203 protein-coding genes, 2 tRNA genes and 2 pseudogenes (1 of these 207 cut by a window edge) are annotated in these 230,686 nt (G+C 56.5%); 86 read left to right on the forward strand and 121 right to left on the reverse strand.

Features of this window, described 5'->3' with window-relative positions:
* Nucleotides 1-95 (reverse strand): GTP-binding protein (locus BXY66_RS11680; protein WP_131822069.1); only part of this gene is annotated, 95 nt, incomplete at its 3' end.
* Nucleotides 96-194: 99 nt separating this feature from the next.
* On the reverse strand, nucleotides 195-812 hold the full coding sequence (locus BXY66_RS11685) for a hypothetical protein (RefSeq protein WP_132860435.1): 618 nt from the start codon (nucleotides 810-812) through the stop codon (nucleotides 195-197).
* Nucleotides 813-1,029: 217 nt separating this feature from the next.
* On the opposite strand from BXY66_RS11685, the gene BXY66_RS11690 reads away from it, so the two are divergent.
* A complete protein-coding gene (locus BXY66_RS11690; protein WP_132861054.1) occupies nucleotides 1,030-2,325 on the forward strand; it encodes a cytochrome P450 in 1,296 nt (431 codons plus the stop codon).
* Nucleotides 2,326-2,467: 142 nt separating this feature from the next.
* On the opposite strand, the gene BXY66_RS11695 is transcribed toward BXY66_RS11690, so the two are convergent.
* Nucleotides 2,468-4,804 carry a DNA topoisomerase IV subunit A gene (locus BXY66_RS11695; RefSeq protein ID WP_132860436.1) on the reverse strand — a complete coding sequence of 779 codons (2,337 nt, stop codon included), beginning with the start codon at nucleotides 4,802-4,804 and terminating at the stop codon, nucleotides 2,468-2,470.
* Nucleotides 4,805-4,958: 154 nt separating this feature from the next.
* Here BXY66_RS11695 and BXY66_RS11700 point away from each other — a divergent pair, with 154 nt between their 5' ends.
* From BXY66_RS11700 to BXY66_RS11735, 7 genes are all read left to right on the forward strand, one after another.
* The gene (locus BXY66_RS11700) at nucleotides 4,959-5,585 is read left to right on the forward strand and encodes an SH3 domain-containing protein (RefSeq protein WP_165929168.1); all 627 of its coding nucleotides are present in this window, start codon (nucleotides 4,959-4,961) and stop codon (nucleotides 5,583-5,585) included.
* Between the two features lie 330 nt (nucleotides 5,586-5,915).
* Nucleotides 5,916-6,404 carry a bacterioferritin gene (gene bfr, locus BXY66_RS11710; RefSeq protein WP_132860439.1) on the forward strand — a complete coding sequence of 163 codons (489 nt, stop codon included), beginning with the start codon at nucleotides 5,916-5,918 and terminating at the stop codon, nucleotides 6,402-6,404.
* A 30-nt stretch (nucleotides 6,405-6,434) separates the two neighbouring features.
* A complete protein-coding gene (locus BXY66_RS11715; protein ID WP_132860440.1) occupies nucleotides 6,435-7,268 on the forward strand; it encodes an SDR family NAD(P)-dependent oxidoreductase in 834 nt (277 codons plus the stop codon).
* Between the two features lie 87 nt (nucleotides 7,269-7,355).
* A complete protein-coding gene (locus BXY66_RS11720) occupies nucleotides 7,356-7,559 on the forward strand; it encodes a twin transmembrane helix small protein (protein WP_132860441.1) in 204 nt (67 codons plus the stop codon).
* 1 nt (nucleotide 7,560) lies between these two features.
* Complete coding sequence (locus tag BXY66_RS11725; protein ID WP_132860442.1) at nucleotides 7,561-8,133, forward strand: cob(I)yrinic acid a,c-diamide adenosyltransferase; 573 nt, start codon at nucleotides 7,561-7,563, stop codon at nucleotides 8,131-8,133.
* Nucleotides 8,134-8,377: 244 nt separating this feature from the next.
* Nucleotides 8,378-9,136, forward strand: coding sequence for an electron transfer flavoprotein subunit beta/FixA family protein (locus BXY66_RS11730; RefSeq protein WP_132860443.1), 759 nt, complete (start codon nucleotides 8,378-8,380; stop codon nucleotides 9,134-9,136).
* The gene (locus BXY66_RS11735) at nucleotides 9,136-10,065 is read left to right on the forward strand and encodes an electron transfer flavoprotein subunit alpha/FixB family protein (RefSeq protein ID WP_132860444.1); all 930 of its coding nucleotides are present in this window, start codon (nucleotides 9,136-9,138) and stop codon (nucleotides 10,063-10,065) included. The genes BXY66_RS11730 and BXY66_RS11735 overlap by 1 nt, the downstream gene beginning before the upstream one ends.
* A gap of 79 nt (nucleotides 10,066-10,144) precedes the next feature.
* On the opposite strand, the gene BXY66_RS11740 is transcribed toward BXY66_RS11735, so the two are convergent.
* The gene (locus tag BXY66_RS11740; protein ID WP_132860445.1) at nucleotides 10,145-10,972 is read right to left on the reverse strand and encodes a DUF6473 family protein; all 828 of its coding nucleotides are present in this window, start codon (nucleotides 10,970-10,972) and stop codon (nucleotides 10,145-10,147) included.
* 159 nt (nucleotides 10,973-11,131) lie between these two features.
* Here BXY66_RS11740 and BXY66_RS11745 point away from each other — a divergent pair, with 159 nt between their 5' ends.
* Nucleotides 11,132-12,007 (forward strand): 3-hydroxybutyryl-CoA dehydrogenase, encoded by an 876-nt coding sequence (locus BXY66_RS11745; protein WP_132860446.1) that lies wholly within the window; start codon nucleotides 11,132-11,134, stop codon nucleotides 12,005-12,007.
* A gap of 76 nt (nucleotides 12,008-12,083) precedes the next feature.
* Here BXY66_RS11745 and BXY66_RS11750 read toward each other — a convergent pair whose 3' ends face one another.
* The 7 genes from BXY66_RS11750 to BXY66_RS11780 all read right to left on the reverse strand — a co-directional run bounded on the left by BXY66_RS11750 (nucleotide 12,084) and on the right by BXY66_RS11780 (nucleotide 17,516).
* Nucleotides 12,084-12,956: a lysophospholipid acyltransferase family protein gene (locus BXY66_RS11750; protein WP_132860447.1), complete on the reverse strand. Its 873-nt coding sequence runs from the start codon at nucleotides 12,954-12,956 to the stop codon at nucleotides 12,084-12,086.
* 75 nt (nucleotides 12,957-13,031) lie between these two features.
* Nucleotides 13,032-13,310, reverse strand: coding sequence for an HPr family phosphocarrier protein (locus tag BXY66_RS11755; protein ID WP_132860448.1), 279 nt, complete (start codon nucleotides 13,308-13,310; stop codon nucleotides 13,032-13,034).
* A 3-nt stretch (nucleotides 13,311-13,313) separates the two neighbouring features.
* A complete protein-coding gene (locus tag BXY66_RS11760; protein WP_132860449.1) occupies nucleotides 13,314-13,706 on the reverse strand; it encodes a PTS sugar transporter subunit IIA in 393 nt (130 codons plus the stop codon).
* Complete coding sequence (rapZ, locus tag BXY66_RS11765) at nucleotides 13,703-14,635, reverse strand: RNase adapter RapZ (protein WP_243694371.1); 933 nt, start codon at nucleotides 14,633-14,635, stop codon at nucleotides 13,703-13,705. Before rapZ ends, BXY66_RS11760 begins: the two co-directional genes overlap by 4 nt.
* Nucleotides 14,632-15,072, reverse strand: a complete 441-nt coding sequence (locus BXY66_RS11770) for an HPr kinase/phosphorylase (protein ID WP_132860450.1) — start codon at nucleotides 15,070-15,072, stop codon at nucleotides 14,632-14,634. The genes rapZ and BXY66_RS11770 overlap by 4 nt, the downstream gene beginning before the upstream one ends.
* 24 nt (nucleotides 15,073-15,096) lie before the next feature.
* A complete protein-coding gene (locus BXY66_RS11775) occupies nucleotides 15,097-16,782 on the reverse strand; it encodes a sensor histidine kinase (RefSeq protein WP_132861056.1) in 1,686 nt (561 codons plus the stop codon).
* A gap of 32 nt (nucleotides 16,783-16,814) precedes the next feature.
* Nucleotides 16,815-17,516: a response regulator transcription factor gene (locus BXY66_RS11780; RefSeq protein WP_132860451.1), complete on the reverse strand. Its 702-nt coding sequence runs from the start codon at nucleotides 17,514-17,516 to the stop codon at nucleotides 16,815-16,817.
* A 373-nt stretch (nucleotides 17,517-17,889) separates the two neighbouring features.
* On the opposite strand from BXY66_RS11780, the gene BXY66_RS11785 reads away from it, so the two are divergent.
* Nucleotides 17,890-19,488 (forward strand): phosphoenolpyruvate carboxykinase, encoded by a 1,599-nt coding sequence (locus tag BXY66_RS11785; RefSeq protein WP_132860452.1) that lies wholly within the window; start codon nucleotides 17,890-17,892, stop codon nucleotides 19,486-19,488.
* A 103-nt stretch (nucleotides 19,489-19,591) separates the two neighbouring features.
* Nucleotides 19,592-20,074 (forward strand): GNAT family N-acetyltransferase, encoded by a 483-nt coding sequence (locus BXY66_RS11790; RefSeq protein ID WP_132861057.1) that lies wholly within the window; start codon nucleotides 19,592-19,594, stop codon nucleotides 20,072-20,074.
* Here the strand turns inward: BXY66_RS11790 and BXY66_RS11795 are convergent.
* Nucleotides 20,071-21,216: an alpha-D-ribose 1-methylphosphonate 5-triphosphate diphosphatase gene (locus BXY66_RS11795; protein ID WP_132861058.1), complete on the reverse strand. Its 1,146-nt coding sequence runs from the start codon at nucleotides 21,214-21,216 to the stop codon at nucleotides 20,071-20,073. The two genes, BXY66_RS11790 and BXY66_RS11795, sit on opposite strands and share 4 nt — an antisense overlap.
* Before the next feature lie 52 nt (nucleotides 21,217-21,268).
* Between BXY66_RS11795 and BXY66_RS11800 the strand changes: the two genes are divergently transcribed.
* Entirely contained in the window at nucleotides 21,269-21,952 is a 684-nt protein-coding gene (locus BXY66_RS11800) for a DUF1045 domain-containing protein (RefSeq protein WP_132860453.1), read from the forward strand.
* Here the strand turns inward: BXY66_RS11800 and phnN are convergent.
* The 7 genes from phnN to phnG all read right to left on the reverse strand — a co-directional run bounded on the left by phnN (nucleotide 21,934) and on the right by phnG (nucleotide 27,122).
* Entirely contained in the window at nucleotides 21,934-22,476 is a 543-nt protein-coding gene (gene phnN, locus BXY66_RS11805; protein ID WP_132860454.1) for a phosphonate metabolism protein/1,5-bisphosphokinase (PRPP-forming) PhnN, read from the reverse strand. The genes BXY66_RS11800 and phnN overlap by 19 nt on opposite strands.
* On the reverse strand, nucleotides 22,476-23,168 hold the full coding sequence (gene phnL / locus BXY66_RS11810; protein ID WP_132860455.1) for a phosphonate C-P lyase system protein PhnL: 693 nt from the start codon (nucleotides 23,166-23,168) through the stop codon (nucleotides 22,476-22,478). Before phnL ends, phnN begins: the two co-directional genes overlap by 1 nt.
* A 21-nt stretch (nucleotides 23,169-23,189) precedes the next feature.
* Nucleotides 23,190-23,960 (reverse strand): phosphonate C-P lyase system protein PhnK, encoded by a 771-nt coding sequence (gene phnK / locus BXY66_RS11815; protein WP_132860456.1) that lies wholly within the window; start codon nucleotides 23,958-23,960, stop codon nucleotides 23,190-23,192.
* Nucleotides 23,957-24,829 carry an alpha-D-ribose 1-methylphosphonate 5-phosphate C-P-lyase PhnJ gene (locus BXY66_RS11820; RefSeq protein WP_132860457.1) on the reverse strand — a complete coding sequence of 291 codons (873 nt, stop codon included), beginning with the start codon at nucleotides 24,827-24,829 and terminating at the stop codon, nucleotides 23,957-23,959. Before BXY66_RS11820 ends, phnK begins: the two co-directional genes overlap by 4 nt.
* A 186-nt stretch (nucleotides 24,830-25,015) precedes the next feature.
* The gene (locus BXY66_RS11825) at nucleotides 25,016-26,110 is read right to left on the reverse strand and encodes a carbon-phosphorus lyase complex subunit (RefSeq protein ID WP_132860458.1); all 1,095 of its coding nucleotides are present in this window, start codon (nucleotides 26,108-26,110) and stop codon (nucleotides 25,016-25,018) included.
* The gene (gene phnH, locus BXY66_RS11830) at nucleotides 26,110-26,679 is read right to left on the reverse strand and encodes a phosphonate C-P lyase system protein PhnH (RefSeq protein WP_132860459.1); all 570 of its coding nucleotides are present in this window, start codon (nucleotides 26,677-26,679) and stop codon (nucleotides 26,110-26,112) included. The genes BXY66_RS11825 and phnH overlap by 1 nt, the downstream gene beginning before the upstream one ends.
* Nucleotides 26,679-27,122, reverse strand: a complete 444-nt coding sequence (gene phnG / locus BXY66_RS11835; protein ID WP_132860460.1) for a phosphonate C-P lyase system protein PhnG — start codon at nucleotides 27,120-27,122, stop codon at nucleotides 26,679-26,681. Before phnG ends, phnH begins: the two co-directional genes overlap by 1 nt.
* Nucleotides 27,123-27,235: 113 nt before the next feature.
* Between phnG and phnF the strand changes: the two genes are divergently transcribed.
* Together phnF and BXY66_RS11845 are read left to right on the forward strand one after the other, a co-directional pair.
* Entirely contained in the window at nucleotides 27,236-27,949 is a 714-nt protein-coding gene (gene phnF, locus BXY66_RS11840; protein ID WP_132860461.1) for a phosphonate metabolism transcriptional regulator PhnF, read from the forward strand.
* Nucleotides 27,950-28,022: 73 nt separating this feature from the next.
* Entirely contained in the window at nucleotides 28,023-29,204 is a 1,182-nt protein-coding gene (locus BXY66_RS11845) for an alpha-D-ribose 1-methylphosphonate 5-triphosphate diphosphatase (protein ID WP_132860462.1), read from the forward strand.
* Nucleotides 29,205-29,343: 139 nt separating this feature from the next.
* Here the strand turns inward: BXY66_RS11845 and BXY66_RS11850 are convergent, their stop codons facing one another.
* The 5 genes from BXY66_RS11850 to phnC all read right to left on the reverse strand — a co-directional run bounded on the left by BXY66_RS11850 (nucleotide 29,344) and on the right by phnC (nucleotide 34,035).
* Nucleotides 29,344-29,961, reverse strand: a complete 618-nt coding sequence (locus BXY66_RS11850; RefSeq protein WP_132860463.1) for an LbetaH domain-containing protein — start codon at nucleotides 29,959-29,961, stop codon at nucleotides 29,344-29,346.
* Between the two features lie 27 nt (nucleotides 29,962-29,988).
* Nucleotides 29,989-31,314 carry a phosphonate ABC transporter, permease protein PhnE gene (gene phnE / locus BXY66_RS11855; RefSeq protein WP_132860464.1) on the reverse strand — a complete coding sequence of 442 codons (1,326 nt, stop codon included), beginning with the start codon at nucleotides 31,312-31,314 and terminating at the stop codon, nucleotides 29,989-29,991.
* Entirely contained in the window at nucleotides 31,311-32,195 is an 885-nt protein-coding gene (phnE, locus tag BXY66_RS11860) for a phosphonate ABC transporter, permease protein PhnE (RefSeq protein WP_132860465.1), read from the reverse strand. The genes phnE (BXY66_RS11855) and phnE (BXY66_RS11860) overlap by 4 nt, the downstream gene beginning before the upstream one ends.
* Before the next feature lie 69 nt (nucleotides 32,196-32,264).
* Nucleotides 32,265-33,167, reverse strand: coding sequence for a phosphonate ABC transporter substrate-binding protein (gene phnD / locus BXY66_RS11865; RefSeq protein WP_132860466.1), 903 nt, complete (start codon nucleotides 33,165-33,167; stop codon nucleotides 32,265-32,267).
* 58 nt (nucleotides 33,168-33,225) lie between these two features.
* Complete coding sequence (gene phnC, locus BXY66_RS11870; RefSeq protein ID WP_132860467.1) at nucleotides 33,226-34,035, reverse strand: phosphonate ABC transporter ATP-binding protein; 810 nt, start codon at nucleotides 34,033-34,035, stop codon at nucleotides 33,226-33,228.
* 277 nt (nucleotides 34,036-34,312) lie between these two features.
* On the opposite strand from phnC, the gene BXY66_RS11875 reads away from it, so the two are divergent.
* Together BXY66_RS11875 and BXY66_RS11880 are read left to right on the forward strand one after the other, a co-directional pair.
* Nucleotides 34,313-34,389 (forward strand) — tRNA-Met (locus tag BXY66_RS11875).
* A gap of 132 nt (nucleotides 34,390-34,521) precedes the next feature.
* Entirely contained in the window at nucleotides 34,522-35,724 is a 1,203-nt protein-coding gene (locus BXY66_RS11880) for an exonuclease/endonuclease/phosphatase family protein (protein ID WP_132860468.1), read from the forward strand.
* Nucleotides 35,725-35,727: 3 nt separating this feature from the next.
* Here BXY66_RS11880 and BXY66_RS11885 read toward each other — a convergent pair whose 3' ends face one another.
* Nucleotides 35,728-36,213 (reverse strand): RidA family protein, encoded by a 486-nt coding sequence (locus BXY66_RS11885; protein ID WP_132860469.1) that lies wholly within the window; start codon nucleotides 36,211-36,213, stop codon nucleotides 35,728-35,730.
* A gap of 47 nt (nucleotides 36,214-36,260) precedes the next feature.
* Nucleotides 36,261-39,668, reverse strand: a complete 3,408-nt coding sequence (locus tag BXY66_RS11890) for an indolepyruvate ferredoxin oxidoreductase family protein (protein WP_132860470.1) — start codon at nucleotides 39,666-39,668, stop codon at nucleotides 36,261-36,263.
* A 126-nt stretch (nucleotides 39,669-39,794) separates the two neighbouring features.
* Between BXY66_RS11890 and BXY66_RS11895 the strand changes: the two genes are divergently transcribed.
* Together BXY66_RS11895 and aroQ are read left to right on the forward strand one after the other, a co-directional pair.
* Entirely contained in the window at nucleotides 39,795-40,235 is a 441-nt protein-coding gene (locus tag BXY66_RS11895; RefSeq protein WP_132860471.1) for an Lrp/AsnC family transcriptional regulator, read from the forward strand.
* 62 nt (nucleotides 40,236-40,297) lie between these two features.
* Nucleotides 40,298-40,735 (forward strand): type II 3-dehydroquinate dehydratase, encoded by a 438-nt coding sequence (aroQ, locus tag BXY66_RS11900; RefSeq protein WP_132860472.1) that lies wholly within the window; start codon nucleotides 40,298-40,300, stop codon nucleotides 40,733-40,735.
* A gap of 16 nt (nucleotides 40,736-40,751) precedes the next feature.
* On the opposite strand, the gene BXY66_RS11905 is transcribed toward aroQ, so the two are convergent.
* From BXY66_RS11905 to BXY66_RS11930, 6 genes are all read right to left on the reverse strand, one after another.
* Complete coding sequence (locus BXY66_RS11905) at nucleotides 40,752-43,094, reverse strand: Tex family protein (RefSeq protein ID WP_132861059.1); 2,343 nt, start codon at nucleotides 43,092-43,094, stop codon at nucleotides 40,752-40,754.
* Nucleotides 43,095-43,322: 228 nt separating this feature from the next.
* Nucleotides 43,323-44,408 carry a molybdenum ABC transporter ATP-binding protein gene (gene modC, locus BXY66_RS11910; RefSeq protein WP_132860473.1) on the reverse strand — a complete coding sequence of 362 codons (1,086 nt, stop codon included), beginning with the start codon at nucleotides 44,406-44,408 and terminating at the stop codon, nucleotides 43,323-43,325.
* Nucleotides 44,405-45,100 (reverse strand): molybdate ABC transporter permease subunit, encoded by a 696-nt coding sequence (modB, locus tag BXY66_RS11915; RefSeq protein WP_132860474.1) that lies wholly within the window; start codon nucleotides 45,098-45,100, stop codon nucleotides 44,405-44,407. Before modB ends, modC begins: the two co-directional genes overlap by 4 nt.
* Complete coding sequence (gene modA / locus BXY66_RS11920) at nucleotides 45,097-45,885, reverse strand: molybdate ABC transporter substrate-binding protein (protein WP_132860475.1); 789 nt, start codon at nucleotides 45,883-45,885, stop codon at nucleotides 45,097-45,099. The genes modB and modA overlap by 4 nt, the downstream gene beginning before the upstream one ends.
* Nucleotides 45,886-46,014: 129 nt before the next feature.
* Complete coding sequence (locus tag BXY66_RS11925; protein ID WP_132860476.1) at nucleotides 46,015-47,442, reverse strand: hypothetical protein; 1,428 nt, start codon at nucleotides 47,440-47,442, stop codon at nucleotides 46,015-46,017.
* Nucleotides 47,442-49,094, reverse strand: coding sequence for a DUF3131 domain-containing protein (locus tag BXY66_RS11930; protein WP_243694372.1), 1,653 nt, complete (start codon nucleotides 49,092-49,094; stop codon nucleotides 47,442-47,444). Before BXY66_RS11930 ends, BXY66_RS11925 begins: the two co-directional genes overlap by 1 nt.
* A gap of 280 nt (nucleotides 49,095-49,374) precedes the next feature.
* Here BXY66_RS11930 and BXY66_RS11935 point away from each other — a divergent pair, with 280 nt between their 5' ends.
* Together BXY66_RS11935 and BXY66_RS11940 are read left to right on the forward strand one after the other, a co-directional pair.
* Nucleotides 49,375-51,351, forward strand: a complete 1,977-nt coding sequence (locus BXY66_RS11935) for an ATP-binding cassette domain-containing protein (protein ID WP_132860478.1) — start codon at nucleotides 49,375-49,377, stop codon at nucleotides 51,349-51,351.
* Complete coding sequence (locus BXY66_RS11940; protein ID WP_132860479.1) at nucleotides 51,332-52,546, forward strand: HlyD family secretion protein; 1,215 nt, start codon at nucleotides 51,332-51,334, stop codon at nucleotides 52,544-52,546. The genes BXY66_RS11935 and BXY66_RS11940 overlap by 20 nt, the downstream gene beginning before the upstream one ends.
* Before the next feature lie 71 nt (nucleotides 52,547-52,617).
* Here the strand turns inward: BXY66_RS11940 and BXY66_RS11945 are convergent, their stop codons facing one another.
* From BXY66_RS11945 to BXY66_RS11965, 5 genes are all read right to left on the reverse strand, one after another.
* Nucleotides 52,618-54,003, reverse strand: a complete 1,386-nt coding sequence (locus BXY66_RS11945; protein ID WP_132860480.1) for a DUF3131 domain-containing protein — start codon at nucleotides 54,001-54,003, stop codon at nucleotides 52,618-52,620.
* Complete coding sequence (locus BXY66_RS11950) at nucleotides 53,897-55,654, reverse strand: glycosyltransferase (RefSeq protein WP_132860481.1); 1,758 nt, start codon at nucleotides 55,652-55,654, stop codon at nucleotides 53,897-53,899. Before BXY66_RS11950 ends, BXY66_RS11945 begins: the two co-directional genes overlap by 107 nt.
* A gap of 73 nt (nucleotides 55,655-55,727) precedes the next feature.
* Nucleotides 55,728-56,483 (reverse strand): hypothetical protein, encoded by a 756-nt coding sequence (locus BXY66_RS11955; RefSeq protein ID WP_132860482.1) that lies wholly within the window; start codon nucleotides 56,481-56,483, stop codon nucleotides 55,728-55,730.
* Nucleotides 56,480-57,979 (reverse strand): sugar phosphate nucleotidyltransferase, encoded by a 1,500-nt coding sequence (locus BXY66_RS11960; protein WP_132860483.1) that lies wholly within the window; start codon nucleotides 57,977-57,979, stop codon nucleotides 56,480-56,482. Before BXY66_RS11960 ends, BXY66_RS11955 begins: the two co-directional genes overlap by 4 nt.
* A 1-nt stretch (nucleotide 57,980) precedes the next feature.
* Nucleotides 57,981-59,135, reverse strand: a complete 1,155-nt coding sequence (locus tag BXY66_RS11965; RefSeq protein WP_132860484.1) for an acyltransferase — start codon at nucleotides 59,133-59,135, stop codon at nucleotides 57,981-57,983.
* Nucleotides 59,136-59,294: 159 nt separating this feature from the next.
* On the opposite strand from BXY66_RS11965, the gene BXY66_RS11970 reads away from it, so the two are divergent.
* The gene (locus BXY66_RS11970) at nucleotides 59,295-59,825 is read left to right on the forward strand and encodes an OmpA family protein (RefSeq protein WP_132860485.1); all 531 of its coding nucleotides are present in this window, start codon (nucleotides 59,295-59,297) and stop codon (nucleotides 59,823-59,825) included.
* Nucleotides 59,826-59,884: 59 nt separating this feature from the next.
* On the opposite strand, the gene BXY66_RS11975 is transcribed toward BXY66_RS11970, so the two are convergent.
* Nucleotides 59,885-60,946 carry a peptidoglycan-binding domain-containing protein gene (locus BXY66_RS11975; RefSeq protein WP_165929169.1) on the reverse strand — a complete coding sequence of 354 codons (1,062 nt, stop codon included), beginning with the start codon at nucleotides 60,944-60,946 and terminating at the stop codon, nucleotides 59,885-59,887.
* A 429-nt stretch (nucleotides 60,947-61,375) separates the two neighbouring features.
* On the opposite strand from BXY66_RS11975, the gene BXY66_RS11980 reads away from it, so the two are divergent.
* A complete protein-coding gene (locus BXY66_RS11980) occupies nucleotides 61,376-62,077 on the forward strand; it encodes a family 16 glycosylhydrolase (RefSeq protein ID WP_165929170.1) in 702 nt (233 codons plus the stop codon).
* Here BXY66_RS11980 and BXY66_RS11985 read toward each other — a convergent pair.
* The 4 genes from BXY66_RS11985 to BXY66_RS12000 all read right to left on the reverse strand — a co-directional run bounded on the left by BXY66_RS11985 (nucleotide 62,074) and on the right by BXY66_RS12000 (nucleotide 65,252).
* Nucleotides 62,074-62,817, reverse strand: coding sequence for a caspase family protein (locus BXY66_RS11985; RefSeq protein ID WP_132860488.1), 744 nt, complete (start codon nucleotides 62,815-62,817; stop codon nucleotides 62,074-62,076). The genes BXY66_RS11980 and BXY66_RS11985 overlap by 4 nt on opposite strands.
* A complete protein-coding gene (locus tag BXY66_RS20605) occupies nucleotides 62,807-63,400 on the reverse strand; it encodes an OmpA family protein (RefSeq protein WP_243694373.1) in 594 nt (197 codons plus the stop codon). The genes BXY66_RS11985 and BXY66_RS20605 overlap by 11 nt, the downstream gene beginning before the upstream one ends.
* Before the next feature lie 98 nt (nucleotides 63,401-63,498).
* Nucleotides 63,499-64,524, reverse strand: a complete 1,026-nt coding sequence (locus BXY66_RS11995; protein WP_132860489.1) for a Gfo/Idh/MocA family protein — start codon at nucleotides 64,522-64,524, stop codon at nucleotides 63,499-63,501.
* Between the two features lie 11 nt (nucleotides 64,525-64,535).
* On the reverse strand, nucleotides 64,536-65,252 hold the full coding sequence (locus tag BXY66_RS12000) for an FCD domain-containing protein (RefSeq protein WP_132860490.1): 717 nt from the start codon (nucleotides 65,250-65,252) through the stop codon (nucleotides 64,536-64,538).
* 197 nt (nucleotides 65,253-65,449) lie between these two features.
* Between BXY66_RS12000 and BXY66_RS12005 the strand changes: the two genes are divergently transcribed.
* Genes BXY66_RS12005 through BXY66_RS12015 form a run of 3 tightly spaced genes read left to right on the forward strand, consistent with a single transcriptional unit; the run spans nucleotide 65,450 to nucleotide 68,357 of the window.
* Nucleotides 65,450-66,541, forward strand: coding sequence for a mandelate racemase/muconate lactonizing enzyme family protein (locus BXY66_RS12005; RefSeq protein ID WP_132860491.1), 1,092 nt, complete (start codon nucleotides 65,450-65,452; stop codon nucleotides 66,539-66,541).
* A gap of 11 nt (nucleotides 66,542-66,552) precedes the next feature.
* Entirely contained in the window at nucleotides 66,553-67,590 is a 1,038-nt protein-coding gene (locus tag BXY66_RS12010; protein WP_132860492.1) for a zinc-dependent alcohol dehydrogenase, read from the forward strand.
* Nucleotides 67,591-67,592: 2 nt separating this feature from the next.
* Entirely contained in the window at nucleotides 67,593-68,357 is a 765-nt protein-coding gene (locus tag BXY66_RS12015; RefSeq protein WP_132861061.1) for an SDR family oxidoreductase, read from the forward strand.
* 8 nt (nucleotides 68,358-68,365) lie between these two features.
* Here BXY66_RS12015 and BXY66_RS12020 read toward each other — a convergent pair whose 3' ends face one another.
* Nucleotides 68,366-69,322 (reverse strand): 2-hydroxyacid dehydrogenase, encoded by a 957-nt coding sequence (locus tag BXY66_RS12020; protein ID WP_132860493.1) that lies wholly within the window; start codon nucleotides 69,320-69,322, stop codon nucleotides 68,366-68,368.
* On the reverse strand, nucleotides 69,323-71,119 hold the full coding sequence (locus BXY66_RS12025; protein ID WP_132860494.1) for an IlvD/Edd family dehydratase: 1,797 nt from the start codon (nucleotides 71,117-71,119) through the stop codon (nucleotides 69,323-69,325).
* Between the two features lie 188 nt (nucleotides 71,120-71,307).
* Here BXY66_RS12025 and BXY66_RS12030 point away from each other — a divergent pair, with 188 nt between their 5' ends.
* Nucleotides 71,308-72,186 carry an NAD(P)-dependent oxidoreductase gene (locus tag BXY66_RS12030; protein WP_132860495.1) on the forward strand — a complete coding sequence of 293 codons (879 nt, stop codon included), beginning with the start codon at nucleotides 71,308-71,310 and terminating at the stop codon, nucleotides 72,184-72,186.
* The gene (gene denD, locus BXY66_RS12035; protein ID WP_132860496.1) at nucleotides 72,183-73,148 is read left to right on the forward strand and encodes a D-erythronate dehydrogenase; all 966 of its coding nucleotides are present in this window, start codon (nucleotides 72,183-72,185) and stop codon (nucleotides 73,146-73,148) included. The genes BXY66_RS12030 and denD overlap by 4 nt, the downstream gene beginning before the upstream one ends.
* Here the strand turns inward: denD and BXY66_RS12040 are convergent.
* The gene (locus tag BXY66_RS12040; protein WP_132860497.1) at nucleotides 73,118-73,813 is read right to left on the reverse strand and encodes a GntR family transcriptional regulator; all 696 of its coding nucleotides are present in this window, start codon (nucleotides 73,811-73,813) and stop codon (nucleotides 73,118-73,120) included. The genes denD and BXY66_RS12040 overlap by 31 nt on opposite strands.
* A gap of 191 nt (nucleotides 73,814-74,004) precedes the next feature.
* Between BXY66_RS12040 and BXY66_RS12045 the strand changes: the two genes are divergently transcribed.
* The 7 genes from BXY66_RS12045 to BXY66_RS12075 all read left to right on the forward strand — a co-directional run bounded on the left by BXY66_RS12045 (nucleotide 74,005) and on the right by BXY66_RS12075 (nucleotide 82,331).
* Nucleotides 74,005-75,018 (forward strand): TRAP transporter substrate-binding protein, encoded by a 1,014-nt coding sequence (locus BXY66_RS12045; RefSeq protein ID WP_132860498.1) that lies wholly within the window; start codon nucleotides 74,005-74,007, stop codon nucleotides 75,016-75,018.
* A gap of 75 nt (nucleotides 75,019-75,093) precedes the next feature.
* The gene (locus tag BXY66_RS12050; RefSeq protein WP_132860499.1) at nucleotides 75,094-76,260 is read left to right on the forward strand and encodes a mandelate racemase/muconate lactonizing enzyme family protein; all 1,167 of its coding nucleotides are present in this window, start codon (nucleotides 75,094-75,096) and stop codon (nucleotides 76,258-76,260) included.
* A 15-nt stretch (nucleotides 76,261-76,275) separates the two neighbouring features.
* A complete protein-coding gene (locus tag BXY66_RS12055; RefSeq protein WP_243694374.1) occupies nucleotides 76,276-77,148 on the forward strand; it encodes a TRAP transporter small permease subunit in 873 nt (290 codons plus the stop codon).
* Entirely contained in the window at nucleotides 77,148-78,953 is a 1,806-nt protein-coding gene (locus BXY66_RS12060) for a TRAP transporter large permease (RefSeq protein ID WP_132860500.1), read from the forward strand. The genes BXY66_RS12055 and BXY66_RS12060 overlap by 1 nt, the downstream gene beginning before the upstream one ends.
* Before the next feature lie 13 nt (nucleotides 78,954-78,966).
* Complete coding sequence (locus BXY66_RS12065; protein WP_132860501.1) at nucleotides 78,967-80,469, forward strand: UxaA family hydrolase; 1,503 nt, start codon at nucleotides 78,967-78,969, stop codon at nucleotides 80,467-80,469.
* Between the two features lie 61 nt (nucleotides 80,470-80,530).
* Entirely contained in the window at nucleotides 80,531-81,430 is a 900-nt protein-coding gene (locus tag BXY66_RS12070) for an NAD(P)-dependent oxidoreductase (RefSeq protein ID WP_341785810.1), read from the forward strand.
* On the forward strand, nucleotides 81,423-82,331 hold the full coding sequence (locus BXY66_RS12075) for a DMT family transporter (RefSeq protein ID WP_132860503.1): 909 nt from the start codon (nucleotides 81,423-81,425) through the stop codon (nucleotides 82,329-82,331). Before BXY66_RS12070 ends, BXY66_RS12075 begins: the two co-directional genes overlap by 8 nt.
* Here BXY66_RS12075 and BXY66_RS12080 read toward each other — a convergent pair.
* From BXY66_RS12080 to BXY66_RS12140, 13 genes are all read right to left on the reverse strand, one after another.
* On the reverse strand, nucleotides 82,325-84,766 hold the full coding sequence (locus BXY66_RS12080) for a GcvT family protein (RefSeq protein WP_132860504.1): 2,442 nt from the start codon (nucleotides 84,764-84,766) through the stop codon (nucleotides 82,325-82,327). The two genes, BXY66_RS12075 and BXY66_RS12080, sit on opposite strands and share 7 nt — an antisense overlap.
* Before the next feature lie 104 nt (nucleotides 84,767-84,870).
* On the reverse strand, nucleotides 84,871-85,761 hold the full coding sequence (locus tag BXY66_RS12085; RefSeq protein ID WP_132860505.1) for an FAD:protein FMN transferase: 891 nt from the start codon (nucleotides 85,759-85,761) through the stop codon (nucleotides 84,871-84,873).
* Nucleotides 85,758-86,282 (reverse strand): nitrous oxide reductase accessory protein NosL, encoded by a 525-nt coding sequence (locus BXY66_RS12090; protein ID WP_207911327.1) that lies wholly within the window; start codon nucleotides 86,280-86,282, stop codon nucleotides 85,758-85,760. The genes BXY66_RS12085 and BXY66_RS12090 overlap by 4 nt, the downstream gene beginning before the upstream one ends.
* A complete protein-coding gene (locus tag BXY66_RS12095; RefSeq protein ID WP_132860506.1) occupies nucleotides 86,279-87,100 on the reverse strand; it encodes an ABC transporter permease in 822 nt (273 codons plus the stop codon). The genes BXY66_RS12090 and BXY66_RS12095 overlap by 4 nt, the downstream gene beginning before the upstream one ends.
* A complete protein-coding gene (locus tag BXY66_RS12100) occupies nucleotides 87,097-87,993 on the reverse strand; it encodes an ABC transporter ATP-binding protein (protein ID WP_132860507.1) in 897 nt (298 codons plus the stop codon). The genes BXY66_RS12095 and BXY66_RS12100 overlap by 4 nt, the downstream gene beginning before the upstream one ends.
* Nucleotides 87,983-89,245: a nitrous oxide reductase family maturation protein NosD gene (locus BXY66_RS12105; RefSeq protein ID WP_132860508.1), complete on the reverse strand. Its 1,263-nt coding sequence runs from the start codon at nucleotides 89,243-89,245 to the stop codon at nucleotides 87,983-87,985. Before BXY66_RS12105 ends, BXY66_RS12100 begins: the two co-directional genes overlap by 11 nt.
* Before the next feature lie 2 nt (nucleotides 89,246-89,247).
* A complete protein-coding gene (nosZ, locus tag BXY66_RS12110; protein ID WP_132860509.1) occupies nucleotides 89,248-91,158 on the reverse strand; it encodes a TAT-dependent nitrous-oxide reductase in 1,911 nt (636 codons plus the stop codon).
* 18 nt (nucleotides 91,159-91,176) lie between these two features.
* A complete protein-coding gene (locus tag BXY66_RS12115) occupies nucleotides 91,177-93,360 on the reverse strand; it encodes a NosR/NirI family protein (RefSeq protein ID WP_132860510.1) in 2,184 nt (727 codons plus the stop codon).
* Nucleotides 93,357-93,848, reverse strand: a complete 492-nt coding sequence (locus BXY66_RS12120) for a hypothetical protein (protein WP_132860511.1) — start codon at nucleotides 93,846-93,848, stop codon at nucleotides 93,357-93,359. Before BXY66_RS12120 ends, BXY66_RS12115 begins: the two co-directional genes overlap by 4 nt.
* 171 nt (nucleotides 93,849-94,019) lie before the next feature.
* Nucleotides 94,020-95,159, reverse strand: coding sequence for an N-acetylglucosamine-6-phosphate deacetylase (gene nagA / locus BXY66_RS12125; RefSeq protein WP_132860512.1), 1,140 nt, complete (start codon nucleotides 95,157-95,159; stop codon nucleotides 94,020-94,022).
* Nucleotides 95,156-96,187: an SIS domain-containing protein gene (locus BXY66_RS12130; protein WP_132860513.1), complete on the reverse strand. Its 1,032-nt coding sequence runs from the start codon at nucleotides 96,185-96,187 to the stop codon at nucleotides 95,156-95,158. The genes nagA and BXY66_RS12130 overlap by 4 nt, the downstream gene beginning before the upstream one ends.
* Before the next feature lie 25 nt (nucleotides 96,188-96,212).
* Nucleotides 96,213-96,968 (reverse strand): GntR family transcriptional regulator, encoded by a 756-nt coding sequence (locus BXY66_RS12135; RefSeq protein ID WP_132860514.1) that lies wholly within the window; start codon nucleotides 96,966-96,968, stop codon nucleotides 96,213-96,215.
* Entirely contained in the window at nucleotides 96,955-97,842 is an 888-nt protein-coding gene (locus tag BXY66_RS12140; protein WP_132860515.1) for a glucosamine kinase nucleotide-binding domain-containing protein, read from the reverse strand. Before BXY66_RS12140 ends, BXY66_RS12135 begins: the two co-directional genes overlap by 14 nt.
* 152 nt (nucleotides 97,843-97,994) lie before the next feature.
* On the opposite strand from BXY66_RS12140, the gene BXY66_RS12145 reads away from it, so the two are divergent.
* The 12 genes from BXY66_RS12145 to BXY66_RS12200 all read left to right on the forward strand — a co-directional run bounded on the left by BXY66_RS12145 (nucleotide 97,995) and on the right by BXY66_RS12200 (nucleotide 110,785).
* Complete coding sequence (locus tag BXY66_RS12145; protein WP_132860516.1) at nucleotides 97,995-98,882, forward strand: N-acetylmuramic acid 6-phosphate etherase; 888 nt, start codon at nucleotides 97,995-97,997, stop codon at nucleotides 98,880-98,882.
* A gap of 27 nt (nucleotides 98,883-98,909) precedes the next feature.
* The gene (locus BXY66_RS12150; protein ID WP_132860517.1) at nucleotides 98,910-100,163 is read left to right on the forward strand and encodes an ABC transporter substrate-binding protein; all 1,254 of its coding nucleotides are present in this window, start codon (nucleotides 98,910-98,912) and stop codon (nucleotides 100,161-100,163) included.
* A gap of 67 nt (nucleotides 100,164-100,230) precedes the next feature.
* Nucleotides 100,231-101,145: a carbohydrate ABC transporter permease gene (locus BXY66_RS12155; protein ID WP_132860518.1), complete on the forward strand. Its 915-nt coding sequence runs from the start codon at nucleotides 100,231-100,233 to the stop codon at nucleotides 101,143-101,145.
* A gap of 10 nt (nucleotides 101,146-101,155) precedes the next feature.
* Nucleotides 101,156-101,995, forward strand: a complete 840-nt coding sequence (locus tag BXY66_RS12160; RefSeq protein ID WP_132860519.1) for a carbohydrate ABC transporter permease — start codon at nucleotides 101,156-101,158, stop codon at nucleotides 101,993-101,995.
* Nucleotides 101,992-103,026 (forward strand): Gfo/Idh/MocA family protein, encoded by a 1,035-nt coding sequence (locus tag BXY66_RS12165; RefSeq protein WP_132860520.1) that lies wholly within the window; start codon nucleotides 101,992-101,994, stop codon nucleotides 103,024-103,026. The genes BXY66_RS12160 and BXY66_RS12165 overlap by 4 nt, the downstream gene beginning before the upstream one ends.
* The gene (locus BXY66_RS12170) at nucleotides 103,023-104,021 is read left to right on the forward strand and encodes an ABC transporter ATP-binding protein (protein WP_132860521.1); all 999 of its coding nucleotides are present in this window, start codon (nucleotides 103,023-103,025) and stop codon (nucleotides 104,019-104,021) included. Before BXY66_RS12165 ends, BXY66_RS12170 begins: the two co-directional genes overlap by 4 nt.
* Before the next feature lie 65 nt (nucleotides 104,022-104,086).
* Nucleotides 104,087-105,130: a substrate-binding domain-containing protein gene (locus BXY66_RS12175; protein ID WP_132860522.1), complete on the forward strand. Its 1,044-nt coding sequence runs from the start codon at nucleotides 104,087-104,089 to the stop codon at nucleotides 105,128-105,130.
* Between the two features lie 129 nt (nucleotides 105,131-105,259).
* A complete protein-coding gene (locus tag BXY66_RS12180) occupies nucleotides 105,260-106,528 on the forward strand; it encodes an ABC transporter substrate-binding protein (protein WP_132860523.1) in 1,269 nt (422 codons plus the stop codon).
* 69 nt (nucleotides 106,529-106,597) lie between these two features.
* Nucleotides 106,598-107,554, forward strand: coding sequence for a carbohydrate ABC transporter permease (locus BXY66_RS12185; protein ID WP_132860524.1), 957 nt, complete (start codon nucleotides 106,598-106,600; stop codon nucleotides 107,552-107,554).
* Complete coding sequence (locus BXY66_RS12190; RefSeq protein WP_132860525.1) at nucleotides 107,554-108,381, forward strand: carbohydrate ABC transporter permease; 828 nt, start codon at nucleotides 107,554-107,556, stop codon at nucleotides 108,379-108,381. Before BXY66_RS12185 ends, BXY66_RS12190 begins: the two co-directional genes overlap by 1 nt.
* Before the next feature lie 12 nt (nucleotides 108,382-108,393).
* Entirely contained in the window at nucleotides 108,394-109,401 is a 1,008-nt protein-coding gene (locus BXY66_RS12195; protein ID WP_132860526.1) for an ABC transporter ATP-binding protein, read from the forward strand.
* Between the two features lie 25 nt (nucleotides 109,402-109,426).
* Nucleotides 109,427-110,785, forward strand: coding sequence for a family 4 glycosyl hydrolase (locus BXY66_RS12200; protein WP_132860527.1), 1,359 nt, complete (start codon nucleotides 109,427-109,429; stop codon nucleotides 110,783-110,785).
* Nucleotides 110,786-110,854: 69 nt separating this feature from the next.
* On the opposite strand, the gene BXY66_RS12205 is transcribed toward BXY66_RS12200, so the two are convergent.
* Genes BXY66_RS12205 through BXY66_RS12220 form a run of 4 tightly spaced genes read right to left on the reverse strand, consistent with a single transcriptional unit; the run spans nucleotide 110,855 to nucleotide 116,867 of the window.
* Nucleotides 110,855-111,808, reverse strand: a complete 954-nt coding sequence (locus BXY66_RS12205; RefSeq protein WP_132860528.1) for an ABC transporter substrate-binding protein — start codon at nucleotides 111,806-111,808, stop codon at nucleotides 110,855-110,857.
* 33 nt (nucleotides 111,809-111,841) lie between these two features.
* Nucleotides 111,842-113,644 (reverse strand): ABC transporter permease, encoded by a 1,803-nt coding sequence (locus BXY66_RS12210; protein WP_132860529.1) that lies wholly within the window; start codon nucleotides 113,642-113,644, stop codon nucleotides 111,842-111,844.
* Nucleotides 113,641-114,696, reverse strand: coding sequence for a quaternary amine ABC transporter ATP-binding protein (locus BXY66_RS12215; protein ID WP_132860530.1), 1,056 nt, complete (start codon nucleotides 114,694-114,696; stop codon nucleotides 113,641-113,643). The genes BXY66_RS12210 and BXY66_RS12215 overlap by 4 nt, the downstream gene beginning before the upstream one ends.
* Complete coding sequence (locus BXY66_RS12220; RefSeq protein WP_243694375.1) at nucleotides 114,693-116,867, reverse strand: DUF1989 domain-containing protein; 2,175 nt, start codon at nucleotides 116,865-116,867, stop codon at nucleotides 114,693-114,695. Before BXY66_RS12220 ends, BXY66_RS12215 begins: the two co-directional genes overlap by 4 nt.
* A gap of 252 nt (nucleotides 116,868-117,119) precedes the next feature.
* On the opposite strand from BXY66_RS12220, the gene BXY66_RS12225 reads away from it, so the two are divergent.
* From BXY66_RS12225 to BXY66_RS12245, 6 genes are all read left to right on the forward strand, one after another.
* The gene (locus tag BXY66_RS12225) at nucleotides 117,120-118,133 is read left to right on the forward strand and encodes a LacI family DNA-binding transcriptional regulator (protein WP_132860532.1); all 1,014 of its coding nucleotides are present in this window, start codon (nucleotides 117,120-117,122) and stop codon (nucleotides 118,131-118,133) included.
* A 272-nt stretch (nucleotides 118,134-118,405) separates the two neighbouring features.
* Nucleotides 118,406-118,642 carry a hypothetical protein gene (locus tag BXY66_RS20500; RefSeq protein ID WP_165929171.1) on the forward strand — a complete coding sequence of 79 codons (237 nt, stop codon included), beginning with the start codon at nucleotides 118,406-118,408 and terminating at the stop codon, nucleotides 118,640-118,642.
* 208 nt (nucleotides 118,643-118,850) lie between these two features.
* A complete protein-coding gene (locus tag BXY66_RS12230; RefSeq protein WP_132860533.1) occupies nucleotides 118,851-120,287 on the forward strand; it encodes a YfcC family protein in 1,437 nt (478 codons plus the stop codon).
* Nucleotides 120,288-120,699: 412 nt separating this feature from the next.
* Nucleotides 120,700-123,435, forward strand: a complete 2,736-nt coding sequence (locus tag BXY66_RS12235; protein ID WP_207911328.1) for a cation-translocating P-type ATPase — start codon at nucleotides 120,700-120,702, stop codon at nucleotides 123,433-123,435.
* A 761-nt stretch (nucleotides 123,436-124,196) separates the two neighbouring features.
* On the forward strand, nucleotides 124,197-125,189 hold the full coding sequence (locus BXY66_RS12240) for a hypothetical protein (protein WP_132860534.1): 993 nt from the start codon (nucleotides 124,197-124,199) through the stop codon (nucleotides 125,187-125,189).
* Between the two features lie 383 nt (nucleotides 125,190-125,572).
* Complete coding sequence (locus BXY66_RS12245) at nucleotides 125,573-126,184, forward strand: tyrosine-type recombinase/integrase (protein WP_132860535.1); 612 nt, start codon at nucleotides 125,573-125,575, stop codon at nucleotides 126,182-126,184.
* Nucleotides 126,185-126,514: 330 nt separating this feature from the next.
* On the opposite strand, the gene BXY66_RS12250 is transcribed toward BXY66_RS12245, so the two are convergent.
* Both BXY66_RS12250 and BXY66_RS12255 read right to left on the reverse strand, forming a co-directional pair.
* Entirely contained in the window at nucleotides 126,515-127,312 is a 798-nt protein-coding gene (locus BXY66_RS12250; protein WP_165929172.1) for a GSCFA domain-containing protein, read from the reverse strand.
* Nucleotides 127,313-127,741: 429 nt separating this feature from the next.
* Nucleotides 127,742-128,316: pseudogene (locus tag BXY66_RS12255) on the reverse strand (IS5 family transposase); the annotation flags it as partial.
* Between the two features lie 22 nt (nucleotides 128,317-128,338).
* On the opposite strand from BXY66_RS12255, the gene BXY66_RS12260 reads away from it, so the two are divergent.
* The 3 genes and pseudogenes from BXY66_RS12260 to BXY66_RS12270 all read left to right on the forward strand — a co-directional run bounded on the left by BXY66_RS12260 (nucleotide 128,339) and on the right by BXY66_RS12270 (nucleotide 130,758).
* Nucleotides 128,339-129,331 carry an AAA family ATPase gene (locus BXY66_RS12260; protein WP_165929173.1) on the forward strand — a complete coding sequence of 331 codons (993 nt, stop codon included), beginning with the start codon at nucleotides 128,339-128,341 and terminating at the stop codon, nucleotides 129,329-129,331.
* A 559-nt stretch (nucleotides 129,332-129,890) separates the two neighbouring features.
* Nucleotides 129,891-130,265, forward strand: a pseudogene (locus BXY66_RS20760) (MobA/MobL family protein); the annotation flags it as partial.
* Between the two features lie 175 nt (nucleotides 130,266-130,440).
* On the forward strand, nucleotides 130,441-130,758 hold the full coding sequence (locus BXY66_RS12270; RefSeq protein WP_132860538.1) for a hypothetical protein: 318 nt from the start codon (nucleotides 130,441-130,443) through the stop codon (nucleotides 130,756-130,758).
* A 186-nt stretch (nucleotides 130,759-130,944) separates the two neighbouring features.
* Here the strand turns inward: BXY66_RS12270 and BXY66_RS20690 are convergent, their stop codons facing one another.
* Nucleotides 130,945-131,142 carry a helix-turn-helix transcriptional regulator gene (locus tag BXY66_RS20690; RefSeq protein ID WP_132860539.1) on the reverse strand — a complete coding sequence of 66 codons (198 nt, stop codon included), beginning with the start codon at nucleotides 131,140-131,142 and terminating at the stop codon, nucleotides 130,945-130,947.
* A gap of 626 nt (nucleotides 131,143-131,768) precedes the next feature.
* On the opposite strand from BXY66_RS20690, the gene BXY66_RS12280 reads away from it, so the two are divergent.
* Together BXY66_RS12280 and BXY66_RS12285 are read left to right on the forward strand one after the other, a co-directional pair.
* A complete protein-coding gene (locus BXY66_RS12280) occupies nucleotides 131,769-133,109 on the forward strand; it encodes an HD domain-containing protein (RefSeq protein WP_132860540.1) in 1,341 nt (446 codons plus the stop codon).
* Entirely contained in the window at nucleotides 133,096-134,313 is a 1,218-nt protein-coding gene (locus tag BXY66_RS12285) for a hypothetical protein (protein ID WP_165929174.1), read from the forward strand. Before BXY66_RS12280 ends, BXY66_RS12285 begins: the two co-directional genes overlap by 14 nt.
* Before the next feature lie 175 nt (nucleotides 134,314-134,488).
* Here BXY66_RS12285 and BXY66_RS12290 read toward each other — a convergent pair.
* The 7 genes from BXY66_RS12290 to BXY66_RS12320 form a co-directional block, all read right to left on the reverse strand.
* Nucleotides 134,489-134,563: transfer RNA gene (locus BXY66_RS12290), tRNA-Phe, on the reverse strand.
* Between the two features lie 80 nt (nucleotides 134,564-134,643).
* A complete protein-coding gene (locus tag BXY66_RS12295; protein WP_132860542.1) occupies nucleotides 134,644-134,826 on the reverse strand; it encodes a DNA gyrase inhibitor YacG in 183 nt (60 codons plus the stop codon).
* Nucleotides 134,823-135,845, reverse strand: coding sequence for a ribonuclease E/G (locus BXY66_RS12300; RefSeq protein WP_132860543.1), 1,023 nt, complete (start codon nucleotides 135,843-135,845; stop codon nucleotides 134,823-134,825). The genes BXY66_RS12295 and BXY66_RS12300 overlap by 4 nt, the downstream gene beginning before the upstream one ends.
* A gap of 10 nt (nucleotides 135,846-135,855) precedes the next feature.
* On the reverse strand, nucleotides 135,856-136,428 hold the full coding sequence (locus BXY66_RS12305; RefSeq protein WP_132860544.1) for a Maf family protein: 573 nt from the start codon (nucleotides 136,426-136,428) through the stop codon (nucleotides 135,856-135,858).
* A gap of 31 nt (nucleotides 136,429-136,459) precedes the next feature.
* Nucleotides 136,460-136,678, reverse strand: a complete 219-nt coding sequence (gene infA / locus BXY66_RS12310; RefSeq protein ID WP_007205486.1) for a translation initiation factor IF-1 — start codon at nucleotides 136,676-136,678, stop codon at nucleotides 136,460-136,462.
* Nucleotides 136,679-136,816: 138 nt separating this feature from the next.
* On the reverse strand, nucleotides 136,817-137,275 hold the full coding sequence (locus tag BXY66_RS12315; RefSeq protein ID WP_132860545.1) for an arsenate-mycothiol transferase ArsC: 459 nt from the start codon (nucleotides 137,273-137,275) through the stop codon (nucleotides 136,817-136,819).
* 4 nt (nucleotides 137,276-137,279) lie between these two features.
* Nucleotides 137,280-137,759, reverse strand: a complete 480-nt coding sequence (locus tag BXY66_RS12320) for a UPF0262 family protein (protein WP_132860546.1) — start codon at nucleotides 137,757-137,759, stop codon at nucleotides 137,280-137,282.
* A gap of 140 nt (nucleotides 137,760-137,899) precedes the next feature.
* On the opposite strand from BXY66_RS12320, the gene BXY66_RS12325 reads away from it, so the two are divergent.
* The 3 genes from BXY66_RS12325 to BXY66_RS12335 all read left to right on the forward strand — a co-directional run bounded on the left by BXY66_RS12325 (nucleotide 137,900) and on the right by BXY66_RS12335 (nucleotide 142,715).
* Nucleotides 137,900-138,667, forward strand: coding sequence for an SDR family oxidoreductase (locus BXY66_RS12325; protein WP_132860547.1), 768 nt, complete (start codon nucleotides 137,900-137,902; stop codon nucleotides 138,665-138,667).
* A 136-nt stretch (nucleotides 138,668-138,803) separates the two neighbouring features.
* A complete protein-coding gene (locus tag BXY66_RS12330) occupies nucleotides 138,804-140,615 on the forward strand; it encodes a methyl-accepting chemotaxis protein (protein ID WP_132860548.1) in 1,812 nt (603 codons plus the stop codon).
* Between the two features lie 279 nt (nucleotides 140,616-140,894).
* Nucleotides 140,895-142,715, forward strand: coding sequence for a methyl-accepting chemotaxis protein (locus BXY66_RS12335; RefSeq protein ID WP_165929175.1), 1,821 nt, complete (start codon nucleotides 140,895-140,897; stop codon nucleotides 142,713-142,715).
* Between the two features lie 69 nt (nucleotides 142,716-142,784).
* Here BXY66_RS12335 and BXY66_RS12340 read toward each other — a convergent pair whose 3' ends face one another.
* From BXY66_RS12340 to BXY66_RS12400, 13 genes are all read right to left on the reverse strand, one after another.
* Nucleotides 142,785-144,422: an ABC transporter ATP-binding protein gene (locus tag BXY66_RS12340; protein WP_132860550.1), complete on the reverse strand. Its 1,638-nt coding sequence runs from the start codon at nucleotides 144,420-144,422 to the stop codon at nucleotides 142,785-142,787.
* Entirely contained in the window at nucleotides 144,419-145,234 is an 816-nt protein-coding gene (locus BXY66_RS12345) for an ABC transporter permease (RefSeq protein WP_132860551.1), read from the reverse strand. The genes BXY66_RS12340 and BXY66_RS12345 overlap by 4 nt, the downstream gene beginning before the upstream one ends.
* Before the next feature lie 10 nt (nucleotides 145,235-145,244).
* Nucleotides 145,245-146,201 (reverse strand): ABC transporter permease, encoded by a 957-nt coding sequence (locus tag BXY66_RS12350; protein ID WP_132861065.1) that lies wholly within the window; start codon nucleotides 146,199-146,201, stop codon nucleotides 145,245-145,247.
* Nucleotide 146,202: 1 nt separating this feature from the next.
* The gene (locus BXY66_RS12355) at nucleotides 146,203-147,786 is read right to left on the reverse strand and encodes an ABC transporter substrate-binding protein (RefSeq protein ID WP_132860552.1); all 1,584 of its coding nucleotides are present in this window, start codon (nucleotides 147,784-147,786) and stop codon (nucleotides 146,203-146,205) included.
* 288 nt (nucleotides 147,787-148,074) lie between these two features.
* Nucleotides 148,075-150,063 (reverse strand): CocE/NonD family hydrolase, encoded by a 1,989-nt coding sequence (locus BXY66_RS12360; RefSeq protein WP_132860553.1) that lies wholly within the window; start codon nucleotides 150,061-150,063, stop codon nucleotides 148,075-148,077.
* Between the two features lie 103 nt (nucleotides 150,064-150,166).
* Nucleotides 150,167-150,796, reverse strand: coding sequence for a trimeric intracellular cation channel family protein (locus BXY66_RS12365; protein ID WP_132860554.1), 630 nt, complete (start codon nucleotides 150,794-150,796; stop codon nucleotides 150,167-150,169).
* Nucleotides 150,789-152,195, reverse strand: coding sequence for an FAD/NAD(P)-dependent oxidoreductase (locus BXY66_RS12370; RefSeq protein WP_132860555.1), 1,407 nt, complete (start codon nucleotides 152,193-152,195; stop codon nucleotides 150,789-150,791). The genes BXY66_RS12365 and BXY66_RS12370 overlap by 8 nt, the downstream gene beginning before the upstream one ends.
* Entirely contained in the window at nucleotides 152,182-152,493 is a 312-nt protein-coding gene (locus BXY66_RS12375; RefSeq protein WP_132861066.1) for a (2Fe-2S)-binding protein, read from the reverse strand. Before BXY66_RS12375 ends, BXY66_RS12370 begins: the two co-directional genes overlap by 14 nt.
* Complete coding sequence (locus BXY66_RS12380; RefSeq protein WP_132860556.1) at nucleotides 152,474-153,574, reverse strand: NAD(P)/FAD-dependent oxidoreductase; 1,101 nt, start codon at nucleotides 153,572-153,574, stop codon at nucleotides 152,474-152,476. Before BXY66_RS12380 ends, BXY66_RS12375 begins: the two co-directional genes overlap by 20 nt.
* A gap of 327 nt (nucleotides 153,575-153,901) precedes the next feature.
* Nucleotides 153,902-155,176 carry a bifunctional folylpolyglutamate synthase/dihydrofolate synthase gene (locus tag BXY66_RS12385; RefSeq protein ID WP_132860557.1) on the reverse strand — a complete coding sequence of 425 codons (1,275 nt, stop codon included), beginning with the start codon at nucleotides 155,174-155,176 and terminating at the stop codon, nucleotides 153,902-153,904.
* Nucleotides 155,173-155,577: a hypothetical protein gene (locus BXY66_RS12390; protein ID WP_132860558.1), complete on the reverse strand. Its 405-nt coding sequence runs from the start codon at nucleotides 155,575-155,577 to the stop codon at nucleotides 155,173-155,175. Before BXY66_RS12390 ends, BXY66_RS12385 begins: the two co-directional genes overlap by 4 nt.
* A 51-nt stretch (nucleotides 155,578-155,628) precedes the next feature.
* Nucleotides 155,629-156,573 (reverse strand): acetyl-CoA carboxylase, carboxyltransferase subunit beta, encoded by a 945-nt coding sequence (gene accD, locus BXY66_RS12395; RefSeq protein ID WP_132860559.1) that lies wholly within the window; start codon nucleotides 156,571-156,573, stop codon nucleotides 155,629-155,631.
* 61 nt (nucleotides 156,574-156,634) lie between these two features.
* Complete coding sequence (locus tag BXY66_RS12400) at nucleotides 156,635-157,516, reverse strand: CPBP family intramembrane glutamic endopeptidase (protein WP_132860560.1); 882 nt, start codon at nucleotides 157,514-157,516, stop codon at nucleotides 156,635-156,637.
* A gap of 186 nt (nucleotides 157,517-157,702) precedes the next feature.
* Here BXY66_RS12400 and BXY66_RS12405 point away from each other — a divergent pair, with 186 nt between their 5' ends.
* From BXY66_RS12405 to BXY66_RS12420, 4 genes are all read left to right on the forward strand, one after another.
* Nucleotides 157,703-158,473 carry a DUF6478 family protein gene (locus BXY66_RS12405; RefSeq protein WP_132860561.1) on the forward strand — a complete coding sequence of 257 codons (771 nt, stop codon included), beginning with the start codon at nucleotides 157,703-157,705 and terminating at the stop codon, nucleotides 158,471-158,473.
* Between the two features lie 22 nt (nucleotides 158,474-158,495).
* Nucleotides 158,496-158,873, forward strand: a complete 378-nt coding sequence (locus BXY66_RS12410; RefSeq protein ID WP_132860562.1) for a hypothetical protein — start codon at nucleotides 158,496-158,498, stop codon at nucleotides 158,871-158,873.
* Between the two features lie 310 nt (nucleotides 158,874-159,183).
* The gene (locus BXY66_RS12415; protein WP_132860563.1) at nucleotides 159,184-161,211 is read left to right on the forward strand and encodes an NADPH-dependent 2,4-dienoyl-CoA reductase; all 2,028 of its coding nucleotides are present in this window, start codon (nucleotides 159,184-159,186) and stop codon (nucleotides 161,209-161,211) included.
* 324 nt (nucleotides 161,212-161,535) lie between these two features.
* On the forward strand, nucleotides 161,536-162,942 hold the full coding sequence (locus tag BXY66_RS12420) for an APC family permease (RefSeq protein ID WP_132860564.1): 1,407 nt from the start codon (nucleotides 161,536-161,538) through the stop codon (nucleotides 162,940-162,942).
* 90 nt (nucleotides 162,943-163,032) lie between these two features.
* Here the strand turns inward: BXY66_RS12420 and BXY66_RS12425 are convergent, their stop codons facing one another.
* Nucleotides 163,033-163,359, reverse strand: a complete 327-nt coding sequence (locus BXY66_RS12425) for an NIPSNAP family protein (RefSeq protein ID WP_132860565.1) — start codon at nucleotides 163,357-163,359, stop codon at nucleotides 163,033-163,035.
* Between the two features lie 72 nt (nucleotides 163,360-163,431).
* Between BXY66_RS12425 and BXY66_RS12430 the strand changes: the two genes are divergently transcribed.
* A complete protein-coding gene (locus BXY66_RS12430) occupies nucleotides 163,432-164,127 on the forward strand; it encodes an ArsR/SmtB family transcription factor (RefSeq protein ID WP_132860566.1) in 696 nt (231 codons plus the stop codon).
* A gap of 152 nt (nucleotides 164,128-164,279) precedes the next feature.
* Nucleotides 164,280-165,185: a LysR family transcriptional regulator gene (locus tag BXY66_RS12435; RefSeq protein ID WP_132860567.1), complete on the forward strand. Its 906-nt coding sequence runs from the start codon at nucleotides 164,280-164,282 to the stop codon at nucleotides 165,183-165,185.
* Between the two features lie 114 nt (nucleotides 165,186-165,299).
* On the opposite strand, the gene BXY66_RS12440 is transcribed toward BXY66_RS12435, so the two are convergent.
* Genes BXY66_RS12440 through BXY66_RS12455 form a run of 4 tightly spaced genes read right to left on the reverse strand, consistent with a single transcriptional unit; the run spans nucleotide 165,300 to nucleotide 168,263 of the window.
* Nucleotides 165,300-166,238 carry an OmpA family protein gene (locus BXY66_RS12440; RefSeq protein ID WP_132860568.1) on the reverse strand — a complete coding sequence of 313 codons (939 nt, stop codon included), beginning with the start codon at nucleotides 166,236-166,238 and terminating at the stop codon, nucleotides 165,300-165,302.
* Nucleotides 166,235-166,807, reverse strand: a complete 573-nt coding sequence (locus BXY66_RS12445) for a peroxidase-related enzyme (RefSeq protein ID WP_132860569.1) — start codon at nucleotides 166,805-166,807, stop codon at nucleotides 166,235-166,237. The genes BXY66_RS12440 and BXY66_RS12445 overlap by 4 nt, the downstream gene beginning before the upstream one ends.
* Before the next feature lie 11 nt (nucleotides 166,808-166,818).
* Nucleotides 166,819-167,547, reverse strand: coding sequence for a GNAT family N-acetyltransferase (locus BXY66_RS12450; RefSeq protein WP_132860570.1), 729 nt, complete (start codon nucleotides 167,545-167,547; stop codon nucleotides 166,819-166,821).
* The gene (locus BXY66_RS12455) at nucleotides 167,544-168,263 is read right to left on the reverse strand and encodes a competence/damage-inducible protein A (protein WP_132860571.1); all 720 of its coding nucleotides are present in this window, start codon (nucleotides 168,261-168,263) and stop codon (nucleotides 167,544-167,546) included. The genes BXY66_RS12450 and BXY66_RS12455 overlap by 4 nt, the downstream gene beginning before the upstream one ends.
* Before the next feature lie 60 nt (nucleotides 168,264-168,323).
* On the opposite strand from BXY66_RS12455, the gene sfsA reads away from it, so the two are divergent.
* Nucleotides 168,324-169,034, forward strand: a complete 711-nt coding sequence (gene sfsA, locus BXY66_RS12460; protein WP_132860572.1) for a DNA/RNA nuclease SfsA — start codon at nucleotides 168,324-168,326, stop codon at nucleotides 169,032-169,034.
* 109 nt (nucleotides 169,035-169,143) lie between these two features.
* Nucleotides 169,144-169,950, forward strand: a complete 807-nt coding sequence (gene map, locus BXY66_RS12465; protein ID WP_132860573.1) for a type I methionyl aminopeptidase — start codon at nucleotides 169,144-169,146, stop codon at nucleotides 169,948-169,950.
* Here map and BXY66_RS12470 read toward each other — a convergent pair.
* The 4 genes from BXY66_RS12470 to BXY66_RS12485 form a co-directional block, all read right to left on the reverse strand.
* Nucleotides 169,947-171,140: a Hint domain-containing protein gene (locus BXY66_RS12470; protein ID WP_165929176.1), complete on the reverse strand. Its 1,194-nt coding sequence runs from the start codon at nucleotides 171,138-171,140 to the stop codon at nucleotides 169,947-169,949. The genes map and BXY66_RS12470 overlap by 4 nt on opposite strands.
* A gap of 118 nt (nucleotides 171,141-171,258) precedes the next feature.
* Nucleotides 171,259-171,906, reverse strand: coding sequence for an HAD family hydrolase (locus tag BXY66_RS12475; RefSeq protein WP_132860575.1), 648 nt, complete (start codon nucleotides 171,904-171,906; stop codon nucleotides 171,259-171,261).
* Nucleotides 171,903-172,466 (reverse strand): 16S rRNA (guanine(966)-N(2))-methyltransferase RsmD, encoded by a 564-nt coding sequence (gene rsmD, locus BXY66_RS12480; protein ID WP_132860576.1) that lies wholly within the window; start codon nucleotides 172,464-172,466, stop codon nucleotides 171,903-171,905. Before rsmD ends, BXY66_RS12475 begins: the two co-directional genes overlap by 4 nt.
* 9 nt (nucleotides 172,467-172,475) lie before the next feature.
* Nucleotides 172,476-173,684 (reverse strand): NAD(P)/FAD-dependent oxidoreductase, encoded by a 1,209-nt coding sequence (locus BXY66_RS12485; protein ID WP_132860577.1) that lies wholly within the window; start codon nucleotides 173,682-173,684, stop codon nucleotides 172,476-172,478.
* Nucleotides 173,685-173,770: 86 nt separating this feature from the next.
* Here BXY66_RS12485 and BXY66_RS12490 point away from each other — a divergent pair, with 86 nt between their 5' ends.
* A complete protein-coding gene (locus BXY66_RS12490; protein ID WP_132860578.1) occupies nucleotides 173,771-174,259 on the forward strand; it encodes a peroxiredoxin in 489 nt (162 codons plus the stop codon).
* Between the two features lie 29 nt (nucleotides 174,260-174,288).
* Here the strand turns inward: BXY66_RS12490 and BXY66_RS12495 are convergent, their stop codons facing one another.
* From BXY66_RS12495 to BXY66_RS12520, 6 genes are all read right to left on the reverse strand, one after another.
* Nucleotides 174,289-174,591, reverse strand: a complete 303-nt coding sequence (locus BXY66_RS12495) for a 4a-hydroxytetrahydrobiopterin dehydratase (protein WP_132860579.1) — start codon at nucleotides 174,589-174,591, stop codon at nucleotides 174,289-174,291.
* Nucleotides 174,588-175,775 (reverse strand): GNAT family N-acetyltransferase, encoded by a 1,188-nt coding sequence (locus BXY66_RS12500; RefSeq protein ID WP_132860580.1) that lies wholly within the window; start codon nucleotides 175,773-175,775, stop codon nucleotides 174,588-174,590. Before BXY66_RS12500 ends, BXY66_RS12495 begins: the two co-directional genes overlap by 4 nt.
* 63 nt (nucleotides 175,776-175,838) lie before the next feature.
* The gene (locus BXY66_RS12505; RefSeq protein WP_425057070.1) at nucleotides 175,839-176,612 is read right to left on the reverse strand and encodes a glycerophosphodiester phosphodiesterase family protein; all 774 of its coding nucleotides are present in this window, start codon (nucleotides 176,610-176,612) and stop codon (nucleotides 175,839-175,841) included.
* 7 nt (nucleotides 176,613-176,619) lie between these two features.
* Complete coding sequence (locus tag BXY66_RS12510; RefSeq protein ID WP_132860582.1) at nucleotides 176,620-177,081, reverse strand: RidA family protein; 462 nt, start codon at nucleotides 177,079-177,081, stop codon at nucleotides 176,620-176,622.
* Nucleotides 177,082-177,159: 78 nt separating this feature from the next.
* Entirely contained in the window at nucleotides 177,160-178,476 is a 1,317-nt protein-coding gene (locus BXY66_RS12515; RefSeq protein ID WP_132860583.1) for an HlyD family type I secretion periplasmic adaptor subunit, read from the reverse strand.
* The gene (locus tag BXY66_RS12520) at nucleotides 178,473-180,206 is read right to left on the reverse strand and encodes a type I secretion system permease/ATPase (protein WP_132860584.1); all 1,734 of its coding nucleotides are present in this window, start codon (nucleotides 180,204-180,206) and stop codon (nucleotides 178,473-178,475) included. Before BXY66_RS12520 ends, BXY66_RS12515 begins: the two co-directional genes overlap by 4 nt.
* A 177-nt stretch (nucleotides 180,207-180,383) precedes the next feature.
* On the opposite strand from BXY66_RS12520, the gene BXY66_RS12525 reads away from it, so the two are divergent.
* Together BXY66_RS12525 and BXY66_RS12530 are read left to right on the forward strand one after the other, a co-directional pair.
* Nucleotides 180,384-181,163, forward strand: coding sequence for an MlaA family lipoprotein (locus BXY66_RS12525; RefSeq protein WP_243694377.1), 780 nt, complete (start codon nucleotides 180,384-180,386; stop codon nucleotides 181,161-181,163).
* Nucleotides 181,153-181,752 (forward strand): MlaC/ttg2D family ABC transporter substrate-binding protein, encoded by a 600-nt coding sequence (locus BXY66_RS12530; protein WP_132860585.1) that lies wholly within the window; start codon nucleotides 181,153-181,155, stop codon nucleotides 181,750-181,752. The genes BXY66_RS12525 and BXY66_RS12530 overlap by 11 nt, the downstream gene beginning before the upstream one ends.
* Before the next feature lie 57 nt (nucleotides 181,753-181,809).
* On the opposite strand, the gene BXY66_RS12535 is transcribed toward BXY66_RS12530, so the two are convergent.
* Complete coding sequence (locus BXY66_RS12535; protein ID WP_132860586.1) at nucleotides 181,810-183,051, reverse strand: membrane dipeptidase; 1,242 nt, start codon at nucleotides 183,049-183,051, stop codon at nucleotides 181,810-181,812.
* Nucleotides 183,052-183,121: 70 nt separating this feature from the next.
* Entirely contained in the window at nucleotides 183,122-185,290 is a 2,169-nt protein-coding gene (locus BXY66_RS12540) for a transglycosylase domain-containing protein (RefSeq protein WP_132860587.1), read from the reverse strand.
* Between the two features lie 259 nt (nucleotides 185,291-185,549).
* Here BXY66_RS12540 and BXY66_RS12545 point away from each other — a divergent pair, with 259 nt between their 5' ends.
* The 4 genes from BXY66_RS12545 to BXY66_RS12560 all read left to right on the forward strand — a co-directional run bounded on the left by BXY66_RS12545 (nucleotide 185,550) and on the right by BXY66_RS12560 (nucleotide 189,823).
* On the forward strand, nucleotides 185,550-185,888 hold the full coding sequence (locus BXY66_RS12545; RefSeq protein ID WP_058238401.1) for a P-II family nitrogen regulator: 339 nt from the start codon (nucleotides 185,550-185,552) through the stop codon (nucleotides 185,886-185,888).
* Nucleotides 185,889-185,914: 26 nt separating this feature from the next.
* Complete coding sequence (gene amt, locus BXY66_RS12550; protein ID WP_132860588.1) at nucleotides 185,915-187,231, forward strand: ammonium transporter; 1,317 nt, start codon at nucleotides 185,915-185,917, stop codon at nucleotides 187,229-187,231.
* A 324-nt stretch (nucleotides 187,232-187,555) separates the two neighbouring features.
* Nucleotides 187,556-189,295: an amidohydrolase gene (locus BXY66_RS12555; RefSeq protein ID WP_132860589.1), complete on the forward strand. Its 1,740-nt coding sequence runs from the start codon at nucleotides 187,556-187,558 to the stop codon at nucleotides 189,293-189,295.
* A 9-nt stretch (nucleotides 189,296-189,304) separates the two neighbouring features.
* Complete coding sequence (locus tag BXY66_RS12560; protein WP_132860590.1) at nucleotides 189,305-189,823, forward strand: DUF3299 domain-containing protein; 519 nt, start codon at nucleotides 189,305-189,307, stop codon at nucleotides 189,821-189,823.
* 324 nt (nucleotides 189,824-190,147) lie between these two features.
* Here BXY66_RS12560 and polA read toward each other — a convergent pair whose 3' ends face one another.
* On the reverse strand, nucleotides 190,148-192,943 hold the full coding sequence (polA, locus tag BXY66_RS12565) for a DNA polymerase I (protein WP_132860591.1): 2,796 nt from the start codon (nucleotides 192,941-192,943) through the stop codon (nucleotides 190,148-190,150).
* A 222-nt stretch (nucleotides 192,944-193,165) separates the two neighbouring features.
* Here polA and BXY66_RS12570 point away from each other — a divergent pair, with 222 nt between their 5' ends.
* The 4 genes from BXY66_RS12570 to BXY66_RS12585 all read left to right on the forward strand — a co-directional run bounded on the left by BXY66_RS12570 (nucleotide 193,166) and on the right by BXY66_RS12585 (nucleotide 198,768).
* Nucleotides 193,166-194,065 carry a phosphate/phosphite/phosphonate ABC transporter substrate-binding protein gene (locus BXY66_RS12570; RefSeq protein WP_132860592.1) on the forward strand — a complete coding sequence of 300 codons (900 nt, stop codon included), beginning with the start codon at nucleotides 193,166-193,168 and terminating at the stop codon, nucleotides 194,063-194,065.
* Nucleotides 194,062-196,434 (forward strand): ATP-binding protein, encoded by a 2,373-nt coding sequence (locus BXY66_RS12575; protein ID WP_132860593.1) that lies wholly within the window; start codon nucleotides 194,062-194,064, stop codon nucleotides 196,432-196,434. The genes BXY66_RS12570 and BXY66_RS12575 overlap by 4 nt, the downstream gene beginning before the upstream one ends.
* A gap of 122 nt (nucleotides 196,435-196,556) precedes the next feature.
* Nucleotides 196,557-197,612 carry a saccharopine dehydrogenase gene (locus BXY66_RS12580; RefSeq protein ID WP_132860594.1) on the forward strand — a complete coding sequence of 352 codons (1,056 nt, stop codon included), beginning with the start codon at nucleotides 196,557-196,559 and terminating at the stop codon, nucleotides 197,610-197,612.
* 13 nt (nucleotides 197,613-197,625) lie between these two features.
* Complete coding sequence (locus BXY66_RS12585) at nucleotides 197,626-198,768, forward strand: saccharopine dehydrogenase family protein (protein ID WP_132860595.1); 1,143 nt, start codon at nucleotides 197,626-197,628, stop codon at nucleotides 198,766-198,768.
* A 40-nt stretch (nucleotides 198,769-198,808) separates the two neighbouring features.
* Here BXY66_RS12585 and BXY66_RS12590 read toward each other — a convergent pair whose 3' ends face one another.
* Nucleotides 198,809-199,402: an NAD(P)H-dependent oxidoreductase gene (locus BXY66_RS12590; protein WP_132860596.1), complete on the reverse strand. Its 594-nt coding sequence runs from the start codon at nucleotides 199,400-199,402 to the stop codon at nucleotides 198,809-198,811.
* Between the two features lie 104 nt (nucleotides 199,403-199,506).
* On the opposite strand from BXY66_RS12590, the gene BXY66_RS12595 reads away from it, so the two are divergent.
* Nucleotides 199,507-200,085: a TetR/AcrR family transcriptional regulator gene (locus tag BXY66_RS12595; protein ID WP_132860597.1), complete on the forward strand. Its 579-nt coding sequence runs from the start codon at nucleotides 199,507-199,509 to the stop codon at nucleotides 200,083-200,085.
* A 230-nt stretch (nucleotides 200,086-200,315) separates the two neighbouring features.
* Here BXY66_RS12595 and BXY66_RS12600 read toward each other — a convergent pair whose 3' ends face one another.
* The 4 genes from BXY66_RS12600 to mutL all read right to left on the reverse strand — a co-directional run bounded on the left by BXY66_RS12600 (nucleotide 200,316) and on the right by mutL (nucleotide 205,257).
* Entirely contained in the window at nucleotides 200,316-201,362 is a 1,047-nt protein-coding gene (locus BXY66_RS12600) for a Hint domain-containing protein (protein WP_165929177.1), read from the reverse strand.
* Nucleotides 201,363-201,603: 241 nt separating this feature from the next.
* Nucleotides 201,604-201,930, reverse strand: coding sequence for a DUF3775 domain-containing protein (locus BXY66_RS12605; RefSeq protein WP_132860599.1), 327 nt, complete (start codon nucleotides 201,928-201,930; stop codon nucleotides 201,604-201,606).
* Nucleotides 201,931-202,069: 139 nt separating this feature from the next.
* Nucleotides 202,070-203,389, reverse strand: coding sequence for a DNA recombination protein RmuC (locus BXY66_RS12610; RefSeq protein ID WP_132860600.1), 1,320 nt, complete (start codon nucleotides 203,387-203,389; stop codon nucleotides 202,070-202,072).
* A complete protein-coding gene (gene mutL, locus BXY66_RS12615) occupies nucleotides 203,389-205,257 on the reverse strand; it encodes a DNA mismatch repair endonuclease MutL (RefSeq protein ID WP_132861068.1) in 1,869 nt (622 codons plus the stop codon). Before mutL ends, BXY66_RS12610 begins: the two co-directional genes overlap by 1 nt.
* 153 nt (nucleotides 205,258-205,410) lie before the next feature.
* On the opposite strand from mutL, the gene BXY66_RS12620 reads away from it, so the two are divergent.
* The gene (locus BXY66_RS12620) at nucleotides 205,411-206,763 is read left to right on the forward strand and encodes an aminotransferase class III-fold pyridoxal phosphate-dependent enzyme (RefSeq protein ID WP_132860601.1); all 1,353 of its coding nucleotides are present in this window, start codon (nucleotides 205,411-205,413) and stop codon (nucleotides 206,761-206,763) included.
* A gap of 48 nt (nucleotides 206,764-206,811) precedes the next feature.
* Here BXY66_RS12620 and BXY66_RS12625 read toward each other — a convergent pair whose 3' ends face one another.
* On the reverse strand, nucleotides 206,812-210,390 hold the full coding sequence (locus BXY66_RS12625) for a hydantoinase B/oxoprolinase family protein (protein WP_132860602.1): 3,579 nt from the start codon (nucleotides 210,388-210,390) through the stop codon (nucleotides 206,812-206,814).
* Nucleotides 210,391-210,687: 297 nt separating this feature from the next.
* Between BXY66_RS12625 and BXY66_RS12630 the strand changes: the two genes are divergently transcribed.
* Nucleotides 210,688-212,415 carry a SulP family inorganic anion transporter gene (locus BXY66_RS12630; RefSeq protein WP_132860603.1) on the forward strand — a complete coding sequence of 576 codons (1,728 nt, stop codon included), beginning with the start codon at nucleotides 210,688-210,690 and terminating at the stop codon, nucleotides 212,413-212,415.
* Here the strand turns inward: BXY66_RS12630 and BXY66_RS12635 are convergent.
* Genes BXY66_RS12635 through BXY66_RS12650 form a run of 4 tightly spaced genes read right to left on the reverse strand, consistent with a single transcriptional unit; the run spans nucleotide 212,412 to nucleotide 216,324 of the window.
* Nucleotides 212,412-213,338 carry a metal ABC transporter permease gene (locus tag BXY66_RS12635; RefSeq protein WP_132860604.1) on the reverse strand — a complete coding sequence of 309 codons (927 nt, stop codon included), beginning with the start codon at nucleotides 213,336-213,338 and terminating at the stop codon, nucleotides 212,412-212,414. The two genes, BXY66_RS12630 and BXY66_RS12635, sit on opposite strands and share 4 nt — an antisense overlap.
* A complete protein-coding gene (locus tag BXY66_RS12640) occupies nucleotides 213,335-214,540 on the reverse strand; it encodes a metal ABC transporter permease (RefSeq protein ID WP_132860605.1) in 1,206 nt (401 codons plus the stop codon). Before BXY66_RS12640 ends, BXY66_RS12635 begins: the two co-directional genes overlap by 4 nt.
* A 4-nt stretch (nucleotides 214,541-214,544) precedes the next feature.
* On the reverse strand, nucleotides 214,545-215,351 hold the full coding sequence (locus tag BXY66_RS12645; RefSeq protein ID WP_132860606.1) for a metal ABC transporter ATP-binding protein: 807 nt from the start codon (nucleotides 215,349-215,351) through the stop codon (nucleotides 214,545-214,547).
* Between the two features lie 10 nt (nucleotides 215,352-215,361).
* The gene (locus tag BXY66_RS12650) at nucleotides 215,362-216,324 is read right to left on the reverse strand and encodes a metal ABC transporter solute-binding protein, Zn/Mn family (RefSeq protein WP_132860607.1); all 963 of its coding nucleotides are present in this window, start codon (nucleotides 216,322-216,324) and stop codon (nucleotides 215,362-215,364) included.
* Nucleotides 216,325-216,512: 188 nt separating this feature from the next.
* Between BXY66_RS12650 and deoC the strand changes: the two genes are divergently transcribed.
* From deoC to BXY66_RS12665, 3 genes are read left to right on the forward strand one after another with little or no spacing between them, the layout of a single operon-like run.
* Nucleotides 216,513-217,505 (forward strand): deoxyribose-phosphate aldolase, encoded by a 993-nt coding sequence (gene deoC / locus BXY66_RS12655; protein WP_132860608.1) that lies wholly within the window; start codon nucleotides 216,513-216,515, stop codon nucleotides 217,503-217,505.
* A 4-nt stretch (nucleotides 217,506-217,509) separates the two neighbouring features.
* Entirely contained in the window at nucleotides 217,510-217,809 is a 300-nt protein-coding gene (locus BXY66_RS12660; RefSeq protein WP_132860609.1) for a hypothetical protein, read from the forward strand.
* 5 nt (nucleotides 217,810-217,814) lie between these two features.
* The gene (locus tag BXY66_RS12665; RefSeq protein ID WP_132860610.1) at nucleotides 217,815-220,160 is read left to right on the forward strand and encodes an aldehyde dehydrogenase family protein; all 2,346 of its coding nucleotides are present in this window, start codon (nucleotides 217,815-217,817) and stop codon (nucleotides 220,158-220,160) included.
* A 70-nt stretch (nucleotides 220,161-220,230) separates the two neighbouring features.
* Here the strand turns inward: BXY66_RS12665 and BXY66_RS12670 are convergent, their stop codons facing one another.
* The 7 genes from BXY66_RS12670 to BXY66_RS12700 form a co-directional block, all read right to left on the reverse strand.
* Nucleotides 220,231-221,529 carry a M16 family metallopeptidase gene (locus tag BXY66_RS12670; RefSeq protein WP_132860611.1) on the reverse strand — a complete coding sequence of 433 codons (1,299 nt, stop codon included), beginning with the start codon at nucleotides 221,527-221,529 and terminating at the stop codon, nucleotides 220,231-220,233.
* The gene (locus BXY66_RS12675) at nucleotides 221,526-222,860 is read right to left on the reverse strand and encodes a M16 family metallopeptidase (protein WP_132860612.1); all 1,335 of its coding nucleotides are present in this window, start codon (nucleotides 222,858-222,860) and stop codon (nucleotides 221,526-221,528) included. The genes BXY66_RS12670 and BXY66_RS12675 overlap by 4 nt, the downstream gene beginning before the upstream one ends.
* A gap of 117 nt (nucleotides 222,861-222,977) precedes the next feature.
* Complete coding sequence (locus BXY66_RS12680) at nucleotides 222,978-223,493, reverse strand: DUF3035 domain-containing protein (protein WP_132860613.1); 516 nt, start codon at nucleotides 223,491-223,493, stop codon at nucleotides 222,978-222,980.
* Nucleotides 223,494-223,546: 53 nt separating this feature from the next.
* Nucleotides 223,547-224,017, reverse strand: a complete 471-nt coding sequence (gene lspA / locus BXY66_RS12685; RefSeq protein WP_132860614.1) for a signal peptidase II — start codon at nucleotides 224,015-224,017, stop codon at nucleotides 223,547-223,549.
* Nucleotides 224,018-224,151: 134 nt separating this feature from the next.
* Nucleotides 224,152-225,741 carry a bifunctional phosphoribosylaminoimidazolecarboxamide formyltransferase/IMP cyclohydrolase gene (gene purH / locus BXY66_RS12690; protein ID WP_132860615.1) on the reverse strand — a complete coding sequence of 530 codons (1,590 nt, stop codon included), beginning with the start codon at nucleotides 225,739-225,741 and terminating at the stop codon, nucleotides 224,152-224,154.
* Between the two features lie 26 nt (nucleotides 225,742-225,767).
* Nucleotides 225,768-227,504 carry a heparinase II/III family protein gene (locus BXY66_RS12695; protein WP_243694378.1) on the reverse strand — a complete coding sequence of 579 codons (1,737 nt, stop codon included), beginning with the start codon at nucleotides 227,502-227,504 and terminating at the stop codon, nucleotides 225,768-225,770.
* Between the two features lie 136 nt (nucleotides 227,505-227,640).
* Nucleotides 227,641-228,909, reverse strand: a complete 1,269-nt coding sequence (locus BXY66_RS12700) for an RsmB/NOP family class I SAM-dependent RNA methyltransferase (RefSeq protein ID WP_132860616.1) — start codon at nucleotides 228,907-228,909, stop codon at nucleotides 227,641-227,643.
* 102 nt (nucleotides 228,910-229,011) lie between these two features.
* On the opposite strand from BXY66_RS12700, the gene BXY66_RS12705 reads away from it, so the two are divergent.
* Complete coding sequence (locus BXY66_RS12705; RefSeq protein WP_132860617.1) at nucleotides 229,012-229,191, forward strand: DUF1674 domain-containing protein; 180 nt, start codon at nucleotides 229,012-229,014, stop codon at nucleotides 229,189-229,191.
* 50 nt (nucleotides 229,192-229,241) lie between these two features.
* Here BXY66_RS12705 and BXY66_RS12710 read toward each other — a convergent pair whose 3' ends face one another.
* Nucleotides 229,242-230,686, reverse strand: partial view of an ABC transporter permease gene (locus BXY66_RS12710; protein ID WP_132860618.1) — the 3' portion only. Its footprint extends 622 nt past the window's final position; the window shows 1,445 of its 2,067 coding nt (coding positions 623-2,067); the start codon falls outside the window, past its right edge — the gene reads right to left on this strand; it ends in the stop codon at nucleotides 229,242-229,244.

A 230,686-nucleotide genomic window follows, 5' to 3' on the forward strand; every position in this document is an offset into this window, starting at 1 on the left:
ATCGCTGCCGTCAGAGTGGTTTTACCGTGGTCAACGTGACCAATGGTGCCGATGTTGCAGTGCGGTTTACTGCGCTCAAACTTTTCCTTAGCCATTTCGGGCGCCTTCTAAGTGTTAGGGGGTCGTAACGACCCGTTTACCTCTACCGCGCGCGACATATTGGTTTGCGCGGGAAAAATCAAGCGGGCTTTCGCTTAACGCAGCTCATCCAGCTGCTTCTTGCGTTCCGCGCGCTCTTGAGCACTGTCTTTCCAGCACTCTTTCTGAACTTCAGGTGGTACATTGTCAGCCAGACATGCGCGGTTGTCGTGCATCCACTCTTCGATCTGCTTCGCAGCATTGTAGGTGAGATTCGCCATCTGCTCTTCGGCAGTCATGGTCATTCCAGAGCTCACCCCGATGGTTGTAAAGCTTTCCAACACGACAAACTCGCGCGCTTCGTCATTGAATTTGCCGCCAGCGCGATCGTCCCATGCGGTCACGGTGATGATCAGCGCGGACTTCGGAGACAAGACCAGCGGCACACCGTTTTGAGCAAGCACGTAGCCCGAAATGTTGATGCCAAAGTGCACAACCCGGTCGCCGTCATAACGACCGAAACGCGCATCCACGGCGTTCTTCATCGATGCGATGAACTCGTCCTTGTCGGCCGGACGCGACAGCGGGCCACGCTGGAATTGCGGCGCAACCACAATGTTGTGACCAAGGACAAAATCGCCCAGATCCTTTTTCGGGTCGCTCACCGGACCGCTTGGCGCGGTACAAGACACCAGCGCAGCCAGTGCTGCGATGCAAACTGCCAATCGGATCATGCTCGAAAGTCCCTCTTATCTTCTTTGCAAGTGGCATAGCCGATGCCCGCGCTTCGCGCAATCGTGGGCTATGCGCACAGCGGTGATCACTTTAAGCTGATTGTACGTATTCCGAAGGAAACCTCGTCAGGAGTTTGCCTTGCATCCGCCGTCTGCCAACGTCAACGACCGATTGCCGCCAGTGCACGTGCCACTCGCGACTGAACCTCTTGGTATTATGGGCTCTTTGAAAGCCGCGCGCAGCAACCTCCTGTCGATCCTGCCGGAGATTGCCGTGCGTCAGCCCATGGTTTCAGGTCAAACCGGCATCCGCTGGCACATGATTATGGACCCCGGAGCAATCCGACGGGTTTTGCTGGAAAACGTTGATAACTATCCGAAGTCGAAGGCCACCAAGAACATTCTGCGCCCCGCCATCGGTGACAGTCTGTTTATTGCCGAAGGTGCCCACTGGCGTTGGCAACGACGTGCCGCCGCTCCGGTATTTAGCCAGCGAAACATGCTGTCGCTTGCTCCGGTAATGAGCGCCGCCGCCCTTCGTGCCGTCGACCGAGTCGCAGCAGCGGGAAATCGCGCCGTGGATTTTCAGGACGAGATGGTGCGAACAACATTTGATGTGATCTCCGAAGTCACCTTTTCGGGAGACGGGAGTTTTGATGCCGATGCCGTACATCGTGCCATCGATTTATACATTGCCGAAGCCGGAAAAGTCTCGCTTCTGGACATGCTCGGCGTACCCGATTGGGTGCCGCGCCCGGGGCGTGTTTTTTCCGGAAAAGCCGTTGGGAAAATGAAATCCGTGGCAGACGAAGCCATCGAGGCGCGGCGCAAACGCGGTGCAAGCGATGTCCCGGACCTACTTGATCTTCTGATGGCCGGCGAGGATCCGGAAACGGCCAAATCCATGAACACGTCAGAACTCCGTGACAACCTGCTGACGTTCATTGTGGCGGGTCATGAAACGACCGCTCTGACCCTGGCGTGGTCACTCTATCTTTGTGCCTACGATCAGGACGTGCAGGAACGGGCAAGAGTTGAAGCTCAACGGTGCATGTCCGGCGCTGCTCCGACGGGAGAGGAAGCCGCAAAGATGCCGCTCATCCGCCAGATCGTGGACGAGGCGCTGCGGTTGTATCCACCTGCGGGCATCATTTCACGTACCGCGCAGGCGCCTGACGTCCTGTGCGCCCGCGATATCCGCCCGGGCGACACCGTGATGATCCCGATCTACGCCCTGCACCGCAATCACATGCTCTGGGACAATCCGAATGCTTTCGATCCGTCGCGCTTTGCTGACAAAAAATCCGTTGATCGATATGCCTATCTGCCTTTTGGGGACGGACCACGCATTTGCATAGGCGCAAGCTTTGCCATCCAGGAGGCCGTGATCATTCTCGCCACGCTACTGGCCCGGTTCCGGTTCGAACTTGTCGAAGGGCGCGATCCGGATCCGGTGATGATCCTCACGCTGAGACCTGACGACGGGGTCTGGCTCACCGCTAAACCCGTGTAAGAAAACAGACGTTTTGCCGACGTAATACCGACGTTATGCAGACAGCCGTTTTGACAGATTGCGCCCGCACCTTTCTGGCTTACGCGCGGCTTAAGCCGGCGGCCTGAGCCTTGGGTATTTGTGACCAGAAAGAAGGCCTGACCTAGTCAAAGGTGAAGGTTTTTGGGAAACCGTAGGGCGCCTTTTTACCGACGCCGGCGCGCTTGCCCAGCCAATCGGACATGTCCGGTTCGTGCCGCGTCTTTCCCCCCATGGACCAGCTGAGCCCCTCTTCCCAATTGAAGGTCGTGATGTCGCTCAGTCCACCATCCAGTTCCAGAGTTCCCTGTCGCCCGCGCGCCATGTTGTATTTTTGGATGCGCACACCCTTGCCACGCCCCAGTTCGGGCATTTCGGAAATCGGGAAGACAAGGAAGCGGCCGTTTTTAGACACAACAGCGACGTGGTCGCCCGACACAGGCTTACAAATTTGAGCCCGGATGTCGTCCTTTACGTTGAGCACCTGTTTGCCTGTGCGCGTCTGCGCAATAACGTCTTTTTCTGGCACGACAAACCCGTCGCCGGCACTAGAGGCCACCAGTAGCCTGCGCTCTTTGTCATGCACAAAAATGTCAACAATCTCAGCCTCGTTTGGCAAATCAACCATCAAGCGCAAAGGCTCTCCCATGCCACGTCCACCCGGCAAGTTCGCGGCGCTGAGCGTGTAAAACCGCCCGTTTGTCGCAAAGACCAGCAGCCGGTCCGTCGTTTCAGCGTGGAATATGAACCTCGGTCCGTCACCATCCTTGAACTTGAGTTCACGGGACAGATCGATATGACCAGACATGGCGCGGATCCAGCCCATCTGCGAACAAACAATCGTCACCGGTTCACGGTCGATCATCGCTTCGATCGGAACGTCTTCGACCTCTCCCGCTTCAGCAAATTGTGTGCGGCGTGCACCGCCTTCGTAGTCTTTGCCAAAAAGCTTTTTAGCTTCCTTCAACTGCTCCGAAATCCGCTCCCACTGAAGGCCTTCACTGTCGAGCAAATCCTCAAGACCGGCACGTTCCTCCATAAGCGCATCGCGTTCTCGGATAAGTTCAAGCTCTTCCAGTCGGCGCAAGCTACGAAGGCGCATGTTCAAGATGGCTTCTGCCTGCACCTCCGTCAGTTCGCCCTCTCCCTTGGCTGGCAGAGGCGATTTATAGTCTGCTTCGGAGGTAGCTCGAACGTGCTCGATTCCCCAGTCCTCGGCCATAAGAGCCTGTTTGGGAGCGTCGTCGTAGCGGATAATATCGATCACACGGTCCAGATTTAGGAACGCAATGATAAAGCCTTCCAAAACCTCCAAACGGTGGTCGATCTTCTCCATTCGGTGTTTGGATCGACGGATTAGGACCTCACGCCGGAAATCCAAAAACGCACGCAGCACTTCCTTCATGGAACATACTTTGGGCGTCACACCGTCGATCAGCACGTTCATGTTCAAGGAAAAGCGCACTTCGAGATCCGAGGTCCGGAACAGCATATTCATAAGAACGTCCGGATCCACGTTCTTGGATTTGGGTTCCAGGATCAGGCGAATGTCATCGGCGCTTTCGTCCCGAACATCGCCAAGGATCGGCACCTTCTTCGTCTGAATGACTTCTGCCAGTTTCTCTATCAAGCGCGATTTTTGCACCTGATAGGGGATTTCCGTGACGACAATCTGCCACTGGCCGCGACCCAAGTCTTCTTTTTCCCACTTGGCGCGCAAACGGAATGAACCGCGTCCAGTCCGATAGGCCTGCGCGATATTTTCCTTTGGCTCGACGATCACGCCGCCGGTCGGAAAATCCGGCCCCGGAACATAGTTCAGCAGGGTATCATCGCGCACATCCGGCGTCTTGATCATATGAAGGCAGGCGTCGCACAGCTCGGAAATATTGTGCGGCGGAATGTTGGTTGCCATCCCAACCGCAATCCCACTGGCACCGTTGGCCAGCAGGTTCGGGAAAGTGGCTGGCAAGACGACCGGTTCGTTCAGCGTCCCGTCATAATTTTCACGGAAATCAACAGCGTTTTCGTTGAGACCTTCCAGCATGGCTTCTGCCACAGAGGTCATCCGCGCCTCGGTGTATCGGCTCGCAGCTGGATTATCGCCGTCGATATTCCCGAAATTACCCTGACCATCGACCAGCGGATATCGGACGTTAAAATCCTGTGCCAAACGCGCCATCGCGTCATAGATCGCGGCGTCGCCGTGCGGGTGATAATTGCCCATCACATCGCCCGAAATCTTTGCAGACTTACGGAATCCTCCGGACGACGACAACTTGAGCTCGCGCATCGCATAGAGAATGCGGCGATGCACCGGCTTCAACCCGTCTCGTGCGTCAGGCAGAGCCCGATGCATGATCGTGCTGAGTGCATAGGTCAGATAGCGCTCGCCAATCGCACGGCGCAGCGGTTCAGTCACATTCTGGGCGGAGAAATCGTCGTCGATCAGGTCGGTCATAAAGCGGTGATACCCAAGCCCGCGACGCCGGTAAAGCAGATGGATGGGGACAATTCAGGTTTTTTCCCCTCAGAATCGACTCCTGCCCTCGATAATCTGCTATTGTGACGCGTGCCTTTGTAGTGACGTGCCTAATATTTTCGGAGATTTCATAGTGAACAAGTTTGTTGTTGTCAGTTTTGCGTTCATGGGATGGGCGTTTTACGAACTCAGCGGCGGTTCCGATTTTGAACCGACGTACCGTCGCGACGTTGTAGAGGCTCAATCCCAGAAATCCCCTGTTACTCCTGAACCCGCGCGCATCACTGCAACGCCGATTGAACCTGTTGTGACCAAAGCTGCCGCCGTCGTTCCCACCGTGCAACGCAAAGAGGAAGCGATTGTGGAGACCGTAGCAGCGCCCACTTCGGTTCAAACGCCGCTTCTCGCAGTCGACGCGTCCACCACTGCCAATTTTGCCACTCCCCAAGGTTCAACGCCATCACTCACGGACGCCCTTTCCGATAAGGTAATTGAAACGCAGCCTGCTCTGATCAAACTGGGCGAAACCACGCTCATTTTGCCTGAAGTCAAAAAGGACTTTCGGTCAGTAAACGGATCGCGTGTGAATTTGCGCGGCGGCCCTGGCACCTCTTTTGGCGTTCTGGGCGTGTTGGTGCGTGATCAAGAAGTCGAAGTGCTGCGCGACGAGGGTAAAGGATGGGTCAAGCTCCGCGATCAAGAGACCGGAAAAGTTGGCTGGATGGCGGCAAAAATGCTTTCACCTCTTCCCTCTGAGTAACCTTCCAGCCAAGTAATTTTGTCAGGATTGACGGCCACACCACTTTTCCCTACGAAAATCCCGACCAATTTACTCGGGACAGAATCATGATCGTCTGCAGTTGCGCACGAATCTCTGACAAAGACATCCATTCGGCCATCGACTGGATGCGGGCCTCGGACTCTGCAGCAATCATCACACCCGGCAAAATTTATCATGCTCTAGGCAAAGCCCCGACCTGCGGAGGCTGCATGAAGCTTTTTGTTGCCTCGATGCGCTCAAACCCTAATCTGGAGGTGCCTGCCGAATTGCGCGGCCTACGTGGCGCACCATCCAGAAGGAGTGAGAGTGATGAAGGGCGATCCCAAGGTTATCGAGTATCTGAACAAAGCACTGCGGGTTGAACTGACAGCAGTCAGCCAGTTTTGGCTGCACTACCGCCTGCAAAAAGACTGGGGCTACGGCAAGCTCGCCAAGAAGATGCGCGAAGAATCCATCGAGGAGATGGAGCACGCCGACAAGCTCATTGACCGCATCATCTTTTTGGAAGGCCACCCCAACTTGCAAACGCTCGATCCGTTGCGCATTGGCGAAAACGTGCGTGAAACTCTGGCCTGCGATCTCGAGGCCGAAATGGAGGCTGTCGCACTCTACTCCGAAGCGCGAAAATTCTGTGCCGAAGTGGGGGACTTCGCCTCTATGGGTCTGTTTGAAGAGTTGATCAACGACGAGCAGGGCCATATCGACTTCCTCGAAACGCAACTGGAGTTGCACGACACCATCGGTGCGCAAAACTACGGCCAACTGAACGCCGAAAGCGCCGACGAAGTCGACGACTAAACCAGCCCGAAGCGGGCAGCCGGGACATCTATGACCAAGAAAACCATTCTGATCACCGGCTGCTCCACGGGTATTGGCCTTGCGGCTGCGCGGGGCCTTCGCGACAGAGGCTGGCACGTGATCGCCAGTTGCCGAAAACAGCGCGACTGCGACAGGCTTCGCGCTGAAGGGTTCTCCAGCCCGCTGATCGACTATCGTGATACCGGCACAATAACCACCGGCCTCAAGGAAACACTTTCCGAAACCGGAGGGACGCTCGACGCCGTATTTCACAACGGCGCGCGTGGCCTGCCGGGGGCGATCGAAGACCTGCCAACTGACGGCTTCCGTGACTTGATGGAGAGTAATCTTCTGGGATGGCACGAACTGACACGTCAGGTTCTCCGCGTGATGCGCGCGCAAGGGCACGGGCGCATCGTTCTCAATTCGTCCGTTCTAGGCTATGTCTCCATGCGCTATCGCGGCGCCTATGTGTCTACCAAACACGCACTCGAAGGCTGGGCGGATAGCCTGCGTATCGAACTGCGAGGCACTCCAATATCGGTAAGCCTGATCGAACCCGGCCCAATCACATCAGCGATGCGCAAGAATAACGCCGAACAGTTCTTTGAGTGGATCGACTGGGAAAACTCGGTTCATTCCGACAGTTACAGATCGGGGCTGGTGGCGCGTTTCAGTGAAGACAAGCAAGGCCTCGACCCTTTTGAGCTTCCTGCTGAGGCCGTAGTGGAAAAAGTACGACATGCCATCGAAAGCCCGCGCCCGCGCGCCCGCTACCGAGTGACAAAACCAGCGCACCTCATGAATTTCCTCCGCCGTGTCTTACCGACCAAAATTCTCGACTGGGTGATCTCGAAAGGCTGACCTTCCGTAGATGACCAGCAAGGTAGTTCAGTTTTGCCCCGTGAGGGTCTATCACTGGGCGCGTTCACCAGAGATAGGAGCAGAATCATGGCCGACGATCCCCTCTTTTGGGTTGCCGCTATCGCCTGTTTTGCGGTGCTGTTCATTTTGATGATCGGCGTCGGCGGCTTTGCCAAAGGCGGCGACTTCAACCGGAAACACGCCAACAAGATCATGCGCCTGCGTATCGGGGCACAGTTCGTGGCGGTGTTGCTCATTCTTGTGTTTGTCTGGTTCCGGACGGGAGGTTGACGTGGTTGTTCTGAACAAAATCTATACCCGCACTGGCGACAAAGGCTCAACTGCGCTGGGTAACGGCGACCGAGTGGCCAAATACGACCTGCGGGTGACCGCCTATGGCACCTCGGATGAGTTAAACTCCACCCTCGGCGTAGCACGGCTACATGCCGAAGGTGCCATGGACGCCCAACTGTCCTATATACAGAACGACCTTTTTGATCTGGGTGCAGACCTCTGTCGTCCAGATATGGCCAAGGACGCCGAAAGCGAATACCCACCCCTTCGAATGGCTGAGACCCAGGTTCTCCGGCTGGAAGCCGAGATCGATGCGATGAACGATCGGCTGGAGCCGCTTCGAAGCTTTATCCTACCCGGAGGTTCGGCTCTTGCCGCCCACCTTCATATTTGCAGAACGGTTGCCCGACGCGCAGAGCGTCTTGCTGTAGAACTTTCGCAGTCCGAGGAGGTAAATCCGCACGTGATTACCTATCTCAACCGACTATCAGACTGGTTCTTCGTGGCAGCTCGAATTGCAAATGACGACGGTCGTTCTGACGTGCTTTGGGTTCCCGGCGCGAATCGCTGAATCGGAAGCATTGCGCCGATTGCGCTAACATCGCGCTTGACGCAATCTCCCCTTACGTAACTTTTCTGCACTGCCGCAATAATCTTGCAAGAAACGTAACGTGAAACAGCCAAACGTGACGTCGATACGACGAAACGTGACGATTTTGCTCTGTTTCATGTGCGCGCAAGAATATATCAACGCCCATGAGAGCATTGCTTGAGCCGGACCCCGGCTCTGACATTTTGTAAGGAGTCCAACGCCCATGAAGGTACTTGTGCCTGTAAAGCGCGTGATTGACTACAACGTGAAAGTCCGTGTGAAAGCGGATGGAACCGGTGTCGATCTCGCCAACGTGAAAATGTCGATGAACCCATTCGACGAGATTGCAGTCGAAGAGGCCATCCGCCTGAAAGAGGCCGGCAAGGCAGACGAGGTTGTCGCCGTTTCCATTGGTGTGAAGCAAGCTCAGGAAACCCTGCGCACCGCACTGGCCATGGGCGCTGATCGCGCCATTCTGGTGGTTGCAGCTGACAGCGTCGATCAAGACATCGAGCCTCTGGCAGTTGCCAAGATCCTCGCCAAAGTTGTCGAGGAAGAGCAGCCTGGCCTGGTGCTCTGCGGCAAGCAAGCAATTGACAACGACATGAATGCCACTGGCCAAATGCTGTCCGCCCTTCTCGGTTGGTCGCAGGCGACATTTGCGTCCGAAGTCGACATCGATGGCGACAACGCTGTTGTAACCCGCGAAGTGGACGGTGGTTTGCAGACCATCAAAGTCTCTACGCCGACCATCATCTCCGTGGACCTGCGCCTCAACGAGCCGCGCTATGCATCCCTGCCGAACATCATGAAGGCGAAGAAAAAGCCGCTGGATGAGAAGACCGCTGCCGACTACGGCGTGGACGTCACTCCGCGTCTTGAGGTTGTCAAAACCTCTGAGCCGTCTGAGCGCGCTGCAGGCATCATGGTTGGCTCCGTGGACGAGCTGGTCGAAAAACTCAAAGAAGCGGGGGCTGTGTAATGGCTGTTCTTCTTCTCGCAGAAGTCAACAACGGCGAACTGGCATTGGACGCCACCGCCAAAGCTGTCACCGCCGCAAAGGCGCTGGGTGACGTGACCGTTCTGGCTGCAGGCGCATCTGCTGCCGCAGCCGGCGAAGCCGCCGCGAAAATCGACGGTGTGGCCAAGGTATTGGTTGCTGAGGACGCCTCATTGGGGCATCGCCTCGCAGAGCCTACCGCAGCACTGATCGTGTCTCTGGCTGGCGACTACAGCCACATCGTGGCACCGGCGACCACCGACGCCAAGAACGTGATGCCACGTGTGGCAGCACTTCTGGACGTGATGGTTCTGTCCGACGTGACCGCAGTGGTCGATGCCGACACCTTCGAGCGCCCGATCTATGCTGGTAACGCAATCCAGACTGTGAAATCTTCTGACGCAACCAAAGTCATCACCTTCCGTACGTCGACCTTCGACGCGTCCGGCGAAGGCGGCTCCGCATCTGTGGAAACTGTTGGCGCAGCAGACAACCCCGGCCTGTCCGAATGGGTTGAAGACAAGGTTGCCGAAAGCGATCGCCCTGAGCTGACCTCGGCTGGCATCGTCGTTTCCGGTGGTCGCGGCGTTGGTTCTGAAGAAGACTTCAAAATCATTGAAGCGCTTGCTGACAAACTCGGTGCTGCCGTTGGTGCATCACGCGCGGCCGTTGATTCTGGCTATGCTCCGAACGATTGGCAGGTGGGTCAGACCGGTAAGGTTGTTGCACCGGAACTGTATATCGCAGCAGGTATCTCCGGCGCCATTCAGCACCTTGCAGGTATGAAAGACTCCAAGATCATCGTTGCGATCAACAAAGACGAAGAAGCGCCGATCTTCCAGGTCGCCGACTTCGGTCTGGTTGCAGACCTTTTCGAAGCAGTCCCGGCATTGACCGAAAAGCTGAGTTAAGCCGCGTCCCGAACGCGTGACAAATGAAAGGCCCGCCAGATTGGCGGGCCTTTTTTGTTTTTCACTGTCCAATTTTGCCTTAGACCAATTCCTGCAGCACGCGCGAAAGCGCCTTTGCGGTCTGTTCGTGTACTTTGGGACCAAGCATCTGCTTTGCAGCAACCTGTTCCATTTCGGAACACACCATTTCTTCAAACGCTTCTTCAGCTTCTTCAGGGGTCACAACGACCTCGACAATTTCGTCAACCAGCGGACGAAGCTCGTCGAGCATCCCACGATCGATAAAGAGCGGATCACGTCCAAGCTCCGTCGTAGCGGCTTCGTCGTCCGGCGAGTGTTCTGCCACCCACAAAAGAACGACGCGCCCCCCAATCGTATTCAAAAGCAGCTTCATGCGTGCGCTCCAGGCCATGCGCAATTCCTCTCGGACCATGGCATAGCGCTCGGGCGCTCGGGTCAGCAGTGTTTGCAGCATATGGCGCGTAAAGTGGAATTCGCTGAAATCAACTTCGTTGAATACGAGCTGCATCATCTGACTTGCACCAATGAACCGGTCGTTTCGGCGCGGATGCACCTTATAATACCGGTTGGACATATTCTGTGCGCCCATTATCTGAATGACAGTTGCATCCGCATGCTGCGCAACATCCAAAACCGAAGGTTCCGCCAGAAAAGCATCAATGCCTGCGTTGACACAGCCAAGGTTCACGCACTCCGTTCCGGTCTCCGCTTCGACTTGATTCACGAACGGCATCGGCACAAACTTACCGTAGGTCTCCGTGCCGCCAATGAATGCAACATAGGCGTCATCTAGGGTCTTCTTTGGACCGCGGAACGCGATCCGGGATTTTCCATATCGACACGGCGCGTAATCGATTTCGCCCGCATCCATTTTAGCAAAGGACATATTTTCACCACAACTTTCCTCACCCGCGCCCAGATTCGCGCAAACTGTTTGCCAAATGCCTAAAGCGATAAGTTGCGGAAAATTTTAGCGGTCGCGCCCCCTTGCAGAGGCCTGAAAGGCAGGCATAAGGTCGGTCAAACCTAAAAAAGAGGTCGTTTCATGGACATCGGGTCAATCGGAGTGGTCGGGGCCGGCCAAATGGGCAACGGCATCGCGCATGTCATGGCTCTGGCGGGCTATGAAGTCCTGCTCAATGACATCAATCAGGACGCTCTGGACGCGGCTGTTGCGCGAATCGACAAGAATCTCGAACGCCAGGTAAGTCGCGAAAAAATCTCTGCTGGCGAGAAAGCTGCCGCGATGGGGCGGATCGCCACAACGCTTGAACTACCAAAACTTGGTGGCACTGACCTTGTGATTGAGGCCGCAACCGAACGCGAGGAAATCAAACACCAGATCTTCGATATCCTGAAACCTCACCTGGGACCTGACACGATACTGACGTCCAATACGTCTTCCATTTCGATCACCCGCTTGGCGTCCCGCACCGACCGACCTGAACGATTCATGGGATTCCACTTCATGAATCCGGTCCCGGTTATGAAGCTTGTGGAATTGATCCGTGGCATCGCGACCGATGAAGAGACCTACCAGACCTGCCTAGGGATCGTTAACAAGCTCGGAAAAACCGCAGCCAGCGCCGAAGACTTTCCGGCCTTCATCGTAAACCGGATCCTGATCCCCATGATCAACGAAGCCTGTTACACGCTGTACGAAGGCGTCGGCAACGTCGCCTCGATCGATGCTGCCATGAAGCTTGGTGCCAATCACCCTATGGGTCCTTTGGAACTTGCGGACTTTATTGGTCTGGATACCTGCCTTGCAATCATGAATGTGTTGCACGACGGGTTGGCAGATACAAAATACCGCCCCTGCCCGTTGCTGACCAAATATGTCGAGGCTGGATGGCTGGGCCGCAAAACAAAGCGTGGTTTCTATGACTATCGCGGAGAATCGCCCGTCCCGACGCGCTGACTCACCAATACTCGCCACATCGAAAAAGACCCGCGCTGTTGCGCGGGTCTTTTTTGTTCAGCGTGGGAATCTAACTTCAATCATTTTCGCCAAGATCCAAGGTGTGCTGCCGCAGCCATGCCATGAAACCCCGCGGATCGCTGTGAAGCTGTTCCATCTGTGCGTCGGTAAGTGGCTTACCCACAACCGGCTTCTGAGGTTTGTTGCATGACCGAACAATCTCGTGAAGCAGAAGCCCCTGCCGCAGAATAGGCGAGATCTTGTTTGCGATCTGATACCAGCGGCTATTGGAACCCGGGTAGAAGATCGGAACAACGCGCGCGCCAGACCGACGGATCATCTGCGCGGTAAAAACGTTCCATTCCTGCTCGACTGCCGGGCCGAACCATGTCTCCGAACTCATAACAACGCCGGAGGGGAAAAGCGCGACAACGCCGCCTTCCTTGAGATGTGCCATGGCATTTGCACGCATCTCGACCATCTTGCGTTGCGCTTCCGGGTCATGCGGAAACGGCACGGGAATCATGAAACTCGACGCAGCTTCATCCAATCCGGTGAGAACAGATCTGGTGAGAATACGATAATCCTGCCGCACACGACCGATTAGGTCGGCAAAAATCATACCGTCCACCATGCCATGCGGGTGGTTGGCGACAACCACAACCGGGCCTTCGGAGGGGATGTTTTCAATCTGCTCTTGCGGGGTTGTCAGCTCGATGCCCATAACGTTCAGCGCGCCACGCCAGAATTTCTGGCCGCGATACTGTTCGTTGTCGCGTTCGAACTTGTTGACCATTCGCAAGATTCTGAGCTTGCCGGTCATCCATTCGATCGCACGAATGGCAAAACCGGTCCAGGCGTCATCAAACGAATTCGCATACGTCAGAGTACGGCGATCATAAATCTGGCCGTCGTCTGGAGCGTCCTCATTGGCGCCCTTATTTGCCATCTGCGGCTCTGGCACTGTGTCCACCAAGTCAGTCTTCCCGTTCTGGGGCTTGTTCAAAGCCCTATCTTATCCGCCTTAGAAGCCTTCGCCAAACTTGTCTGCCACAAGGGCTTCTATGGCATCGGCAAGTGCGACCGCATCAGGGCCACTTGTTGTGACATCAACGGAAGTTCCTTTAGACGCCGCCAACATCAGCAAACCCATAATACTGTCGCCGCCCGCGCTCAAGCCATCCTTTGTCACTTCAGCCGAAGCGTCAAATCCCTCGACGACCTCGACAAGCTTCGCAGAAGCGCGCGCGTGCAGTCCCTTTTCGTTGATGATCGCAAGCGTGCGACTCGTGGTTTCACTCATGGATCACCCCGTCTGGATATTCTGGCTGTCTATGTATTTTCGTCCTGCCTCAAGCGACAGCTTTACGGCATCCGCGACCTCAAGGTGACGGCTTTTTGCCAGCTTGATCAGCATGGGCAGATTGGCGCCATAAAGAATGCGGCGGTTGGCCGGCGCGCATGCCCGCAGGCTTAAATTGGATGGCGAACCGCCAAACATATCTGTCACTATTACAACGCCGTCTCCGGTATCCACCTCGTCGGCTGCGGCACAGATTTCACCCTGTTTGGCGGGGCGGTCATGGTCGGGCTCAATCGCAATGGCTGTGACACCATTCTGAGAGCCGACAACATGTTCCATGGCTGCGAGGTATTCTCCCGCCAGCCCGCCATGTGCCACGATCACTATTCCGATCACGCTTTTCGTTCCCCATCTTCTGTGCTGTCCGGCCCATGCCCCGGAAGCGTTGCGACCCGATTGAGTTCGCGGTGACTAATTGACACTTGCCAGCCCTGTTGTGCAAGGGCGGCCGCAACGGAATCCGCTACAAAAACGGACCTGTGCCGACCTCCAGTGCATCCAAATGCAATCATCAGGTGGCTGCGTCCTTCCGAAATATAGGAAGGCAACAATGCGGAAACCATGGTCATGAGCGAGTCACAGAACGGTTGATAGGCCGGATCCGCAGCCACATAGGCGCCAACCGGCGCATCTCCGCCGTCCATTGGCCGTAATTCGGCATTCCAATGCGGATTGCGCAGAAAGCGGCAATCAAAAACCATGTCCGCGCTTTTTGGCAGTCCCCGTTTGTAACTGAACGACTTCACCGTCAGTGCAAGTGACTGTCCCGCGTTCGGAGCGTATTGCACCGTCACAGCGGCGCGCAGATCATGCGGACTAAGTTCCGAGGTGTCTATCAGGACGTCTGCCCGCGCACGGACGAGCTCAAATAATGCCAGTTCGCGGTCAATGCCTTCTGTCGGGTCTTCGTCAGGGGCCATAGGATGGCGACGACGGGTCTCGCTGTAGCGCCTCGCCAGAACTTCGGCGCGACAGTCAAGGTACAACAACTCGGGTACTGCACCCGGGACACGTTCCAACAGATGCAACGCTTCCAGCAATGCTGCGGGAGAGAAATCCCGGTTGCGTACATCGAGACCAAGAGCCATGGGGCGATCAAGCGGCTGGTCGGACAGCAATCTGTCCAATAATCCCATCGGCAGGTTGTCGATGGTTTCAAACCCCGCATCCTCAAGCGCCTTTAGAGCGGTCGTTCGTCCTGCACCGGACGGTCCTGTCAGCAACAAAAGCGGGTGCGCATCTCGCTTGGCATCGGTGGCGCTCACGCGTTTCTCCCTTCGCGTAGGTATTGCAGAATCGCAGGCGCAAAATGCGCCGCTTCCACCCTGAGACACAAGGGAAGAGACACGCCAAGTATTCGAGTCTCACGAGGATGTGGCAGCCGACTTGTCTCCGTGCGATCCAGATCTACTGCCAGGACCACCTGCGCATGCCCGACCGCTTCTGCAGAGAGAATGCCAATGCCTCGCGCCTCAATCTTGCTTTTGATGGTTTCGGGTGCACTGGCCCAAAGCTGGCCGTTGCGCGAAACGACCTCCGTCCGGTCATCAGCCACAAGGCGTGCGCCATAGGCCATAAGTTGCAATGCCAAGGCCGATTTTCCAGACCCAGAAGCCCCTGTAATGACAACCGCGTGCCCAGCCAGGGACACGCAGCTTGCATGGAGGATGGCTTGGTCAGGGTCGGCGGGACCATGTCCCATGTCGCCCCCGCCAGTCGTCACGTCTTAAACCGGAAGGCCAACCACGAAACGGGCGCCCAGAGGTTCAGAAGTGATATCCGCATCAGTCGGCCGGATATTCTCGGCCCAAATCACGCCGCCATGGGCTTCGACGATTTGCTTGGAGATTGCCAGCCCAAGACCGGAGTTATTGCCAAAATCGCTTTCAGGCCGATGCGAATAGAACCTGTTGAAAATCTTGTTGAGCGCCTGCTCGGGAATACCCGGACCGGTATCCTCGACAACAACAAGCACCCTGTTTTCCCGCTTGCGGGCCCAGACCCGAATGGCATCGCCGTCTTCGCAAAAGCTAATCGCGTTGGTGATCAGATTCACAAAAACCTGCGCCAGTCGCGCTTCAAGGCCATTGATCTCGATGGGGACTTCGGGAAGATCGGTGACAAACTCGATGCCCTTGCCCTTGGCATCCTCTCCCAGATACTGGGTCAGGTTGCCAATCATCTCGAGCAGATTGAACTGCTCCTCTTCTTCCTTGACCAATTCGCTATCAAGCCGCGATGCGTTTGAAATATCGCTGACCAGTCGATCCAGGCGACGCACGTCGTGCTCAATCACATCAAGGAGCTTCTCCCGATGCTCTTCTTTCTTGACCATGCGCAGCGAACCAACCGCTGAACGAAGCGAGGCAAGAGGGTTCTTGATCTCGTGGGCGACGTCAGCGGCGAACTGTTCGTTGCTGTCGATCCGCTCGTACAGAGCCGACACCATGCCGCGCAGGGCCCCGGACAAACGCCCGATCTCGTCCGGACGGGCTGTAAGGTCCGGAATACGCACGCGTCCCGGATTGACTTTGCGAGTGTCGCTGTCGCGCCCGATTTCGGCTGCCGCCGCCAGATCGGAAAGTGGGTTGGAGATCGTTGAGGCCAGCACCATGGACAAGCCCACCGACACCACCGTCGCAATGAGGAACATCTGCAAAACGCGCTCGCGCTCGGAGCTGACCATTTCGTCCAGTTCACCAGCGGCACTCACAAGAACTACCGCACCGACATCCGTACCGTTTTGGCGCATTGGAACACCGACGGCGAAAACGGCGTCACCGTTCGCGGCTTCCAGCGGGGTCAAATGCTCCCCCTCTTGCAACGCCAAGCTCGCGATCTCTTTGAGGCGGGCTTCATTGGCATCACTTTGTGCTAGGCCACCCGCATCATCACCGCCGATCGCTGCCCAAAACTTGTTCAGCGTTGTGGTAAGGGGGGTGCCTTCCGGACGTTCTGCCAAAGCCTTGGCCGCAGACGACGACGCTTCGCCGACCTTCATTCCGACCGGTGTTTGCAGCGTGTCAAAGATGTAAACGCTTGTTCCCTGTTTGAGGGGCAACTTTTCCAACGTGTTTTCCACGCTGATACCGTCTTCGGTCACCAGATTTACAGGTGCACCGGATGGCATCTGCGCTTCGAACGCGCCAGCAATCAGCCGCGCTTCGGTCATTAGACCGGACGCGCGCTGAACCGCAAAGCTGTCACGCGCACTGTTCAGAAACAGAATACCGATGACGAGCACCAGCAGCGCGATCATGTTGAAAGTGATGATTTTGCGCGTCAGCGGGGATTTTGACAGAGGCAGAAGCCGGCGACGTTCCCGTCGTCCGCGCATCTCCCTTTCGACATTGGCTTCAGGCGCGACCCAGTCATCGCCCAATACAACGTCTCCGTCCCGCCCTTGGGCCATGTCTCGCACGTCGCTCCCTTCGGCTTGCGTCGTTATTCTTCGTTGTACCTATAGCCAATGCCATAGAGCGTCTCAATCGCGGAGAAGTCCGAATCCGCAGTACGCATTTTTTTCCGCAAGCGCTTGATATGGCTATCGATCGTACGGTCGTCGACGTAGACCTGATCGTCATATGCCACATCCATCAGCTGGTCGCGGCTTTTGACAAAGCCAGGACGCTGAGCCAGCGCTTGAAGCAAAAGAAACTCGGTCACGGTCAGAGTGACGTCCTTGCCTTTCCAGCTTACAGAGTGACGCAGCGGATCCATAGTCAGCTCGCCACGTTCCATGATCTTGGTGTCTTCCGTGTCACCCACGATTTCGCCATCCACGGCTTCCTGTCGACGCAGAAGCGCACGAATGCGCTCAACCAGCAAACGCTGGGAAAAAGGCTTTTTGACATAATCATCCGCCCCCATCCGCAAACCGAGAACTTCGTCGATCTCGTCGTCTTTTGAAGTCAGGAAGATTACCGGCATCGAGGTTTTCTGGCGCAGACGCTGAAGAAGGTCCATGCCGTCCATGCGGGGCATCTTGATGTCCAGCACGGCCATATCCGGAAGTTTCTTATTGAACGCGTCCAGCGCTTGCTGTCCGTCGTTATAGGTTTCTACTTCAAATCCCTCTGCCTCAAGGGTCATAGAAACGGACGTCAGGATATTCCTGTCGTCATCCACAAGGGCGATCTTCGACATTGTCAGATCCTTATGTTGCTCGTTTTATTGCCTGTTTTTTGCGCCATTATGCGCATTTTGACCTGCGGCAATCAACGTAAAAGTGCGATTCGTCGGGTATTCGCCAATTATTTGGCGGCAAAAGCCCTTCTGAATGGCTAATTTGTCTCACTTTTGTTGCGCAAATCGGCACACATACGCCAATAGGAACATTTGGTTGCGCTAACCTGCATTTGGTTGCGCTAACTGCGTCAAAGCTACCTGTTCATCCTTGGAAACCGCATGTTAAGACCCCGATGTCACGCTTCGGAATAAGTAAACGCGCAATTTTATTTCGTTCCGAAGGCTTAAACGGACTGCCGCCAAACGACTTGCGGCCACAGGAGTGTAAAAAATGACATTTGGACGGGTAAACCCGCAATTCCGCCTCGAAGATCAAGGGATCGAAGGTCTGGGAAATGTCTATTACAACTTTATGGAGCCTGCCCTTATCGAGAACGCGCTGAAGCGCGGCGAGGGTACGCTTGGCAACGGTGGCACCTTTCTGGTGAGTACTGGTGAATTCACCGGACGTTCGCCCAAAGACAAATTCACAGTCCGTACCCCCACCACGGAAGATACCATCTGGTGGGATAACAACGCCCTGATGGAGGCCGACGCGTTTGACCGTCTGCACGCCGATATGCTCGAGCATATGAAGGGTCGCGAGTACTTCGTGCAGGATTTGACGGCCGGCGCCGACCCGACCCACGCAATAAACGTGCGCGTGGTGAACGAACTGGCATGGCACAATCTCTTCATTCGCCACCTTCTCCGTCGTCCCGATCGCGAAGCGCTCGACGGCTTTGTGGCAGACTACACGATCATCAACTGCCCGAGTTTCAAGGCGGACCCGGACAAGCACGGTTGTCGCACGGAAACCGTAATCGCGGTGAACATAGACAAGAAACTCATCTTGATCGGCAACACCGAATACGCGGGCGAGAACAAGAAATCGGTCTTTGGCTTGCTGAACTATCTCCTGCCGGAGAAAGGCATCATGCCGATGCACTGCTCGGCAAACCACGCCAAAGGCAACCCTGTCGACAGCGCTGTGTTCTTCGGCCTGTCCGGTACGGGCAAAACCACCCTGTCCGCAGACCCGAACCGCACCCTGATCGGCGACGACGAGCATGGCTGGTCAGACCGTGGAACCTTCAATTTCGAGGGTGGCTGCTACGCCAAGACCATTGGTCTGAACCCGGAAGCGGAGCCGGAAATCTATGCGACAACGCAGATGTTCGGCACCGTGATCGAAAACATGGTTTACGACGAAGAAACCAAAGAACTGGACTTCGAGGACAGCAGCCTGACCGAAAACATGCGCTGTGCCTACCCGCTGGAGTCGATCCCGAATGCGTCGGAAAACGGCCTCGGCGGTCACCCCAAGAATGTCATTATGCTGACGTGTGACGCGTTCGGTATCCTGCCGCCGGTGGCACGCCTCACGCCGGCGCAAGCGGAATATCACTTCCTGTCCGGCTTCACCGCCAAGATGGCCGGCACAGAACGCGGCCTGACTGAACCGACACCTGCGTTCTCGACCTGCTACGGCGCGCCTTTCATGCCGCGTCGTCCAGAAGTCTACGGTGCGCTACTGCGTGAAAAGATCGCCGAATTCGGCACCACCTGCTGGCTGGTCAACACTGGCTGGACTGGCGGCGCATATGGCACCGGCTCGCGTATGCCAATCAAGGCCACGCGTGCCTTGCTGACCGCAGCACTGGACGGCTCGCTGAACCACGTCGAGTTCCGCAAAGACTCCAACTTCGGCTTCGAAGTGCCGGTTTCGGTGCCGGGCGTTGACGACAGCTTGCTTGATCCGCGCAGCACTTGGGACGACAAAGACGCCTATGACGCGCAAGCCGCCAAGCTGGTCGGCATGTTTGCAGATAATTTCGAGCAATATCTGCCCTACATCGATGCCGATGTGAAGGCAGCTGCCATCGGCTGAACTTACTCTTAGAAAACATGGAAAAGCCCCGGCCAGCGCTGGGGTTTTTCTTTTGTGTTTGAGGTGATTGGACAAGACCAGGACGCAGTCCTATCTTGTCTTTATGGACATCCGCCTCGAGACCCCCGACGACATAGCGCCTATTCGTGCCTTGACCGAAGCAGCCTTTGGGCAACCGGACGAAGCGCGCCTCGTAGATATGCTTCGGGATGACGGTGATGCGGCCATTTCCTTCGTCGCGGTACAAGACGGCCACATCATCGGCCATGTGCTTTTTTCGCCGATGGCGGCACCGGTTCGCACACTCGGCCTTGCTCCGGTTTCCGTCGCACCCGATCACCAGAAACAAGGCATTGGCGCCCAACTCATTCGCCGCGGTTTATCTCAGGCCCAATTGGATGGGTGGCAGGCCAGCTTTGTTCTGGGCAATCCGGCCTATTATTCCCGCTTCGGGTATTCCGTTGAGACCGCGAAAGGGTTCACAAACCAGTTTGCCGGACCGTATTTCATGGCGCTCGAGTTGACGCCCGGCGCCCTGGAGAAACCATTCCCGGTGTCCTATGCCGCTGCGTTCAACAAGCTTTAGGCCGCACGCAGACCTTTGTGCCAGACCGCACGCAGCGCCGGAACACCTTCGGTGAGCCGGAACCTGATCAAATCAGCCTGCAAACCGACTTCCAGCCGCCCACGATCGTTCAGGTTCGTATAACACGCTGGCGCTGCTGTGACCGTGTGAAGTCCTTTGGACATATCGCCCCATGTGTTGCCCAGCATGACGGCACCCAACAGCAGCGAAGACGGTACGTAATCCGATGACAGGATATCAAGCAGGCCCAGATCGGCCAGTTCCATCGCCGCCACGTTGCCCGAATGAGATCCGCCGCGCACAAGGTTTGGTCCCCCCATGATGTTTGCGATGCCGTTTGCCTGGTTGGCCTTGGCCGCCGCCACAGTTGTCGGGAACTCGGCAAGGTGAATCCCATAGCCTGCTGACGTGGCCACCTGTTCCGCCGTCGTGTCGTCATGGCTTGCGAGCACGGCTCCAAATCGTTTGGCCGCGGCAACGGTCGCCAACTCGTGCTTTTCGCCCAATGTGTCGTGCAAACCGCGAAGGAAGCTCACGTACTCGTCAAAACCTTCCGCATCCATTGCGTACTTACCACGAATGTAAGCCTCAAACTTTGATAGATCGGTGAATTGCCGCTGACCTGGGGTGTGATCCATCAGGCTGACGATGCCTACACGATCCTCCGGACCGAACTCGTCCAATTCTTCAACCAAAGTTTCGGAACAGGTTTCAGCCCGAAGATGGATATGGTGGCTGATCCGCAAGGCACCACTGTCGCGCATCGACAGAATTTCGCTTGCCACGGATCTGGCATATTTTCCGTACTTCTTGTTTGGATCAGACAGGATTGATCCCACACGCAACGCGTCGAACACAGTGGTGATACCGACACTCGCCAGTTCCGCGTCATGGGCTACGATCGCCGCCTGATGTGGCCAGTCCACTCTTGGCCGCGGCCGCATATGCCGCTCAAGATTGTCAGTATGCAGCTCAACCAGCCCTGGCGCGACAAAGTCTCCGTCGCAATCTTCCGCTCCCGCGGGCACTGCTGAACCCTGGTCCATGTCGACAATAGTGCCGTCGCGCACAACAATGGAACCTGTAAAGGTTTCCGTCGGCAGGACGAGGGTGGCATTTGCAAGGATCATCTCTTGTGTCATGTGAGTGTCACGCATTTTTGGCATTCGTCGTCAAAAGGTTGATAGTGGCACCATGCAGTTCCGAAGATACGGCATTTACTACACGCCGCGCCCCGGCGCATTGGCTGATTTTGGCGCGGCTTGGCTGGGGTGGGATTTGGCCCGCGGACAAGTCACCGCGCATCCGGTCATTCCGCATCTGCCTCGCCCGATTGCTGATATTACCGCAACGCCGCGAAAATACGGGTTGCATGGCACCATCAAGCCTCCGTTTTTTCTGGCAAACGGCAGGCGCGAAGACAGTCTGAACGATGCGCTTGCCGCGCTCTGTGACGCACACGCGCCCGTCACACTGAACGGGTTGAAACTTTCCCGCATCGGCAGTTTCATCGCATTGACCATCGATGGTGATCAAACACGGCTGGCCGATCTCGCCGGCAAAGCGGTTCGCGAGCTTGATGCGTTTCGCGCACCGCCATCGGAGTCCGAGTTGGCTCGGCGCCGCAAAAGCAACCTTTCTCCCCGTCAAGAAGAGCTGCTGGCGCAATGGGGCTACCCGTATGTGATGGACGAGTTCCGCTTTCACATCACCCTGTCCGGTCGGCTTGGCAACGAGGCTGAGGCCACTATGAGCACGCTCCTGCCTCATATCACTCCCTTGCTGCCGTCTCCGTTCATTCTCGACAGCCTGTCTCTGGTAGGCGAAGACGAAGATGGACTTTTCCATGAAATCCAACGTCATACCCTCACCGGCTGAATCGCGGCCAAGGCACGTGCGACCGTGTCGTCAAGGTCGCCTTCATTGGCGATTTCGACCACATCCGCTCCAGTAGGCCGAGCGCTCTTTGCCCGCGCCAAACGGTGCTCAATTTCTTCTGCGGTTTCGCGGCCGCGCGCAGCCAGACGTGCAGCCAGCGTCGTGGCGTCAGCGGTCAACGAGAGCACCATAAAATCCGGAAACGCCTGACGTGCCCGATCCAAAATCCCTCGGGACAGATTCACCAGAACAAACGCCTTCTCGTCATCGTTTGCTAAAGCTTTGCGCGGCACCCCATACCGCAAACCATGCGCGGCCCACCAAAGCGCAAATGCGTCCTCGGCAATCAGCAGGTCAAACTCGGCATCCGTTGCGCCAATCGAATTTTCTCCGCCTGCACCCGCTTTTCGAGTAATCACACGACGCACCAGATGCACCCGCGCATCGGCGACTGCCATAGCCTCCATCACAGTATCCTTGCCAACACCGGAAGGCCCAACGACACCGATCACGCGGATCCCCATTATGCGGCTCCTTGCGTTAGCGCCGGAGTAAAGGCGGAAACATCGATCTCACGATCGCACACCCGCGCACGCGCCGCTTCATCATGAAAAATTCCAACAATGGCCGCCCCACGCGCCTTTGCTTCTTCTATTAGAGCCAAAACGGTTTCCCGGTTCGCGGCGTCAAGACTCGCAGTAGGCTCGTCCAACAACATCGCCGGATAGGCATGCGCGAACCCTCGCGCAATATTGACCCGCTGCTGCTCACCGCCCGAAAATGACGTCGGAGACAAAGCCCACAAGCGTTGCGGGATTTTCAGTCGAGCCAACAAATCTCGTGCTCTTGCGCGGGCAGTCTCCGCATCAACACCGACCGCCAACAACGGCTCTGCTACAACATCCACCGTTGGGACGCGCGGCACGACTCTCAGGAACTGGCTTACATAGCCCAGGACCTCACGGCGCAGCTTCAATATTTCACGTGGCACCGCGGTCACCACGTCCACTCCGTCCACCATGATCGACCCGCCGGCAGCCAAGTAATTGCCGTAGATCATCCGCATCAGTGTCGATTTGCCTGCGCCGGAGGCCCCGGTGAGCGCCACACATTCCCCTCGCGCAACAGAGAGCTCCGTACCCTCCATCACCGGAATGACCACCCCCCCCTGATTGTGCAGGGTAAAGGTCTTTCTCAGGTCTCTAATCTCGATCATCGCCATCTCTTTCGACCTTCCTCAAACTTGCAGCACAGAGCTGACCAGCAGCTGTGTATAGGCATGCTGCGGGTCATCCAGCACCTGATCAGTCAACCCGGTCTCGACCACATGACCATCTTTCATAACCAACAACCGGTCGGCCAACAGTCGCACCACTGCAAGGTCGTGTGTCACTATGATTGCACTCAAGCCCATCTCGCGCACCAAACCGCGAAGTAGATCCAGCAATCGCGCTTGAACAGACACATCAAGCCCGCCGGTCGGTTCATCCATGAAGACAAGCCGCGGGCCTGTCACAAGGTTGCGTGCAATCTGCAAACGTTGCTGCATGCCACCCGAGAACTGCGTTGGACGGTCATCAACGCGTTCCTCGCTGATTTCGACGCGGCCTAGCCAGTCCACTGCTTCTGAGCGGATATCGCCGTAGTGACGTGCACCAACTGCCATAAGCCGTTCACCGACATTGCCACCCGCCGAAACATTCATCCGCAGACCTTCCCGCGCATGCTGGTGAACGAACGCCCAATCGGTCCGGCCCAACATGCGACGTTCCGGTTCACTCATCGTGACCGTGTCCCTTGTCGATCCATCGCGCATTTCAAACCGCACTTCGCCTGCATCAGGAACCAGATGGCCAGCAAGGCAATTTAGCAAAGTCGATTTGCCGGACCCGCTTTCTCCCACGATGCCCATAACCTCACCGGGATAGAGGTCAAAATGAACATCCTTGCACCCAATCCTGTTGCCATAGAACTTGCTGATATTCTCGACTTGCAAAAGCGGTCTCATGCTGCGTCCTCTTCTGAAATCGGTGTCCCTTGCGCCCCAACATGGCCCGCCGCCCGGCGGCTGGAACAAAAGTCGGTGTCCGAACAAACAAACATCCGGTTGCCCGCGTCATCCATAATGACCTCGTCCAGATAACTGTTCGTCGCCCCGCACATGTCACAGGCGTGATCCGCTTTACTCGGCTCAAACGGAAAGTCGTCAAAGTCCAGGCTCACGACCTTACAATAGGGTGGCAGTGCATAAATCCGCTGCTCCCGCCCCGCGCCAAACAACTGGATCCCTGCCATTTCCATCTTCGGATTATCGAATTTTGGAATGGGGCTCGGATCCATGACATATCGACCTTCGACCTTGACGGGGTAAGCGTAAGACGTAGCGATCGCACCGTGTTTGGCGATGTCTTCATAAAGCTTCACATGCATCAGGCCGTATTCCTCCAACGCATGCATCTTGCGTGTTTCAACCTCGGATGGCTCCAGAAACCGCAGCGGTTCAGGGATCGGCACTTGATAAACAAGAATCTGATCCTCGCGCAGCCCCTCCTCCGGAATTCGGTGACGGGTTTGGATCACACTCGCTTTTGCAGTCTCTTCCGTAGTGTCAACTCCTGCGGTTTTCTCGAAGAACTTCCGGATAGAAACCGCGTTTGTGGTATCATCAGCGCCCTGATCGATGACCTTCAAAGTGTCGTCCGGTGTCAGCGTTGCTGCCGAGACCTGCACACCGCCAGTACCCCAACCATAGGGCATCGGCATCTCACGGCTCGCAAACGGGACCTGATAACCCGGAATGGCGAGCCCCTTCAGGATCGCGCGCCGGATCATGCGCTTGGTCTGCTCATCCAGATAAGCAAAGTTATAGTCAGACATGACGCGCCCTTTCCGGCGTAAGCAGTTGAATGACGGAAAAGTTGATCTGAGCACAGAGACCTAAATGGCTCCCGCTTCGATGATGCTTGGCCCACTTCTGTTTGGCAGCAACTTGCGGATTTCGCCGCGCAGATGGTGCAATCGCCCCCGCAAAAGGTCGGGCACATGTCTTCTCAAGACCCCACATCACTCTGCCGCCTCCTGCACCGGAGCGGCGTTCTCCATCGCCTCTCGCCGCAGCTTACGGATCAGTTCCAACTCGGACTGGAAATCCACGTAGTGCGGAAGCTTGATATGTTCGAGAAAGCCGGTCGCCTGAATGTTATCAGAATGATAGAGCACGAATTCTTCGTCTTGCGCGGGCGCACCGAGATTGTCTTCCCCCAATTCTTCCCATCGCAGGGCGCGGTCGACCAACGCCATGGAAATCGCCTTGCGCTCAGACTGTCCAAAGACCAGCCCGTAACCACGCGTAAACTGCGGAGGCTCGGTCTTGCTACCTTGAAACTGGTTCACAGTTTCACATTCGGTCAGCTCAATCTCGCCCACGTCGATGGCAAATCCCAGCTCCGGAATGTCCATCTCCACGGCAACCTTGCCGATGCGCAATTCTCCGACAAAGGCGTGATTGCGCGCGTAACCGCGTTGCGTTGAGTAGGCCATCGACAGAACGAAACCTTCGTCGCCGCGCGTCAATGCTTGCAGCCGGAGCGGACGGGTGCTCGGCAACTCCAGCGGCTCCCGCGTAAGATCACCGGGCACCTCATCCGAGACCGCCTCGGTCTGAATGAGACCCTCTTGATTGAGAAATTCGGTGATGTGAGGCGTCGGCTCCGTCCGCGGCGCGCCGAGAGCCACCTTTGGCGGTTCGCCCTCCGCAGCCAAGGCGAAATCAAGCAAACGGTGGGTATAATCGAACGTCGGGCCCAACACTTGGCCGCCGGGTGCATCCTTGAAAGTCGCCGAAATCCGGCGGTCACAGGCCATTGTTTCTGTGTCCACTGGCGTCGTGGCTCCGAACCGCGGCAAAGTCGTACGGTACGCACGGATCAGAAAGATCGCTTCAATCAAGTCGCCCCGCGCCTGTTTGATCGCCAGCGCGGCCAGATCGGGGTCATACAAAGATCCCTCTGCCATGACGCGGGTCACTGCGAGGCTCAGTTGCTCGCGAATTTGCGCGACAGACATTTCCGGCACGTCCGGATCTCCCCGCCGCTCCTCGGCCAGCCATGCGTGCGCGTTGTCAATCGCGCGCTCACCGCCTTTGACTGCAACATACATCAGGCTGCCTCCACTTTGGTTGTGCGCGGCAGGCCAGAAACCTTGGAGCCACATGTGAAAAAGAAATCCAGTCCCAACGGGAACAGTGTCGCGTTCTTCTGGAATGCCGCCACTTCGGGTAGCGACATGACAGTTGAAGTCTTAATTCCGGGTCCGCGCAAAACGGCATCGCCGGGCTCCATCATTTCACGTTCGACGATCAAAGTGGCGGAACGGTCTGGATATTCCGGAGTACCAATCGCATACTGCGCGAGAGGCGTCAGAGACGCCCAATCACCCAGCGCGAACATAGCTTCGCCGGGCGCAACAATCGGTGCGCCTACATGAAATGCAATCCACTCACGTACTTCCTTGCAATCCCAATTGCCTGCCAGATGCAGCGGTGTGTCAGGGTCACACAAAGTAAGTACCAAGCCCCCCGCCGCCTCCGACATCGGCGCTGGTGGCATAGCGCCACAAATACTCTCAATCGTGCCGGGGCGCGCAATTGCGTTCATCGCAGCGCGAAAGGCGTGGGCCGCGTCCACCGGTGCGGCAGCAAAGCCCCCTTTCAAAACATCAGCATTCATCAGTCCTCTCCCCGCACCATTGTGAAGAAATCCACTTTCGTTGCAGCAGCCTTCGCGGCGCGGGTTTTCTTGGCGTCGTCCTGTTCCGCCGCCAGCGGATCTAGGACCGCCTTCCGCACGGCGCTCGCCGCTTCGGTTTGCATCAATGCATCCACAAGCGCGGCGACCCGCGCCTTTTCCTTATCCCGGCCTTGAACATAACCATGTCCAACCGCGCCACCGTCCAACTGCAAAGCGCAGCGTGTCAGGGTCATTTCTCCAAGATTGAAGGGCGCGCCGGTTCCGCCAAGGCGTCCACGCACCATAGTTGCTCCAATCTCTGGCGCTCGAAGCCAGTGAAAAGTGGGCTCGGCGCCATACGCTTCCCACAACGCCAAAAGCCGCGTTGCAGGCGCCTTTGCCAGCAGCGACATCCACGCCCGTCTTTGATTTTCTGCGGTCATCTAGACACCTTGCCGATTTGTCTATTTATCTATACAACTAGACAAATATTAGCTCTACGACCTGAGTCGCGCAATCCGCTGCCCCGTGAAATTTTCATGACAACGAGTCCATCATGCCTGCAAAGCGCACACCAATTTGGCAGTCCATCGCCACTGCCCTCACCGAAGATATTACCGCTGGTCGCTATGAACCCGGGTCGAAACTTCCGACCGAAGCAGAACTGTCCGCAAGATTTGGCGTCAATCGCCACACCGTGCGGCACGCAATAAAATATATGTCTGCCAATGGCTTGGTGTACGCTCGCCGCGGTGCTGGTGTGTTTGTGACACTTGTTCCAACCGACTATGCCATCGGCAAACGCGTCCGGTACCATCGCAATCTCGAACAAGCTGGCCGCTTGCCGGGCAAAGAAATTCTGCATCTGGAAACCCGACTTGCGGACGCGGAAGAAATCACGGCTCTGGCATTGCCCGACGGCGCAATGGTCCATGTATATGACGGACTCTCACTTGCGGACGGCCAACCAATCGCCGTTTTCCGATCCGTTTTTCCTGCAGAACGCTTTCCCGACCTTACCACCGAACTGGAAAGGCTCCGGTCTGTTACTGCCGCCCTCAAAGAGTACGGCATCACCGACTACACGCGTGCCAACACTCGCCTTGCCGCCCGCCCGGCATCCGCCACCCAAGCACTACGACTGCGTATCTCGGAAGGTGATCCGATCCTTCGTTCCATCGGCGTGAATGTAGACACTGAACAGCGGCCTATCGAATTTGGCACAACATGGTTTGCAGGGGATCGCGTTACCCTGACACTTTCAGAGTAACGCAACAAACCCGTCACCTGCGCGACACACAAACATTTTATAAGGCTCGACAAAACACGAGTTGAGCACGTTCATGTCCAGTCCGACCCTATCCCTGCGCCTCACAGGTGCCAAAGTTTTGCGTGACGGCGAGCTTCAAATGCGGTCGCTGGTGATCAAAGGCGGTCGGATCGCAAAAGGCCCGCTGCCTGAAGTGGACCTGTCAGGGTACCTGCTGCTGCCTGGCATCATCGACATGCACGGCGATGCATTCGAACGCCACATAGCGCCGCGGCCTTCCGCGCCGTTTCCACTTGAAATGGGCCTGCGTGCCACCGACCGCGACATGGCTACCAACGGCGTAACAACCGCATGGCTTGCCCAAAGCTGGAGCTGGGAGGGCGGTCATCGCGGCCCCGACTTCGCCGAAAGCCTTTTTACGGCTCTCGATCATTACCGCCCTGAGGCGGTCAGCGACTTGCGTGTGCAAATCCGATGCGAAACGCACACTTCGGACACCGCTGAACGCCTGCTTGCGACGATCCGCAGGCATGACATCGACTACGTCGTCTTCAACAATCATCTCGACGAAGCAATGCAGCTTGCACGAGAAAAGCCCGAAGAAATTATGCTCTGGGCCAAGAAGAGTGGACGAACCGCAGACGAGCATATGGCCATCGTGCGCGAGGCGTTCGAACAAGAGGCACGCGTCCCGCGATACCTCTGCAATCTGGCAGATGCTTTCGACACCCTCGGTGTGCGCTACGGCAGCCACGATGACCCGGACGCCGATACAAGAGAACGGTTTTCCCTGATTGGGGCTCGCATCTGCGAGTTCCCGACAGCTCGCGGTGCTGCAGCCGTTGCCAAAGCAGTGGGTGATCATGTCGTGATGGGGGCGCCAAACGTGGTGCGTGGCGGGTCGCAAGCCGGCAATATCCGCGCGACCAAATTGATCGAAGAGGGGCTCTGCGACGTTCTGGTCTCCGACTACCACTATCCTTCAATGGCAAAGGCCGCCTTTAGACTGGCGGATGACGGCCTATGCACTTTGCCCAAGGCCTGGGCGATGATCTCGAAAACGCCGGCCGAAATTATGGGGCTGAGCGACCGCGGAGTTCTGGACTACGGCAAGCGCGCCGACATTGTAATTGTGAACGAACAAACCCACGCGGTCGAAGGCACGATTTCGGCAGGTCGCATCAGCCATCTCACCGGACCTGCGGCGCAGAGGTTTTTCACGGCGCCAATGGGTTTAAAATTGGCCGCCGAATAACCCGTCGCTTTCTTTCGCTCTTTCGGCGACTTGTTCGTCTGATTGCGGCGATACCTCATACAGCCAATCTACAACGTCAACTGACCACTTTCCCCAAGAACGGGGAACTCCGCATTTTCCGGAGCGAGTGTGTTGTGCCTTATCCGCCGTACTTTTCAAGAAAGGCCTCAGCTTCAAGGCTACGAAAATCCAACAAAGCTGCCCGCAGTGCGTCATGCGTCCAATTCCACCACGCGAGATCGAGCAGGCGATCAGCGACGTTCTGGGAAAACCTCGGACGCAAAGGCGTCGCAGGCGTTCCCGCAACAATCATGTAGGGGGGCACATCCTTGGTTACGACGGCGCCCGCCGCCACAATGGATCCGTGCCCAATCGTGACCTCCGGTTTCACCATTGCTCCGTGACCGATCCACGTATCATGACCGATCCGAGCCACACGACTGGCGCGGTGCTCGAAAAATGCAGCATCATGCTCCGCGTCGTCAAAATAGTCGGCTGACCGGTATAGGAAATGGTGCAGCGACGCCGTCTGCATCGGGTGATCCGTAGCGCCGATCCGGCTGAAAGCGGCGATATTGGCAAATTTGCCGATTTCAGCGTTCGCCACTTCCGCCATTCGATCACAGTAAGAGTAGTCTCCAAAACGCGCATTGATGATGCGGCTTCCCTGACCAATTTCCACAAAGCGCCCATAGGCGACCTCGTGTAAAATACAATCGGGATGTATCAACGGGGCATCCGCCGAAAGTTTGGCCATACTGGATTCCTTCATTCGTCGTGTCTATCAGCGTCCGCTGTCGTCGCCCGCTATGAGCTTGCGCCGAAGCCAGCCGGAGAACCAGTCCATCGCCATCACCATCAGGATGATAAGGACAATGTAGTAAGACACTTCTTCCCAGTCTTTCTGGGTAATGATCGCCTGAGTCAGCATCAGGCCGATACCCCCACCCGTGATCGCGCCAATGATGGTCGCACTGCGGGTGTTGCTTTCCAGATAATAGAGGATTTGGCTCAGGAGCACCGGCGTCACCTGCGGGATCACGCCAAAACGATAGCGCTGTAGTGGCTTCGCACCGGTCGACTGGATGCCTTCAATCTGCTTCTGATCCACATTTTCCAGCGCTTCTGAGAACATCTTGCCAAAGCTGCCTGTGTCCGTGATCAGAATCGCCAAGGCACCTGTCAAAGGACCCGGACCAAAGGCACGGGACAATATAATGGTCCAGATCAGCGCATCCACACCGCGGAAGAAGTCAAAAAATCGCCGCGTCACCTGCCGGACAACCACGAAAGGCGAAAAGTTCTTCGCCGCCAGAAACGCCAGCGGCAAGGCCACGATCGCTGCGCCCATGGTGCCCAGGAAAGCCATCAAGATGGTTTCAAAAATCGCCCATGCCACGTCCTGATGACGCCACATCTTGTTGGTCCAGAAGTCCTGCCAAACATCGGCGGCCTCGCCCCCTAATGCCCGAGCCATGACTTCGCCGAAGCCAAGACCGTGATAGGGGCTATCGAGCGTGAAGAAAAACAGTTCCCAGCCCATGAAATACCGGAACACCTCAGTGCGGTTGCGCGTCACCGTCAGGCGGCCGGCCTCCGTCGTGATCGCCATGCGGTTCTTGGACGCGTTGATCCACTCCGGCACCTCGTCCGTCGGAAACACCGCCTGCACACCTTTGGCGCGGCTCGGCTGCGCTGTGATAAGCCCATAACCCGGCACGTCGTAGCTGACAAAATTGTCGGCCCCAAAAGTCACCACATGCCCGTCACCCAGATCGATCACCGTCTCGGTGTCGCCCAGCGTCACCCACTCCGGCGCAGTGCCTTCGGCATAGGTGCCCTTGCGCTCGCCTTCAATCGCAGCGCTGATTTCACCACTACGATTGTCACGCGTGACATGCGTTTTGTAGCTGTAGCTGTCCGCGACAAGCGAACGCGCATTGTCGGCATCAATCCGCTGCGCCAACCCGGGAATATCGAAGGAAAAGAAGATGTAGGTCAGGTAAGCCAACACCAGTGCGGGCATGCCAAAGCTCACCATCTTCTTGCGCGAGAAATGTCGATCCGCCTGAACCTTCAGGAAGTCGCCTTCGTTTGCTGCGATGCTCATACCGATGCCTTTTCCATAGTCGCGGAGGTCTTGCCGTGTGTCAGGCGCTCGCGCACCACGGACGACAGCTGGTCAACGATCACAATGGTCGCAAACAGCAGGATGAAAATCGCCAGAGCTTCGTCGTATTGCCCTTTGCCCCAGCTCATCGCGTTCTTCAGCTCATAGCCAATGCCGCCCGCACCAACAAAACCGAGAATGGCCGAGGCCCGGATGTTGATCTCAAAGCGCAGCAGCGCATAGCTGAAGTAGTTGGGCGCAACTTGCGGAATTACACCGAGCCACATCCGCTGGCTCCAGGTCGCGCCCACCGATTGAAGGCCCTCAATGGGTTTCAGCGAGGCGTTTTCGTTCACCTCGGAGAAAAGCTTACCCAGCGCGCCCGCGGTGTGGAACGCAATAGCGATCATCGCCGGCACCGGACCGCCGCCCATCACAAAAATCAGAACCAATGCAATCACGATCTCCGGCATCGCCCGCATGATATCCATGATGCGCCGGAAGAACCCGATCATGCGGGGCCACTTTGCCATGCCGCGCGTTGAGAGAAGCGACAGGACGATTGCCGACATCGCACCAATCAGCGTCGATGCACCGGCAATATTGATCGTTTCGATTAGCGAAGGCAGGAATTTCACGAAATGCGCTGGCATTTCGTCTAGTTTGCCAAGCGCCTCCCCCAAAACCTCCTTGGGGAAATCAAAGAAACGGCTCAGCCCGTCCCAGAAGCCGCCAGCGTTGCGGTCGTCTGCGATCATGAACCCGGAAACCATCAACGCAATGAAAATCACCAGAATGATGCCATTCATCACCCGCTTGCGTCGCACTTGCGCCATGTATTCGGCGCGAAAGTCGGTGACGCTTCCCGTCAGTTCAGTCATGGGGGCCCTTCCTCATCAAAAAAGCAGACCCCGCGGCGGAGGCGGGACCTGCTATATCCTGCGCGCGTCTTAGTTGGACTTCAGCTTGCGCGCTTCGATGATCACTTCGTAGGCGTCGTGGCCGATCGGCTGCAGGCCTTTGGCTTCACCCGCCAGAACGCCATAGGCGCAATCCGGGTCGATGGACGGCAGCGAAGCCATCAGCGCGGTGAACTTGACTTTCACGTCTTCCGGCAGGTCTTTGCGCAGAACAACGGGGCCTTCCGGGATCGGCTTGGACTGCCAGATCTGAACCAGCTCGTTCATGTCCACAAGACCAGCGTCAACCGCACGACGCAGAGCGCCAGAGTTGTAGCCGTCTTCCCATTCGCCCAGGCCGTCGGCCCAGGTCACACCGGCGTCGATGTCGCCGTTATATACTGCAACGATGGTCTGCTCGTGGCCGCCGGTGAATTTCACTTCGCCGAAGTAGTCGCCGGAGGTCATGGTGGAACCGGTTGCTTCAGGGATCTCGATGGACGGGATCAGGAAGCCGGAGGTGGAGTTCGGGTCACCAAAGCCAAAGACTTTGCCCTTCATCGCTTCCAGATCTTCGATGCCCGCGTCCTTGCGTGCAAAGCCAACAGAGTAGTAGCCGTAGCCGCCGTCAACGTTCACCTTAACCAGGATCGGCTCAACCGCTTCCGGGTCGGACAGATAGGTTTTCGCGTAGCCGGACGCGCCCAGCCATGCCATGTCGATGGTGCCGCCCAGCAGGCCCTGGATCACGCCGTTATAGTCGGCCGGTGCGAACAGTTTGGTGGGCACACCCAGAAGCTCTTCGGTTTTTGCGCGCAGGCACTCGTTGTTGTTCATGCGGTCTTGCGCGTTCTCGCCGCCCAGCAGACCGATGCGGAATTCGGTGATGTCTTCTGCCATGACCGGTGCGGTCAGAGCAGTGGTTGCCAGTACGGCTGCGATCAGTTTTTTCATCTTCTCTCTCCGGTTGGTAAATGTCCCACGCATTTTTGCGCGGGGGTCGTGATGAAACTCAGGCGACAACTTGCGCGGCCTCGGGCCGGTCAAGCGTCTGGATTTCTGTGGAAGTTGCGGCTTCGCTAAAGCTATCGTCCGCGCCATAGATGTCGCGGGCCACGCCGGTGGTCAGCTGCTCGGGTGTGCCGTCAAACACGATACGTCCGTCGCGCATGCCGATCACGCGGTCGCAATAGCGTCGCGCGGTGTCCAGCGTGTGCAGGTTGGCAATCACCATACGTCCATCTTCTTCGTGGATCTGGCGTAGCGACTGCATCACAACCTGTGCGTTCATCGGGTCCAGCGAAGCAATCGGCTCATCCGCGAGAATGATTTTCGGGTCCTGCATCAGCGCCCGCGCAATCGCCACACGCTGCTGCTGTCCACCCGACAGCGCTTCGGCGCGCTTGGGGCCGTGCTCGGCAATGCCCAGACGGTCCAAAATATCAATCGCGCGGTGGATGTCTTCCTGCGGAAACAGGTTGAACATGGTTGCCATCGTAGAGCGCTTGTTCAAGGTGCCGTGCAAAACATTGGACACAACATCCATCCGCGGCACCAGATTGAACTGTTGAAAAATCATTGCGCACGCAGATTGCCAGCGACGTTTTTCTGCACCTTTGAGCGCCGTAATTTCGCGGCCATCGAACACGATCTGGCCAGACGTTGCTTCGGTCAGACAGTTCAGCATCCGCAACAGAGTGGATTTCCCCGCTCCGGAACGGCCAATTATGCCGATCATGGCCGGCTGATTGACTTCAATATTCGCGGCATCCACCGCAACGTTCGGACCAAAGCTCTTGGTCAAGTCTTCGATTCTCAGCACAACGATCCCCAAACTGTGTTGGGGCGCTGATAGGGCCGATCCTCAAAGCAAAAATGTCAGTTTATTGACTCTTTTGTAACGTCGCCAACCTCAGTTGCGGCTTGCGGCGCGAGGCTTCAAGCGCGCAATTTCACCCAAATCCCTCGATTTCTAAGATTTTTTCGGCTGGTCTGTAACTGCGCACACAGCTCGCTGCCAATTGAGGAAAATTCAGTTTCCGATTGCGCGTTTTCTCTCTTGACCCTGCCGCCGGTTAGGCCTAAATCGCCTCCACCGTGGCGGTATAGCTCAGTTGGTTAGAGCAGCGGAATCATAATCCGCGTGTCCGGGGTTCAAGTCCCTGTACCGCCACCACAGAATTCCAGAAGCCCGGATGGATCTCCATCCGGGCTTTGTTTTTTGTTGTTACTTTCTTCGTGCTACTATCGCTCCCACACGCAACGCCAGCTGCATTTTTGGCGACTTCATTTTTTTAGGAGCATTCTCGTGGCCGAGCATTTTACCCAATCCGAATGGGACACTATCAACGACCATCTGGATCAAGACCCTTCAGCTTACGGTTTACCAGAGCGACGGGACGGATCCATTGTCCTGCTGAGCTGGAACATCCGCAAATTTGGCGCCTTTCAGGAAAACGGCAAACTCAAGAAGTCCAGTGGTGCATTTGACATGATACAAAAGGTCTGTGCTTCGGCAGACTTGGTTGCCATCCAAGAAGTCTTGACGGACACCGCGAGCCTTTACGAATTGCGTGACCGTCTCCGTGCGGGCGGCTCTCCGTGGGATGTCGTCGTCAGCGACGTTACCGGAATGGCGCCTGGCTACGACGGCATGGCCGAACGCCATGCATTTCTTTACCGCTCTGACCGTATAGAACGCGGTGATCTTGCCTCAGATCTTTCCTTTGACCGGTCCGCAGTTGTGACCAACACCAATGCTGCATTGCAGGTCATGGTCTCAAAGGAGGTCGAGAAAGCCGGCAAGGAGGGTTTCTTCAAGCAGGTCACGGAATGGCTAGGAGGACAATCCAAACTTGTTGGCGCCAAGTTCAAGCGGTTCGTGCAATTCATCCGCACGCCCCATATCGTCGAATTCCTGGTCAAGGGAGAGACTGGGACATATGAACTTTATGTGGTCAACGCGCACCTCGTGTCCGGGAAATCCAAGACAGAACGAGAGCTGGAATTCTTCGCATTACTGGAATGGCTCCTGCTCGACAGCCGAACCACCTGTGTTGAAAACGGCAAAACGTTTGTGCTCATGGCCGATCTCAATCTCGACTTCAAGGCTGACGTGGACAAACGGCGGGCCGCTTTCGAGGAATACATGACTTCCATCAACAGCGAGAAGAACCTTCAAGCCAAGGTGAATTTCCCATTTCTGGACGGTGATCACTTCACCAATGCTCGGGGAACGGAAACATTTGACCATATCGCGTGGGTCACAAACGACCACCGCTTTCCGCGCGGAAGGCACAACCCAAATGCCGGAACCTTCGGGCCAGATGAATACGACTACGGCATGTTCAACTTCGTGAAAGCCTTTGCCGACGCAGGCCCCGGCCAGGCATCAGATGGCAACCCCGACTTTGACAAATACGTGCACGACTTCACGGATCACATGCCGATCTGGGTGCGCCTGCCGATTCCACATTCGAACCAAACTGATTTTTCCGTATCCGAAGACTAGGGATCAGTCGCGCAAAACGACTTCGGCCTCAACCTCGATTGCAAAATTCATCGGCAATCCCGCCGTACCAATTGCGGAGCGCGCATGGCGTCCCACATCAGGCCCGAAAACGTCAAGCACCACATCGCTGAACCCATTGATCACCAGATGTTGTTCGCTATAGCCCGGCGCCGAGTTGACCATGCCAAAAACACGCACCCATCCGGCTATGCGGTCCAGATCGCCAATCTCGGCCTTCACATTCGCGAGCACCGCCAGAGCAATGTCGCGAGATGCTTGATAGCCCTCTTCGGTGGTCATATCCGCGCCAAGTTGCCCGAATGGCCCACCAATGCTTCCATCCGCATTTGATTTGGGATGCCCGGAAATCAACAGCCGGTCGTCCCGCTGGTTGACCAGCGAGAACGGCAAATGCACCGCTGCAGGGATGACAGTGGCAGCGGGGAGTTCGAGCCCAAGGTCTTTGAGACGCGCTTCAATCATCGACATATTGTAACTCCAACTCAGTTGTTTCTGGCGACCCTATTTCTTTAGGCTCACCCCCGCAACGTCGCCTCGTGGGAACGCATTTTGGATTGAACGTTTTCTGCGGCCTTTTCCCTGACTGGACCATATCCGCGGATATCGCCCGGGGCAGCAATCAGAGCCGCGCAGGCTTCGTGACTTGCTTCGCTGTACTTCGCTGCAACGAGGTCCAGAACCGCCTCAAACCAGCGGATAAGTTCGCGATCCAATTTGCGGTCCGCTGAGAACCGGAACGGATCCAACATTCCGCCGCGCAGCCCTTTCATTTTGGCCAATCTCCCCATCACAGGTCCCATCCAGGTGCCCAAGGTCACCTTGTTCGGGCGCCCGCGCGCGTCCTTCCCAAGTGGCAGGACTGGCGGTGCCATGTGATAGTTCACCTTGAAATCACCTTCGAATTCTTCTTTCAACCGGGTCTCAAATCCGGTTTGTGTATGAAGGCGCGCAACCTCGTACTCGTCCTTATACGCCATCAGTCTAAACAGAGACTTCGCCGCTTCCATCACCAAGTGTTCCGGCAAGGCTTCGCGAAGCTTGGCCATGCGCATTTCAAACCGCTCTGCGTATTTTGCATCCTGATAGTCGGTCAAAAACGCCACCCGACGAGTGATCACCTCGTCCAGAGTCTCCGCTTTTGGGGCTTCATCCGACGAAATTGCGTCCGGATCATGTGCCAGCACACGACCCAGATCAAAGGCGCGCGCGTTCTTTTCGACGGCCACGCCGTTCAGCAGGATTGCCTGTTTCAGCGCCCCTTCCGACACCGGCACAAGCCCCCTCTGCCAAGCAAAACCAAGCATCATCACGTTGGCAAACACGCTGTCACCCATCAGGCGTTCAGCCATTTTGTTGGCATCCATCGCACGCACGTTTTCCGCGCCCACGGCCTTGCGAATAACCTGTTCACGGATTCCGATTTTAAGATCCGCATCGCGGTTCAGAACCAGATCACCCGTTGGCATAGACGCTGTATTGAGGACCACCTGCGCACCCTTACGATAATGCATGGAGGCCTTGGGCGCGGAGCTGACCACCACGTCACAGCCGATCACGGCATCCGCTGAACCTTGTTCGATCCGAACCTGATTGACGGCCTCAGGCGAAGACGCCAGACGCACATACCCGAGTACAGTGCCAAACTTCTGCGCAAATCCGGTGAAGTCCAACACCGACGAACCCAGACCTTCCAAATGAGCCGCCATGGTGATCAGCGCGCCAACCGTCACAACTCCGGTACCCCCGACACCGGTCACCAAGAGATCAAACGGCTTGTCAAGCGACGGCACCGTTGGCGACGGCACGCCTGCAAGCAACGCCGGCAGATCAACATCACTGCCATCCTTCTTGCGCCGTTTGGCACCGGTCACAGTCACAAAGCTCGGGCAAAAACCGTTCAGACAAGAGAAGTCTTTGTTGCAGGTGCTCAGGTTGATTTTCCGCTTTCGGCCGAATTCCGTTTCGACGGGCTCAACACTCAGACAGTTGCTTTCAACCGAACAATCTCCGCATCCTTCGCAAACCAACTCGTTGATGACTGCAAACGTATCCGGGTCTTCCTTTGTGCCCCGTTTGCGGCGCCGGCGTTTCTCGGTGGCACAAGTCTGCTCGTAGACGAGCAATGTCACGCCCTCTATCTCTCGCAACTCGCGCTGCACGGGGTCCATATCTTTGCGGTCGTGAAATGAGGTGTCCGGAGGAAAATCCGATTTGGTGAATTTGCCAATATCGTCGCTCACAAGCGCGATCCGTGACACCCCTTCGGCGCGGGCGTTCCAGATGATGCCCTGTACTGACACCGGCCCATCAACAGGTTGGCCGCCGGTCATCGCCACCGCATCGTTGAACAGGACCTTGAACGTAATATTGGCTTCGGACGCCACGGCCTGTCGTATGGCCAGCGATCCGGAGTGATACCACGTACCTTCTCCAAGGTTTTGAAAAACGTGTTTTTTGCCGTTGTATTTTTGCGCAACCGCCACGGGCACACCTTCGCCGCCCATCTGCGCGTATCCGCCTGTGTTGCGGTCCATCCAGCTCGCCATCACGTGACACCCAATGCCGGACAGAGCCTTTGATCCCTCCGGAACCTTGGTGGAAGTGTTGTGGGGACACCCGGAACAGAAATACGGTGTCCTTGTCGCTCCGGCCACATTCAGGACCGGTGGCTTTTCTTCTGTGAGCGCCTTGGCTTTCTCAAGCAGACGCTCTTCCGGAAACAACCGGTGCAGACGCTCGGCCACAACGGGTACAAGTTGAAGGGGACTTAGCTCGCCAGTCCAGGGCAGTAGCGGATCGCCCACGGCGCGATGCTTGCCAACCATCTTCTCAGGTTTGTCGCCCGGCCAGTCATAGAAATACTCTTTGAACTGGCTTTCTATGATGCCACGCTTTTCTTCGACAACCAGAACCTCGGTCTTGCCTCTCACAAAGGCCAAGGCATCCCGTCGCGCCAGCGGCCAGACCATGCCGACTTTGTAGATGTCGATCCCTAGCCGCCGACAGGCGTTTTCGTCCAACCCCAAAAGCCGTAGCGCTTCCATGAGGTCCAGGTGTCCTTTGCCAGTCGTGACAACCCCGAAACGGGCCTCAGGAATATCGTAAATCCGCTCGTCAATCGGGTTGGCCTCGACAAAAGCCTCAACCGCCCGCAGCTTATGCCCGATCCGTGTCTCGATTTCCGGGCTTGGCAAATCGCTCGGCCGAACGTGCAACCCGCCGGGCGGCATATCAAATGCCGGAGGGACGAATTTGCGGTCCGGCACGATCTCGACGGACCGCCCCGACTCCACCGTCTCCGAAATGGCTTTGAACCCGACCCAGGTGCCTGTGAAGCGGCTCAAAGCGATCCCGTACTCACCGAATGCCTGGTATTCATCAACGCTGGCCGGGTTAAGGGTTGGCATGAACCAGGACATAAACGCCACATCCGACTGATGCGGCATAGATGAACTAACACATCCGTGGTCGTCGCCTGCCACAACCAGCACGCCGCCCTTGTCGGAGGAACCATACGCATTGCCGTGCTTAAGTGCATCGCCTGACCTGTCGACCCCCGGCCCCTTGCCGTACCACATGGAAAACACGCCCTCGACCTCACAGTCCGGGTCCAGCACAGCTTGTTGCGCACCAAGCACCGCCGTCGCGCCAAGGTCCTCGTTCACAGCGGGCATAAAGGTGATGTTGTTGTCGCTGACCCGCTGTTTTTCGCGCCAGAACTCAAGATCCAACCCACCCAGCGGAGAGCCCCGATAACCTGAGATAAAGCCCGCGGTGTTCAGACCCGCTTCGCGATCTCGGCGCGCCTGATCAAACATGATCCGTGCCAACGCCTGCGTACCGGTCAAAAACACCCGGCCTTCCGTTCTGTCGTAGCGATCTGACAGGGCGTACCCTTTGAATTCGTGGCTGGCTTTGGTCATTTGCGCGCTCCTCCTAATTTCAATGGTCTCACGCACACACGGAAATTCCGTGCCAAATTTCACGGCCAACTGGTCAAATTCGAATTTCTGTGCCAAAAAACGGTAATTTTCAGAGCGAGAAAACCAATGAACCTTGACGCCAAAGATCGCCAACTCCTCTCCCTCCTGCAAAAGGACTGCCGCGCCTCCAACGCTGACTTGGCCGAACAGGTTGGCATGTCCACTTCGGCTTGCTGGCGCCGCATTCGCGCATTCGAAGAGGCCGGTCTGATCGCCGGGTATGGCGCGCGTCTGAGACCCGAAAAACTTGGTCTGGCATTCCATGCCATTGTGCACGTTCAACTCACGCGTCACGACCCGGCCCATCTAAAACGGTTCATCGAGGCCATGTCGTCGCGCGACGAGGTCGAGGAGTGTTACGCCACAACCGGCTCAGCCGATTACCACATGCGTGTGCGATGCACCGACATCGACGCATACAACCGCTTCATGGAGGACTTTCTCTTCCCGCTTGCTGCGGTAAGTTCGGCACAGACCAACGTTATTCTGCGCAATATCAAAAGCTAAGCCTTGCCCGAAGACCACCAGGGCGGCTACTTCGGGACATCAAGACACGGCAGGACACGCCCATGAGCAAGACGATCTACATCCTGAATGGCCCGAACCTGAACCTTTTGGGGAAGCGGGAACCGGACCTATATGGCCATGACACATTGGCAGATGTGGAAACTGCCTGCGCCAACCTGGGCAACGAATTCGGGTTTTCGGTGAATTTGATGCAATCAAACCACGAAGGCGAGATCGTGGAAATGATCCACGATGCCCGCGAGCACGCCGCGGGCATTATCATCAATCCGGCGGCCTATACACACACCTCGGTTGCAATACTGGATGCCCTTCAAGCGTTCGAAGGCCCCGTGCTCGAGGTCCACATTTCCAACGTCTACAAACGCGAAGCCTTCCGGCACCATTCCTATGTCAGCCAACGGGCTGATGGGGTGATCGCTGGCTTTGGCGTCGAAGGCTATTCCCTGGCCATGCGTCGCATGGCGTCTTTGCTGGCCTGATCAACACCCCAAGGCCTCAGCGTTTTTTCATCGCATCCAACAAGGCTGCGCCCAACGCACCATTGGCGTTGTCCGCTTTAGGTTTGCCGCCCTGCGGACGTCCACCACCCCGCGGGCCGCCACCTTTTGGTCCACCTCGACCGCGTTCAATACCGCCACGGGAATTTCGGTCCTGCTTTGCCGATGCCCCGCCATCCTTGCGCATGCTCAGCCCGATCCGTTTGCGCGGCGCGTCCACCTCAACAACGGTAACCTTTACAACATCGCCCGCCTTCACAACTTCATGAGGGTCTTTGACGAAACGGTCTGCCAACTGACTGACGTGCACCAATCCGTCCTGATGAACCCCCACATCCACAAAGGCTCCAAAAGCGGCAACATTGGTCACCGTGCCTTCCAAAACCATCCCCGGTTTTAAGTCCGATATTTCTTCAACGCCGTCGGCGAATGTAGCTGTCTTGAAAGTCGGGCGCGGGTCCCTTCCGGGTTTCTCAAGCTCGCCCAGAATGTCACGCACAGTCGGCAATCCGAACCGGTCGGACACAAAGTCCTCTGCTCGCACCCGCTTGAGCGCCGCTGCATCGCCCATCAACGAGCGCACGTCACGACCGCAGGCTGCAACAATCTTGCGGGCAACGTCATAGGCCTCCGGGTGAACAGAACTCGCGTCGAGCGGTTCGTCCCCTCCAGAAATTCGCAGGAAGCCCGCACATTGCTCAAATGCTGATGGCCCCAGTCGCGAAACATCCAGCAGCGCTTTCCGAGAACCGAAGGCGCCGTTCTCATCACGGTGGGCCACAATTGCGTCGGCCAGGGATGGTCCGAGTCCGGAAACATGCGCCAAAAGCGGAGCGGACGCTGTATTGAGATCCACACCAACAGCGTTCACAGCGTCTTCGACAACTGCTTCAAGCGACTTGCCCAGACGGTGCTGGTCCACATCATGCTGGTATTGCCCCACGCCAATCGACTTGGGCTCGATCTTGACCAGTTCCGCCAGAGGATCTTGGAGTCGCCGAGCAATCGAAACTGCGCCACGCAAGCTAACGTCCAGATCGGGGAACTCTCGGGCCGCCAGTTCGGAAGCCGAATAAACCGACGCTCCGGCCTCGCTGACCACAACCTTGGTCGGCGCCTTTACACCCTTTGGCAAAAGCTTCAGCGTATCACCGACAAGCTTCTCCGTTTCCCGACTTGCGGTGCCGTTGCCAATCGCAATCAGCTCGATGTTGTGTTTCGCGACCAAGCCCAAAATTGCGGCTTCCGCTCCACGCACGTCCATCTTTGGTTGGAACGGATACAGCGTCGCGGTGTCCAGTACTTTGCCTGTCGCATCCACAACCGCCGCCTTCACGCCGGTGCGAATGCCGGGATCAAGACCAAGCGTCGCCTTCGCACCCGCAGGCGCAGCCAGCAGCAGGTCCTTCAGATTGCGCGCAAAGACCTGAATTGCGTCCTCTTGTGCCCGCTGTCGCAATTCGCTCATCAAATCCACGGTCATTGTAAGGCTCAGTTTTACCCGCCATGTCCAGCCCGCGATCTTCCGCAACCACTGATCACCTGCACCTTCCGTGCGCGTATCCAGATAACTGGCCACCATGGCTTCTGCGCGCTCCTTGCCACCTTCCGGCTCGGGACCGATATCCAGAGTGATCACGCCCTCATTGCTTGCCCGCATCATCGCCAATGCACGGTGACTGGGCACTTTGGACCAAGCCTCGGTATGGTCGAAATAGTCAGAAAACTTCGCGCCGGATTGCTCTTGCCCCGGAATGACTTTTGCGGAAATGAATGCGTCGTTTTGCAGGAAACTCCGCAACTCTCCCAACAGCGCTGCGTTCTCGGTCAACCCCTCCGCGACAATATCGCGGGCTCCATCCAGCGCCGCCTTCACGTCCGCAACAGATTCCGAAAGATAATCAAGTGCCAATGTCTGCGGATCAGCCGAACGGTCCGCCAGAATAGCCTCTGCAAGGGGTGCCAAACCGTTTTCACGCGCGATCATCGCCTTGGTCCGGCGTTTCGGCTTGTACGGGAGATAGATGTCTTCCAACGCCGCCTTCGTTTCCGCACCGAAAATCGCCTTGGCGAGATCGTCAGTCATCTTGCCCTGATCGGTGATCGACGCAGTAACCGTCTCCCGCCGTGCTTCAAGCTCCCGCAAGTACCCCAAACGGTCTGCCAAAGTCCGCAATTGAGTGTCGTCCAGACCACCGGTCACCTCTTTGCGGTAACGCGCGACAAACGGCACAGTTGCGCCTTCGTCCAGCAAACCAACGGCCGCTCCCACCTGAGACGCAGACGCTCCAATTTCGCCCGCAATGGTTCTGGATATCCGGGATGTGACCTGCTCGCTCATCTGCACTTTTGAGGCTCCTTCAAGACGGTGGGAAGCCCTTCTTAACGGCCTATTTTGACCGCGCCAAGGTCAGAAGCTTGGCTGATCGAAAACCAGCAAAACGGGAATGCCCGTCGGGTTTTCACGGCGTTCCAGAAATTTCCGACCGATGTAATACCGACGCTATGCAGACGCTTTGCAGACCCACAAAAAAGGCTTGATTTCAGAGCCCTACCCGGAATTCCCAGACTATCTCGCACCCACGTCTTCGGGAGCCACAGCCACCGACTTAACAACAGCGTGGATCACCTGCCCTTCAGTCAACTCCATTGCCTGCACAGACCGGCGTGTAACACGAGCCAAAACCCGCCCTGCCTGCGTGTCGAGAGACACAATCGCACCCGGCCCCTCTCCTGCCCTCACGGCAACAATGGTTCCCCTCAAAATATTCAAGGCAGACAACCCCTTGGGCGCATCGCGCGACAAAATAACATCGTGCGCAGCAACCCTTACCCGCACGTCGCTACCTTCTGTTTTGGGGATCCGTGGAAGGAACAGCGCTGCCCCTCCGGCGTCCAGTTCCGTGAGACCGTCATCATGATGGCGCGTCACGCGCGCATCCAGAATTGCCCCAACCGCCCGTACACCCGCGGGAGTAAAGGCTGGATCCCCGAGTACTTCCGCCGCCGCCCCCACGCGTGACACCGCCCCCCGCTCCAACGCAACAACCGTAGTCGCGAGGCGCGCCACTTCGGCAATTGAATGGCTAACGTACAGAATTGGAAGAGAAAATTCATCTCTGAGCAGTTCAAAATAAGGTATGATCTCAGCCTTTCGGCGCTCATCCAAAGCGGCCAACGGCTCGTCCGCCAAGATCATCTTTGGCCGTGAAAGCAGCGCCCGCCCTATCGCCACACGTTGTTTTTCGCCACCGGACAAATGGGCCGGATGGCGGGTCAAAAGACGATCCAGTCCCAACATACCTACGACACGGTCAAAGGAAATCTTGTCGCTCCGGTTACGCGCCATCCGCCTGCCATACAGAAGATTCTTACGTACGTTCAGATGCGGAAAGAGACGAGCCTCCTGAAAAACATAGCCAATTTCACGTTTATAGGCGGGAAGATTGATGCCGCGCTGTGTCTCGACCAACAACCGGCCATTCACCGAAATCCGCGCTTGGTCCGGTGTCCCCAAACCCGCGACCGCATTTACCACAGTTGTTTTTCCCGATCCGGACGCCCCAAAGAGGACCGTCAATCCCTCTGGCGCCTCAAAAGACACATCCAACTCAAAGCCGTCGAATTTATGAGATACTTGAACTGACAGCGTCATGAGCCACCAACCCGTTGCGCAACGCGCCGCGCCAGCAGTTCAGACATGATCAAAGCGCCACAGGCAATGACAACTGAAATAATCACCAAGCGCATTGCGGATGCTTCCCCGCCTGGAACCTGCAGGAACGCATAAACAGCAGAGGGCAAAGTCCGAGTTTGACCGGGAATGTTGGAAACAAACGTGATGGTCGCACCAAATTCGCCCATGGCCTTAGCGAATGCCAAAACTGATCCGGCCAGAATGCCCGGCACGATCAGGGGCAACGTCACGGTAAAAAAGCTACGCATCGGATGCGCACCCAATGTGGTGGCCGCTTCTTCTAATTTTGGATCGACCGCCTCGATTGACAGCCTCACCGCTCGGACCATCAAGGGGAACGCCATTATTGCGGCGGCCAACACTGCACCTGTCCAGTGGAAAGCCAAAACGATACCGAATTTCTTAAAAAATTGACCTATCGTACCCTGCGTTCCAAAACTCAGCAGCAATATGTATCCAGTCACAACCGGCGGCAGCACCAGAGGCAAGTGCACCAGCACATTCAGGGCGCCTCGCCCCCGAAACCGCCACCGTGCAAGTGCCGTCGCAACAAGAACTGCTAACGGAAGGGACACCAGCACCGCCCAGAAAGCCACTTTGAGCGACAGCGCCACGGCCTGCCACTCCTCAGGACCCAACCAACCAGTCATTCATCGTCCCCAATCGCGGTAAACCCATTTTCCAAAAAGGACTGTTGAGCTTGCTCGCCAGCAAGAAACTGAAGAAAATCGCGGGCTTCGTTTGGCTTTCCGCCGACAATGGTTGCAGCGGGATAAACAATTTGACTGTGACTGTTCTCAGGAAAAACTGCGACCACGTCCACTCTCGGCTCAACTAGGGCATCACTTGCGTAAACAATACCCCAAGGCGCTTCGCCCAGCGCTACAAGTGTTAAAGCCGCACGGACATTATCTGTCTGCACAAGATTTGGAGAAAGGCGCTTCCAATAGCCAAGACTTTTCAAAGCTTGCTTGGCATAAATACCTGCTGGCACTGCGTCAACAAGTGCCACTGCGATCCGCGCGTCCCCAACCCCTGACAAAGCCGTCTCAATCGTTGCGTCGGCCGCGTTTGCATCCTTCGCTTTCGACCGAACCAACACCAAAGCATTTCCTGCCACAGAACGACGCGACTCGGAAATGACGTGTCCTCGAGCCTCCAGATAATTCATCCAGTCCGCGTTGGCAGAAACAAACACATCCGCAGGCGCACCAAATGAAATCTGACGGGCGAGTGCCGAAGACCCCGCCACTGTGACAGCGACGGCGAGGCCATGCTCCGTCTCAAATGCAGCTCCGATATCCTCTAAAACGGTCTTCAAACTGGCCGCTGCAAACACGTTTATATCGGCTTTCGCGACAAACGGGGCCAGCAGGAAACAAAACGCCCAAAGCGGGGCAAATAGATGCCGTCGTACCTGAAAAAAATGCCCCATGCGATGCCTGCCCCCTCAAACGGCTTGCACGAAGTATCCAGAGCCTTCAATTGTGCGCAAGGGTTTTCGATTGGTACAACAGCGCGTTATTGCGCAATTTATCAGCGGTGAGTCCGATCAGAGAACACCTTAGTTGTCATCAGCCATCGCCCTCAACTCTGGAAGGGCGGCGGAAGCAAAATACCGTGACAAAAGCTGGTACTCCTCAATTGAGGGGCGACTGCCTTCTATGCCTTCATCGTCTAACGTCATTGGCGCGGCAATGTCGGCTTCGAGTTCCGCCAAAATCTGGTCAACTACATCCGTCTGATACAAGACCTTTGTTTCGACAGAGGGCATGGCCGAGGTAGGCGCGTGTGGGTCAGCAAGCTGCGCATGGCTATCCGGCGCCATTTGTAAAACCGCCACTGCTGTTTGCATGTCCAGACCAAGCTCCTCCATAAGAAACTGCAACCTCTGCGCAGTCTGTTGCGAGTCCGCTGGCATGGGGGCATGTGCGGCTACGCTCGGAGAGACTGGATATTGCGGGTAGGTTGCTTCCGATCCATCGTTCGCGCTCCCCGCTTTAAGTGCCTCGATGTCCGCCCTGAGCATTGCGATGGTCGCCATCAGTTCTCCTACTTGACCAGATGTATGGGTCGAGTCCGCAGCCGCGATTGGCACGACAACAGGCGCTGGTGTTTGCATCTGATTTTGCGCGTTATCCTGCTCCAACAACAAACGCCGCAGCGCTTCCACTTCAGCGCGAAGTTCGATGGACTCACCGCTCGTCGAAACCCCATTCGGCGGCCTGGCTCCCACTTGCGCATGGGGCAAAACCGATGGCGCAGCGACCACATGAGGTTGGGGCATAGGCGACGCCCAATTACCCGCCTTAGTGACTGCAGAACCATGTAAATCCCCAGCACCGTTTGGGATCGGCCAACCTCTCGGCAAAACAGAATAATCCTGCCGCGAAACAATCCAACGCAAATAGGCCGAAACCGCCGAAAATCCTGCGAGAGACACGCGAGTTACTTCGTTTCCCCCGCGCCGCGCCACGAGCTCACCACCGGAGGACAGCAGTGTTTCCAACTGCACATCAAGCGGTTGCAAAATACGTTCCGGAAGCTGGATCTCAGAAACGCCTTCCGCGACATGGAAGGTATCGCCCGCCGCGACACTGCTTAATTTCATCTGGATTTGACCGCGCTCATTGAGGAACATCTCGAAACCTTCCTTGCGCGCTGCACAAGCATAGGTTCGGGGGCGGCAAATCACTTCAAAAACATCAACGTCGAGCCGCGGGGTCGGTGCAAATCTAGCATACCCATCTGGGTCAAAACGAAAATAAACCCCTTCCACCAGCCCTTCCTGGAAATTCGGCCAGCCAAAGGACCCTCTCAATGCCTGCTGTGCCTCCCTTGCACCGATTGCAAACGGAATTGAGGTATCCAGAATGGCGTTTTCAGAGGCGAAGCTACGATTTTCAGCCGCGTCAAAACTGATCTGAGCGTTGGCCGCAAAAGGCGTGTTCGCACCAATGAGAAGTGCCAGCATGATAAGTGAACGTTTCATCAGAAGTCCGCCTTTTCTTGAACCGAATGGCGCAGCGCAGGTAGCCAGTCTTCTTGTTGAGGAGGGTCGGGATAGTTCCGCACCACACGCGTGTCCTGATCCCGGTATGCGGTGTACCAGACCTCGGTATCACCCGTATACGGGGTCAAAATCGGGCCCTGAACCTTGTGCAAAAGCGCCGTTAGAATGATGCCATTGTTATTAGCCGTAAATATTGCCACGCGGCCTTGCCCGCGTTCGTACAAACCCTCGTACATACCGTTTTCCGGGTCATAAAGTTCAATCATCGCCTCGTAGAGCACATCGGTGTAGTCCGTATCCCAAAGCGCCCAGAGGCCCAGTGCTGCCTTGGCGGCCACAGCTGCATGATCCGGCACATAGTCTCCGCGAGGGGTCACGGTATTCCAAGGATAGCCGTCCGAAAAAATCGTGTCGTACGTAAAGTATGGCGGACCTTTGACGTTGTGCTCAGAACGCGCTGTAAGAAACCCAGTTTGGCGCCAGCGGTTCTCCTGAACCTGATAGATGCGATCTGCAAACTCCGCGCGCCACCCATCAGAATGCAACCATTCCGGCGAGCTGTCGTCATGTGGTAAGTCGAAACCCAGTTCGAGACCGTCTTGAAGATAGGACTCTGTAACAACGTAATTTTGTGAATGAAAAATACGCGGGTCCCTACCGTCGTAAGGCACCTGAACTCCAAAGATCGACGCAGTCAGAAACGGCTCAGCCCGATGCGCGAGGCGGGGACTAAAACCCCATAGCGCAAATCCTTTGGCGGCATACTCCTCGTAGCCAAGGCGGCCCTCCTGAGCATAAACCGTCTCTCCGGTTTCCTTGTCGACATAAGCTCCGAACATCAATCCTTCGTCGTCGATGACGTTTTCGAAGTTCCACTTTAGTAGAACGGAATCGATCGTGTTGGATAGATAGGGATAGCGGTTCTTGTATATCCTCATCCAAACAAGAAACCGTCCTATGTCGAGCGCCGAAAACCCGATCTCCCCGGGCTTGTTGGTATAGTCGACTTTGGCGCCAGTTTTGGTGTGATACACTTTGTTCGGCATCTCCTTGCGAAAGAGATCCAGCGTCTTCACGGTTGTCAGTAACACCGTGATCCGGCGGTCAAACTCTGGCTTTTCGATTAGGCACAACTCATAAGCTGCGACCAACCCAGCCATATAGGACGCGGTATCCCACAACGTCGTAGATGGGTAGTTTCCGACCGAATTTGCGAGTCCGGTTTCCTCCTGCGTGAAAATCTCAAAATAATGCCAGGCCACTTTTGCAGCTCGCATTTCTCGCTCATTCAAAAAGCCACGGCGGGCTCGATATTTGCGCACATAGGCGTTGTGGCGATCATATCCATGCCCCTGCTTGGGCCAGAAATCGTCTCGCTCGAAATGGTCGGCAGGCATCTCACACATGCGTGGAGGTTTATCGCGCCTTGGGTCGTTGTTGAGTTGGCTGGTCGTCACACTCGGTAAATTGCCTCGCATCAGCGCTGGAATGTCGTCCAACTCGCTTCCAGCGATGACCGGAATCACCTCTTCTTCCTGTGCCATGAACACCTGTCGAGCAGTCATGCCGACAGAATATGTCGCGCCTCCCAAAGCGCCGATGGAAACAACAAATACAAGTATGCCGGTCAATGGAGACCGCCTGGAAGTCCCAAACAAACGAAACATCAAATCACTCCACAAGGAATGCATCAATGAGACAGCAAAGGCGTTAACAAAGCTGAAATTCGACTTCGCAGCGGCCGATACAGTTTATTTTTCAATGCCTTAATTACGGATCCCGCGAATTAACTCGCGAAAAACTGTCTGATTCGACAGCCGGCAAAGTAAGCGAAAGTAATTTGCAGAAGGCCTGGGAAAACTTTCTTAACTCCTCTGCCATATAACAGTCCCAAATTTGAGGTTTTTGTTTATGTCTGATTTTTCTACTCCGATGGGGTCGACACCCGTTTCTCTGGACGCGCTGGATGCATCAGACCCGACACCCACTCGGTTTAGGGATCGCGCCACACCACTTTGGGCAGTCACCATTTCAACACTGTTTTCGTTGGGCGGCGGCGTTTGTCTTTTTGCGGTCGCGATATTTCTGATTTTTTTCCACGACCTTGTTGCCGTCCAAGGTCAGGACTTGGTCGCTGCACTATTAGCTTTTGGCGCACTGGTGCCAATTTTGGGTTTGATCATCTTTGAGGTCGGTCATGCCCGAGCGCTTGCTGGCTTCCGGTACATTAGAAACCGCAACCGGGTTACCGGAAGGGCCATGCTGGGAGTTTTTACTGCCGTGGTTTTTGGCTCAATTAGCCCCATTCTGACAGTCCCATTTGCAATAGGCGCCTTTTTGGCATGGCTGTGTTGTTATGTCGGTGGCAGGATATTGAAACCTGAACCTGCCTGGGATTTCATACCAGCCGAAGCTCCTTCTTTCTTGGGTGGGCGGGACAAGCGAGCATTGGACTTGGCAAACGCGCGCCCTCAGGATGCTTCCCTTTTACAGGCCCTGCATACGTCCATAGCCCTGGCTGGACTTGTTGGAGGCACGGCTTGCGCCAGTTGGCTTGTCTCACTCGATGTGCTCGCACCATCGGCCATCGCGGCGGTTGGCGTGATGACATATTGGTCAACCGACGCTTTTGCCGGGTTTGCGCGCCAATTTGTAATACCAGATCCGGAGAGCGAAGGCAGGGCGGCATCGGTCTGCATCCTCCCAGAGGAAGACCCGCAGAACCCACTTCCCGAAACGGGACTACATGTGCACAGACTCAGCATCCGCAAGAAAAGCGGCCAAGTGCTCTTGTCTGACATCTCGTTCTCAATTGAACCCGGGAAGGTTATTGGGGTTTCAGGGGACGCATTCGCCGGAAAATCCCTTTTGTTTCAAGCGCTCGTTGCCCCGCATGATTTGCCTGATCTCATAATCGAAGGCCGCGTCATTCTGAACGGGCACAACCTTTGGAACAGAAACGGACACGACCAGGACCTCCGCGCGGTTCTTATCCCATCTGTGCCATTGACCGTTCCCGGAGGCGGCGGCCGCAACCTATGCGGTTTTGGAGATCGAACACGGCTGAGCAGGGCTCAAAAAATCTTGAAGTCTCTTGTTTTCACCAGCGACGTGGTTGACCGGATTGTTACAGCGGAAGACGCCCGAAATCTCTCTGATACCGAGTTAAAAGCACTTTCGTTTGCACGCGCGTTGACCCTTCGACCACGTCTCTATCTTTATGACCGACCAGAAGACGGGGCGGGGGAAAAACTGATTGGAGCACTGGCAAATCGCGCCATAGCCGAAACCCAACTGGGTGCAACAAGTGTATTTGTAACTAACAACCGACAATTGCTCGACGCCTGCGACAAGATACTGATGTTACAAAACGGCCGGCTAATTGAATTTGCAGACGGAAACGAAATTCGAGAGCGCCAGTCAACTGGCTGGACCAAGTTTGTGGCGGAGCGCGATCTCGACAGCGAGGAAGCATTGGATGCTTGGCTCGCGTCGCACTTCCGACGAGACGGTGATCAGGCTAATCGGCGGGCCGTTTGCATGATCGCCAACGAAATGCTCAGCATCGCTTGTCAATCTTCGGGGGATCCACAAGCCGGCGACACGGTTGCGTTTGAATTCAAACACTTTGCGGGTCACTGCCTTCTGCGTCTGTTGGACAGCACGTTGACTTTGTCCAGTGGAGCTATGGCAAAAGCTGAAGCGGCAGCCAGAACGTCCGTGGAAGGCGAACGGCTTTCTCCGCTGGCAAAGGTGATCCGCGACTCTCTCGATGTTCAAGCAGGTGACGGAGAAGCTGCCAGCGGTCTTCTCGTGACTATCAAAACCTATGATCCTCGCAAGCAACAAACGCGAAAGGCCCGCCATAATGAAGCGACAGTTCGTTAAGCCCCGTGCGCCTAAACGCGCCAATCCTCGGGGAGCGTTCTGGCTTGGCTGGGCGTTCTCTACCGCAAGCCTCTTGGCCATTAGCGCCTCCCTTTTTTCCGAAGCGGTAAGGGTACCGGACGTCAGGCGATATGAAGGACATTTTGAACCTGCGGCCGCACGCCATAATCTGGTTGTGCCAGCTCAAGTGCCTCTCGAAGCGGTCCTGGTGCATGAAGGAGAAGGAGTTGTTCAAGGTCAGCGGATCGCGCTGCTAAACCAGAGGATGCTGGAAGACAAAATCGAGCACATGCGGGTCTCTCAGGAGATCAACGCGCTTGAGCGCGACTGTTTGCTTAACTCTTCTGAGACACCACAATCTGCGATCGAGGCGTCTGATGCTTTGGAAAACCTACAAGCGCAGGCCGCGCTTCGAAGGTGCGGGATACACCATCAGGCTCACCAAGTGTCGCGTGAAGCCCTCTTACGGGAAAGGCAAGCACTGTCGTATGGGGCACACCTGAAATACCGAGAAGCTATTGAGCGCCTACGGCTGACAGAGCCAGCCGTACAGCGGATCTTGTCGCTAAGAGCAGAAATTGAAAGAAATGCGCTGCGCACGGCAATTGCCGAGCTGGACATAGCCATAGCCGAACAAGTCACCCAACAAGAAAAGGAGACACTTGCAAAAGTGATATCCTTGGAGAGCGTGGCACGCGACATCGACAGATCCATGTCGCACTTGAAGAGTTTCTCTGCTGCACCATACCTTACGGCCCCCCAAAGCGGGCACGTCGCGCGACTACGAAATCTGCCATTGCACGAAGCCTTTGCCAATGACACCGATCTGGTTCAATTGGTTTCAGAATTGCCAAACACGTTCAACGCATCGGTTGTTGTACCGGTTGAGGAGGCCGAAATGCTGACTCGTGGCGCCAAGATGCTGGTGCAGTTCAGCGGGTTGCACGTCCAGACACCGCCTCTTTCCGCAAAGATCGCTGACATTCATCGCACCGATCCGAACTCCTCTGGGCAACTGATGACGTCTGTACAAATTGAAGTAGAAGTCGGATCGAACTTGGCACCGCATGCGCAAGCGATTGTCGATAGCGTCCGCAATGGAACAGGACAATCGCAGATTTCTGCTTCTTTCGAAGACACTTCAATTAAAAGAATTCTAGCACCATCTCTGGCACGGCTGGGCGAATATTTTTAGACGCAAGCCCGAACAGAACACTCGCCCTTCAAGCGGTATGCACCGTCTTTTCTCGGCGCACTCATAAAGCCTCAGTAGTTTGCCAGTGGCCCGTGTGCCACAAAGTGCATTGCCTCCAGAATGACTGCGTTGGTGTTCAATGTGACAATTTCATTCGCGCTTCCATCAGTCTCATATTTCCCGGCTGCCCAGCCGTTTTGCCGTTTGAGATCAGCCAATTGATTGCGCGCCAGTTGGGTATATTCCGTATCGTAAATTGCATCCCAACCGATCGTCGCCTTAAGGCTGATTGTACGCAAAGCGTCATGGCGGTCGCCTTTCTCGGTCAAAACAGCCCAGGGATCGCCGTTCCCGAAAACAGATGAATATAAGAAATGCGGCTTTCGGTCGATATTGTCTTCCGTAACCATTGTTAATTGGCCGGTATTGGCAAATCTGGCAGCTTGCGCTGCGTATATCCGGGCAGCAAAGAGAGCGCCTTCTGCATTGAGACCAAGCTCAAAGGCTTGCAAGAGATAAGGCTCGCTCAGTGTTGGCGTAATCGCACCAAAGGACTTTGAACTTCGCACATCGACCGGCACTAAAAGAGATTCAACTTGCTGCCACTCAAGTATTGGAGCGGAACTGCTTGCCTCCAAAACATCGAGCCCCCAAAGCGCAGCCGCCCTTGCAGCATATTGTTCATAACCGATCCGGCCTTCTTGCAAATATCGCGTCTCGCCCCCTGTTCGCGAGGCACCAATCAGTCGACCTTGCTGTGTCATGGCCGCTAGGTCCCATTTCGACAATATAGCCCGTATCTGTAACCCACGTTCCGGATGTTTGATTTCCAGCACGCGGAGAGCCATCAACATGCGCGCTACATCAAGGGCCGACCAGCCGATCCCTTCTGGCGAAGGTGTGTTGTCATAATGAACCATATTCAACGAGGTTGTTTGATATACTTTGTTGGGCAACTTTCCTTCAAACAGTTCAAGCCGGTCCAGGGCTTCAAGAAGTGCTGTCGTTCTGTATTCAAATTGTTCCACGTCTATCAGATCGAGTTCCCGAGCGGACAATAGCCCAAGTAAATACGACCCTTGATCCCAAAGTGTTGTCGATGGAAACCCTGCCACTGAATCGACAAGCCCGGTCTCTTCCCTGTAGTTCGCCTCGAAATAGCGCCAAGCCACTTTCGCCGTCGACAAATCTTCCTCGGACAGAGTGCGGGGTTCGAGAGGCACCAAATCAGCACTTTGAATAGGCTTTCGCAAAATTTGTTCACTGCTGGCAACAAAACTGGCTTCCGAAATCAGAGAAACCGCCACTGCCAGCCCAAGCCCGCTCAAGAACGCCAGGCTGCCTTTGTTCTCAAGTGGACGGCGAAGAATACGCATTTTCATCCTCTGTTTCCTTATGATTTGAGCGCTGAAGCACCGACATCGGCTTCCAGAACGCCGCCAACACCAGGTGACCATTCAGGCTTATGTTCCAGACCAGCCAGAAGAGATTCACCGCAAGCATCGACAAGCCGAAGCCATCAACACCTCGCACGGTTTGAAAAACGCCCCATGTGCCCGCCATGACCATCAATGAAATCAGCGCAATGTTAGGCCACACAAATTTCCATGCCCCTGCGTTGCCCGGCGATTTGGGGGTTGTTGGGAAACTTGGGCGTTCTCCGCATATCGCCAGCCACAGAGCCCGTAAATTAAGAGGCAAGGTCGCCAAGGCCAAAGCGCGCCCCTTTCCCACATTGTAGCCTTTGCAGGCAACAACTGTTGCCGCTTCGGTGATCAAAATGGCGGGCACAAAATACAAAAAAAATTCCGCAGAATATGCGCTGACTGGCGACAGTCCAAAAAGCAAGGCTGCAACGGGCGCGAGTAAGAGTATCGGCACCCAAAGAACAGATAGATAAGACCAAAAAGTCGCGGCATAGTGCAGCTTGGCTTGCCAGGACATTCCCCGTCGCCACAAGGGGTTATCGCGAAGCATTATGTCGAAGGTTCCGCCACCATATTTCAGCCGCTGGGTTGCCCAAGCCTTCATTGACCAGGGAGACAACATGCGGGCCTCAACCTTTGGATGAAAGACTGACTTCCATTCAGCGTCTCGATTTTCGTGCAACAGGATCGACGTGTAGATGTCCTCAGAAACGTGAAACCGATACGGCTCCAAGCGTACGCAGGACAACGCCTGTGCACAGCCGGAGAATCCATGACGGTCCGTCAGGACGTTCAGATCTTTCGCCTTTTGATCAATCGCCTGCGAGAAAATGGCCTCGCGCCTATGCACCGAACCAGCTCCACAACAAAACGCGGCGCCATTGCGATTCCGGCGACGCAAAATCACGTCGAAAAACAGCGTGGGGTCGGACAAAAAAGGGTCATTGCCCACCCTGCTGCGGGCTGTGGCAAATCGCATAAAACGAGCAATGGCGTTAGGGAAATGCCTGGTGTGTCGCCCAGCCCAGTCTTCCCAGGTTTCACCTTCAGGAATGTCATAAAACCAATGAGGGGTTTGGACCCATGCCACTTTGGAGTCCCGAAAATAGCCAAGCGTATTCTCCAAAAACTCCGGAAAAACACGTGTATCCGCGTCACAAATTAGCACGAAGTCGCCGGAGGTCTGGAAGAGCGCATTTCGCAAGTTTCCGGCCTTGAAGCCGACATTGTCACAACGAGTGATGTAGCCGACACCGAAGCGTCCTGCGAGCTGTTCCATTTCAAGACGATTGCCATCATCAAGGATGTGAACTCTCACGACCGTGTTTTCAGGCGCCTGCAGTCCGACAGCTGCTTCTACCGTCGGTCCAACCACCGCGCAGGTTTCGTCAAATGTCGCAATAAAAACATCGACGACGATCGCATCGCATGCATCGTCCAGGGCAGCTTCTTTCCGAGTACGAGGTGCAGGAGTTCTGGGAGAATCCTGCTCTCGCCAGATATCGAAAAAGGTCAGCAGGGTACCCACAAAAAACAGCGTTTCAGCACTTGCCACCAATACAGAGAAAACCAGATTGTCTGGATTGAGAGACTGCGTCCAGCGCCACGTCAAATACCATCCACCAAAGGCAAATGAGGCACCTGCTAAAAAGTGCCAAACGCGCTCTCTAGCGGGCGACATTGGCGGGAAATCCGGCGGGACCCTGTGCTCGAAGTCGCGAAAATATGTTTCCAATGCCAACACTCCCGACCAGTTAACGGCCGTTGACCTTGCGGTGATCTCGCAGGAATGCGCTCGCCACGCGCAGTATCGCGTCTTCTTCGTTGCCGGAGTGGTCACGGGCGGCGGATCCGGTGGAAAAGGACCAGACTCCAGCCGGAATTTTTATCCTGAGGTCACGCGCCAGAAGGACATCCTGATTGAGAGCGGCAAAAACCGAATATGCGTAATCACAATCGCCGTTAGAGTTCGTGAACGAAAAGTAGAGGTTCAAGACCGGTTGGCCTGGCAACCGAGACAAAGTATCTTTGTCTACAACCCTCACACCACCTGCTTCTAACCGTTTCACGAATTTCGCGTGCAATACTTGCCCAAAATTGTCTCCAAACCCCGGCGGCGCTTTTAATCCGTTCAAATCGACATGCAGGGCTTGCACACCTCTCAACGCCTCAACTTTTTCGCTGCGCGGCAGGGCTTCGGGTTCGAAACCCAACGCAAGAGGTACTTGGTTGTCTGGACAAATTTGGGGTGCATTCGGATGTTCGCCAAGCAAATGTGACGCGTGGTTCCGACCTTCAGAAACGCCAAAAAGGCGGTAGATAAATGCCGTATTGTCTGTGTCCAGTGGACGACTGGCGTACGTCTTGTCCACCAGACACGCCGCCCCATTTGGACAGTGCTGGCCAATGTATTTGATGCGCTCCCAAATGATCCAAAATCTGTCCTCGTTCGCCAATGTCGGTGACGGGACGTTTACTGTGAGCATTGTGAGAAGTAGCCAAAACCTCATCCCATCAGCTCCTGCATCAATCGATCAGCAGTTGAAATATCCACCTCCTGTTCCTTGGCCGCCACAATGCCATCCAACGCCTCGATAGCCGGAGGAAGATCGCTGTTTGCGTCCAGATCTAGAGCCCAATCTTTGCTGACAATCATGCCGTTCACCCAAGTTCCCGGGCAAACTTGTGTCCGAGGTTGGATAATCGCGCGCTTCACCACTGTTCGTGTGGTGATGTGAGAATCCGTCCCGATCACCGCGGGCCCCTCAATGTGCGCGCCGGCTTCTACCTTGGCACCCGGACCGATGTAGCAGGGCCCAATCACCACGGCGCGATCCGACACATTTGCAGTCGGCGCAATCCACACTCCATTGCGATTTAGCGCACCCTCAGGGACCGCGCCTTGTATTTCGCCGCGCATAACCCGCTCGAGCGACTTGAAGTAGTCTTGCGTGTTGCCAAGGTCCGCCCAGGAAAAAACACCTTCATAAGCCTGCAACTTTCCACCGCGCGCCAGAATACGTGGCAGCAAATCGCAACCAATATCAATTCCGACAGCTTCCGAGAGCCCGATTAAAACACGTGGATTTATAACGTAAATGCCGCTGCTGATCAGCGTCGATTGCGCGTCTTCCGGTGCGGGCTTCTCGCAAAATTCCCGCACTCTTCCGTCCTCGTCCGTGACAAGTACTCCATATTTCCCGACTTCCTCACGCGCCACACGCAAAGCAGCAATGGTCACATCCGCATTTTTGGCACGATGCAAGTTTACGAGTTCACAAACATCCACGTCCGAAACCGCATCGCCACACAACACAAGGAAATCGTCGTCAAACGCATTTTGACGGAGTTGAAGCCGTGCAAGCGTTGATGCAGACCCCACAGGCGACGGCTGCCAATGGCCTTCCACGTATGCCCCTTCGTTGGCGAACTGAATCGACCTTTGCGCCGTTGTGGCAAAGGCTCCGTGGATCGCCGGTGCACCGTGGCCTGGGTTCAGAATAAAGTCGCGTATTCCAAAACGGCCCAGATGCTCAAGGATGCGCTCAAGTGCCGGTTTGCCGGCGATGTCGAGCATCGGCTTTGGCGTCTCCAGCGACAGCGGACGCATACGTGTGCCCGCCCCCGCACAAAGCACAACCGCTTTCATCCCGGCAAGACGCCGAGCGCGCACATGCGGAACATCGAGAGCTTGTTCTCTGGTGTCCTGATAACTCAACAAAGAGGAAAGTGGGCACCGCCGGATTTCGCCGGCGACATGAGGTCGGGCGCCAAAAAAGCCGAGTTTCACGTCGATCGTAACCTCGCTCTGCAACTCGATTAATGCTGCCAAACCGGAACGTGTGACGCGACGAATACCGCCTAAATCAAATAGAATGGTATTCCTCCCGCGATCCACCTCTCGTTCCACTGCGATCTTTAGGGGAGCCAAGTCGGCTGCCGTTAGGCGATTGCTTGCAAGTTTGACTATGGAAACAAACCCAACGTCTTCGCAATTTGTGAGCATTCTATTTCTCCTGTTTCAAATGAGTTTGGATCGTCCGCTGAGGCAAAATCTGCGGCAATGGTCCAAGGCCGATCGTCCAGGCCAGAACCGGAATTCTGGAAATACAAAAAACAAACAGCGCAGTTGTCGGAACGACCCATGCCAACTCAAAGATGACTTGCAACATCGGCGAAGCTTCAACTGTTTGGAGAGCGATTTCAGCAAGGTCCAAAAAGATGGGGTGACACAGATAAATTCCGAAAGAATATTTTGCCGCCCGGGAGATCCATTCCGGCCACAATTTGTCAGCAAGGCACATGGCGCCAATCAGCAAAACAACTGGCATCAAAAGGTCGGCCCAATACCCGGGCACATATGTGTATTCCCATGTACCTGATTGAATAACTTTTGCGGTGGATATCAGTTTGAATGCGAACAGAAATACACCGCAGGCCAAAACAAAGAAAAACAGGGATTTTGGGAGGCCGCGGGCGGACATGTTCCAAATGCCAAGTACTGCACCGGCCGCCATGCCATAGCCTATGTACGTCGTGACCTTGAGAATTCGGATGAGGTATGGCAGGGCATCACTATGCCAGAATTGCGAATAGATCGCGCCCTCAAGAAGATGTTTCAATAGTAGACATGGGACAACTGCCAGACCCCACAAAGGTTGTTTTTCCGACATTCGATACAATGGAAAAAAGACGATCAGACCCAAAAGCGTCGGGATGAAATGCATGTGGTATTTCACATCACCCAAAAGTAGAAATTTGGCCCATACGCCAAGATCGGAAATCCGGTCAATTTCTGCCGATCCATAGCCGAATTGACCTGCTTTCATAAGGCCATAGGGCGCATAAAAAACAGTCCAGAAAAGAAACGGCGCCAAAAGGCGACCTACTTGAAACTTGATGACCTGCCGATATGTCCTGGGAACTCTGTGCAGTGACATCAGAAGCAAGAGTATCGAGATCATCAGAAAGAGCTCTGTCCGCGCAACATAAAAAATTGAGCGAAGCAGCAACGGCGCAATGCGATCGGAAGGAGCCGCGTCGGGATAGGGCTGACCCGCCGCATCGGCCGTTGCATGCAGTCCGACCATAGATAGCCCCGCAAATAGACGCAGAGCATCTATCCAAATGTGCCTTTCCGAAGTGGTTGCAAAGGAACTCATAGAGCGAACCGCCAAAAACTTTTCGTATCAATGCCTTCAGATTTGCCTCAATACCCAAACATTTGGTAAACGCGGCCCAAATTTATTCCCCCTTTGTTCGCGTTAAGTTCATTCTTTGTTAGCGCATCTAACATAATCTCCACCCCAAGGAGAATTTCGATGAATGCTTTAATATCCGTGGGGCTTCCTGCAGCATTTGGGGTGATTGCTTCGACAGCTGCCTTGGCCATGTCACCGCAAGAGCTATGCGACAGGGTGTTCGAACAATACGGCGTGATGTCCGAGGAATGCGAAATTGTCGACACGCCGCAGAACGACACCGAACTGTCCGGCCTGTCCGATGAAACCCAAGAAAGCCACGTGTTTTTTGCGCGTGGCGGCGCGCAATTGGATGACAATGCACGGTTGAAGCTCACTGTACTTGTTCAAGTGCTTGAGACACCATTGATGACGCGGGCATGTCTGCATTTGGTGGGACATTCCGATAGTTCCGGTTCAAGCACCCGAAATCTGGAACTAGCCAGAGAACGCGCGCAAATCGTGGCTGACGCCTTACGAGCAGGATTGATGGACCCCAGTCGAATTCTTGAAGTTTCGGCAGAAGGCGAAAACAGACCCCTGCAAGGCCAGCAAGGCGGATCCCGATACAACCGTCGCGTGGAAATTCTGGCGCGGGATTGCCCTGAGTAAGTCAGAATGCGTGTCATATCTCGCCAGACACGCGGGCCCGTCGAACGGCGGGCCCTTTCCTATTCTTTCTTTTTTGATTTGAGGAAATGATAGAGGTTCTTGTAGACCTCCTCGCAATCACCTTCCTCAACACACTCTGGATCACGGGCAGGCGTCGCGTCTATCCGCGGGATGACAGGCTTTGGAACGGGCATTCGCGCCTGTTTGGGCTGCGTTGTAGCAGTGATGGCTGGCAGTGCTTTTCGGGAATGCGTTGCTGTACTCCGGCGGAGCTCGCGCAAAGTGTCAAAATCGACTATCCCGTTTGGCAACAAATTGTTGCTAGATTGGAACGCGCTAAGCGCACGCCGCGTAGCGACATCAAGTTCGCCTGCTTGGTGTTTTGCGAGCAAACCGAGAGCCGACAAATGTTTCTGGGCTTCGCTCACCCGCGCCCTTTTCCCACGATGGCGGATATCCTGTTCGTAGTTTTCGTTGTTCTTCGCATCAGTCGACGCGCTCTCAAGGCATGTCCAATAAGGAACGCCGGCATGGCGACCCAGTAGTTCGATCGCCCCGACTTCAATGAGATTTCGAACGGCCTGACTATGGCTCTCCACGCGTTCAATACGCAAAGGCGATCCAAATGTTCCTGCCTGAATGATACCAAATGCTCCAGCTTCGAACCGCTTTCGCGTGACAACCATTGAGTTCGCAACCGACGCTCCCGGGATAACCCGCCGGCTTGGAAACTCAACCAGATGCATGTCCACAGTCACAACCGACAAACTGCGTGACCCGCGCAAATAGCTTTCGGTAATGCCCTTGTCTGCGCCTCGATCATATCCAACAGTCAACGCATTGTCTGACGGATCCTCATCAATCTGACTGATTGACCCACGAACATAGAGGCGCGGCTTGATCTCGTCTTCTTTGCGCGTGGTTACAATCTCCAACTGACCAAAGCCTGATATGCGTGCCTGATCTAAAAACACATATTTCTTGTTCGTTCGATTCATTTGGTTGATGGCATTGATCAACATGTCGTCTGCGCCGACGTCCACGTCATGCGTCTCATCCGGAAATCCGGATGAAGAAATCAGAAGTTGACCGCGACGCGACTGCGCTAGCAACCGGTCCATGCACTGCAGGGCAAATGAAAAGGACGTAAAATTTCGCGCGGGACGCGTGTTGGGCTGGGCAATCGACGGAGCAAGGGTCGCGTGAGGCCCAATACATCCGCTATTCAATAGAAGTACCGCCAGAATAGTTATCGGTTTGCGCACGACTGAAAACTCAAAACGCATCTTAAAATCCCAAACAATATGGGACGAGAATACGGCAGGCTTCTTGCTTTTTCCTTAATGCACGTTCCGGAACGAACGACTTGGTGGCCTATTTTTCCTGCCTCAACCGCCGTTCTATGCCTCTTAACCAAAAGACAACTTTTTCCTTGAAGACCCTGACCAAGGCGCGCGAGATAGGCGTTAACCTTAACTTTCGTTAACCTTGGTGGGGCCAGTGCGAAGATGAGACGTTTTGGTAGGCTGAGCCTTTTGTGGTGCGTGTTTATGATTTTTGGCGCGACTCTCGTAACCGCCCAAGAGGGGTTTGAAGAATTGTTTCGCGTGCCACCGACAAATGATTGGCACGTCGCGGACTACGATTTTTCCCATCCTCATTTCGACACCGATTGGTCTCGAAAACAGGTACACCTGGATGACGGCGTGCAACTGTCTCTTTCACCTAAGAGCACTGGCAAAAACGGGTTCGCTGGGGCGTCGATCCGGCGAACGGCCACCACGCACTATGGGCGGTATGAGGTCGAAATGCAGCCTGCGCGCGGCGAAGGTGTCATAACTGGATTTTTCACTTACACCGGTCGGTACTATGGAACGCGTCACGATGAAATCGACATCGAGTTCCTCGGAAAAGATACGACGAAGCTGCACGTCGCCTGGTTTGTAGATGGCGTTCTAAACAACCGATTTATCGATCTTGGGTTTGATGCCGCAGAAAAGCCTCGTGCTTACGCGTTTGAGTGGCTTCCTGATCGCATTCGTTGGTACGCCGAAGACACGCTGATCTTTGAAGTCACCAGCGCAGATGCACGATTGCCAGAAGTTCCGGGCTTTCTGTTTGCAAACATTTGGGCCGCGTCGCCAGCTTTGGACACTTGGTCAGGCACACCAGCGCCAACAACCAACGCGGACGCCTTCGTCGGTGCCATAAGGTTCATTCCGCTAAGCGACTTGCCGGACCAAATTTCCTAGTCCCTGTCACTTCTGAGATAGGCCAATCGTAATAAGGAGCTTTGTGTCCAAGGCACCTGTTGACCTGCCGTTTCTGTGGTCACCCGTAGTCGCACTTTGCGCATCTTTTCCTCGAGCGCACCGCTCGAGCTACGCAATTCCTCGAGGAGTGCAGCGGTAAACGGGCTGTTGCCATCGAAACCATCAAATGCGGCAAAACCAGGCTGCGCTGCATAAGCGACATAGCTGCCAGCAGGAATATTGTTGCGGCCATGCCGTGACGTGGCCGGCTGCAAAACCGCTGGAACACGGCACGCGTCCCAAAAGACTATCTTTTGCCTGGGTTTGTCCGAAACTGCTTTGAAAATCGTCGGAAGCGACACGCTTCCTGCCTGCCAGCCGCCTTCAAAGGCGCGCGCATCCCGCAAAAGCACATAGTTTTGTGCACCAATTTGCACGCCATGACCGGCAATATAGATCACGACCTGAGATGCCTCCGACGCTCGGATACGCAGTTCTGCAAGCGCTCGCAGCATTTCAGCTCTGGATGGGTTCGTCACCAACTTCGTTTCGTAACCCAGACGCTCAAACTCGATCGCCAGCACATGCGCATCCCTGGATGCGTTCTGCAGGTCATCTAGATAATCATAGTTTGAAATTCCAACGAGCAGAGCCACGTGGCTTTCTTGAGAGAGGGCCGAGGCATTCCAACCGAAAAGCAAGCCCACGAACAACAATGGCCTGATGATTTCAACAGCCATCGGAACTCCGGTTTTTTGCGAGAATTTCGACCCGTCTGTTAAGCGGGTGCGCGCCGGGCACTCCCGGAAGGCCTATTTTTTCCCCTCTGGCTTCGGTCCGAAGCCGGTTAGGGTCGACACCGCCTTTGGCAACCAAATAGGCGGCAACTTGTGATGCGCGCCGTTCTGAAAGCCGAAGATTATACGCAGCTTCGCCAGTGGTGTCCGTGTGTCCGACAAGCTTGAAGCAGCTGGCCTCCAAAGCGACGTTTCCGAGTACTCCAGCCAAACGATCCAAGTGCGCGGAATACTCTGGTGTCAACGTGTCGGAATTGAAGGCAAACCTGACAAAATAGCCCTGCTCCTCTTCCATTGTACGTAGTGGGGCCGCCTCTTTCGAAAACTCTGACGCTGGTGGCAAGCGGCGTGTGCGGCCGAATGCACCGACGTCCGGCAGCTTACATCCTGTTGCAACCCCTCCGGTCAGAGCGAAAAAGATCGCGCAACGATCCGCCTCGACAGGCAACTCCCGAATGTCTGCCCGAACCCCTCGGTTACAGCAAATATTCAGCGCCAAAACTACTAGGAAAAATCTGAAAAACACCAAACGTATTTCGCCTCCAAACGCACCAAGGCCAATGGCGTCGAATCTGGGGCAAAAAAGTTAATCTGGAGTTTAGGAAACAGCTAAATTTAGCGTCTTCAGTCGCGCGTGCTCAACTTGACTGCTGCCCCACTGTCCGCTGAGTGCTTAATGGCCTCGACAACCATCAAACTACGCAGACCTTCTTTCCCAGCCACAATTGGAGCCGCCCCCCGACACACATCGCAGAAGTGTTCGAACTGCTTCTGGAGCGGATCATGGTGATCTGCCTCTAGTGTTGTCTCATCCAATGGTTCCCACCAGCCACGCGTCTCTGGATGGTGCCAGAACCGCAAATCGGGTACCGACAACGCGCCATGTGTACCTGAAATCTGATACGCTGCGGCGTTGGCATGCGGATACGCGGCGTTCTCACCAGCTGTGAACTCCCACGACCAAGGTGATACCGCCGCATCCGAAAGCGAGAATGTCCCCAAAGCCCCCGTCTCAAAACGCAAGAGAACGCTTGCGGTGTCCTCCACTGCAAAGCCGCGCGCCGCAGACGATTGCATTGCAACGACTTCGACAATCTCCCCAACAAAGTACCGCAAAAGATCGATATCGTGGATAAGGTTGATAAAAATCGGGCCGGCGCCGGGTTCCCGCCGCCAGGAAACGTCGAAATAGTCATCTGGCTTATAGAGTAGAAAATGCCCGCTTGCCGCGACAATGCGACCGAGTGCGCCTTCCTCAATCGCTTTTCGTGCGCGTTGAACTATCGCGTTGTGGCGCCGGTGATGTCCTACAAGGATGGGAACACCTTGCGCCTCTGCCTCCTGCACCATCGCGGTTGCATGCGCAGCTTTATCCGCGATCGGCTTTTCGATCAGCGTCGGTATGCCCTTGTCGATGCACTGTCGTGCATGGGTAACATGCAGTTGGTTAGGGGTGGCAATAATCACACCGTCCAATTGGCACTTTTCAAGACAATCTTCCGGAGTTGAAAAATGCGCGCAGCCCAGACCATCAGCCAATTCTCGGCTTTCCGGGTTCGGATCGACAATTGCGGCAAGTGCGCTGTTCCGACCCGCTATTTCGGCGTGCTTTCGGCCTATCAATCCAGCGCCAAAAATCGCAATTCGCATCAGACGCTCACCTATAATTCGCCAAAGGTGGCTCGCACCTGCTGCCAAGCGTCATCCATATGACGGCGCAAAGCAGCCTCAGCAGCGTCAGGGTCACGATGCAAGATGGCTTCGAATATCCGGTTGTGCGACTCGAAATTTATGCGGTTGCGGTCCGGCAACCTCGGCATTTGGCGCCAATGATAAGAAAGCCAGCCGGTGTAGGCCTTGTGAATGGACGGAAGAACCGGATTGTTCGGAATTTCATATAGCACGCCATGAAAAATCACGTCGGTTTCGTAGAAACGCTCGGAATCGTCGATCGCGGCTTCGTTGGCAGCTAGCGCCTCCTTCATCCTTGCGATTTGGTCGCGGTTTGCGCGCAGGGCTGCTTCGCGCACCAGCGCCGCCTCCATCATGATACGCAAATCAAACAGATTTCGAACGCCGCCTGACTGGCGGATCAGGCTTTCGACCACGGCACCTACCGTTTCAATAGCCGTGTCATAGCCCGGCTTACGGACAACCGGACGAAACCGAGGCTTTGCTTCGACCAGTCCCTTGTTTGACAAGGCAACCACAGCCTCGCGTACTACAGTTCGGCTGACACCGTAATTTTGAACGATCTCGCGCTCCGGAGGCAGCGGATCGCCATCCTTCAAAGTGCCGTCAAAAATTTGCTGCTCGAACGTGCGTATCAACGCATCCGCCGCCCGCTTCTTTTTTGTCTCTGAAGGTGCGTCTTGCATCCCGTTCCACTCCAGACGTGAGCAAACTTGCCCACAGTCAATTTTTGTATGACAAAAAGTAAGCCAAAAGCCAAGCATAAGGGCAAATCACAACTCCCTCTCGACGCCTCTGGATTTTTTTGTCATACCAAACTGCAAGTTGAGCGCGAATCCACTGTAGGTTCCGCGCGACCCGCAATGTACGAGGGACGGCCAAGATGACAACAATCCAGGATGTCGCGGTAAACCGGTTCAACCTGCCTCTTGCCGAAGTGCTCACCGATGCCAAACACGGGGATCACACGCATTTTGAACTAATCACCGCAACCGTGCGCCTGAGCGACGGCTCTGAAGGCACTGGGTACAGCTACACAGGAGGACGCGGTGGCCACGCGATCGCCGCCATGATCCAACACGACCTTACCCCCTTCCTGATTGGGAAAGACGCGCACGACGTCGAAAGCCTGTACGACGCAATGCAATGGCACATGCATTACGTTGCTAGGGGAGGCGTCGCTTCTTTCGCCATTTCAGCCGTTGATATCGCACTCTGGGATATTCGCTGCAAAAAGGCGGACCAGCCACTTTGGAAAATGGCCGGGGGATCATCCGACCGTTGCAACGCATATTGCGGTGGAATTGACCTGAACTTCCCTCTCGAAAAGCTAGTAGCTCAGACAGAAGGCTACCTCGCAAGCGGATTTAACGCGGTGAAAATCAAGATCGGCCAACCTGATCTTGCAGATGACGTCACCCGAATTGCCGCAATTCGAGATGTGCTTGGTCCAGATCGGCCTTTCATGGTTGACGCGAATTACGCAATGTCGGTGCCTCAGGCGATTGAAGCCTGCCACGCGTTCAAACCCTTCGACCTCATGTGGTTTGAAGAGCCCACGATTCCGGACGACTACTTTGGATATGGCGAGATTGCGCGTGCCACAGGTATGCCGCTCGCAATGGGTGAGAACCTGCACACGATACACGAGTTTGAATATGCATTCCGCAACTCTCAATTGAGCTTCATTCAGCCTGACGCGTCGAATTGCGGCGGGATAACCGGCTGGCTTCAGGTCGCCGAACAGTCCGTGGAGCACGACATTCCAATCTGTAGTCACGGCATGCAAGAGTTGCACGTGAGCCTTGTATCCGCTCGTTCAAACGCGGGTTGGCTCGAAGTACACAGCTTTCCGATCGACCAATACACAACGCGCCCGTTGGTGGTTGAAGACCATTTGGCAGTGGCCCCAAACACGCCCGGTACAGGTGTGGTCTTCGACTGGGACAAACTGCGCGACAGCCATCACGCGTGAAAGGGAAAACTATGACCACCACAATCAAAGCCGCCCACTATCGCGGTAACAAGACCTTCACCGTCGAAACCATGGAGGCCCCAGCCCCTGCAAAAGGCGAAGTTGCAGTTCGCATCGCGTTTTGCGGTATCTGCGGCACGGACATGCACGTTTTTCACGGAAACATGGACGGACGCGTTGGGTTCGAGCGCGTTATCGGGCACGAAATGTCAGGCACCGTCGCCTCCGTTGGCGAAGGTGTGACCAACGTCTCTGTTGGAGAAAAGGTGGTTGTCCGACCGCTGGACCACTGCGGCAACTGCCCTGCCTGCGATGCCGGCCATCAACACATCTGCCATAACCTCAAGTTTCTTGGACTCGATACAAACGGCGCGATGCAGGAGATCTGGAACGTGCCCGCTCATACACTGCACGTTCTGCCAAACGACATGCGGATGGATCATGCTGCGCTCATTGAACCTGTCGCGGTCGCCTGCCATGACATTCGCCTTTCCGGGCTCAAACCGGGCGAAGATGTCCTGGTGATCGGCGGTGGGCCCATTGGGATTTTGTGCGCGATGGTCGCCCGTGATGCAGGCGGCAACGTGGTTATCTCCGAGGTGAACACGTATCGTCTCGCAATCGCGCAGGCGATGGGATTTGACACGATCAATCCGGTTGAAGCTGACTTGCCGAACACTATCAACGAAAGGACGTCCGGCAAGGGCGCGGATGTTGTGTTCGAGGTTTCGGGCACGCAACCCGGGGTGGATGCAATGACCGCTTGCGCGGCGACCCGCGCCCGAATCGTTATGGTCGCCATCCACGCTCAGAAGCCGCAGATCGACTTATTCCAGTTTTTCTGGAGGGAACTGAAACTGATCGGCGCGCGCGTGTACGAACCGGAAGACTATGAAAAAGCAATCCAACTTGTCGTTTCCGGCGCAATTGATTCCGAACGGGTCATTACAGACGTGAGTCCTCTGGAGGACATCCAGCAAGCTTTTGAGTCTCTGGACAACAGCCCAACTGCAATGAAAAGCCTCATCAAAGTCGGAGAAGACGCATGACCATTCTCTCAAGTTTTGATCTCTCCGGCAAAACGGCCCTCGTAACCGGCTGCAAACGCGGCATCGGTCGAGGCATGGCCGAAGCACTGGCGTCAGCAGGGGCCGATATCATCGGGGTGAGCGCCTCTCTCGAGCTCAATGGCTCGGATGTAGAGAAGGCTGTTACCGGAATGGGGCGGTCCTTCAAAGCATATCAGTGTGATTTCTCTAACCGGAAAGCATTGCATACATTCGTGGCCCAGCTGGAAGCCGATGGTGCAGCGCCGGACATACTGGTCAACAACGCAGGCACCATCAAACGCATGCCCGCCGCTGAGCACCCTGATGAATGGTGGGACGAAGTTGTAGAGGTCAACCTCTCTGCCCAATTTGTTCTGAGCCGAGAAATCGGCAAGGGCATGGTTGCGCGCGGATCGGGAAAAATAATTTTCACAGCGTCTCTGTTGACGTTTCAAGGCGGCATCACTGTTCCGGGCTATGCGGCTTCAAAGGGCGGAATCGGTCAACTCACCAAGGCGCTCGCCAATGAATGGGCAGGCCAAGGGGTTAACGTAAACGCGATCGCACCCGGATACATAGCCACGGATAACACGCAGGCCTTGCAGGACGATCCAATCCGCTCGAAGGCCATTCTGGAACGCATCCCTCAAGGTCGCTGGGGCACACCTGAAGACTTTGCCGGGCCTGCGGTGTTTCTCGCCTCAAACGCAAGCGATTACGTCAACGGAGAAATTCTTGTTGTAGACGGTGGATGGATGGGGCGCTGACGCGCCCCTCACTCGAATAAATGAGAACACTCCGGCACAGGAGTAATCATCCGCCCTCTGGCTTTGAACTCCAGAAGGTTGTCGATTGACAAGTCACCCATTGCGCGGCGCGTTTCAACCGTCGCGCTGCCAATATGAGGTGTGACAACCACATTGGGATTCTGCCGCAATGCCTGTGGAATGTGCGGTTCATTTTCGAACACATCCAAACCGGCACCCCCAACTTCGCCGGCATCCAGCGCCGCGACCAGCGCGACTTCGTTCACGACGGAGCCGCGCCCCACGTTCACCAAAACGCCTTCAGGTCCCAAGGCACGCAGCACCTCGGAATTCACCAGATGATGCGTTGCAGGCCCGCCCGGCGCGATGCAAACCAGCGCGTCAACTTCTGCCGCCATCTCAGCCAAGTCGGCAAAATATCGATAGGGTACATCCTGCCTGCTGCGCCCCGTGTAGCAGATGTCTGCATTAAAGGGCTCCATCTTACGCGCGAAAGCTTTTCCGATACGGCCAAGCCCCAGAATTCCAATTTTTCTGTTGTCAGCCGAACGTGACAGACCGAGTCCGCCGTCACGTTCCCATGCTCCTGACGCAGCGTGTGCCACTTCAGCCGGGAAATTCCGCATCACGCTGAGATACAACAACAAAGCCGTTGTCGCGACCTCATCATCCAACACGCTTGGCGTATGGGACACGGGCAAGCCCCTCGCGTTTGTGACTGTGGTGTCGATGCTATCGTATCCCACGCCGTAAGAACTGATTGCTTTGAGGTTTGGCAAACCTGCCAGAATGTTTTGAGGCACGCCAAGATGGCCGTCGGTCAGCAGGTACTCAACGGCGGCGCCCTGCGTTTCCATCCACGCATCAACATCTTCCAAATCCTTGGCCAGTTGATACTCAAAACCACCATCGAGGCGCGTGCGCATCTCATCAGTGACATTACATAGGACAAGTAAATCAGCCATTTAGTGGTTGTTCCTCGGTGTATGTTTACGTGCGATGTCGCGATAGTTTGGCGCGTCCCGCAGGGTCATGCCCTGATCAAACGGCTGCACCATCTCCCGGAAATACTGCTGCCAGGGAGACTGGCTCTCAGGAGCGGCATAACCGCCTGCCGCAACAAGATCAGAAGCCCTTTTCTGTAGCTCTTCAAAGTCGACCAACATATCCGCGGTGCATTTGTTCAGGTCAAATCGCACACGGTCGCCGTTTTGCAGCAAAGCGAGCCCGCCACCATCTGCCGCCTCAGGGGAAGCGTTCAAAATCGACGGAGACCCCGAGGTGCCTGACTGCCGCCCATCACCGACACATGGCAATTCATTGATGCCCTGCTTCAGAAGATATGACGGGGCCCGCATGTTCACCACTTCAGCACCTCCCGGATATCCCTTCGGACCGGCGCCGCGCATGAAAAGAACGCAATTTTCGTCAATGTTCTCAGCAGGATCATCAATCCTTGCGTAAAAATCCTCTGGCCCGTCAAACACAACAGCACGGCCTTCGAACGCATTGGGGTCGTCCGGGTTTGACAAGTACTTCGCGCGGAACTCATCCGAAATCACCGAAGTCTTCATGATCGCGCTGTCAAATAGGTTTCCTGTCAAATTCACAAAGCCAGCTTCGGCTACAATCGGCTCGGAAACCGACTTGATGACAGCAGGGTTCATCACCTCTCGCCCTTCGCAGTTCGCTCCCATGCTTTGTCCATTTGCAGTGATCGCATCGGGGTGTGGCAGCAAGCCTGCTTTCAACAATTCCGATACCACGGCAGGCACGCCACCGGCGCGGTGGTAGTCTTCACCCAGATATTCACCGGCCGGTTGGAGGTTCACCAAAAGCGGGATCTTGTGACCGATATTCTGCCAGTCATTGTTGTCCAAAGGCACGCCAAGATGCCTCGCGATTCCATTCAGGTGGATAGGCGCATTGGTCGAGCCGCCGATTGCTGAATTGATCGCAATCGCGTTTTCAAAAGCTTCGCGTGTCATGATGTCCGACGGACGAAGATCGTCCCAAACCATGTCAACGATGCGCTTTCCCGTCTCATATGAAATCTGTCCGCGTTCTCTGTAAGGTGCTGGAATTGCAGCGGAACCCGGCAGCTGCATTCCGAGAGCTTCCGCCAGAGAGTTCATCGTGGTGGCAGTACCCATCGTGTTGCAATACCCCACCGAAGGCGCGGAAGATGCGACCACATCCATGAAGCCCTCGTCGTCGATTTCGCCGGCAGCGTGCAGTTCGCGCGCCTTCCAGACGATGGTGCCCGAACCGGTGCGCTCGCCACGGAACCACCCATTAAGCATCGGCCCGACTGACAAAGCTATCGCAGGAATATTCACCGTTGCTGCCGCCATAAGGAGAGCGGGCGTTGTCTTGTCGCAACCGATATTTAACACAACGCCATCAATGGGATAGCCGAACAAAGTTTCCACCAGAGACAGATATGCAAGATTTCGGTCCAGCATGGCAGTTGGGCGTTTGCCGGTTTCCTGAATCGGGTGCACGGGGATCTCGATCACCGTGCCGCCAGCTGCAATAACACCGTCACGCACACGCTTTGTGAGCTCAATGTGGTGGCGATTACAAGGGCTTAGGTCGCTCCCCGTCTGTGCGATGCCGATGATCGGCTTGCCGCTCTGTAGCTCCTCCCGGGTCAAGCCATAATTCAGATAACGCTCGAGATAGAGCGCTGTCATTTCCTGGTCTTCCGGGTCGTTGAACCATTTGCGCGAGCGCAGTTGGTCTTTGGTGATCTTTGCCATGAGGTCCTCCCTGACCCGTCGGTATCATGTCGGTATTGCGTCGGCATCGCGTCGGCGCGGCATTGGTCTTCCGCGCGCCGGGTTGAGCGCTAACATCGCCGCCAAAAACACCGAGAAATCTTGCGACAGTCAAGCGCATGATGTTTTTAATGGCAAATGAACCGCTTGCCGAGAGGAGGAATCCGGGGATGGAATTGCCCAAAACAGCGCTGCTTGGTGTCGGACTTATGGGTCGCCCGATGGCGCTCAATCTGGCTCATGGCGGGGTGCCGTTGACCGTATGGAACCGGAGCGCTGGCAAGTGCGAGGGGCTTGAGGCTGATGGCATAACAATCGCCCCAACTGCAGAGAGTGCCGTTGCCAATGCAGAAGTTGTAATCAGTATGGTCGCGGACGGCGCCATCACCAAAGCGTTGGTTGAGACCTGTGCGCCAGCGATGGATCGGGACGCCGTGTGGGTGGACATGTCCTCGACCAAACCCTCGGATGCGCGCGACGTCTCTGCAACTTTGGAAACCGCAGGAATACACTTCGTGGATGCGCCTGTATCCGGTGGCACAAAAGGTGCAGAGGCGGGATCGCTGGCGATCATGGCAGGGGGCGACACCGGGGTTATCGAACGGATTGCGCCTGTCTTGTCGCTGATGGGACGCCCGGTGCGCGTTGGGCCAACGGGGTCCGGCCAACTGGCAAAACTCGCCAACCAGGCCATTGTCGCTGTCACCATCGGAGCCGTCGCCGAAGCAATGCTTCTGCTCGAAGAAGGTGGCGCTGACCCCGAAGCCGTTCGGGATGCCCTTAAAGGCGGATTTGCGGACAGTACAATTCTTCAACAGCACGGCGCACGTATGACCACCCGCAATTTTGATCCGGGAGGATTGTCGCGGTTACAGCTCAAAGACCTGAACAACGCGCTTGAAGAAGCCTTGTCCCATTCCCTGCACCTTCCGATGACGGAGCAGGTCAGAGCACGCTTTCAGCGCTACATCGAAGACTTGAGCGGCGGCGAGCGCGACCACAGCGGCCTTTATCAGGAACTGCGTGACCTGAACGGAATGACCCAATGACGAAAATTCTCATCCTCGGCGGCGCAGGCATGGTCGGGCGCAAGCTGATTTCACGTCTGGCATCAAATCCAATCACACCGGATCAAGCCATAACCGTGTGCGACATTGTCACGCCTGACTCCCCATCTGCAGGTGTCACTTATGTCGAAGCATCGCTGACCGACACCGCTGTGCTTCGAAATCTGGTAACGCGACGGCCCGATGTGATCTTTCACCTCGCCTCGATTGTTTCTGGCGAAGCGGAGATGGATTTTGACAAAGGGTACGCGCAGAACATGTTTCCGGTCTGGGAGATGCTCGAAGCCATTCGCGCGACATCGGCAGAAAGCGCTTATTGCCCGCGTTTGGTGTTCACGTCGTCGATTGCCGTTTTTGGCGGCCCGTTTCCAGATAAGATCGACGACGACTTCCTCTGCGCGCCGCAAACCAGCTATGGCGCGCAGAAGTTGATATGCGAAACGCTGATTTCGGACTTCAGCCGAAAAGGGTTTGTGGACGGTATTTCCATCAGGCTTCCAACGATCTGTGTGCGCCCCGGCAAACCAAATCTCGCTGCATCGAGTTTTTTCTCAGGCATCATTCGCGAACCTTTGAACGGTCAGCGCGCAGCGTTGCCTGTTTCCACCAGCGTACGGCATTGGCACGCGTCACCTCGCTCAGCAGCGGGGTTTCTGACCCATGCAGCGGCTCTGGACACGGCGCTGCTGGGCGGCCGCAGGGCGCTGAACATGCCGGGGTTAAGCGCCACTGTGGAGGAACAGATTGAAGCGCTGCGAAAAGCCGCCGGTCAGTCGGCTGTCGCCTTGATCGATAAGGTGCCGGACGCATCAATTGCCAAAATCGTCGATGGCTGGCCGCGTGACTTTGCGCCATCGCGAGCTCTGGAGTTAGGCTTTCAGGCTGAAGAGACGTTTGACGAAATCGTCTCGGTTTATCTGGAAGAGGACATGCCAAGCGCCTGACGCCGCGCTTCAAGGCTGACGGTCAACGGCGCGGTATTTGCGTCCACTAGGCTTCGCGACAAATGCGCGGTGATACGGTTGCAAACAAGGGCTTCGTCACGGGCCAGCGCGGCGTCGATGATGCCTTGGTGCTGATCAATGTTTTCCGGCACAAAAACAAACATCCGATCGGTCGTGATCAGTTGTTGCCGGAACTGTTGATAGACCATTTCGTGCAGGCTGAGCAAAAGCGAAGACCCGCAAGCTTCCAGCAAGGTCTGGTGGAACTCCAGCTCTGCCTGTGTCCACAAGATCAAGGTTTGGCGATCCGTCGTACCCTCTTCGACCCGTGACTCGATATGGCGCAATTTGTGGTGGGCGGCGGTGAGGCGGGCCTCCCATCCAAGATCTCCAAAGCGAATCGACAAACAGGCACCTTCGCATTCCAACAGGATACGCATCTGGGTGAGCTCCTGCTGTAATTGAAGAGAACTGGCAGGCAGACGGAAACCACGCTGCTCCTGAAAATCAACGAGACCGACAGTGGACAAACGAAACAGGGTTTCCCGCATGGCGCTTGCAGAGCATCCAAGCTCATCGCCAAGTTCTGTAGCCTTAAGCCTTTGTTCCGGCTTGAAATGTCCGTTTACGAGTCGGTCCCGCATGTTTTCATAGATGCTCGTCATCCGAATTCACGCGCCTCCGACATATGGTCCAACCAAAAATAATTTCGTGGTTCGAATAAAATCTCAAAATTTTCGATATTTCAACTATTTTGTTGCCTCACCCTAGGTCACTGGCTAGTTTGGTCATACCAAAATACATCAACGGCAAACCGTTGGGACAAGACTGACAGATCTAAGGGAGGAAAAGATCTATGAAGGCCAATAAACTGCTCGCGGCAGCCGCCGCTCTGACCATCGGAGCGTCTGCCCTGTCCGCACAGACCACACTGCGCATTCAGACGCACTTCTCGCCGGAAACCCTGTCCGGCCAGCTCGCGGAAAAATACGTCAACGACGTGATGGAAATGTCCAACGGCGAAATCCAGATCGAGATGTTCTATTCGTCCTCGGTTGTGAAATCGGCGGAAACCTTTGACGCAGCTGCAACCGGTATTCTGGATTGCGACATGACCGGCGGCGCCTACCAGACCGGTAAAAACCCGGCGTTCCAGTTCACTGGCGACCTGATGGGCGGCTATGCCAACCCATATCAGCAGATGGCGTGGTTGCTGCACGGCGACGGCCGCGCAGCTGTGGACACGCTCTACAAACAGCACAACATGAGCTTTGTTGGCTGGTGGATCCCCGGTCCGGAATCGCTGTCATCGACCCGTCCGATCCGTGGCGTGGAAGACTTCAAAGACTGGAAATTCCGTTCGCCTCCGGGTCTCGCCACCAAGGTTTTCGCGAACCTCGGCGCATCCCCGATCGTGATGGACTTCAACGAGATCTTCACCGCGCTTGAAACCGGCATCATCGATGGCGCCGACGCCGCGAACCTGACCAACAACATTGGTCTGGGTCTTTATGACATCGCCAAGCACACCAACTTCCCTGGTTTCCACTCGATGCCGGCTGACCACCTGGCCTGCCGCACCGACATCTGGGAGGCGATGCCTGCGCATCACCGCAAGATCATGGAAGTGGCCATGGACAGCCTCGCGCTGCACAACGCCACCATCAACGAGGTCAAGAACGCCCAGAACGCAAAGGTTCTGCGTGAAAAAGGCGTAAACCTCTACGAATGGTCTCCTGAAGAGCTCGCCAAGTTCCGCGCCGCTGTGAAAGCCGGCTGGGAAGAGTTTGCGACCACACCGGAAGCGAAGGCTCTGCTCCAAAGCCACATCGACTTCCTGGTAGGCATGGGCGCGATGTCTGCGGACTGATCGCGCTGCCTCCCTGTTGTCGGCCGCCCCCCTCGCGGCCGACAGCAATCCCGCAGTCAACCTGCTGTTATCCCAATGAAAATCACCAAAATCACCAGCCACGTCCTGCAATATGACATGCCGGAGGTGCTGGGATACTCGCAACAATATTACGACAAGCGCAGCGCGCATCTGGTCGAAGTCACCACCGACGAAGGCGTGACAGGCTGGGGCGAGTGCTTTGGACCGGGCAATGTGGCTCTGGCCAACAAGGCGATTGTCGAAACAGTGATCCAGCCGCTGGTGATTGGTATGGATCCGCTGGATCGGGATGTGATCTGGCACAAGGTTTATAATCTGCTGCGCGACCACGGCCAAAAAGGCATGCCTCTGCAATCGTTGTCGGGGGTGGATATCGCACTTTGGGACATTGCCGGCAAAATCGCCGGTTTGCCCGTGTCCCAGATGATCGGCGGACGCCACCGCGAAGATGTCCCGGTCTATGGCTATGGAATGATGCTGCGTCCCGAGCCGTTTGAAACGCTCCGCAGCCGCTTTGTGGACGAAGCCGCCGCGATCCGCGACGCCGGCTTCGCGGCGACAAAAATGAAAGTCGGCCTTGGCCCCAAAGAAGACCTCGCGCTGGCAGCGGCCGTTCGTGAGGGCGTCGGTCCGACGTTCCGGTTCATGGTCGACGCCAACCACTGCTACACGACAAGCGACGCGCTTTACGTCGGACACGGATTGGAGGAGCTGGAGGCTTACTGGTTTGAAGAACCCGTCGCGCCTGAAGATCTGGACGGGTATCGCGAGTTACGTGCTCAGCTGAAAATCAACATTTCCGGGGGCGAGGCCGAATTCAACCGTTGGGGTTGGCGATCACTCCTTGAGGCCCGCGCGCTGGACATCGCCCAGCCCGAAGTCTGCGCACTGGGCGGGATCAGCGAATACTTGCGGGTACTTGCGCTTTGTCACGCGCATTTCACACCTGTGATCAATCACGTCTGGGGCAGTGCAGTCGCAGTGGCGACAAACCTGCAACTGCTGGCGGCCATGCCACCTCTACCGGGCGGACTGCACCCTTGGGAACCAATGCTGGAGTTTGATACCACGGACAATAAATTCCGTGACAACCTCCTGCAAGAACCGCTCAATATTCAGCAGCAAGTCAAAGACAACAACGGTCGGGTCAAAATCCCGACAGGGCCCGGGATCGGTGTGACTCCGGATCGGGCCTTCATAGAACACTACAAAGTGGCATAACGCGGGGAGGGCGTCGTGACAGACACAGCAGAGAGATCACCGATCATATCCACGGGGGCGCTGATCGAGTGGATTGTTCCGTTCGCGTTTCTATTGTGCGCAGGTTGGGCCGTCTGGCACACCCCCGCCTACATTCTGAGCTTTATCCCGCCGGCAAACGAAAGCCTTCTGGAGCAGATGAGCCAGCTTCACTACCGCAAGGATGTGACGCCTGACATGCCCGCTCTGTTTGGCGGCTACGCCGATATTCTGGACTGGCTGTCTCTGGTTCTGTTGCCAATTATCTTTGTCATCGGTGTGCGTACCGTGCGGATCGCGCCAATGGAATTTCAGGACTGGAGAAAAATCGACAAGATCGCGATTTTTGTGGGCCGGATCACAATGATCCTGATCATCTCGATGACGCTGGTCATGCTTTACGAGGTTTTCCTGCGCTATGCGATCGAAGCGCCGACCCTATGGGCAAACGAACTCACGCTCTGGCTTGGCGGTTATCTGTTTCTGCTATCCGGTCTGTATGCCATGCAACAGCGCTGCCATATCCGGATATTTCTTCTCTATGACGTCGTACCACGGTGGATGCAGCGCACCTTCGATGTGCTTGGTGCCTTGCTGATTTGTGTGTTCGCCGTGTTCCTGATTTTCGGCAGCTACAAACAGGTCTTTGTGACAAAATTCTACAGATGGGAAATGTTCGGCACGGCTTTTGATCCACCCATTCCGGCGACCGTGCAACCCACCATCCTGATCGTGGTCGCTTTGATTGCCATACAGGCAGTGATCAACGTGATCTCGGACTGGAACCTCGAACCGGTGACCCATTCGGCAGCGGATGACATCGACGAGGATGAACTTGAAATGATCAAGAAAAGCGTGGGGTCTGACTGATGGATATCGGCACTATTTCCATAATCGTAGTCTTCGGACTTATCGTTTTGCTGGCGATTGGCATGCCGCTTGGGTTTGCCTCGGCCGTGTTGGCCTTGCTGGTGATGATCCTCAAGTTCGAGCCTACTCTGCTGATGGCGCCCTGGACCTTTGGGGAAGGGCTTTTAACAGGAAGGCCCGGGACAGGGCCGCTTTATATTCTGACGCAGAAAATATTTGATCTGATGACGGAATACGTCCTGCTATCAGTGCCCTTGTTCATCTTCATGGCAGCCTTGCTGGAACGCTCCGGCGTCGCCAAACAGATGTATGACTCGCTCGACTTCTGGCTCAGCAGGGTCCGTGGCGGTGTTGCAATCGTGACCTCGCTCATGGCGGTGATCATGGCTGCAATGTCCGGTATCATCGGCGGCGAAGTGGTTCTTCTCGGCCTGATTGCGCTGCCGCAGATGTTGCGCTTGGGCTATAATCAGAACCTCGCCATCGGGACGATTTGTGCCTCCGGCTCTCTCGGCACCATGATCCCGCCTTCGATCGTTCTGATTATCTACGGGCTGATCACGGAAACCTCGATCAAGGCGCTGTTTACCGGTGCGTTCGTGCCCGGCTTCATGTTGGCCAGCTTCATCATCATGTACATTGTCGTCCGCACCCAGCTGCGCCCGCAGGATGCCCCCCTGCCTGAACCGCAGCCGGGTGATCCGACAGGCCTGCAAAAACTTGGCCTGTTTGGCGCATTCCTGTGCGTGCTTGGGTCAGGCTTTGGCGCGCTCCTGTTCCTGAGAGCGCTGTATTTCACGGTGACGGGCATCAACGCGAACCCCGATCTGGTAGACGAACCAATCAAGCTCGGGATGACCTATCACTTGCTGCCCTTGGCGATCTTCTCGATTGGCGCTGCAGTGGTCGCTCTGTTTGTCTTTGGCAAGGAACGCACCGCCACAGGTTGGGAACATGGCAAGGGTCTTGTGCCACCATTCACCGTGATCGGTGTTGTGCTTGGCTCCATCTATGGCGGGATTACCGGCATCACAGAGGCAGCAGGCATGGGAGCGCTGGCAGTGTTCCTGATTTCCGTCGCGTTGGAAAAGTCCTTTGACGAATGGAAAGCCTTCTTTGTCACGCATCGCACCAAAGCGGTCATTGTTATCGCCGGAACAATTGTGGCTGCAGTTGTGTTGCCAATGTTGATCGGCATCGGCGACAAGCTGATCGCAGGCTGGGTCATTATGTTGATTGTGATCGGATACTGGCTGATGCGGGCGCCTGGCAAAGTCGAGCTTGTCTGGGACAGCCTGATGCGTACCCTGCGCTCGACCGGCACGATCATCTGGGTCACCATCGGCGCAGCTGCACTGGCAGGAGCTTACACGCTGGCTGGCGGTCCCAACTATATCGCGAACATGATCGTTGGCAGTGAAATGCCCACAATGCTGGTGCTTTTGACGATGATGGTCATTCTGCTCTTTATGGGGGCTTTCATGGATTGGGTCGGGATCGTTCTTTTGATCATTCCCGTTTTCCTGCCAATCGTGAAACGCCTGCCAATCGAGGAAATCGGTTTTATAGGGCAGTTGTCGCCACAGCATGTGTCGATCTGGTTCGGGGTTCTGTTCTGTATGAACATGCAGGTCAGTTTCCTGTCGCCGCCCTTTGGTCCAGCGGCCTTCTACCTGAAATCCGTAGCCCCGCCCCACATCTCTCTGACCGATATCTTCAAAGGCTTCCTGCCCTTTATCGGCATTCAGATGCTGGCTCTGTCGGTGCTGTTGATCTGGCCTAACATCGTCACCCTCTTGCTCTGAAGGAAACAGCGGCATGTCGCTTTTGAAACTCTCCGAAAGCGACACTGTCGCTGTTGCCACCTCCCGGTTGGATGCCGGAGAGAGGGTGGACGGCGTAGACATAAAAACAGCGGTGCCGCGCGGGCATAAAGTCTGCGTGGCACCGGTCTCCGAAGGGGCCGCTGTGCGCAAGTACGGCCAGACAATTGGTTATGCCACCCGCGACATCTCCGCGGGTGAGCGCGTGCACACAGACAACATTGCCTTTCGTGGGGTCGCGACGGAGTACCGATATGCGACCAACCTGCATACGCCTGCACCCGCCAAAAGCATCGACAGCTTTATGGGGTATCGCCGCGAGAACGGCAGCGTGGGTACCCGCAATTATATCGCGGTTGTTACATCGGTGAACTGCTCGGCCACGGCGGCGCGGATGATCGCTGCCGCCTTCGGCCCGGAGGAGTTGTCAGACTACCCAAATGTTGACGGCGTGGTTGCTTATGTGCACGGCACCGGCTGCGGCATGGCGGACTCGGGGGACGGTTTCGAGGCGCTCCAGCGTGTCATGTGGGGCTATGCCCGCCATCCGAACCACGGCGGCGTACTTATGGTCGGGCTGGGATGCGAGATGAACCAGATCGATTGGCTGCTCGAAGCCTACGGGCTGACCTCAGGTCCCCTCTTTCAAACCATGAATATCCAAAACGTGGCCGGACTTCGCAAAACGGTGGAAACGGGCATCGCGAAAATTCGCGCGATGCTACCGCTGGCAAACGCCGCGCGACGCGAACCCTGCCCCGCCTCCGAATTGAAAGTGGCGCTGCAATGTGGCGGGTCGGATGCGTGGTCGGGGATAACTGCCAATCCAGCGCTTGGTTACGCGAGTGATCTGATCATCGCGCAGGGCGGGACCACAGTGCTTGCGGAAACGCCCGAAGTTTATGGCGCCGAACACTTGCTCACAGAGCGCGCAAAGGACCAAGCCACGGGCGAAAAGCTCATCGGGCTGATCCGCTGGTGGGAAGACTACACTGAACGCAACCGCGGCTCGATCAACAACAACCCCTCTCCCGGCAACAAGGCCGGCGGGCTGACCACCATCCTTGAAAAGTCGCTCGGTGCTGTGGCCAAGGCGGGCACCAGTCCGCTCAACGGCGTTCTGAAATACGCGGAGCCGATCCGCGAAAGCGGCCTGATGTTCATGGACAGCCCTGGCTACGATCCCGCGTCCGTCACGGGCCAGATCGCGAGTGGCTGCAACATTGTCTGCTTCACCACGGGGCGCGGCTCCGCCTTTGGGTCAAAGCCAGCGCCCACAATCAAGCTCGCCACAAACAGCGAACTTGCGACCAAGATGTCAGAAGACATGGACATAGACGCAGGCACGATACTGACCGGCGAGACCAGCCTGACGGAAAAGGGTCAGGAAATCTACGAAATGATCCTCGCCGTGGCGAGCGGCGAGCAAAGCAAATCCGAAGCTCAGGGATTGGGCGACTACGAGTTCGTCCCCTGGCAAATCGGGGCGGTGATGTAGCTGCCTTCAGAACAACCCTATTTGGGTCGCTCAGACGGGCGGCCGTAAACCTATTGAGAGGATCAAATCAATGAGCAAACCCGCAATCGGATATATCGGCATCGGCCTGATGGGCAGCGCGATGGTCAAGCGGCTTCTGAACACCGGATACTCTGTTACTGTAACCGCCAATCGCTCCCGCCCCTTGGTGGACGAGGTTGTTGCTGCGGGCGCGACAGAGGTCTCCAACGCACGCGAAGTTGCAGAAGCCAGCGATATCGTAATGCTCTGCGTCGCCACCAGCGCACAAGTCGAAAGCCTTATGCACGGCGAGGATGGCATTCTGGCTGGACTGAAACCGGGCAGCACCGTGATTGACTTTGGTACGTCCCTGCCCGCGTCCACCCAGTCGCTCGGCGCAGAAACTGCTGCGGCTGGAAGTGCCTACCTTGATGCACCGCTCGGTCGTACGCCACAACAGGCCATTGACGGATTGCTCAATATCATGGGCGCCGGCGACAAGGCGGCGTTTGAAAAGGTAAAACCGGTTCTGGACGACCTCGGCGAAAACGTATTCCATCTTGGCCCTCTTGGTGCGGGCCACGCCACCAAGCTCATCAACAATTTCTTTGCGCAATGCATGGTCAACGCACTGACGGAAGGGTTCGCGATGGCTGACAAGATGGGCATCGAACGACAGGATCTCTACAACGTAGTGTCCTCTGGTCCCCTACACTCGATGATGATGGATTTCATTGCCGGGTACGCGCTCCAAGGCGATGCGTCCAAGATGCAGTTCTCTATCAAGAACGCGACCAAAGACGTCGGGTACTATGTCCAGATGACCAAGGATGCCGGACTGGAAACCCTGATGGGGGGCAACACGCTTGACGCCCTCCAAGGCGCGGTTGACGCCGGCATGGGCGAGCGTCTCGTGCCGGAAGTACTGGATCACTACGTGGATCAGTTCAAGGATGGCTGATGCCGATCAGGGCGACAGCGGTCGCAGTGCCGTCACCCTTGCGGTGGGGCTCATGCTGGCCGCCAATGCTCTGTTTACGCTGACGGACACGTCAACAAAATGGTTGCTTGCGGCGGGCTTTGGCGCGCTGCAACTGGCCTTCATGCGCTATGCTGTTCAATGCGCGATCACATGTATCACCGTCGCTCGCGGGGATCCTGCACGCCTCAGGCTGCCCCAGCGGATTTGGGCCGTGCTTTTCTTTCGTGCGGGACTTTTGGTTGGCGCGACAATCGTCAACTTCGTTGCTCTTAAGTTCCTGTCTCTGACCGTCACATCCGCAATCATGTTCTCCGCACCGATTTTCGTCTGTTTGCTCTCCGGTCCGCTACTCGGAGAACACATCGGCACCCGCCAATGGGCATTTGTTGGTATCGGGTTTGCAGGCGTGCTCGTGGTCATCAGGCCCTTTGATGCCAATATCGAGTGGGCGGCAGCAATGATGCTGATCCCGGCGCTTAGCATGGCATTCTATTCCATTCTGACTCGAAAGCTTGCCGGCGATGTTCATCCGGCCATCATGCAGCTGGCACTCGGAATCGTGGGGACAGTTTGTCTTGCCCCTTTGGCCGTCACGACGTGGCATATGCCGGACGCCCCGCTCGAATGGGGGCTCATTTTTGCAATCGGCACATTTGCATGGGCCGGGCACGAATTCCTGATACGGGCACACAAGCTCGCCGAAGCGCATTTTCTGATGCCATTTTCCTACAGCTATCTTGTCTATATGGCGGTCGCGAGCGCTGTTGTCTTTGGCGATGCGCCAGACTTACCCACACTCATGGGGGCAGGTCTGATCACTCTGTCGGGCATACTGATCTGGCACAATCGCCGTCAGTCCGACACACAGACCCGTCAATAAAAGCTGCGTAGATGCACCATGTCCGCATCATAAGGACTTGGAGTGATCACCTCAGCGGAAACCCTGCTACCGCACATGTCGAGCTCCAGCGTCTTCCCGACTTCAGACTGGATACCCTCGACAAATGCCATCGCCAGATTCAGCCCCGTGCGATGCCCCCACGCGCCGGAGGTCACGGTCCCCACCACCTGATCGCCAAGCATCACGGACGCGCCACCATGCGCCGGTGCCCTGTCCGTTCCAACCGAGAGCGTTACCAATCGTTTCTGCGTTTGTTCGCGCTGGCGTGCTTGCAAGGCAGACCGTCCGACAAAGTCCACCTTTGACATGTCGACAAACCGGGCAAGCCCCGTTTCAAATGGGTCAAACTCGGTCAACAACTCCGCTTTCCAGTGCAGATACCCCTTTTCCAGTCGCATTGACTCGATTGCCCGCGCTCCGAAAAACGACATACCATGCACCTCACCCGCGCGCTGCAAGGCGAGGTAGGCGCCATAGAGCTGGGCGTTCGGGACATGGATTTCATAAGCCAACTCGCCAGAAAAACTCACCGCCATGACGGTCGCAGGAGCGACGCCGACAAAGGCTTCGCGCACCGACAACCAAGGAAATCCTTCTGCTGTCCAATCCCCTCGGGATGCGGCAGATAAAACGTCCCGCGCCTTGGGGCCCGCCAAAAGCAAAATGGTCTGGTCATTGGTCAGGGACCGGATATCCACGTCCTCATCCGCACGGACATGCGCCCGTAGCCAATCCATATCGTGGAACTCGCTGGCAGCCGCAGAGCCATACCATACCCGCTCAGGTCCACGGTCGCTCGCAGGTAAGTTTGCCAGAGTTGCTTCTGCCTTGATCATCCCATGATGGTTCAGCAGATACGTCAGACCAACCCGCCCGTTTTTGCGCGGCAGGCGCCCGCAGATCATACGATCCAGAAAGGCATGCCGGTCCTTTCCTGTGATTTCGATCCGATTGAACCCGTTGATTTCACTCAACCCGACACCAGAGCTGACGGCCTCCACTTCGGCAGCTTCGACAGCGAACGCCTCGGTGAAGTCAAACCCGTGTATTTCTTGAAATCCGGCGGTGGGCTTTATGTAATCGATCCGCTCCCAACCGTTCACCACTGTGAACTCCGCGCCTGCTGCGGCGAAAACGGGTGTCAGCGGCGTGGTTTTTATCGGACGCCCTGCCGGACGATGTTCATGTGGAAAATGAAACCGGAACTCGTTCTGGTAGTCCTCGATCGCCTTGAGCGCTGTGAGTTCCACATTGCCATGCCCCGTGAAACGGCGCGGATCAATCACCCAAGTGTCATAGCAAGCCTCACCATGTACAATCTGTTGCGCCAGCAACCAGCCGTGTCCGCCACCTTCGCCCAAGCCCGCCCGAAGTCCGATGATGCAGAACGCATTGCGTTTCCCGGGGATCGGACCAACCAAAGGCGCTCCGTCGATGGTGTAGGTTATGGGCCCGTTGATGACAGTATGAATGCCCGCTTCCATCAGCGCGGGCATACGCTCAAAGGCGCCTTCCAGCACGTCCGTAACACGATCCAGATCGTCGGGGCACAGCGCGTTGGCAAAGCCCGGATCGATGCCGTCCATGCCCCACGTCTTGCAATCCTGCTCATAGAACCCGAGCAGCAGTCCGTTCTTTTCCTGCCGACAGTAGTAGTCGCTGATCGGGCAACGCAGCAGCGGCATGCGGTGGTCTGCGTCTCGGATGGCGGGGATTTCCTCTGTGAGAAAGTACTGGTGCTCCATCGACGCTACCGGATGGTGCACACCCATCATCGCCCCCACTTCGTTCACGCGATAACCGCATGCGTTTACAACAATATCGGCGTGCACGACTCCTTTCGTGGTCGTGACTTCCCACGTGTCGTCTTTCAACTGCTTGAGCGCTGTAACCGGTGTGTGGCGATGCACCTCCGCACCTGCCTTGCGGGCGCGGCGGGCCAGCGCCTGACAAAGCTGGGCCGGATCAATGTCGCCGTCCATAGGATCCCACAATCCGCCGAGAAGATTGTCAGTGGAGATCAACGGATGCCGTCGAGCACACTCTTCGGCGTCGATGACTTCAAAGTTGACGTCCATCCCGCGTGCCATGCTCGCAAAGTGTCGGTACCCCTGCATCTGCGCTTCTGTATTGGCCAGCCTGATACCCCCGTCACCATGGTGATAATTGATGGGGTAATCCGGATCGCTGGCCAGATCCTGATAAAGGCGGATCGAGTGGCTTTTTAGGCCCACCATGGTCTGCGTCATGCCAAAGTTGGTGACCTGTGCCGCAGAATGCCAAGTCGTCCCGGACGTCAATTCGTCACGCTCCAGCAACATCACATCGCTCCATCCCTCCTGCGTGAGGTGATAAAGCGTCGAGCATCCGGCAATGCCGCCCCCGATGACCACAACTTTGGTGCGTGATTTCATTCTGCCATCCTCCAACCGCGCCGGGAACAGGGCACTTCATGTGGCCTGTTTCGTCAAGCGTGGAGAGATGGCAATTGATGGTCTGGTCCGTTTACGACACCCACTCAGATCATAGAGATCACCTCAGCACCGTCAAATTGAGCGACCATGTGCATAACGGCATCACGAGACATCAAACATGCCGCTGTCGACAGGCCGTCGGCGAGAGCCGCAGAGGGAGCTGCGATACTCGCGACAGACTGTACAGTTTCCGCACCCTTCGGGTGAAGGATGTGACTCGCGCCGTCAGGCAGGCGGAACCCGTCAACCGCAGAGGTTGCCAGTGCACGGTCGGACAGGGTCAGCTTACGCAGGATGTCGCCCTGTGGGGTGATCACGCCTACCCGCCAAGGCTCATTGGCAGCGCGGCTTCCCAGCGCGGAAATCTCGCCCATATCAATAAGCACATCGGTCAGCCCTCGGGCCTTGAGAAGTGTAGCGATCCTGTCTGTCACAGCCCCTTGGGCGATGCCGTTCAGCGTAAGGGCCATTTCAGGTGCGTTGAACCTGATCGCGGCGCTGTCAAAAGTCACATCGGTCCAGCCCACTCGTGACTTGGCGGCATCAAGATCGCCGCCTTCCGCATGGGCGTTCCAGAGCGCCTGCACCGTTGGATCGAACGCACCGCCGCTGGCGGTGTTAATTCGGTCACTCAGACTGAGAATTTCCAACAGCTCTGGTGCAGGATTGGCCAGATTTCCCGTCCGGTTCAAGCGGGTGAGCGCGCTTTCGCGATATAGCGAAAACACCTGTTCCAGCCGCTCCAACTCAGCCTGCATTTCCGCAAAAATGCTGTCGGCCTCTGTTTGCGCAAGACCGGAAACTTTGAGGCTGGCCTGCGCGCCAAGTGCGACGCCCCGCCATTCGGCCACAGGTGCCGCTGCCGCTGCGTTTGCTGCGAAACCTGCAGCACAAGCGGACACTGCAAGAAAGCGGCGACGGTTCATTTGGCTCATGTCGGTGTCTCCAATGGTGCGTTCAGATCAACGGCGCCCAGCGCGGCGGCGTCCGGTATCGCGTCCAATGCCATTACCGTTCCACCCCAGCGCGCAACAAATTCTGCGGCATCGTCCAGTTCCGCGAATGGTACTATTTCCGGCGCGCCCATTCCACCGGCAACCTGTGCATCCACTACAAAATGCGCCTGATCCGCAGCGATCCAGTTTTCCACTCCGGGTTCCTGCCAGCTTGCGGCGACACCCATGTCGCTCACATACACACCCACAATTGGCGCGTCCCGCTCCGGAATTTTGAGATAAGCAACCAGATCTCGCACCTGCGCAAAAAACAACGGCGCTGGATAACCCTCAAGATGAATTTGTCCCTTCGGTCCACCATGTTCAGCCACGTTCATCTGGCAAAAGAAACTCAAGGCCTCTTCGGTCAAGGGCACCGGAGAGGGCGGCGCCTTGGCCACGTCTTCCTTGCAGGCAACAAGCGCAAATACTGCCATTAACGGAAAAAGATAGTGTTTCATGGCTCAACTCTCCGAAACGCAGCGCGCGCCAGTGCGAAGCCGATCAGCGGCCAGACGAGCAGCGAAAGAGGCGCGGCCCATACCGGCAGTACACTTGCCGCGCCAACCATGCCGCTGCTGAGTGCGACGCCTTCAGAGGCCGCAATATTCCACAGTCGGAAGGCATCTGCCGGATTGGCGACCATGACCCAAGGGAAGACGGTTTGCGTGAACCAGCCCCCACCGTCCATGACGACCGCTCCGAGCAAGCCGAGATCGTAAAGCACGACAAAAATCAGCCAGAGGCCCGCGGCCATACCGGCTGCCGCGGCGCTGCTGCGTGCGAGCGCAGAAACAAAATAGCCTAGAGTCAGGAACACGCCACCTAGCAGGATCGATGTGCCAATCAGACGACACAGCGCAAGAACGCTCTCCGCACTGGCACCCCCGTTGAACGCGGCCACCGCGCCAGCCGCACCAAATCCGGTGATCATCGCAATGGCCAGCGCCGCAAGATGGGCCGCAAACTTGCCCAAAAGCACCTCTCCTCTCCCAGCCGGATAGCTGAGCAAGAGACCAAGGCTACCGCGTTCGGCCTCGCCGGCCACCGCATCAAATGAAATCATCAAGGCCAGCAAGGGGGCCAGATAAACCGAAAGTGTCGTCATGGACGTCACTGACACCGTCAGCATATCGACACCCAGCGTGCCAGTCGGCGCGCTGCCGGCAAATGTAAGTGCAAGCGCGAAAAGCAGCATGATCAGTGTCGCCACAAACAGCCATCTGTTGCGCGCCAGAATGCGCATCTCTGCATGTGCAATTGCAAGAAAACGTGTCATTGCGCGCCCTCCTGAGCAAAGTGGCGATAAAGGTCTTCGAGTTTGGGTGGCGCGATATCGACATCCACAACCACGTCGCCAAGCGTCGCGATACGGCGCAGCGCGTCCATCTTGTCCGGCGTTTCGATTTCAATCTCGACAGAGGCACCGTTGATCCTGAGCCCACCGGTCTGGGCCGCCAGTTGATCGGCCTTGCCTTCGGAGGCTCTCATACGCAGGCGTGTCCGCAATCCTGCCTGAGCCGACAACCCGGCCAATGAATCATCCGCAACCAGATGTCCCTTGCGCAATATTGCGATCCGATCAGTGCGGGCCTCAACTTCGGTCAGCGCATGGCTGGCGATCAACACAGCGCAGCCGTCTTGCGCCAGTTCGTCAATGATAGCGTACAAGTCCTGACGGGAGATCGGATCAAGCCCGCTGGTCGGTTCATCCAGAAGCGCCAGTTTCGGCTTGCCGAGCAACACCTGCGCCAACCCGAGACGTTGTCGCATACCTTTGGAATAGGTTCCGATCCGACGGTCCAACGCATCCGCCAGACCGACCCTTTCCATGATACCGGCGATGTCGGCCTTCACTCCAGACAGGCGCGCAAACAGAGCGAGTTGCTCGCGTCCGCTCAGGGCCGGGTGAAAACTCACGGCCTCGGGTAGGAAAGCTGTGGCCGCGCGCGCTGCACTGCTGCCTGGTTTGTGACCGGCGATTGCGACAGCGCCATCGCTGATTGGCGTCAGACCGAGAACCGTCTTGATAAGTGTCGACTTGCCCGCGCCATTGTGGCCCAACAGGGCGACACGTTCTCCGGCTTTCACGGACAGGGACACATCGTGCAACACACGCGTTCTGCCGCGATCCTTGCTCAGACGATCAATGTTCAGAATGTTATCCGTCATGGTCCACCTTTCTTGCGGCTTCCGGTTTTACCGGTGCCATTAGGGGAAAACTGTCGATCACGCCGCCGGGAAGAAGTGCAGGAAAGGCGGATTGCGACCAGCGCACCAGCTGTACTGCAGGCGAACCAAGCAAAAGCTTGGCCGAAGGTTGCTGCCAAAGGATGTGATCCATGCTGTCATTGGGCCGGTAGGGCGCGTCACCAATTCCGTCCCCGTTTACATCGTAGGCCGCGTTGTCGCTCCAGAAATTGCCGCGCCCGTCTTCGGACCACTCGTGCCATTTGGTACTTACAAGTTTCACCTGCGTGCGATTTGCGATGAATGCATTGCCGTGGATCTTGTTGTCCTGACTGCCCGCTGTGAAGTGGATGCCAATACCGCAGCCTTCAAACCAGTTATCGGCAAATGTGTTCTTGTTCGCATTGTAGAGAAACGTGCATTTCTCTTTGGCACCGCGCACATAATTTCCGGTGATCACCGACCGGTTGGCATAGTTCAGCATGACCCCATGCTCTCGGTCGTTGATCGACACATTGTCTTTGACCTCGACGTTCGAGGTGAACATCACCGCATAGCCAAGGTCGTTGTTGATCGAAATATTACCGCTGACCTCGGATCGGTCTGCGTACATGTAGTGCACGGCAAATCGCAGGTCCCGGAACAGGTTGTTGCGGAAAACGTTCTTCTTGCTGGAATTCACAAAAATTCCGTCTCGACCCCAGCGCACCTTGTTGTTTTCAACGATGGCGCCCGGTGCGTTCCAGACGTAAATCCCGTTGCCGCGCCGGTTCATGAGGCGATCCTGTCGACCCTCGATCCGGTTGCCCGAAACCAGCGCATCTTTGGCGCCGTGTATATCGATGCCATAGAGATTGCCGATCAGCACGTTATCTAGAATTTGTGGTGCATAGGCTGTTTTTTTCAGCTGGATCCCGCTGTCGATTGTGTCGTGACTGTCTCCTGATCCGACAAGCGTCAGGCCTTTGACTGTGACACCATCGCCGGTGACTGTGACCACGCTACCCTGCCCTTGGGCATCCAAGGTGGCATGACCACGGCCATCCAGCGTCACGGGGCGGTCCAGCACAACCGCCTCGTGATAGGTGCCGGCGCTCAGGCGAAGGATGTCTCCATCCGCCGCCTGTGCCAGTGTTTGTGCTATGGCCCCGTCCCGCAACGGAACGTCCCATTCCGCCGCCCACAAGGGCAACGTCACAAGGCTCAAAGCCAAAGAAAGGGGCCAGAGTTTCATGGTTACGCGTCCCGTGGTTCAACAAACATGCGACCGCGCATTTCCATGTGCAACGCATGGCAGAACCACTGGCAGTAGTACCAATGCACGCCGGGCCGTTCCGCTACGAATGTCACCGATGCGGTCTGTTGAGGCCCGACTTCCATTGCGACACCAAAGTTCGCCATACAGAAGCCGTGAGTCAGGTCATCGATGTCATCAAGGTTGGTCACGATGACTGTCACCTCGTCGCCTTGCTTCACGGTGAAGCTCTCCATCGAGAACGTCGGCGCCTGGCTGGACATATAGACACGCACCTTGTTGCCATCGCGGATGAACTCTTCCTGATAGTCATCAAGATCGACGCCGTCTGCTTCTGCCTGGGCACGTGTTTCCGCCCAAGTCGGGTCGTTTCGGTCATAGGCGTTGAGAGGGTTCACGATGTCACGGCGCACGATGATGCTGTCATGCGGTTCGGCAAACGTCGGACCGTCGTGCACAACTTCAAAGTTGTTGCCTGAGATGTCGATCAACTGCTCATTCTCCGGTTTCAGCGGGCCGACATTCAGGAAGCGGTCCTTGGAGAACTTGTTCATCGACACCAGCCATTTGCCATCGGCATCCTTGGTTTCACCCATGGAGGTCGAGTTGTGACCCGGCTGATACTGCACATCGACTTTGTCGAGGATCGGATCAACATCTTCGCCTGCGAACTGACGAATTGCCGCGTCGAGGTTCCACTTCACCACCTGACTGTCGAGGAACAGGGTGGTGAAAGCATTGCCTTGACCGTCGTACGCAGTGTGTAGCGGGCCAAGCCCCAACTGAGGTTCTGCCACGATTGCAGAGCGTGGATCCGCATCGTTGTAGAACACATCGTCCAACTTCTCGACATCCATCACCGACACTGTCGGGGACAGCTTGCCGGCGATACAAACATGTTTGCCGTCGGGGGCGGTGTTGATGCCGTGCGGCGAGTTCGGGATCGGAATGTAACGGGTGTAGTTTTTGTTCGACCCTTTGCGACCGTCCACAACCTTTACGCCATTCAGTTCCTGGTAGTCGCCTGCCGCGATGCCCGCCTCGATTTCCTTAAGGTTGAACACAACAACATGGTCGAGTTCGTTCTCGGTCATCTCGGCGAGGTTCATGCCCATTTCCGAGTTGTAGGAGGTCGAGAAGGCATATTTGCCCTGATAGTCGCAGTCAGTGTTGTCGAGGTTACCCGACACCATGACCTGCCATGCGATCTCCATGGTGTCGCCGTCAATGGCGGTATAAATGTTCACGTACTGGCTTGGATCATCCAGTACGGAACCATCGTTCACCAATGGTGCTTCGTGCTCGCCATTCGCAAAGACATACCCCGTGCGCGGATACTTTTGCGGACGCAGACCGTGAATGTCATGCGCATTCGGGATCTCGATGATCTTGTCGCACTTCATGATGTCAACGCGGACGCGAGCGACCCGTGTGTTCGCCTTATCGTTCATAAACAGGTAGCGGCCATCATAGGTGCCGTCCGTGAATGACATATGCGGGTGGTGCAAATCGCCGTTGTCGTAGGTCTGTTTGCCATTGGCCGCGAGGAAGGCTTTGGTGTCCTCGGTCAACCCTTCGGTCAGGATTTTCAGCGACTCGTTGGTCTGTCCCCAGCCAGTGGCCGAGCAGCGGTTAAACACCGGAACGCGCATCAACTCGCGCATGGACGGCACACCAAGAATGCGCAATTCGCCGGTCTGACCCGAGGACCAGAAACCGTAATACTCGTCGAGATCTCCCGGCTGGAGATGCCAGTTGTTAGCCGCCACAGCAGGGGTGGCTCCCATCATGGTCGCGCCTACGCCGGTGGTCGCCAGAACGGCCCCTGTTGCAGTTGCACCAAGCATGCCGCGGCGGGTCATGGTGAGGTTGTTTTTGGTGTCTTCAGACATTCTTGCCTCCTTCAGAGATTATGTCTTCTTCGCATTGGGATGGTTCTTCGGAGCGTCCTTGCTAGGGATCTTGATCTCCGAAGAGCCTGTTGCCGCCCGTCGTTTCAGTTGACGGATGACAACGGGACATTTGTCTTCACTCTGGTAGAGCACCTGACAGTGAAGACAGTTCACGCATTCATTGGGGTTGATCTCGCCGGTGGGATGGATCGCCTGCACCGGACATTCGTTGGCGCAGGTTTGGCAGGGCGAACCGCATTCCTTGTAGCGTCGCAGCCAGTCGAACATCCGCATTCGGGCCGGAATGGCCAACGCGCCGCCCAGTGGACACAGGTAGCGACAGTAGAACCGCTCGACAAAAAGACCTGCGAGAAGGATCAACAACGCGAAGACCACAAACGGCCAGTCACGCACAAATTTGAGAATAATGGCGGTCTTGAACGGCTCGACTTCCGCAAGCTGTTCCGCAACCGGAATGGACGCCAGCGAAACACCGAATAGACCGAGGAAGACCATGTATTTGATCGGCCACAAACGCTCGTGCAGGCCCCACGGCAAGGTCCATTGCGGCACTTTGAAATAGCGCGCGATCTGATTGGTCAGTTCCTGAAGGGCACCAAACGGACACAACCAGCCGCAATAGGCCCCGCGCCCCCAGAACAGCAATGCCGCGGCAATTGCAAACCACTGGATAAAGACCAGTGGATCCATCAGGAAAGCGTCCCACGTGAACCCGGATCGCAGGCTGCCAGCCAAAGCCATTATGTTCACGACCGAAAGCTGGGCGTTGGCATACCAGCCGATGAAAAACAGCGTCATGGTAAGGAAACCGATGCGGAACCAGTAGAACCGGCGCGGCTTCCAGGTTGCCTGAAACTGGAAGAAGAAAGTCGCCGTCAGTACCAAGAGCATGCTGCATAGGACCGCAATCTCGACGGTTTTGTCCTTCCAGATGCGCTTCCAAAGGTCGGCCTTGGCCGCCGCTTCGTCCGACGCATCGTCTACGACCGCGAGCTTTGGAAGCGGCAACATGAAACGTTCCGGTAAAGTGTACCCGAGGTCCCATGTAAGAAAGACCCGGTCCAACGCCCCGACGGAGCGCTGTACCAGAAGTTGCAGGCGAAACCCCTCGGTCGGGTCAAACTCCGCATCTGCAGGGATTTTGAAAATATCCAATTCGCGGAAACTCGGGGCGTCATCCGTGGCTAGTGCCCCCAGACGACGATGCATTTTGTCAAAAAAACGCACCGAATTATCACCCTGAATAAGTTGGATACGGTCGAATATCCCACCGCGGACATACCCTGATCCCTTGAACGAATAGGTTCCGCGTCCGAGCACCAGGATGGCGTGCTCACCCTCGTCGAGCCAGTCGACAAGGTTGCGGTATTCGTGTTCGCCGAGCAAAGAGCGCCCGATCGCCGGCACGCTGACCAGCGCCATATGCATATCAATGAAGGTGTCGTCAGGTTCACCCTTTTCGGGTCGCTTGGCCGCCCGCGCGTCTTCCATCTTCTCGAAAGCGGCGTTCACCTGACCCACATCAAGGGTCAGTCGCCGGACCGATCCGTCACCGGCAAGGGTTGTCCAGTCTTCGGTCTCGGTGATCGACAAATCCAGTTCCCGTTTGGGCCCTGTCTGGACCGGAGACAGACCCCCCAGCCCGAGGGCCCGCGCCACCTTGATGCCGCCACGCACCAGACTGTCATCAATCACCATGATCGTGACGGTGGCTCCGGAAATAATATCAAGGTCATGCCCCTCACCACCCGTGGCTGCCTCGATCTTGAGGTCGAGCCCCGTGTAACCTTCGGTCAGTTCCACCATGCGGGAATTCGGAATGCCAATCAGCACAATCGGCTCGCTGTGCTTGACCAGTTTCACCCCGGTCAAAACCGCGTCCGCGTCGATGGCGGCGACCACATGGATCGGCTTGCCGGAATAACCTGTCGTTCCAACAAAGTCAGAGGTTAGAAATGCCCAGGCAACCGTGTCTCCGTCTTTGATAACAGGCGCCACAGGGACGTCATCACGCACCGCACCAAAAGACGTGGCACCGGGGTAAAGTTCGGCAGGTGTCAATTCCGGAAGAAAACTCTGCAGGCTATCCGCTTTGAGCGGGGTTGCCGCCGTACTTAGGAAGCTGAGCACCAGAGCCGCAATGACTGCGAGAAATCGTGAGAAGAAAGCTGTGTTCTTCATGCCGGGGCCTCAATTTTGCAGTGGCCCGCAGCGGTCTGCGCACGTATGGCGCCGTTCGTTTCAACAAACTCAGGTTGTGTTGGCGGGCCGCGTTCCTGCGGGTCATCGAACCGCAATCGGACCACAGCTGTGCTTTCACACACCTGCCATTGAAGCGGCACAGTTTCCTGTTTTTCGAAAGTAATCCCGACCCGATCCAAAGCATCGCCGCCAGATACGGCGGTACAGGCGTCACATGTTACGCAGTCGGATCCCGGAGCGGTGCGTCCTTGTCCTTGGGCGATCTCTTCGACCTCTCCACTCGGCAAAATTCGCACCAGTTGCGCCCCGTTCGCGCCGCAGATCACGATCAGGTCGTCTGCCAAAAATCCCATCGCCGCCGCGTGGCCGATCTGGGGAAATGCCACGCCAGCCATGAAAAGCAACATGGCGACACATCCCATTAGGGAGCCTGTGAATTTGAGGTAACGCGAGTCAGCGCGGCGCACGGCGAAGTCCTTTCGACAGTACGCTGCTGAAATAGTAAGCAGTTTGTTAACCGGCCTTGATCCACGTCAACTGACGGTCAATCCTTTCGAAAACCGACGCGCCGTGTAATTAAATTTTTAACAATAACAGAAGCTTGAGCTGGGTATGCTGCGGACTCAAGGCTGATAGTTTTAGCTTGGGAAAGGCAAAAAATCTGAAAGGTCAGCGTGCAAACGAATAACCGACGAGAGTGAGTCGCCCAGTTTCAGGCTCCCCATATCCGGACGATTTATGGCTGCTGCTGGGCCCGACGTCGCGGCCCGTAAAGCTGTCTCCAAAGGCACCCCGACGTCTGTTGTCAGAATTCGAATTGCAGTCGTCAGATCAAGATCCGCGCCTGCCAGCGTGCCGTCGGAAAGAGTCAATCGGCCTTCTTTTCGATTGATCCTGCGGCCTTCCAGTTCGAAGCCGTCCAAAGCGGTTCCTGCGACGGCCATTGCGTCGCTCACAAGAAAAATCTCACCGGGCCCGCGTTTTGCATCCCATGCCGCGCGCATGGTCTGCGGGTGCACATGAATGCCGTCAGCGATCAGTCCAGCCGCCGCCTTTCCCGAGGCCAGAACTGCCCCAACAAGCCCCGGTTCGCGATTGCCCAGCTGGCTCATGGCGTTGAAAAGATGGGTCGCGCAACTCGCGCCTGAGGAGAAGTAGTCCATGCAAGTGTCAAAACCCGCGTCTGTGTGACCGAGGGACACAACCGCCCCAGCAGACACGAGTGCCGCGACCTGTTCCCGAGTGACGTTTTCGGGTGCAAGCGTGATCAAAAGCGCAGGCAAATCCATAGCAGCTTGTAAGAGTTCTGCCAGGTCATGGTCCGTCATTGGACGGATCAACGCGGCATCATGGGCACCTTTGCGCGCCACCGACAGATGCGGTCCTTCAAGGTGCAAGCCACCGATCCCGTCAACACCCTGCTTTACGGCCTCAACTGCCGCGGCGATGGTTGCCGTGGTTTTTTCGGGTGTGTCCGTGATCAATGTGGGCAGGATCATCCGACAACCGAGGCTGCGATGCGCCTGCGCCATGCGCGCAAGCGTGTCCACCGTTGGCGCATCGTTCAGCATGACGCCATCGCCGCCATTAACCTGTACATCCACATAGCCCGGTAGAAGAATGTCGCTGCCAAGGTCTACGACCTCGTTGCTCGAGACATCTGCCGCCGCACCGAGTTCAACCAACCGTCCGTCTTCAAAACGCGCAGCCCAGCCTTCATGCAGGCAATTGCCATCAAAAATCAGGCCACCTCTAAATGTGGTGTTCAGCGAGGTCATACAGTTTCCGTCACTTTCTTTAGATGCCGCGGCGCGTCGGGGTTGATGCCTCGTGCTGCCGCAACTTGCTCCACCATGCCGTAAAACGACACGATGGCCGCAATCGGGTCTGTAATCCAGTGATCCGTGCGCACGTGTGGCAGGGTCACGGCGTCTTGCACTTTGTCTGTTGTCGCAAAAACATGCGCGCCCTTGGCGACCAGGGCGTCAGCGACCTCGGCCACACTCTCCTCGGCTGCATCTCCCGCTGCAAAGGCAATTACCGGAAACCCGCTTTCGACGATCGACACAGGCCCATGCAAGACTTCAGCGGTGGAGTAACTTTCCGCGTGAATCTGACAGGTCTCCTTGAACTTCAAGGCCGCCTCATTTGAGACTGCCCAGCTTGGGCCACGGCCCAACGCAAACAGCGACCGCCCGTCAACGGCGTCCACGACAGGGGACCAGTCACACGCAGTCGCTTTTTCGAGATGTTCCGGCAAAGCATAGATCGCATCGAGCAGGTCCGCGTCGCCTTTGATCTCAGCCAACAACCAAAGGCCCGCGACCATCGAGGTCACAAACGTCTTTGTCGCGGCCACACTCAGCTCAGGTCCCGCATGAATATCGAGGGTCGCATTTGTTGCCATGGCAAGCGGCGAAGTGACGTCGTTTGTGACCGCCACAGTATACGCACCCGTTTTGCCAAAGGCCTCCGTCAGGCGGACGATATCGGGACTTTGACCCGACTGAGATACAGAGATGCAGAGCGCGCCGTCACCGGCCACATCCACCCCATAGATAGATTTGATCGACGGACCAACCGATGCCATCGGCAGGCCAAGGAGTAACTCGCTCGCATACTTCATAAAGCTGGCGGCGTGGTCTGAAGACCCCCGCGCTACAGATAGAAGAAATCGAGGATCGCGTTCGCGAATTTCGGCAGCCGTTTTTTGTACCGACGTTTTACCGACGCCAAACAGACGTTCTACAGCCTCCGGAATTTCCAGAATTTCACGCTTCATTCGGGTCGCGGTTTGAGCAGACATTTCGGCAGCCTTTCGCAGAAAAGGGTCAGGAGGAGAGGCGCAACTCGGCCACGAAATCGTAGGCGTCGCCGCGATAGATAGATCGGGTCAACTCAGCGACCCGACCGGTTTCGAGATAAGACGTCCGTTGAATGCTGAGGCCCGCCGTGCCTTCAGCAACCCCCAGAAGCTCTGCTTCCACCGGCTCAAGATTGATCGCGGAAATCTTTTGGACAGCACGCACCGGCCGAAGGCCATTGCGTTCCAGCACAGCATAAAGCGACGTCGTAACTTCCGTCGGATTTGGCAGAATATCGAGTGGTAGGGACGCACGCTCCAGCGCCATCGGCTGCCCGCCCGCCTCACGCAAACGGTAAATGCGCGAAACTGAATCTCCCGCAGCAAGACCCAGCGCGACCACCTCGTCCGGCGAAGGCATGAATACTCCGCGCTCCAACCACTTGGATGTCGTGTCCTTTCCGCGCCGCTTCATATCTTCAGTAAAAGACGTGAGGTGAGACAGTGATTGCTCCACTTTTTCAACGGGCGCACGCACGAAAGAGCCGGATCCTTGACGCTGCTCGATTGCCCCCTGCCGCACAAGTTCCTGAATGGCCTTGCGAACGGTCACACGAGACAGTTCGGTGAGTTCCGCGATTTCCCGCTCTGGCGGCAAAGAGCTATTTGGAGGCAGAACGCCAGAGGAAATGCCCTCTTCCAGACGGCGGCGAAGTTGTACGTAGCGCGGACCCGCAGATCGGCCAAGCCACTCTTTGGGCGAAAGAAATTCAGTCACGTCCATCTGCGATCTCCTTGCCGAACTCTTCTGCCAGCGCCAATGCACCATCCAACGGCTCGCCCTGTCTTTCTGAAAGACAAACCTGCATTTCCTCAGGCATGTACTCGGCGAAGAAAGGACCAATGCCGCCCGTTAAACAGATCGCCATTCCTTGCTTCCAACCCATCTTTTGCATGGTTTCGGCCATGCCTTTCGCGCCATCCCGCAGGATCGATCGCGCCAAGACATCACCTTGGGCCGCCGCTTTGGTAACGGCCGGTGCCAACCCGCCAAACGCAGCTGGAGATGCTGTTGCCGCAAACGCCACAATACCAGCGGTGCCATCAAACCGTTCCAGAAGAGCTTCGGATAGTTCCGACTTTGCAGCCAGCCCGTCGGCCACATCCAGAGTTCGTGCAAGCGATTGACGACCGACCCATTGTGCAGACGATGGATCGCCGAGAACCGCACCCCATCCTCCGGCGAAGCGCATGACGCCATTCACCCGCGCCGCCATAAACGACCCTGTCCCACAATGAGCGACAAACCCCTCGCGATCGCCAACTGCGCCGCGTAGTGCGGAGGGTCTGTCATCTTCGACTTTGATGCTTTGCAGCGGCAATGATGCCGCAACCCTATCGGCGATGCGCGCACCGGTCACACCAGCCAGACCTGCATATGCCGGCACCTCGCAAAGGGCCTGCATCGACACACCAGCTTCTTCGCAGAGGGTTGCCAGGCCGCCGCGAATCTGCCGAATCGCCGCCTCAAAATCGGTCGATACGTTCGCAGATCCGGCTTCGACACGCACAAGATTCCCCTTGTCGTGAAGGGCGAGCCGGCATCGCGTACCGCCACCATCTATGGCCAAAACTGGAATGGTATGCGTTTTTGTCATGAAGATACCTATATAATACCTATGCCGGCGTGTGAACCCACAAAACAAAACCATTAGCCCTGCATTTACCAAAATTCAGCAGCTACAAAACAAAATGGTAGACAAATGGTATCTAAAAGGTATTCTCACTAGAAATCGAGAGGGGGAATCACGTGTCTGCAAAGGCCACAGAACAACGACATGAAAGCGCCGTCGGGCTTGATGCGCGACCGCTTGCCGATGTGGCCGAAATTCTCGCGGAAGCCCAAGCGGAAGCTGCGCAGGCGACTCTCCCTGCACGACTAAGTATCGCCGCAGGTGGAGAGGCGATGGCCCGCACCATTGCGGCAGGCGGCACGCTCCATTACGTCGCTGCGGGTTCGTCGGGCTTGATGGCCGCTGCGGATGCAATGGAGCTTGGCGGCACGTTCTCGATACCTCCCAAGCAAATTCGAATTCATATGGCCGGCGGCATCCCACACGACGCGGAAATGCCCGGCGACACCGAAGATGCAACCGACACCCTTGAGGCCGAACTGGCGGAGCTAAACGCTGTGGACACGGTTATCGCTGTGTCAGCCAGTGGTACGACGCCATATACGCTCGCGGCTCTCAATCTCGCCCGAACTGCCGAAGCAACTGTCATCGGGATCGCAAACAACGCAGGGTCACCGCTTCTCGAAGAAGCCAATATCTCTGTTTGCTTGGAGACGCCGCCGGAAGTTCTCTCCGGCTCGACACGAATGGGCGCGGGAACAGCTCAAAAAATCGCGCTTAACATGATGTCCACGCTCATGGCTGTGAAGCTTGGCCACGTGCACGATGGTTTGATGGTCAACCTTCGCGCCGACAACATCAAATTGCGCGAGCGGGCCAAAGCAATCGTAAAAACAGTCGCCGGGTGCGATGACGACAGCGCATCCACTGCACTCCGGAGAACCGGCGGAGACGTAAAGGCCGCCATTCTATGTGCAAGCGGCGCGCCTTCGGCAGAGGCCGCCCAAAGCCTGCTGGAGGAAACAGGCGGGCACCTACGCGAAGCCTTGAAGAAACTAACCTGAAAAGAAAACCAACCCTGGGAGGACACTATGAAACGCAATATCCTAAAGATGGCATTGGCCAGCACAGCGCTGGTTGCCACGACGGCCTACGCCGAAGACGTGACACTAACAATCGAAAGCTGGCGCAACGACGACCTCGCGCTGTGGCAAGAGCAGATCATTCCGGCGTTCGAAGCGGCCAATCCAGGTATCAAGGTAAAATTTACACCCTCTGCGCCAGCTGAGTACAACGCAGTTCTGAATTCCAAACTGGATGCCGGATCCGCAGGAGACCTGATCACTTGCCGTCCGTTTGACGCCTCCCTCGCGCTGTATGAAGCGGGGCACCTGAGCGACCTGAGTGACATGGACGCGATGAACAACTTCTCCGACGTTGCCAAATCCGCATGGCAGACAGACGACGGCTCGGCGAGCTTCTGTGTTCCAATGGCGTCGGTCATTCACGGCTTCATCTACAACAAGGACGCCTTTTCAGAGCTGGGCTTGGAAGTTCCTACCACCGAGGCAGAGTTCTTTGCGGCGCTGGAAGCCATCAAGGCAGATGGCAACTACATTCCGATGGCGATGGGCACCAACGACCAATGGGAAGCAGCCACAATGGGCTACAACAACATTGGTCCGAACTACTGGAAGGGTGAAGAAGGTCGTCGAGCGCTTATCGCTGGTGAACAGAAGTTGACCGACGAACAGTGGGTTGCTCCTTACGCGACGCTCGCAAAATGGGGCGCATACCTTGGCGATGGCTACGAGGCACAAACCTATCCGGACAGCCAGAACCTCTTCACACTTGGCCGTGCAGCGATTTATCCGGCGGGCAGCTGGGAAGTGTCAGGCTTCAACAACCTTGCCGACTTCGAAATGGGTGCATTTAAGCCGCCGGTGATGAATGCCGGTGACACCTGCTATATTTCCGACCACACCGACATTGGCATCGGCATGAATGCGGCAAGCCCGAACGCAGATGCTGCGCGCACCTTCCTTGCATGGGTCGGCAGCTCGGAATTCGCGACAATCTTCGCCAACGCGCTGCCGGGCTTCTATCCTTTGTCCAACTCTCCGGTAGAGATCGAAGATCCGCTTGCGAAGGAATTCATCAGCTGGCGTGGCGAATGCGAGAGCACCATCCGTTCGACGTATCAAATATTGTCGCGCGGCACTCCAAACCTCGAGAACGATACCTGGGGTGCGTCTGTGGCGGCGATCAAAGGAACCTCCTCGCCTGAAGAACTGGGCGCCAAGCTGCAAGAAGGTCTTGCCAGCTGGTACGCCCCGCAACAGTAATTCTCCCTGCTGTTGCTGACCTCCGGGCGGCCTCGTGCCGCCCGGTCTCCCAAGGAGTTACTCTCTTATGCAACCCCGACGCATCCGATGGCATATCATAGTGTTCCTCGCCCCAGCGGTGCTGGTCTACACAGCCGTGATGATCTTTCCCCTCTTCAATACTCTGCGCCTCGCGCTCTATAGCCGGATCGATCAGGAACGTGTTTTCGTCGGGCTTGAGAACTTCCGCACTCTGTTCTTTGACCCGATCTGGGCCGAGCAATTCTGGAACGCGCTTGGCAACAACTTCTGGTTTTTCATCGTGCACATGCTGGTGCAGAACCCGATCGGTGTGGCACTCGCTGCAATCCTCAGCCACCCGCGCCTGCGCTTTGCCGCGCTCTATCGTTCCGCCATCTTTATCCCCACGATCCTGTCTTTCGTGATCGTCGGTTTTGCCTGGAAACTGATCCTGTCGCCGATCTGGGGCATCGCCCCCGATATGCTGGACATGATTGGTCTCAAATCGCTCTTCGCCCCGTGGCTCGGCAAAGAAGAATACGCGCTGACCACACTCGCTCTTGTATCCGTCTGGCAGTTTGTCGGCATCCCGATGATGTTGATCTACGCAGCCCTTCTCACAATTCCGGAAGAAATCCTGGAGGCAGGCGAGATCGACGGGATTACGGGATTTGCAGCATTCTGGAAAATCAAACTTCCTCTTATCCTGCCTTCGATCGGTATCATTTCGATCCTTACATTTGTGGGCAACTTCAATGCCTTCGACCTGATATACACGACGCAGGGAGCGCTGGCTGGGCCGGATTTCTCCACCGATATCCTCGGCACCTTCATGTATCGCACCTTCTTTGGCTTCCAGTTGCAACTGGGGGATCCACATATGGGCTCTGCCATCGCGGGTGCCATGTTTGCGATCATTCTGGTCGGGGTCTGCATCTATCTTTTTGGCATCCAGACGCGCATGCGTCGGTACCAGATGTGAGGCCGGCATCATGAACAAAGCACGTTCCAACCCGCTCAACACGACGCTGATGCATGTGGCCTTGGTGGCTTACACGCTGGTCGCGCTCTTCCCGGTCTTTGTGATCCTGATCAACAGCTTCAAGACGCGTAAGGCGATTTTCAGGGAACCTCTGGCCCTGCCAAATTCGGACAGCTTCTCGCTGATCGGTTATGAGACCGTGCTGAAGCAAGGGGACTTTTTCCTCTACTTCCAGAACAGTTTCATTGTCACAGTGGCGTCCCTTTTCTTCATCTTGCTTTTCGGTGCAATGGCGGCGTTCGCGCTGAGCGAATATCGCTTCAAAGGCAACACGCTGATGGGACTTTATCTGGCCCTTGGCATTATGATCCCGATCCGCATCGGCACCGTCGCGATCCTTGAAATGATGGTGGCCACCGGCCTTGTGAACACGCTCTGGGCGCTGATCCTCGTCTATACGGCGCAAGGTTTACCGCTGGCGGTGTTCATTCTGTCCGAATTCATGCGCGGAGTTTCTGATGATCTCAAAAACGCGGGCCGCATCGACGGACTGTCAGAATACGCGATCTTCTTCAAACTCGCCCTGCCGCTGGTGCGCCCTGCGATGGCGACAGTCGCGGTGTTCAACATGATCCCGATATGGAACGATCTGTGGTTCCCACTGATCCTTGCGCCTGCTGAAGAAGTCAAAACGCTAACCCTCGGCAGCCAGGTTTTCATCGGTCAGTTCGTGACCAACTGGAACGCGGTTCTCTCGGCCCTGTCGATGGCGATCATTCCGGTGCTGATCCTCTATGTGATCTTCTCGCGCCAGCTGATCCGCGGCATCACCTCGGGAGCGGTAAAATGATACGAGTATTGATAGCAGGTCTCGGAAACATGGGATTAAGCCACGCTCTTGCCCATCACCGTCACCTAGACTCGGAGATCGTCGGGCTTGTGAACCGCACCGGCGACGTGCGTCACGCGGAATTGACAGGATATCCGGTGTTTACCGACTTCTACGAAGCGCTGGACGCCTGCAAGCCGGACATTGCCGTCATTGCGACCTATTCTGATAGTCATGCCGACTTTGCGATCGCGGCAATGGAGTCGGGGGCGCATGTTTTTGTCGAAAAACCACTGGCAACCACTGTCGCTGACGCCCAACGGGTTGTCGATTGCGCCAAGCGCCTTGGCCGCAAGCTGGTGGTTGGCTACATCCTGCGCCATCACCCGTCCTGGATGCGATTGATCAAGGAAGCGCGCGCTTTGGGTGGCCCCTATGTGTTTCGCATGAACCTCAATCAACAGAGCGAGGGCGCCGAATGGGAAACCCATAAAGCGCTTATGCAGACCACGGCTCCAATCGTCGACTGTGGCGTGCACTATGTGGACGTTTGGTGCCAGATCACAGACGCTAAACCGGTGAGCGTGAACGGCATGGGCCTGCGGCTTTCTGAAGAAATTGCCGAAGACATGTACAACTACGGGCAGTTTCAGGTGACTTTCGACGATGGATCGGTCGGCTGGTACGAAGCAGGCTGGGGACCAATGATGTCCGAAACGGCTTTCTTCGTAAAAGATGTGATATCCCCGAACGGTTCGGTCTCGATCACCGAAGCCGACAAGTCCGGTAGCTCGGATGTGGACGGACACACTAAGGTTGGAGGGCTGCTGTTGCATCGTCCCGACATTGACCGTCTGATTGAGCTGCCAGATGAACCAGGTCATCAGGAGCTTTGCGACGCCGAACAGGATTATGTTCTGCGCGCGATTCAGCAAAACACCGATTTGACCCGCCACATGCAGGACGCAGTGCAGTCGCTGGCCATTTGTCTGGCTGCAGACGAAAGCGTCCGAACCGGAAAACCCGTAAACCTGAAGGAGGCGACCCTATGACGGCGCTGACCCTGAAAAACGTGAACAAGTCCTTTGGCGAGGTTCATGTTCTGAAAGACATCAACATCGATATCGAAGACGGCGAGTTTGTAGTTTTCGTTGGCCCATCCGGGTGCGGGAAATCAACGCTCTTGCGGGTTATTGCCGGTCTGGAAGATGCCTCCTCTGGCGAGGTTCGGATCGGCGATGATTTGGTCAACACCACGCCTCCCTCCAAACGCGGGATCGCAATGGTTTTCCAGTCTTATGCGCTTTATCCGCACCTAAATGTGCGTAAGAACATGACGCTCGCCCTTAAACAGGAAAAGCAGTCAAAAGAAGTCATTGAGGAACGCGTGGCGGAAGCCAGTCGCATGCTCAATCTCGAAGACTACCTTGACCGCTACCCTTCGGAACTGTCGGGAGGTCAACGTCAACGCGTCGCCATCGGCCGCGCCATTGTACGCCACCCGCGCTTGTTCTTGTTTGACGAACCCCTTTCAAACCTCGACGCAGCGCTGCGCATGAACACGCGGATCGAAATCGCCAACTTGCACGCGCAATTGAGCGCCTCGATGATATACGTCACTCACGATCAAACTGAGGCTATGACTCTCGCCGACAAAATTGTTGTTCTGCGCGACGGACGGGTGGAACAGGTTGGGTCTCCGATGGAGCTGTACAACAATCCAGCAAACAAATTTGTGGCTGGCTTTCTCGGATCTCCTGCGATGAATTTCATGCCCGCCCATCTCTTTGGCGAAGGCGGCGATCATGTCGTCGGCATTCGTCCCGAGGATTTGAAAGTCGGGGACGAAGGTACGCTCAAGGCGAAGGTAAAGCATGTTGAAGAGCTAGGTGGCGACACGAATGTCGTGGCTGATCTTGATGGAACAAGCCTAACTGTTCGCATGTTCGGTCAGTTTCCGGTTCGGACCGGCGATACCATTGCCCTAACTGCGCCTGAAGACCGGCGGTACAGATTTGATGCGGAAGGACAACGCCTGACCGCGTAAAAGCAGAACGCTATGCATCTCGGTTTGGATCGACTTAACGTGCAACTTTCATTTCAGGTCGCCGTATGCCATGTCTCTTCGTCATGGCAACGCTCAAAGACATAAGCGCCCATCTCGGGCTTTCCGTGACCCAAGTGTCCCGGGCGATCAACGATCACTCCGACGTCAGCGAAGCGACAAAGAAACGTGTGCGCGAAGCTGCTACTGAACTCGGCTATGTTGCGAACCAATCCGCTCGCTCTCTGGTGACAGGGCGTAGCGGGTTGGTGTGCCTCATCCGACCAGGTGGCTTGGCCGGACCCGCCGACATCTCTGCGCTGGAAACGGTTTCTGGGTTGTCCACCGCCTTCTTCGAGCGCGACATGCAGTTTGTTTTGCATATGATGCCACCAGAAGAAGATGTGATCCCTGCCTATCAGCGCGCCATCGCAAGCGGATCATTTGACGGGTTTGTCATCACAGAAACCCGGCCAGACGATGCGCGGGTATCCCTTCTCGAAGAAATGAAGGTTCCGTTTGTGGTGCATGGCCGCACAACCGAGGACGCGAGACACCCTTACTTTGATATCGACAACTTCGAAGTAGGCCGTCAGCACGTGGCATACCTCGCTGGCCTTGGCCATAAACGTATCGCTCTTTTGAATGGTCCACTGGACTTTGCCTACGCCGAGTTTCGACTGAACGGCTATAAGTCTGCTCTCGACCATGCAGGGCTGAAGTTTGATGCTGATCTGACCGTGCACGGACCGATGACTGAGGGCAATGGCATCGTGTGGACAGCGCGCCTGTTCGAAGACGGACCCAATCGGCCAACCGCACTTATCTGTGGCAATACGCTGTTGGCAAAGGGTGCATATACCGCGCTTGAAGCAATGGGCCTGAAGATTCCCGACGATGTATCGGTGGTTGCCCACGATGACTCGATTCTCGACATTCGAGGATCTGCTTTTTTCCCGTCGTTGACGGTGACAAAGTCGCCATTTTCCGAAAGTTCGGTCAATCTGGCCGAAATTCTTTGTGCGGAAATAAATAAAGAAAATGACCGCGACATCCATCGTTTAGCCGATGTTGCTTTCATTGAACGCGCCTCGACTGCTCCCAAAAATTAGTCCTCTGCTGAATAGCGCTTGACAGTACAGGCCTGCTTCGGCCAAAAATCCGAAACGTTTCGGATTCAATAAAATATGAACCCGAAGCGTTTTGGCTGGAAGGAGGTCCGGCCACAACAGGAGGAACAAATGACACTTACTCTCGCTCGCTCTCTCAAGGGTGCGGTTGCTGCTCTCGCTCTTGCTTCAGGCGCACAAGCTGAGTACATCACACTTGCTTCAGGCATAACCGGTTCTCGCGTTGAGACATTCAAAGCCATTGTCGCGCCATGGGAAAAAGCCACCGGCAACACCGTCACCCTGGTACCGATGCCCGCCTCGACCACCGATCAGTTCGGTCAATACCGGCTTTGGCTGGCAGCCGGAAACAAAGACATCGACCTCTATCAGACCGACGTGATCTGGGCACCTCAACTTGCTGACCAGTTTGTCGATTTGGCCGATGTTGCGGGCGAGCTTATGGATAGCCACTTTCCGTCGATCGTCGAGAGCCAGACCGTGAATGGCAAGTTGGTCGCTTTGCCGCTCTACACGGATGCGCCGGCGTTATATTATCGAACCGACCTGCTTGAAAAACACGGCGCAACCGTTCCTGAAACCTGGGAAGAACTCACCGCTACGGCACAAATGGTCCAAGATGCCGAACGCGCGCAAGGAAATGCCGATCTCTGGGGCTTTGTCTGGCAGGGCAATGCGTACGAAGGCTTGACCTGCAACGCGCTGGAATGGGTCAAATCTTTCGGCGGCGGCCAAATTATCGAACCCAACGGTGATATCTCGATCAACAACCCAAAGGCGGTCGCAGCTGTGGAGCTGGCTGCCAGCTGGCCGGGCACCATTTCCCCCGAGGGCGTCTTGGCTTACAAGGAAGAGGAGGCACGTGGCGTTTGGCAAACCGGCAACGCTGTGTTTATGCGTAATTGGCCATATGCCTACGGGCTGGGCAATGGCGAAGACAGCGCAGTCAAAGGCAAGTTCGGGGTGACCACGCTGCCAACGGGCGGCGGCCACGACGTCAGTGCAGCTACCCTTGGCGGCTGGAACATCGCGGTATCGAAGTACTCCGAGAAACAGGAAACAGCGATCTCGCTGGCGATGTATCTGGCGAGCCCCGAGGCACAGAAAACACGTGCCCTGCTGGGAAGCCGCCTCCCGACAATCGTATCACTTTACGAAGACGCGGAGATCGCTGCAGCCGCGCCAATCATCCCACAATGGAAGGACGTCTTCCTACAAGCCGTACCGCGTCCATCGGCACCGACCAAAGGCGACTACAACGAGGTTTCCTCCAAGTTCTGGTCTGCGGTCCACAATACGCTTTCGGGTGACGGAACTGCTGCCGAAAACCTCGAACTGCTAGAGCTTGACCTGACCGACCTCAAAGGCGCCGGCTGGTAAGTCATCCTTCAACAGGATGGCCGGATTGGACCGGCCGTCCTGCACATACCACGTAATCTGGACCTACCCATGAGCCACTCCTCTGCCCGTTCGTCAGGCCACAGCCTGACGGCTCAGCGCCGCCGCGCCGCGATGTGGTTTCTCGCACCGATGATCTGCGCACTGCTTTTTGTTGCTGCATGGCCCTTGATGCGCACCATCTACTTTTCTTTTACCAACACAACGCTCACCAGCCTCTATGGCGGCGAGTGGATCGGGTTTGACAACTACCTCAGCTATCGCAAGCTGTCCTCTGGCCGGGTGATATGGCGCGGTACGCTGGTCGACCCTGCGTGGTGGAACGCCGTCTATAATACCGTGCGCTTTTCAGTCATTTCCGTTTCAATCGAAACTGTGCTTGGTCTAGGAGTCGCGTTGGTTTTGCACCGGAACTTTGTGGGGCGCGGATGGGTCCGCGCCGCCATTTTGATCCCCTGGGCCATTCCGACAATCATATCCGCGCGAATGTGGGGTTGGATGCTCAATGACCAATTCGGCATCATCAACGATCTCGGGCTACGCCTCGGACTGCTCAGCGAAAAAATCGCATGGACCGCAGATATCGAAACCGCGATGACCGCAGTTTTGATTGTTGATGTTTGGAAAACCACACCGTTCATGGCGCTACTCTGCCTTGCCGGGCTTCAGATGATCCCGAAAGACATTTACGAGGCAGCCAAGGTTGATGGCATACATCCAATCCGCGTTTTCTTCCGCGTTACGCTACCGCTGATCCGGCCAGCCCTGATGGTTGCTGTGATCTTTCGCATGCTTGATGCACTAAGGATTTTCGACCTGATTTATGTGCTGACGCCGAATTCCAAGGCGACCAAAACCATGTCTGTCATCGCCCGCGAAAATCTCATCGACTTTGACAAATTTGCCTACGGATCGGCACAATCCACGCTGCTCTTTGCGCTCGTGGCGATCTTTGTTTCACTATACATCTGGCTCGGCAAAGTCGATCTGTCTGGAGAAAAATCCTGATGGAAAAACTTGTCAAAACCACTGCGTTCTACGCGCTCGTACTCTTCATTGTCGTGCTGGCGGTTTTCCCGTTTTACTACGCCGTGATCACAAGCTTCAAAACCGGGACTGCGCTCTTCGAAGTGGATTACGTACCCACATCGTTTGACCTTTCCAATTATATCTCGGTGTTGGCGAACAAGAATTTCGCGCGCTCAATTGCAAACTCCGTCCTGATTTCGGGCGCGACAGTTGGCTTTGCAATGTTCCTTGCGGTGACAGCGTCCTACGCTCTGGCGCGAGTGCGGTTTCGCGGGCGTGGGCTTTTGCTCATGTCGATCCTCGCTGTCTCTATGTTTCCTCAGATCGCCGTACTTGCTGGATTGTTCGAACTGGTGCGCTTTCTCGGCATCTACAACACCCCCTGGGCCATGATCCTGTCGTATACGATCTTTACCTTGCCATTCACCGTCTGGGTGCTGACCACCTTTATGCGAGACCTGCCCGTTGAAATCGAAGAAGCAGCGATCATCGACGGCGCTACTCCTTGGCAGATCATAACTCAGGTATTCTTGCCGCTCATGTGGCCCGCGCTCGTGACAACAGGCTTGCTGGCATTCATCGGCGCGTGGAACGAGTTTCTCTTTGCGCTGACCTTTACCGCATCCGAGACCCAACGCACCGTTCCCGTTGCCATAGCACTTTTGTCTGGCAGCAGCGAATTCGAAACGCCCTGGGGATTGCTGATGGCCGCCTCGGTGATCGTGACCGTGCCGCTCATCATCCTCGTCCTGATCTTTCAACGCAAAATCGTGGCTGGCCTCACCGCCGGCAGCGTCAAAGGCTAAGCGGAACTTCCAATGGCAGAAATCAAACTCACTCAGTTGCGCAAAAAATTCGGCGCGGTCGAAGTCATCAAGGGGGTGGATCTGGAGATCCGCAAAGGAGAGTTCATGGTCTTTGTGGGGCCATCCGGATGCGGCAAGTCGACCTTGTTACGGCTCATTTCCGGTCTTGAGGAGATTTCGGACGGATCGTTGGATTTTGACGGCGAACGGGTCAATGACCTTGTGCCATCAAAGCGCGGAATCGCAATGGTGTTCCAGTCCTACGCGCTCTACCCGCATATGACCGTGTTTCAGAATATGGCTTTTGGCATGAAACTCGCCAAAAACTCAAAAGAAGAGATGGACGCGCGGGTAACGCAGGCTGCCGAGATGCTGCAGATCGATCATTTGTTGGACCGCAAGCCCAAACAACTTTCAGGCGGCCAACGCCAACGGGTGGCCATTGGTCGGGCCATCGTGCGCGACCCTCGTGTTTTCCTATTTGATGAGCCGTTGTCCAACCTCGATGCGGCCTTGCGCGTACAGACCCGACTCGAAATTGCCAAGCTGCACCATGATATGGATGGCGTCACCATGATCTATGTAACTCATGATCAGGTCGAAGCGATGACGCTGGCGGATCGCATCTGTGTGTTAAGGGATGGCATGGTCGAGCAAGTCGGCACTCCGGAAGAGCTCTACGACAGCCCCGACAATGTGTTTGTGGCCGGCTTTATCGGATCTCCGAAAATGAACCTTCTAAAAGGGGCGCTGGCTGAGGCACATGAGTGCGCCACCTATGGCATTCGCGCAGAACACATCGAGGTTTGCTCCGACTCCGACGGGATATGGCAAGGTATTATTGTGCATGCCGAAAACCTCGGCTCGGACCACTATTTGTTCGTTGACATTGGTGCCGATGAACCGCTGATCGTCCGCCAGCCCGGGAAACAGAACATTGCTCTGGGCACCTCCCTGTCCCTGCGCCCGCAGGCCGGACAAGAACACCGTTTTGACGGCGCAGAACGCGCCATTCGCTGACTTTATACATCACAGGACAAAGACAATGACCAAGATCGTTCTCGTAGGCGCTGGAAGCCTTCAATTCGGCACAGGCATGCTCGGTGATATCTTCCAAAGTGCGCATTTGAAAGGCGCAGACATCATCCTGCACGACATCAACCTGAAGGCGGCTAAGCGCACGTTGGGTGTTGCCGCGGACTACATCTCCGCCAACAACCTGGACCATAAAGTCTCCGCCACCACCGACCTCGGGGATGCCCTTGCAGGAGCGGACTTCGTTGTGATTTCCATCGAAGTCGGAGACCGCTTTGCTCTTTGGGATTTGGATTGGAAGGTTCCTCAGCAGTATGGCATCCCTCAGGTCTATGGCGAGAATGGTGGCCCCGGTGGTCTGTTCCACTCCCTTCGCATCGTGCCGCCAATCCTCGACATATGTCAGTCGGTTGCTGACACCTGCCCCGACGCAACCGTCTTTTGTTATTCCAACCCGATGAGCCGCATCTGCACAACGGTGCACCGCAAGTTCCCGGACCTAAAGTTTGTGGGCATGTGCCACGAAATCGTTTCACTGGAACGCCATCTCGCCCCATTGTTGGGCGTCGAACGGTCCGAAATCACCTATCGCGCAGGCGGCCTGAACCACTTTTCAGTGATGACGGATGTGACCTACACCAAAGACGGAAGCTCTGCTTATGCAGACGTAGTAAACAAGGCAGAAGCTTATTTTGGTGCCAAGCCCGGCTATTCGGAAATTCTGCAAGCCTCTCGCAAGACCGGAACCTCCATCGAAACAGAAGGGTGGATGGAAGTGGACCTTTCCAAGGTCGAAACCATCCGCCCTTGGTCGGATCGGTGGCTGTTCGCCCATGTATTGAAAACTTTCGGTGCGCTGCCCATCACCTATGACAGCCACTTTGGAGAATATATCCAATGGGCGCACGATTGTTCGGATCATCAGGGCATTCTCGATTTCTACACCTACTACCGCAACTTCCTTGGCAAGACTGACCCCAAGATCGAAAACACCCTCAAGGAACGTGTTGTACCAATCATCGAAGCCTTGATCGGTGCCACACCGGCCTACGAGGAGTATGCGGTGAACATTCCCAACAAGGGCTTCATCAAAAATCTACCGGAATGGATATGCGTCGAAGTGCCAGCGATTATCGACGAGACAGGCATCCAAGGCATCTCTGTAGATGTTCCCGCCGGTGTCCGCGGCTTGCTAAGCAACCAGATAGGCGTGCATGACATGACCGCTGAAGCCATACTGAATCAGAGTCGGGAACTTGTGGTTCAGGCGCTGTTGGTGGATCCGGTGGTGATCAAAAGCCAGGGAATGGAAGCCCTTGTGGATCACATGATTGCAGAGCAATCGCCTTGGTTGGACTACCTTTCCTGATCCCGTCCAAAAACGAAAAAAGCCGCGCGATCAACGCGCGGCTTTCCTATTTTCCGAATGGGCCGGAGATTATCCGTCAATCCAGGACTGTACGGTCTTCATGTTGTCCGCAATCCAGTCTTCGGCAACCTCACGCGGATCACGCTTGTTCTCGAACATCTCGACGATCCAAGCATTGATCTCGTCGCCGGTGAACTGCACGTTGGAGAGCATCTTAGCCACTGGCGGGTTGCGTGTTTCCAAAGATTTAGAGTAGGCCACGTAGATGTCGTTGGAAGCGATCACGCAGTTAAACTCGGACACTTCCAGCCAATCTTCAGCGTCAAGGTTCACGTCTTCACAGCCTTCGGAGCGCGCCGGTTCTTTGACCGCAACAAGATCGTATTTCACGTGAATAGCTTCAGGTGTCCAATAGTAGAACAGCTGCGGCTTTTCAGCAGTATACGCGGCTTCCAGACCAGCTTTGAATGTGTCTGCAGATACAATGTTCGGCTCCCACAGGCCGTCCAGACCATAGGATTTGAACTTGATCTGCCAGCGCTTGGTGGACGCCCAAGTCACGTCCCCCGCCCAGTATTCGCCTTTGCCGTTGCCATCGGTGTCGAACATTGCGGCGACCTCTGGATTGCGAAGGTCGTCAATACTGTCGACGGTACCGCGCATATAGCTCGGGACATAGATGTTGGACGTACCTTTGTAGGGCGAGTTGGTCACGACAGTGCCGTTGCCGTCGATGTATTCATCCCAAAGAGCCTGCTGGTTTGGCATCCAGAGATCCGTGAAAACGTCGATGGATCCGTCACCCTTGTCCATGCCTGCCATAATCACGGCAGCCTGGTTCATGCCTGAGACGATTTCAGCGTCTCCGCCCATCTGGTCTTCAATGATGGCGGACAGCACATGACCGATGGCCTGTGCTCCGTTCCAGCTCAGGTCGGAGAAAGTGATTTTCTCCTGAGCCGAGACGCTTCCGGCCGCGGCCACAAGGGCGGCCAGTGCTACGGTTGTCTTAATGGTCTTCATTGGTAGTTCTCCCTGTGTATTTTGGTGGTTGATTTAGATGCGGCTGAACGAATTGCGGATACCGCGAAGGATGCGGTCGATCATCATCGCCACCAAAGCGATTGCGATCCCCGCGAGGAGGCCCTTGCCCGCCTGCGCATCCCCGAGCGCAGCCGTTACGATTGCGCCGAGGCCTTCGGCGCCGATAAAGGCCGAGATGGTGGCCATCGAAAGGGCCAACATGATTGTCTGGTTAAGCCCCGCCATTATGGACGGGACCGCCATTGGCAGCTCTACTTTTCGCAATAGCTGCCGTTCTGATGCACCAAAAGCCAGAGCGGCTTCCTTGGTGCTTTCGGGGACTTGCCGAATGCCCAGCGCCGTGAGCTTGATCATAGGCGGCATGGCAAACACCACTGTCGCCAACACAGCGGGTGGCTGCGAAATGCCGAAGAACGCCACCGCTGGCACAAGATAACTCAGCGACGGGATGGTCTGCATCACGTCCAGTATGGGTTCGGTTATGAACCTCGCTATCTTGTTCTTGGCCATCCAGATTCCGATTGGCAGGCCGACAAAGACGCACACCGCCGTTGAAACAACAACCAAGGCCATTGTCTGCATCGCGATCTGCCACAACTCGAAAAGCGCGAGGAAGGCGAGCGACGAAGCCACAAAGGCTGTTGTCCCCCAGCCCGTGTAGGCCCAACTCAGGACAAGGAAGAGGAATGCGACAACCGGCCAGGGCGTTTGCATGAACGCAACCTCAACCCGGATCAGGGACTGTCGCAATACGTTGGTCATGGCATCAAAGGCACCGGCAAAGGAAGCGCGAAGCCAATTGATCGAGATGTCGATGCTTTCGGCCGAGTATGTGAACAAGGTGACCTTGCGGCCCTCAACAGGCGGTTTGATTTGGGCAACAACCTCTGTGCTGCCGTCGTCACCGGTCACACGGCGATACGTGACGTCCTCCGGCGGATCGAGCCTCGCCAGCGTTGGGAAATCGTCAATGAAGAAGCAATCAAACCGGTCACGGGGAGTGATTGTCATGTATTCCTCAACCAAGTCGGAACTACGGCCAAGATCGCGCGCTTCGGCGCGAGCCACTTTGCGGGCTTCGTTTTGCTCAGCAGTACGATCCGAAATTGCATCCAGTTCGTCGAACCTGGACTGTGCGGCGGCTGCATCGTCCGCGACACGCCCGCTTAGAGAAGCAACATCGGGCAGCTGGTATCTCGCAAGCAGACTCTCAACACTTTCGGTTGCGCGGATCTGGTTGAAACATGCCCTTTCGTCGAGCCGCAACTGCGTCGCTCGATATGTGGTGATCGGCGTGCATAGCAGCATGATCGCGCAGCCGATCAGAAGCCTCTTGAGGGACACGCCGTTGGCCACAGTCGGGTCGATGCGCCAGCGATTGTATTGATCATAGTACCAGCGGTTGGCCTGGCTTCCCATCCAGATACGACCCGCGACAAGCAACAGCCAGCCGATGCTGCCATAGGTGCTGATCCAGTTCGTATAGCGAGGGATGAGCGTACGGTTGGCCTCGGGATCAAGCTGGGCCTCGGCAAGAAGCGGAGAGAATTTCACCACCTGCATCAGGCACACGATCGCCACCACATCGATGGCGAGCGACACCCAGAACATCAGCCAGACACCGCGCCATGCCGCCCAGAACCAAGGTACGATCAAACCCCAGATGTTTATGTGCCAGCGTGGCAGCTTGCCTCTCTGGTGACGCTCGAACACCGGCGCGTAGTAGGTTTCCTTGGTGTCGCAGAATGCGCCAATGGAGACATCGCGCTCTTCGATTTCGCGCTGCTCCGCGCCGCTATTTACTGTCGTGCTCATTCGTCCGCGCTCCCCTGAAGGCCGTGCAGCAATGTGTTCTTGTCGACAACCCCGACAAGTTTTCCGTCAGCCTTGATGAGGACCGGAAGGTCAGCGTGCGTGCTGAGTTCAACCAATGAATCAAGGTCATCTTCGGGGCGTGCTTCGGGGTGTTGTTGCGTCAGATCCAATGGATGCCGCTTGGCTTGATACTCGTCAGGCGGCACCATTATTTTCGCTGCGGAAACAAGTTTCAATCGGGAGATTCCCGCAACAAAATCAGCGACATAATCATCTGCTGGGGCTGTAACGATATCTTCGGCCGTGCCAATCTGGACGATCTCCCCATCCTTCATAATCCCGATGCGGTCCCCCATACGGATCGCCTCATCCAGATCGTGGGTGATAAAGACAGTGGTCTTTTTCAGGTTGGCCGAAAGTCCCAGAAATTCGTCCTGCAGATTGCGGCGAATGAGCGGATCCAATGCAGAGAACGGTTCGTCCATCAGTAGAATTTCAGGGTCCGCGGCCAGCGCACGGGCCAATCCAACCCGTTGCTGCATTCCGCCGGAGAGCTCTGATGGAAGCCGGTCCCCGTATCCGTGCAAGGAAACAGTTTCCAAAGCCTCATCCGCAAGCTTGGCGCGGTGATAGGCGTCCATCCCGCGCAGCTCGAGTGCGAAGCCGATATTGTCTCGCACCGACCGGTGCGGCAACAGCGCCATATTCTGAAACACCATCCCGATCTTGGTGCCACGCAAGGCGCGCAATGCATCTGGGCGCATCTTGCCGATGTCCTCACCCAAAATCCTGATCGAGCCCGCAGACGGTTCTATCAATCGGTTGATGTGGCGCACCAACGTCGACTTACCGGAGCCAGACAACCCCATCAGGCAGAATATCTCTCCCTCGCCAACGGCAAAACTCGCGTCCTTGACGCCAACGACGGCACCAAAACGTGCAAGCACCTCCGCCTTGCCAATTCCTTCTGCCCTGATCGCGTCCATCGCTTCCTGCGCGCGATCTCCAAAGACTTTCCAGACACCATCCAGTGCCACAACCGGGTCGCTCATGCCCTTGCCCTCTCTCGTTTTGGGTCAAAAAACGGCACGTCGCACACTGTCGCGGTCAATCTCTTCATCCTTCCGTCAAGTTGGCCCACCTCCAGCGTTTCGCCGGCAACTGCAAATTCGATTGCGAGGCGGGCCATCGCAATGCTGCATTCAAACATTGGGGATCGGGTGGCCGAGGTAATCACGCCAACTTGCCGTTCTCCCGCGAATATTGGCGCACCATGTGCTGGCACGTCATTGCACGCGAACTTTAACCCGCTCAGCACCCGACGTGGGTCGCGGGCATTGCGCTCAAGTGCTGCCTTGCCGATGAAGTCGGCCTTTCTGAGATCAACTGCAAACCCCAGCCCAGCCTCAAAGGCATCAATTCCAGCCGCAAACTCGTTGCGAGAAGCCAATCCAGCCTCGATGCGGATTGTTTCCAGCGCCTCACCGCCCATGGGAGTAATCCCCAAATCCTCGCCGGCAGTCATCACCGCATCCCACAACGCAGGCGCATCGCTGGCCGCGCAGAACAATTCGTAACCGAGCTCACCAGTGTAGCCGGAGCGGGAAAGCATAAATGGTATTCCCTCACGATCGCCCACTCGCGCGATCGTCACCCCAAACCACTTTAGCTCCTGCAAAGAGGGATGCGTCGGTTGAGTGAAGACAAAGCGCTCAAGTATCTCCCGCGACCTTGGTCCTTGCAGCGCGAGGTTTGGCAGAGCGCTTTCCATCCCGTGAACCCGAACCTGAAGGTTGTCCCGCTGTGCGACGTCCTCAAAGACGCGCGCGCTTTCTTCGGATCCGCAGCACCAGCGATATAGGTCGGGCGCCAGGCGGAACAGTGTTCCGTCGTCCACAACTGTACCGGCTTCATCACAAATCAAGGCATAAGTGCCTCGCCAAACGGCAACCCGGGACACGTCACGGGTGAGCGATTTCTGCAAAAGCGTTTCCGCGTCCGGACCAATGATGTCGTATTTTCTCAGGGACGACATGTCCTGCAAAGTCGCCTTCTCGCGACACGCCCAATATTCCCCGACGGTCCCGACCGACGGAAAGCTGGCTGGTGCCCACACATCGCGCGCCGGGGCAAAATGATTTGTCAATCTGGACGTCGCGGGGTGAAAAGCACTTTCCCGGCTAATTGTCATGGCCGCATCTTCCTTTTCACGATAAGCGATCGCACGCCGGATCGGGGCATCCGGACGATAGATGCGCACATGCACATCAGTTGGGTTCCAGCCGTTGATCGGATCGATGTCGTCAGGACAGGCCGTTGTCACACAAACCAACTCTTCCAGCGCCCGCATCGCCACGTAGTCGCCGGGTCGAGAGTGGCTTTCCTCCGTATGAATTTGATGACTATGCGGATCGACCCATGTGCTCCAAAAGAAGTTGATCGCCGGCCATGCGGCTCTGGCGGCCACACCTCGAGACGACAGAGCGCCTGAAATATTGTCCGAGCAGTTCAGATGTCCGGGAAAGCCTCGGTCAGCATATCCTCTGTCCGTACAAGCCATACCGAACGCATCGTGACGCCCGCAGGTATCCTGCAGAACCTGCATCATCGGCCTCAAGTCCTGATCGTAGAACTTGTCATACAGGCCCGGGCCCGGATAGGCACCGCGCACCATTGTGCGCGTGGCCGTCGTATCGATCATAATGTCGCGGCCTTCGTCCAGCGCTTTGCTTCTGAGCGCAACAAAGTCTGAACACTGCTGCCCTTCCACATCAATAATCTGAACAATTTCCCCCGGGCGCAGGTCGTAAGCCATCGCAGTCCCACGACGGACAGTAAATTCCTCTCGCACGTCGCCAAGCGGCGGTGGGAGAGCCACTCCCGCATCTACCGCGGCAGGCTTGACGGACACTTGGACCGCACCAAGAGCGGCGGCACTCACCAGTTCATTTGCGCTCTGCGGGCGGACGACCCAAACGGTACATGTCGCGGATGCGGACAGCGCTAGAAGGTCGTCAAGCGGCACCCAAGCGGCTGGAAGAGCCGCGTTACGATCGCCACCGTTCGCAGATACCCAGCCTAACAATTCGTCACTTTGAAAGGACGAGGGCGCCAAGTCCTCTCCGGCCTCCAACCCAAGAATTGTGGGCGCAACTTTACCCCGCGCGTCAAAAACCAGAACCGCAACCGATTGATCGCCCCCCATCGGGCGCAAACTCAGCATGTCGTGTTTTTTGAGATCGAAGCGCGCCGTTTCACGTGCCGCAATCACGTCAGTCCGACTGTGAGATCTTGGGACAAAACCGGGGAACGCTCTGCCGTTGCCGGCAAAACCGATGTTTTCAAAGCTATGTAGTAACGCGCTATTCAACACGACAGCCCCGAGAATCCTCAGATGTAACTAGTTACACAACAGCGTCACATTCGGAGTCAACAAAATTTGTAACCAGTTACATTTCGTGCTTTATGTGTGTGCATGACCAGGAAACGAGACAAGAAGCGCGCAAACCTCCGCGACGTGGCACGTGCAGCCGAGGTCTCGGTGGCGACAGTTTCGCGTGTTCTCAACACACCTGATGTCGTTCAAAAGAAAACCCGCGAGAAAGTTGAAAAGGTCATCGCGGAGCTCGGATTTCACCCCAGCGCTGCCGCCCGCGCAATCAATTCCGGCCGCACCAAGATCATCGGAGCGCTGATCCCTACTTTGGACAGCGATATCTTTGCGATAACGATAGACGCAATCGAGAGCCGCTTGGGAGACTTTGGATTTTCCTTGGTCGTCGCCACAACCGGTGAAGACCCGGACGTGGAAGCGGCACGTGCCAGGGAATTGCTCGATATTGGTGTTGAAGGCCTGTTCTTCCCGGGCATCCATCACAGTCAAGAACTATACGATCTTCTTGACCGCACTAAGGTGCCGACGATCGCGATTTCATATTTCGATGCGACTTTTGCATATCCGACCATTGGCTATGACAACCGCGAAGCCGCGCGTCTGGCGCTGGACCATTTGCTCGATCTGGGGCACCGCCGTATCGCTGTCGTACATGGACCGAAAGACCACAACGACCGCACACGCGCCCGCGTCACTGGGGCGTCGACGCAACGCTCTGGTACGGAACTGGCTTTCTTTGAAACAGATCTATCTGTTGCCGGAGGCGCCAAAGCCGCACGCGATGCAATGAAACAACCGACAGAGTTCGACGCCTATCTCTGTACCTCGGACACGCAAGCCTTTGGGGCCATTTTCGAATTGCAACGCGCAGGTATTCAGGTTCCCAACGACGTATCCGTGATGGGGTTACATGATCTACCCAGTGCGCAATATGTAAATCCAAGCCTGTCCACGATTGAACTTCCGGTCAGGGAAATGGGCACTTTGGCAGCTGAATCTCTGGCGCGATGGGTGGAAAAAGACGTTCGTCCCGCGCCTGTATGCCTTCCCTCACAACTACGCGCCCGCGCCTCCACCGCCCGCAAAGAGAATTGATTTTGGAACGGTAGCGCATGCCCGCCCACTTCAAAAAGGCAAGAAAACGGGCGTAACCCAGCCCTCCATGCCCCCTGACGATGTACGTCCGCGGCAAGCCAACCATCCCCGTCGGCATCCAAGTCACGCCTGCACCTTCCCATGCAGCTTGCAACTAAATTGCTGCCGCTCCGGGAGACTGATCATTTTCCGGAAAGGTAAACCCATGCCATCCATCACAACGATCAATCTTCGAATTGAACATGAACCCGAACAGTTGACCCGGGATGTGTTTGCGCGCGCCAATCGAAGACAGGAACGCCGCCGCGTACATACCAGAGCATTTAGTGCATGCACGCTTTGGCGAGCTTGAGCGCCTCATGCGCAAGGCCACATCCGGCGGCGACGCCGCAATCGTACCTGAACATACCGAAGAGAAATTGAACCCACATGAGGCCCAAGTACAAACTGCAGTGGACAATCAAAAAAGAAAAACCGCTGGCAGGCGTGAGCGTCAAAAAAAAGAATAGACGGGCCCCAGCAACGCAACAAAATCCGAAAAACACAGAGTGCCCCACAGGAACGCACTCTGACGACTTATCAATTCGACGGATTCCAGAGACCTGAGCCGGTTGCTTGCCAACCGCGGTGCTGACAGTGTCTACTTCCACGCATTTAGTCCGCACCGCAGCCGTGGGAAATTCGACAACGGCGCCCCCTCTCCTTCAAGAGAACCAAATGACCAAAATCAAGTTTCCCACAGCTTTCACAATCCTGTTTTTGTTGATCGCAGTTGTGGCTGCGTTGACCTGGCTCGTTCCGGCTGGCGAATACACTAGGGAGATGAACGAAACCCTCGGCAGCGTCGCGCCGGTTCCGGGAACGTACCGACAGGTCGCGCAAAACCCTCAAGGCCTCTCCGCGATAGTTCTGGCGCCGATCGCCGGCCTGTACGATCCCGCTCTGCTTGGATCCTCAGCCAGCGCCGCGATCGATGTTGCCCTATTTGTTCTGGTCATCGGAGGATTTCTGATGGTCGTTACCCGAACCGGCGCGATTGATGCCGGCATCGGCTGGCTCCTGACCAAGCTTCAGGGGCGCGAACATCTTATGATACCGATCCTGATGACCGCCTTTGCATTGAGCGGCACTTCATACGGTATGGCCGAGGAATCTCTGGCTTTCTACGCCCTGATCATCCCCGTGTTTCTCCGCGCCGGTTACGACACCTTGACCGCAGTGGCGGTTGTCATGCTCGGAGCCGGCATCGGCACCATGGGTTCCACCTTCAACCCCTTCGCGACAGTTGTCGCATCACAGGGTGCGGGCATCGCATTCACCGACGGCATTGTTTTGAGATTCGCGATCTTTCTAGTGAGCCTTGCAGCGGGCATTGCCTTCGTTATGCGGTATGCCGCAAGGGTGAAGTCGGACCCGGCCGCATCTTTGGTTGCCAATATGGCAGATGAAAACCGCGCGCATTTCCTGACCTTGGATAACAGCGGGGAAATGCCCGCCATGACCTTCACTCGCGGGATCATCCTTGGCCTTTTTGGTCTTAGCTTCGTTGCAATGATCTATGGGGTTCTCATGCTGGGCTGGTGGATGGGTGAGATGTCCGCGCTCTTTTTATCGATGTCTGTAGTTGTCTGGGGCGTGGGAAAACTGTCTCCTGCGACACGGATGGATGAGGCAACTTTCGTCGAGACGTTTCTCGACGGAGCCCGTGACTTGCTTGGGGTGGCACTGATCATCGGAGTTGCGCGTGGCGTGGTCGTGGTCATGGACGCAGGCAAAATCACGGACACCATACTTTTTGCCGCGGAAGGCATGATTTCTGGCCTGTCCGAGTTTCTGTTCATCAACGTGATGTTTGGCATCCAGTTTCTGATGTCTTTTCTGGTTCCCTCCTCCTCAGGGCTGGCGACGCTCACTATGCCCGTCATGGCGCCGCTGGCAGACTTTGCCGGCGTTGGGCGTGACCTTGTGGTGACCGCTTACCAATCAGCCAATGGCCTCGTGAACCTGTTCAACCCGACCTTTGCCGTCGTGATGGGGGGACTTGCAATTGGACGCGTCCCCTATGACCGCTGGCTCCGGTTCGTTGGACCGCTTGTACTGTTATTCATCCTGATCATTGTTGCCCTTCTCAGCATCGGCGCGGCCTTTTCCTGATCGCTGCCCTACGGGAAGGCGGAGACGTCTCCGAATTTGAAATCGCAAAACGCAATATCAACGCCTTCATTCCGAACGGCGCCGGCAAATTTCACCTCGAACACCGAAAATCTATTCCCGACATTATTTTGGAGCAGGCAGCAGACGAACTCTCTCGATGCTCGCCGTTCATGACCCGAGGTCAATGAATGAACGTTTGCGAAAATGCGCAGAAATCTGCCGGTCAAACGGCAAAACTCCGCGCCTTCTAAGGTGACAAGCCCGCTTTCGGTTAACCCTCTCTTAACCCGCCGATCAGGCGCCCTAGATCTAAAGGGTACCCACCTCGAGCCTATTCTGTCGCGGCGCCATTCTCGGAACCGCACCTTGGCAGCAGAAGCCCGCACCTGCCAAAATTTTGGGGAGTGACCCAATGAATGAAATGACCAACTTCGACCACCAAATCACGGCGGATCGGCCACACTGGGCGCGCCCGGCAAATGAAGTAGAGCAGGCGCTGAAAACCTCTTCCGCAAAGGGTCTCTCGACACCTGAAGCTACGGAGAAGCTTGCTGAAGTTGGGGAAAACAAACTGGCCGATACGGCCAAAGTCTCGCCTTTCCTGCTTTTCCTTGAGCAATTCAAAAGCCCGCTTCTCATCATCCTGATGGTCGGTGCAGCCATTTCTTTTTACACCAACCACCTCGTCGACGCCGTTGCCATCGGAGTCATCGTTCTGCTGAACGCGACCATCAGTTTCTTTCAGGAATTCAAAGCCGCTCAGTCTCTGGCCGCGCTAAAGGACATGGCTGCGCCTATGGCCATGGTCAAAAGGGATGGGCAATGGGTCGAAATCCCGGCGGCGCAACTCGTGCCGGGCGACCTCCTGCGTTTCAAAGCAGGCGACATAATCGCCGCAGATGTCCGCTTTACCGACGCTGCACGGTTGGCCGTTGACGAAGCTGCGCTTACCGGAGAGTCGGAACCGGTCGACAAGCACACCCTGCCAATCGACGACGACACCCTTGTTCTGGCAGATCGCCTGAACATGGGTTTTATGAGCACCAAGGTGACCAACGGCACGGGTGAAGGCATCGTTGTTGCCACGGGCATGGACACAGAAGTTGGCCATATCGCGCACCTGATGGCGACCGCTGAAGACCCCAAGACGCCTCTACAGGAGCGTATCGAGAAACTCTCCAAAGTGCTGATTGGTGCTGCACTGGCCGTGGTCGCTGTTGTGATCGGGATCGGCATTTTTCAGGGCATGGATCTCAACGAGATGCTGAGCACCGGTATTTCGTTGTCGGTCGCCGCCATTCCCGAAGGCCTTCCAACCGTTGTGACCATTGTGTTGACCCTCGGCTCGCAACGTATGGCATCCAACAACGCTTTGGCACGAAAACTGTCTGCAGTGGAAACTCTTGGTACAACGTCGGTCATCTGCTCTGACAAAACTGGCACGCTAACGCAGAACCAGATGCAGGTGATGCGCGCATGGGCAGGTGGCAAAACTTGGGACGTCACAGGCGAAGGCTTTGATCCCAATGGCGCATTTGTGGATGCCAACGGAGTCGAAGCCGACATCCGCAAAGAATTCGACTTGCGTCAGATGCTAAACATCTCGGCCTACTGCAACGACGCCGAACTGGTCATCAAGGACGGACGGCCGATGGTGCAGGGCAACCCTACTGAGGGCGCTCTCGTTGTGGCCGCTGCCAAAGTCGGCCTCTCAAGAGAACGGCTACAGGAGCGCAAAGTGCGGACGCTTGAAGCATTTCCCTTCGACAGCACCCGCAAGATGATGAGTGTACATGTTCAGACCCCTAACGGAGAGAATTTTCTCGTCGCGAAAGGCGCTCCCGACGTCATCCTGAACCGCGCCAAAGGCGTTTGGATGGATGGCGCAGTCCATCCATTGACCGCGGACATGCGGGCACAGGTTGAAGCCGTCATAGATGACTTCGGCTCCCGCGCGCTGAGGACGTTGGCCGTCGCCTTTCGGCAAACGGACGACGGGAGTTTTGACCCGGAAGACCCGGAACAGAACATCGTTCTTATTGGTATTCACGGCATCATGGATCCTCCGAGGCCTGAAGTGCGCGATGCCGTCGCCGACGCAACGAGCGCGGGCATCCGTACTGTCATGATTACTGGCGACCACGCCAAAACCGCAGAGGCGATTGCCACGCAAATCGGAATCAAGACGCACGACGTACAGACGGTCCATACCGGCGCCGAACTCGACCAGATGTCAGACGAGGAACTCGAGGCCATCGTGCCACATGCTGCCGTTTTTGCGCGGGTCACGCCAGAGCACAAACTTCGCATCGTGAGTGCAATGCAAAAGACCGGCGAGGTGGCTGCCATGACCGGCGACGGCGTGAATGACGCCCCTGCCCTCCGCAAAGCCGATATTGGCGTCGCGATGGGCATCACCGGGACTTCCGTCGCCAAAGACAGCGCCGCATTGGTGCTTCTGGATGACAACTTCTCCACTATCGTGAAAGCGGTGAAAGAAGGTCGTCGAATCTACGACAACCTGCTCAAATTTGTCCGCCAGGCGCTGACCGCCAACGTTGCCGAGGTCTCCACGATCCTCTTTGCCTTCATGCTAATGGGCGCAGACCCCCTGATGCCGCTGACACCCTTGATGATCCTCTGGGTCAATCTTGTTTCTGACGGCATTCCCGCTCTGGCGCTTGGTTTTGAGAAAGCCGAGGGCGACATCATGCAGCGTCAACCAAGGGCGCGTGACGAAGATATCTTTGCCGGTGGGCTCAAACAGCGCATCCTGATCCGCGGTCTCGCGGTGGGCGCTGTCAGCTATTGGGCATTCCAGGAAGCGCTCAGCCTCGATCTCGACCTTGCAACGGCGCAGACAATGGCGTTTGTCACGATCATGTTTGCCCAACTGTGGCATGTGTTTGATGCACGGACGACAACCACGCTCTTCCGCAAGTCACCCTTCGGAAACCCGAAACTGCTCATGGCGGTGGGCCTGTCGCTGGCTTTGTCGTCCGTCGCAGTCTTCACCCCGTTGGGACACTATGTGCTGGGCACATCAAGCCTGTCGCCCCAGTTGTTGCTCGGCTGCGCCTTCGTCGCTGCCTTGCCCACACTTGTCCTGTCCGGAGCCAAAGAAATCTTCGGATGGAAATGGCTCTAACAAGCAACGTCCAAGAAACCAAAGGCGGCCCACTCGGGCCGCCATTTTCGTTCGCCTTGCAGGCAAGCATTCTGAAGAGCCACCACAAATCATCATGAAAGGGCATCTCTAAAGGCTGCGGCCTTCACGGCAAAACAGACACGAAGTGCATCATCGCCGATAGTCGAACAACGTTGTTTAGAGTGGTGCCCGGGGGCGGAATCGAACCACCGACACGAGGATTTTCAATCACATTGCCAATAATAAAATCAGTAAGTTACATCCAACTACGCAATTTCCTACGTGACTATCACAATAGGAATCACCAGCTAACACATTGTTTAAACATGGAAAATCACCATTACCGCGACCACATGTCAGCTGTGCACACATTCCATTTCTGGTATAATAGCTATACAGCTTTGAAGAAATATTCTGAACATCGATCAAGATCAGGCAGAGGTCTATGACTCAGAGTACCCAAAAGCCATGGAACAGAGCAAAGCACTGAGCGATACAGGTCTCATCAATCGAACGGTTAATCTCGACGAAAAAACTGGCTGGTCGCTCTGACAAATGTTGCCACAGGCATTCCAGAAGACCAGTCATTCGGGCAGATTGCAGCTAAGGTCCGGAGAGAGCCCATCCTTGACGAATGCTGCGTCGTCGACGAACGTCTGCTTGGCTAATAGAGGTATAACGTCTGGCGCAACGCTTTTTGATTGTCGGCTGAGATGATAAATACCGAGCAGCGTTTCATCAGCCGCATAAGGAAAAATTAGGTGTTGGTATTTCTTGCCCATGCGATTGAACAACTTGACCTTGCCGCTGAGCATATTTCAAAGGGTGATCCGAACAACGCACGATTTGGGCTCATGTTGACAGACAATGTTCTGGAGCTTGTGTTGCATCAAATGGCAAAGGACGAACAGCGTGAGCGAACTAACTTCTTGAACCGCGAGAAGACCTACGCCGACGAGTCGGACTTGAGAGCCGCACTTGGCAGGCATTTTGATGCCAAAATCTCATTTTTCAGATCACACAACAAACTGAGTGCCGAAGAAGCAGAAAGTATCACAATCTGCCATAGCTATCGTAACGAGGTCTACCATATCGGCTTGCACCATCAGGACATCCTGCCTGCTCTTGCGCGTTTCTACTTCTATTTGGTTTGCGGTGTTCTTGGCCGCTATAAAACCAATACGATGAGCTATAGCCCTTCTATGGTGTTGCCAGAGCGAGCCCAGAAACACCTAGGATCAAAACCAATAAGTTTTCATGTATTTGACGAGTATCAAAGTGGTTGCCTGACGCTTCAAGAAGGCATCTCATTCGAAGCCTCCAATCTGGTTTCGTCACTGGCGGATCATATGACCGAAATCATAGAACAGCAGGACATTGGTGTTGGGATGATCGCCACGGCTGGACCGAGACAGATGACACGTGATGAAGCTATAGTTGAAAGCCAAGCTTGGCGGTTGGCGTTCAAGGAAGAAGGTAAGAAGTTTGCGACGGGAAAATGGTCCGGTGGCAGCGTGTTTGATTTTGTCAACTGGATTGGCGCAAACTATCCCTTCAAAAACAGGCGTGATCCTACTCCATCATGGCAAAAGCGCGAGCAATCTTTGCGCTTGGAAAAGAACCCGCACAAGGCGCTCAAGAAATACAAAGACTTCATGACACAAACTGAAAATATCCGGGAAGTCATCGAAGAAAGCCACATGCAGGTCGAGATGTACATTGATGAACAGATCGACAGAATGCGCGGCAAGTAACTCGAAGCAACGACAACTCAAAACCCGTTTAACATCAGCGGCCAGCTTTGGCGAAAAAAACTAAGAGCGGACAGCAAGATCGAATTGTCCAAGTTCAGCTCCGTCCCGCTTCTGAGCCGTTCGCCAAGTTCAAGATGAACGTCGGCATATGCTCGTATCAAGCTCATGGCAACCAAGGCATTGTCGGACAGTTGGTTTCGAACTCTCAGCAGATCGGAAGACCGCTTGGTAGCTTTGCTTGCGCTTCTGATTAGAGTTTGTAACTTCCATAATCAGAAGCGGTAAGGCGCTGTTTTTTCTCGGCATTTTTCGGACACCACTTTTCAGGCTGGATGGACCTGTTAGCATCTTGCGCATCAACGCAATTTTCTAATGGGTTCACGATGGCACAAGGCAAACAGGCCAAGATACTGACCAACGCTCAAATTCAAGCGGTGCTTCGCCACCTTGAAGCAGGGCGCAACGCAGATCGAAACAAGGTCACCTTCTTGCTGACTGTAAAAGCTGGTCTTCGCGCGAAAGAGGTTGCGGGTCTGCACTGGTCGTCAGTTCTGAATTCAGAAGGTGAGATCGGCGATCACATCGAACTGACAGATCAAACAAGCAAGGGGCGATCTGGGCGCATCATTCCGATGAACCGTGATTTGCGCAAAGCGCTTGTCGCGTGGCAGTCAGTTTGTGTGCCAAAACGTCTGCGACGTGATGCTCCGTCCTTCCCTGAACGTGCCATTATCTGCACAGAGCGAAGCGACAGCTCGCCCGCACAGGTCATCGTGAACATGTTTCATCGCTGGTACCGCGACCTCGGGTTTGTTGGCGCAAGCTCGCACAGCGGTCGGCGCACATTTATTTCGAATGCTGCGAAGAAGGTTGTGCAGGCGGGTGGTTCGTTGCGGGACGTGCAAGAATTGGCGGGGCATTCCAGCTTATCGATGACACAGCGGTACATCGAGGGTGACACAGACGCGAAAAGACGTTTGGTTCAAATGATCTGAGCTCTTTTGCCTTGAACGAAAGGCAGGATACAGCCCGAAGCGGCCGTTGGCATAGGGCCCCCACACCATCAACGCCGCAGTTGCGAGATTTGAGGTTCGGCTTCCCCAAAGCGGACCTTGAACCACCCAAGCGTTGGATCATCGACGCTACAGTCAACACCAACGGCAGCGATGGGTAGGTTATTGCTTTGATCGTTGTCGCACTTCTGAAAGTTGGTCAGGCGGCGACAGATACAGGGCTAAACAGGGCTTGATCAGGTACATTGGCAAAACTCAATATTCCTGATCTGCCGGGAAGGGGATAAGCTTGGTTCAATTCAGCGAAATTGCTCAGCTTTCCAGATAGTGAGACGCCATGTAGTCTGTGACTTCGCTCACGACCTCGCGCTTTACATGGATATGGTCTTGCTCAAACGAATGAAGGCCACCGGATAGAACGATTTCATAGCTTGGAAAATAGTTCACCTGCTCAGGGAACATGTTCAAGAGCTCGGTCACGGCAAGGCGTAGCGTTGATTTCGAATGAGAATTTGCAATCGCGCAATCAATCGGCAGGAACGTCTGCTGCAGTGGAACAGGGGACACGGTCAAAAGGACGCCCTTTACGCCACTGCTTAGCGCGCGTTCCAACGCATCTTTCAGCAAGTCCACTGTTTCGCTCAGGGTGAGAAAACGGCAGGTATAGCGATTTGGTTCTTTCTTGATGTCTCGTGGGCTGGGCATGCGGTTCAGGTAGTGTCCGGTTTCGTGGTCCACCCAACACTGTGTCATTCCCAATGTAATGATCAGGAAATCCGAGGCGGGCAGTTTGTTGTACACCTCATCAATTCTCTCTCGGATCCCAAGCAGATCTTCGACGGGCAACTTGTGCCCTTTTGCTAGCAGCAGGTCTGTCGCAACGTTGCCTGAAGCAGAAAATGATTGGTCAAACTCTCTGGTGTCTACACCGTCAATCGCCCAGCGAATACGCTGAGAAATCGAGCCTGGGTTGAACTCGTTCAAGACACTGTTTTCACGACCCTTTACAATCCTCTCAGGAAAGGTGAGCCCCAGCGTCGGGACGTCCAGGAACGTCAGTTTCTCCTCGATCTCGCGTGCAAAACAGGACCCGATAGTGAAGGCGGTCATATCGCGTTTAAATTTGAACGACGGCGTGATTTTCGGAAAGATCAGTCCGTTTCTGACACGCTCGTCGTCTTGTTGCGGGTATTTGTACGAGGCCGTCTTATCAATGCGACGATTCTCCAAGGCTTCAGCGCCTGAATTTTCAAATTTGATTCTCATTTTTCCCTTGTGGTACTAGTCGTGGGATCACGGTAAGAAATGCATCTGCGTAGGACGCTGCTCAGGTTTAAGTATGCACCACACCAATATTTGTTTGCAATGGGGCCATTGCACATGAGGCGGTCAGCATAGCCTATGATGACCGACCCCTTCGTGACAGCTGTACGATGTGTGGCCAAACAAAATAAGAATTAGAGGCCTGAAGAGACGTGGGTGAGCGCAGAAAGTGGCGCGACCTGAAGACGATACACCGGAATTGACTAGGGTCAGGACTCATAGCCAGTAAATGACGAGTGCGGCGAGGGCGATGGCTGAGAGGAAGACCTTCGGGCATCTGTCGTATCGGGCCGCCACACGCCGCCAATCCTTGAGCCTGCCGAACATGATCTCGATCCGATTGCGGCGTTTGTATCGGCGTTTGAAGTACTTGACCAGTTTTCTCCGCTGCTTCCGGCCGGGGATACACGGGCATATCCCTTTGTCTTTCAACGCTTCCCGGAACCAGTCGACGTCATATCCACGGTCCCCAAGCAGCCAATCGGCATCTGGCAGGCTGCTTAGCAAAGCCCGTGCCCCGATGGAATCGCTGACTTGCCCAGCCGTCACGAACAGGTTCAACGGACGTCCCTGGCTGTCGCAGATGGCATGCAGTTTGGTGTTCATGCCGCCCTTTGTTCGGCCAATCAGGCGTCCGTGTCCCCCTTTTTGACGCCCAATCTGGTCGCTGTGCGGTGTGCCTTCAGGTAGGTGGCATCAATCATCACGGTCTTCTCTTCGCTGTATTCGGCGGCGCGCCTGACCATCGTCCGGGCGAAGATGCCCTTGTCGCTCCACCGTTTCCAACGGTTGCTGTTTCCCGGCCAAGTTTCGATGTTTGCCGGGCCGTCTAATCTCGGAAAATCTGCCATCATCGCAAGTATTTGTGCCCATGTTGCTATGGGTCGAGACTTCTGCGGCTTGCCGGTAAGTCGAAGTGGAATTCTTTATATTGCCGCAGAAGCTCCAAAAGGCGTCCTGAACCGTGCCTATCCCTACCTCAGTCAGGAAGCCGCTCAGACAGCGCCTTTTGAGGTGCTGGACCGGCCAGTTGATTTGACCGACCAACAAGTTGTTGGCCGGTTGGCGGAGGACGCGCTAACGTTTCGAGACTATCACGGTTGTGACGATCTGATGATCGTTTTTGATACTCTGAATATCTGTATGCCGGATGGGGATGAAAATTCTTCACGAGACACCGGAAGAGTTTTGGCCAATGCCCAGAAGCTCGCACAATCAACTAACGCTCATGTCCTGATTGTGCATCACACTGGTGCATCCGAAACTTCCAGGCCTCGTGGCTCCACGACTTTGACAGCGAATGTCGATACCGGCCTGACACTACACAAAGCAGACGCGTCACAGCCCGATGGAACAGTATTAATCAACATTCATAAGCAGCGCGAAGATAGTAGAGCTGCGCCATTAGCTTTTCATATCCGAGGATTTGAGATCGGCAAAAACCGCCACGGCGAGACAACAATAGTCCCTTGGGCTGTCCCATTTGAGGCAGGCAGTTCGCTGGTTGCGGAAGCTCCCGCAAGAGCCGCTAAGTCCGGCAAGGTGCCACTTTCGGCTCAGCGTGCTGACGATTTGCTAAGAGTGATAACGGAGCTTGGCAAAAAGAATGCTGGCCAATGGCACAAACCAAAGTCTCTGGGACAAATGTCTGGCGAACCTTTCAATGGCATTCGTGGCAACGCTGACACCATGCGCAAGAAAGTTCGAGAGTCTTTGGATACCCTTCTGAAAGACGGGAAAATCGAAGAGTGCAAAGAAGGAGTTCGTCTTCGCGCAGCGAACCCAAACCAAACGAAATGTGCATGAACTTGTGGTGCGGTCCTCAGTGAAGTCGTGTTCGCTGAGCCTTTCCGACCACTGAATCCGCAGTTTGCGCCCCTGTCCTCGGGGGCGTGTTCTTTTTCAATTGCTGAACACGAGTCACGAACAGATCGACAATTTCATTCCCGATCGCATCAATGGCTGAAGGAGGCAATTCCCTTATGTTGAAATCCATTAGCCTGTGGTTACGACAGTAAATAGCCACCATTTTCAGAAGCTGCGCTGACTGTTTCCGTTTGTCCGACAAGAGGTCCAGTTTTTTTGATTGCATGGTCTGTTTCCTATTTCCAACCCAGAGAGGAGATAGGGAAGGCGCACAACGGATAAAAACACAGTTTTTATCCACGCCACCCGCAGCAGAAGCATGGCACTGTTTTCATTTAGGCATTCGGTAAAGACATTCTCAGACAAGCGCACGACTGAATCCCGGGCGGCAAAGCCGGGTCAAACTGCAGCCCACTTACGCTATATCGCTCGGCCGCAGGCTGCTCGCATTGTGATCCAAGAACGACTTGCGGGCGGCACCAGATGTAAGACGGCCGCAATGGCGGAGAAAGAAGCTCAGAAGCGAAAGGGGCGTGTCTGTGAGCGATTTGTCGTTGAGCTCCCGGTGGAGGCTACAAAGAAGCAGAGAGAGGCTTTGGCAAGCGCATTTGCTGAACGGCTGTCCAAAGGCGTCGCCGGGTATGTTGTGGCAATTCACGACCAGCATGGCAACGACATCAGGAACCCTTACGCCCATTTCGTTTTCTTCGATGTGCAGAAGAAAACCGGCGGTCGCGGCAGGCCAAGGAGCACGCTTGGCCTTGCCAGAAAGAATGCAATCGAAAACGCAGCGCAGCTTTGGGCGAAACTTCACAATGCGCAGATGCGCGACTGGGGGTTCGACGAGAAAAGCGAGATTAGCCATCTGTCCTACGCTGATCGAGCCATCGACAAAATTCCTACCATCCACGAAGGCGCCAGTGCCCGCGCAACTCCCAAGTCCCAGAAAACCCGCAAAGAGAAATGGAAGCACATTGACCAAGGCCACACACGCGCCGAGGCAAACGCCGTCATAAGAGAAATCAACCAACTGAAAAAGGAGCAGAAAAATGCAGGAACACTTCGACTGGGAACAGGCAATGGAAACAACAAGGCGCAGCGCAGCGGCAGCGTCGCAGAACAGCGAGAACGCGGTGGCGGGCATGTCGAAGCTGCTCCGCGCAATCGACCGCCATTCAAGCAATCTGGCCGACCTGTCCAAGCGCATCGACAAAGCGGTGGACCTGCAGGCCCAGCAAATCGCCGGCTCCAAAGCTGTCCTCAACCGCACCCAAGCCGACAACCACCGTTCCTGGCGACCAATCGCCTTGGGCTACCTCGCCATCTTTGTAGGCGGCGTAGTATTCGGCGGAAATATAGTGAGCTAATAATCCTCCGTGACACCTTGAAGGCAAAGTTTTTGCTTCGAGAGATGCAACGCAGTATGCGCCCAGATGCGCCCTATAAAGAAGTCCATCACTCAGAAACGACGAAGCCCCGCCAGAGCGGGGCAGAGCGTTGAGTTTAGGGAGCGGGTGGACGGTGGCCATTCCGCTGGCAGGACTGGATTATTCCTATAGGCTTCCTTCCGCCGCGACGATTTTGTTGAGGTCCGACACGCGCCAGCGAGAAGAACCACCGCGCTTTTCTGGCTTAGGAAAATCACCGCGTTTGATATCTCTGTAGATACTGGCCCGAGACCGGCACAGGGTCGCGCATACTGTTTTGATATCTACAAATCGGTCGACAATGAGTTGGTTTTGGATAGTCATAGCGTTCCTTAAATGGTCGTTCGGAAGCTATGTTTTCTTTTTCTCCAAAAACCGAATACCTCAGAAGCATTTTTTTGAATTTTTTTCTGGTGCCATCGCTTCATCTCTCCGTTTCATAGTATTGGTATAGGCGAGATTTTTTGTGCGACAACCCACCTTGAAAAAACCAGGTCAAGTGAGACAGAACTTTCGTCGGCCAGAGAGAGAAACCGCACAACGCTACCTGTCCAGAAGAAAAGCCAGACTAAATGTCGCGGCAAATACTAACGAGCTACCAGAACACTGTGTTGTTGACGGTTTTGAGATCAATCAGGTTGGCGTTGGCGTATTCGTGGGCTGGTCATTTGGGGACCCTAATTTTCAAGGACCACCTTGCATTGATATGAAACTTCATATCCGAAGGGCTGATTGAAAATCAGTCTCCAACTGCTCGCATGAACCACATGAATATTGGTTCTGCGCAAAAGCACCCGCTTCAGTTGAATCCATATCCATGCTCTATTGCCAGAAAGGCTGATATGAGAGGCGATTCTGTGAGCAATTTCAAAGAGACCTTGATTTGAAAGGCCGCGTTAAAAAGTGAGCAGGCCAAAGAGCACCAATCTTCCGTTGATACTCTCATTGGCGTGCTCGACAAGGCCAGGGAAAATGCCCGAACCCTCGTATCAGAGATCGCCATAGATCTTCCTGGATACACCGTTCACGACATCGAACACCTTGATGCTCTGTGGGAAATAGGCAGCCAAATCGTCGGGCAAGATTTTCGCATCAACCCGGTTGAAGGGTTTGTCTTAGGTTGCAGCTTTCTAATCCACGATGCTGCAATGACGATGGCCGCCTATCCGGGTGGATTGGCAGAGATAAAGGCCTCACGGGAATGGAAGCGCATCTCTGGCAGAATGAAGGCTTCCCAAAATGGAAACCCAGATGAAGCGGCGATAATTGAAGTGTTTTTGCGTGAACAGCATGCCGTTCGAGCAGAGAAATTACCCAAAATATCCTGGAAAGGCGACGTTGGCCCGCGTTTCTTGATAGAAGACGCAGATTCCAGGGAGAAATTTGGTGATTTCATTGGCCAAGTTGCCGCTTCTCATTGGTGGGACCATTCGAAACTGGAAAGCCAGTTGCTGGACAAGACTATTCCAGCACCCGCTCCATTCCCAAGCAGCTGGTCAATTGATCTCTTGAGCCTTGCTTGTGTGCTTCGGTCTGCGGACGCGTCTCAGATTGATGAGCGAAGAGCCCCAAGCTTCCTTCGAGCACTGCGCCGCAATCGCTTGTCTGAGTATTCAGCACAGCATTGGACCTTCCAGATTAGACTCACTCAGGCACAGCGCCGGCACGACACGCTGTACTTTGCGGCGTTCCGCCCTTTCACAAAGGCGGAAGCAAAAGAGTGGTGGATGCTGCATGATACACTCAAGATGGTGGATGGCGAGCTACGTAAGACAGACGATTTGCTTGCAAGATGCCGAGGTCAAGAGGCTCGATTTTCCGCTCGAAGAGTGGCCAATATCGAAGCCCCAGATAACCTAAGAACCTGCATACCGACTGACGGATGGCAACCCGTCGACACAGCATTTTCCATCTCAGATATACCTCGCTTAGTTGAAAACTTGGGTGGAGAACAACTGTATGGCCGGGACAAAATGGCAGCGATACGAGAGGTCATACAGAACGCTATGGATGCGGGACGCATCCGTAGGCTTGTCGATCCTCAAGCGCCAAGTCCGAAGGTTGAAGTCGAGCTATTGCAAGAAGACTCTTCTACCGTTCTCATCATCAGGGATAATGGCATCGGGATGTCAGAAGGTGCGATAGTTGGGAACCTTTTGTCTTTTGGAACAAGCGGCTGGCTTTCTGACACCGCCATAGGTGAATACAATCAAGCATTCCCCGATAAATTCTCAGTTTCTGGGCAGTTTGGGATTGGCTTCTTCTCCGTTTTTATGCTTGGAAAAAATTGACATCAAGTCCCGCAGGTTTGATGCCAGCCCGGATGAAACAGTCATCCTGTCATTCCCTGAAGGCCTAAAAATGCGCCCGCTTCTTTGTGGAGCCGAATACTCAGAACGCATGACGTCTGGCGGAACAGAGATCCGCATTCTCCTTGATACCGATGACCATCGGAGCAACTACTATCCAATGTCAGGCAAGCGCGGACGCGGAGGGCTCGGGAAAGTTAACTACAATTCACTTACAGAAGCTATTTCCACTCACTTCCCAACTTCGGATGTGCCGGTTCTGGTTCGCGCCAATGACAAAACCTTTCTAAATGATGGTAGCAATTGGCAAGAGGAACCCGCTTCAACGTTGCTGCAAAGGATAGAGGGAGACATGTATCCTGGCGAGGAAGGGCGCTTGTATGAAAGGACGCTCTCCTTGGTCAAAGAAGAAGACGGGACGGTTGTTGGAAGAGCATCTTTCTACCCTGACCGTCTCTCTGGAAGGATCCTTACAAGGAAAAACGAAGTCGAGGGTGTCATCACTGCAAAAGGAGCCAAAGTCTGTATTGGAAACTTTCGTGGTATCCTTCTGGGCTCTCCTGTAAGGGCTGCAAGAGACGCCGCAGTTCCTTATGCTTCTCCTCAAGCACTGAAAAACTGGGCCAGCGAACAGGCGAGGCTCATTTTTGACCAAAACCCAAGCGGGGAAGACCAGCTCGATATTGCGGCGCAAGTAGCATCACTTGGAGGCGACATCGGGAATTTGAAATTCTGCGAGGTGGGTGGTGAGTTCTTGAACAGGTCCGAGCTACGTGAATTTCTCAAAGGCAGAGACGACATTTTGGTTGCTCATGATGCTGGTGTCTATCTTGCGGGTTCCCCCGAAATTTCACCAAGAAGAACCGAGTCCTGTATCTCAGTTGCACATGGCTTGCGGACGCTAATTCCCACCATGCACTGGCGGCCCCGAACGCGCTCTAATTTCCTTGGCATTCCACTACACCGAATCGCAAACACTATTGTGGCAGAGGAATTCGAAATCGATCCATCGATCATCCAAAAGATGACCAAGGTAGAAGATGGAAAACACGTATACGAGGCGTTCTCCCCCGCTTGGGTTCGTTCGAACGGAACACTCATCAAGGTTAGTGGTGAGTTCTACAAACGAGGCATGACACTGGAGGACGTTGATGAATTCTTCGTCCCCGAGGAAAAGAGAGAATGACCTACCGTATCGACCCGGAGTTCTAAAAATGCCGCTCGATTTGGCAGACCTTCTTTTGTGGACATCTCCAGGGACTGCATTAGGGTAATAGCAGTCCCGGTGCAGTCCGGGGCAACAAACCAACGAGGTGCAACACTGGCCAAGCCGTCAATGTATTGATTTTCTTCTATAAAAATGGTGCCCGGGGGCGGAATCGAACCACCGACACGAGGATTTTCAATCCACTGCTCTACCCCTGAGCTACCCGGGCACGGGTGAACGTTCAACGTTCGGGTTGCGGCGTTCTATGTCACGCATGGCATGGTGTCCAGAGGGATTCGCGAAAAAAATTCAGTGCAGGCGCGAGGCCTGCTGTTCCAGTTCTTCCATAGCTTCAACTGCCTCTTCGGGATCTTCTGACGGTACCGCATAGTCCCCGCCAAACCACTTGCCGAGATCGATATCCGCACAACGTTTTGAGCAGAAAGGACGATAGCGTTCCACGGTCTCTTTCTTGCAAATCGGACAACTCATTTCAGCAACCCCCGAAGTTCCTGGCGGGCATTTTTTCTCTGTAATTCATAGTGTCCCAATGGGGTCCAGCCCACCAGCGTCGTATCTATGGTGTCCCGCTTAAACGCGGCCCGCAGAGCGCTTTCAAATCCACGCCGGTCTTTCTTGGGCATAGGGGCGAGATCAAGTACGACTTGCCCCCCGAGACCCCGCACCCGCAGTGCGCGCGGCAAAGCTTTTGCCGCGGCGAAGTTTGCTTTGGTACCCGCCGCCGCCGAGGTGTCTCCGCCCGTGTTCACATCCACAGCCACAAGCGCGCGCGTGGGTTCGACAAACAGGCTCGCCCCCCCTTCCAAGGCAACGCGGATTCCTTGCACGTCTTCCAGTGCGTCCAGCACGCCATGTGTCTCAAAACTGCCTTCTTCGGTCACCACCTCCGCGGGATCGGACCAGTCGCGCCACGCAGCGACATGTGGGCCGTCTCCGTCGATCAACTTTTCCGCAGGCCCTTCAGCATCGGCCAGAACCTGCTCTGCCAAATCCAGCATGTTGTTGATGTCTTCACCAATCTCGTCCGCCCCTGCGCCGTCACAGGCGGAACGCAGGATCAGCCCCATTCCGGCTTCCCCGGCCACCTCGTGCGCAATTGCCAAAATTCGGTCCCGCTCGTCATCCTCGCGGATAGACCGGCTCAGATTGATGCCGGGGGCCTCTGGGGTCACAATCACATACCTGCTTTTGAAAAGCACCTTCTGCGTAACCGGGATCGCCTTGCCCGGTTCGGCGTACCCCGTCACCTGGACCAGCATCACGTCGCCCGGCGCAAGCCCCTTGACCTGACGCAGGAATACATTGCCATCAGGCGTCTTGAGGAACATGCCCCCTTGCCCTTTGACAGGCCGGTCCGCCACCGCGCGGTAAATCGTGCCGGGTCGTGGCGCGTCACCGTCAATCAACAAGTCATCAAGCTGGCCATCCACCATCAGGGCCGCGGCCTCGCGCCCGTTGATGTGGTCGAGAATGATCTGACGTCCCTTCATCGGGTCCCTTTCAATCGCTATAAAGCGGATATCCTGCGGCCTGTAGCAGGTTGGCAGTCTCTGCCACCGGTAGGCCCACAATGCCCGTGAATGATCCGGAAATCCATGGAATGAAGGCGCCGGCTGGCCCTTGAATGGCATAGCCGCCTGCCTTGCCTTCCCAATCTCCGGCTGCGAGATACGCGTTCACTTCGGCATTGGAGAGCCGTTTCATCTTGACGATGCTCTCCACATCCTTTTCCCACAACCGGTCGCCTTTGCGGACGACAACAGCGGTCACGACGCGATGGCGTCGGCCGGACAAAGCGATCAAGAACTCTGCGGCTTCACTTGCGTCGCGCGGCTTGCCCAAAATACGCCGTCCAAGCGCAACGGTCGTATCCGCGCACAGCACAATGTCGTCTGGCGCCGCCTCTACGGCAAGCGCCTTCTCATGTGCAATCCGCCGACAATACGGCCGGGGCAACTCACCTTTGTGGGGATCTTCGTTGATATCGGGCGGGCGGATATCATCCGCCACCACACCCAGTTGTGCCAGCAATTCCCGGCGGCGCGGGCTGCCGGAGCCGAGGATCAATTTCATCCTAAGCCTCGCATTCGCCCGCGCGGAGCGCTTACTTGAAGCGGTAGTTGATCCGACCTTTGGTCAGATCGTAGGGGGTCATCTCCACCTGAACTTTGTCGCCAGCCAGAACGCGGATGCGGTTTTTGCGCATCTTGCCTGCCGTGTGTGCGATGATCTCATGGCCGTTTTCCAGCTCGACCCGAAATGTCGCATTGGGCAGGAGTTCCTTCACGACGCCGGGAAATTCGAGCAGTTCTTCCTTGGCCATGGTCTCTCCTTCACATTGCACCCGCTCGCCGCGGGCTGCCCCTAAATGGGACCAAAAGGGCCGACATACAAGGGGATTCTCCGGCCGGGCGCGCAAATGTGACATGCCCGTCACGCAGAGTTCGGCGGAAACTGGCTGTTATCCCCAGCGCGCCTTCAGGTGGTTCACGATGTCATCCCGTGACCCGCGATAGGCTTCTAGCCGAGCCTCGCGTCCGTCACCGGCACCTGTAGGGTCGGCAATCGGCCAGAATTCCAGCTCTGTATGGTAATACTGCGTCAAGCGCTCGGCTTCCGCCTTGCTCGCAGGCGTCAGCGCCACCACTAGGTCAAACGACGACAACTGATCGCCTCGTTTTTCCATCTCGTCAAAACTTCGGGACTGATGCCGCGACAGCTCTACGCCGATTTCCTCACAAACCGCGATGGCGAACCCGTCGATTTCCAGATCGGAATGGATGCCTGCGGACTGCACATAAACATCGGTGCCGTAAAGCTTCTTCATAATGCCCTCAGCCATAGGCGAGCGCACGGAATTCTGGTCGCAACAAAAGAGGATCGACTGTGGCAGCGCCTTAAAGGGGGTTCCGTCCTCCATGGCGTCAGCCCCCGAAATGCAACACACAGATCAGCGTGAACAACCGCCGCGCCGTGTCATTGTCAATCTCGGCCTTTCCTTCAAGCCTTTCCTGAAGCACACGCGCGCCTTCATTGTGAATTCCGCGGCGGGCCATATCGATGGTTTCGATCTGGCTGGGTGGCAGGTTTTTCACCGCGTCAAAGTAACTCTCACAGATGGCCCAGTAGTCTTTTACGACTTGCCGGAACGGAGAAAGGCTCAAGTGGAATTCAGCCGCCTTGTCACCTTCGTTAACCGCAATTTCAAAAACCAGCCGCTTGTCACGGATCGATAAATCCAGCGCATAAGGCCCGTCCGGCACTTCTCTGTCGTCCCGCTTGGGAAGATCAAAAGTGTTCTCCTCAAGAAGGTCAAACACGGCAACCTTGCGTTCCTGATCGATCTCCGGAGTCGGAGGCGGAAGGTTGCTGTCATCGATCTCGATGCGGGCGATATAGGACATGGCTGTCTCGTTGGAAGGTTTTGCAATGCAGCATTGCTATCCCAGCCGCGCGTTTGTCGCAATCCCGTGACACTACGGCGGCGGTTGACTTCACCAAGACTTGTCGCAATCTCGGTTCACCGACACAGCGAGTGGTGCCCATGCCAGACCTTCTCCCATTTGACCTCACGGGTCAGCACGCCCTTATCACCGGAAGCTCGGACGGATTGGGCAAAGCCGCGGCGGAACTCTTGGCGCGTGCAGGCGCACACGTTTGGATAAACGGTCGCGATGAAAGCCGGTGCTTCAAGGTCGCAGGCGAAATCGAAGACAACGCCGGCATTGCAACAGCACTACCTTTCGACGTCTCCGACGAGGTGGCGGTTGCCGCCGCGTTTGAAAAGCTTGCCAAGGCCGGAGGTCTGTCGATCCTTGTAAACAACGTCGGCATGCGGGATCGCCGAACTTTACAAGAGTTCTCTCGCGAAGACTTGCAGCGGCTTTTTGATGTCGACCTCGTTTCTCCGTTCCGCTTGGCACAGCGCGCCGCGACACAAATGACGGCAAAAGGCTATGGGCGCATCGTCAACGTTTCTTCCATCGCAGGCCTCATCGCGCAGCCGGGCGATGCAGCCTATACTTCCGCCAAGGCCGGCATAAACGGAATGACGAAAGCACTCGCCGCGGAACTTGGTGCGCAAGGGGTCTGCGTGAATGCCATCGCGCCAGGCTTTTTTAAAACTGCTCCCAACGCGGAGGCCGCAGAGAACCCTGACATCGCAGAAAAGCTGCGCAACGCGACCGCACTTGGTCGTTGGGGAGAGCCAGAGGAGTTGGCCCCAGCGATTCTTTTCCTCGCGTCACCCGCTGCCAGTTACATGACAGGACAGGTGCTCGCAGTGGATGGCGGCTACACCAGTCACTACTAAAACGGGAAATTTCCGCGCATCCAATCATTTCATTTAATGAATTAATTCTCGATAAAGCATTTCCGCTCAGAGAAGGGAAATCCATACCGACTCAGCTTCCCCAAAGCTGATTCCCGACTCGCGGAGAATTTAACAAGTGAAACGCATCTTCAGCCTTAGCATCGCAACCAAAGTCTACCTGCTGATCGGCTTCTTCCTCGCCGTGATGTGGGGAATGTCCATGGTCACAATCAACAGTGTCGAAGACAACTCCTACAAACTGCGCGAGGCGCACGTACGGGACGTTGTTTCAAGCACAGTCAGCCAGCTCGAAGCCCTGCAGCAGTTGGTCGATGAAGGTATTCTTTCCCTCGAAGAAGCCAAGAAACAGGGCTCCTTCCTGCTCGGAAGCGTCCGCTACGAAGGCGACTCCGGGTATATTTTTGCGTCCGACTATCAGGGCCGCATTCAGGCGCACCCTCGCCCCGACCTGATGGGGTCAAACCAATGGAACCTGCAAGACCCCAACGGCCAGTACATCTATCGCGACCTGATCGACGTCGCAAAGCAGGGTGGCGGAAGCTACTACTACATCTGGGAACTGGAAAACGACGACGGCATAATGGTGGACAGCCCGAAACTGTCCTACGCCCTGCCTTTCGAACCGTGGGGCTGGATGGTCGGCACCGGCACATTTGTAAACGATATCGAAGCCATGACCGGTGAAATGCGTGCTGAAATCCGCAACATGATCATTCTTGCGATGGTGGTGACCACGTTGCTTGGCACGCTTGTTGCCTTCTCGGTGTCCCGACCTGTCAATCGGCTGCGGGATCGCATGCAGGGTCTTGGCAAGGGCGAGTTTGACGAACCTGTGCCATACACCGACGGTCACAACGAAGTGGCGCATATGGCGCAAAGCATTGAAGTCTTCCGCGAAGCCCTCGCGCAGAAGGCCGAAATCGAAGCCCGCGAAGAAGCCGTTCGCGCCGAACGTGCGGCCGACGCCAAAATGCAACAAGACGTCGTGAACGACCTTGCTGCGGGCCTCAACCACCTCGCATCCGGCAACCTCGACGCCCGTATCGAGCATCAGTATGCAGGGGCCTACGAAGTTCTGCGCAAGGACTACAACAAAACCGTCGACGCCCTGCGCGGACTGATCGGAGACATCGTTACCGTTAGCCAGGAAATCGACGCACGCAGCCGCGGAATCCATAGCTCCGCTCAACGTGTGGCCCAAAGCTCCGAAGTGACCACATCAACACTGGAACAGACCGCAGCCGCGCTCGAAGACCTGACCGCTACCGTATCGCGTGCAGCAGACAGCGCGGAAGAGGTCAACGGCATCGTAGAAGGCGCGGCCAGCAGCGCCGCATCCAGCGGCGACGTCGTTGATCAGGCCGTCAGCGCCATGAACGCGATCGAGACCTCGTCGACAAGCATTGCCAATATTACCAATGTGATCGACGACATTGCCTTCCAGACCAATCTTCTGGCCCTGAATGCAGGGGTCGAAGCGGCTCGCGCCGGTGAAAGCGGTCAAGGCTTTGCCGTCGTGGCCTCAGAAGTGCGCGCGCTTGCAGGCCGGGCATCCGAAGCTGCAAGCGAGATCAAGAACCTGATCAAGGCTAGCGGCGAAGAGGTCGGTCGCGGATCAAGACTGGTGGATGATGCAGGTGAGGCGCTTGGCGGCATCGCCAAGTCAGTTGGACAAATAACGGAACACGTCGCCAACATCACAAGCGGAACACGTGAGCAATATCTAAGCCTCAGCGAAATCAACGAGGCGATTGCCGAGCTCGACCGCTCGACCCAACAGAACACCGCAATGTTCCAAGGGACACTTGGTGACAGCGAAGTGCTGACGCAAAAAGCCCGGGAACTTGCCACCCGCGTGCAACACTTCAAGATCGGCGACGCCAAAAGCACCAAGCGGCCAGGTTTCAACTCACGCCGCGCCGCGTGACCTTGTCGCCTCGCCCCTTCACGTTCAAAAAGAGCCCGCTTTGCCGCGGGCTCTTTTCTTTGATCACGCCCTGAAACTCAACTTGCCAATGCGATGTTCCCTGAGCGCAGAACTCGTCGTTCGGTCGCGGATTCGCATGACATTCAAGCCGTTTTTGGATGCACCGGCATTGCCGGTAGGAAACCCAACTTAACTATCCGGCAAGAATTGTTTGTCACTAGAGGCCCAAGACCGGATTCGTTGCCCCAGCGGCAACCAGTGTTTTGGAGACCACTATCCATGTTACAAAAGCTATTCAGCTTCCGCATCGCCACCAAGATCTATGCGCTGATTGCCACGTTCCTTCTGCTGGCCATGGCCGCAACGTGGGTGATCCTGACTCAGGTGGACCGTAACGCCTACACCATGCGCGAGGCTCACATTCGCGATATTGTCAGCACCACCGTCAGCCAGCTTGATGCGCTTAACAAACGAGTAGAAGCCGGTGAAATGACGTTGGAAGAGGCCAAAGCCGAAGGCGCGTTTGTGCTCGGCGCCGTCCGCTATGACGGTGTATCCGGATATATGTTTGCTTCTGACTACGAAGCCAAAGTTGTGGCCCACCCACGCCCTGACTTGATGGGCAAAAGCCAATGGAACCTTCAGGACCCGAATGGCAATTACCTGTTCCGTGACATGATCGAGATTGCCAAACAAGGCGGCGGCACCCACTACTATCTCTGGCAGAACGGGACCGTAGATGATGAACCGGTTTTCGACACCAAACTGTCTTATGCACTGCCGTTTGAGCCGTGGGGCTGGATGATTGGTACAGGCGCTTTTGTCGACGATATCGAAGCCATGAACGCTGATCTCCGCATGACAATTGGCAAGGTTATTCTCGCCGGTCTGGCTTTTGTTCTTCTGCTTGGCGGATTGGTTGCGCGTAGCGTCAGCCGTCCGGTCAACCGTCTTCAGGCGCGTATGCAGGGTCTCGCCGACGGCGATTTCGAAGCAGAGGTGCCATACACTGGCGGCCGCACGGAAATCGCAAGCATGGCCAAAAGCATCACCACTTTCCGCGACGCTCTCAAAAACAAGGCCGAGGTCGAAGCCCGCGAAGAGACTGCCCGCGCCGAGCGCGATGCGCAGGCCAAACTGCAACAGGAAGTGGTCGCGGACCTGGCCGAAGGCCTCAACCACGTTGCGAGTGGCGATCTGAATGCTCGCATCGAGAAAGAGTACACCGGCGCCTACGAGGTGCTACGGCAGGACTACAACAAAACCATCGACACTCTGCGGAGCCTCATTGGTGATATCATTGGTGTCAGCAAGGAAATCGATACCCGCAGCCGCGGAATTCACAGTTCCGCTCAGCGTGTCGCAGAAAGCTCCGAAGTCACCGCCACCACTCTGGAACAGACGTCCGCAGCACTCGAAGACCTGACGGCTACGGTTTCGCGTGCGGCCGACAGCGCCGAAGAGGTCAATGGTATCGTTGCCGGAGCTTCGGCCAGTGCCAAATCCAGTGGCGAAGTTGTCGAACAGGCGGTCGATGCCATGAGCGCAATCGAAAACTCTTCGACCTCGATCGCAAATATCACCGGTGTGATTGACGACATTGCCTTCCAGACGAACCTTCTGGCTCTGAACGCAGGTGTCGAAGCCGCCCGCGCTGGCGAAAGCGGTCAGGGGTTCGCGGTTGTGGCTTCCGAAGTGCGCGCGCTGGCCGGTCGTGCATCTGAGGCCGCCAGCGAAATCAAGCAGCTGATCAAAACGAGCGGTGAAGAAGTGTCGCGAGGTGGCAAGTTGGTGGATGGCGCCGGCGAGGCCCTCGGCGAGATCGCTGAATCTGTGTCCCAGATCACAAGCCACGTTGCAAACATCACGTCTGGCACGCGGGAACAATCCATGAGCCTGACCGAAATCAACGAGGCAGTGGCCGAACTGGACCGCTCCAGCCAGCAAAACACCGCAATGTTCCAAGACACGCTGCGGGATTCCGAAGTGCTGACACAAAAGGCACAGGAATTGGCGAAACGGGTCGAGCACTTCACTCTGGCCGCCGAAAAAGAAGCCCCGAAGGGCGGACAAACATTCAATTCGCGTCGTGCCGCCTGATTTTCCGTCAGGCGAACGCAAAGGGCCGGCTCTCAGGAGCCGGCCCTTTTTTGATTGGCAAAGGCGGGATCAGTTTCCTGCGCTCTCCATTTTTCGGTTGGCGATCACATCTTCCAGCCAGCCGAGTTTCATCTCTGGTACAGAGCTCAGCAACAAGTCGGTATAGTCGTCAAACGGCGGACTTAGCACATCTGTCTTGCCGCCATAGCGAACCACTTCGCCCTGATACATCACCGCAATGCTGTCCGCGATGGCCTTAACCGTCGCCAAATCGTGGGTGATGAACAGATAGGCCACATCCTCGATTTTCTGTAGATCAAGCAACAGTTTCAGAATGCCGTCCGCCACGAGAGGGTCGAGTGCAGAAGTCACTTCGTCGCAAATAATCAGCTTGGGCTTTGCAGCCAGCGCACGCGCAATGCACACACGCTGCTTTTGCCCGCCGGACAGTTCTGCCGGATAGCGATCGATAAACTCGACCCCCATCTCGATCTCGTCCAACAATTCGATTATCCGCTTGCGCTTCTCCACGCCTTTGAGGCCGAAATACAGCTCCAGCGGCCGGCCGATGATCGTCCCTACCGTCTGGCGCGGGTTCATCGCCGTGTCCGCCATCTGATAGATCATCTGCAATTCACGCAGGTCTTCGTTGCTTCGTCCGGCAAGATCATTGGAAAGATCCCGACCTGCGAAGTGTATGCGGCCTTGCTTTTGCGGCAACAAACCCGTGATCACCCGCGCCAGCGTCGATTTGCCAGATCCACTCTCGCCGACGACCGCCAGAGTCTGACCCGGGTGCAGCTCGACATTGATGTTTTTGAGAACATCAAAGTTCGTACCCTTGTAACGCGCGGTGATGTTCTGGACCTTCAAGACCGGCTCAGGCGTCGGCTCCTTTTCCTCATGGGTGATCGAGCGCACAGAGACCAGAGCCTGCGTGTACTCCTCCTGAGGGTTGTTGATAATCTGGTCAACCGACCCGTACTCGACCATGTCGCCCATTTTCAGAACCAGAATATCGTCGCTCACCTGAGCAACGACGGCAAGGTCGTGGGTGATATAGAGCGCGGCAACACCGGTGTCCCGAATGGCTTCCTTGATGGCCATAAGAACATCGATCTGCGTGGTCACATCCAGCGCCGTTGTCGGTTCGTCAAATACAACCAGATCAGGCTCCGGACACAATGCCAGCGCCGTCATGCACCGCTGAAGCTGACCTCCGGATACCTGGTGTGGATAACGGCTGCCAATATTTTCCGGATCAGGCAGGCCCAGCTTCCGGAAAAGTTCAACAGCGCGAGCTTCGGCTTCCTTCTTGGAGAACTTGCCCTGAAGGATCGCCGCTTCAGTGACCTGATCCATGATCTGCTTGGCAGGGTTAAAGGACGCTGCCGCCGACTGACTTACATATGTGACTTCACCTCCACGCAGGTTGCGTACGTCGCCCATACCCGATTTCAGGATGTCGCGTCCGTTGACCCAAACTTCACCACCAGTGATTTTCACACCGCCGCGGCCATAAGCCATGGATGCCAGACCGATTGTCGACTTGCCGGCACCGGACTCACCAATGAGCCCGAGCACTTTGCCCTTTTCCACCTCGAAGCTGACGCCGTGCACGATCTCGATATCATGCGGCTTTTCGCCGGGAGGATACACCGTCGCGCCGATCTTGAGGTCCTTGACTGTGAGAAGCATGTCGCTCATCCGCGGCCCCCTTTCAGCGATGTGGTGCGGTTGAGAACCCAATCCGCAACGAGGTTTACCGAGATTGCCAGCGTCGCAATGGCCACGGCCGGATAAAGCGCAGCGCCGATACCGTAAACGATACCATCCGCGTTCTCTTTCACGATGCCACCCCAATCAGCCTGCGGCGGTTGCACGCCAAGGCCAAGGAAAGACAGCGTCGACACGAACAGGACCATGAAGATAAAACGCAGCCCCATTTCCGCGACCAACGGCGAAAGCGCATTGGGCAGAATTTCTCTGAAGATAATCCAAGCCCGACCTTCTCCGCGAAGCTTCGCAGCCTCGACATAGTCCATCACGTTGATGTCCACCGCGACAGCGCGCGCCAAACGGTAAACCCGCGTGCTGTCCAGAAAGCCCATGACAAGGATCAGAACCGGTATGGTTACCGGCGTCACCGAAAGCACGACAAGCGCAAAGATGAGTGACGGGATCGACATGATAAGGTCGACAAACCGGCTCATGGCCTGATCAGCCCAACCGCCAAGAACGGCAGCCAGAAAGCCAAGCACAGACCCCGTGGTAAAGCTCAGGATCGTCGCCGCGGTTGCGATAAAGATCGTTGTGCGCCCGCCATAGATCATGCGTGAAAGGAGATCGCGACCGAGATTGTCTGTGCCCAGAAGGAACTCGGACGAAGGCGGCAGCCATACATCACGGCTGACCACTTCAGCCATGCCATATGGTGCAATCCACGGCGCAAAAATCGCAACGAAGAAGTATGCGAAGGTGAAAACGAGCCCGATCAGGGCAGCAATGGGTATTCTCATAGCTTGTCCCCTATTTCGGATGCCGCAGGCGCGGGTTGGCCACGATGGACACAATATCCGCGATCATGTTCAAACCGATGTACACGGCCGCAAAGATCAGGCCACAGGCCTGCACAACCGGAATGTCACGCTTGCTCACGTGGTCCACGAGGTATTGCCCCATGCCCGGATAGGTAAAGACCACCTCGATCACGACCACGCCAACAACCAGATAAGCCATGTTCAGCATGACAACGTTCACAATTGGCGCGATGGAATTCGGAAATGCGTGCTTCCAGATGATATTGAACATCCGCAAACCCTTGAGTTCCGCAGTTTCAATATATGCCGATTGCATCACATTGAGAATCGCGGCGCGGGTCATACGCATCATATGTGCCAGTACAACAAGCGTCAGAACCGCAACAGGAATGGAAATCGTGTGCAGCTTCTCGCCAAGGCTCATGGAGTCGTTGATTGTCGTCACCGAAGGCGCCCAGCGCAAACGCACGGAGATGAAGAAAATTGCCACATAGGCAATCAGGAACTCCGGAACCGAAATCGACGCCAGAGTGAATGCGGAGATCAGCTTGTCCGGCCAGCGTTCACGATACCGCACGGCAATCAGGCCGAGCAAAATCGCAAGAGGCACGGAGATCAAAGCCGCCCAGAATGCAAGGAAGAGCGTGTTGCCAAGGCGTTTGCCAATGGCGGTCGCAATGTCCTGTCCCGAAGTAAGCGCGGTTCCCAGATCACCTTGAAGCACACCACCCAGCCAGTTGAAATAGCGTTCCACAGGCGGATCGTTCAGCCCCAGATCGCGGCGCAGGTTCGCTAACGCTTCGGGGGTTGCGGACTGTCCAAGAATGGATTGGGCCACGTCACCTGGCAGAATGATCGTGCCAGCAAAGATCAGAATCGAGACGAGGAAGAGAAGAAGCAGGCCCAGCGCAATGCGCTGGACCAGTAGTCTTACGAGAAGCGGCATATCAGGCGTTGACCCACATGCGCTGTGCGGCATAGCCGTTCATCATCGAGAAGCCGGCAACACCTTCGACCCAACCGCCAAGATTGTCGGTGTAGGCGTCGATGAAGTCGTTGAACATCGGGCAGATGAGACCGCCTTCGTCGCGCAGGGTGCTGCCCATGTCGGCATACATCTGCTTGCGCTTGCCTTCATCCAGCTCCGCACGTGCAGCGATCAGTGTCTTGTCGAACTTCTCGTTGAAGAAACGAGTATCGTTCCAGTCCGCGGTAGACAGATAGGCAGTGGTGAACATCTGGTCCTGAGTCGGACGACCGCCCCAATAGCTGGTGCAGAACGGCTTGTTGTTCCACACTTCGGACCAATATCCGTCGTTTGGCTCACGTTTGATCTCAAGCTCAATGCCTGCAGCTGCCAGCGACTGCTGGAACAGGGCCGCTGCATCGGGTGCGCCCGGGAAAGAGTTGTCCGAGGTGCGCAGCAGAACCGGACCTTCGTGGCCGGACTTCTTGAAGTACTCCGCGGCTTTCTCCGGATCATACTCGCGCTGTTCCATCTCGGTGTAGAGAGGATAGGCAGCGTTGATCGGGGTGTCGTTGCCCACGGAGCCATAGCCGAACAGAACCTTGTCGACCATTTCCTGACGGTTCATGCCGTACTTAAGCGCCATCATCAGGTCGTTGTTGTCGAACGGTGCCGTATTTCTGTGTGCGATGAACACATAGTGGCCAGGACCTGCGGTCGAAGCTACGGTCACACCAGGTGCACGCGACACCAGACCGGCGGTGCGCGGCGGCACGCGGTCGATCAGGTCAACTTGGCCGGACTGAAGCGCGGCAACACGTGCGGTGTTGTCATTGATCACAACCAGTTCGATGGTTTCTGCGTGGCCCAAATCGCCCCAATAGTTCGGGTTCTTCTCAGCAACGAAACGCACACCCATGTCGATGGACTTCATGATGTACGGGCCGGTACCGATCGCCGCGTCTGGTGCGTCTTTGCCGCCACCCGGCTGGATGATCAGGTGATAGTCCGACATCAGGTAAGGCAGGTCGGCGTTGGCATTGTTCAGCTCGATGATCACGTTGCGACCTTCGGTGCGGACATCCTTGATATCGCGCAGCAGGCCCAGCGCACCGGATTTGGTGTCTTCGCCGGAGTGACGGTCAATGGTCATTGCCACGTCTTCTGCGGTCACTTCTTTGCCGTTGGAGAAGGCGATGCCCTGACGCACTGTGAAGGTCCAGGTTTTCGCATCTGCAGACGCTTCAAAGCTTTCCGCGACTTTACCCTGCAGGCCGCCATCGTCGGTGAGTTCGACGAGTGGTTCACCCCACATACGGATCAGAGCCACGGCCACGGTGTTGGTTGCCAGAGCCGGATCCATCGAGTCGGTGGTGGAACCGCCCTGCAGACCCATGCGGAAGGTGCCGCCTTTTACTGGACCAGCGGCCTTTACTGCGGTGGACAGCATGGTGGTTGCTGCCAGCGCCGATACACCCAGCGCACCTGCGCGACCGACGAACTCACGGCGGGTCATCAGGCCCGACGCGGCGCGGCGCGTAAGATACTTCAGTTGATCATTCATGGTTGTACTCCCTATTGAATTTGGTTTTTTCCAACATGCTGCGGCTCGCAAGCGACTCAAAGCAAGGAAAAATTAACGGCTGCGCTCAGTTTTTCGCTACGTCCAAACGGCCGCAGTCCTCCCCCTTCGCCTGTCCCCATAAAACCGGCGCATCATGTTCTGAAACCGACAGTAAAGTCGCTTTTGTTTCATTGCGACCTTTACTTTAGGGAAAGCTCAATTTTGTGACACAGCCATAAACTTCGCCGTTCAACGCCAAATAAATGGAAGGCATTGCGACCCAAAACATCAGAGTCGCGGCAGGCTGACGTGCCACCTTTTGTTAAACTGGACGTCGTCGTCGCCATAGATATGCAGGCGGGCTTCGACCTCAAATGTGTCTGCCAATCCTCGCATTCTGACCTCGCCTTCAACGGTTGCACGCCACCCGCCACGGGCCATGCGCCGCTCCCAGAAAAATGATGCTTCCGCAGATGCGGCATCATCTTCACGGATAAGGAAGAGTTCCTTGTGCTTGATCGAGTGTGACAATCCGGTGTTCAGATCTTCATCGACGCCAGAGTCGCTTTCAATTTCCAAAGCCAGGCTCTTGTCGCCGGAATCACGGATCAACCGCTTGGACTCTCCGCCTTCCCGCAGCCGCCTCGTTTCCCGGGCAGGGGCACCTTTGGGTCCCTCGAATGCCCAGTTATCCCCCAGGCCCTCTGGCAACACAGGCAAGTGAAGCGCGCCGCTCTGCACCGTCAACGTGACCGGAGCCGGCTCCGGCCAGACAAACGGCCAATAGCTGGTCGAAATCGCTACGCGCAGCCGGTGCCCCACCGGCAGCCGGTACCCGCATTGATCCAACACGACGCGCGCCTGCACAACCTCTCCGACTGGTATGTCGATCGAGGTTTCGTGCCCCTCTCTGTGGCGTAGGTTCAGGAACCCGTGGCAGATCAGGGCGCTGCTACCGTCCGGCGCGACGTCACATAGACGGACCGCAACCTGCGCACGCGGCTGATCACTGGAAAGAGACAGGGTCACCTCCGGCGCGCCAAGAATATCCGTCTCAGCCTCGGCAACCGGCGCATCGAAACACAAACTCAGCGCATCGTCCAACCTCTGATCGTCCGGGAGTTCCCCCGGTCCGAACCCGAACGGGAAAAACTCTCCTGCCGCCTGACCACAGGCCAATGCCGGAAAGGCCTTTCGATCAACAATACCGGCCTGTTCACACAGTTTCTCACCGCTAAAGTGCAGGACTTCAGGTGCTGGCCGCGCCTTCCAGTCTTGCAACGCCACCCAGCGCCCCGGTCGATGCTCATAGCTAACTGCGGGCGCGATACCGTCCATCATCCAGACCCGCATGTCCGGCAGATCTTCGGCTCCGTTGTCGATGCCTTTCAGCCAACGATCCCACCACCGGAGCATCTCGCCAAGGAAATCAATCTGCGGACCGGGCCACGCAAAATGCGGATATTTGTGGTTCCACGGTCCAATCAGCCCTTTGACCGGTGCTTGGAGATTTTCCACAAGATGGGCGATCGTATTACGATACCCGTCATGCCAGCCGCCCACACTCAAAACCGCTGCCTTGATTGCCCCGTAGTCCTCACAGACCGAACCATGTTTCCAATAGTCATCCCGCAGTTGGTGTTCCGCCCAGCGCCCCGCCAAAAACGGAGTTTCTTCAAGCCGGTCCATCCACATTTCCATGCCACCTTCGCGGATGATCTCGGGGTCGGGTGGCAGGGAAAACCAACCCAATACCGTCGCCGCCCACGCCGGGTTTTCGCCCAGCATGATGCCTCCCTTGTAGTGGATGTCGTCTGCATAGCGATCCACGGTGGAACAGATTGATACGACAGCCTTCAAGGGTTCGGGCTGAAGCGCGGCAATCTGCAACCCGTTAAAGCCGCCCCAGCTGATCCCCATCATGCCGACATTACCGGAACACCAATCCTGAGCCGCCAGCCACTCGATCACCGCCACTCCGTCAGACAGCTCCTGTTCCGAATACTCGTCGTCAAAAATACCTTCGCTATCGCCGGTGCCACGAATATCCACCCGCACACAGGCATATCCATGCCCGGCGAGATACGGATGTGTAAGCGCGTCCCTCTCGGCGGTGCCATCCCGTTTTCGATACGGCAAATACTCCAGAATGGCAGGCACCGACCCCGCGCCCTTCGGACGCCAGATGCGGGCCGACAGGTTCACTCCATCCGCCATAGGAATGAGAACGTGCGGCGATTCCTCTACTTCATACGGAAATTCAGTGACATGCTGCATGAACTGGCCCTCCTCCGGTCGTCCCTGCAACCTTCGCGCCACATGCCGCATTTTTCTAGCAGTTTTCGCAACTCAGCGGATCACAACGTCCAGCGGACGCCTCTCAGACCTGACTTTCCGCAGCCATATCTGTGCGTGCGATCACGATCAGCCTTACGACCAGCATGCCGACAAAGCTGATCCCGACCGCCCATTCCTCTCCAATCTGACGATCCAGCACGAGGTACAGCGAGCCCCCGATCAACGAGATCGTTGCATAGAGATCTTCCTTGAGCACGGACGGCGTCACGTTGCACAAAACGTCGCGGATCATCCCTCCAACCGTTCCTGTAATCACACCAATGACCACGGCAATTGCCACATGGGTCTCCATTTCCTGTGCAACCCGCACCCCGACAAGAGTGAAAAGGGCCAGCCCCACAGCATCAAGTTGCATCAAAAGGCGCAATCGCCGCCCGTTGCCGGATGGCAGGCGGGTCGCAACGAAATACATCACCACGGCCATCGGCACCGCCGTGAAGAGGTAAGTGAGATCGGTGATCCAGAAAACAGGCATGCGGCCAAGCAACATGTCCCGCACGGTTCCGCCCCCGACGGCGGTGGCAACCGCGATCACAGTCGCACCAAACAGGTCCAGTTCCAGACGGGCACCCTGAATTGCGGCCGAGGCCGCCATGACGGCTGTTGCCACAACCGTCAGGATGAACATCACGGACATCAGCTGCTCAATCATCTCCGCCCTCTTCCTCTGCGTGCTGCGCATCGTGGTGCATCTGAGCCAAAGCCCCAAGGGTTATCGGCTTGATCGGAGGACGCACGCCAAGCGGTGCGACATCGCCCATCAGAGTCCCACGCTCATCAGCCAGAATGCGCGCGACACCGTCCCCGCACATGCGCCCCTGACAGCGCCCCATGCCCGCGCGTGTCATCACCTTGATCTGGTTCGCCCCCTGCGCCCCGGACCGCACAGCGTTGCGTACCTCGCCCGCCGTGACTTCCTCACACCGGCAAAGCGTGACGCCGTCCGCAGGCGCCAATGCTGCCGGGTATGGTGGAAAGGCACGTTCCACAACCGGTCGCAGGCTCAACTCAAACTCGCGTTCCTCAAACCACCCTGCAGTCCGACGATCCCGCTCAGCACTGCGCACATAGCCAAGATCATGCGCAATCCCTAATGCCGCTATCCGCCCTGACAGCTCCGCGGCACGTGCTCCGCCGATCCACGCACCGTCCCCTGCAACCCAAACATGCGGTACTTCCGTCCGGCCCCAAGTGTCACAAACAGGCACAAAAGCCTGTTGTCCCTCATTCCAGACCTCTGGCACGCCCGCCGCGCGACTTGCTTGTAAATGCGGTATGACTCCGTGATGCAGCAAAACCGCTTCGCATGGCACTTCTCGTCGCCGCCCTCCGCTTGAAAACGCGACCGCCTCGACCCGACGCTCTCCGAGCAGGGCCACATCGCGGCTCGCCATGTACCGCGCAACCCCCGCGTTTCGCACCGCAACAAGGTCCGCAATGCTGCGCTTCACATAAGGCGTGGCGCGAAGCGCAAGACGCCACATGAGCATGGCCCGACGCGCATCTCCGCGTTTCCGCGTTTCTACCAGCGCCTTGGGCGGTGTGCCTGCTCTTACCAATTGCACCGCCACAAGGTGTAAAAGTGGACCCGACCCGACCAGCACAGCGTTTTCCACCGCGACGCCAGACTGTTTGAGCATGACTTGCGCCGCACCTACGGTCATCACCCCGGGCAAGGTCCAGCCCGGTACCGGCATCGGACGCTCGATCGCCCCGGTGGCCAAAAGGACGTTGCGCGCGTGTATGCGACATCCTCCCTCCACCGAAGACAGGGCCAGCCAGCCTCCCTCTATTCCGCAAAGCGCATGTCCGGCAAAGTGCGTGATCCCCTCGTGCTCCAGCGCCGCTGCCAGCGGCGCCCCCTGCACATAGTGTTCGCCCAACACTTCACCCATCGGGCGCGCCGCGCGCGCGACATTGCGATAAACTTGACCGCCTGCTCTGGGTTGCTCGTCGATAAGAGCAACGCTCATACCCGCCTCAGCACCTTCTCGGGCAGCCGCCATGCCCGCAGCACCGGCGCCAACGATCGCCAGATCAAAGAGACTCATAGGGTCCCTCCCGACTTTGGCGGGCCGGTCGAATATCGATCCCCGCGCGCACCTCGATCATGCAGGATTGTCTGGTGACACCGTCCACTTCGAGTAAACAGTCAAAACATACGCCCATCATGCAAAACGGAGACCGCGCCACACCGCGTGTCGGCGTCTGCCGGAAACCTTCGACGCCGTACTCCTGCAAAGCAGTGGCCAGGTTGGCGCCTTCCGGCAAAGAGATCACTTCGCCTTTGAACGTCACCTCCACGAGCGGTCCTTGTGGCAACAGAGATTTAAGCCGCAAACCGGTCATCGCCAAATACTCCGAGGTCCGGCGCATCCGCCTGCTTCAAAATCCAGGACGGCAACCGCATCGCGTGAACCGCAGCCAGCGTGACACCACTATGACAGCTCACCATGAACGCCCCCGGAAACTCATCGCTTTCCTGATAGATCGGCAACCCGTCAGGCGACATCACCCGCAACGCCCCCCAGGCGCGCAGAAGTTGGGCACGCGCCAACGCCGGGTAAGCGTCAACAGCGTCTGCCGCCAATTTTGCAACGCCTTCAAAAGTCACGCTGCGGCTCATACCGACATCTTCGTTGGTTGCGCCTATCTGAATTCCGCCGGCATGGACCTGCCGCGCAATCAATGACGGCCGCCGCAGCAATGGGGGCATTTTCTCCGTGATCAGAACCTGACCTCGCTCCGGCTTTAGCGGCGCACAAAATCCCAACGATGGGCCAAGCTTGATAGCCCCGAGACCTGCAGCCAGAACAACCCGCGCCGTCCGCACCTGCGACCCGTCTTCACACGTCAGACTGAAACCGCCATCTCGAGGCGCGACGCCGACCACCGGCGCACCGGCCAGTATTTGCCCGCCTTTCAGAGAAACCGCTTTCGCCAACGCGGTCAGCAACGCCAACGGATCCGCATGTCCGTCACCTGGATGCAGTACCGCACCTGCAACTTTAGGCCCCACTTCCGGCTCCTCAGAGCGCAACGCATCAGGCCCTAGGACCTCAAATGGATAATCCGCGCCCAACTTGGCCTGAATGGCTTCGTTTTCGGAAATGGCGAACTCCAGACTGTCGTCACTGAAGTGCAGGTCCAGTCCACCTTCCTGACGCAAGCCCAGATCCACCCCGGTGATGTCAGACAGGTCCCGCGCAAAGCCGACCCAAAGGTCAGCGCTTTCCTTGCTCCAACGGGCGTATCGCGGTTGCGAAACGCCTTTTCCTTGCAGCCAGATAAGTCCGAAATTGCCACGGCTTGCCTTGGGATCGGATTCGGCACCGTCGATCACAACAACCTTCTGCCCCGCGTTGAGCAATCCCAACGCCACCGACAGGCCTACTAGCCCACCACCAATAACAGCAAAATCCGCCTCCATCTGGCGTCTCCGACGACAACAACCGTTCAGGTTTCCTGCACGTTACTGGAGCCGCACTCATGCGCCAAGGTCAGCGATCTGAAAGGTTTGGACCTGTGCAGTGCAAACTGAGGCATGAAATTGTTCGGGGGGCCGAAATGCCCCCCGTTTTACCTGCCTGCCTGTCCCGATAAGTCTGCGATCTTTCTTTTCGATTTCTTCGTTTTGAAAGACCCGCGTTGAGGCGACTATAGCTTTGGTGATTCGAATCAGTCAACGGGGTGATTCGCAAAAACGAATCAGTTGGCCAAAAAAGTTGGCGACTCGGGCTTTCTGCTTATTCCGAAGTCATCCGTTGCTGCGCAGAATGTGTCCTGCCAAATACAGCGACCCGCAAATCAGTACCCGAGCATTCGGCTCTTCTGAAACAATCGCATCCAGCGCCGCTTCAACGGTTTCAGCCTCGTAAGCCGTTATCCCGGCAGTTCGAGCTGCCTTCGCGGTTTCCTCGGCGCTCAGCGTCGCAGCCTCTTCTGGAATGGACACCGCGTGCAGGCTGGCCGCTTCCGTAGCCAGTGGTGCCATATATCCGCCGACGTCCTTCGTGTTCAGCATCCCGCAGATCAGGTGGGTCGGACGCACTGCCAAGCCTTTCAAATACGCTCCGAGTGCTTGCCCTGCGGCCGCGTTGTGTCCACCATCAAGCCAAAGCTCGGCTTTTGGGGCCGCCGCCACCAAAGGTCCGTTCTTCAGCCGCTGCATGCGTGCCGGCCAAAAGACATCACGCATCGCCGCTTCACAGGCAGCCTCGTCACATCCAAGATACCGCAAGGCCGCGATCGCTGCGCCCGCGTTCTGGATCTGGTGCGCGCCGGGTAAAGCCGGAAGCGGGAGATCCAGCAATCCGTTTTCGTCCTGAAAGATCAGTCGGCCGCGTTCTTCAAAGACATGCCAGTGCTGGCCGTAGGCAATCAGCGGTGCACCCAGCCTGGCTGCCGTGTCCTCGATCACGTCCATAGCCTCTTCGGGCTGGGGCCCGACAATCACCGGAACGGCCCGTTTTATGATGCCCGCCTTCTCGGCCGCAATTTTGGCGACTGTATCGCCCAAAAACTGTTCGTGGTCTTTGCTGATCGGCGTGATCACCGTCAGCTTGGGCGCATCAATCACATTGGTCGCATCCAGCCGCCCGCCAAGGCCGACCTCAAGCAGGGTGTAGTCCGCTTTGGAACGGGCAAAAGCCAGCAATGCGGCACAAGTCGTGATCTCGAAATAGGTGATATTCTCGCGATTGTTGGCCTCCCAACACTCATCAAGAACTTCCGTCAGATGCGCCTCGTTGATCAACTCGCCCGCCAGACGGATGCGCTCATGAAACCGCGCCAGATGCGGGCTGGTGTAGGCGTGCACCGACTTGCCTGCGCCTTCAAGCCCGGCGCGGATCATCGCCTGCGTGCTGCCTTTGCCGTTGGTGCCTGCCAGATGGATCACCGGCGGCAATTCCCGCTCCGGATGGTCCAGCGCACCAAGCAGTCGCCACATGCGGTCCAACGTCAGATCAATGATCTTCGGATGCAGCGCCAACATACGCGCAAGAATGGCGTCGGAGGTTTGTTCGGTCATAGCCAAAAATCACACCTTTTTGCATCGTCTGACCAGAAGCAGAAAATGCCCTTAGCGTATCCGGGTTCATAGGAGCGGTTTAGTGTCAGGAAGCCACCCAAAATCCAAAATGGTTCAACGGAGACGATGGGTGCCTCCCAGTCTCCGTTGACCTTTTCTGGCGCAACGTAGCCCGAAATCCCTTTGACCACCAATGGCAGGGCATCCGTTGGAAAGCCCGCGCCCCAAACATACTCATCCATTGTTCCCGGCTGACTTGGTCCAAGGACAGCTTCCGCGTCCTTGAGCTCTTTCCCTATCAAAGTCAGGTCAGGCGAAAGACGCACATTCAGGGAGACCACAGCGACGAGAATAAAGCAAAGCAACGCCGCAAGAACAACTGCAATGGTACTGACTGCCAACCGAACTATCCGCATCCGCGACACCACATCCGCCAAAGTCGGGCGCCGCCCTTACTTCTTCGCGTCAGCCTTTTTCTCGGCTTCGGCTTGATCTGCCTTGGCCTCTTCCACCTTCTCGGGTGCAGGCAGGTCGCCTTTCACCGCGGGTGGCAGCCCCATCAGCATGCGCGTGATGGTCACCAGTTCATCTTTCATCTGGTTGCGATCAATCACGCGGTCCAGCATGCCGTGATCCAGCAGGTATTCCGCTCTTTGGAACCCTTCAGGCAACTTTTCGCGAATGGTCTGCTCGATCACACGCGGACCGGCAAAACAGATCAGCGCGTTGGGCTCGGAAATGTGCACGTCCCCCAGCATCGCATAAGACGCCGTTACACCACCAGTCGTCGGGTGTGTCAGCACTACGATATACGGCAGACCCGCTTCCTTGAGCATCTGCACGGCCACAGTTGTGCGCGGCATCTGCATCAGCGACAGAATGCCTTCCTGCATGCGTGCACCACCCGCTGCGGAGAACAACACCAAGGGGCGCTTCAACGCAACGGCGCGCTCGGCCGCCGCAATGATGGCGTTGCCGACATACATGCCCATCGATCCGCCCATGAACGAAAAGTCCTGCGCCGCCGCCACAATCGGGGTGCGACCCATCTCGCCTTCGGCCACCAGCATCGCTTCTTTTTCGCCGGTGTTTTTCTGCGCAGCTTTCATGCGCTCGGGATATTTTTTGCTGTCTCGGAACTGCAACGGATCGGTCACCGGTTGCGGCACGTCGACCTCTACAAACACTCCGCCGTCAAACAACGCCTCAAAACGGGCGCGCGGCGTGATGTGCATATGGTGCCCACACTGCGTGCATACATTCAAATTGCCCGACAGTTCGCGGTGAAACAGCATTGTTCCACAGCTGTCACATTTGGTCCAAAGGTTGTCCGGCGTCTCGCGGCGCGAGAAGATCGAGTTGATCCGCGGACGGACATAGTTGGTGATCCAGTTCATGCGATCAGGGTCCTCTGATAACGTTGGGGCATGAAATAGGACGCAACGCCACGAAATGCAATCAACGTCGCAGAGCAATCCTCGCGATCAGCCAGACGCACAGCATGCTCAACAGTTCCAACGGCAGCAAAGCTCGCATGACTTCGGCATCGTTTGGCGCGTACGGCAGGTGATAGAGTGCCAGCCCTCCAAGATCGTTCTCGAAGCCCGTCACGCTCATCGCCATGAAATTGTTGATAACGTGTATGACAATTGCAGGCGCCAGCGTTCCGGCCCGCGCCGTAATGTCGGCCATCATGACACCAAAAACCGTGGCCCAAACGGCAACCCAGACTGCTGTCTCGCCATAGATGTCCGGAGCATAGTGCAGCATACCAAACAACAGGCTGGGCACGCCGATCCAAACCAAAGGGGGCATGCCGTCCGCGGCGAGCTGGCTTTGTAGATATCCGCGAAAAACCAACTCTTCCGCGCTGCACTGTATCACCAGCAACACCAACGACAGAGGCAACAGCACTATCCAGCGCGATAGCGACATGGCCTGAACAAGATCACCACTTCCCGGCAAGGGGATCAGGAAAAACACGCCCGTCAGCAAGAGACACATTTTGCCCACCGCCCACGTCTGCCGCCACGCTTCGCTCCTTGGCCCAATCAGCGTCGCAAGCGATCGCTTGTGCAAAAGACGCAGCACCAATTTCAGCGCAACAGTCATTGCTCCGAACCCGGTCATCAGGATCACCATGTCCGCAACGGTCCGTCCTTGCAGGATCACGTCGATGTCGTCCCCAACCGGCAAAAGGGCTGCCGCAAAGACTGTCCAGGCGATAAGGAAAACGAGATAAAGCACGGCAACCATTGCCGCTCCGGCCACAAGACGGAATATCCCTCTTTGCGACCGTGCGGGAGCCACCAGGGCCTCAAAAGCATCATAAGACGTCATGCCTATTCCCTAGGCGATTGTGCTGGCTCTGCCTACTCTGAAGCTTGAAGGTGGAAATTTTTTTCTGCTCTTAACGCGGTTTAAGCACAATGCAGGTTTGTCTCAGGGCAGCCATTTGGGTAGACAGGAAAAAACCACGGGCGAATTGTTTCGCCACGGGAAACAATTGGGGACAGACGAAAGAGCATGGCGCGTACAGGCGGTTTGATCGAACGCATCTATCAGTGGGGCCAATCCCGCTATTGGGCACGCATCGCCCGCAAAGCCGAGCAAACCGAGCTCCCGGCTCTGCGCTCGCACCGTCGCCGAGCCCGCACACTGCGCCAACATCTCGACACACTGATCTCGGTTTCCGAAAGCCGTCTTGCCCTCCCGATTATTGGTTCCAACGCTTTTCCCAAACCTCACGGTACCGACTGGTCGTGGCGCCCCGCTCTCTGGCGCGAGCCCATTGCGGTCAAAGGTCGGGCGGCTGTTGAGAACAAGGAAATGCTTGGCGGCGAAGTCACGCTCTTTCATGATTGCCGCATCTCGGAACTGACCCTTCGCCAGCTGCGCAACACCCGCGAAAAGGATCTCGCGCCATTCGGTTTGCGAATGGACGTTTTTCGCTTTGACGGATCTTTCTTGTCTCTGGTTGTGGACATGCCCTCTGCAGGGGTAGAAGGCCTTCTTCGCAACCATGTGATCCGCATGGACACGATTGTTGAAATGGAAAAGCCGCTCGAGATTTTCGCCCGCCTGAACATCCGCCACGGCCCAAATACCGAGCAGATTGTCCGCGAACTGCCATTGCAGGAAGAAGAAATCCGTGTGGAATTTGACCTCGCCTATTCCAACCTCAATGAAAAGCGGGTCGAAAAAATGTGGATCGACTTGATCTTTGAGGGCCCCGAAATGAATCAGGTCATCCTACGTGACCTGACATTCAGCCGCCGCCCCCGCGCGGAATTCTGACGCAGCCTAGGAGCACGAGACAATGAGCCAACTGATCCTGACAAAGACCCGGCTGTTTGAAGGCACATGGGAAGGCGTACTCAGCTACGAAGGCGGCACCGGGCCTGAGCCATCGGTTGAAGTGACTTTCCTCGAAAAAGCGGTCCCGGGTGTGTCGATCAAAGCCGCCAACGACGAAGGCAAATGGGCGCTTCACATCCCAATTCCGCCGGAATCACTTTCGGATGGCACCCACACCATCCTGATCGAGAACGCCTCCAATGGCGAGCGTCTGGACAAGATCACCTTTATTGCAGGTGAAGCTCTGGCCGATGACCTGCGCGCCGAGATCGATCTGCTGCGCGCCGAACTCGACATGCTCAAGCGCGCCTTCCGTCGTCACTGCGTCGAAACAATGTGATCACGCCGCACAACCCTGAGTCAGCTTGTGACCCATTCTGGCCGGGCACCATCGCGCGTACCGTTAATGCCGTTCTGCCCGCTGTTCAAACCGACGCAATGCCGACGTGTTGCAGACGTTTTGCAGACAGCCATTCAGCATCAATTTCAGCGAATTAACTACAATTCGCCTCATAGAACTGTTTTTGCGGCGTGACGCTGGGTCCTATGACGCGGCGTTGCAAGTGACAGCGTTCTCCCTTTACGTTTTGGTAAGCGGCAAAATCTCTGCCCGCAACAAGCGCGCGGCAAAGGATTCTGAGGAGACACCCATGACCCAATACCCGCACATGCTGGCCCCGCTCGACCTTGGCTTCACGACCCTTAAAAACCGCGTTTTGATGGGGTCGATGCACACCGGCCTTGAAGAAACCAAAGACTGGAACAGAGTTGCCGAGTTCTATGGTGAACGTGCCCGTGGTGGTGTCGCTCTTATTGTGACCGGCGGTATGGCTCCCAGCCGCGAAGGCGGTGTTTTCCCCGGCGCGGCCGGTCTTTTCTCTGACGAAGACATTGCCAACCACAAAATCATCACCGACCGTGTCCACGAGGGTGGCGGCAAGATTGCGATGCAAATCCTACACGCAGGTCGTTACGCCTATGGCCCCGAGTGTGTATCCGCGTCCCCGATCAAATCCCCGATTTCCCCCTTCCCGCCGAAGGAACTGGACGAGGACGGCATCGAGAAACAAATTCAGGATTTTGTGACGGCAACAGTCCGCGCCCGCGAAGCCGGGTATGACGGCGTCGAGATTATGGGGTCGGAGGGCTACTTCCTGAACCAGTTCATTGTCACCCACACCAACAAGCGTACCGACCGTTGGGGGGGCTCTTATGAAAACCGGATCCGCCTGCCCATCGAAGTTGTGCGCCGCTGCCGCGAAGCCGTCGGCGAAGACTTCATTATTATCTATCGCCTCTCGATGATCGATCTGGTGCCCAACGGCTCCACCCACGAAGAAGTGGTACAACTGGCGCAGGAAATCGAAAAGGCCGGCGCAACGATCATCAACACAGGCATTGGCTGGCACGAGGCCCGCGTCCCGACCATCGCCACTTCGGTACCGCGTCGCGCATTCGCATGGGTCACCAAAAAGCTGATGGGCAAGGTCTCCATTCCGGTCATTACCTCGAACCGCATCAACACTCCTGAAGTTGCGGAAGACGTGCTGGCAGAAGGCTGCGCAGACATGATCTCGATGGCCCGCCCTTTCCTTGCGGACTCCGATTTCGTCAACAAAGCCGCCGAAGGCAAAGGTAACCAGATCGCGCCTTGCATTGGCTGTAACCAAGCCTGTCTGGACCACACTTTCTCGGGCAAGCTGACCTCGTGTCTGGTCAACCCGCGCGCCTGTCACGAAACCGAGTTGCCGATCCTTGCAACTGAGGACGTAAAATCTATCGCGGTTGTCGGCGCGGGTCCGGCCGGCTTGTCGGCCGCCATGACCGCAGCCCAGCGCGGCCACAAAGTCACGCTGATTGACCGGGCCGACAAACTCGGCGGGCAGCTCAACGTCGCCAAGCAGATTCCGGGTAAGGAAGAATTCTGGGGATTGGTTGACTGGTACGAAGTGATGATTGCAGACCTCGGAATCGAGGTAAAACTCAACACGGAAGCCACTGCCAATGCTTTGGCGGGATACGACGAAGTGATCATCGCCACTGGGATCATTCCACGTGATCCCGGCATCCCGGGTCAGGACCGCCCTGAAGTTCTGTCTTATCTGGACGTTCTGCGTGACAAAAAGCCCGTTGGCGAAAAGGTGGCCGTCATCGGCGCTGGCGGCATTGGCTTCGATGTTTCCGAGTTCCTCGTTCACGAAGGTGAAAGCCTCACCGAGAACCTGCCGGAATGGATGGTCGAATGGGGCGTTACCGATCCTTCCGAGCATCGTGGCGGTCTGGCTCCGGAGGGTCCTCAGCCCCACGCCGCCGCGCGTCAGGTCACCCTGATGCAGCGCAAGGCCAAGGCGCTTGGCAAAGGTCTTGGCAAGACCACCGGCTGGATTCACCGCGCAGCACTCAAAATGAAGAATGTCGAGATGCTCGGCGGCGTGAACTACGAGAAGATCGACGACGACGGTCTGCACATCTCCTTTGGAGAAGCACGTGAAAACCCCCGTGTGCTGGATGTCGATAACATTGTGATTTGTGCAGGACAGCTGTCGGATCGCTCTCTGGCCGACTCTCTCGAAGCTGAAGGCGTCACCTGTCATGTGATCGGCGGTGCCGACGTAGCGGCGGAACTGGATGCCAAACGCGCAATCAATCAGGGCACGCGCCTCGCAGCGTCTCTCTGACCCGCTCCCAAAATCAAGCGCCGGTCCCTCTAATTTTGTTAGGCCGGCGCCTGCATTTTTCGTAAGCTGAGTCGCAACGCGCGGTGGCAAAGAGCCTCGTTTGCCACTGCGTGTTAGCCTTGGGTGAAACTTGCAATCGTATGCGTCGGGAGGTTGTCTTCTCCGCACCGAATTCAAGGGCGGAAACCCGCCGATATGTTGCGAAAAAATGGCAAAATTTAGCTTTTGGTAACTTTTAATACTTCATTGACTGAAATAACTATAGCTACCTTACGCGCACGTCACTATTCTCGGGGCAGTCTTTAAGTCGGAAAGGATTTCCCCGTGTCAGAGAAAAAATCTGTGAGCATGATGGGCATTCTCCTGGTGGCCGTAAGCTCGATCCTTGTGATCGACACGGTCGCAGCGTCTGCCATCATTGGACCGTCAGCCATTGGCTGGTGGGTATTGTTCTTCTTCGTCTTCTTCCTGCCCTACGGGCTGGTGACTGCCGAACTTGGCACCACCTACAAGGACGAAGGCGCAATTGTGGACTGGGTGAACCGCGCATTTGGTCGCGGCTCAGCAGCCCGTGTGTCGTGGCTCTACTGGGTGAACTACTCGCTCTGGGTGCCGGCCGTCTATTATATGTTCGCCATCATCGCTGCCCAATTGATGGGGCTGGAACTCGGCCCATTCGCGATCGCGATTTTTGCGACGGCCATGACGTGGCTGACATCCTATATTGCGACCTTCGATGTTGAACGTCTGACTTGGATCGCTTCTCTTGGTGCAATCTTCAAATCGGTGATCATGGTTATCCTGGGTGTTGGGGGCCTCTATGTTGGCTTCACCAACGGTTTCGCAAACCCGTTCACCATCTGGGACACCCTGCCGTCCTTCGGTGACGGTGGAACTTACCTGCCGATCATCATTTTCAACGTTATGGGTTTTGAAATCATCGCAGGCGCGGCCTCGACCTTCAAAGATCCCGAGCGTGACATTCCGAAAGCCACAGTGCTTGGCGGTATCCTGATCACCTTCTTCTATCTGTTGGCGTCCCTCGGCATCCTGGCGGTTATCCCGCTGGCCGAAATCTCGGACAGTTCCGGCGTTATCGATGCCTTCCAACTGGTATTCGGCACGTCCGGCGGCGCACAAATCCTCGTCTACGTGATTGGCGTCATGGTGCTCTATACTCTGGTCTCCAACGTTGTGACCTGGGCGATGGGCGTGAACCAAACTGTGGTCTATGCAGCCCAACAGGGCCTGATGCCGAAAATGTTCGAAGGTGTTTCCGAAAAAACCGGCATGCCGACAACCGCCTCTTGGGCCAATGCCTGGATGGGTACAGCAACTATGGTCGCTTACCTCGTCATGGTGGACAGGACCGGCAACGAAGACCTCTTCTGGAACGTCTTCTCTCTCGGTGCGATCGGGCTTCTGGCATCCTATGTCATGATGTTCCCGGCCTTCCTGAAACTGCGCCTAACAGACAAAGAGGCCGTCCGCGGTTACACCATCCCCGGCGGAACCCCGGTTGCAGTTTTCTGCTCGGTCGTCCCGACGCTGATCCTGCTGGGCGGTCTGGTATTCTTCTTCTGGGTACCTGGCTCTCCGATGGACATGGAGTACTTCTACACTGTTGGCGCCGGTCTTCTGATCGCAGTAATCGGCGGCGAGTTCCTCATCGCCAAAGCAAACCGCGAACACCGCGCGCGCACAGATCAGAAGTCTGTCGCAGCGGAATAAGGTCCGACAGAGACGGGGCCGGCAAACCATCGCCGGCCCCGTTTCATGACTGGGGAAGAGCACCTTGGGTGAGGTGCTCTTTCTCAGTTTCTACCTGTCACCTTCACAGTGTGGCGCGGACGCCAGCTTCAGCCACGTTCTGTCCTCGCGTAGGATGAATTTCTCCTGCATTGCGAAGTCATAGTTCTCTCTCCCCAGCGGGTCCGCCGCAAGACGCGCGCGGTAACTTTCATACTCGTTGAGACTGGGTATGTTGTATATCCCGTAAGCCAATGTCGTGGAGCCTTCGTGCGGCGCGTAATAACCGATGAGCTCGGCACCGTTGCGCGGAATGGCCTGCCCCCAATTTCGGGCGTATTGCTCAAACATCGCTTTCTTTGTGGGATCGATCTGGTAACGGATAACACAGGTCAACATTGTACATCTCCTTTTTGCTGCTCCCGATCCTAATCCCTTGAACCGCAGCAATGCTTCGGTGAACATCGAAGTATGGAAAGCACTTTCAGAGACGGCCCCGACATCGCGCGCATTGCCGCGTTGATCGGCGATCCTGCCCGCGCCAACATCCTGTCGGCCCTCATGAGCGGGAAGGCTCTCACCGCTTCTGAACTGGCGACAGAGGCCAACGTCAGCTTGCAAACCGCATCCAGCCATTTGTCGAAACTGACAGACGGCGCACTTATCAACGCGCGCAAGTCCGGCCGTCACCGTTACTTCACCTTGGCCAACGAAGAGGTGGCCAGCGTCCTCGAAGCACTCATGGGGCTGGCGGCCACGTCCGGACATCTCCGAACGCGAACGGGTCCCAAGGATGCTGCGCTCCGCAAAGCGCGAGTTTGCTACAACCACCTGGCCGGAGACATGGGCGTGCGCATGTTTCGCGCGATGGTCGCAAAAGGCCATCTCGACACATCGGGCGGTGAACTGACCTTGACGAACGCGGGCCAGGCATTTGTGCAGATGCTGGGGATCGACGTGGAGGCCTTGCCCAAAACCCGCGCGCCTCTATGCCGCGAATGTCTGGACTGGTCTGAACGCACCTCTCACCTTGCAGGCCAGTTGGGCCGTGCGTTGCTGGCAGAGTTTATTTCCAATGGCTGGGCAAAACGGGAGCACAGCAGCCGCGTCATCACCATCACCAGAGCGGGCGAAACAGCATTCGATCAGCACTTTCCCGCGCCCTGAGCCCACCGTTTCCTGGAAAAGGTTAACTGTTTCTCTGTTTCCTCGCCGCAAACGATCCCTGACAAAATCCAGATATTGTCTGCTGTTTGCCCTCATCCTGCCCGATTTCACCGTCATTGATTGTTTCCAACGACGAGAAAGAGGACGAGCAGATGGATCGCCTGACGGAAATGGAAGCCTTCGCCACAGTGGTGGATCAGGGTGGATTTACAGATGCTGCCAAGAAGATGGGCATCTCTAAATCGGCCGTGTCCAAACACGTCTCAAGCCTTGAGGCGCGTCTCGGCGCTCGCCTTCTAAACAGAACAACCCGTCGCGTCAGCCCGACCGAAATCGGTTTGGCGTACTATGACCGGGCCCGCCGCGTTCTGAATGACGCCGGTGAGGCGGACGCGCTTGTGACCTCCATGCAGTCCGCACCCTCGGGGCTTCTGCGTATCTCGGTCGCGACCGATTTTGGTGTGAACCACCTCTCACCGGTCCTGGGTGAATTCCTAAGCGAGTTCCCTGAGATCACTGTGAACATGGTGCTCAACAACCGCTACGTCGAACTGATTTCCGAAGGTTTCGATATGGCGATCCGCATTGGTGAGCTTGAAGACAGCACCCTGCGTGCCCGCAAGCTGACCGAAACCACCAAGCGAATGATCGCCTCTCCTGCGTATTTCGAAAAATACGGTCGTCCGGAAAAGATCGACGATCTCAACGATCACAAGCTTTTGCATTACTCCAGCCAGTCCAACGGTGCCGTCTGGAAACTGACCGCTCCCTCGGGCGAAAAGCGTCAGGTGCGCACCGCCGGCTGGCTGTCGGTAAACGACGGGCAATCCCTGCTGAACGCAGCCGTCGCCGGTCTCGGCATCGCCTATCTCCCAAGCTTCCTGTACGCCGACGCATTGGAGCAGGGTTTGGTTGAGGACGCGATCCCCGATCTCCCGATGGAAACTCAAGGCATCTACGCGGTCTACCCACCTGGCCGCTTCACCCAGCCCAAAGTGCGCGCCTTCATCGACTTCCTGGTGAACGCATTTGCTGAAAAAGGCCCAAGCGCCTGGTGATATTCGACCTTCCCTGGCTTTCGTGAAGAGAGCACCCTGCGACCCGGGTTCCTGCATGGCCCGGGTCTTTTTTTGCCTGGGGAGCGCCATCGCGGATCAAGGCCTGACACGGCCTCATTCGGTGTTCAACAACACGGCCTCGACACGCCGGTTCGCAGATCGACCTGCCTCTGTAAGGTTAGACGCAACCGGAGAAAGATATCCTACACCGCGCGCTTCAAGTTGGTCTGCGGACACGTTATGCGCCTCTTCCAGCCTCTGCTTAACCGAGACCGCGCGTTTGCGGGACAATTCCGTGTTCGCATCCAACCCGCCTACCGAGTCCGTATGCCCCACTAGTGCCACCCGCCGTGTGTCATCCTCATTCAAAAAAGCAGCCAACATCTCAAGCGACGCAAATGGCCCTGTGCCAAGTTTGGAAGATCCAGTCTCGAAAACCAGATCTCCCAAAGTAAGATGACCTTCCGCCTGAAGCGTAGAAACATCTGCAGCAGACACATTGGGAGCAATTGGAGTTGCGGAGACCGGTCGCAGTTTTGGTCGTTTCTGGGTCACCCGCTTCGCTGGCCCGACGTCGGTAACTTGCACCATACCGGCCTCTGCCGTGCGACTGACGAGAACGCCGACGGCTTCCAATCCTGCGCTCGTTTCCTTCAACGCGGCCAGAAAGACATAGTCTGCCAGATCGACAAACATGTGAGGCGGCAAAAGAACCTCTATGTCAAACCGGAAATCGAACCCGCCACAAGCAGCCGCGTCACAACTATAAAGAATGTCAAAATCCTGCTCTAGAAGTTGCGAAGCAAAGGAAGACGCGAGCGCGTTGGTGCCGCCAAAGCCGCTTGTGATCCGCCAAGATCGACGTCGCACGTCGCCTGGAACCCGATCGACCGGAACCGCGCCACCTTCGTATGGGCCTGTGGGAAGCGCATAAATCCGCTGCTCCGGCGCTTCCGCATATATCTGTTGAGCCCCATCGGGCAAAACTGGCTCAAACGCCGCCACCGGCAGCCCCACCATCACGGCAAAGGTTATGGTGGCGGCCCGGATCACCGGGCCAGCGCGTGATATTCGTCGTTGGGACGCATGTCTGTGGCCGACGCGACGCGGTTTGACATGTTGTAAAAACCAGCGACATTGGCGATGTCCCAGATATCCCGTTCACTAAATCCGACATCACGCAGTCCCTGCCGGTCCGCCTCTTCGATTGTGTAGCTGGCCACCGTCATCTTTTCCGCGAACATCAGCATCGCTTTTTGTCGCGCATCCAGATCAGCCACGCGCCAGTTCATCACCATCATCTCGCCCAGCATCGGATCGCCAGAAAGCTGCCTGACGGCCGCTCCGTGCGCCACAAGGCAATAGAAACACTTGTTGATCGAACTAACAGCCACCGCGATCATCTCGCGTTCCAGCTTGCTCAATCCGCTCTCGCCCAACATCAGATCGTTATAAAGCGCTGTGAAAGCGTTCAACTTCTCAACGTGGATCGCATACGCCTTCAGCACATTGGGCACCATGCCCAACTTCTCCTGACAAATCTCGAAATAGCGTCGTGTTTCCGGCGGCAGCGGGTCCACCATCGGAATGTCCAGCGCAGTTGGCTTGTCTGTTGCTGACATGAGTCTCCCCCTCAATCCTTCGTTTTTTGTCTGTAGTGGTACTGTCCCACAACCGTCATGCCGAGGGAAGCGTAGAGCCCGTTCGCTCCCTCATTTGCCTGTGTGCAGATTACCGAAAGAGTGTGCCCACCCTGTTCCAGCACCCAGAACGCCGCCCGGCGCATCAGAAAACGTCCGACGCCCTGTCTGCGCTGGTGCGGTAATATTTCGACCGCGTGTACCATGCCGATACCCGCATGCATCGCCATGAAAGATGTGCCCGCAGGTTGATCGTTCCAGCGCGACACAAACCCTGTCTTTGGTCCGTTGGCACGCTGCATCACATTAATCCGAGCGGGTCCGATGCCGCCCTTGGCCCAGATTTCTTCCATGATCCTGAGCGGCTCCCACCCCGGGATGGCCGCAGTTCGCGGAGGACGCTCTGTAGCAATATCCTCTGCCTTGGCCGCATAGACATTGACCGGATCGACAATTTCGTAACCCCGCACTTCCAAGGCCTCATCAAGCGTATCTTCGCCTTCACGAACCATGAAAATTCTGTATTGTCCCAACGCCAGCATCGCAGCCTCTGCCGCATCTAGGTCGGCTTCAGTAAATGCACCGTCCACAGTCCCTGCGCTCACCCGCTTGCCACCACCCTGACCGTCGCGGATGGTCACAGGGCCAACCCGCGTTATGCTTGCGGGCGGCCAGGTTGCCTCGACAACGTCATACAAGGTCCGGATGTTCGGCAAACTCATTCAAACATTCCCGCCAATTTGGTGATCGCCGCATCTACCCGCGCGCCATCTGTTCCGCGAATAACAATGTTGGCACCAAAGGCCCCGTTCTTCTGGAAAGGGTAGGAACCGATTGAAAGGTCATCGAACTCCGCCGCAAGTTCGGCCAACGGACCCGCAATATCCCCTTCACCTCGGTCGATCCGAAGCGTCTGACTCAATAACGGCGCCCCTCCGGTAAGTGTTGGTAAAACGCTTGCAACCATCGCCTGAAAAACAACGGGGACACCGGCCATAACATGCACATTTTCCACAGTAAATCCGGGCGCTACGGACACAGGATTGTCAATCAGCGTGGCATGCTCGGGAATCCGCGCCATTCGTTGGCGTGCGGCATTGAACTCCTGCCCGCTGGCATCATAGTGCGCCTGCAAAAGCGCCGCAGCATCCGCGCGCACGTCAATGCTTTGACCGAAAGCTTCGGCCACACAATCCGCGGTTATGTCATCATGGGTCGGCCCGATACCACCTGATGTAAAGACAGTGTCATAGGACGTACTCAAAGCCTTCAAAGCCGCTACGATCTGGGGTTTTTCGTCCGCCACGATCCGCACTTCCGAAAGCGATATGCCCTGTTTGGTCAGTTCTCCGGCTAGGAAATGCATGTTCGCATCTCGCGTGCGTCCCGAGAGTATTTCGTCTCCGATCACCAGCATTGCCGCCGTTGGGTTTGCCATCGCACATACTCCCGTCTCTATCGCTTGCCAGAGGATACGGTCATCTATACGTCTGAGACCATGCGATTTTCCACCCCTCTCGTGCCCGCCGTGCTGATCCGCCGCTACAAACGCTTCCTCGCCGACGCACGTCTGGAAGACGGCAGTGAAATCACGGCACACTGTGCCAATCCGGGGAGCATGATGGGACTTGCGGAACCGGGAATGAAAATCTGGTTGGAGCCAAACAACGACCCGAAGAAAAAGCTCAAGTTTGGCTGGCGTCTGGTGGACCATGAAAACGGACATTTCACCGGCGTGGACACGTCTGTTCCGAACAGGGCACTAAAGTCTGCTCTAATGTCTCGACGCGTCGCCGCCCTTGCCGACTATCCCGAGGTGCGCCCGGAAGTGAAATACGGCGAGAACAGCAGAATTGATTTCTTGCTCACGGACGACAACAAACCCGATCTCTATGTCGAAGTGAAATCCGTAACACTGTCACGACAGGGCGGCCTCGCCGAGTTTCCTGATAGCGTGACTGCCCGTGGCGCCAAGCATCTGGCCGAATTGCAAAACATGGTGTCCGAGGGGCATCGCGCCATGATGCTTTATCTGGTGCAACGCACGGATGCAGAGAGAGTCACTCTGGCCGAGGACATAGACCCCAAATATGCCGCGGCGTTTGATGCCGCCACCGCTGCCGGTGTCGAAGTAATGGCGATCGGCTGCAAAATCACACCTGAAGCGATTGAGGTCGGCGCCGTGCTGCCATTCAGTCGCAAGCCATGACCGCAGGTCGTAAGAGACAGGAAAACTTTCAAAAATCCGCCCCCTCTGGTTCTTTGCACCAATAGCGCTTAAATAGCCTCAGACTCAGCTATTCTCGGAGCAAGACAGCATGATCGGCAAGGCCCGCCAGACCAAGGAAGGCATCCGCATCCACGACCCTTCGGATTCCGCCGGTATGTACACCGCCGGCGCCCTGACTGCGCGCATTCTGGATGAGATCGCCGAACATGTTTTTCCGGGTCAAACCACCGGAGAGATCGACCGCCTCATCGAAGCCAAGGTCAATGAGGCTGGCGCGAAATCCGCCACCATCGGCTACCGCGGCTATGAACATGCCAGCTGTATTTCGGTGAACCACGTCGTCTGTCATGGCATTCCCGGTGATAAGAAACTCAAGGATGGCGACATCCTGAACATCGATGTGACAGTGATTGTGGATGGCTGGTTTGGCGATAGCAGCCGCATGTACGTCGCAGGCAAGCTGAACCGAAAGGCCGAGCGCCTCATTCAGGTGACCCACGACAGCTTGATGAAAGGCATCGAAGCCGTCAAACCTGGCAACACTTTCGGCGACATCGGGCACGCGATCCAAACCTATGCAGAAGGTCACCGCATGTCCGTTGTGCGTGACTTCTGCGGACACGGCCTTGGACAGGTGTTCCACAGCCCGCCCAACGTGCTGCACTACGGCCGCCCGGGAACCGGCGCGGTTCTGGAAGAGGGCATGTTCTTCACCATCGAGCCAATGATCAACCTTGGCCGACCGGAAACCAAAGTGTTGTCTGACGACTGGACGGCCGTCACGCGTGACAAATCCCTGTCAGCGCAATTCGAGCATTCCATCGGTGTGACCGCTGACGGTTTCGAAATCTTCACGCTGTCACCCAGCGGCAAGTTCCACCCGACTTACGGTTAAGCGACAGCTGGTGCTTCGGCGGGGTTGATGACAAACCCCTCAGGGCGCAATTGCCAGTCGCGGGCGCGACGTACTTCTTCGACTGACAGCAATGTGCGCGCAGGAAGCGGAAGCGGGCCGTTGACCGGATAGCTGTCTGCGATCGCTTCGCGATCTTTGACCGACAGGCCACGTATCACCTCGTCGGATGCAAAGAGGCTCTCGGCAGAGACACCCTCAGCCATGACAATGGCATGGTGATCCAACAGAATGTGGAAATAGGACACCTGCTTCATGCCGATCTTGCGACGGACCTTGCACCGTTCGGTCAATCCCACCGCAGGCGCCAGAACCTCCCGCCCACGTTGATCTACCATCAGCATTCTGTGCTGTGGCGATACCAACAACGGGCGCAAGGGCAATCCAGGTCCAAGACTACCTGTCTTGAACTCCACAGGGGCCTGTTCACGGGATTTTTCAGTGTCGAACTGGACGGACCGTTTCCGCAGCAGGATCACAGGTTGCGGGCCTCGGTCCCGGGTCATCACAAGATCACCCTTCTGCAAATCCTCTACCGCACGCCAACCTGTCGGCGTGTCAATATGGGTGCCGCCCGCAAAACAGGGAATCCAGGCTTCCTTATAGACATACTCACCAAGGGCAGCATCGTACTGATAGGAATAGCCTGCATTGGCATCATCCTTGACGCTTTCACCGTCAATCACACCGGTCATGTTGTCGCCGGGAAAGCCGGAATACACTTCATAGTTTGGCGTATTGCCACCCATGTTGAAGACTATGTACTCGCCCGTATCCGGGTTCACCAAACAAATCGACTCGTTCGTATTCGACTGATGGTCGCCTTCCGTTAGAAGGTTTTTCCCATCTCCACCCTCGCTGGCTTCGGTGGCCCAATGACGATCTTCACTAAGTTCAGTTACGACCCAAAGAGGCTCTCCTGGCGCGAGAATGGTCCCTTCCTCAAATTCATGAACCAACCCCGTTTGGGCTTGTACCGGAGCCCCGGCGCCCGCAGAAATCGACCACACCTGCCACCCCGAAATGTCAATCGGTTGACCACTTGCGTTTTGGAAGGACACGAACTCGTCTTCCATTTCGGTAACGCCGTCGCCATCCGTATCAAACTCTGGGCCGCCGGTATTGTCGGGCATGATCTGGTGAAAAATGATGCCATCTAAGTTCGCAGTCATGGCGGGGGGCGCTCCGGAGATTCTTTCAAAGCGAACCCATACGAACATACGGTTAGTGCTTCTATAATGAAGCCCTTCCAGTTTTAAGTGTCCTGCGAATTACTCGGACGAAATGACTCTAAATTGACAGACCAAATCTGACGGCAACCTCCCGCATGTCTTTTACAGGTTCGGCCCCAACCAGACGCAGGGCGTCAGCCTGCCCTCTTTGAGCAAAACCCAATGTTCGCACTCCCGCACGCACACCAGCCAAACAGCCGCTTTCGCTATCGTCGATCATCACTGCTTGGCCCGTTTCGACTGCGCTTTGTCTGATAGCATGTTCAATCATGTCCGGAGCGGGTTTCGCCGCAAAGTGTTCGCGCGACAAAATGCGCCCGCACAACCGTTCCCAAAGCCCATGCGGCCCCAGTGTAAGGCGCATCTTCTGCATCGGTCCGTTGGAAGCGATCCAGACCGGCACGCCTTTCGCTTCCAACGCGTTGATCACATCCATTGCGCCGTCTATCAGGTCCACGCCCTGAGATAGACGCTCGAACATCTTGGAATATATCTCGTCTAACCAGTTATCTGGAAGATCTGCCCCTCGCCTCCGCGCTTCCCGGAAAACACTTGGCATCGCCCCTCCTACAAACTGGTTCTCGCATTCCTCCACTGTTGTGGGCAGCCCGTAATGCGTCAGGCTTGCTGCGAGCAGTTCATTCACAGGTCCTTCGCTATCCACAAGCACACCGTCACAGTCAAAAACGGCCAGCCGCGGTGTCACCTTTCAGCCTCCAGAAAGGTCACGTGCGTATCGCCATAGCGACGATGGTCTAGCAGCGAAAACCCGATCGGAGCCTGCTGCGGGCTGCTTTCTTCCCAGACGATCAGAGCATTCTCTGCCAACCAACCACCTTTCGCCGCCGCGTCTAGCGCCCTATTGCCAAGTGCTTTCCCGTAAGGCGGGTCAAGAAACACCAGATCAAAAGGAGCATCAGAATTTGCGGGCAGCCTTGTCGCATCTGTGGTGATCAGCCGCGTGCAACCTTTGGCGCGAGTAATCCGGACATTTTCCCGGATCAGCTGGCCTGATTTCCGCCCGTCATCAACAAAACACACATGTTCCGCACCGCGTGACAAAGCTTCAAGACCCAAGGCGCCCGTACCGGCGAACAGGTCCAACACACGCGCGCCCTCAATAGGATCACCAAATTTCCCACCCTGCAAAACATTGAACAGGCTTTCGCGCACCCGATCTGTGGTGGGACGCAGGTGAGCACCCGCGTCGCCCTTACCGACACTGGCAAGAGCGATCCCGCGATATTCTCCTGCGATGATCCGCATTGCGGCTCCTTACATGCGCATCAGCGCTTTCATGTCTGTCTCGGGATCGGAAATAACCGCAGGAGACGGCGACTTACCACCTTCAATCAAACGCTTACCGATCATGTAATCTCGAGGCGCGTTCATCGCATCAACCGCCAAAAGTTCTTCGCCGCCATAATACCAGAACGACACGGAGCCGCCCTCCCCTTCACGTCGCACGACACTGTCGTACCCAGCGTTCAGCCCCGCGATTTGCAGTTTTACATCGAACTGGTCAGACCAGAACCAAGGCTTGGCCACGTACTCTTTGCCAGCGCCCATGATATTCTCTGCGACTACCTCGGCCTGATCGATCGCGTTCGGTACACTTTCAAGTCGAATCCGCCCGCCGCGATAGGGGAAGGAGGTACAGTCACCGGCTGCCCAGATCGCGGGGTCTGATGTCTGTCCACCTGCATCTGTTGCGATGCCGTTGTCCAACGTCACACCCGCCAGTTCCGCAAGCGCCGTGGCAGGTGAAATTCCAACGCCGACAATCACAAAATCAACGTCCAGCTCCCGTCCGTCGGTCAAAACAGCCCCGGAAACATGCCCTTCACCGGTGAGCCGTTCCAGCCCGACACCCTCGACAATCTCCACTCCGTGGGACGTGTGCAAATCGCGGAAGTAGTCGCTGGTCTCCGGCGCGGCCACGCGTTGCAGGATGCGGTCGGCCATCTCAACCAGAGTTACTTTCAGACCCTTCGATGCAGCCACCGCTGCGGCCTCAAGCCCAATGTAACCGCCACCGACAATCAACACGCGGCTGCCTTCTTCAAACTCCGGCGCCATCGCATCCGCATCCGCGAGATCGCGGACCAGAAAGACACCCTCAAGATCGCCACCAATGGCCGCAGGCAATCGTCGCGGCTCTGAGCCGGTGGTCAGTACCAGATGGTCATATCGCAGCGTTTCGGCGCCTATGCTCACCGTTTTCGAAACAGAATCAATACCGGTCACCTTGGTGCCTGTACGCAACTTTATGTTCTGCTCCGCATAAAAACTCTCCGGGCGCAGGAACAGCCTCTCAAGCTCCATTTCTCCCAAAAGATACTTCTTGGAAAGAGGGGGGCGTTGATACGGCGGCACTGGTTCCGCTCCAATCAGTGTAACGTCTCCCTCGAACCCTCCGTTGCGCAATTTTGCGACACAAGACGACCCGGCTTGCCCGGCACCAATCACAACCACGTGCGTCACGTCACTCTCCCTCGAAATCATTTGCGCTGACCGCCCGCGAGCCTATATCGCCCAAGACAGGAAACGCAAACAAAGAGACCGCTTCGATGACGATAAAATCCGGTGACACCCTGCCTTCGGGCACTCTGATGAAACTTGGCGAAGCCGGCCCCGAGCCGGTGGCGCTCGACAGCCTCACAAAAGGGCGCAAAATTGTGCTCTTCGGCCTGCCAGGTGCCTTCACCGCAACCTGTTCCGCAGCGCATTTGCCCAGCTTCATGCGCACCGCGGACGCGCTCAAGGCCAAAGGCATCGACGAGGTGATCTGTATGTCTGTCAACGATCCCTGGGTGATGGACGCCTGGGACAAATCCACCGGCGCAACCGAGGCAGGTGTAACCATGCTCAGTGATCCGGATGGCACATTGACTGTGGCCATGGGGCTCGACTTTTCAGCCCCGCCCGTGGGCTTTGTCAATCGCACCCGCCGCTTCGCTGCCATTGTGACGGACGGTGTTGTCGATCTGCTCAACGAAGAAGAAGAACGCGGCGTCTGCAATTTCACCGCTGGCGAAACCATTCTGGACGCGCTTTAAAACATCAAGGGTGCGCGGTTTCCGCGCACCTAACCTTGTCCCGCCAGCACGTCCATCTTTCGCGCGAGTTTCGCGTCCAGCGCCGACAGACCGCCCACGTCATGGGTGCTCAACACCACATCCACGGTTTTGTACACGTTAGACCATTCTGGGTGATGGTTCCATTTCTCCGCCCAGATCGCAGCCTGAGTCATCCAGCCAAAAGCCTCGATGAAATTGGCAAACTCAAAGGTTTTTTTGATCGCATCGCGCCCTTCAACCATGTTCCAGCCGCTCGCGAACAACGGTCCCAGCACCGCGTCCCGCGCAGCATCGCTCAGCACTTCTGTCATTCGTGATCCTCCTGCGGTTCATTGCGGAACGGCCCCCAGCTGGTCAGAACCTCGATTTCCTCACTGACAGCCTTGCGTTCCGCGTCCAAATAATTGCCGACGGCGTCACGGAAACCCGGATCCCGAATCCAGTGAAGGGAGTGCGTCTCCACCGGCAGGTACCCCCTCGCCAGCTTGTGCTCGCCCTGCGCGCCCGCCTCTACCGTTGCCAAGCCGTTGGCAATGGCGAAATCTATCGCCTGATAATAGCACAATTCGAAATGCAAGCACGGATGATGCTCGACGCAGCCCCAGTACCGCCCAAACAGCGTTTCTCGCCCAATCACGTTCATTGCACCCGCCACCGGCATCTCTTCACGGACCGCAAAAACCAGAAGGATATCGTCCCGAAGTGTTTGGTGTGCGATGTCGAAAAATGCTCGTTTCAGGTACGGCGACCCCCATTTGCGCGCACCAGTGTCCTGATAAAACCTCCACATTGCGTCCCAGTGCTCGGGTTTTATATCGTCCCCGCTTACCGACACGATCTCGCCGCCAAACGCTTGCGCCTGCTTCCGCTCCTTGCGGATATTTTTGCGCTTTCTGGAACTCAAGGCCGCCAGAAAATCGTCAAAGCCACCGTAACTGTCGTTGACCCAGTGAAATTGTTGTCCCGTTCGGTGCAATAGCCCCATCTCACGACCCGCTTCAGCCTCTTGCGGGGTACAAAACGTGATATGCGCTCCGGACAACTCGTTGTCGGCGCCGACCTGCACCAAGCCCTGAACAAGCGCCGCCTGTCCGGCGGCTTCAAAACCGGGTCGCGTCAGAAAACGTCGACCGGTAACGGGAGAAAACGGCACCGCGACCTGCAGTTTCGGGTAGTACCGGCCCCCTGCGTTCTCGTATGCATGTGCCCAGTTATGGTCGAACACATATTCGCCCTGCGAATGGCTTTTGGCATAAAGCGGCGCAACCGCAATCAGATGCCCTTCGGTTTTGGCTGTCAAATACCGCGGCTGCCAGCCTGTACCCGGTCCCACCGACCCGCTCTCTTCCAGTGCAGATAGAAATCGGTGTGTCGTAAAGGGATCGTTCGGGCGCCCACCTTCAGCGACTTCCGGACAGGCGCAGGCGTCCCACATCTCGCGCGGGATCGACTCCAACGACGTGTGCAACTCGATTTCGATCTGTCCGCCGTCCATATGCGCCTCCCTGCCCTAACACTATCTGGCAAGTCATACGCGGGCTTCAAGCGCCCGGATGGGTCACGCGGCCGGAATTTCCGCAAGGTAGCCCTCGAAGGTCACGTTTTCCGCAACCTCACGTGCTTGTGCCTCCTGCTCGGGCGACCGGATTGTCCAAGTGAACACATGCGCGCCTGAGGCTTTCAACTCAGCAACCCGATCACGCCCCAAATCACTGACCTGATGACTGATGAAGCAGGCACCGACTCGTTCATAGTCTTGCACGCCTCTCAGCTTTTCGCGCGTCTCCGGCTTGAGCAACAACCAGTCCTCGGCAGAGTAACCATCCGTCACGATCCCGCGCGGCACGTCCGGCGAATACTCCGCCAGTTTGGCCACGCTGTGCGGGTTGAACGACATGAACGCCAATGGGCCATTATACCCTTCCACGTCTCGTGCAGCGGCTTCTTCCAGCACTCCAACGTTCGGGCCCATAACACCGTCTTGGTCTTTTATCTCCACCAGCAAAGGCACTCGGCCTGCCACCAGATCGAGCACTTCGGCAAAGGTTGGGATGCCTTCATCCCCTCCCTTCAGAGGAATGTCGCCGAGCTCCGCAGCAGTCCGCTGCCGGACCGCGCCCTTCGCTTCGGCAAGGCGCTCCAATTGATAATCGTGAAACACCATGGCCACGCCATCCGCCGACAGTTGCAGATCGATCTCGATGCCATAACCATGGTCAATCGCCGCGCGGATTGCCGCGCGGCTGTTTTCTGGACGCCCGTCCTTCACATCATGCAATGCCCGATGCGCCAAAGGCGTGCTCACAAAACGAGGGTCCAGTTTGGGCATGATGGCCCCCTTATTTGATCTGGAAGATACCTTCGATCTCGACGGCCACGCCCAGCGGCAGGGCGCCGGCAGAAACGGCAGACCGCGAGTGACGCCCTTTTTCACCCAACGCTTCAACGAGGAAATCCGATGCCCCGTTGATAACTTTTGGCTGGTCGGTGTAGTCACCTGTCGAATTCACAAAGCCGGTCAGCTTCACCACGCGCACAAGACGGTCCAGATCGCCACCACACGCAGCCTTAACGGCCGCAAGAAGTCCAATCGCACAGGTTTTGGCCGCCTCTGCACCGGCTTCCGTCTCCATGTCCTGCCCAAGTTTGCCAAGGATAAGACCGTCTGCATTCTGCGAGATGTTGCCGGAGACATAAACAATGTCGCCAACCTGAACAAAGGGCACATAGTTGGCTGCCGGTGCTGCCACATCAGGCAGGGTTACACCCAGTTCGGCAAGACGTGTTTCGATGTCGCTCATGACTTTCGCTCCCATTGCGGTATTTGCCGCGACGCTACTGCCGCACGGCGCATTTGGGAAGCGCAAATCGGCGGCGGATCAGCTCTCGCGGAAAGCTTTCACAAAGTAGTCAGAAAGCGGTTTCACCAAATACGCGAGCGGCGTGCGGTCCTGAGTGCGCAAGAAGGCATCCACCGGCATCCCCGGGATCAAAGCAACATCAGTCGGAAGCTTGGATTCCTCACCTTCTGCGAGTTCGATTTCTGCCCGGTAATAGGCGACCCCCGTCGCGTCATCCTGAAACGCATCCGCAGAAATCTTGGTTACGCGCCCCACCAGTTCCGGCGTCGTTCGCTGATCAAAGGCCGAAAAGCGCAAGTTCACATCCTGTCCCGGATAAACCTGATCCACATGAATTGTCGGCACCTGAGCCGCAACAACCAACGGTCTGTCCTGCGGCACGACAAAAAGCACTGGATCGGCGGGACGAATGACCGACTGCAGAGCGAACACCTGCAATCCGTAGACGACGCCCGCCACCGGCGCGCGGATGTCCAATCGGTTCAAGCGCGACAACAGGTTTTGCCGCTTTTCGATCAACTCCAGCTCACGATATCGAAGGTCGCGCAGCGTCGTGATCGCCTCCTCGCGACGCGAGGTGTCGAGTTTCAGCTTTTCGATATCGATCTCGGTTATTCGGCCTTCTGCCTGCGCGCGTGTCGCTGTCAATTCGCCCACACGTCCGGACAAACCAGCCTCTTCTCTCTGTAACGCCAGCACGCGCGTAGCCTGCGCCAAACCTTTGTCGAGCAGCTGCTGCTGATCAGCAAGTTCGTCCTGGATCAAGCCCAACTGAACACTGAGTGCTTCTGTTTGCGCATCAATACCCTCGATTTGGTTGCGGATCTGAACCACCTGTTTGTCGAGCTGCTCGTTGGCCCGAGCGACAGTGTCACGCCGCGCCTGAAACAGATTGCGTTGTCCATTCACGATACCGGCAACATCAGGGTCGTCCATTGTGGCCGCCAAAAGGTCCGGCTCAAAGAAAATCTCGTCCAACCCGTCGCGCTCCGCCTCCAAACGCCCGCGGCGCGCCATCATTTCCCAAAGCTGCCCCTCAACAACCGACAGGTCAGACTTCAGAAGTGTGTCGTCCAATCGGATCAAAAGCTGATCAGCCTGCACCACATCGCCTTCCTCGACGTCCAGTTGGGTCACAATGCCGCCGTCGATGTGTTGGACCACCTGCCGGTTACGGTCGACTTCGACGCGCCCCGAGGCAATGATTGCGCCTGAGATTTCTGTGCTTACAGACCATATCCCAAATCCGCCCAACAATACTCCGAGCGTCAACAACCCGATAACGAGCTGCCTGCGCACCGAAAACTCCTGACGGCTTTTCTCTGGCGTCGTCATTGCACACCTCCCGGACCCGCGCTGGACTGCACATCTTGGTAGTTTTTCAGCACGTCTTTCATCACTTCATCGCGCGGACCGAATGCCCGACGCCCACCGTTCTCCAACATGAGCAAAAGGTCACATTCCTTAATCGCCGCCGGCCGGTGCGCCATAATCAAAACGCTACGCCCCTCCTTCTTGGCGGCTCTGATGGCCTTGTTGAGGGCATTCGATCCTTCGTTGTCGAGGTTCGAGTTGGGTTCATCGAGAACCATAAACGCAGGATTGCCGTACATGGCGCGCGCGAGGCCAATGCGCTGAATCTGGCCACCGGACAGGCGTCCACCATGAGCAGATACCTGTGTATCGTACCCGTTGGGCAACTTCAGGATCATATCGTGGGCGTCTGCCTTACGGGCAGCTGCGACAACCATCTCCGGATCGGGCATCTCTGCCAGTCGGGCAATGTTTTCCGCGATAGTGCCATCAAACAGTTCAACCCGCTGCGGCAAGTAGCCAATGTATTTGCCAAGTTCCGCAGGGTCGTATTGTTCAAGCGCCGCCCCATCTAGCCGCACTTTACCGCCCGCTGCCCGCCAAACGCCGGTCAATGCCCGCGCCAGCGTCGATTTACCTGCACCCGATGCACCAATGACGCCAACCGCTTGTCCCGGCTGGATCTCGAAACTGACCATGCGCAAGGTCGCCTGAGATTCCCCCGGCGGCAACACTGTAAGCTGCTGCACCTCCAGCTTTGCGGCCGGAACGGGCAACTTTGTCCGCTGTGGCTCTGGGGGAACTTCGCTCAGCAAATCTGCCAGATTGTTCCATCCGCGTCTTGCTGCCTGCACAACCTGCCACTGGTTCACGGCCTGCTCCACCGGTGCCAAAGCGCGGCCCAGAAGGATCGACCCGGCAATCATTGCACCGGGACTGACTTCGCCCCGCAACGCCAGATACGCCCCCAAACCGAGCATCGCTGACTGTAAAAAGAGCCGGAAGGTTTTGGTGACGGATGAAAATCCGCCTCCCCGATCCGACGCCTTGAGCGTGGCCATGAGCGAGCGGTCCCGCGCTTTTTCCCAACGGTCAAATGCCGCAGTCCTCATACCAAGAGCAACGATCATCTCGGCCTCGGTCTGCATCTGCGACGACATGCGATTTGCGGTATGTCCGGAAATAAGCATTTCTTCCGAAACCCGCCGCGTCGAAAACTGATTGATGACCGTCGCTGCAATCAGCACGCCGCCGCCAACCACGGCCAGCATCCCCAACCAAGGATGGAAGATCGCAATGCCGATCAGAAAAATAGGTGTCCAAGGTATGTCGAATATGCTCATCAAAACCGGCGATGTCATGAGACGCTGAACAGATTCCAAATCAGAAAGACCAGTTTCGGCATTCTGCGACTTACCCAACGCGGACCGGCGCATTGCCGCGTCAAAAACGCGGCGGTCCATGCGCGACTGGAACCGCGCTCCGACCCGCGCCATCACGCGACCACGCACAAAATCCAAAACACCCATCATCGCAAAAAGGAACGTCGCCAATAAAGCCATCGCGAACAACGTCTCTTCCGACTGGCTGCCCAGCACTCGGTCGTAAACCTGCAACATGAAAAGCGGGCCCGTGAGCATGAGCAGGTTCACAAAAACGCTGAATATCCCGACCGCCCAATATAGCGATCGACTCTCCGCTCGTGCGGCCCGAAGCTCTTCCAATCCGTTATGCGGCGATCTCGCGTTCATTCGTCAATCCTGCAATTCCCCCATTTTGAGTGACCACAAATTTGTGGCAATCCCTTCCAAACGGGTCTTACTGTTTCTAATCGGCCACAATCGCGACAGATTCGCTGTCCGCCATTTTGGTCCATGATTTGATCTACTAAATGTCCCTCAAGTGGTTACTAATTGAGAAATTGTACGGTGTCATCTCGGCTTAAGCTCAGTTTTGGAACGATTTTCCGGACCGTGCCTTTGTGTGCGGCCCTGTTTCTGGCAGCTTGCGGGTCTTCAAACGGCGTGAGCCGCGGCCTGATTTATGACCCCCACGAAGAGAACAATCGCGGCACTCACGAGTTCAACAAGGTCGTTGATCGGGTGCTTCTATCACCTGCCTCCACCGGCTACGGCACCGTCATTCCCCCTGAAATCCGGGATCGTGTCGGCGACTTCAGCGATCACCTTTCGTTGCCCAACGACGTGATCAACAACACACTTCAGGGTAAACTGGGGGGGGCGGGCAACAGCGCGGCGCGGTTTGTTATCAACACCGTTGTCGGGTTTGGCGGTTTTGTTGATGTCGCTTCTCTTTTCGGGATGAAGCGTCACGACACCGATTTTGGCGAAACCCTTCATGTATGGGGCGCACAGGAAGGCGCCTACGTCGAACTGCCTTTCCTTGGCCCGTCTACATCCCGCGACACGGTTGGCCTGCTGGTGGACATTGTCTTTGACCCGTTTTTTGTCGTTCTCTCGGAACCCACAAGTTATCTCAGCCCCACGGCTTATGTGATCAACGCCATGGGTGATCGCTATGATTATCAGGATACGGTCGACAGCCTGCTTTACGAAAGCGCTGACAGCTATGCGCAGGCACGTATAATTTATTTGCAGAATCGCCGCTTCGAACTTGGGATTGAAAGCGACGACTCCGAAGACGGTGCCGGTTTCGACCCTTACGAGGATCCCTATAATGATTTCTAGTTTTTCCCGCCGCAGTTTTGTTTTGTCAGCTTCCGCAGCTCTGGCAGCGCTCGCGACACCTTCTCTGGCCTTGACCGATGCTCAGGCCAAAGCACTGGTGGACCGTGCAGTTGCCGACATCAACAAAGTGATCGCATCCGGCAAGTCTCTCAACTCCATGATCCGCGAGTTCGAAAAGATATTTGCCAAATATGCGGACGTGAACATCATAGCCCGGTCTGCGCTCGGCCCGGATGCCAGAAGCCTCTCGGGAAGTCAGGCCTCCGCTTATACCAAGGCGTTTCAGGGTTACATCGCCCGCAAATATGGCAAACGCTTCAACGAGTTCGTCGGAGGTCAGATCGAAGTCACCGGCGTGCGCAAGGTAAAGAGCTTTCACGAAGTCAAAGCCATCGCCCGCCTGCGCGGTCAGTCACCTTTTGAGGTGAATTTTCTGGTCAGCGACAAGTCCGGAAAGAGTAAATTCTTCGACCTCATTATCGAAGGCATCTCTCTGCGTCTGTCCGAAAAAGCCGAAATCGGCGCGATGCTCGACAAGCGCAAAGGTGACATCAACGGCCTGATCGCGGACCTTAAGACCGCAGGATAAGACCTCAAAAATAGTGAAGCTCGCGACCGTCAGGCCGCGCCTTCACGTTGCTTCGATCTAGCGAGAGTGGAACATCCCTTCGAATGCCTGACGCATGCGGAGCCGTTCAGGATACTCCTGAAGGAACACCTCGGGCGGCTTGCCTTCCCAGACCTGCGCGTAAACACGCATCTTGTTGCCGCCATAAATCTTCGCCAAATCCTCGTTTGAATACCCGCGCGCCCACAAATCATCGGTGATCGCAGCCAGAATCTTGGCCAACTCGCCGTTGCCTGTCGCGCCCTTGTTGAACGCGTCGATCATGTAGCCGCCGTCGTTGTACATATCCGCATTGGCCTTGGCGAAATCGACGACCAACTTGGTGGAGAACATATCATCCGAAGCGATCCCGACGTGATCCACCCCAATCAGCTTCACATAATAATCGATCATATCCGCCGCCTGTTTAGGCGAGATATCTTCGGGCCAGACACCATCCATCATCCATTCGGTAAACGTCGGTGCCACATAGCCACCGGACTTTGCGGCCCGTATCGCCTCATCGTCGGGAATATTGCGATAGCACCCCAGCGGCGTGGCATTTGCTTCTCCTGCATAAAGCCCAGCCGGAATCGAATGCGTATAGACATAGGGAACGCCGGGATAATTTTCGTCCATATAGTCCATTGCATCATTTGCGGTTTTGGACCCGGTGTGGCTTAGGTCCAGAAGGATACCGAACCGCACCATTTCATCGATGACCTTCTGACCCCATGGAGTTAACCCGATGTCGCGGCCATTCTGCGCCGCAAGCTGACCCGATCCGGTGCGGAAAATGTCGTTATAGGCAAGGATCATCGATTTGACCCCGATATCCTTCAGCGTCGCCACCTTTTGAAGATCACCATTGAGAATCGTCGCAGTCTGACTGTTCCAGATCACGGCTGTCTTGCCTTGAATATGCGCCGCTTCGATGTCCCGTGTTTCATTCACGACCAGGAAATTGCCGGGTTGCTCCGCCATCGCGGCACGAAAATGGTAGTGTTGCTCCAGAAAGGTCTCCCATGACATATCCGCCGCCGCCAATGTCATTTCGTGGCCCGTAATGCCGTTGTCTCTCGACCGCTCGAAATACTCATGTAATTGGCTGTATTCCGTCCAACCGGTGCCATACGGAGACGCCAGCATTCCTATCACAATCGTATCCTGCACAAATTGCTTGGCTTCGGGCGAGGCGTCCCATGTCTTGCTCTCTTCGCTGGACAGCGCCGCTTGCGCTGTCATCAGCAATCCAACCGTCAATCCGATCAACCTGTTCATGAAATAGCTCCCGTTATCGCGATGAAAGCACTTTGACACACCGCATTGGCATCACAAAATCAATCCGGCCTCATCGGCCGCCGAAAATGTCCTGCAAGATACCGTTCACAACACCTTCAATACCCTGCCCTTGACGTTGACGCTGTTGTGGAGCGCGGCTTTGTGGTTTCGGAACGAATGCCGGCAGCGGACGCGGCTCAATGCCTTCATGGACCCGCGTCATGGTCTCACGCCAGATTTCCGCCGGTAAACCACCACCGGTCACACCTGTGAGGGGTGTGTTGTCGTCGTAACCCATCCAGACACCGGCCACATATTCATTCGTGAACCCAATGAACCAGGCGTCCCGCGCAGCCTGCGTGGTGCCAGTCTTGCCCGCGACCTGCCAGCCCTCGATCTTGGCGCGCCCACCGGTCCCTTCACTGACAACCTTTTCCATCATCCAGATCAGCTCACGAGCGGCCGCATCGGTGATCACCCTTTCACCAATACCGCCCCCTGTGCCCATCAGCGGCGCATCGTCTCCCAACAAGCGCAATTCAACGAGGCCGTATGGCGTCACCGAAGACCCGCCGTTCAGGATACCTGCATAGGCGCCGGTCATCTCCAGCAGTGAACTCTCGGATGCCCCCAGAGCCAACGCAGGCCCCGCTGCAAGATCGCTCTCGATGCCGAACATTTCAGCCACCGTCCGCACTTTTTCGCGTCCAGCCTTCTCGGATACTTTCACCGCCGGAATGTTAAGCGAATTCTGAAGCGCGAATGTCAGAGTCACGTCTCCATAGTATTTTCCGGTGTAATTCTTGGGACACCACTGGCCGGACCCCGGAATGCTCTGACAATAGGGTTCGTCTACGACGCGGTCGTCGTAGTGTCCGCCAAGATCGAGCGCAGTGGCATAAACAAACGGCTTGAACGCGCTGCCAGTTTGGCGCTTTGCCTGAACCGCCCGATTGAACGCGCCGGAAACCTTCGTCTGACGCCCACCGACCATGGCGCGCACGGCGCCATCAGCGCTCATCACGACAATCGCCGCCTGCGCTTTGGATCCTTCCCGCACCTTGTTTTCGAATACCCAGTCAAGCCCGTCCTCCGCCGCCTGCTGGATTCGCCCGTCAAACGTCGTCTTGAGGATAACGTCCTCCGTGGTGTTGCGGGTAAAGAACTCCGGGCCTGTCGACATTACCCAATCAGCAAAGTACCCGCCCGCATTCTCTTCTGCAGCCTCCGACAAGATCGCCGGATTGTCCTGCCAATACTGTGTTTCTTCGTCCGTCAAATACCCTTGCTCGTTCATCAAACGCAGAACGGTGGCAGCCCGATCCTGAGAACGGCCAAGATTGGCGGTCGGCGCAAGCGTGGATGGTTTTGTCAGCAATCCGGCCAACATCGCGCTCTCGGCGGGGTTGGCATTGGCAGCCGGCTTGCCGAAATAGCGTTGCGTCGCGGCTTCTGCGCCATAGGCACCGCCGCCCATGTAGGCCCGGTTCAGGTAAACCGACAGGATTTCGTTCTTGGTGTATTTGACTTCCATCGCCATGGCATAGATGGCTTCCTTGACCTTTCGCCACAATGAACCGCGCCGGCAGTCCTGTACATAAGCCGCCTCACTGTCCCACTGGGACGCATCATATTCCACGCCGAGACACAACAGCTTGGCGGTCTGTTGCGTGATCGTAGAACCGCCATGCCCGGACAATGGCCCCCGCCCTTCACGCAGGTTGATGCGTACTGCGCTTGCGACGCCGCGCGGGCTCACTCCGAAGTGGCGATAGAAGCGCTTGTCTTCAGTCGCCACCACAGCGTTTTTGAGATGCTTGGACACTGTATCAGCCGTGACAGCACCGCCGAACTGGTCCCCGCGCCATGCAAACACGCGTTCGTCCCTGTCCAACAGCGTAACAGATCCCCGAGCGCGGCCATCAAGCAGGTCCTCGACCTCAGGCAGGGACATGTAGACATAGCTCACCGCCAGCGCGATCACGACTCCCACCACAAAGCTGACACGCCAGACAACAGCCCAGATCAGGCGGAGCACCCAACGAATAATGCCCAGAAAGAACGCGACGATCGGATTGCGCTTTTTTGCGCTGCGCTTGGGGGCGCTCCGTCGTTTCGGAGCCGTCTTGGCCTTTGTTTTGGCTTTGGCCGTGCGCTTCGTAGCCGTCTTTTTTGCAGGCGCCTTGCCATAGCGCTTCTCCGCCACCAACGGCGGTTTCTTTTTACCTGAATCACTCATGCTGCAGCCCTGCTCGCCACTGTATTTTTGCGCAGTTTAGCCGATGCCCACCCCATTGTAGAGCGTTAGCGGCCCCCAAAAACGTCTCCAAGCAGATTATTTTTTGAGCAAAAATTTACCTATGCACACTTTTTGTGCGATTGCCGCCGATTTTGACGCCGAAATTCTAACTAAGCCTTCGTTTTCAGCACCCCAGCGGGCTTTTCTGCACCTGCAAAGCCGCAGGGGTGAAACCTCTGCACTCGGAAAGGGGAACAAGGTGAAACTCATTATTGCAACGATCAAGCCGTTCAAGCTGGAGGAGGTCCGCGAGGCGCTGACCGACATCGGCGTTCGCGGCATGATGGTCACTGAAATCAAGGGCTTCGGCTCTCAGTCGGGCCACACTGAAATCTACCGCGGCGCGGAATACGCGGTGAACTTCGTACCGAAGGTCAAACTCGAACTCGTGGTTGCCGCCAACATGGCCGACCAGGTGGTCGAAACCATCACGAAAACTGCTCAGACCGGCAAAATCGGCGACGGCAAAATCTTTGTGCTGGACGTGCAGCAAGCCATTCGCGTGCGCACCGGCGAAACGGACGCAGACGCCATCTAAGGCGCGCAAGGAAGGAATACACAACAATGAAAACCCTCACGAAATTTGCCCTGCCCGTCGCGCTGATCGCGCTGCCGAGCCTGGGCTTCGCACAGGAAGAAGCCGCCGCTCCTGGCTTCGACGAAATTGGCCCGTACATCATGACCACGCTGCTGTTCCTTGTGGGCGGCTTCCTCGTGTTCTGGATGGCGGCAGGCTTTGCCATGCTCGAAGCCGGTCTGGTGCGCTCCAAGAACGTAACCATGCAGCTGACCAAAAACATGGCGCTCTTCTCCATCGCGGCCATCATGTACTGGATGACCGGCTTCGGCATCATGTACCCGAGCGAATTCAACGGTTTCTTCTACTTCGGCGGCTTCTTCACGTCGCTTGAACCGGTTGGTCTGGACGCTGCTGACGCCGCTCTGGATTACGCCTCCGCTGGCTCTGACTTCTTCTTCCAGCTGATGTTTGTTGCCGCAACCGCGTCCATCGTGTCCGGTGCTCTGGCAGAACGCATCAAACTGTGGCCCTTCCTGGCCTTTGTTGTGGTCCTGACAGGCATCCTTTACCCGATCTCCGGCTCCTGGCAGTGGGGCGGCGGCTGGTTGTCCGAACTCGGCTTCTCCGATTTCGCTGGCTCCACCATCGTACACTCCGTAGGCGGCTGGGCAGCGCTCGCAGGTGCCATCGTACTGGGCCCGCGTATCGGCAAGTACAAAGACGGCCGCACCATCCCGATGCCTGGTTCCAACCTCGCACTGGCCACTCTGGGTACATTCATCCTGTGGCTCGGCTGGTTCGGCTTCAACGGCGGCTCGCAGCTGGCGATGGGCACCGTGGGTGACGTGACCGACGTATCGCGCATCTTTGCCAACACCAACATGGCCGCAGCAGCTGGCGCAGTCGCAGCTCTGATCCTGACCCAGATCCTCTACAAAAAGCCGGACCTGACCATGATCCTGAACGGCGCACTGGCTGGCCTCGTGTCGATCACTGCAGAACCGCTGGCACCTTCGCTCTTCGGCTCCCTGCTGATCGGTGCTGTCGGTGGTGTGATCGTTGTCATCACTGTTCCGCTGCTGGACAAACTGAAGATCGACGACGTCGTCGGCGCCATCCCGGTTCACCTCTTCGCAGGCATCTGGGGCACCATCGCCGTCGCATTCTCCGGCTCCGCAACCCTCGGCGCTCAACTGACCGGTATCGCAGCCTACGGCATTTTCACCTTCGTCGCATCGCTGGTGCTCTGGCTGATCCTCAAAGCTGTCATGGGCATCCGCGTCAGCGAAGAAGACGAGATCAACGGTCTGGACATGTCCGAACTCGGCATGGAAGCCTACCCGGACTTCACCAACGGCTAAGCCTTGGCGACATAAGCAAACAAGAAACCCCGGACATCATTGTCCGGGGTTTTTCTTTTAGAAGCCCCGCATCTGTTTTTGTCTCGGGAAAAGCATTTCAGGCTCTGCGCGGTTGCCGATCATGACCGCTTGGAGATCAATTTGACCAATGCTGCGTTGAACAACGAACGGCAGCAACGCGCAGGAAACGGACGTTGCAAATTGCGGTTAAGCGGCTGCGCGGGACGAAGCGGTCGCTACAGAACCGGTGCGCAAATTCGTGAATTGACTGATACAGTAACTGTCCACCAAGGTGATAGTAACGTCGTAGTCCCGGAGTAGCCAATGCTTAGAACCGCCGCAGTTTTCCTGTCTCCACTCGTGTTCGTCTCAGCCCTCTCGGCTCAGTCCGCCGATATGGTGTTTACCAACGCCAGTGTCCTCACGATGAGCGATGACAATCCGACCGCAGAGGCTGTCGCCGTGACTGGCAACGAGATCACGTATGTTGGAGATGCAGCGGGCGCTCAGGCGCTGATCGGGGACAACACCGAGGTGTTCGATCTGGGCGGAGATACGCTCCTGCCAGGTTTTGTGTCGGGACATGACCATCTAGTCGCAGCGGGCTGGAACTCTCGCGGCGTTAGTCTGTTTGGTGTGGAAACGATTGAAGAAGCGCAGCGTATGATACGTGAATACGCAGATGCCAACCCCGACGAAGACATCATCCTGGGTTACGGTTTCAATCGGAACAACTTTGGCCGTTGGCCGACGAAAGCCGAACTAGATGAAGCTGTCTCGGACCGGCCTGCGTTCATTCTCGACTATACCATCCATGACGTCTGGATGAACTCTGCGGCTTTCGAAGCAGGCGAAGTGGCCCCTGACGAAGAAGATCAGGTGCCAGGCGTGATGTACTGGCAGCGCGACGCGGATGGCAACCAGACGGGTATCGGAATCGAGTTTCAATGGGCTGGAGCCTACCTCAAAGCCGGAGCATGGAACCCATCCGAAGATCTTGCGCAGTTCCAACAAGCCAACTACGCGGCAGCAGTTGCAACCGGGATGACTACAGTGCACGTGCCACTAATCGCGATGCCAACCGTGACGGACGCGGAACTCGCGGCCGCCGACGAGCGGCTCGCGCTTGGATACCTTAAAGGTCTAGAGGACGCGGGCGAACTTGACATGCGGACTTTTATTGCCACGGCCTACAAAGACCCAACCGGCGATCCAGCCGCGGTGGTGGAGCACACTTTGTCTCTGCGCGAGACCTATGACAGCGACATGCTGCGAGTCTGGGGCATCAAGATTCACCCTGAAGGGAATTGGGGGTCTATGACGTCCTGGCAATTGGAACCTTATGAAGGCAGCACATCGCGCGGCGCTGCGGCCATTGAAGGTGAAAAGATAATGGCGACATACATGCTGGCCAACGCGGCGGGTATTCCAGTTGGCACCCATGTGGACGGCTCTCAAACAGTGCGGAACACCGTAGACGCTATTGTGGCGGCAAAGGGTGCTGGGTTCGACGTTTCCAACAACGTCCTGCACCACTATTTCACGGTCGCTGATGAAGAACACCGACGGGTGATCGAGCATGGCATAATGGTCAATACAACGCCCGCGTTCCAATCAAGCTGGGACGGTGAGGACCAGACAGCGTTGAACGTTCTGGGCCGCGCCCGCGTAGAGGCACAATATGCCCGATATGCTTCCTTGATGGCGCTTGGCCACAACGTCTCGATTTCAGCCGATGTACCATCCTCCCCAATCGACATGGTGGCGCCGCTATTCAGCGTGGAAATTGCCATGACGCTTCAAGACCCGATGAATCCTGACTCCAAACCGTTCCCATTGTCACGCAAACCAGCCTCACTGATGGAATCGCTGAAGGCGATCACAATCTATCCGGCAGCCCAACAAGCCATGGAAGACAAGATCGGGTCCATCAAAGTAGGGAAATATGCAGACTTGGTCGTTCTTGATCAGGACATCACAACGGTTGCTCCGCGCGATATCTCTGACATCAAAGTGCTGGGGACGGTGATGGACGGTCGATTCACCCACCGGGATGGCATTTAGGGGCGGCACATGCGGTCAAAACCTAAAGTCAGCCCTTCTCGTCGAGCGCTTCTTGCAGCGCTCGGTGCGACCGTTGCTTTCCCTCGAGACGCACTGGCGCGAGACTATGTAGATATCGGATGGCAGGACCTGCTTCCGGAAGGCATCCGACGCGTGGCCACTCCTCAGGTTTCGGGGGTCATAGAACATTCTCAGGCGGACCTGTTAAGCCAGCAGCCTGCGTCGGCTGGGGTGCGTCCAGAACTGAATGGACAATTGGTGCGCCTTCCAGGCTACATCGTTCCACTTGAGCTGGACGGTAGAGGCGTGACGTCATTTATCCTCGTGCCTTACGTCGGGGCCTGTATTCATGTCCCGCCCCCGCCAGCCAACCAGATCGTTCTTGTGGATACTGCTGAACCCTACGAAGCACAGGGTCTTTTCGAACCGGTGTATGTCAGCGGAGTGATCGAGACTGCAACGGCGAGCACTGCTCTGGCTGACGTCGGCTACCAGATCAACGCGTCCAAAGTTACGCCCTACGACTGACGCGGAGACGATTCGCAGCCACGCATGCTTCTAGAGGTGTCCGCATTGGTTCACAGGGGGCTTTAGCTGCGTTCATGGTTAATGACCGCTTCGGGCTGGCAAGAGACAATGGAACAGTTTCCGGCAAAGGCATCAAGGGCCACGCTTCGGACCTTGCCTTCAGCCGCAATTGCTGGCCGAAGGTCGGCTGCCATCGCGCCGTTCGGTGATACTTTCCTATCCCAGAAAAGGACGACCGACGCCAAACACCGGCTAAGCCGCAACAGACATTCCGGTCGGACGCGGTCCTGCCGCAGTACGCTGCTACTGACGGGCCACGATACCCTAGTGCGCCTCAGCCCAGTTCGCTCCGCGACCAGCGTCCACAATCAGCGGCACATCCAACTTGACCGCCGGCTCCGCTGCGCCCTGCATCACGTCCCGCGCAACGGCAATGGTCTCTTCAATCGCGTTGTCCTCGACCTCAAAGATCAATTCGTCATGGACCTGCAACAGCATCTTCGCCGGCAAGTCCTTGATCGCCTTTGGCATGCGGATCATCGCCCGCCGGATGATATCCGCGGCTGTACCCTGGATCGGGGCGTTGATTGCGGCACGGTAGGCAAAGCTGGCCCGTGGTCCTTTGGCATTGATCTCGGGTGTATGGATTTTCCGGCCGAACAGCGTCTGCACGTAGCCATGCTCCTTGGCGAATTCCTTGGTGGCATCCATGTAAGAGCGAATGCCGGGAAAGCGTTCGAAGTAGCGGTTGATGAAGTCCTGCGCTTCTCCACGTGGAATACGCAGGTTTCGCGCCAGACCAAATCCTGAGATGCCATAGATGACGCCAAAGTTGATCGCTTTCGCGCGGCTGCGAACTTCAGGCGTCATCTCGTCCATTGGCACGTCAAACACTTCCGACGCCGTCATAGCATGGATGTCATGCCCATCGCGGAACGCCGCCTTCAAGGCGTCGATCTCCGCGATATGCGCCAGAATGCGCAGTTCCACCTGTGAGTAGTCGAGCGAGATCAGCGTCTTTCCTGTTTCCGCCACAAAGGCTTCCCGAATACGCCGGCCCTCTTCCGTGCGAACCGGAATGTTCTGAAGATTGGGATCGGTTGACGCCAAACGCCCCGTGTTCGCGCCGGTCTGCACATAAGACGTGTGTACGCGTCCGGTGTCGTCATTGATGTGCGTCTGCAAGGCGTCGGTATACGTCGACTTCAACTTGCTCAACTGGCGCCAGTCCAACACCAGCCCCGGCAGGGCGTGTTCTGTCGCCAGATCCTCCAAAACGTCGACACCCGTGGCATAGGCTCCCGTCTTGCCTTTCTTGCCACCCGGCAGTTCGAGCTTGTCGAACAGGATTTCGCCCAACTGCTTTGGAGAACCCACGTTGAACGCCTGCCCCGCAACCTCGTGTATCTCTGCCTCCAAGCCCGCCATCTTCTGCGCAAAGGCATTGGACATACGGCTCAGCGTATCGCGATCCACCTTGATACCGTGCCGTTCCATCTGCGCAAGCACCGGAACAAGCGGCCGTTCCAGAGTTTCATAAACCGCGGTCACCTGTTTCCGGTGAAGCTTCGGCTTGAACATCCGCCACAGGCGCAACGTGATATCGGCATCTTCCGCCGCGTATTTCACCGCATCGTCAATGGCGACCTTGTCAAAAGTTATCGCGCTTTTGCCAGTCCCCAAAAGCGTCTTTATCGGGATCGGTTGATGCCCCAGATAGCGCTCTGACAGGGCATCCATCCCGTGATTGTGCTCGCCGGCATGCAACGCATAACTCAACAGCATCGTGTCATCTATCGGGGCAACACGGATGCCGTAGTTGGCAAAGACTTTGCAGTCGTATTTCGCATTCTGGAAAATTTTCAGAACAGAAGCATCCTCAAGCACCGGCTTCAGGGCGTCCAGCACCTGTTGCAATGGCATCTGCCCCTCTTGCGGTTCGTCACCGCCAAAAAGGTCATCACTCGCGCCTTTCTTGTGCCCCACCGGGATATAGCACGCTTCCCCCGGCTCCACTGACAGACAAATACCTGCCAGTTCCGCCACCATCTCGTTCAGCGAGTTGGTCTCGGTATCGACGGCAACATAGCCGCGTTTCATGATAGCGGCGATCCATCGATCCAACGCGCCTTGATCCCGCACGCATTCGTATTTCTCGGCATCGAACGGAACGGCTTCTTCCTCGACCACAGCACTGACCTGCGCCACAGGCTCGGCAATAACCGGTGGTTCCACCCCCAGCTTGTCCGCCGCACGCTTGGCCAGTGTCCGGAACTCCATTTCAGCAAGGAAACCCAACAGCGTGTCGGCGTCGGCATCCTGCACCTCAAGATCATCCAGCGAAAAATCGAGCTCCATCTTGTCGTCCAGCTGTACGAGCCGCTTGGAGAGCTCGATCTGGTCGCGTTTTTCGATCAGAGTTTCGCGGCGCTTGGGCTGTTTGATTTCGCCGGCACGGTCCAACAATTCCTCGAGCGAGCCATATTCGTTGATCAGAAGCGCAGCTGTCTTGATCCCGATGCCCGGCGCTCCCGGTACATTGTCGACGCTGTCCCCTGCAAGCGCCTGGACATCTACAACGCGCTCGGGCCCGACCCCGAATTTCTCGAACACACCGTCTCTGTCAATGCGCTTGTTCTTCATGGCATCCAGCATTTCAACGCCATCTCCGACCAACTGCATCAAGTCCTTGTCAGAGCTGATAATGGTGCAACGCCCACCTGCCTCACGGGCTTGAACAGCCAATGTGGCAATGATGTCGTCAGCTTCAAAACCTTCGATCTCTTTGCAGGCGATATTGAACGCTTTGGTGGCGACACGGGTCAGCGGGAATTGCGGCACAAGATCTTCTGGCGCGGGCGGACGGTTTGCCTTGTACTGGTCGTACATTTCGTTCCTGAAAGACTTGCCCGAGTAGTCGAAGATCACCGCCACGTGGGTCGGCGCGTCCGGGCCGGAGTTATCCTCAATATACCGTTGCAACATGTTGCAGAAACCGGCCACCGCGCCGATTGGCAAACCATCAGACTTCCGCGTTAGCGGCGGCAGCGCATGATAGGCCCGAAAGATAAAGGCCGACCCGTCGATCAGATGCAGGTGACATCCTTTGCCGAAACTCATGGCGCGCTCCCGTTTTGTTCTGGTTTTCCCGTTGTGCCATGCGCCCAAGCCCACCGCCACCCGGAAAGTGCTCTTTGAGAGCCTGCCACTCCTACAGCGCAGCCCGGCAAACAAAAATTTCCTAAATTTGTCCGCGAAGAACCGCAGCTTCCAAAACGCTGTTTTACGAATCTTTAGCCGCTATTGCGTAAGCGGAACCCGGGGCACACCGGGGATTGAAACATGGGAAATCGGCTTATCGGCTGCGTTTTTGCAGTCATTACGCTCTTTGCGCAAACCGCTTCGGCCACTGAGCTGGTCTTCGCGACACTGAACGACAACATCCGCAAACAGGCGGATCGTTTCGCGCGTCTTGAGGTGTATCTTGAGGACACTCTTTCCGACTTCGGTATCAGCAACGTCGTCCTGGAAGTCTTCCGCAATGCCGAGGACGTGCAGGCCGCAATGAACTCCGGCGCAGTAGATTTCTACTTCGACAGCCCCCTCATCGCAGCACAAATCAGCGCGCCCGTCGGTGGCGAAGTGTTCCTGCGCCGGTGGAAAAAAGGCGTCGCGGAATACCATTCCGTTGTTTTTGTAAAACAAGACAGCCCCTACGAAGAACTCTCGGATCTGGTTGGCGCACGCATTGCCATGCAGGAGCCCACATCCACCTCAGGCTTTCTGCTGCCGCTTGCGGAATTGACGGCCAATGGACTGCCAACAGCAGAACTGCCAGATCGCAAATCCGAACCGTCTGCCAAGGCCGTAAACTATGTCTTTAGCGGCGACGACGACACATCCGCCTTATGGGTGATCCGTGGCCACGTCGAAGCCGCGGCAACAGACAACGCAACATTCGAAAAGTTGCAAACGGCAGCTTCAGGCCAGTACCGCAGCATCGGTGTCAGTCCCACCGTGCCTCGCCAGCTCCTTGTGAAACGCGCTGGATTGGCGCCAGAGCTGGAAGCGAAACTGGCCGATATTCTGACGACAATGCATGAAACGCCGGAAGGCGCGGAAATCCTTTACAAGTTCAACAAAACGACGAAGTTCGAGCGGTTTGAAACTCCCACGGACGCCGTTATGGCGCAGATGCTCGAAATACTCGACGATCTTGCGACGGCCGGGGCAATCGAGTGACGGCAGCTGCGAAACATAAACAGCGACGGTTCTTTGGCTGGCGCGTAAAGCTCTCTGTGATCAACGGGTTGTTGATCACTGTGTTTGTAGGTGCTCTGGTCTACCTCAATGCGCTAACACAGAGAGAACTTGTCGAGCTCCGCAGGATTACAGAAATCGAAAGCCTCGGTCGGGTCGTCTCAGAGGTCTCTCTGAAATACATTCTCGACGAACGACCCGCTGAACTCGACATCTTCTACGAGGAGTGGTCCGAGAACCCGGATGTCACGACTCTTAATTTCATAGGGCACGACGGACTCATTCTTGTCGCTGGTCAATCCGGCGGCGGCGCACTGATTTTCCAGCAAGCTGACGACCCGCTGATTGATGTTGCCAAAGGATCGCGCTCAAACGTCATCCGGCAGTACGAAACACACACTGTAGCTGTGTTTCCCATGTACACGGGCACAACCTATTTGGGCGCCATATATTTACAATACGGCTACCAAAGTCTCCACACCGAGGTCGACGCGGTCATTAGGAACAACCTGAGAGTTGGCATCTTTTTCATATTAGTCGGCCTGGGGATCAGCGTCTGGCTCGCCTCCACAATGACAGCACCGCTGCGCGCTCTGGATGAAGCCAGCCTGAACGTCGCCGCTGGCGACCTGCAGCAATCCATTTCCATTCAAAGCAATGACGAAGTTGGCAGTTTGGCGCGATCCTTCAACACCATGATCGTCAACCTGCGAGAACGGGTTGGTGCCCTTGAGGACACAAAACGCAAACTCGGTGAATCCAAAACCCAGCTCGAAGGCCAAAACGAACTCCTGCAAACCGCGCTCACGGAGGCGGAACAGGCCAAGGAACGCGCAGAAGAGGCTGAATTGGCCAAGTCTCAGTTCGTCGCCCGCATGAGCCACGAAATCAGGACACCACTTAATGGGGTTCTGGGCATGACCGAACTGCTTAGCGGCACACAGCTCGCACCAGAACAGTCAGACCTTCTCGATACGATTCAGAAATCCGGCGATGCGTTGCTCACGGTGGTGAACGACATCCTCGATTTTTCCAAAATCGAAGCTGGCCAAATGAAGCTCAGCGAAGACAGCATCAACCTCGACGATTTGGTGGACGGAGCCGCACAAACACTTGCTGCTCCGGCAGACGCCGCTGGCCTTACACTTGTGACGGACCTTGCGCCAAGCCTGCCTGCGGTTTTGCTGGGTGACGAGATGAAACTCAGACAGATTCTTGTGAACCTGATCGGCAATGCAATCAAGTTCACGGATGCTGGCCACGTTCGGGTCACGGCTTATGAGACACACACAAACTCGGACCAACCCTTTATCCGATTTGATGTGGAAGACACCGGACAGGGCATCCCCATGGAAAAGCTCGGCACTCTGTTTGAAGAATTCACACAGGTCGATGGTTCGCATAGCCGCGCCCATCAGGGCACCGGACTTGGGCTGGCGATTTCTCGTGGCTTTGTCGAACTGATGAACGGCCGTATCTGGGTCACCTCAACCATCGGACAAGGTTCAGCCTTCTCTTTTGAAATTCCCTTGCGCTCCGAGGGCAAAACGACGGTGGCCGGCGCGTTTGGCGCCCGCACCATCAGCGGCAAACATGTGCTCGTAGCGACGCAATCCGAGGTCCTCGCAGCCGCCTTTCAGACCCGCCTGTCCGCATGGGGAGCCATTGTCGACACGTCGAATGACCTCACAACATCCAATTGGATTGAAGAGGCAACAAATGACGACACCGGAACCGTCTTGTTGGTCGACAAACCGCTGCTCTGCAAAAGCGCCGAAGCAATAGCGACCTGGAAGGAGAGGACTGGCGGCCGCGTCATCGCGCTATCGGACCTAAGCAGCACCCGCGAACCTGCGCACAGGACAAATCCCTGTATCGACGAGATATTGCTCAAGCCTGTTTCAGCAAGGCGACTTAGGCAGGCTCTGGTGCCGTCCCAAACGGCCCCCCTCCAGGAAACCCTTCCCGAGGCGACGCCGGCACCTGGAGGCTCCTTCAAGAAGGTACTGTTGGTAGACGATAACGCGACCAATCGAAAGATTGTCGAACTGATCCTTAAACGCCAGAATGTACCTTTCGAGATCGCGGTGAACGGTCAGGACGCTGTCGAAAAATTCTCGGCCTTCGAGCCGGATATCATCCTGATGGATGTCAGTATGCCGATTATGGACGGTTATCAGGCGACTCAGAAAATTCGCGCTTTGGAGAACGGCGTCCAGACATGCCGGATTGTCGGCCTGACTGCGCATTCCTCGCCCGAAGACCGAGCCGCCTGTTTGAGATCGGGAATGAACGATCATGTCGTCAAACCGGTCAAAATCGACGTCATCAAAAACCTGGTTGCAGCCTAAGCCTCAACGCCAACCGGATACGCCGCCCGACCTCCCATACTCTCGCTGCAACTGTTGGCGACTGCACTTGCCAAGGCACGGCAAGGCTGATCTATGGAAGGGCGAATTCGAGGGGAGCAAAGATGACACATCTTTGGGTGCGGGCCGAGCAGCGGCCCAATGAAGAACGGGTGGGACTCACGCCGGACGGCGCAAAGGCACTGCTGGACAAAGGCATCCGCGTCACCGTGGAAGAAAGTTCTGTCAGGGCCATCGCGATAGACGGTTACAAAGCAGCAGGTTGCGACATTGCACCGGAGAACAGCTGGCCCGAAGCACCGTTGGACGCCATTATCTTTGGTCTCAAGGAACTACCTGAAGACGGGACACCCCTGCCGCACCGACACATTATGTTCGGCCATGCTTTCAAAGGCCAGCATTCCGGCGTCGCCCTGCTCAAGCGCTTCAAGCAAGGTGGCGGCACGCTGTATGACCTCGAATATCTTGTCGATGAAACAGGACGACGTGTTGCCGCGTTCGGCTATTGGGCGGGCTATGCCGGCGCCGCTGTGACCCTCAAAAGTTGGGCGGCCCAACAACGCAACGAACTCTGTGATGCCGTGGGCGTCTACAGCGGCAAGGACGCGCTGCTCGTGGATCTCACTTCGGAATTGGATGCCCTGTCGACAAGCCGTCCGACTGCAATCGTGATCGGCGCTCTGGGACGAGTCGGAACAGGTGCCGCCGACCTTCTCGAAGCAATGGGATGCGCGGTCACCAAATGGGACATGGCGGAAACCGCGACCGGCGGCCCGTTCCCGGAAATCCTTTCACACGATCTTTTTCTGAATTGTATTTTCGCCCGCCCGGGAACGCCGGTCTTTGTTCCCCAGGACGCTCTGACCGCAGACCGAAACCTCACGGCGATCGGCGACGTGGCCTGCGACCCGGACAGTGACTACAATCCGGTGCCGGTTTACGATCGCGCCACCACTTGGGAAGCCCCGGTTCTGCGTGTCGCCGAAAAACCGGTGCTCGACGTAATGGCAATCGACAACCTACCGTCAATGCTGCCTGTCGAAAGTTCCGAAGACTACGCCGCACAGTTGCTGGAAACCTTGATGAAACTCGATGACCTGAGCAATGGCGTCTGGACCCGAGCCGAGGCAGATTTCCTCAAGCATTCAAACGATCTCTAAGGGGAGAAGAGACATGACAATTCATTGGTGTGGCACCGGCCTTTCCGCCATTCCCGGCCTGCGCCGCCTTCTGGAACAGGGCCGCCCGGTCACTGTTTGGAACAGAACGATCGCCAAAGCCGAAGAAGCGGTCGGCGACCTGACCAAGGACATCCGTTCCTTTGATATCGAGGCCCTCGGTGGTGTCCTCGCCAAGGGCGATGTCGTTGTGTCTATGTTGCCGGGCGACTGGCACGTTCCGCTCGCAGAACTCTGCATTTCCAAGGGTGCCAACTTTGTCAGCTCGTCTTACATTGCGCCGGAAATGAAAGCACTTGATGCCGCAGCCAAAGAGGCCGGTGTCGCCTGCGTAAACGAAGTCGGGCTGGACCCGGGCATCGACCACCTGATGGCCCATGCTTTGGTGGCAGACTACCGCGGGTCCGACGCCTTCGACGCTGACAACACACTCAGCTTCATCAGCTATTGCGGTGGTGTGCCCAAAACCCCGAACCCGTTCCGCTACAAATTCAGCTGGTCACCGCTGGGTGTGCTGAAGGCGTTGCGCTCCCCTTCGCGCTCGATCCGCGACGGCAAGCCGCTTGATGTCAACCGCCCGTGGGACGCCATCAGCAGCTACGAAGCCCCACTCGCCACACCGGAGAGCTTCGAAGTGTATCCGAACCGAGACAGCATTCCATTCATGGAAGACTACAAGTTCGACCCCGACTGGAAGGTCGACACATTCGTGCGTGGCACCCTTCGTCTGAACGGATGGGCAGACGCATGGAGCGACGTGTTCCGCGAAATCGAAACCCTCCAAGGACCCGAAGGCGATGCGCGTCTCAAAGAAATGTCCGACCAGTTCTGGGACGAAAACTCTTATGACGAAGGCGAGCCCGACCGCGTGATCCTCTGCGTCGGCCTCAAAGCCGAGAAAGCCGGCGCCGAGGTCTACCACAAAACCTACGCCATGGACGCTTGGGGCGATGAACGCGGGACCGCCATGGCCCGCCTTGTGTCGATCCCGGTATCGCTCGCAATCGAAGCCGTGCTGGACGGCAAAATCGAGGCAGGCGTGCACGCCGCCCCGTCCGATCCCGCACTGTTCAACGCCTGGCTCAACCACATCGGCGGGCTAGCGCAACACATGCAGATCGTCGACCACACGGCTTGAACAGCAAAGGGCCCGGGAAATTACTCGGGCCCTATTCCTTTCACACCGCCTGCGCGCCAATCGTCGCGGCCTTCTTGAGCCAACGCTCCACCTTGCCGGGCTTGGGCTCGCTCGCGCCGTTGAAGTGTGTGAATTTCAGCGGCTTGATCCCAATAAATCCCAGGATTTGACCGCGCAGCTGAACCATGAGCGCATTCCGGTAGGCCAGACGGAAAAACCACTTCGGTGTGTCTGACATTATGATGACCCGACCGGTGCGACCGGTAAGCAGAGGCGCAGGCAAACCGATTGTTGTCTTGTTGCGGGTATCAAACGTCCGGCCTGGCAGAAAAGCGCGGTCAAACACGCCCTTCAGTTTCGCAGGCACCCCACCCCACCACATGGGCGTTGCAAGCACAACGTGGTTGGACCACTCGATGTCTTGCAACACCTGTTCCAGTTCCGGCTCAAGCGGCTTCATGTTGACATAGCTGCCTGTACCGTAGTCTGGATCGAACTCCATATCGTGCAGATTCATGACGCGAACTTCATGTCCCGCGTCCTTTGCCGCCTGCGCATAACTCTCCGCCACAGATCCCGTCAGCGACTCCGCCGCCGGATGACCGTTCAACACGAAAATTCTTTTCTTGGTCATAGCGATTCCCTCCATTATTGACCGCGGTCAATTTAGAAGCACAAAAAACTGACCGCGGTCAATTACAAATTTGACCACGGTCACAAAACGTGCGAAAAATACTCATGGCCAGAGCAATTCAACAACGCACCCTTCAGACCCGCGCCAAGCTTTTGGACGCGGCCAAAGCCGTGATCGCCGAGAACGGATACGAAGCGATGCGTGTTGAAGAAGTTGTGCTGCGCGCGGGAGTCGCCAAAGGCACCTTCTTTGCCCACTTCAAAGACAAAGACGCGCTCATGGACTTGCTAATAGGTGAAGAAATCGATCGGCACCTCGACATGATCGAAACACAGCCCGCACCCAAAACCATCTCCGAGATGGCTGCCGCAATCATGCCGCTGGTCGAGTACATGAGTTGCGAGCGTTACGTTTTTGACGTGATTCTGCGCCACTCCGGTGCGGCGGCAAATTGTGACATCGGACCCATTGCCATGACATTTGGCCGGCAGGCTGAAGTCACGGCCAACTGGTTGAAAGACAAACCTTTCCGCAAGGACATTTCCCCGGATCTTCAAGCCGAAGGCGTTCAAGCTTTTGTCGTGCAGGCGATCTCTCTGGTGTTCTGTTCCATGCACAATGCGGTGAGCCCGCAGGACAGGATGGAAACCTACCTGCGGGCCTGGCTTTTGCCTGAAGCGTAACGCACCCTTCTGGCGCGTCCGTCACCTCACGAACCGTTCTGGCCCGCGAAAACCGATCCTTCTGGATCCAAACAGCGCGGCCTCGAATTCTGAGGCCAAACCATACAAAAGGCCGTACCGGCCAAACTCTTCAACAGGGCACATACTGCCCGCACAAAACCAATGCCCGCACGCGAGCCCACTCGTCAGATCGGTCCATCCTGGACCGAACCCTTCTGGCGTCAGCCCTTCTAGGCCGCCTGCGCTACCAGATCGCGGAACACCGGCTTACCGGCGGCCATTCTGGCCCACGTCCGCGCCTCATGCGCTTTCATCTCTGGCAACCGCGTCTTCTGGAAACCTTCCAGAAGATCAGGTTGGGCATCCAACACCCTGCGCAGGTCGCGCCGGGCCTTGTCGTCGAGGCTTTTGGCGGTTTGCAGTCCAAGAAACAGGCTTTCCGCAGGCGCACCATTGGCCAAAACCAGTTCGTGGCGATCAAACAGCAGATGCACATAATCAACACCCGCTCTCCATTCCGGGCCCGGTATGCCCGGAGCAGCGGTGATGTGCTTGGCCTGAGCGAAAACGGCCGCATGCGCTGTCAGCATCTCAACCTGCCAACCGCTAAGTGCGATACGATGTTGTTGGGACACCCACAGATCGGCTTCCGGCAAACCCTTGCCCAGGCTGCCTTCAGGCACACACACGGGCCTCACGTCCGCAGAACGCAGCAAGTCGCTGTAGGAAAAGTGGCTTTTGCTGACCCAACGCAAAACCGCGCTGCCACCATCAGCAAGACAAACAGTGTCGCCAGCCTTCAGTTTTTCAACCGGAACCCGTCCATCGGGTGTGTCGATCATTGTTCCGGGAACGAAACAAACCGGGAGGTCCTCAGGGTCGCGATCCGGATGCTTGAGCTTGAATTCTTCATCGTCTTCAAACTCGTTCATGTCTTCTTCGCTGGCGTCCATGTCAGGGAAGAAGAACATACGCATGTCTTCGCCGGGCTCGGGATAGTCCTTCACTGTAATGACAGCAATTTCCTGCCCCCAGAACTGCTCGGGGATGTCATCAGACTCCGGCGCCGTTCCGGTCATCTCAAATTTGAAATCGTAAGTTTCGCCGTCGATCATAATGGCGGTGTCAGGATCGACCCGGCCATCATCTTCAAGGATCAGGTCACCGTCTTCACCTTTGGGAACAAACGTAATTTCCACCGCCGGATCATCCGTCGGTTCGATATCTTTGTCACCTTTGTCGTTGTTGTCAAAACGAACCCAGTAGCTTTGCCCCATAAGTCCCTCCAGATTTGGCAAAATCTCTCCCGCGCCCCCAAAAGCCGGACAAACTTGGGGCGGATCGAAATCCCGCGAACAGCGGTGGTGGTACTCGCAGCCGTCCCTCAGTCGTGCATGGGAGGCTGCTTCAGTGCGCATGTGGGTAAGCAAAACGCCCGCGTAAAGGGACGCGGGCGCAAATGGCAAAAATTACCAAAAAGTTGACGGATTAGATAAAAAACCGGCGAAAAATGGCCGATTATCCGCGGCGAACGAGCTCATCCTCGGCGTCGCTCAGGGACATGCCAAGCTCTTCCATGCCACTTTCCAGATGATCGCTCAGATGCGGCGACCCCAGAAGGTAATCGGCAGTCGGGACGGTGTTCTCGGTTTTTGCGGTGCGGATTGCCTCTGCCAGTTCATCTGCTGCGAAGGCCTCGCGGCCAACCCACATCACCGCAACAAGACTGGCCTGCTCATCTTCGTTTAGCCGTTCTATGAAGCCGCGCAACTCACCTTCGGCACGATCAAGTTCACGCGACATCAGGACAACCTGTGCAACCTGCCATGGGGAAATCTCAAGCATAATGCCTCTCCGTTCTGGTCGTGATACTTTCAGTCACGCGCAACGCGCCGTCTTTGATGTGGCGCAAATAAATCAATGGGAGCATTTTGCCAGAATTGCCGCCAAGGGCAAGCATTGCGGAATGCGGACAGACCCGACCTCAACTCTCGGGCTTGGTCAGAGGCACCACCTTGTCATCCTCATCAGGCGCAAGTTCCTCGAAATCGAAATTGTCCAACCGGCGCGCGCGACGGCCCGCCTTGTCCGCACTGATCTTGATTTCCGAAATATCCTTGGCGGCTTGCCCGAAATGACGGTCGAGGTTTTCCACTCGCGTCCCCAGACGGTCCACATCCTTGTGCAATAGCCCCAGTTCCTTGCGGATTGCGCCGGCCTGTTCCCGCATCCGCGCATCCTTCAGGATCGCCCGCATGGTGTTGAGCGTGGCCATGCAGGTTGTCGGGGACACAATCCACACGCGGGCTTCGAACCCTTCGCGAACCAATTCGGGGAAGTTCGCGTGCAGCTCGGCATAAACAGCCTCTGACGGCAGGAACATCAACGCCCCATCAGCAGTTTCACCTTCGACGATGTATTTCTCCGAGATGTCCCTGATGTGCTTTTTCACCGACGTCCGCAGCATCCGAGCCGCCTCGTTCAACTCGGCCTGCGTGGTGGCATTACGCAGCATCTCGTAAGCTTCCAGCGGGAATTTACTGTCGATCACGATCGGACCCGGTGGGTTTGGCAGATGGATAAGACAGTCCGCCCGCCGTCCGTTGGACAACGTGTGTTGCAACGCGTAGCTGTCACTTGGCAGCGCCTTGCTGACAATATCGTTGAGCTGGATTTCCCCGAACGCACCACGAGTCTGCTTGTTGCTGAGAATGTCCTGAAGGCTCAGAACATCTCCACTCAGGCGCGTGATATTTTCCTGCGCCTTGTCGATGGTCTGCAACCGCTCCTGAAGCTGCGTAAGCGAGGTCGCCGTCTGTTTTGCGCTGCCGCTCAAAGAGGCGTTCAGTTTTTCCTGCATTTCATTGAGCGCATGACCGGTCCGCAGCTGCATGTTTGCAAGGTTCTCCTGCATCTGGAGCTGCTGTGCGGCGAGTGTATCCGTCATCTTCTGTTGCATCGTCGCAAGGTTCTCGCCCGTGCTGCGCTGCACCTTGGAAAGGTTTTCGTGCATATTCACCTGCACTTCGCCCAAGCGTTGCTCCATCAGCGTGGCGATCTGCCCCTGAGATTGCGCCTGAGCCTGCAGGTTGCCATCAAGATGCGCCTGTCCGGTGGCAAGCTGATCCACCCTCTGCGCCATCTGTCCCATGTGCTGTGCAATCACCGCCTCGGTCCGCTCCGCCCGTTTTTGCGCGGAATTCCGCAGCAACAAAACCAAGAGCAACATCGCCAACCCGACGCCACCGACCACATAAAGTGCCAGTGTCTCCAAATCGACCGAAGCCAGATCCAATTCGTTCATCACGTCCGTCCAAACAGCCGTTCGATGTCGGCCAGTTTCAATTCCACATAGGTCGGTCGTCCATGGTTACACTGACCCGAATGTGGCGTCGCTTCCATTTCGCGCAGAAGGGCGTTCATTTCCTCGGCCCGCATTCGCCGTCCTGAGCGGATAGACCCGTGACAGGCCACGCGGCTCAGGATCGCCTCCAGTTTGGCCTGCACCAACATGCTTTCGCCCTGGTCATCCAGTTCGTCCAGAATATCCAGAACCATTGCGCGCGCATTGACTTCGCCCAGAAGCGCCGGCGTTTCACGCACCGCCACCGCGTCACCGCCAAAGGCCTCTATGGTCAGGCCAAGCTTTGCAAGTTCCTCTGCAACCGACAAAACCCGCGCACAATCGCCTTCGGAGAGCTCAACGATTTCGGGAATAAGCAACGCCTGGGCGGCAACCCCATTCTCGGCCATCTGGCGCTTTAGCTTTTCGTAGACCAACCGTTCGTGTGCGGCGTGTTGATCGACAATCACCATGCCCGTCTCGGTTTGGGCCACAATGTAATTCTCATGCACCTGCGCCCGCGCTGCGCCAAGTGGCAGAGCTTCCGTCTCCGGCTGCATCTGTTCGACAACCGGTTCGACCCGCGCCGAATAGCTCTCCGTGAGATCGGCAAAGCCCTGCGTATCTGCCGCAGGCAAAGGCGCTTGCGCCCGATAGGAAGCCGTGCGCGCGCCAAGCGACGGCCGATCCATCTGATAGACACGCGCCGGTCCGTCGGCCGCGACCGGTTCGGGCCGAAACGCGCCCAATGTGGCGCCTGCCACGGTCGTCGACGCCCGATGCCCGGCCTCAGCGAGGGCGTGGCGCAGCGAAGACACGATCAAGCCCCGCGCCACCCCGGGGTCGCGGAACCGCACCTCGGATTTCGCGGGGTGCACATTCACATCCACCAGATGCGGATCGCAATCGATAAACAAGGCAGCCGCCGGATGCCGATCCCTGCTCAGATAGTCGAAATAGGCCCCGCGCAGCGCACCAACCAAAAGCTTGTCCTTCACCGGACGCCCGTTCACAAAAAGGTATTGCGCCACAGAAGATCCGCGGGAGTAGGTCGGCAGCGCCGCGTAGCCAATCAACCGCAACCCGTCGCGCTCGGCATCGATCCGAAGAGCGTTTTCGGCAAACTCCTTGCCAATAATCTTGGCCAAACGCCCATGCAGGGCATCGAACAAATCGCCTGTTTCGGCTTCCGCGCGGAAGGTGGCTCGCCCTTCGCCACCCCCTGTCACATCACGCAGCGTGAACCCGATGAAAGGCTCGGCCATTGCCAACCGCTTGACCACATCCGTGATCGCCTGCGCCTCGGCGCGATCCGTACGCATGAACTTCAAGCGGGCGGGCGTGGCATAAAACAGATCACGAAGCTCGACGATGGTGCCACCCGAAAGCGCTGCTGGTTTCACCGGCCCCATGACGCTTCCCTCGACCGAGATACATGCCGCGGGTGCCCGCCCGACGCGGGACGTGATCGTCAGCCGTCCAACCGCACCAAGTGACGGCAATGCTTCGCCGCGAAACCCGAAGGTGTGAATGTCCAGAAGATCACTGCCATCAATTTTTGACGTGGCGTGGCGAGACAAGGCCAATGGCAGTTGATCCTCTGAAATACCACAACCATCGTCCGTGATCCGGATTAACGTCTTGCCTCCGTCCGAATATGCGATCTCGATACGCGTGCTGCCGGCATCAATGGCGTTTTCCACCAACTCCTTGACCGCACTCGCAGGCCGTTCCACCACTTCTCCGGCCGCGATCCGGTTAATGGCCGCATCGTCCAACTGGCGAATAACAGGCAGTTCTTGGCTTATGTTGGGGTTATCCACAGGCATGGGGCCAAATCTAGCATGGCCGGCTTTGATTCTGCCACCCGCCATTCTGGCTCCGCTCGCGCTTTTGCTGGACAGCAGGTTTCCCCTCCGGCAATATTTGATCAAATTATTTGACCTGCTGGAATCAGCCTCCGCAGCCAAGGGAGCCCACCGATGAAAGACGACAACTTCCTCAAGGAAAACAACGCCCGCCACCTCTGGCATCCAATGGGCGCGCCCGCAGACGCGCACAGCACCCCGCCGAAAATCATCAAGGGTGCCGAGGGTGTGAAAATCACCGACATCGACGGGCATTCCACCGTTGACGCCGTTGGTGGTCTCTGGTGCGTGAACCTTGGATACTCCAACGACGTGGTCAAAGAAGCGATCGCCAAACAGCTTTACGATCTGCCTTACTATTCGGCCTTCGCCGGCACCTCCAACCCGCCCGCGATTGAGGCCTCCTACGCCGTGCGCGAGTTTTTTGAGGCCGACGGCATGACCCGCGTATTCTTCACCTCCGGCGGCTCGGACTCGGTTGAAACGGCCCTTCGTCTGGCGCGGCAATACCACCGCCTGCGCGGCGAGCCGACCCGAACCAAATTCCTCAGCCTCAAGAAAGGCTACCACGGCACCCACTTTGGCGGTGCATCCGTGAATGGCAACAACCGCTTCCGCATCAACTACGAACCACTCTTACCTGGGTGCTTCCACCTGCCGAGCCCCTACACCTATCGCAATCCATTCAACGAAACGGACCCTGCAAAGCTCGCCCAGAATATCGCGGCCGCGATGGAAGATGAGATCGCGTTCCAGGATCCACGCACCATCGCCGCCTTCATAATGGAGCCCATTCAGGGTGCCGGGGGCGTGATCGTGCCCGATGCATCCTTTATGAAATTGATGCGCGAGATCTGCGATCGCCATGGCATCCTGTTGATTTCGGATGAAGTCATCACCGGCTTTGGCCGCACAGGCGATTGGTCCGGCGCGCGCCACTGGGGTGTGCAGCCCGACATGATGACCACCGCCAAAGGCATCACTTCGGGCTACTTCCCGGTTGGCGCCTGCATGGTCGGCGACAAGGTGGCCGAGGTCTTTGAAAACGATCAAACCGGCGAGGCGGGCATCTTCCACGGCTATACCTATTCGGCTCACCCCGTTGGTTCGGCGGCAGTCGTCGCGTGTCTCGCCGAGACACAGCGGCTGGATCTGAAAACCAACGCTGCCGCACGGGGCACCCAGCTTTACGAGGGTGTGAAAAAACTGGCCGAGAAATACGACATCATCGGCGATGTCAGGGGCGGGCACGGGCTAATGACCGGCATTGAACTGGTCTCAGACGCATCGGCCAAGACACCGATGGACATGGCCACAATGAAGAAAGTGCACGAAACCACCTATCAGGCCGGCGCGATGGTCCGGCTGGGCATGCACAACATCCTGATGTCACCGCCGTTGACGATCTCCGAAACCGAGGTCGACACCATACTGTCCGCTCTGGATGCCGGTTTCTCTGCCGCTTGATTACGTAAGGCCCGATGCTCTTTGACCGTCGGGCCTTCGCACGTTTTCTCAGACTGTCCCCCAGCCACCGCCGCCCGGCGTTCCCATGCCGAACACCGCCCCCGCAGGCAGGTCGATTTCGTCAAATCCCTTGAGCTCCACCCGTGAGCCGTCCGGCATCTCGGCCCAATTCTCTCCCACAGCCCCCGGCGCACCGCCTGCCACACCAAATGGCGCGACCTCGCGATGGGAACACAGGGTCGTTACGGTCACTGGTTCAAGGAACATAAGGCGTCGCAGCGATCCGTTCCCTCCGGACCATTCTCCCGCCCCGCCTGAACCGTCCCGCACACCAAACTCCTCAAGCCGCACCGGAAACCGTTTTTCCAGAATTTCCGGATCGGTCGAGCGGGTGTTTGTCATATGGGTCTGGACTGCATCGCAGCCGTCAAAACCCGGTCCCGCTCCAGTTCCACCGGCGATGGTTTCATAGTTCTGGAACCGATCATTACCCCAGATGAAATTGTTCATGGTCGCCTGCGAACAGGCCATCACGCCCAGCGCACCATAAAGCGCGTTGCACGTCGCCTGTGAGACTTCGGTATTCCCCGCAATCACAGCCGCCGGGTATACAGGGTTAAGCATCGAGCCATCCGGAACCACGATCCGCAAAGGCTTCAAACAACCTTCATTAAGGGGAATCTCTGCCCCGACCATCGTCCGGAACACATACAGGACCACTGCGCGGCAAACTGCCATCGGCGCATTGTAATTGCCGTGATGCTGCGCGGAGGTGCCTGTGAAATCAATCACTGCCTCACGCGCATCGTGATCCACCGAGACTTTCACCTCAATGCTGGCACCATGATCCATGGGATAGTGAAAAGACCCGTCGTTCAGCCGATCGATCACCCGCCGCACGCTTTCCTCGGCATTGTCCTGCACATGCCCCATATAGGCCTGCACAACGTCTAGCCCATAGTGCGCGACGACCTTCAAAAGCTCGCGTCTACCGGTCTCGTTCGCCGCCACCTGAGCTTTCAGGTCGGCCATGTTCTGGTCCGGATTTCGGGCCGGATACAGGCCGCTCGCCAACACGTCCCTTGCCAAATATTCCTGAAGATCACCGCGGCTGACCAGCCGCACATTGTCGATCAACACCCCTTCGTGATCGATGTGGGTGCTGTCTGGCGGCCCTGAACCGGGAGTCCGACCACCAATATCCGCATGGTGTCCGCGCGACCCCAGCCAGAACACGACTTCGCCGCCGTGAAACACCGGCGTCACCACTGTCACATCCGGCAAATGGGTGCCACCGTTGTACGGAGAGTTCAGCATAAAGGCGTCGCCTTCGTGGATGTCTCCGGCGTTTTCGCGCATCACCGTACGGATGCTTTCTGCCATTGAGCCCAGATGCACCGGCACGTGCGGTGCGTTCGCCACCAGATCGCCTGCGGTGTCAAAAATCGCACAGGAAAAATCGAGCCGTTCCTTGATATTTACAGACCAGGATGTGTTGGCCAAAGTGGCGCCCATCTGGTCCGCAACCGACATGAACAGGTTGTTGAACACCTCCAACAGCACCGGATCCACGTTGGTTCCTGCTGCCCGCTCACGTTTCATTTCCTCCACGCGCTCAAGGATAAGGTTCCCGAAGTCGTCCAATCGAGCTGCCCAACCCGGTTCAACGACGTTTGTCCCCGTCTTTTCGGAGATCACTGCAGGACCCTTGATGACCGCAGATTCACTCAGGCAGTCGCGATCATATAGCGGTATATCTTGCCGGACCCCGCCAACATGCACATCGATCATCGCTTTTGGAGCATCACTGGTGCCAGCCGGTACAGCCCCCGGGGCCTCGCCGGTTTCACCGATGGCTTCCACGCTGAGCATATCAAACAGCAACCCCCGCTCCGGCGAGATGAACCCGAACCGTTGCTTGTGCACCTCTTCAAAGGAGGTCTGCATTTCCTCTGTCGTGCCAAAAGCCACTGCCAGAGGCTGGTGACTGCCCTCGTACCGGAGATGAGCACGCGCCTCGCAACGCACCTTCGAGACGCCCTGCTCTGCCACTTCTGTACGTGCTTCGGCCTCGATACGAGTCAACGCGGCCTTTGCTGCGGCAACATCGGCCAGAGGTGCATCCAGTTGCACTTCCCGCATCGCTCGGATTTCTGCCAAGCCCATACCATAGGCTGACAACACACCTGCATGCGGGTGGATGAAGACTCTTGTCATGCCCAGAGCATCCGCCACAAGACAGGCATGCTGCCCGCCCGCTCCGCCAAAACACTGGAGGGCATAGTCGGTCACATCGTGCCCGCGCTGGACCGAAATTTTCTTGATTGCATTGGCCATGTTGTCGACCGCGATCCGCAGGAAACCTTCTGCCATCTCTTCCGGCGTCCGCACGACGTCACCGGTTTCCTCTGCCACCGCCAAAGCCATCTCGGCAAACTTGGAACGAACCACGTCCACGTCCAGCGGTTGATCACCCTTCGGCCCGAAAACAGGCGGGAAATGATCGGGGTTCAGCTTGCCAAGCATCACGTTGCAATCCGTCACAGTCAGCGGTCCACCGCGCCGATAGCAGGCCGGTCCCGGATCGGCCCCGGCACTTTCCGGCCCCACCTGAAAACGCCCATCCCTGAAACTACAGATCGACCCGCCACCAGCTGCGACGGTGTGGATATCCATCATCGGGGCGCGCATCCGTACGCCTGCGACTTCTGTTTCAAACGACCTCTCATAGTCGCCCGCATAGTGGCTCACATCCGTAGATGTGCCCCCCATGTCAAACCCGATCAAACGGTTGAAGCCCGCTGTTTCGCCGGTCTTGACCATGCCGACAATGCCGCCCGCCGGACCGGACAGAATAGCGTCCCGTCCATGAAACAGGCTGGCGTCGGTCAATCCGCCGTTGGATTGCATAAACAGCAGCCTCTCGCAGGCCGAGCCTACATCAATCGCGTCTGCCACTTGCTCCACATACCGTCGCAAAATCGGACTTAGGTAGGCATCTACGACTGTGGTGTCACCGCGTCCCACCAGCTTCGCCAGGCGCGACACTTCGGAACTTACGGAAATCTGAGTGAACCCGATTTCCCGAGCCATTTTGGCTGCGCGGACCTCATGTTCAGGGTTCAGATAGCCATGTAAGCCCGCGATCGCGATCGCGCGAATGCCGTCGTCAAAAACCGCCTGCATCTGTGTCTTCAGAGCCGGTTCGTCCAGCGGCGTCACAATACCGCCTTCCGCATCCAAACGCTCATCCATCTCGATCACGGTTTCATAGAGAAGGTCAGGCCGTTTGATCTCTAGATCGAACAATCGCGGTCGGGTTTGATACCCGATCAGCAATAGATCCCGAAATCCTTTCGTAATCACCAGCGCCACCCGCTCGCCTTTGCGTTCGAGCAGAGCGTTCGTTGCCACTGTAGTGCCCATTTTTACCGCGCCGATGGAGCCTTCTGCAAAATCGCCGGAGACATCCATCAACTCGCGAATACCCTGCACCGCTGCGTCGCGGTACCGCTCGGGGTTTTCGCTCAGCAGCTTGTGAGTGACCACGGATCCGTCCGGCGTGCGCGCGACGATATCGGTAAAAGTTCCACCCCGGTCGATCCAGAATTCCCACGCGCCACTCATGTCCGCACTCCCCTTAGTAACGCCAAAGGTTTTGGCACCTTTGCGGCGGATGTCAACGCGCTCCCGAAACAACTCCGTTCAACGCACGTATCCTTAAGGGTGACGGACCAGCACATGCATACCGACGTAATGCCGACGCTTTGCAGATGTTTTGCAGACCCGAATTTTCGCCGATTTTCAGAACGTTAACCATCGTTTCTTCTGACTTCGTCAAAGTGTCTGCAAAATCCCGGTCGCACCACTTTACATATTCTGTAATTGGAATATATAAACTCAACACAAGAAACCCGAGGTCCCATGTCGCGATCCGCCAAAATCACCCGCCACCTGCCAATCCTGACGTGGGCGAGGACCTACGATCAAACCACGCTCGGCGCCGACATAATGGCCGCCGTGATCGTCACGATAATGCTCATTCCACAGTCTCTGGCTTACGCTCTGCTTGCAGGCCTGCCGCCAGAGGTTGGGCTTTACGCATCGATCTTGCCTCTTGTGGCATATGCGATCTTCGGCACATCCAGAGTCCTTGCTGTGGGACCTGTTGCGGTCGTGTCTCTGATGACCGCCGCCGCTGTCGGAAATCTCGACCTTCCGACAACCGAAGCCTACATTGCCGCAGCCGTCGCACTTGCCTTTCTTTCAGGTCTGATCCTGACCGCCATGGGCATCATGCGCCTTGGTTTTCTGGCGAATTTTCTTTCCCATCCAGTCATCGCCGGCTTCATCACGGCTTCCGGAATTCTGATCGCGATCAGCCAGCTCAAACACATTCTCGGAATTTCAGCACACGGACATTCCCTTCCCGAACTGCTTGGTTCATTGGGCTCACATCTGCCAGAAACCAATCCGATCACCCTGCTGCTTGGCACGCTAACTCTCGCGTTCCTGTTCTGGACACGCAAGGGCTTGAAGCCGCTGCTTCGTAAACTCGGTGCGTCGTCCGGACTGGCTGATATCGTCACGAAAGCAGGTCCCGTCGCCGCGGTCATCGCAACCACCTTCGCCGTTTATGCCTTTGATCTTACGTCCAAGGGCGTTGCGATTGTCGGCACCGTTCCCACCGGATTGCCGCCAATAGGTCTGCCCGAGTTCGCGCCAGACCTATGGTCGCAACTCTTCTTGTCGGCCCTGCTGATCTCCATCATCGGCTTCGTCGAAAGCGTTTCAGTGGCTCAAACCCTTGCAGCAAAGAATAGACAACGCATTGATCCGGACCAGGAACTCATCGGCTTGGGCACGTCCAACATCGCGTCGGCGATTTCGGGAGGATATCCTGTAACCGGTGGTTTTGCGCGCTCTGTCGTGAATTTCGATGCCGGCGCAAAGACGCCTGCAGCAGGCGCTTTCACGGCAATCGGCATTGCCGGCGCTGCACTTTTCCTGACACCACTTCTGTTCTTCCTGCCCAAAGCCACGCTTGCCGCCACGATCATCGTCGCGGTTCTGAGCCTCGTTGACCTGTCCGTCCTGCGCCATGCATGGGGCTATTCACGGGTTGATTTCGCCGCGGTAGCCACCACGATCGCGCTGACTTTGGGGTTTGGTGTCGAAGTCGGAGTCAGCGCCGGTGTGTTGATTTCGATAGCGCTGCATCTCTACAAGACCTCTCGGCCTCATGTTGCCGAAGTGGGCTTGGTGCCGACGACACAACACTTCCGCAACATCCTGCGCCACAAGGTCGAGACAACGCCAAACCTGATCACGCTGCGCATCGACGAAAGCCTGTATTTCGCAAATGCCCGCTTTCTTGAAGACTATGTCTATGACCGCGTCGTCTGCAACGAACCAATCACCGACGTTGTGCTGATGTGTTCGGCTGTTAACGAGATTGACCTCAGCGCATTGGAGAGCTTGGAAGCCATCAACATGCGCCTCTCGGAACTCGACATCCGCCTGCACCTTTCCGAGGTCAAAGGCCCTGTGATGGACCGCCTCAAACGCAGTCATTTTCTGGAAGATTTGACCGGCCAAGTCTATCTCGCGCAATACGATGCCTGGCGCGATCTCTCCCAGCCGGTCTCCTAGACCGCGGGCGCACCCAATCGCTTACGGCACGGCCCGAAAAGAGCCGCCAACGCGAGGATCACACCGGAAACAGTCGCGATCATGCCTGCCGCGCTAACGGCATTGTCAAAGCCGAACCAGATCGGCCCGTATCCTGCGAGGACATAACCCAGAACCGCTGACATCATGGCGAAGCCAACGCTCCAGGCGACTTGGGCCTCAAGCCTGTTTGTCATCAGCCGCGCTGCCGCAGGCGGACAAATGAACATTGCGATCACGATGATCGAGCCTACCGCATCAAATGACGCAACCGCTGCGATGGCCGCCACCACAACCAGCGCGAGCCCAATACCTTTGGTGCGCATCCCCATGGTCTGGGCAAAACCTTCGTCAAAAGTCGAAAGCACCAGAGGTCGCCAGAACACCCACAAAAAACCCGCGACACCGACAAGCGCGATTGCCACGCGAAACAACTCGACCGGCAAACCCGCAAGTGCCGAGGGATCGGCAAGGCTCTCCCAACCAACAGCGTCCAGCCAGATCAGGCTTTCCAGATTGCCATAAAGCGCATGCTCTACGTCGAGATGCACGCCAGATGTGTCGGATTGCTCCAGCAACAGAACCCCCGCTGCAAACAAGGTGGTAAAGGTCAGCCCCATTGCGGCACCGGGCTCGATGCTACCCAGCCGCCTGATTGCCTCGATCATCACCACTGCCAAAACAGCCGCCCCAGCTGCGCCCAATAGCATTGGTGCCGCTGCCACAACGCCGGTCACGAGAAAAGCAACAACAATCCCCGGAAGAACAACGTGGCTGATCGCATCTCCGATCAAGGCTTGCCGACGCAAGACCAGAAAGTTGCCCGGCAGCGCACAGGCAACCGCCGCAAAAACACCAATCAGGAGAGGCGTCAGCGACAGAGGGACAAACTCCGCGCCGCTCATACTGTCACGCCTCGCGGGCCGCCAATCCGCCTGTCAATTTCCGCAATCTGATCGCTGGTCAAAACCGTTTCGATTTCCCGCAAACCGTCATACATCGCAGCCGCGCTTTCGAACGCCTGATCCGCACGCACGAACTCCCATCGCTTTTCATCCCGCAGCGCCTTCGCAGCCCGTGCCTTCCCATCTTCCGTCGCAACGCCATCCGCGTGGGCGAGCCCCGCGCGCTTCAACAGATTTAACGTGAAACGCTCATAGATCGGCTGTCCCGATGCCAGCGCCAACAACCCTTGCCGCATGTGGACACGCCGCTGAAATCGGCGATGTCGCAAAGCAACTGCAAGCAAACCGCGTCCCGGCGCAAGCAACAGAGACACAGCAAACAGAGCAAAGCTCGTTAGCACAATGATAGGACCAGTCGGCAGCGCTGGCGCAGTTGCTGAAAGCGCCGCTCCAGCCCAAGCCGCAAGCCCACCGCAGGCACCCGAAATCAGGGCCATCCGATCAGTCCGATCAGTCCAAAAACGCGCCGTAACTGGTGGTATAATCAACATTGCCACAATCAGGACCAGGCCGACCACTTTGAGACCGACCACAGTCACCGCCATTGCCAAGCCCATGATCGCCAAGTCCACCCGCTGCACGTTGACGCCACTGGCTGCGGCGAATTCCGGATCAAAGGCCACCAGACTCATGGGGCGACGCAAGGCAACCACCAACAAGAGCGTTAGCAACCCTCCCACTGCGATCACAACCGCATCGTTGAACAACATGCCGGCGGTCGACCCGAGCAAAAACCCTTCAAGTCCGGCGGCCCGACCCGCGCTAAGCGTCTGGATAACCGTGAGCAATACCACGCCAAAGCCAAAGAAAACGGACAGCACCGCCCCGATCGCCGCATCTTCCGCCAAGCGTGTGCGCCCTGTCAGCCAGTTCACGCATAAAAGGCCAAGCCACGAAGACACGGCTGCTCCCAAAAGCAAAAATGGCAAGTTGCGGCCGTCACTTCCCAGCGCCACCATCACGATAAAGGCAAGCGCCACGCCCGGCAAAGTGGCATGGCTGATGGCGTCACTCACGAGCGCGCGCTTTCTCAAATAGAGAAATGTTCCTGTAACACCTGCCGCCACGCCAAGCAGCGCAGCCCCCACAGTCACCAGTGTGGCATTGTATCCAAGCTGTAGCGTCAGCGCGTCCCAAAGCATGGGATCACCCCGCGACCAGATCCAGTTGATCTATCTGGCCGGTGGCCAAACGACCACCATAAGTCTTGTCGAGGTTTTCTGCAGTAAAGGCCTCCTCAACGGTGCCTTCGGCAATCTTGCGCGTATTGATCAGGAACACGCGATCAAAATACTCCGCGACTGTCGCAAGATCATGGTGTACCGCAACAACGGTCTTGCCTTGCGCCTTCAAGGACTTGAGCACATCAATGATGGCTTTCTCGGTCGCAGCATCCACGCCGGCAAATGGCTCGTCCAAAAGATAGAGGTCCGCCTCTTGGGCAAGTGCCCGTGCAAGAAACACACGTTGTTGTTGCCCGCCCGAAAGCTGGCCAATCTGCCGATCCGCAAAATCTGCCATTCCGACCCGCTCCAAGCAGGCCATCGCCTTCGCGCGATGCTGCCCGCGGATACGCCTCAAAAGACCCAACTCCCGGTACAGGCCCATCAGTACGACATCAATCACTCGCGTCGGGAAATCCCAGTCCACGCTTGCCCGCTGTGGCACATAGGCGATACGGCTACGCTCCTTGTCCAGCGGTTTGCCAAACACCGAAACTTGCCCCGCCAATGAGGAGACCACACCCAAGGCTGCCTTCAACAGCGTGGATTTGCCCGCGCCGTTCGGTCCAATGATCGCGGTCATTGAGCCTTCTGCTACGGTCATGTCAACAGAGAAAACCACCGGAGTCTGGCCATAGCTTACGGTCATCCCGCGCACTGCCATCGGGCTTGCATCAAGCCCTGGCCCTGTAGGGATCATCCCATCGTTTGCTGCCAATTCCACGGTCATTCGTCCAACCTCAGCTTCCAGCCGACAACTTGCCATTCAGGCCACGATCAGGCGCTTCACCACCCAACGCAGATGCAATCACGGTGACATTATGGTCGATCATGCCCACATAAGTGCCTTCATAGGTCCCCTCGGTCCCCATGGCGTCACTGAACAATTCGCCACCAATCTTGACGTCATGGCCCTTGGCCGCAGCTCCTTCGATCACCGCCCGCATGGAACGGTCTGAAACCGAGCTTTCTACAAAAACCGCACCAATCTTGCGCTCTACCAGCATGTCCACCAGCGCGCTGATCCGGTTCAAACCAGCCTCGGATTCGGTGGAAATACCCTGAATGCCCATGACCTCAAAATCGTAGGCTGTGCCGAAATACCCAAACGCGTCATGCGCCGTAAGCAACACACGGGACTCTGCGTTAACCGTTGCCAAAGTGCGATTGGCGTAGTCTGCCAATACGCGTAACTCGTCCGCAAACGCCGACGCATTCGCCTCAAACACTGCGCGTTGCTCAGGCCTCGCTTCAATCAGGGCATCGCGCACGCGCTCCGCGACCAGTACCCAAATCTTCGGGTCCATCCATACGTGCGGGTCGTATTTGTCGTTGTAATCGTCATGTCCACGCAAAAGATCGCGCGGCAACTTGTCGGTTACTGAAACAACGGAACCGCGTTTTTCTAGCTTGTGAAAGAAGTCTTCCATTTGCGCTTCGAGATACAGACCGTGCCAGAAAACAATGTCCGCACGGGTCATTGCAACGATGTCAGAACGAGTCTGGCGATAAGCATGCGGGTCCACGCCAGGCCCCATCAGACCCCGAACTTCCACCATGTCGCCACCTATCCGGCGCACGGTGTCCGCGATCATGCCAGTGGTGGCTACAACGTTCAATTTGCCTGCCGCAAAACTTGCCCTCGGCGCAACGGCAAAGCCGGCGGCGGCACTCAAAATGAACTGTCTGCGAGAGAATCGCATTTATCACCTCTGTTTTCAGTCAAATTGAATATGAGAACCATTCTCAATACTGTCAACGCAATTGCGACTTATTCTCATATTTTTTCTGACCATAAGATCAAAAAAATGCAGATTCACGCTTTCTAAATCTTGCATCGGTTACGTGATCTGAGTCATTTTGGACCTGTTTTCCTCAACAGGATGGATCGATGCAGACGCCCACCATTTCCGCCGAAGGGCACCAGCTGCCTACGGCGATTGAACCGCGCAACCCCGGCATGCCGCTGGACCTCGATTGGGTCCGCACGGCACAGGCGAATACTTCGGCGATCGAACGCCGTGCTAAGACCTTGCCGGGTCGACGTTCGGTCAAGAAAGACCATCAAGCCGCATGGCTCTGCAAGGCGATCTCGCTGATTGACCTGACCACGCTATCTGGTGACGACAGCGAAGGCCGCGTCGAACGTCTTTGTGCAAAAGCCAGACAACCGGTCCGTGCTGACATTCTGGAAGCTTTGGGCATGGAAGGCCTCACAACGGGTGCTGTCTGCGTTTATCACGACATGATCGAAACCGCCGTGAGCGCTCTCAAGGGAACCGGTATCCCGGTCGCAGCTGTGTCGACCGGGTTCCCGGCGGGCCTGTCACCCTATCACCTGCGGATCGCAGAAATTGGAGAGAGCGTCAAAGCAGGCGCGGAAGAAATCGACATCGTCATCACCCGCCGCCACGTCCTTCAGGGCAATTGGCAGGCGCTCTATGATGAAATGAAAGAGATGCGCGAAGCTTGCGGAGACGCCCACGTTAAGGCGATCCTCGCCACGGGTGAACTCGGAACCTTGCGCAACGTCGCACGCGCCTCACTTGTCTGCATGATGGCTGGTGCCGACTTCATCAAAACGTCCACAGGCAAGGAAAGCGTCAACGCGACCCTTCCAGTCTCTCTTGTTATGATCCGTGCCATTCGGGATTACTATGACCAAACCGGATACCGTGTTGGCTACAAACCGGCAGGCGGAATCTCCAAAGCCAAAGACGCTTTGGTGTACCTCTCACTGATAAAAGACGAACTTGGCGACCGCTGGTTGCAACCCGACCTCTTCCGCTTCGGTGCCTCGTCCCTGCTGGGCGACATCGAGCGTCAACTCGAACATCACCTTACCGGCCACTACTCAGCCGGATACCGCCACGCGATGGGATAATGACATGACCGTAAACGCAGCAAATTGGCCAAACGCCAAAGAATATTTCGCTAAACTTGCAACCGGACTGGCCGACGAACCCGGCCGGACGGCATTTCTTTACACCCAATCCCAAATCCGTGAGAGTGACGACGCTCAAAAACTCTACATAGGTCGTGCCGGCAGCGGCGGCATCGAGTTCGTGTTTTGCCGTGGAGAGAAAGGCGTCTGGGCCTACTATCCGATCGACGATGAATTGCGCATGCTGGCCGAAGACGTGAGCGACTTCATCGAAGGCTGGCGCACTGACACAATCAAGGTATGACCCATATGACCGTGAAAGAAATTTTCGAAACCATGGATTATGGCCCTGCCCCCGAAAGTGCCGGCGATGCGCTGGCTTGGATTGTCGATCAGGGCGCGGCCTTCGGGCACTTCATCGACGGCGACTGGACGGCACCGCGCAAAGACTTCCAGTCCAAGAACCCGGCAAACGGCGAAACCCTCGCTGATCTGACACAAGCCACGCAGGACGAAGTCAACGCTGCGGTCACGGCTGCGCGCAAAGCCCAAGGCAAATGGGAAAGTCTCGGCGGTCACGGCCGCGCGAAGTATCTTTATGCCATTGCACGCCTTCTGCAGAAACACAGCCGTCTCTTTGCGGTTCTGGAAACGCTGGATAACGGCAAACCGATCCGCGAAAGCCGCGACATCGACATCCCGCTGGTGCAGCGCCATTTCTACTACCACGCAGGCATGGCCCAACTGATGGAAGCCGAACTGCCCAATGCTCAGGCTCTGGGCGTGTGCGGCCAGATCATCCCTTGGAACTTCCCGTTATTGATGCTCGCGTGGAAAGTCGCACCGGCACTGGCTATGGGCAACACAGTGGTTCTGAAACCTGCGGAATATACTTCGCTTACAGCGTTGGCTTTTGCCGACATCTGTCAACAGGCGGGCCTACCCGCGGGCGTTGTGAACATCGTCACCGGCGATGGTGCGGTTGGCGAAATGATCACCGCGCACGAAGACATCAACAAGGTAGCGTTCACCGGCTCAACCGAGGTGGGCAAACGCATTCGCGAAGCGACGGCGGGATCCGGTAAGTCGCTGACTTTGGAACTCGGTGGCAAGTCCCCTTACATCGTGTTTGACGACGCGGACATCGACAGCGCGATTGAAGGCCTTGTTGACGCCATCTGGTTCAATCAGGGTCAGGTCTGCTGCGCCGGCTCCCGTCTTCTGGTTCAGGAAGGCATCTCCGAAAAGTTCCACACCAAACTCAAAGCCCGCATGGACGGGCTACGCCTTGGCAACCCACTCGACAAATGCATCGACGTGGGAGCGGTTGTGGATCCAGTGCAATTGCAGACCATCACCCAGATGGTTGACGGCAACACCGAGGGCGAAACCTACAAGGCTGCCGTCGATATGCCGCTCGAGGGCTGCTTCTACCCGCCAACACTGATCACCGGCCTCGCGCCTTCATCAAAGTTGATGCAGGAAGAGATCTTCGGACCAGTACTGGTTTCGACCACCTTCCGCACGCCGTCCGAAGCCGTCCAGCTGGCGAACAACACGCGCTACGGGTTGGCGGCAACTCTCTGGACTGAAAACGTGAACCTCGCGCTCGACATCGCGCCCAAACTGGTCGCCGGTGTTGTGTGGGTGAACGCCACCAACCTGTTTGATGCTGCTGCCGGTTTCGGCGGCGTGCGCGAAAGCGGCTATGGGCGTGAAGGCGGCTGGGAAGGTCTCTCGGCCTACACGAAACCCAAGGGCACTGCGAAAGCCCTCAAGCCTGTCGAACCCTTCTCCGGCGACAAAGGTCCGCTTGATCCGCTGGACCGCACGCCGAAACTCTACATCGGTGGCAAACAGGCGCGTCCTGATGGCGGTTACAGCCAGAACATCTACGGCAAAAACGGCGCGCTCCTGGGCCAGGCCCCGATCGCGAACCGTAAGGATGTCCGTAACGCCGTTGAAGCTGCGCATGCGGCCAAAGGCTGGTCCGGCACTACTGGTCACCTGCGCGCGCAGATCCTCTACTACATCGCGGAAAACTTGTCCGCTCGCAGCGAAGAATTTGCGCACCGCATCAATGCGTTGACCGGTGGCAAACAGGGTGAGGCAGAAGTGGAAACTTCCATTCGCCGCCTCTTCACTTATGCCGCGTGGGCCGACAAATACGACGGACAGGCACATGGTGTCCCGATCCGCGGCGTTGCGCTTGCGATGAAGGAACCTGTGGGCGTGATCGGCGCGCTTTGTCCAGACGAAACTCCACTTCTGGGACTGGTCTCTGTCATGGCGCCAGCCATCGCAATGGGCAATCGCACGGTACTGATCGCATCCCAAGCCTATCCGCTTGCCGCAACAGATTTCTATCAGGTTCTGGAAACTTCAGATGTGCCAGGTGGTGTCGTAAACATCCTAACGGGCCAGCACAGTGACCTCGCGAAGCCGCTCGCAGGTCACATGGACGTTGACGCAACTTGGTCGTTCTCATCGACTGATCTGTCCGCTGAAATCGAACGTGAAAGCGCGGGCAACCTAAAGCGCACATGGGTCAACAATGGCCTTGCGCGGGACTGGTTTGGCGCCGAGGGAGAGGGCCGCGCTTTCTTGCAAGCCGCGACCGAGGTGAAGAATATCTGGGTGCCCTACGGCGAATAAGTCGCAACACCCGAAAAACGACAAAGGGCGGCCGCATCCGGCCGCCCTTTTCATTTCAAAATGCTGTGGCTCAAACGCCTTCCGGCTTGCCAACCACAACAAAAGTCAACGCATCTGGATCCAGCAATTCCTTCGCAACGCGATTGACGTCTTCAACTGTCACGGCGTTGACGTAGTCATTCCGGTTCACGATATAGTCGCGCGGCATCCCGTCCATCTGCATACCCACCATGATGGTTGCAATGGCCCCATTGCCGTCAAATCGAAGTGGATAGGCGCCGGTTAGAAGCGCCTTTGCCTTTTCAACCTCTTCCTCGGTGGCGCCGTTTTCGGCCATCTTGGCCCATTCTTCGCGAATAACAGAGATCGATTCCGCGATCCGATTGTTGGCGCTGGAGACCGACCCCATGTAGATGTCTGCCTGATCGCGAAGAACGAGATACGAATAGACGCCATAGGTAAGGCCCCGTTTCTTGCGCACTTCATTCATCAAACGGCTCTCGAAGCCGCCGCCGCCCAGCACCACGTTCAGTACATAGGCAGCAAAAAAGTCCTCGTCATCGCGGTGAATCCCGGGCTGCGCAAAGAGCGCAACAGATTGCGGTGTATCAAAGTCCACAACATCTGCTCCGCCTGAGAAACTGACCTCCGCTTTGCCTGGTAAAGGCGCGCCAGTTTCGGGCAAATCTCCAAGAAGCGCATCCAGCATCGGGCCCAATTCTTCGGCGGTCACGTCGCCGACCACCCCTACAAATAGCCTATCCTTGGCCAAAGCCCCCTTGTGTGCAGCGACAAGATCATCACGCGTCAAAGCGGAAACGCTTTCAATCGTTCCTTCGCCAGAGGTCGCGTACGGGTGATCCCCGTATGTCAAGGCGCTCAAACGTTTCCCAGCGATCTTGTCAGGGTCTTTCAGGCTGCTGCGCAAGCCGGAAAGTACTTGGCTCCGAACGCGCTCGACGGCCACTTCGGGGAAAGTCGGATCCACCAGTGACAAACGCAAAAGGTCGAGCGCCTCGTCTTGGTTTTCGGTCAAGAAACGCGCTGAAATCGACACAGCATCAGCATTGCTGTCATAGCCAAACTGAGCCGCCAGAGCCTCGCTCTCACGTGCGAACCCCTGCGCATCCAGCCCTCCGGCGCCTTCTTCCAACAAGCCGACCATGAGGTTCGTCGCCCCTCGCTTGCCAGCCGCATCAAGCGACGTCCCACCGCGGAACCGCAATTCCATCGCCACAAAAGGGATAGATGGCTCTTCTACAAGCCACGCCTTGATGCCGCCCGGTGAGGTTACTTCCTTAATGTTGATTTCAGCCCAAGCCGGTACCGCGACCACAACAGCTACAAATGCCAAAACTAACCGGATCATTGCGTGACCTCCTCTTCGCCCATCAACCAGCCGGTTACGGAACGGCGCTTGTCAAAAACCTGCTTTGCGGCGGCTATGATGTCTTCCTCGGTCACTGCCTGCAAAATCTCCGGCCAAGCCTGAATGTCCTCGATCTCCAACCCAGCGGTCAGCGCGCGCCCGTACCGGTTGGCTACGCTGTTCACACTGTCGCGTTCATAAATCTGGGCTGCGCGCAGTTGCATTTTGATACGATCAAGCTGATCACTATCCACACCGGTCTCGATAAACTCGGCAACAACCGCGTCCATCGCAACTTCGGCTTCCTCCAGCGACACGCCTGGTACAGGAACCACTACGAAATCAAACGTGGTCTCATCCAGAGACGTTCCGTTATACCAGCTCGCCGCATACACAACCTTCTTTTGCTCGAACTGCAATTTCTGGCTCAGTATCGAGGTCTGTCCACCTCCCAAGATTTCCGCAAGCAAAGTCAACGCGGCGGCTGTCTCCTGATCACCAGGGTTGCGTTCAGGCGCGAGGTATGAGCGCGTGACATATGGTTGGGCGACCCTCGGGTCTTCGTACGTTAACCGACGCGGACTGATTTGCGGCGGCTCTTTGGTTCGCACCCGCTCGGGCAAATCCGGATTGGCAGGAATGACACCGTAGTACTTTTCTGCCAGCGCCTTTACATCTTCTGGATCGACATCACCGGCTACGAGTAGGATCGCATTATTGGGAGCATAATATGTGTCATAGAATTCCCGCGCATCTTCCAGCGATAACGCTTCCATTTCATGCCGCCAGCCGATTACAGGAACCCCGTACCGATGGTTCTGATACTGCGCCGCACTCAGTTGTTCGCGAAACAGAGAACCGGGACTGTTTTCAACCCGTTGATTGCGCTCCTCAATGATAACGTCCCGTTCGGTCAGCACTTCTTCGGGCTGCAGGAGCAGGTTTACCATCCTGTCGCTTTCCATCTGCATCATCAGCTCGAGCCGGTCGCTGGCAACACGCTGGTGGTAGGCCGTCATGTCGTAACTGGTGAATGCATTGTCCCGTCCGCCATTGGCTGCAACGGTGGCAGAAAACTCGCCACTCTCCATGTTTTCCGTGCTTTTGAACAGCAGGTGTTCGAGAAAGTGCGCAATGCCGGACACACCGGGCTTCTCATCGGCTGATCCAGCTTTGTACCAGACCATATGCATCACCACTGGTGCGCGATGGTCTTCAACGACCACCACCTGCATTCCGTTGTCCAGCATGAAATCGGTGACGAGTTCGTTGGCGCGCAATGGCAAGGCGAATACCGCCGCACCAAGGGCCAATGCAAAGAGTCGCAACATGCGAAAAAGCTCCGTTTTAACCGCTTGTCTGGATAGTTACGCTACGGCCGAGCAGCTTCAAGTGATCAAACGGTTTTGTGACGAGATGCCAGCGTGAAATCGCCAGACGCGTGCAGTTTATTCCGTCGCTGGGGCCGCAGGCGTCTTTGCGCCGGCCCGACGCCAGCGCCACCATTCATCGACTTCCTCAAGATCCTGCGGCGCATAGACCTTTTCATAGATGTTGGTCTTTTTCAGACGGATCTGTGTGAAGCGACCGCGTTTCTTGCGGAATTCTTCATCCTCAAGACGGGTGGTCTGGCGGATGTCCGCAGTGCGGCCATTTCGCGAAGCATACGTCACAAGGGCCGCGTCAGCCGAAGCAATCTGATTGGTATTCTCACGGCTTGGTGCGCGTCCACCCAAGGCCACCATCGCATCGCCCACCGGATCAAGATCTGTCCGGTTCACGCCGCCCGGTGCCGGCAATGGCAAGGCGTTGTAATCTTTGGGTTGGGTCAGCTCTTTGCCCGGAATAATGCGGAACTCGTCCGGACCGTCCGAATTGTTGGGCATGGTGCGCAAAGTCTTGTCTCCGCTGCATGCCGCAAGGCCTGCAACCAATCCTAAAATCAACAGACGTGACACGTGCATTCGCACACCTCCAACACAGTTGCGCCAAGGTTTAGCGCATTCAAACTTCGACGTCACGCCTCTCTTTTGCCGCCGCCAAAGATCACTAACCCAATTGCCCCCGCAAAAATCCATACATCCGCGAGGTTGAACGCGAAGGGGTTGTCGATCCCGCAGCATGACATGTTCAGAAAGTCCGCCACGGCCCCGTAAATCAGGCGATCCACCACATTACCGATGGCACCACCAATCAATAAGCCAGCGCTGATCAGCCCCCACTTGCCGGGCGGTTCACGCCTGATCCAGACCAGCACAAACACAGAAATGGCCAACGCGACTGCGACCAGCACCCAACGCGCCGCTTCAGGGCTTCCAGACAAAAGGCCGAAATTGATGCCGTCGTTCCACGCCATGTGAAACCGCAGAAGCGGTGGCAGCACGTCCATGGCGATGATCTCGCGAAGGTTGAGCATATGCACCACAGCATATTTACTCGCTTGATCGGTAATGAAGGCCCAAAAGCCTGCCCAGAATACCAGACGCATATTGCGTCCCCCTAACTGCCCGTCTGCCTCGTGCCGCTTTGCAGCACCCTTGGTTTTGTTGGCGCTATCGTAAGCGCTATCGGCCTTCGCAACAAGGAAATAGCCGCGAAGGCCCTGATCACCTTTGGCTCACCTTAGTGCCGGAAGTGCCGCATGCCCGTAAAGACCATCGCCAGACCGGCTTCGTCTGCCGCCTTGATCACCTCTTCGTCACGCATCGAACCGCCGGGCTGGATCACGCAAGTGCCGCCAGCAGCGGCCGCTTCGAGCAAGCCGTCAGCAAAGGGGAAGAATGCGTCAGACGCCACTGCGGAGCCCTTGGCGGGGCTTTCGTCCATGCCCAACTCGTCTGCCATACGTTGCGCCTTGGAGGCTGCCACGTTGGCACTGTCCAGACGGCTCATCTGACCGGCGCCAACGCCCACGGTTGCGCCGCCTTTGACATAAACAATGGCGTTGGATTTGACGTGTTTCGCGACCTTCCAGGCAAACAGAAGATCTTCCATCTGTGCGTCTGTCGGCGCCAACTTGGTGACAACCTTAAGGTCATCCTTGCCCACATAACCCACGTCTTTGTCCTGCACCAGCACACCACCGGCAACTTGCTTGTAGGCCGTGATTGGCTGACGCGGGTCTGGAAGACCATCGGTCAGCAACAGACGAAGGTTCTTCTTCGCCGCAAAGATTTCTTTGGCCTCTTCCGACGCGCCCGGCGCAATCACCACCTCAGTGAAGATCTCAACGATCTTCTTGGCGGTGTCCGCATCAAGCGGCTGGTTTAGCGCCACGATGCCACCGAACGCAGAGGTCCGGTCACAATCAAATGCCTTCTGATAAGCCTCAACCAGAGTTGTTCCCACGGCCACACCACACGGGTTGGCGTGTTTGATAATCGCCACGGCAGGGCTCACCGCCGGGTCGAACTCAGACACCAGTTCAAACGCCGCATCCGTGTCGTTGATGTTGTTGTAGCTCAGTTCTTTGCCCTGCAGCTGAGTTGCAGTGGCCACACCGGGGCGACCTGAACCGTCAGTATAGAACGCGGCTTTCTGATGGCTGTTTTCGCCATACCGCAAAGTCTGCTTCAATTCGCCTGCAAACGCGCGACGCTTTGGGGTTTCAAGCTCAAGCTGCTCCGCCATCCAGGTAGACACAGCTGCGTCGTAGGCTGCCGTTCGCGCGTAAGCTTTCTGGCTAAGCTTGCGGCGGAATTTGGGACACGTCGCACCCTTGTGCTGATCCATATCGCCCAGCAACGCGTCATAGTCTTCTACGTCCACGATGACATTCACGAACGCGGCGTTCTTGGCTGCCGCACGGATCATGGCAGGCCCACCGATGTCGATGTTCTCGATGCAGGTGTCATAATCTGCGCCTGCCGCAACCGTAGCCTCGAACGGATAGAGGTTCACAACCAGCAGGTCGATGCCACCAATGCCGTGTTCCTCCATGGCTGCCACATGGGCGTCGTTGTCGCGTAGTGCCAGCAATCCACCATGCACCTTGGGATGAAGCGTTTTGACACGGCCATCCATCATTTCAGGAAAACCGGTGATTTCAGAAACGTCCTTCACCTCGAGCCCGGCGTCGCGCATTGCTTTGGCGGAACCTCCGGTGGACAACAGTTCGACGCCGCGCTCGGAAAGAGCTTTGGCAAGGTCGATCAAACCGGTCTTGTCAGAAACAGAAATCAGGGCGCGGCGAATAGGCAGCAATTCGGTCATGGGGCGCAAGGGTCCTCGGGCTCAGGTTACAAATCTAACTCATCCCGGTTCAGATCCCTGATCGCCACACCAGTCTCATGCGCTTTGCTCAAAGACCACCGGATGCGCGTCCCATACTGCATTGCGACGCCAGATAGAACGATCTGTTTTGTCGCGCGCGGTTTTATGCGGCCTTTTTCAAGAAAAACACTGGGCACAAGCTCCATTTTGGCCGCTCCGTCGTGCCGGAACACCCAAACTTCACCGCTTTTGAGGGCAATTGAGACCGCTGCCCCACCCATATCAAGACTCGCATCAGCCTCCGGATGGAGATGAAATGCAATGTCATAGGGAATCCCCTGCAACGCCTTCTGGTCCATCACCTTGTCAAACTTGCGCTTGTCACCGTCTTCAAGCGCCACAATCAGGTCCTCGCCAGCCATGCCTCGCCCGTCAAAGGTCAGTTCCAGTGTGCGTGCATGGGTCAGACCATGCGTTTCTCGATACCCGTCGTGTCCCCCCTGGAACTTTATGCCATCCGGCACCGGAGTGACTTCTATCGGAACATCCTTTGGCCCTTCGACAAGCTGTTCCTCGCGCCAGCCCTTGCCAATTTTTCCAAGGCGGGAACTGGACAACTCATCGAGCGTCAAAACAGAATGAGACGGCGTGGCCCTGCCAAACCTCCTCCAATCCTCGCCAAGGCTGCTGCCTGAACCACAATTGACAACCACGGGGCGACGACCACTGGTCAATTCAAACGCAAGGGTCGAGGCATGTGCATTGGTGGAACTGTCCCCGCTTGGCGGCAAACTGGCGTCAACGACAACGCTGGTTCGCCCTGCACTCAGGCGCGCATACCCCATAGCAAGACCGTCCGCCTGACGGGTCTTGACCCGACTCTCTGCCAAAGCGTGATCCAAACGTCCGTCGATGCCACGACCACCGCCGTGGAACCGCGCCAATCCACCATCGGAATGGCGAAGTGTGCGCAGTGTTGGTGCAATGCGTTCTATTGCTTGGACATGCGCCTCGGAAGGCGACAATTCGGCTTCCGTCAACGCTGTGGCCGCCCAAGTCAGAAGCGTAAAAACTTCAAGCAACTCTTCCGGGTTTCGGGTTGGAATACCACCTTGTTCATCAACCTGTTTCCGACATTCCCTGTCCAACGCCTTCAGCGCTGGCGCCACATGCTGCGACATGCCTTCAAGGGCGAGACCGGCATAAATAAGCCCTGTCAAAGCCTCGAAGCGGGGAAGCCCGGGCAAACTGGTACGCCAGCGGCGGCTCAGGAATATCGTCTGTTGCGCCAAAGATTTGTAGAAGTCTTCAGACTGCTCTGGGCTACGCGCCCGCAGGAGAAACAGAGCATGACTGATCCAGCGGATAAGCCGGCGTCCCGTTAAATCTGGCGTCCATCCCGGGCCGCGTCCACGCCCGTACTCTGCGATCCAGCCCCAAACCCAGTCCTGCCCACGGTCCCGTGCAGGCGCATCGCCGACAGCGGCCAGGTCGTCAAGCCACGCAAATCCGTGAAGTTCCTGAGCAAAAACTTCATCCGGTGCATCCAGAGACCACATAGACGTGTTCTGAGCCGTCAAAAGATGTCCGGCAAAAAGGAAGTTTCCCGCCACCAGCTGCTTGCCACGCGCATATAAACCGATGGTGCGCGGCTCCGGCATCGACGTGAAACCGGTTGCCGGACTGGCCATCGTGCTGATCCGCGCATGCACGCGATGCATCAGCCGCGTGCCGCGTGCTGATATGCCGTTAGGGTTGGACATTCACTCTCTGCCTCTACGCTCTTTGGCGTTTTGCACAGAGTTTAGCGGGGTTGTCTGCACAAGTCACCGATTCAGTTGCGGCGGCCTCAAGTGTAGCTGGGAAAGGCTAACGAATGTGTACCTTGTGAACGGCGCGTTACTCCCTGCGCAGCATCGCCATATAGAATCCGTCCATGCCTCCGCGCGCGGCCCAATAATCAGGTCTCAGACGCAGACCGCCTTCTTCGGTAACCCATTCAGGGTCAACGCCACCCACCAAAAGCGCCTCGCGATCCACACGAACACCGGACCATCGCGCCAAGGCCTCCTCAACCTGTACTTCACCTTCGTCAGGCAACAGGGAGCAGGTGCAAAACACAAGACGCCCACCCGGTTTCAAAAGTCCAAGTGCATGGTCAATAAACACTTCCTGCAATCCGATCAGGTCACCGAATTCGCTGCCGTCTTTTGCAAAGGGCAGGTCCGGATGCCTTCGCATGGTTCCCGTCGCAGAGCAGGGCGCATCCAGAAGGATTGCGTCATACTCACCACCCTGCGCCATAACGTCACCAACCACCAACTTTGCCGTGAGGCCTGTTCGCTTTAGGTTTTCCTCGACGCGCGCCATCCGCGAGGGGTTGTCATCTACAGCCGTTACCTCCGCGCCTGCGGCCGCCAACTGCATGGTCTTGCCCCCCGGAGCGGCGCACAAGTCCAGAACTTTTTCGCCGGGCTTCACGTCCAGAATTTTTGCGGGTAAGGCCGCGGCAGCGTCCTGAACCCACCAGTCGCCTTCGGTGTAACCCGACAAGGCTGATACTTGTTGACCGACTGAAACACGAACAGAGCCGGTTGGCAGCAGGTCTCCTTCAACAACTTTTGCTAGCGCTTCAGGATCTCCTTTGGCAGTCAAATCCAAAGGCGCACCCGCAAAATGCGCGGCCTCGATGCCCAGCATAACTTCGCTGCCATAGGCCTGCACCAAAGGCTTGCGCAACCACTTTGGCATGCGCGGAATACGCAGACGATCCCATTCGGCCTGCCCTTCGGCATCAACCTTGCGCAGCACCGCATTCACCAGCCCCTTCAGCTTCGATTGGTGTTTGTTTTTTGAAATGATCTCGACAGCGTCATTCACCACGCCGTGCGCCGCGCCACCCTGGCACAGTTCCACGGTTCCGAGGCGCAAAACGTTCTGCACCGTCATCGCAGGAACTTTCTTCAGGTGCTTTTGCAAAACCCTGTCCGCGCGTTCCAAACCGCGCAGAGTATCGACCGCCAGACGTTGGGCACGAGCCCGTTCGGCAGGTTCCAACCGCTCCAGTGCACCGCTTCCGATGACCTCCGACAAAAGCCGGCCTTCGCCAAGAACCTGATCCAACAGGTAAACAGCACTGCGGCGGGTCTGCATTCCGGATTTTGACATCGCTGGCCTTTCTCGTGCGACTCTAGAGAACCTTGTCGTTCCCGAAGGCGCGCGTATATCAAGGGCATACTCCAAAAGAAAGCCCGCGCGAAAGGACTGGCCATGAGCGACGACAGCCAAAAGGATCTCCCCGAAGCCGCGAAGCGCGCTTTGGCCGAAGCCGAGGAACGCCGCCGGAAAGCCAAAGCCCTCGAGTTGCCAACCGAACTGGGAGGCCGCGACGGGCCTGAACCTGTTCGCTACGGCGATTGGGAGAAAAAAGGTCTGGCGATTGACTTCTGAGGACTATTCGCAGCCACGCCCTCGCGGGCGCGGCTGCAGATGCCAAAAATTCAAAGGCCCAGCGCCTTGCGCCGATCTTCGGCAAACCCCTGAACCAAACGATCAGCAACCAGCGCCAGAATAGCCATGGCCGCACCGGCAGTCACACCAAGTCCGACATCGGCTTGTCCCAATGCCAGATAAATGGATTGACCAAGACCGGTCGTGCCGATCAGTGCCGCAATCACCAGCATGGCAAAGGCATACAGGATGGTCTGGTTCAAACCCAACAGGATGGTTGGCGCCGCATAGGGCCCGCGCACCTCGAACATGGTCTGCCATTTTCCTGCACCACTGGCCGTGGCCGCTTCGATCATATCCTCAGGCGTCGAAACCAGGCCCTGACGCGTGTAGCGGATCATCGGCACAACCGCATACATGCAAATCGCCAGAAATGCGGAAAATTCGCCGATCTGGAAGAACATCAGAACTGGGATCAGAAACACAAACAACGGAATGGTCTGCAGCATATCACATATCGGCCGCACGACGGTCCAAACCCGGGCACTCATAGCACTCAAAAAACCCAGTACGCCGCCTACCAAAGCACAGGCTGCAACAGATGCGCCGCTCAGATAAAGCGACAGCATTGCACGTTCCCAAAGGCCGGAAATCAGGATCAGGCCGAGCAGGATAACCACCAGACGTACGAGCTTCCAGCCACTTGCAACCCAGCCCAAAGCAGCCGCCCCGATTAGGATCAGAGGCCACGGCGCTTGTGCAATCCCGATTTCAAGAAACAATGCAGCGATCACGACGACCGCGCCCGCGGTAACATGGTCTCGCCACGCCAGAATTCCACCGATCACGGCGGCGGCGGCAAACCAGGCCATGCTGTGCATTGCAGTCCACTGGAAACCCCAGGTGAACGGCAAAACCGCGTCTGCAAGACCAATACGCAAAGGCAAAAGGCCAAAGAACATCGATGAGTTCTTGACCGAGTCCAACGCAGCGCCATTGTTGGCGGTAAAGGTGCCGACGCCTTTGTCGACCGCCTCGGCAACGCCATCCAGAAGCGCGATACCACTCGGGTTCCAACCGGCGATCATCGACCAGACTGCCACCATCACACCAGCCGCAAAGATCCCGGCTGCCACCCTTTTACTCTGAGATGGACGAGGCTCAGCCAACGCCGCCGACATCCGGTCAATCACAACCGCGAAGACAACAATCACGGTCCCTGCAAGAAAGGCCGGACCGAACTGAGCCTTGCGCATCGTCAAAAGTACTTCCCAGCCAATGTCTTTGAACCCGCCAATTACGGCGGCGATAATGACCATCGACAACGCAGCCATAAGGCACTGGTTGAATCCCACCATGATCTGCTGGCCTGCGGCGGGAATCTCGATCAAAAACAACTGTTGCCTGCGCGTGCCACCCGACATTACCGCGGCCTCCCGGATTTCGGGCTCCACACGCTCAAGTCCCAAAAGCACATTCCGCGCCATCGGCGGCG

The organism is Shimia isoporae (assembly GCF_004346865.1).
Lineage (GTDB): Bacteria > Pseudomonadota > Alphaproteobacteria > Rhodobacterales > Rhodobacteraceae > Shimia > Shimia isoporae.

Excerpts from the sequence above, each read along its gene's own strand:
- BXY66_RS11685 (WP_132860435.1), bottom strand. The coding sequence starts at position 812 with ATGATCCGATTGGCAGTTTGCATCGCAGCACTGGCTGCGCTGGTGTCT.
- BXY66_RS11690 (WP_132861054.1), top strand. The coding sequence starts at position 1,030 with ATGGGCTCTTTGAAAGCCGCGCGCAGCAACCTCCTGTCGATCCTGCCG.
- BXY66_RS11695 (WP_132860436.1), bottom strand. The coding sequence starts at position 4,804 with ATGACCGACCTGATCGACGACGATTTCTCCGCCCAGAATGTGACTGAA.
- bfr (WP_132860439.1), top strand. The coding sequence starts at position 5,916 with ATGAAGGGCGATCCCAAGGTTATCGAGTATCTGAACAAAGCACTGCGG.
- BXY66_RS11715 (WP_132860440.1), top strand. The coding sequence starts at position 6,435 with ATGACCAAGAAAACCATTCTGATCACCGGCTGCTCCACGGGTATTGGC.
- BXY66_RS11720 (WP_132860441.1), top strand. The coding sequence starts at position 7,356 with ATGGCCGACGATCCCCTCTTTTGGGTTGCCGCTATCGCCTGTTTTGCG.
- BXY66_RS11730 (WP_132860443.1), top strand. The coding sequence starts at position 8,378 with ATGAAGGTACTTGTGCCTGTAAAGCGCGTGATTGACTACAACGTGAAA.
- BXY66_RS11735 (WP_132860444.1), top strand. The coding sequence starts at position 9,136 with ATGGCTGTTCTTCTTCTCGCAGAAGTCAACAACGGCGAACTGGCATTG.
- BXY66_RS11740 (WP_132860445.1), bottom strand. The coding sequence starts at position 10,972 with ATGTCCTTTGCTAAAATGGATGCGGGCGAAATCGATTACGCGCCGTGT.
- BXY66_RS11745 (WP_132860446.1), top strand. The coding sequence starts at position 11,132 with ATGGACATCGGGTCAATCGGAGTGGTCGGGGCCGGCCAAATGGGCAAC.
- BXY66_RS11750 (WP_132860447.1), bottom strand. The coding sequence starts at position 12,956 with ATGGCAAATAAGGGCGCCAATGAGGACGCTCCAGACGACGGCCAGATT.
- BXY66_RS11755 (WP_132860448.1), bottom strand. The coding sequence starts at position 13,310 with ATGAGTGAAACCACGAGTCGCACGCTTGCGATCATCAACGAAAAGGGA.
- BXY66_RS11770 (WP_132860450.1), bottom strand. The coding sequence starts at position 15,072 with ATGGGACATGGTCCCGCCGACCCTGACCAAGCCATCCTCCATGCAAGC.
- BXY66_RS11775 (WP_132861056.1), bottom strand. The coding sequence starts at position 16,782 with ATGGCCCAAGGGCGGGACGGAGACGTTGTATTGGGCGATGACTGGGTC.
- BXY66_RS11780 (WP_132860451.1), bottom strand. The coding sequence starts at position 17,516 with ATGTCGAAGATCGCCCTTGTGGATGACGACAGGAATATCCTGACGTCC.
- BXY66_RS11785 (WP_132860452.1), top strand. The coding sequence starts at position 17,890 with ATGACATTTGGACGGGTAAACCCGCAATTCCGCCTCGAAGATCAAGGG.
- BXY66_RS11790 (WP_132861057.1), top strand. The coding sequence starts at position 19,592 with ATGGACATCCGCCTCGAGACCCCCGACGACATAGCGCCTATTCGTGCC.
- BXY66_RS11795 (WP_132861058.1), bottom strand. The coding sequence starts at position 21,216 with ATGACACAAGAGATGATCCTTGCAAATGCCACCCTCGTCCTGCCGACG.
- BXY66_RS11800 (WP_132860453.1), top strand. The coding sequence starts at position 21,269 with ATGCAGTTCCGAAGATACGGCATTTACTACACGCCGCGCCCCGGCGCA.
- phnN (WP_132860454.1), bottom strand. The coding sequence starts at position 22,476 with ATGGGGATCCGCGTGATCGGTGTCGTTGGGCCTTCCGGTGTTGGCAAG.
- phnL (WP_132860455.1), bottom strand. The coding sequence starts at position 23,168 with ATGATCGAGATTAGAGACCTGAGAAAGACCTTTACCCTGCACAATCAG.
- phnK (WP_132860456.1), bottom strand. The coding sequence starts at position 23,960 with ATGAGACCGCTTTTGCAAGTCGAGAATATCAGCAAGTTCTATGGCAAC.
- BXY66_RS11820 (WP_132860457.1), bottom strand. The coding sequence starts at position 24,829 with ATGTCTGACTATAACTTTGCTTATCTGGATGAGCAGACCAAGCGCATG.
- BXY66_RS11825 (WP_132860458.1), bottom strand. The coding sequence starts at position 26,110 with ATGTATGTTGCAGTCAAAGGCGGTGAGCGCGCGATTGACAACGCGCAC.
- phnH (WP_132860459.1), bottom strand. The coding sequence starts at position 26,679 with ATGAATGCTGATGTTTTGAAAGGGGGCTTTGCTGCCGCACCGGTGGAC.
- phnG (WP_132860460.1), bottom strand. The coding sequence starts at position 27,122 with ATGACCGCAGAAAATCAAAGACGGGCGTGGATGTCGCTGCTGGCAAAG.
- phnF (WP_132860461.1), top strand. The coding sequence starts at position 27,236 with ATGCCTGCAAAGCGCACACCAATTTGGCAGTCCATCGCCACTGCCCTC.
- BXY66_RS11845 (WP_132860462.1), top strand. The coding sequence starts at position 28,023 with ATGTCCAGTCCGACCCTATCCCTGCGCCTCACAGGTGCCAAAGTTTTG.
- BXY66_RS11850 (WP_132860463.1), bottom strand. The coding sequence starts at position 29,961 with ATGGCCAAACTTTCGGCGGATGCCCCGTTGATACATCCCGATTGTATT.
- phnE (WP_132860464.1), bottom strand. The coding sequence starts at position 31,314 with ATGAGCATCGCAGCAAACGAAGGCGACTTCCTGAAGGTTCAGGCGGAT.
- phnE (WP_132860465.1), bottom strand. The coding sequence starts at position 32,195 with ATGACTGAACTGACGGGAAGCGTCACCGACTTTCGCGCCGAATACATG.
- phnD (WP_132860466.1), bottom strand. The coding sequence starts at position 33,167 with ATGAAAAAACTGATCGCAGCCGTACTGGCAACCACTGCTCTGACCGCA.
- BXY66_RS11885 (WP_132860469.1), bottom strand. The coding sequence starts at position 36,213 with ATGTCGATGATTGAAGCGCGTCTCAAAGACCTTGGGCTCGAACTCCCC.
- BXY66_RS11890 (WP_132860470.1), bottom strand. The coding sequence starts at position 39,668 with ATGACCAAAGCCAGCCACGAATTCAAAGGGTACGCCCTGTCAGATCGC.
- BXY66_RS11895 (WP_132860471.1), top strand. The coding sequence starts at position 39,795 with ATGAACCTTGACGCCAAAGATCGCCAACTCCTCTCCCTCCTGCAAAAG.
- aroQ (WP_132860472.1), top strand. The coding sequence starts at position 40,298 with ATGAGCAAGACGATCTACATCCTGAATGGCCCGAACCTGAACCTTTTG.
- BXY66_RS11905 (WP_132861059.1), bottom strand. The coding sequence starts at position 43,094 with ATGAGCGAGCAGGTCACATCCCGGATATCCAGAACCATTGCGGGCGAA.
- modC (WP_132860473.1), bottom strand. The coding sequence starts at position 44,408 with ATGACGCTGTCAGTTCAAGTATCTCATAAATTCGACGGCTTTGAGTTG.
- modB (WP_132860474.1), bottom strand. The coding sequence starts at position 45,100 with ATGACTGGTTGGTTGGGTCCTGAGGAGTGGCAGGCCGTGGCGCTGTCG.
- modA (WP_132860475.1), bottom strand. The coding sequence starts at position 45,885 with ATGGGGCATTTTTTTCAGGTACGACGGCATCTATTTGCCCCGCTTTGG.
- BXY66_RS11925 (WP_132860476.1), bottom strand. The coding sequence starts at position 47,442 with ATGAAACGTTCACTTATCATGCTGGCACTTCTCATTGGTGCGAACACG.
- BXY66_RS11935 (WP_132860478.1), top strand. The coding sequence starts at position 49,375 with ATGTCTGATTTTTCTACTCCGATGGGGTCGACACCCGTTTCTCTGGAC.
- BXY66_RS11940 (WP_132860479.1), top strand. The coding sequence starts at position 51,332 with ATGAAGCGACAGTTCGTTAAGCCCCGTGCGCCTAAACGCGCCAATCCT.
- BXY66_RS11945 (WP_132860480.1), bottom strand. The coding sequence starts at position 54,003 with ATGGTCACCTGGTGTTGGCGGCGTTCTGGAAGCCGATGTCGGTGCTTC.
- BXY66_RS11950 (WP_132860481.1), bottom strand. The coding sequence starts at position 55,654 with ATGTCGCCCGCTAGAGAGCGCGTTTGGCACTTTTTAGCAGGTGCCTCA.
- BXY66_RS11955 (WP_132860482.1), bottom strand. The coding sequence starts at position 56,483 with ATGAGGTTTTGGCTACTTCTCACAATGCTCACAGTAAACGTCCCGTCA.
- BXY66_RS11960 (WP_132860483.1), bottom strand. The coding sequence starts at position 57,979 with ATGCTCACAAATTGCGAAGACGTTGGGTTTGTTTCCATAGTCAAACTT.
- BXY66_RS11965 (WP_132860484.1), bottom strand. The coding sequence starts at position 59,135 with ATGAGTTCCTTTGCAACCACTTCGGAAAGGCACATTTGGATAGATGCT.
- BXY66_RS11970 (WP_132860485.1), top strand. The coding sequence starts at position 59,295 with ATGAATGCTTTAATATCCGTGGGGCTTCCTGCAGCATTTGGGGTGATT.
- BXY66_RS11975 (WP_165929169.1), bottom strand. The coding sequence starts at position 60,946 with ATGGACCGGTTGCTAGCGCAGTCGCGTCGCGGTCAACTTCTGATTTCT.
- BXY66_RS11980 (WP_165929170.1), top strand. The coding sequence starts at position 61,376 with ATGATTTTTGGCGCGACTCTCGTAACCGCCCAAGAGGGGTTTGAAGAA.
- BXY66_RS11985 (WP_132860488.1), bottom strand. The coding sequence starts at position 62,817 with ATGGCTGTTGAAATCATCAGGCCATTGTTGTTCGTGGGCTTGCTTTTC.
- BXY66_RS11995 (WP_132860489.1), bottom strand. The coding sequence starts at position 64,524 with ATGCGAATTGCGATTTTTGGCGCTGGATTGATAGGCCGAAAGCACGCC.
- BXY66_RS12000 (WP_132860490.1), bottom strand. The coding sequence starts at position 65,252 with ATGCAAGACGCACCTTCAGAGACAAAAAAGAAGCGGGCGGCGGATGCG.
- BXY66_RS12005 (WP_132860491.1), top strand. The coding sequence starts at position 65,450 with ATGACAACAATCCAGGATGTCGCGGTAAACCGGTTCAACCTGCCTCTT.
- BXY66_RS12010 (WP_132860492.1), top strand. The coding sequence starts at position 66,553 with ATGACCACCACAATCAAAGCCGCCCACTATCGCGGTAACAAGACCTTC.
- BXY66_RS12020 (WP_132860493.1), bottom strand. The coding sequence starts at position 69,322 with ATGGCTGATTTACTTGTCCTATGTAATGTCACTGATGAGATGCGCACG.
- BXY66_RS12025 (WP_132860494.1), bottom strand. The coding sequence starts at position 71,119 with ATGGCAAAGATCACCAAAGACCAACTGCGCTCGCGCAAATGGTTCAAC.
- BXY66_RS12030 (WP_132860495.1), top strand. The coding sequence starts at position 71,308 with ATGGAATTGCCCAAAACAGCGCTGCTTGGTGTCGGACTTATGGGTCGC.
- denD (WP_132860496.1), top strand. The coding sequence starts at position 72,183 with ATGACGAAAATTCTCATCCTCGGCGGCGCAGGCATGGTCGGGCGCAAG.
- BXY66_RS12040 (WP_132860497.1), bottom strand. The coding sequence starts at position 73,813 with ATGACGAGCATCTATGAAAACATGCGGGACCGACTCGTAAACGGACAT.
- BXY66_RS12045 (WP_132860498.1), top strand. The coding sequence starts at position 74,005 with ATGAAGGCCAATAAACTGCTCGCGGCAGCCGCCGCTCTGACCATCGGA.
- BXY66_RS12050 (WP_132860499.1), top strand. The coding sequence starts at position 75,094 with ATGAAAATCACCAAAATCACCAGCCACGTCCTGCAATATGACATGCCG.
- BXY66_RS12060 (WP_132860500.1), top strand. The coding sequence starts at position 77,148 with ATGGATATCGGCACTATTTCCATAATCGTAGTCTTCGGACTTATCGTT.
- BXY66_RS12065 (WP_132860501.1), top strand. The coding sequence starts at position 78,967 with ATGTCGCTTTTGAAACTCTCCGAAAGCGACACTGTCGCTGTTGCCACC.
- BXY66_RS12075 (WP_132860503.1), top strand. The coding sequence starts at position 81,423 with ATGGCTGATGCCGATCAGGGCGACAGCGGTCGCAGTGCCGTCACCCTT.
- BXY66_RS12080 (WP_132860504.1), bottom strand. The coding sequence starts at position 84,766 with ATGAAATCACGCACCAAAGTTGTGGTCATCGGGGGCGGCATTGCCGGA.
- BXY66_RS12085 (WP_132860505.1), bottom strand. The coding sequence starts at position 85,761 with ATGAGCCAAATGAACCGTCGCCGCTTTCTTGCAGTGTCCGCTTGTGCT.
- BXY66_RS12090 (WP_207911327.1), bottom strand. The coding sequence starts at position 86,282 with ATGAAACACTATCTTTTTCCGTTAATGGCAGTATTTGCGCTTGTTGCC.
- BXY66_RS12095 (WP_132860506.1), bottom strand. The coding sequence starts at position 87,100 with ATGACACGTTTTCTTGCAATTGCACATGCAGAGATGCGCATTCTGGCG.
- BXY66_RS12100 (WP_132860507.1), bottom strand. The coding sequence starts at position 87,993 with ATGACGGATAACATTCTGAACATTGATCGTCTGAGCAAGGATCGCGGC.
- BXY66_RS12105 (WP_132860508.1), bottom strand. The coding sequence starts at position 89,245 with ATGAAACTCTGGCCCCTTTCTTTGGCTTTGAGCCTTGTGACGTTGCCC.
- nosZ (WP_132860509.1), bottom strand. The coding sequence starts at position 91,158 with ATGTCTGAAGACACCAAAAACAACCTCACCATGACCCGCCGCGGCATG.
- BXY66_RS12115 (WP_132860510.1), bottom strand. The coding sequence starts at position 93,360 with ATGAAGAACACAGCTTTCTTCTCACGATTTCTCGCAGTCATTGCGGCT.
- nagA (WP_132860512.1), bottom strand. The coding sequence starts at position 95,159 with ATGACCTCGCTGAACACCACATTTAGAGGTGGCCTGATTTTTGATGGC.
- BXY66_RS12130 (WP_132860513.1), bottom strand. The coding sequence starts at position 96,187 with ATGTCTGCTCAAACCGCGACCCGAATGAAGCGTGAAATTCTGGAAATT.
- BXY66_RS12135 (WP_132860514.1), bottom strand. The coding sequence starts at position 96,968 with ATGGACGTGACTGAATTTCTTTCGCCCAAAGAGTGGCTTGGCCGATCT.
- BXY66_RS12140 (WP_132860515.1), bottom strand. The coding sequence starts at position 97,842 with ATGACAAAAACGCATACCATTCCAGTTTTGGCCATAGATGGTGGCGGT.
- BXY66_RS12150 (WP_132860517.1), top strand. The coding sequence starts at position 98,910 with ATGAAACGCAATATCCTAAAGATGGCATTGGCCAGCACAGCGCTGGTT.
- BXY66_RS12155 (WP_132860518.1), top strand. The coding sequence starts at position 100,231 with ATGCAACCCCGACGCATCCGATGGCATATCATAGTGTTCCTCGCCCCA.
- BXY66_RS12160 (WP_132860519.1), top strand. The coding sequence starts at position 101,156 with ATGAACAAAGCACGTTCCAACCCGCTCAACACGACGCTGATGCATGTG.
- BXY66_RS12165 (WP_132860520.1), top strand. The coding sequence starts at position 101,992 with ATGATACGAGTATTGATAGCAGGTCTCGGAAACATGGGATTAAGCCAC.
- BXY66_RS12170 (WP_132860521.1), top strand. The coding sequence starts at position 103,023 with ATGACGGCGCTGACCCTGAAAAACGTGAACAAGTCCTTTGGCGAGGTT.
- BXY66_RS12175 (WP_132860522.1), top strand. The coding sequence starts at position 104,087 with ATGCCATGTCTCTTCGTCATGGCAACGCTCAAAGACATAAGCGCCCAT.
- BXY66_RS12180 (WP_132860523.1), top strand. The coding sequence starts at position 105,260 with ATGACACTTACTCTCGCTCGCTCTCTCAAGGGTGCGGTTGCTGCTCTC.
- BXY66_RS12185 (WP_132860524.1), top strand. The coding sequence starts at position 106,598 with ATGAGCCACTCCTCTGCCCGTTCGTCAGGCCACAGCCTGACGGCTCAG.
- BXY66_RS12190 (WP_132860525.1), top strand. The coding sequence starts at position 107,554 with ATGGAAAAACTTGTCAAAACCACTGCGTTCTACGCGCTCGTACTCTTC.
- BXY66_RS12195 (WP_132860526.1), top strand. The coding sequence starts at position 108,394 with ATGGCAGAAATCAAACTCACTCAGTTGCGCAAAAAATTCGGCGCGGTC.
- BXY66_RS12200 (WP_132860527.1), top strand. The coding sequence starts at position 109,427 with ATGACCAAGATCGTTCTCGTAGGCGCTGGAAGCCTTCAATTCGGCACA.
- BXY66_RS12205 (WP_132860528.1), bottom strand. The coding sequence starts at position 111,808 with ATGAAGACCATTAAGACAACCGTAGCACTGGCCGCCCTTGTGGCCGCG.
- BXY66_RS12210 (WP_132860529.1), bottom strand. The coding sequence starts at position 113,644 with ATGAGCACGACAGTAAATAGCGGCGCGGAGCAGCGCGAAATCGAAGAG.
- BXY66_RS12215 (WP_132860530.1), bottom strand. The coding sequence starts at position 114,696 with ATGAGCGACCCGGTTGTGGCACTGGATGGTGTCTGGAAAGTCTTTGGA.
- BXY66_RS12220 (WP_243694375.1), bottom strand. The coding sequence starts at position 116,867 with ATGCTGAGTTTGCGCCCGATGGGGGGCGATCAATCGGTTGCGGTTCTG.
- BXY66_RS12225 (WP_132860532.1), top strand. The coding sequence starts at position 117,120 with ATGACCAGGAAACGAGACAAGAAGCGCGCAAACCTCCGCGACGTGGCA.
- BXY66_RS12230 (WP_132860533.1), top strand. The coding sequence starts at position 118,851 with ATGACCAAAATCAAGTTTCCCACAGCTTTCACAATCCTGTTTTTGTTG.
- BXY66_RS12235 (WP_207911328.1), top strand. The coding sequence starts at position 120,700 with ATGAATGAAATGACCAACTTCGACCACCAAATCACGGCGGATCGGCCA.
- BXY66_RS12245 (WP_132860535.1), top strand. The coding sequence starts at position 125,573 with ATGGCACAAGGCAAACAGGCCAAGATACTGACCAACGCTCAAATTCAA.
- BXY66_RS12250 (WP_165929172.1), bottom strand. The coding sequence starts at position 127,312 with ATGACCGCCTTCACTATCGGGTCCTGTTTTGCACGCGAGATCGAGGAG.
- BXY66_RS12260 (WP_165929173.1), top strand. The coding sequence starts at position 128,339 with ATGTTTGCCGGGCCGTCTAATCTCGGAAAATCTGCCATCATCGCAAGT.
- BXY66_RS12270 (WP_132860538.1), top strand. The coding sequence starts at position 130,441 with ATGCAGGAACACTTCGACTGGGAACAGGCAATGGAAACAACAAGGCGC.
- BXY66_RS20690 (WP_132860539.1), bottom strand. The coding sequence starts at position 131,142 with ATGACTATCCAAAACCAACTCATTGTCGACCGATTTGTAGATATCAAA.
- BXY66_RS12295 (WP_132860542.1), bottom strand. The coding sequence starts at position 134,826 with ATGAGTTGTCCGATTTGCAAGAAAGAGACCGTGGAACGCTATCGTCCT.
- BXY66_RS12300 (WP_132860543.1), bottom strand. The coding sequence starts at position 135,845 with ATGAAGGGACGTCAGATCATTCTCGACCACATCAACGGGCGCGAGGCC.
- BXY66_RS12305 (WP_132860544.1), bottom strand. The coding sequence starts at position 136,428 with ATGAAATTGATCCTCGGCTCCGGCAGCCCGCGCCGCCGGGAATTGCTG.
- infA (WP_007205486.1), bottom strand. The coding sequence starts at position 136,678 with ATGGCCAAGGAAGAACTGCTCGAATTTCCCGGCGTCGTGAAGGAACTC.
- BXY66_RS12315 (WP_132860545.1), bottom strand. The coding sequence starts at position 137,275 with ATGGAGGACGGAACCCCCTTTAAGGCGCTGCCACAGTCGATCCTCTTT.
- BXY66_RS12320 (WP_132860546.1), bottom strand. The coding sequence starts at position 137,759 with ATGTCCTATATCGCCCGCATCGAGATCGATGACAGCAACCTTCCGCCT.
- BXY66_RS12325 (WP_132860547.1), top strand. The coding sequence starts at position 137,900 with ATGCCAGACCTTCTCCCATTTGACCTCACGGGTCAGCACGCCCTTATC.
- BXY66_RS12335 (WP_165929175.1), top strand. The coding sequence starts at position 140,895 with ATGTTACAAAAGCTATTCAGCTTCCGCATCGCCACCAAGATCTATGCG.
- BXY66_RS12340 (WP_132860550.1), bottom strand. The coding sequence starts at position 144,422 with ATGAGCGACATGCTTCTCACAGTCAAGGACCTCAAGATCGGCGCGACG.
- BXY66_RS12345 (WP_132860551.1), bottom strand. The coding sequence starts at position 145,234 with ATGAGAATACCCATTGCTGCCCTGATCGGGCTCGTTTTCACCTTCGCA.
- BXY66_RS12350 (WP_132861065.1), bottom strand. The coding sequence starts at position 146,201 with ATGCCGCTTCTCGTAAGACTACTGGTCCAGCGCATTGCGCTGGGCCTG.
- BXY66_RS12355 (WP_132860552.1), bottom strand. The coding sequence starts at position 147,786 with ATGAATGATCAACTGAAGTATCTTACGCGCCGCGCCGCGTCGGGCCTG.
- BXY66_RS12360 (WP_132860553.1), bottom strand. The coding sequence starts at position 150,063 with ATGCAGCATGTCACTGAATTTCCGTATGAAGTAGAGGAATCGCCGCAC.
- BXY66_RS12365 (WP_132860554.1), bottom strand. The coding sequence starts at position 150,796 with ATGATTGAGCAGCTGATGTCCGTGATGTTCATCCTGACGGTTGTGGCA.
- BXY66_RS12370 (WP_132860555.1), bottom strand. The coding sequence starts at position 152,195 with ATGAGTCTCTTTGATCTGGCGATCGTTGGCGCCGGTGCTGCGGGCATG.
- BXY66_RS12375 (WP_132861066.1), bottom strand. The coding sequence starts at position 152,493 with ATGACCGGTTTGCGGCTTAAATCTCTGTTGCCACAAGGACCGCTCGTG.
- BXY66_RS12380 (WP_132860556.1), bottom strand. The coding sequence starts at position 153,574 with ATGGAGGCGGATTTTGCTGTTATTGGTGGTGGGCTAGTAGGCCTGTCG.
- BXY66_RS12385 (WP_132860557.1), bottom strand. The coding sequence starts at position 155,176 with ATGACCGAACAAACCTCCGACGCCATTCTTGCGCGTATGTTGGCGCTG.
- accD (WP_132860559.1), bottom strand. The coding sequence starts at position 156,573 with ATGAACTGGATCACCAACTATGTCCGTCCGCGGATCAACTCGATCTTC.
- BXY66_RS12400 (WP_132860560.1), bottom strand. The coding sequence starts at position 157,516 with ATGACGTCTTATGATGCTTTTGAGGCCCTGGTGGCTCCCGCACGGTCG.
- BXY66_RS12405 (WP_132860561.1), top strand. The coding sequence starts at position 157,703 with ATGGCGCGTACAGGCGGTTTGATCGAACGCATCTATCAGTGGGGCCAA.
- BXY66_RS12410 (WP_132860562.1), top strand. The coding sequence starts at position 158,496 with ATGAGCCAACTGATCCTGACAAAGACCCGGCTGTTTGAAGGCACATGG.
- BXY66_RS12415 (WP_132860563.1), top strand. The coding sequence starts at position 159,184 with ATGACCCAATACCCGCACATGCTGGCCCCGCTCGACCTTGGCTTCACG.
- BXY66_RS12425 (WP_132860565.1), bottom strand. The coding sequence starts at position 163,359 with ATGTTGACCTGTGTTATCCGTTACCAGATCGATCCCACAAAGAAAGCG.
- BXY66_RS12430 (WP_132860566.1), top strand. The coding sequence starts at position 163,432 with ATGGAAAGCACTTTCAGAGACGGCCCCGACATCGCGCGCATTGCCGCG.
- BXY66_RS12435 (WP_132860567.1), top strand. The coding sequence starts at position 164,280 with ATGGATCGCCTGACGGAAATGGAAGCCTTCGCCACAGTGGTGGATCAG.
- BXY66_RS12445 (WP_132860569.1), bottom strand. The coding sequence starts at position 166,807 with ATGTCAGCAACAGACAAGCCAACTGCGCTGGACATTCCGATGGTGGAC.
- BXY66_RS12450 (WP_132860570.1), bottom strand. The coding sequence starts at position 167,547 with ATGAGTTTGCCGAACATCCGGACCTTGTATGACGTTGTCGAGGCAACC.
- BXY66_RS12455 (WP_132860571.1), bottom strand. The coding sequence starts at position 168,263 with ATGGCAAACCCAACGGCGGCAATGCTGGTGATCGGAGACGAAATACTC.
- sfsA (WP_132860572.1), top strand. The coding sequence starts at position 168,324 with ATGCGATTTTCCACCCCTCTCGTGCCCGCCGTGCTGATCCGCCGCTAC.
- map (WP_132860573.1), top strand. The coding sequence starts at position 169,144 with ATGATCGGCAAGGCCCGCCAGACCAAGGAAGGCATCCGCATCCACGAC.
- BXY66_RS12470 (WP_165929176.1), bottom strand. The coding sequence starts at position 171,140 with ATGACTGCGAACTTAGATGGCATCATTTTTCACCAGATCATGCCCGAC.
- rsmD (WP_132860576.1), bottom strand. The coding sequence starts at position 172,466 with ATGCGGATCATCGCAGGAGAATATCGCGGGATCGCTCTTGCCAGTGTC.
- BXY66_RS12490 (WP_132860578.1), top strand. The coding sequence starts at position 173,771 with ATGACGATAAAATCCGGTGACACCCTGCCTTCGGGCACTCTGATGAAA.
- BXY66_RS12495 (WP_132860579.1), bottom strand. The coding sequence starts at position 174,591 with ATGACAGAAGTGCTGAGCGATGCTGCGCGGGACGCGGTGCTGGGACCG.
- BXY66_RS12500 (WP_132860580.1), bottom strand. The coding sequence starts at position 175,775 with ATGGACGGCGGACAGATCGAAATCGAGTTGCACACGTCGTTGGAGTCG.
- BXY66_RS12510 (WP_132860582.1), bottom strand. The coding sequence starts at position 177,081 with ATGAGCGACATCGAAACACGTCTTGCCGAACTGGGTGTAACCCTGCCT.
- BXY66_RS12515 (WP_132860583.1), bottom strand. The coding sequence starts at position 178,476 with ATGACGACGCCAGAGAAAAGCCGTCAGGAGTTTTCGGTGCGCAGGCAG.
- BXY66_RS12520 (WP_132860584.1), bottom strand. The coding sequence starts at position 180,206 with ATGAACGCGAGATCGCCGCATAACGGATTGGAAGAGCTTCGGGCCGCA.
- BXY66_RS12530 (WP_132860585.1), top strand. The coding sequence starts at position 181,153 with ATGATTTCTAGTTTTTCCCGCCGCAGTTTTGTTTTGTCAGCTTCCGCA.
- BXY66_RS12535 (WP_132860586.1), bottom strand. The coding sequence starts at position 183,051 with ATGAACAGGTTGATCGGATTGACGGTTGGATTGCTGATGACAGCGCAA.
- BXY66_RS12540 (WP_132860587.1), bottom strand. The coding sequence starts at position 185,290 with ATGAGTGATTCAGGTAAAAAGAAACCGCCGTTGGTGGCGGAGAAGCGC.
- amt (WP_132860588.1), top strand. The coding sequence starts at position 185,915 with ATGAAAACCCTCACGAAATTTGCCCTGCCCGTCGCGCTGATCGCGCTG.
- BXY66_RS12555 (WP_132860589.1), top strand. The coding sequence starts at position 187,556 with ATGCTTAGAACCGCCGCAGTTTTCCTGTCTCCACTCGTGTTCGTCTCA.
- BXY66_RS12560 (WP_132860590.1), top strand. The coding sequence starts at position 189,305 with ATGCGGTCAAAACCTAAAGTCAGCCCTTCTCGTCGAGCGCTTCTTGCA.
- polA (WP_132860591.1), bottom strand. The coding sequence starts at position 192,943 with ATGAGTTTCGGCAAAGGATGTCACCTGCATCTGATCGACGGGTCGGCC.
- BXY66_RS12570 (WP_132860592.1), top strand. The coding sequence starts at position 193,166 with ATGGGAAATCGGCTTATCGGCTGCGTTTTTGCAGTCATTACGCTCTTT.
- BXY66_RS12580 (WP_132860594.1), top strand. The coding sequence starts at position 196,557 with ATGACACATCTTTGGGTGCGGGCCGAGCAGCGGCCCAATGAAGAACGG.
- BXY66_RS12585 (WP_132860595.1), top strand. The coding sequence starts at position 197,626 with ATGACAATTCATTGGTGTGGCACCGGCCTTTCCGCCATTCCCGGCCTG.
- BXY66_RS12590 (WP_132860596.1), bottom strand. The coding sequence starts at position 199,402 with ATGACCAAGAAAAGAATTTTCGTGTTGAACGGTCATCCGGCGGCGGAG.
- BXY66_RS12595 (WP_132860597.1), top strand. The coding sequence starts at position 199,507 with ATGGCCAGAGCAATTCAACAACGCACCCTTCAGACCCGCGCCAAGCTT.
- BXY66_RS12600 (WP_165929177.1), bottom strand. The coding sequence starts at position 201,362 with ATGGGGCAAAGCTACTGGGTTCGTTTTGACAACAACGACAAAGGTGAC.
- BXY66_RS12605 (WP_132860599.1), bottom strand. The coding sequence starts at position 201,930 with ATGCTTGAGATTTCCCCATGGCAGGTTGCACAGGTTGTCCTGATGTCG.
- BXY66_RS12610 (WP_132860600.1), bottom strand. The coding sequence starts at position 203,389 with ATGAACGAATTGGATCTGGCTTCGGTCGATTTGGAGACACTGGCACTT.
- mutL (WP_132861068.1), bottom strand. The coding sequence starts at position 205,257 with ATGCCTGTGGATAACCCCAACATAAGCCAAGAACTGCCTGTTATTCGC.
- BXY66_RS12620 (WP_132860601.1), top strand. The coding sequence starts at position 205,411 with ATGAAAGACGACAACTTCCTCAAGGAAAACAACGCCCGCCACCTCTGG.
- BXY66_RS12625 (WP_132860602.1), bottom strand. The coding sequence starts at position 210,390 with ATGAGTGGCGCGTGGGAATTCTGGATCGACCGGGGTGGAACTTTTACC.
- BXY66_RS12630 (WP_132860603.1), top strand. The coding sequence starts at position 210,688 with ATGTCGCGATCCGCCAAAATCACCCGCCACCTGCCAATCCTGACGTGG.
- BXY66_RS12635 (WP_132860604.1), bottom strand. The coding sequence starts at position 213,338 with ATGAGCGGCGCGGAGTTTGTCCCTCTGTCGCTGACGCCTCTCCTGATT.
- BXY66_RS12640 (WP_132860605.1), bottom strand. The coding sequence starts at position 214,540 with ATGCTTTGGGACGCGCTGACGCTACAGCTTGGATACAATGCCACACTG.
- BXY66_RS12645 (WP_132860606.1), bottom strand. The coding sequence starts at position 215,351 with ATGACCGTGGAATTGGCAGCAAACGATGGGATGATCCCTACAGGGCCA.
- BXY66_RS12650 (WP_132860607.1), bottom strand. The coding sequence starts at position 216,324 with ATGCGATTCTCTCGCAGACAGTTCATTTTGAGTGCCGCCGCCGGCTTT.
- deoC (WP_132860608.1), top strand. The coding sequence starts at position 216,513 with ATGCAGACGCCCACCATTTCCGCCGAAGGGCACCAGCTGCCTACGGCG.
- BXY66_RS12660 (WP_132860609.1), top strand. The coding sequence starts at position 217,510 with ATGACCGTAAACGCAGCAAATTGGCCAAACGCCAAAGAATATTTCGCT.
- BXY66_RS12665 (WP_132860610.1), top strand. The coding sequence starts at position 217,815 with ATGACCGTGAAAGAAATTTTCGAAACCATGGATTATGGCCCTGCCCCC.
- BXY66_RS12670 (WP_132860611.1), bottom strand. The coding sequence starts at position 221,529 with ATGATCCGGTTAGTTTTGGCATTTGTAGCTGTTGTGGTCGCGGTACCG.
- BXY66_RS12675 (WP_132860612.1), bottom strand. The coding sequence starts at position 222,860 with ATGTTGCGACTCTTTGCATTGGCCCTTGGTGCGGCGGTATTCGCCTTG.
- BXY66_RS12680 (WP_132860613.1), bottom strand. The coding sequence starts at position 223,493 with ATGCACGTGTCACGTCTGTTGATTTTAGGATTGGTTGCAGGCCTTGCG.
- lspA (WP_132860614.1), bottom strand. The coding sequence starts at position 224,017 with ATGCGTCTGGTATTCTGGGCAGGCTTTTGGGCCTTCATTACCGATCAA.
- purH (WP_132860615.1), bottom strand. The coding sequence starts at position 225,741 with ATGACCGAATTGCTGCCTATTCGCCGCGCCCTGATTTCTGTTTCTGAC.
- BXY66_RS12695 (WP_243694378.1), bottom strand. The coding sequence starts at position 227,504 with ATGTCCAACCCTAACGGCATATCAGCACGCGGCACGCGGCTGATGCAT.
- BXY66_RS12700 (WP_132860616.1), bottom strand. The coding sequence starts at position 228,909 with ATGTCAAAATCCGGAATGCAGACCCGCCGCAGTGCTGTTTACCTGTTG.
- BXY66_RS12705 (WP_132860617.1), top strand. The coding sequence starts at position 229,012 with ATGAGCGACGACAGCCAAAAGGATCTCCCCGAAGCCGCGAAGCGCGCT.